This is a genomic window from Amycolatopsis thermoflava N1165, assembly GCF_000473265.1.
Classification (GTDB): domain Bacteria; phylum Actinomycetota; class Actinomycetes; order Mycobacteriales; family Pseudonocardiaceae; genus Amycolatopsis_E; species Amycolatopsis_E thermoflava.
The window spans coordinates 6,622,716-6,848,292 of sequence record NZ_KI421511.1 but is presented as its reverse complement, the minus strand read 5'-3'; the positions used below and the strand labels follow the sequence as shown (position 1 = coordinate 6,848,292).

At 70.8% G+C, this 225,577-nt stretch carries 221 protein-coding genes, 2 tRNA genes and 1 pseudogene (2 of these 224 only partly in view); 111 read left to right on the top strand and 113 right to left on the bottom strand.

What is annotated here, in order from left to right; all coding sequences use genetic code 11:
• Both AMYTH_RS0134075 and AMYTH_RS0134070 read left to right on the top strand, forming a co-directional pair.
• On the top strand, positions 1-209 hold the 3' portion of the coding sequence (locus AMYTH_RS0134075; RefSeq protein ID WP_027933979.1) for a propionyl-CoA synthetase. It extends 1,669 nt beyond the left edge of the window; only the last 209 of its 1,878 coding nucleotides appear in the window; its start codon lies off the left edge, out of view; the stop codon is at positions 207-209.
• A 242-nt stretch (positions 210-451) separates the two neighbouring features.
• Positions 452-2,020 carry a beta-N-acetylhexosaminidase gene (locus tag AMYTH_RS0134070; RefSeq protein WP_027933978.1) on the top strand — a complete coding sequence of 523 codons (1,569 nt, stop codon included), beginning with the start codon at positions 452-454 and terminating at the stop codon, positions 2,018-2,020.
• Positions 2,021-2,281: 261 nt separating this feature from the next.
• Here AMYTH_RS0134070 and AMYTH_RS46270 read toward each other — a convergent pair whose 3' ends face one another.
• Complete coding sequence (locus AMYTH_RS46270; protein WP_228685064.1) at positions 2,282-2,959, bottom strand: SDR family NAD(P)-dependent oxidoreductase; 678 nt, start codon at positions 2,957-2,959, stop codon at positions 2,282-2,284.
• A gap of 204 nt (positions 2,960-3,163) precedes the next feature.
• On the opposite strand from AMYTH_RS46270, the gene AMYTH_RS0134055 reads away from it, so the two are divergent.
• Positions 3,164-3,973 carry an SGNH/GDSL hydrolase family protein gene (locus AMYTH_RS0134055; protein ID WP_027933977.1) on the top strand — a complete coding sequence of 270 codons (810 nt, stop codon included), beginning with the start codon at positions 3,164-3,166 and terminating at the stop codon, positions 3,971-3,973.
• A complete protein-coding gene (locus tag AMYTH_RS0134050) occupies positions 3,946-4,512 on the top strand; it encodes a TetR/AcrR family transcriptional regulator (RefSeq protein ID WP_027933976.1) in 567 nt (188 codons plus the stop codon). Before AMYTH_RS0134055 ends, AMYTH_RS0134050 begins: the two co-directional genes overlap by 28 nt.
• On the opposite strand, the gene AMYTH_RS0134045 is transcribed toward AMYTH_RS0134050, so the two are convergent.
• Both AMYTH_RS0134045 and AMYTH_RS0134040 read right to left on the bottom strand, forming a co-directional pair.
• The gene (locus tag AMYTH_RS0134045; protein WP_027933975.1) at positions 4,497-5,933 is read right to left on the bottom strand and encodes an aminotransferase class V-fold PLP-dependent enzyme; all 1,437 of its coding nucleotides are present in this window, start codon (positions 5,931-5,933) and stop codon (positions 4,497-4,499) included. The genes AMYTH_RS0134050 and AMYTH_RS0134045 overlap by 16 nt on opposite strands.
• A 21-nt stretch (positions 5,934-5,954) precedes the next feature.
• Positions 5,955-7,754: a heavy metal translocating P-type ATPase gene (locus AMYTH_RS0134040; RefSeq protein ID WP_027933974.1), complete on the bottom strand. Its 1,800-nt coding sequence runs from the start codon at positions 7,752-7,754 to the stop codon at positions 5,955-5,957.
• A gap of 71 nt (positions 7,755-7,825) precedes the next feature.
• Between AMYTH_RS0134040 and AMYTH_RS0134035 the strand changes: the two genes are divergently transcribed.
• The 4 genes from AMYTH_RS0134035 to AMYTH_RS0134020 all read left to right on the top strand — a co-directional run bounded on the left by AMYTH_RS0134035 (position 7,826) and on the right by AMYTH_RS0134020 (position 10,883).
• Complete coding sequence (locus tag AMYTH_RS0134035) at positions 7,826-8,182, top strand: ArsR/SmtB family transcription factor (protein ID WP_027933973.1); 357 nt, start codon at positions 7,826-7,828, stop codon at positions 8,180-8,182.
• 16 nt (positions 8,183-8,198) lie between these two features.
• Positions 8,199-8,690, top strand: coding sequence for a PH domain-containing protein (locus AMYTH_RS0134030; RefSeq protein ID WP_228685062.1), 492 nt, complete (start codon positions 8,199-8,201; stop codon positions 8,688-8,690).
• Complete coding sequence (locus AMYTH_RS0134025) at positions 8,687-10,132, top strand: PH domain-containing protein (protein WP_027933972.1); 1,446 nt, start codon at positions 8,687-8,689, stop codon at positions 10,130-10,132. Before AMYTH_RS0134030 ends, AMYTH_RS0134025 begins: the two co-directional genes overlap by 4 nt.
• 70 nt (positions 10,133-10,202) lie before the next feature.
• Positions 10,203-10,883, top strand: a complete 681-nt coding sequence (locus AMYTH_RS0134020; protein ID WP_027933971.1) for a DUF2306 domain-containing protein — start codon at positions 10,203-10,205, stop codon at positions 10,881-10,883.
• Here AMYTH_RS0134020 and AMYTH_RS0134015 read toward each other — a convergent pair.
• Positions 10,855-12,036, bottom strand: coding sequence for an epoxide hydrolase family protein (locus AMYTH_RS0134015; protein WP_027933970.1), 1,182 nt, complete (start codon positions 12,034-12,036; stop codon positions 10,855-10,857). The two genes, AMYTH_RS0134020 and AMYTH_RS0134015, sit on opposite strands and share 29 nt — an antisense overlap.
• Positions 12,037-12,225: 189 nt before the next feature.
• Between AMYTH_RS0134015 and AMYTH_RS0134010 the strand changes: the two genes are divergently transcribed.
• The gene (locus AMYTH_RS0134010) at positions 12,226-15,357 is read left to right on the top strand and encodes a BTAD domain-containing putative transcriptional regulator (RefSeq protein ID WP_027933969.1); all 3,132 of its coding nucleotides are present in this window, start codon (positions 12,226-12,228) and stop codon (positions 15,355-15,357) included.
• Here AMYTH_RS0134010 and AMYTH_RS0134005 read toward each other — a convergent pair.
• The 3 genes from AMYTH_RS0134005 to sigJ form a co-directional block, all read right to left on the bottom strand.
• Positions 15,341-16,084 (bottom strand): ABC transporter permease, encoded by a 744-nt coding sequence (locus AMYTH_RS0134005; RefSeq protein ID WP_027933968.1) that lies wholly within the window; start codon positions 16,082-16,084, stop codon positions 15,341-15,343. The two genes, AMYTH_RS0134010 and AMYTH_RS0134005, sit on opposite strands and share 17 nt — an antisense overlap.
• On the bottom strand, positions 16,081-17,019 hold the full coding sequence (locus tag AMYTH_RS0134000) for a daunorubicin resistance protein DrrA family ABC transporter ATP-binding protein (RefSeq protein ID WP_027933967.1): 939 nt from the start codon (positions 17,017-17,019) through the stop codon (positions 16,081-16,083). The genes AMYTH_RS0134005 and AMYTH_RS0134000 overlap by 4 nt, the downstream gene beginning before the upstream one ends.
• 81 nt (positions 17,020-17,100) lie before the next feature.
• Positions 17,101-17,973, bottom strand: a complete 873-nt coding sequence (gene sigJ, locus AMYTH_RS0133995) for an RNA polymerase sigma factor SigJ (RefSeq protein ID WP_027933966.1) — start codon at positions 17,971-17,973, stop codon at positions 17,101-17,103.
• Positions 17,974-18,146: 173 nt separating this feature from the next.
• On the opposite strand from sigJ, the gene AMYTH_RS0133990 reads away from it, so the two are divergent.
• Positions 18,147-19,259 carry an amidohydrolase family protein gene (locus tag AMYTH_RS0133990; RefSeq protein ID WP_027933965.1) on the top strand — a complete coding sequence of 371 codons (1,113 nt, stop codon included), beginning with the start codon at positions 18,147-18,149 and terminating at the stop codon, positions 19,257-19,259.
• Between the two features lie 9 nt (positions 19,260-19,268).
• A complete protein-coding gene (locus AMYTH_RS48240) occupies positions 19,269-20,063 on the top strand; it encodes a cupin domain-containing protein (protein WP_027933964.1) in 795 nt (264 codons plus the stop codon).
• A 230-nt stretch (positions 20,064-20,293) separates the two neighbouring features.
• Here the strand turns inward: AMYTH_RS48240 and AMYTH_RS0133980 are convergent.
• From AMYTH_RS0133980 to AMYTH_RS0133960, 5 genes are all read right to left on the bottom strand, one after another.
• Positions 20,294-20,366, bottom strand: a tRNA-Ala gene (locus AMYTH_RS0133980).
• 66 nt (positions 20,367-20,432) lie between these two features.
• Positions 20,433-21,191 carry a divisome protein SepX/GlpR gene (gene sepX, locus AMYTH_RS0133975; protein WP_027933963.1) on the bottom strand — a complete coding sequence of 253 codons (759 nt, stop codon included), beginning with the start codon at positions 21,189-21,191 and terminating at the stop codon, positions 20,433-20,435.
• Positions 21,192-21,333: 142 nt separating this feature from the next.
• Positions 21,334-21,993, bottom strand: coding sequence for a GNAT family N-acetyltransferase (locus tag AMYTH_RS0133970; protein ID WP_027933962.1), 660 nt, complete (start codon positions 21,991-21,993; stop codon positions 21,334-21,336).
• A gap of 9 nt (positions 21,994-22,002) precedes the next feature.
• Positions 22,003-23,268, bottom strand: a complete 1,266-nt coding sequence (glp, locus tag AMYTH_RS0133965) for a molybdotransferase-like divisome protein Glp (RefSeq protein ID WP_017984982.1) — start codon at positions 23,266-23,268, stop codon at positions 22,003-22,005.
• A complete protein-coding gene (locus tag AMYTH_RS0133960; protein ID WP_027933961.1) occupies positions 23,268-24,170 on the bottom strand; it encodes a UTP--glucose-1-phosphate uridylyltransferase in 903 nt (300 codons plus the stop codon). Before AMYTH_RS0133960 ends, glp begins: the two co-directional genes overlap by 1 nt.
• Before the next feature lie 24 nt (positions 24,171-24,194).
• On the opposite strand from AMYTH_RS0133960, the gene AMYTH_RS0133955 reads away from it, so the two are divergent.
• The 4 genes from AMYTH_RS0133955 (at position 24,195) to mscL (ending at position 26,268) form a co-directional block, all read left to right on the top strand.
• Positions 24,195-24,788, top strand: coding sequence for a 5-formyltetrahydrofolate cyclo-ligase (locus AMYTH_RS0133955; protein ID WP_027933960.1), 594 nt, complete (start codon positions 24,195-24,197; stop codon positions 24,786-24,788).
• Between the two features lie 89 nt (positions 24,789-24,877).
• Positions 24,878-25,195, top strand: coding sequence for an FmdB family zinc ribbon protein (locus AMYTH_RS48235; protein ID WP_084022731.1), 318 nt, complete (start codon positions 24,878-24,880; stop codon positions 25,193-25,195).
• Between the two features lie 136 nt (positions 25,196-25,331).
• Positions 25,332-25,808: a hypothetical protein gene (locus AMYTH_RS0133945; RefSeq protein ID WP_027933959.1), complete on the top strand. Its 477-nt coding sequence runs from the start codon at positions 25,332-25,334 to the stop codon at positions 25,806-25,808.
• A gap of 25 nt (positions 25,809-25,833) precedes the next feature.
• Positions 25,834-26,268, top strand: coding sequence for a large-conductance mechanosensitive channel protein MscL (mscL, locus tag AMYTH_RS0133940; protein WP_027933958.1), 435 nt, complete (start codon positions 25,834-25,836; stop codon positions 26,266-26,268).
• 601 nt (positions 26,269-26,869) lie between these two features.
• Here the strand turns inward: mscL and AMYTH_RS49690 are convergent.
• From AMYTH_RS49690 to AMYTH_RS0133900, 8 genes are all read right to left on the bottom strand, one after another.
• Positions 26,870-27,040 (bottom strand): hypothetical protein, encoded by a 171-nt coding sequence (locus AMYTH_RS49690; protein WP_167344625.1) that lies wholly within the window; start codon positions 27,038-27,040, stop codon positions 26,870-26,872.
• Positions 27,040-27,540, bottom strand: a complete 501-nt coding sequence (locus AMYTH_RS0133930; protein WP_017984989.1) for a MogA/MoaB family molybdenum cofactor biosynthesis protein — start codon at positions 27,538-27,540, stop codon at positions 27,040-27,042. Before AMYTH_RS0133930 ends, AMYTH_RS49690 begins: the two co-directional genes overlap by 1 nt.
• Positions 27,541-28,089: 549 nt before the next feature.
• Positions 28,090-29,550: a S1C family serine protease gene (locus AMYTH_RS0133925; RefSeq protein WP_027933957.1), complete on the bottom strand. Its 1,461-nt coding sequence runs from the start codon at positions 29,548-29,550 to the stop codon at positions 28,090-28,092.
• 75 nt (positions 29,551-29,625) lie between these two features.
• The gene (gene galT / locus AMYTH_RS0133920; RefSeq protein WP_027933956.1) at positions 29,626-30,711 is read right to left on the bottom strand and encodes a galactose-1-phosphate uridylyltransferase; all 1,086 of its coding nucleotides are present in this window, start codon (positions 30,709-30,711) and stop codon (positions 29,626-29,628) included.
• The gene (locus tag AMYTH_RS0133915) at positions 30,708-31,505 is read right to left on the bottom strand and encodes a DeoR/GlpR family DNA-binding transcription regulator (RefSeq protein WP_037322903.1); all 798 of its coding nucleotides are present in this window, start codon (positions 31,503-31,505) and stop codon (positions 30,708-30,710) included. Before AMYTH_RS0133915 ends, galT begins: the two co-directional genes overlap by 4 nt.
• A 64-nt stretch (positions 31,506-31,569) precedes the next feature.
• Positions 31,570-32,988, bottom strand: a complete 1,419-nt coding sequence (locus AMYTH_RS0133910; RefSeq protein WP_051362901.1) for a sensor histidine kinase — start codon at positions 32,986-32,988, stop codon at positions 31,570-31,572.
• 8 nt (positions 32,989-32,996) lie between these two features.
• Positions 32,997-33,689, bottom strand: a complete 693-nt coding sequence (locus AMYTH_RS0133905; protein ID WP_020421613.1) for a response regulator transcription factor — start codon at positions 33,687-33,689, stop codon at positions 32,997-32,999.
• A gap of 41 nt (positions 33,690-33,730) precedes the next feature.
• Entirely contained in the window at positions 33,731-34,384 is a 654-nt protein-coding gene (locus AMYTH_RS0133900) for a response regulator (protein ID WP_017984995.1), read from the bottom strand.
• Between the two features lie 267 nt (positions 34,385-34,651).
• On the opposite strand from AMYTH_RS0133900, the gene AMYTH_RS0133895 reads away from it, so the two are divergent.
• From AMYTH_RS0133895 to AMYTH_RS48230, 3 genes are all read left to right on the top strand, one after another.
• Positions 34,652-34,724: transfer RNA gene (locus AMYTH_RS0133895), tRNA-Arg, on the top strand.
• A gap of 80 nt (positions 34,725-34,804) precedes the next feature.
• The gene (locus AMYTH_RS46260; protein ID WP_051362900.1) at positions 34,805-36,370 is read left to right on the top strand and encodes a tyrosine-type recombinase/integrase; all 1,566 of its coding nucleotides are present in this window, start codon (positions 34,805-34,807) and stop codon (positions 36,368-36,370) included.
• A 144-nt stretch (positions 36,371-36,514) separates the two neighbouring features.
• Positions 36,515-37,627 (top strand): endonuclease domain-containing protein, encoded by a 1,113-nt coding sequence (locus AMYTH_RS48230; protein ID WP_323807259.1) that lies wholly within the window; start codon positions 36,515-36,517, stop codon positions 37,625-37,627.
• A gap of 5 nt (positions 37,628-37,632) precedes the next feature.
• On the opposite strand, the gene AMYTH_RS0133880 is transcribed toward AMYTH_RS48230, so the two are convergent.
• The 3 genes from AMYTH_RS0133880 to AMYTH_RS48225 are packed head-to-tail and all read right to left on the bottom strand — an operon-like array spanning position 37,633 to position 39,938.
• On the bottom strand, positions 37,633-37,986 hold the full coding sequence (locus AMYTH_RS0133880; protein WP_027933953.1) for a hypothetical protein: 354 nt from the start codon (positions 37,984-37,986) through the stop codon (positions 37,633-37,635).
• Positions 37,983-39,566, bottom strand: a complete 1,584-nt coding sequence (locus AMYTH_RS0133875) for a hypothetical protein (protein WP_027933952.1) — start codon at positions 39,564-39,566, stop codon at positions 37,983-37,985. Before AMYTH_RS0133875 ends, AMYTH_RS0133880 begins: the two co-directional genes overlap by 4 nt.
• A 3-nt stretch (positions 39,567-39,569) precedes the next feature.
• Positions 39,570-39,938, bottom strand: a complete 369-nt coding sequence (locus AMYTH_RS48225) for a helix-turn-helix domain-containing protein (RefSeq protein WP_084022729.1) — start codon at positions 39,936-39,938, stop codon at positions 39,570-39,572.
• 296 nt (positions 39,939-40,234) lie between these two features.
• Between AMYTH_RS48225 and AMYTH_RS48220 the strand changes: the two genes are divergently transcribed.
• From AMYTH_RS48220 to AMYTH_RS46245, 5 genes are read left to right on the top strand one after another with little or no spacing between them, the layout of a single operon-like run.
• Complete coding sequence (locus AMYTH_RS48220) at positions 40,235-40,555, top strand: helix-turn-helix domain-containing protein (RefSeq protein ID WP_084022728.1); 321 nt, start codon at positions 40,235-40,237, stop codon at positions 40,553-40,555.
• Positions 40,552-40,917 carry a WhiB family transcriptional regulator gene (locus AMYTH_RS0133865; protein WP_037324227.1) on the top strand — a complete coding sequence of 122 codons (366 nt, stop codon included), beginning with the start codon at positions 40,552-40,554 and terminating at the stop codon, positions 40,915-40,917. Before AMYTH_RS48220 ends, AMYTH_RS0133865 begins: the two co-directional genes overlap by 4 nt.
• Positions 40,914-41,231, top strand: coding sequence for a hypothetical protein (locus tag AMYTH_RS0133860; RefSeq protein ID WP_027933950.1), 318 nt, complete (start codon positions 40,914-40,916; stop codon positions 41,229-41,231). Before AMYTH_RS0133865 ends, AMYTH_RS0133860 begins: the two co-directional genes overlap by 4 nt.
• Positions 41,228-41,917, top strand: coding sequence for a hypothetical protein (locus AMYTH_RS46250; protein WP_037322902.1), 690 nt, complete (start codon positions 41,228-41,230; stop codon positions 41,915-41,917). The genes AMYTH_RS0133860 and AMYTH_RS46250 overlap by 4 nt, the downstream gene beginning before the upstream one ends.
• Positions 41,914-43,983 carry an FtsK/SpoIIIE domain-containing protein gene (locus AMYTH_RS46245; protein WP_084022727.1) on the top strand — a complete coding sequence of 690 codons (2,070 nt, stop codon included), beginning with the start codon at positions 41,914-41,916 and terminating at the stop codon, positions 43,981-43,983. The genes AMYTH_RS46250 and AMYTH_RS46245 overlap by 4 nt, the downstream gene beginning before the upstream one ends.
• A gap of 124 nt (positions 43,984-44,107) precedes the next feature.
• On the opposite strand, the gene AMYTH_RS46240 is transcribed toward AMYTH_RS46245, so the two are convergent.
• Complete coding sequence (locus tag AMYTH_RS46240) at positions 44,108-44,638, bottom strand: GntR family transcriptional regulator (protein WP_228685060.1); 531 nt, start codon at positions 44,636-44,638, stop codon at positions 44,108-44,110.
• Between the two features lie 188 nt (positions 44,639-44,826).
• Between AMYTH_RS46240 and AMYTH_RS46235 the strand changes: the two genes are divergently transcribed.
• The 5 genes from AMYTH_RS46235 (at position 44,827) to AMYTH_RS47290 (ending at position 52,138) form a co-directional block, all read left to right on the top strand.
• A complete protein-coding gene (locus AMYTH_RS46235) occupies positions 44,827-46,263 on the top strand; it encodes a helix-turn-helix transcriptional regulator (RefSeq protein ID WP_084022872.1) in 1,437 nt (478 codons plus the stop codon).
• Between the two features lie 337 nt (positions 46,264-46,600).
• A complete protein-coding gene (locus AMYTH_RS49230) occupies positions 46,601-47,986 on the top strand; it encodes a HEPN domain-containing protein (RefSeq protein ID WP_157360707.1) in 1,386 nt (461 codons plus the stop codon).
• Positions 47,987-48,259: 273 nt separating this feature from the next.
• Positions 48,260-49,210, top strand: a complete 951-nt coding sequence (locus AMYTH_RS49225) for a hypothetical protein (protein WP_157360706.1) — start codon at positions 48,260-48,262, stop codon at positions 49,208-49,210.
• Between the two features lie 1,182 nt (positions 49,211-50,392).
• Complete coding sequence (locus AMYTH_RS46230) at positions 50,393-50,743, top strand: effector-associated constant component EACC1 (protein WP_051362899.1); 351 nt, start codon at positions 50,393-50,395, stop codon at positions 50,741-50,743.
• A 3-nt stretch (positions 50,744-50,746) separates the two neighbouring features.
• On the top strand, positions 50,747-52,138 hold the full coding sequence (locus AMYTH_RS47290; RefSeq protein WP_051362898.1) for a caspase family protein: 1,392 nt from the start codon (positions 50,747-50,749) through the stop codon (positions 52,136-52,138).
• Here the strand turns inward: AMYTH_RS47290 and AMYTH_RS0133820 are convergent.
• The gene (locus AMYTH_RS0133820) at positions 52,135-52,713 is read right to left on the bottom strand and encodes a dihydrofolate reductase family protein (protein WP_027933948.1); all 579 of its coding nucleotides are present in this window, start codon (positions 52,711-52,713) and stop codon (positions 52,135-52,137) included. The genes AMYTH_RS47290 and AMYTH_RS0133820 overlap by 4 nt on opposite strands.
• A 106-nt stretch (positions 52,714-52,819) precedes the next feature.
• Between AMYTH_RS0133820 and AMYTH_RS50010 the strand changes: the two genes are divergently transcribed.
• Positions 52,820-55,258, top strand: a complete 2,439-nt coding sequence (locus AMYTH_RS50010) for a helix-turn-helix transcriptional regulator (protein WP_051362897.1) — start codon at positions 52,820-52,822, stop codon at positions 55,256-55,258.
• On the opposite strand, the gene AMYTH_RS49215 is transcribed toward AMYTH_RS50010, so the two are convergent.
• Positions 55,255-55,404, bottom strand: a complete 150-nt coding sequence (locus tag AMYTH_RS49215; protein ID WP_157360705.1) for a hypothetical protein — start codon at positions 55,402-55,404, stop codon at positions 55,255-55,257. The genes AMYTH_RS50010 and AMYTH_RS49215 overlap by 4 nt on opposite strands.
• Before the next feature lie 27 nt (positions 55,405-55,431).
• Here AMYTH_RS49215 and AMYTH_RS0133805 point away from each other — a divergent pair, with 27 nt between their 5' ends.
• Positions 55,432-55,860: a nitroreductase family protein gene (locus tag AMYTH_RS0133805; RefSeq protein WP_027933947.1), complete on the top strand. Its 429-nt coding sequence runs from the start codon at positions 55,432-55,434 to the stop codon at positions 55,858-55,860.
• Positions 55,861-55,950: 90 nt separating this feature from the next.
• Here AMYTH_RS0133805 and AMYTH_RS0133795 read toward each other — a convergent pair whose 3' ends face one another.
• Positions 55,951-57,036: a calcium:cation antiporter gene (locus tag AMYTH_RS0133795; protein WP_027933946.1), complete on the bottom strand. Its 1,086-nt coding sequence runs from the start codon at positions 57,034-57,036 to the stop codon at positions 55,951-55,953.
• A gap of 332 nt (positions 57,037-57,368) precedes the next feature.
• On the opposite strand from AMYTH_RS0133795, the gene AMYTH_RS0133785 reads away from it, so the two are divergent.
• Positions 57,369-58,247, top strand: a complete 879-nt coding sequence (locus AMYTH_RS0133785) for a hypothetical protein (RefSeq protein WP_157360704.1) — start codon at positions 57,369-57,371, stop codon at positions 58,245-58,247.
• A 42-nt stretch (positions 58,248-58,289) separates the two neighbouring features.
• Complete coding sequence (locus AMYTH_RS0133780) at positions 58,290-59,921, top strand: class I adenylate-forming enzyme family protein (protein ID WP_027933943.1); 1,632 nt, start codon at positions 58,290-58,292, stop codon at positions 59,919-59,921.
• 554 nt (positions 59,922-60,475) lie between these two features.
• Here AMYTH_RS0133780 and AMYTH_RS0133775 read toward each other — a convergent pair.
• Genes AMYTH_RS0133775 through AMYTH_RS0133765 form a run of 3 tightly spaced genes read right to left on the bottom strand, consistent with a single transcriptional unit; the run spans position 60,476 to position 62,866 of the window.
• On the bottom strand, positions 60,476-60,670 hold the full coding sequence (locus tag AMYTH_RS0133775) for a hypothetical protein (RefSeq protein WP_020421622.1): 195 nt from the start codon (positions 60,668-60,670) through the stop codon (positions 60,476-60,478).
• A 9-nt stretch (positions 60,671-60,679) separates the two neighbouring features.
• Positions 60,680-61,807 carry a fatty acid desaturase family protein gene (locus AMYTH_RS0133770; RefSeq protein ID WP_027933942.1) on the bottom strand — a complete coding sequence of 376 codons (1,128 nt, stop codon included), beginning with the start codon at positions 61,805-61,807 and terminating at the stop codon, positions 60,680-60,682.
• 12 nt (positions 61,808-61,819) lie between these two features.
• A complete protein-coding gene (locus AMYTH_RS0133765) occupies positions 61,820-62,866 on the bottom strand; it encodes a ferredoxin reductase (protein ID WP_027933941.1) in 1,047 nt (348 codons plus the stop codon).
• A gap of 91 nt (positions 62,867-62,957) precedes the next feature.
• Between AMYTH_RS0133765 and AMYTH_RS0133760 the strand changes: the two genes are divergently transcribed.
• The 3 genes from AMYTH_RS0133760 to AMYTH_RS0133750 are packed head-to-tail and all read left to right on the top strand — an operon-like array spanning position 62,958 to position 64,528.
• On the top strand, positions 62,958-63,632 hold the full coding sequence (locus AMYTH_RS0133760; RefSeq protein ID WP_051362896.1) for a TetR family transcriptional regulator: 675 nt from the start codon (positions 62,958-62,960) through the stop codon (positions 63,630-63,632).
• Positions 63,633-63,657: 25 nt separating this feature from the next.
• Positions 63,658-64,125: a hypothetical protein gene (locus AMYTH_RS0133755; RefSeq protein WP_027933939.1), complete on the top strand. Its 468-nt coding sequence runs from the start codon at positions 63,658-63,660 to the stop codon at positions 64,123-64,125.
• A gap of 49 nt (positions 64,126-64,174) precedes the next feature.
• Entirely contained in the window at positions 64,175-64,528 is a 354-nt protein-coding gene (locus AMYTH_RS0133750; RefSeq protein WP_027933938.1) for a hypothetical protein, read from the top strand.
• 28 nt (positions 64,529-64,556) lie between these two features.
• On the opposite strand, the gene AMYTH_RS0133745 is transcribed toward AMYTH_RS0133750, so the two are convergent.
• Complete coding sequence (locus AMYTH_RS0133745; protein WP_037322899.1) at positions 64,557-65,405, bottom strand: alpha/beta fold hydrolase; 849 nt, start codon at positions 65,403-65,405, stop codon at positions 64,557-64,559.
• A gap of 158 nt (positions 65,406-65,563) precedes the next feature.
• Between AMYTH_RS0133745 and AMYTH_RS0133740 the strand changes: the two genes are divergently transcribed.
• Positions 65,564-65,947, top strand: a complete 384-nt coding sequence (locus tag AMYTH_RS0133740; protein ID WP_027933936.1) for a DUF6401 family natural product biosynthesis protein — start codon at positions 65,564-65,566, stop codon at positions 65,945-65,947.
• 78 nt (positions 65,948-66,025) lie between these two features.
• Here the strand turns inward: AMYTH_RS0133740 and AMYTH_RS0133735 are convergent, their stop codons facing one another.
• From AMYTH_RS0133735 to AMYTH_RS0133725, 3 genes are all read right to left on the bottom strand, one after another.
• A complete protein-coding gene (locus tag AMYTH_RS0133735) occupies positions 66,026-66,865 on the bottom strand; it encodes a mechanosensitive ion channel family protein (protein ID WP_027933935.1) in 840 nt (279 codons plus the stop codon).
• 216 nt (positions 66,866-67,081) lie between these two features.
• Positions 67,082-68,017 carry a ribonuclease Z gene (locus tag AMYTH_RS0133730; protein ID WP_027933934.1) on the bottom strand — a complete coding sequence of 312 codons (936 nt, stop codon included), beginning with the start codon at positions 68,015-68,017 and terminating at the stop codon, positions 67,082-67,084.
• A gap of 344 nt (positions 68,018-68,361) precedes the next feature.
• Complete coding sequence (locus AMYTH_RS0133725; protein ID WP_051362895.1) at positions 68,362-69,756, bottom strand: PucR family transcriptional regulator; 1,395 nt, start codon at positions 69,754-69,756, stop codon at positions 68,362-68,364.
• A gap of 83 nt (positions 69,757-69,839) precedes the next feature.
• On the opposite strand from AMYTH_RS0133725, the gene AMYTH_RS0133720 reads away from it, so the two are divergent.
• The 3 genes from AMYTH_RS0133720 (at position 69,840) to AMYTH_RS0133710 (ending at position 73,066) form a co-directional block, all read left to right on the top strand.
• Positions 69,840-71,246, top strand: a complete 1,407-nt coding sequence (locus AMYTH_RS0133720) for an aldehyde dehydrogenase family protein (protein ID WP_027933932.1) — start codon at positions 69,840-69,842, stop codon at positions 71,244-71,246.
• 105 nt (positions 71,247-71,351) lie between these two features.
• On the top strand, positions 71,352-71,774 hold the full coding sequence (locus AMYTH_RS0133715) for a YciI family protein (RefSeq protein ID WP_027933931.1): 423 nt from the start codon (positions 71,352-71,354) through the stop codon (positions 71,772-71,774).
• Between the two features lie 23 nt (positions 71,775-71,797).
• Positions 71,798-73,066: an RNA polymerase sigma factor gene (locus AMYTH_RS0133710; protein ID WP_027933930.1), complete on the top strand. Its 1,269-nt coding sequence runs from the start codon at positions 71,798-71,800 to the stop codon at positions 73,064-73,066.
• 1,037 nt (positions 73,067-74,103) lie between these two features.
• Here the strand turns inward: AMYTH_RS0133710 and AMYTH_RS0133705 are convergent.
• Positions 74,104-74,694, bottom strand: coding sequence for a TetR/AcrR family transcriptional regulator (locus AMYTH_RS0133705; RefSeq protein WP_027933929.1), 591 nt, complete (start codon positions 74,692-74,694; stop codon positions 74,104-74,106).
• A 55-nt stretch (positions 74,695-74,749) separates the two neighbouring features.
• Here AMYTH_RS0133705 and mca point away from each other — a divergent pair, with 55 nt between their 5' ends.
• Positions 74,750-75,574 carry a mycothiol conjugate amidase Mca gene (gene mca, locus AMYTH_RS0133700; protein WP_027933928.1) on the top strand — a complete coding sequence of 275 codons (825 nt, stop codon included), beginning with the start codon at positions 74,750-74,752 and terminating at the stop codon, positions 75,572-75,574.
• On the opposite strand, the gene AMYTH_RS0133695 is transcribed toward mca, so the two are convergent.
• The 3 genes from AMYTH_RS0133695 to AMYTH_RS0133685 form a co-directional block, all read right to left on the bottom strand.
• Positions 75,546-76,205, bottom strand: a complete 660-nt coding sequence (locus AMYTH_RS0133695) for a rhomboid family intramembrane serine protease (protein WP_027933927.1) — start codon at positions 76,203-76,205, stop codon at positions 75,546-75,548. The genes mca and AMYTH_RS0133695 overlap by 29 nt on opposite strands.
• A gap of 4 nt (positions 76,206-76,209) precedes the next feature.
• Positions 76,210-77,223: an ABC-2 transporter permease gene (locus tag AMYTH_RS0133690; RefSeq protein WP_027933926.1), complete on the bottom strand. Its 1,014-nt coding sequence runs from the start codon at positions 77,221-77,223 to the stop codon at positions 76,210-76,212.
• Between the two features lie 494 nt (positions 77,224-77,717).
• The gene (locus AMYTH_RS0133685; protein ID WP_027933925.1) at positions 77,718-79,031 is read right to left on the bottom strand and encodes an aminotransferase-like domain-containing protein; all 1,314 of its coding nucleotides are present in this window, start codon (positions 79,029-79,031) and stop codon (positions 77,718-77,720) included.
• A 72-nt stretch (positions 79,032-79,103) separates the two neighbouring features.
• Between AMYTH_RS0133685 and AMYTH_RS0133680 the strand changes: the two genes are divergently transcribed.
• The gene (locus tag AMYTH_RS0133680) at positions 79,104-79,892 is read left to right on the top strand and encodes an alpha/beta fold hydrolase (RefSeq protein ID WP_027933924.1); all 789 of its coding nucleotides are present in this window, start codon (positions 79,104-79,106) and stop codon (positions 79,890-79,892) included.
• Here AMYTH_RS0133680 and AMYTH_RS0133675 read toward each other — a convergent pair.
• Positions 79,880-80,272: a winged helix-turn-helix transcriptional regulator gene (locus AMYTH_RS0133675; protein WP_027933923.1), complete on the bottom strand. Its 393-nt coding sequence runs from the start codon at positions 80,270-80,272 to the stop codon at positions 79,880-79,882. The genes AMYTH_RS0133680 and AMYTH_RS0133675 overlap by 13 nt on opposite strands.
• 119 nt (positions 80,273-80,391) lie before the next feature.
• Between AMYTH_RS0133675 and AMYTH_RS0133670 the strand changes: the two genes are divergently transcribed.
• Positions 80,392-81,321, top strand: coding sequence for an alcohol dehydrogenase catalytic domain-containing protein (locus AMYTH_RS0133670; RefSeq protein ID WP_027933922.1), 930 nt, complete (start codon positions 80,392-80,394; stop codon positions 81,319-81,321).
• On the opposite strand, the gene AMYTH_RS0133665 is transcribed toward AMYTH_RS0133670, so the two are convergent.
• Genes AMYTH_RS0133665 through AMYTH_RS0133655 form a run of 3 tightly spaced genes read right to left on the bottom strand, consistent with a single transcriptional unit; the run spans position 81,318 to position 84,145 of the window.
• Positions 81,318-81,782 carry a MarR family winged helix-turn-helix transcriptional regulator gene (locus AMYTH_RS0133665; protein WP_027933921.1) on the bottom strand — a complete coding sequence of 155 codons (465 nt, stop codon included), beginning with the start codon at positions 81,780-81,782 and terminating at the stop codon, positions 81,318-81,320. The two genes, AMYTH_RS0133670 and AMYTH_RS0133665, sit on opposite strands and share 4 nt — an antisense overlap.
• A 59-nt stretch (positions 81,783-81,841) precedes the next feature.
• Positions 81,842-82,741 (bottom strand): LysR family transcriptional regulator, encoded by a 900-nt coding sequence (locus tag AMYTH_RS0133660; protein ID WP_037324212.1) that lies wholly within the window; start codon positions 82,739-82,741, stop codon positions 81,842-81,844.
• 9 nt (positions 82,742-82,750) lie between these two features.
• Positions 82,751-84,145, bottom strand: coding sequence for an MDR family MFS transporter (locus AMYTH_RS0133655; RefSeq protein WP_228685058.1), 1,395 nt, complete (start codon positions 84,143-84,145; stop codon positions 82,751-82,753).
• 98 nt (positions 84,146-84,243) lie between these two features.
• Here AMYTH_RS0133655 and AMYTH_RS0133650 point away from each other — a divergent pair, with 98 nt between their 5' ends.
• The 11 genes from AMYTH_RS0133650 (at position 84,244) to AMYTH_RS0133600 (ending at position 95,521) form a co-directional block, all read left to right on the top strand.
• Positions 84,244-85,071: a phosphoribosylaminoimidazolesuccinocarboxamide synthase gene (locus AMYTH_RS0133650; RefSeq protein WP_027933918.1), complete on the top strand. Its 828-nt coding sequence runs from the start codon at positions 84,244-84,246 to the stop codon at positions 85,069-85,071.
• A 68-nt stretch (positions 85,072-85,139) separates the two neighbouring features.
• Complete coding sequence (locus AMYTH_RS0133645; protein WP_027933917.1) at positions 85,140-86,195, top strand: SDR family oxidoreductase; 1,056 nt, start codon at positions 85,140-85,142, stop codon at positions 86,193-86,195.
• A gap of 16 nt (positions 86,196-86,211) precedes the next feature.
• Positions 86,212-86,469: a glutaredoxin domain-containing protein gene (locus AMYTH_RS0133640; RefSeq protein WP_017985097.1), complete on the top strand. Its 258-nt coding sequence runs from the start codon at positions 86,212-86,214 to the stop codon at positions 86,467-86,469.
• Between the two features lie 28 nt (positions 86,470-86,497).
• Complete coding sequence (locus AMYTH_RS0133635) at positions 86,498-87,070, top strand: TetR/AcrR family transcriptional regulator (protein ID WP_027933916.1); 573 nt, start codon at positions 86,498-86,500, stop codon at positions 87,068-87,070.
• 101 nt (positions 87,071-87,171) lie between these two features.
• Positions 87,172-87,714, top strand: a complete 543-nt coding sequence (locus AMYTH_RS0133630) for a hypothetical protein (RefSeq protein WP_027933915.1) — start codon at positions 87,172-87,174, stop codon at positions 87,712-87,714.
• Between the two features lie 10 nt (positions 87,715-87,724).
• Positions 87,725-88,630: a LysR family transcriptional regulator gene (locus AMYTH_RS0133625; RefSeq protein WP_027933914.1), complete on the top strand. Its 906-nt coding sequence runs from the start codon at positions 87,725-87,727 to the stop codon at positions 88,628-88,630.
• 100 nt (positions 88,631-88,730) lie between these two features.
• Positions 88,731-89,873, top strand: coding sequence for a CaiB/BaiF CoA transferase family protein (locus AMYTH_RS0133620; protein WP_027933913.1), 1,143 nt, complete (start codon positions 88,731-88,733; stop codon positions 89,871-89,873).
• On the top strand, positions 89,870-90,610 hold the full coding sequence (locus tag AMYTH_RS0133615; RefSeq protein ID WP_027933912.1) for an acetoacetate decarboxylase: 741 nt from the start codon (positions 89,870-89,872) through the stop codon (positions 90,608-90,610). Before AMYTH_RS0133620 ends, AMYTH_RS0133615 begins: the two co-directional genes overlap by 4 nt.
• Positions 90,607-91,455, top strand: a complete 849-nt coding sequence (locus AMYTH_RS0133610) for a 3-hydroxyacyl-CoA dehydrogenase NAD-binding domain-containing protein (protein ID WP_027933911.1) — start codon at positions 90,607-90,609, stop codon at positions 91,453-91,455. Before AMYTH_RS0133615 ends, AMYTH_RS0133610 begins: the two co-directional genes overlap by 4 nt.
• Positions 91,452-92,621, top strand: a complete 1,170-nt coding sequence (locus tag AMYTH_RS0133605; protein WP_027933910.1) for an acyl-CoA dehydrogenase family protein — start codon at positions 91,452-91,454, stop codon at positions 92,619-92,621. The genes AMYTH_RS0133610 and AMYTH_RS0133605 overlap by 4 nt, the downstream gene beginning before the upstream one ends.
• Positions 92,622-92,767: 146 nt before the next feature.
• Positions 92,768-95,521 (top strand): PQQ-dependent sugar dehydrogenase, encoded by a 2,754-nt coding sequence (locus tag AMYTH_RS0133600; RefSeq protein ID WP_157360703.1) that lies wholly within the window; start codon positions 92,768-92,770, stop codon positions 95,519-95,521.
• Between the two features lie 57 nt (positions 95,522-95,578).
• On the opposite strand, the gene AMYTH_RS0133595 is transcribed toward AMYTH_RS0133600, so the two are convergent.
• The 5 genes from AMYTH_RS0133595 to AMYTH_RS0133575 all read right to left on the bottom strand — a co-directional run bounded on the left by AMYTH_RS0133595 (position 95,579) and on the right by AMYTH_RS0133575 (position 99,541).
• Complete coding sequence (locus tag AMYTH_RS0133595) at positions 95,579-96,418, bottom strand: MurR/RpiR family transcriptional regulator (protein ID WP_027933908.1); 840 nt, start codon at positions 96,416-96,418, stop codon at positions 95,579-95,581.
• Complete coding sequence (locus AMYTH_RS0133590) at positions 96,415-97,455, bottom strand: zinc-dependent alcohol dehydrogenase family protein (RefSeq protein ID WP_027933907.1); 1,041 nt, start codon at positions 97,453-97,455, stop codon at positions 96,415-96,417. Before AMYTH_RS0133590 ends, AMYTH_RS0133595 begins: the two co-directional genes overlap by 4 nt.
• A 19-nt stretch (positions 97,456-97,474) precedes the next feature.
• A complete protein-coding gene (locus AMYTH_RS0133585) occupies positions 97,475-98,287 on the bottom strand; it encodes an LLM class flavin-dependent oxidoreductase (protein WP_027933906.1) in 813 nt (270 codons plus the stop codon).
• A gap of 80 nt (positions 98,288-98,367) precedes the next feature.
• Entirely contained in the window at positions 98,368-99,054 is a 687-nt protein-coding gene (locus AMYTH_RS0133580) for a metal-dependent transcriptional regulator (RefSeq protein ID WP_020416828.1), read from the bottom strand.
• Between the two features lie 43 nt (positions 99,055-99,097).
• Complete coding sequence (locus tag AMYTH_RS0133575; RefSeq protein ID WP_027933905.1) at positions 99,098-99,541, bottom strand: GNAT family N-acetyltransferase; 444 nt, start codon at positions 99,539-99,541, stop codon at positions 99,098-99,100.
• Positions 99,542-99,644: 103 nt separating this feature from the next.
• Between AMYTH_RS0133575 and AMYTH_RS0133570 the strand changes: the two genes are divergently transcribed.
• The 8 genes from AMYTH_RS0133570 (at position 99,645) to AMYTH_RS0133535 (ending at position 107,006) form a co-directional block, all read left to right on the top strand.
• Positions 99,645-100,049: a flagellar protein FliT gene (locus tag AMYTH_RS0133570; protein ID WP_037322893.1), complete on the top strand. Its 405-nt coding sequence runs from the start codon at positions 99,645-99,647 to the stop codon at positions 100,047-100,049.
• A gap of 8 nt (positions 100,050-100,057) precedes the next feature.
• On the top strand, positions 100,058-100,681 hold the full coding sequence (locus AMYTH_RS0133565) for a DUF3558 domain-containing protein (protein WP_084022726.1): 624 nt from the start codon (positions 100,058-100,060) through the stop codon (positions 100,679-100,681).
• Between the two features lie 41 nt (positions 100,682-100,722).
• Positions 100,723-101,967, top strand: a complete 1,245-nt coding sequence (locus tag AMYTH_RS0133560; protein ID WP_228685056.1) for a hypothetical protein — start codon at positions 100,723-100,725, stop codon at positions 101,965-101,967.
• A gap of 4 nt (positions 101,968-101,971) precedes the next feature.
• Positions 101,972-102,718 (top strand): ESX secretion-associated protein EspG, encoded by a 747-nt coding sequence (locus tag AMYTH_RS0133555; protein ID WP_027933901.1) that lies wholly within the window; start codon positions 101,972-101,974, stop codon positions 102,716-102,718.
• A 1,091-nt stretch (positions 102,719-103,809) separates the two neighbouring features.
• Positions 103,810-104,517, top strand: coding sequence for an enoyl-CoA hydratase/isomerase family protein (locus AMYTH_RS0133550; RefSeq protein ID WP_027933900.1), 708 nt, complete (start codon positions 103,810-103,812; stop codon positions 104,515-104,517).
• The gene (locus AMYTH_RS0133545; protein WP_027933899.1) at positions 104,514-106,001 is read left to right on the top strand and encodes an AMP-binding protein; all 1,488 of its coding nucleotides are present in this window, start codon (positions 104,514-104,516) and stop codon (positions 105,999-106,001) included. Before AMYTH_RS0133550 ends, AMYTH_RS0133545 begins: the two co-directional genes overlap by 4 nt.
• Positions 105,992-106,633, top strand: coding sequence for a TetR/AcrR family transcriptional regulator (locus tag AMYTH_RS0133540; RefSeq protein WP_037322891.1), 642 nt, complete (start codon positions 105,992-105,994; stop codon positions 106,631-106,633). Before AMYTH_RS0133545 ends, AMYTH_RS0133540 begins: the two co-directional genes overlap by 10 nt.
• Positions 106,634-106,676: 43 nt before the next feature.
• Complete coding sequence (locus tag AMYTH_RS0133535) at positions 106,677-107,006, top strand: hypothetical protein (RefSeq protein ID WP_026153533.1); 330 nt, start codon at positions 106,677-106,679, stop codon at positions 107,004-107,006.
• A gap of 64 nt (positions 107,007-107,070) precedes the next feature.
• Here the strand turns inward: AMYTH_RS0133535 and AMYTH_RS0133530 are convergent, their stop codons facing one another.
• Positions 107,071-108,240 carry an acyl-CoA dehydrogenase family protein gene (locus AMYTH_RS0133530; RefSeq protein WP_027933897.1) on the bottom strand — a complete coding sequence of 390 codons (1,170 nt, stop codon included), beginning with the start codon at positions 108,238-108,240 and terminating at the stop codon, positions 107,071-107,073.
• Positions 108,241-108,273: 33 nt separating this feature from the next.
• Positions 108,274-109,119, bottom strand: a complete 846-nt coding sequence (locus AMYTH_RS0133525; protein WP_027933896.1) for an alpha/beta fold hydrolase — start codon at positions 109,117-109,119, stop codon at positions 108,274-108,276.
• A 67-nt stretch (positions 109,120-109,186) separates the two neighbouring features.
• Between AMYTH_RS0133525 and AMYTH_RS0133520 the strand changes: the two genes are divergently transcribed.
• The gene (locus tag AMYTH_RS0133520; RefSeq protein WP_027933895.1) at positions 109,187-109,891 is read left to right on the top strand and encodes a 4'-phosphopantetheinyl transferase family protein; all 705 of its coding nucleotides are present in this window, start codon (positions 109,187-109,189) and stop codon (positions 109,889-109,891) included.
• On the opposite strand, the gene AMYTH_RS0133515 is transcribed toward AMYTH_RS0133520, so the two are convergent.
• Together AMYTH_RS0133515 and mihF are read right to left on the bottom strand one after the other, a co-directional pair.
• Positions 109,872-110,999: an isochorismate synthase gene (locus AMYTH_RS0133515; protein WP_027933894.1), complete on the bottom strand. Its 1,128-nt coding sequence runs from the start codon at positions 110,997-110,999 to the stop codon at positions 109,872-109,874. The genes AMYTH_RS0133520 and AMYTH_RS0133515 overlap by 20 nt on opposite strands.
• An 81-nt stretch (positions 111,000-111,080) precedes the next feature.
• On the bottom strand, positions 111,081-111,392 hold the full coding sequence (gene mihF / locus AMYTH_RS0133510) for an integration host factor, actinobacterial type (RefSeq protein ID WP_026153534.1): 312 nt from the start codon (positions 111,390-111,392) through the stop codon (positions 111,081-111,083).
• Positions 111,393-111,651: 259 nt separating this feature from the next.
• Between mihF and AMYTH_RS0133505 the strand changes: the two genes are divergently transcribed.
• The 7 genes from AMYTH_RS0133505 to AMYTH_RS0133475 all read left to right on the top strand — a co-directional run bounded on the left by AMYTH_RS0133505 (position 111,652) and on the right by AMYTH_RS0133475 (position 119,661).
• Positions 111,652-113,274, top strand: a complete 1,623-nt coding sequence (locus AMYTH_RS0133505; RefSeq protein WP_027933893.1) for a long-chain fatty acid--CoA ligase — start codon at positions 111,652-111,654, stop codon at positions 113,272-113,274.
• A gap of 64 nt (positions 113,275-113,338) precedes the next feature.
• On the top strand, positions 113,339-115,057 hold the full coding sequence (locus AMYTH_RS0133500; protein ID WP_051362894.1) for a TIGR03767 family metallophosphoesterase: 1,719 nt from the start codon (positions 113,339-113,341) through the stop codon (positions 115,055-115,057).
• A 9-nt stretch (positions 115,058-115,066) separates the two neighbouring features.
• Entirely contained in the window at positions 115,067-115,474 is a 408-nt protein-coding gene (locus AMYTH_RS0133495; protein WP_027933891.1) for a PaaI family thioesterase, read from the top strand.
• 39 nt (positions 115,475-115,513) lie between these two features.
• Positions 115,514-116,695 (top strand): peptidase C39 family protein, encoded by a 1,182-nt coding sequence (locus tag AMYTH_RS0133490; RefSeq protein ID WP_037322889.1) that lies wholly within the window; start codon positions 115,514-115,516, stop codon positions 116,693-116,695.
• Positions 116,696-116,912: 217 nt separating this feature from the next.
• A complete protein-coding gene (locus AMYTH_RS0133485; protein ID WP_027933889.1) occupies positions 116,913-117,566 on the top strand; it encodes a TetR/AcrR family transcriptional regulator in 654 nt (217 codons plus the stop codon).
• 8 nt (positions 117,567-117,574) lie between these two features.
• Positions 117,575-118,477: an ABC transporter ATP-binding protein gene (locus AMYTH_RS0133480; RefSeq protein WP_027933888.1), complete on the top strand. Its 903-nt coding sequence runs from the start codon at positions 117,575-117,577 to the stop codon at positions 118,475-118,477.
• On the top strand, positions 118,474-119,661 hold the full coding sequence (locus AMYTH_RS0133475) for an ABC transporter permease (RefSeq protein WP_027933887.1): 1,188 nt from the start codon (positions 118,474-118,476) through the stop codon (positions 119,659-119,661). Before AMYTH_RS0133480 ends, AMYTH_RS0133475 begins: the two co-directional genes overlap by 4 nt.
• A 15-nt stretch (positions 119,662-119,676) precedes the next feature.
• Here the strand turns inward: AMYTH_RS0133475 and AMYTH_RS48215 are convergent.
• Positions 119,677-120,539: pseudogene (locus AMYTH_RS48215) on the bottom strand (IS5 family transposase).
• 135 nt (positions 120,540-120,674) lie between these two features.
• Positions 120,675-122,009 (bottom strand): cryptochrome/photolyase family protein, encoded by a 1,335-nt coding sequence (locus AMYTH_RS0133465; RefSeq protein ID WP_228685054.1) that lies wholly within the window; start codon positions 122,007-122,009, stop codon positions 120,675-120,677.
• Positions 122,010-122,096: 87 nt separating this feature from the next.
• Between AMYTH_RS0133465 and AMYTH_RS0133460 the strand changes: the two genes are divergently transcribed.
• Positions 122,097-124,841 carry a type 1 periplasmic-binding domain-containing protein gene (locus AMYTH_RS0133460; protein WP_027933884.1) on the top strand — a complete coding sequence of 915 codons (2,745 nt, stop codon included), beginning with the start codon at positions 122,097-122,099 and terminating at the stop codon, positions 124,839-124,841.
• A gap of 147 nt (positions 124,842-124,988) precedes the next feature.
• Here AMYTH_RS0133460 and AMYTH_RS0133455 read toward each other — a convergent pair whose 3' ends face one another.
• From AMYTH_RS0133455 to AMYTH_RS0133445, 3 genes are all read right to left on the bottom strand, one after another.
• Complete coding sequence (locus tag AMYTH_RS0133455) at positions 124,989-126,299, bottom strand: citrate synthase (RefSeq protein WP_020416854.1); 1,311 nt, start codon at positions 126,297-126,299, stop codon at positions 124,989-124,991.
• A 193-nt stretch (positions 126,300-126,492) separates the two neighbouring features.
• The gene (locus AMYTH_RS0133450) at positions 126,493-127,413 is read right to left on the bottom strand and encodes a carbohydrate kinase family protein (RefSeq protein WP_027933882.1); all 921 of its coding nucleotides are present in this window, start codon (positions 127,411-127,413) and stop codon (positions 126,493-126,495) included.
• On the bottom strand, positions 127,410-128,015 hold the full coding sequence (locus tag AMYTH_RS0133445; protein WP_027933881.1) for a TetR/AcrR family transcriptional regulator: 606 nt from the start codon (positions 128,013-128,015) through the stop codon (positions 127,410-127,412). Before AMYTH_RS0133445 ends, AMYTH_RS0133450 begins: the two co-directional genes overlap by 4 nt.
• Positions 128,016-128,085: 70 nt before the next feature.
• Between AMYTH_RS0133445 and AMYTH_RS0133440 the strand changes: the two genes are divergently transcribed.
• Positions 128,086-129,222 carry an acyl-CoA dehydrogenase family protein gene (locus AMYTH_RS0133440; protein ID WP_027933880.1) on the top strand — a complete coding sequence of 379 codons (1,137 nt, stop codon included), beginning with the start codon at positions 128,086-128,088 and terminating at the stop codon, positions 129,220-129,222.
• Between the two features lie 70 nt (positions 129,223-129,292).
• Here the strand turns inward: AMYTH_RS0133440 and AMYTH_RS0133435 are convergent, their stop codons facing one another.
• The 3 genes from AMYTH_RS0133435 to AMYTH_RS0133425 are packed head-to-tail and all read right to left on the bottom strand — an operon-like array spanning position 129,293 to position 131,881.
• Positions 129,293-130,504 carry an amidohydrolase gene (locus AMYTH_RS0133435; protein WP_027933879.1) on the bottom strand — a complete coding sequence of 404 codons (1,212 nt, stop codon included), beginning with the start codon at positions 130,502-130,504 and terminating at the stop codon, positions 129,293-129,295.
• Between the two features lie 11 nt (positions 130,505-130,515).
• A complete protein-coding gene (locus tag AMYTH_RS0133430) occupies positions 130,516-130,980 on the bottom strand; it encodes a GNAT family N-acetyltransferase (protein ID WP_027933878.1) in 465 nt (154 codons plus the stop codon).
• Positions 130,973-131,881 carry an aldose 1-epimerase family protein gene (locus AMYTH_RS0133425; protein ID WP_027933877.1) on the bottom strand — a complete coding sequence of 303 codons (909 nt, stop codon included), beginning with the start codon at positions 131,879-131,881 and terminating at the stop codon, positions 130,973-130,975. Before AMYTH_RS0133425 ends, AMYTH_RS0133430 begins: the two co-directional genes overlap by 8 nt.
• A gap of 67 nt (positions 131,882-131,948) precedes the next feature.
• On the opposite strand from AMYTH_RS0133425, the gene AMYTH_RS0133420 reads away from it, so the two are divergent.
• A complete protein-coding gene (locus AMYTH_RS0133420; protein ID WP_027933876.1) occupies positions 131,949-132,524 on the top strand; it encodes a TetR/AcrR family transcriptional regulator in 576 nt (191 codons plus the stop codon).
• The gene (locus tag AMYTH_RS0133415; RefSeq protein WP_027933875.1) at positions 132,521-133,351 is read left to right on the top strand and encodes an MBL fold metallo-hydrolase; all 831 of its coding nucleotides are present in this window, start codon (positions 132,521-132,523) and stop codon (positions 133,349-133,351) included. Before AMYTH_RS0133420 ends, AMYTH_RS0133415 begins: the two co-directional genes overlap by 4 nt.
• On the opposite strand, the gene AMYTH_RS0133410 is transcribed toward AMYTH_RS0133415, so the two are convergent.
• The 10 genes from AMYTH_RS0133410 to AMYTH_RS0133365 all read right to left on the bottom strand — a co-directional run bounded on the left by AMYTH_RS0133410 (position 133,293) and on the right by AMYTH_RS0133365 (position 142,213).
• Positions 133,293-134,648: an APC family permease gene (locus tag AMYTH_RS0133410; RefSeq protein ID WP_027933874.1), complete on the bottom strand. Its 1,356-nt coding sequence runs from the start codon at positions 134,646-134,648 to the stop codon at positions 133,293-133,295. The two genes, AMYTH_RS0133415 and AMYTH_RS0133410, sit on opposite strands and share 59 nt — an antisense overlap.
• Positions 134,649-134,955: 307 nt before the next feature.
• Positions 134,956-135,675 carry a VOC family protein gene (locus AMYTH_RS0133405; RefSeq protein ID WP_027933873.1) on the bottom strand — a complete coding sequence of 240 codons (720 nt, stop codon included), beginning with the start codon at positions 135,673-135,675 and terminating at the stop codon, positions 134,956-134,958.
• A 38-nt stretch (positions 135,676-135,713) separates the two neighbouring features.
• Positions 135,714-137,000, bottom strand: a complete 1,287-nt coding sequence (locus tag AMYTH_RS0133400; RefSeq protein ID WP_027933872.1) for an MFS transporter — start codon at positions 136,998-137,000, stop codon at positions 135,714-135,716.
• An 89-nt stretch (positions 137,001-137,089) separates the two neighbouring features.
• Complete coding sequence (gene pdxH / locus AMYTH_RS0133395) at positions 137,090-137,761, bottom strand: pyridoxamine 5'-phosphate oxidase (protein WP_027933871.1); 672 nt, start codon at positions 137,759-137,761, stop codon at positions 137,090-137,092.
• Positions 137,762-137,798: 37 nt separating this feature from the next.
• Positions 137,799-138,551, bottom strand: coding sequence for an urease accessory protein UreD (locus AMYTH_RS0133390; RefSeq protein ID WP_027933870.1), 753 nt, complete (start codon positions 138,549-138,551; stop codon positions 137,799-137,801).
• Positions 138,548-139,246: an urease accessory protein UreG gene (gene ureG / locus AMYTH_RS0133385; RefSeq protein ID WP_027933869.1), complete on the bottom strand. Its 699-nt coding sequence runs from the start codon at positions 139,244-139,246 to the stop codon at positions 138,548-138,550. The genes AMYTH_RS0133390 and ureG overlap by 4 nt, the downstream gene beginning before the upstream one ends.
• The gene (locus tag AMYTH_RS0133380; protein ID WP_027933868.1) at positions 139,236-139,901 is read right to left on the bottom strand and encodes an urease accessory protein UreF; all 666 of its coding nucleotides are present in this window, start codon (positions 139,899-139,901) and stop codon (positions 139,236-139,238) included. Before AMYTH_RS0133380 ends, ureG begins: the two co-directional genes overlap by 11 nt.
• Positions 139,901-141,607, bottom strand: coding sequence for an urease subunit alpha (locus tag AMYTH_RS0133375; RefSeq protein ID WP_027933867.1), 1,707 nt, complete (start codon positions 141,605-141,607; stop codon positions 139,901-139,903). The genes AMYTH_RS0133380 and AMYTH_RS0133375 overlap by 1 nt, the downstream gene beginning before the upstream one ends.
• Positions 141,604-141,900 (bottom strand): urease subunit beta, encoded by a 297-nt coding sequence (locus AMYTH_RS0133370; protein ID WP_027933866.1) that lies wholly within the window; start codon positions 141,898-141,900, stop codon positions 141,604-141,606. Before AMYTH_RS0133370 ends, AMYTH_RS0133375 begins: the two co-directional genes overlap by 4 nt.
• Positions 141,901-141,910: 10 nt before the next feature.
• Entirely contained in the window at positions 141,911-142,213 is a 303-nt protein-coding gene (locus AMYTH_RS0133365) for an urease subunit gamma (protein WP_027933865.1), read from the bottom strand.
• Positions 142,214-142,455: 242 nt separating this feature from the next.
• On the opposite strand from AMYTH_RS0133365, the gene AMYTH_RS0133360 reads away from it, so the two are divergent.
• A complete protein-coding gene (locus tag AMYTH_RS0133360; protein WP_027933864.1) occupies positions 142,456-143,598 on the top strand; it encodes a citrate synthase 2 in 1,143 nt (380 codons plus the stop codon).
• Between the two features lie 22 nt (positions 143,599-143,620).
• Here the strand turns inward: AMYTH_RS0133360 and AMYTH_RS46215 are convergent, their stop codons facing one another.
• Positions 143,621-144,820 carry an MFS transporter gene (locus tag AMYTH_RS46215; RefSeq protein ID WP_037322884.1) on the bottom strand — a complete coding sequence of 400 codons (1,200 nt, stop codon included), beginning with the start codon at positions 144,818-144,820 and terminating at the stop codon, positions 143,621-143,623.
• Between the two features lie 54 nt (positions 144,821-144,874).
• Between AMYTH_RS46215 and AMYTH_RS0133350 the strand changes: the two genes are divergently transcribed.
• Genes AMYTH_RS0133350 through serC form a run of 3 tightly spaced genes read left to right on the top strand, consistent with a single transcriptional unit; the run spans position 144,875 to position 148,025 of the window.
• Positions 144,875-145,489 carry a TetR/AcrR family transcriptional regulator gene (locus AMYTH_RS0133350; RefSeq protein WP_027933863.1) on the top strand — a complete coding sequence of 205 codons (615 nt, stop codon included), beginning with the start codon at positions 144,875-144,877 and terminating at the stop codon, positions 145,487-145,489.
• A gap of 4 nt (positions 145,490-145,493) precedes the next feature.
• The gene (locus tag AMYTH_RS0133345; protein WP_027933862.1) at positions 145,494-146,846 is read left to right on the top strand and encodes a serine hydrolase domain-containing protein; all 1,353 of its coding nucleotides are present in this window, start codon (positions 145,494-145,496) and stop codon (positions 146,844-146,846) included.
• 54 nt (positions 146,847-146,900) lie between these two features.
• Entirely contained in the window at positions 146,901-148,025 is a 1,125-nt protein-coding gene (serC, locus tag AMYTH_RS0133340) for a phosphoserine transaminase (RefSeq protein WP_027933861.1), read from the top strand.
• On the opposite strand, the gene AMYTH_RS0133335 is transcribed toward serC, so the two are convergent.
• On the bottom strand, positions 147,933-149,162 hold the full coding sequence (locus tag AMYTH_RS0133335; RefSeq protein WP_228685052.1) for a glycosyltransferase 87 family protein: 1,230 nt from the start codon (positions 149,160-149,162) through the stop codon (positions 147,933-147,935). The genes serC and AMYTH_RS0133335 overlap by 93 nt on opposite strands.
• 84 nt (positions 149,163-149,246) lie before the next feature.
• Between AMYTH_RS0133335 and sepH the strand changes: the two genes are divergently transcribed.
• Positions 149,247-150,029, top strand: coding sequence for a septation protein SepH (gene sepH / locus AMYTH_RS0133330; protein WP_027933859.1), 783 nt, complete (start codon positions 149,247-149,249; stop codon positions 150,027-150,029).
• Between the two features lie 354 nt (positions 150,030-150,383).
• Here sepH and AMYTH_RS0133325 read toward each other — a convergent pair whose 3' ends face one another.
• From AMYTH_RS0133325 to AMYTH_RS0133315, 3 genes are read right to left on the bottom strand one after another with little or no spacing between them, the layout of a single operon-like run.
• Positions 150,384-150,737, bottom strand: coding sequence for an MmcQ/YjbR family DNA-binding protein (locus AMYTH_RS0133325; RefSeq protein WP_027933858.1), 354 nt, complete (start codon positions 150,735-150,737; stop codon positions 150,384-150,386).
• Positions 150,737-151,333, bottom strand: a complete 597-nt coding sequence (locus AMYTH_RS0133320; protein WP_027933857.1) for a DUF2537 domain-containing protein — start codon at positions 151,331-151,333, stop codon at positions 150,737-150,739. The genes AMYTH_RS0133325 and AMYTH_RS0133320 overlap by 1 nt, the downstream gene beginning before the upstream one ends.
• A gap of 35 nt (positions 151,334-151,368) precedes the next feature.
• Positions 151,369-152,178 carry a TrmH family RNA methyltransferase gene (locus tag AMYTH_RS0133315; RefSeq protein ID WP_027933856.1) on the bottom strand — a complete coding sequence of 270 codons (810 nt, stop codon included), beginning with the start codon at positions 152,176-152,178 and terminating at the stop codon, positions 151,369-151,371.
• A 227-nt stretch (positions 152,179-152,405) separates the two neighbouring features.
• On the opposite strand from AMYTH_RS0133315, the gene AMYTH_RS0133310 reads away from it, so the two are divergent.
• The 4 genes from AMYTH_RS0133310 to AMYTH_RS0133295 all read left to right on the top strand — a co-directional run bounded on the left by AMYTH_RS0133310 (position 152,406) and on the right by AMYTH_RS0133295 (position 156,318).
• On the top strand, positions 152,406-153,908 hold the full coding sequence (locus tag AMYTH_RS0133310; protein WP_027933855.1) for a glutamate--cysteine ligase family protein: 1,503 nt from the start codon (positions 152,406-152,408) through the stop codon (positions 153,906-153,908).
• A gap of 76 nt (positions 153,909-153,984) precedes the next feature.
• A complete protein-coding gene (locus tag AMYTH_RS0133305) occupies positions 153,985-154,644 on the top strand; it encodes a biliverdin-producing heme oxygenase (RefSeq protein ID WP_027933854.1) in 660 nt (219 codons plus the stop codon).
• Positions 154,645-154,807: 163 nt separating this feature from the next.
• The gene (locus tag AMYTH_RS0133300) at positions 154,808-155,428 is read left to right on the top strand and encodes a superoxide dismutase (protein ID WP_017985168.1); all 621 of its coding nucleotides are present in this window, start codon (positions 154,808-154,810) and stop codon (positions 155,426-155,428) included.
• Between the two features lie 101 nt (positions 155,429-155,529).
• Complete coding sequence (locus tag AMYTH_RS0133295; protein WP_027933853.1) at positions 155,530-156,318, top strand: arylamine N-acetyltransferase family protein; 789 nt, start codon at positions 155,530-155,532, stop codon at positions 156,316-156,318.
• Positions 156,319-156,406: 88 nt separating this feature from the next.
• Here the strand turns inward: AMYTH_RS0133295 and AMYTH_RS0133290 are convergent, their stop codons facing one another.
• Entirely contained in the window at positions 156,407-156,838 is a 432-nt protein-coding gene (locus AMYTH_RS0133290) for a MarR family winged helix-turn-helix transcriptional regulator (protein ID WP_027933852.1), read from the bottom strand.
• 78 nt (positions 156,839-156,916) lie between these two features.
• Here AMYTH_RS0133290 and AMYTH_RS0133285 point away from each other — a divergent pair, with 78 nt between their 5' ends.
• Together AMYTH_RS0133285 and AMYTH_RS0133280 are read left to right on the top strand one after the other, a co-directional pair.
• Positions 156,917-157,786: an MBL fold metallo-hydrolase gene (locus AMYTH_RS0133285; protein ID WP_027933851.1), complete on the top strand. Its 870-nt coding sequence runs from the start codon at positions 156,917-156,919 to the stop codon at positions 157,784-157,786.
• Between the two features lie 35 nt (positions 157,787-157,821).
• Entirely contained in the window at positions 157,822-158,808 is a 987-nt protein-coding gene (locus AMYTH_RS0133280) for a hypothetical protein (RefSeq protein WP_037322881.1), read from the top strand.
• A 343-nt stretch (positions 158,809-159,151) separates the two neighbouring features.
• Here the strand turns inward: AMYTH_RS0133280 and AMYTH_RS46210 are convergent, their stop codons facing one another.
• The 3 genes from AMYTH_RS46210 to AMYTH_RS0133260 all read right to left on the bottom strand — a co-directional run bounded on the left by AMYTH_RS46210 (position 159,152) and on the right by AMYTH_RS0133260 (position 161,676).
• Positions 159,152-160,426, bottom strand: coding sequence for an MFS transporter (locus tag AMYTH_RS46210; protein ID WP_051363122.1), 1,275 nt, complete (start codon positions 160,424-160,426; stop codon positions 159,152-159,154).
• Between the two features lie 176 nt (positions 160,427-160,602).
• Positions 160,603-161,025: a MarR family winged helix-turn-helix transcriptional regulator gene (locus AMYTH_RS0133265; RefSeq protein WP_037322880.1), complete on the bottom strand. Its 423-nt coding sequence runs from the start codon at positions 161,023-161,025 to the stop codon at positions 160,603-160,605.
• Positions 161,026-161,088: 63 nt separating this feature from the next.
• Entirely contained in the window at positions 161,089-161,676 is a 588-nt protein-coding gene (locus AMYTH_RS0133260) for a dihydrofolate reductase family protein (RefSeq protein ID WP_027933848.1), read from the bottom strand.
• A 67-nt stretch (positions 161,677-161,743) separates the two neighbouring features.
• On the opposite strand from AMYTH_RS0133260, the gene AMYTH_RS0133255 reads away from it, so the two are divergent.
• Positions 161,744-162,319, top strand: coding sequence for a TetR/AcrR family transcriptional regulator (locus AMYTH_RS0133255; protein WP_027933847.1), 576 nt, complete (start codon positions 161,744-161,746; stop codon positions 162,317-162,319).
• Position 162,320: 1 nt separating this feature from the next.
• On the opposite strand, the gene AMYTH_RS0133250 is transcribed toward AMYTH_RS0133255, so the two are convergent.
• Positions 162,321-163,778 (bottom strand): NCS2 family permease, encoded by a 1,458-nt coding sequence (locus AMYTH_RS0133250; RefSeq protein WP_027933846.1) that lies wholly within the window; start codon positions 163,776-163,778, stop codon positions 162,321-162,323.
• A 53-nt stretch (positions 163,779-163,831) separates the two neighbouring features.
• On the opposite strand from AMYTH_RS0133250, the gene AMYTH_RS0133245 reads away from it, so the two are divergent.
• Complete coding sequence (locus AMYTH_RS0133245) at positions 163,832-164,122, top strand: DUF2530 domain-containing protein (protein WP_378335056.1); 291 nt, start codon at positions 163,832-163,834, stop codon at positions 164,120-164,122.
• A gap of 137 nt (positions 164,123-164,259) precedes the next feature.
• On the opposite strand, the gene AMYTH_RS0133240 is transcribed toward AMYTH_RS0133245, so the two are convergent.
• Together AMYTH_RS0133240 and AMYTH_RS0133235 are read right to left on the bottom strand one after the other, a co-directional pair.
• Positions 164,260-167,010, bottom strand: a complete 2,751-nt coding sequence (locus tag AMYTH_RS0133240) for a sacsin N-terminal ATP-binding-like domain-containing protein (protein WP_027933844.1) — start codon at positions 167,008-167,010, stop codon at positions 164,260-164,262.
• Positions 166,994-167,815 (bottom strand): DUF3027 domain-containing protein, encoded by an 822-nt coding sequence (locus tag AMYTH_RS0133235; protein ID WP_027933843.1) that lies wholly within the window; start codon positions 167,813-167,815, stop codon positions 166,994-166,996. The genes AMYTH_RS0133240 and AMYTH_RS0133235 overlap by 17 nt, the downstream gene beginning before the upstream one ends.
• A gap of 49 nt (positions 167,816-167,864) precedes the next feature.
• Between AMYTH_RS0133235 and AMYTH_RS0133230 the strand changes: the two genes are divergently transcribed.
• From AMYTH_RS0133230 to AMYTH_RS0133220, 3 genes are read left to right on the top strand one after another with little or no spacing between them, the layout of a single operon-like run.
• On the top strand, positions 167,865-168,641 hold the full coding sequence (locus tag AMYTH_RS0133230) for a glutaminyl-peptide cyclotransferase (RefSeq protein ID WP_027933842.1): 777 nt from the start codon (positions 167,865-167,867) through the stop codon (positions 168,639-168,641).
• 41 nt (positions 168,642-168,682) lie between these two features.
• Positions 168,683-170,413 (top strand): MFS transporter, encoded by a 1,731-nt coding sequence (locus AMYTH_RS0133225; protein WP_027933841.1) that lies wholly within the window; start codon positions 168,683-168,685, stop codon positions 170,411-170,413.
• Between the two features lie 34 nt (positions 170,414-170,447).
• Positions 170,448-170,936: a DUF2771 family protein gene (locus AMYTH_RS0133220; RefSeq protein WP_228685050.1), complete on the top strand. Its 489-nt coding sequence runs from the start codon at positions 170,448-170,450 to the stop codon at positions 170,934-170,936.
• Positions 170,937-171,189: 253 nt separating this feature from the next.
• On the opposite strand, the gene AMYTH_RS0133215 is transcribed toward AMYTH_RS0133220, so the two are convergent.
• Positions 171,190-171,576, bottom strand: a complete 387-nt coding sequence (locus tag AMYTH_RS0133215; protein ID WP_017985244.1) for a cold-shock protein — start codon at positions 171,574-171,576, stop codon at positions 171,190-171,192.
• A gap of 163 nt (positions 171,577-171,739) precedes the next feature.
• Here AMYTH_RS0133215 and AMYTH_RS0133210 point away from each other — a divergent pair, with 163 nt between their 5' ends.
• Entirely contained in the window at positions 171,740-171,970 is a 231-nt protein-coding gene (locus tag AMYTH_RS0133210; RefSeq protein WP_017985245.1) for a hypothetical protein, read from the top strand.
• Here AMYTH_RS0133210 and AMYTH_RS0133205 read toward each other — a convergent pair.
• A complete protein-coding gene (locus AMYTH_RS0133205) occupies positions 171,927-172,559 on the bottom strand; it encodes an HAD family hydrolase (protein WP_027933839.1) in 633 nt (210 codons plus the stop codon). The two genes, AMYTH_RS0133210 and AMYTH_RS0133205, sit on opposite strands and share 44 nt — an antisense overlap.
• Before the next feature lie 118 nt (positions 172,560-172,677).
• Between AMYTH_RS0133205 and AMYTH_RS0133200 the strand changes: the two genes are divergently transcribed.
• Both AMYTH_RS0133200 and AMYTH_RS0133195 read left to right on the top strand, forming a co-directional pair.
• Positions 172,678-173,283, top strand: coding sequence for a TetR/AcrR family transcriptional regulator (locus tag AMYTH_RS0133200; RefSeq protein WP_027933838.1), 606 nt, complete (start codon positions 172,678-172,680; stop codon positions 173,281-173,283).
• A gap of 6 nt (positions 173,284-173,289) precedes the next feature.
• The gene (locus AMYTH_RS0133195; RefSeq protein ID WP_027933837.1) at positions 173,290-174,252 is read left to right on the top strand and encodes a R2-like ligand-binding oxidase; all 963 of its coding nucleotides are present in this window, start codon (positions 173,290-173,292) and stop codon (positions 174,250-174,252) included.
• Positions 174,253-174,797: 545 nt separating this feature from the next.
• Here AMYTH_RS0133195 and AMYTH_RS0133190 read toward each other — a convergent pair.
• Positions 174,798-176,408, bottom strand: coding sequence for an AMP-binding protein (locus AMYTH_RS0133190; RefSeq protein ID WP_027933836.1), 1,611 nt, complete (start codon positions 176,406-176,408; stop codon positions 174,798-174,800).
• Positions 176,409-176,493: 85 nt separating this feature from the next.
• Between AMYTH_RS0133190 and AMYTH_RS0133185 the strand changes: the two genes are divergently transcribed.
• Positions 176,494-177,255, top strand: a complete 762-nt coding sequence (locus AMYTH_RS0133185) for a PhzF family phenazine biosynthesis protein (RefSeq protein WP_027933835.1) — start codon at positions 176,494-176,496, stop codon at positions 177,253-177,255.
• On the top strand, positions 177,255-177,656 hold the full coding sequence (locus tag AMYTH_RS0133180) for a YccF domain-containing protein (protein WP_027933834.1): 402 nt from the start codon (positions 177,255-177,257) through the stop codon (positions 177,654-177,656). The genes AMYTH_RS0133185 and AMYTH_RS0133180 overlap by 1 nt, the downstream gene beginning before the upstream one ends.
• On the opposite strand, the gene AMYTH_RS0133175 is transcribed toward AMYTH_RS0133180, so the two are convergent.
• Complete coding sequence (locus AMYTH_RS0133175) at positions 177,644-178,063, bottom strand: MarR family winged helix-turn-helix transcriptional regulator (protein WP_027933833.1); 420 nt, start codon at positions 178,061-178,063, stop codon at positions 177,644-177,646. The genes AMYTH_RS0133180 and AMYTH_RS0133175 overlap by 13 nt on opposite strands.
• A 68-nt stretch (positions 178,064-178,131) precedes the next feature.
• Here AMYTH_RS0133175 and AMYTH_RS46205 point away from each other — a divergent pair, with 68 nt between their 5' ends.
• Positions 178,132-179,334 carry an MFS transporter gene (locus AMYTH_RS46205; RefSeq protein ID WP_051362892.1) on the top strand — a complete coding sequence of 401 codons (1,203 nt, stop codon included), beginning with the start codon at positions 178,132-178,134 and terminating at the stop codon, positions 179,332-179,334.
• Here AMYTH_RS46205 and AMYTH_RS0133165 read toward each other — a convergent pair.
• The gene (locus tag AMYTH_RS0133165; protein ID WP_027933832.1) at positions 179,272-180,714 is read right to left on the bottom strand and encodes an FAD-dependent monooxygenase; all 1,443 of its coding nucleotides are present in this window, start codon (positions 180,712-180,714) and stop codon (positions 179,272-179,274) included. The genes AMYTH_RS46205 and AMYTH_RS0133165 overlap by 63 nt on opposite strands.
• Positions 180,715-180,752: 38 nt before the next feature.
• Here AMYTH_RS0133165 and AMYTH_RS0133160 point away from each other — a divergent pair, with 38 nt between their 5' ends.
• Complete coding sequence (locus AMYTH_RS0133160) at positions 180,753-181,394, top strand: TetR/AcrR family transcriptional regulator C-terminal domain-containing protein (protein WP_027933831.1); 642 nt, start codon at positions 180,753-180,755, stop codon at positions 181,392-181,394.
• Here AMYTH_RS0133160 and AMYTH_RS0133155 read toward each other — a convergent pair.
• Genes AMYTH_RS0133155 through AMYTH_RS0133120 form a run of 8 tightly spaced genes read right to left on the bottom strand, consistent with a single transcriptional unit; the run spans position 181,391 to position 186,863 of the window.
• The gene (locus tag AMYTH_RS0133155) at positions 181,391-181,705 is read right to left on the bottom strand and encodes a hypothetical protein (RefSeq protein ID WP_027933830.1); all 315 of its coding nucleotides are present in this window, start codon (positions 181,703-181,705) and stop codon (positions 181,391-181,393) included. The genes AMYTH_RS0133160 and AMYTH_RS0133155 overlap by 4 nt on opposite strands.
• Positions 181,706-181,708: 3 nt before the next feature.
• Positions 181,709-182,515 carry a metallophosphoesterase family protein gene (locus AMYTH_RS0133150; RefSeq protein ID WP_027933829.1) on the bottom strand — a complete coding sequence of 269 codons (807 nt, stop codon included), beginning with the start codon at positions 182,513-182,515 and terminating at the stop codon, positions 181,709-181,711.
• 27 nt (positions 182,516-182,542) lie between these two features.
• The gene (locus tag AMYTH_RS0133145; RefSeq protein ID WP_026153557.1) at positions 182,543-183,343 is read right to left on the bottom strand and encodes an HAD-IIA family hydrolase; all 801 of its coding nucleotides are present in this window, start codon (positions 183,341-183,343) and stop codon (positions 182,543-182,545) included.
• The gene (locus AMYTH_RS0133140; protein ID WP_027933828.1) at positions 183,340-184,416 is read right to left on the bottom strand and encodes a sulfate/molybdate ABC transporter ATP-binding protein; all 1,077 of its coding nucleotides are present in this window, start codon (positions 184,414-184,416) and stop codon (positions 183,340-183,342) included. The genes AMYTH_RS0133145 and AMYTH_RS0133140 overlap by 4 nt, the downstream gene beginning before the upstream one ends.
• Positions 184,413-185,189, bottom strand: a complete 777-nt coding sequence (locus tag AMYTH_RS0133135; protein WP_027933827.1) for an ABC transporter permease — start codon at positions 185,187-185,189, stop codon at positions 184,413-184,415. Before AMYTH_RS0133135 ends, AMYTH_RS0133140 begins: the two co-directional genes overlap by 4 nt.
• A 10-nt stretch (positions 185,190-185,199) precedes the next feature.
• Positions 185,200-185,952, bottom strand: coding sequence for a molybdate ABC transporter substrate-binding protein (gene modA / locus AMYTH_RS0133130; RefSeq protein WP_027933826.1), 753 nt, complete (start codon positions 185,950-185,952; stop codon positions 185,200-185,202).
• Positions 185,949-186,353: a TOBE domain-containing protein gene (locus AMYTH_RS0133125; protein WP_027933825.1), complete on the bottom strand. Its 405-nt coding sequence runs from the start codon at positions 186,351-186,353 to the stop codon at positions 185,949-185,951. The genes modA and AMYTH_RS0133125 overlap by 4 nt, the downstream gene beginning before the upstream one ends.
• Positions 186,354-186,386: 33 nt before the next feature.
• Positions 186,387-186,863 carry a MarR family transcriptional regulator gene (locus tag AMYTH_RS0133120; RefSeq protein ID WP_037322875.1) on the bottom strand — a complete coding sequence of 159 codons (477 nt, stop codon included), beginning with the start codon at positions 186,861-186,863 and terminating at the stop codon, positions 186,387-186,389.
• A 102-nt stretch (positions 186,864-186,965) separates the two neighbouring features.
• Between AMYTH_RS0133120 and moaA the strand changes: the two genes are divergently transcribed.
• The 3 genes from moaA (at position 186,966) to AMYTH_RS0133105 (ending at position 189,381) form a co-directional block, all read left to right on the top strand.
• Positions 186,966-188,027, top strand: a complete 1,062-nt coding sequence (gene moaA / locus AMYTH_RS0133115) for a GTP 3',8-cyclase MoaA (protein ID WP_037322873.1) — start codon at positions 186,966-186,968, stop codon at positions 188,025-188,027.
• Between the two features lie 9 nt (positions 188,028-188,036).
• Complete coding sequence (locus AMYTH_RS0133110; RefSeq protein ID WP_017985261.1) at positions 188,037-188,288, top strand: MoaD/ThiS family protein; 252 nt, start codon at positions 188,037-188,039, stop codon at positions 188,286-188,288.
• A 445-nt stretch (positions 188,289-188,733) separates the two neighbouring features.
• On the top strand, positions 188,734-189,381 hold the full coding sequence (locus AMYTH_RS0133105) for a transglycosylase family protein (RefSeq protein ID WP_027933823.1): 648 nt from the start codon (positions 188,734-188,736) through the stop codon (positions 189,379-189,381).
• Positions 189,382-189,471: 90 nt separating this feature from the next.
• Here AMYTH_RS0133105 and AMYTH_RS0133100 read toward each other — a convergent pair whose 3' ends face one another.
• From AMYTH_RS0133100 to AMYTH_RS0133075, 6 genes are all read right to left on the bottom strand, one after another.
• On the bottom strand, positions 189,472-190,440 hold the full coding sequence (locus tag AMYTH_RS0133100; RefSeq protein WP_027933822.1) for a molybdenum cofactor biosynthesis protein MoaE: 969 nt from the start codon (positions 190,438-190,440) through the stop codon (positions 189,472-189,474).
• Positions 190,437-190,907 (bottom strand): cyclic pyranopterin monophosphate synthase MoaC, encoded by a 471-nt coding sequence (gene moaC, locus AMYTH_RS0133095; RefSeq protein ID WP_026153558.1) that lies wholly within the window; start codon positions 190,905-190,907, stop codon positions 190,437-190,439. Before moaC ends, AMYTH_RS0133100 begins: the two co-directional genes overlap by 4 nt.
• A gap of 936 nt (positions 190,908-191,843) precedes the next feature.
• Positions 191,844-192,260, bottom strand: coding sequence for a VOC family protein (locus AMYTH_RS0133090; protein ID WP_027933821.1), 417 nt, complete (start codon positions 192,258-192,260; stop codon positions 191,844-191,846).
• Positions 192,261-192,274: 14 nt separating this feature from the next.
• Complete coding sequence (locus AMYTH_RS0133085) at positions 192,275-192,697, bottom strand: helix-turn-helix domain-containing protein (RefSeq protein WP_027933820.1); 423 nt, start codon at positions 192,695-192,697, stop codon at positions 192,275-192,277.
• Positions 192,697-194,091 carry an NAD-dependent malic enzyme gene (locus tag AMYTH_RS0133080; protein ID WP_027933819.1) on the bottom strand — a complete coding sequence of 465 codons (1,395 nt, stop codon included), beginning with the start codon at positions 194,089-194,091 and terminating at the stop codon, positions 192,697-192,699. The genes AMYTH_RS0133085 and AMYTH_RS0133080 overlap by 1 nt, the downstream gene beginning before the upstream one ends.
• Positions 194,092-194,110: 19 nt before the next feature.
• A complete protein-coding gene (locus AMYTH_RS0133075; protein WP_017985268.1) occupies positions 194,111-194,299 on the bottom strand; it encodes a hypothetical protein in 189 nt (62 codons plus the stop codon).
• An 87-nt stretch (positions 194,300-194,386) separates the two neighbouring features.
• Here AMYTH_RS0133075 and AMYTH_RS0133070 point away from each other — a divergent pair, with 87 nt between their 5' ends.
• Positions 194,387-196,621, top strand: a complete 2,235-nt coding sequence (locus AMYTH_RS0133070; RefSeq protein ID WP_027933818.1) for a helicase-associated domain-containing protein — start codon at positions 194,387-194,389, stop codon at positions 196,619-196,621.
• Positions 196,622-197,675: 1,054 nt separating this feature from the next.
• Here AMYTH_RS0133070 and AMYTH_RS0133065 read toward each other — a convergent pair.
• The 6 genes from AMYTH_RS0133065 to AMYTH_RS0133035 all read right to left on the bottom strand — a co-directional run bounded on the left by AMYTH_RS0133065 (position 197,676) and on the right by AMYTH_RS0133035 (position 204,103).
• Positions 197,676-198,008 (bottom strand): DUF742 domain-containing protein, encoded by a 333-nt coding sequence (locus AMYTH_RS0133065; RefSeq protein WP_017985270.1) that lies wholly within the window; start codon positions 198,006-198,008, stop codon positions 197,676-197,678.
• An 863-nt stretch (positions 198,009-198,871) separates the two neighbouring features.
• Positions 198,872-199,297 (bottom strand): roadblock/LC7 domain-containing protein, encoded by a 426-nt coding sequence (locus AMYTH_RS0133055; protein WP_027933816.1) that lies wholly within the window; start codon positions 199,295-199,297, stop codon positions 198,872-198,874.
• A 127-nt stretch (positions 199,298-199,424) separates the two neighbouring features.
• Positions 199,425-200,033 carry a GTP-binding protein gene (locus AMYTH_RS0133050; protein ID WP_017985272.1) on the bottom strand — a complete coding sequence of 203 codons (609 nt, stop codon included), beginning with the start codon at positions 200,031-200,033 and terminating at the stop codon, positions 199,425-199,427.
• On the bottom strand, positions 200,014-200,730 hold the full coding sequence (locus AMYTH_RS0133045; protein ID WP_027933815.1) for a DUF742 domain-containing protein: 717 nt from the start codon (positions 200,728-200,730) through the stop codon (positions 200,014-200,016). The genes AMYTH_RS0133050 and AMYTH_RS0133045 overlap by 20 nt, the downstream gene beginning before the upstream one ends.
• Positions 200,731-200,756: 26 nt before the next feature.
• Entirely contained in the window at positions 200,757-201,209 is a 453-nt protein-coding gene (locus AMYTH_RS0133040) for a roadblock/LC7 domain-containing protein (RefSeq protein ID WP_017985274.1), read from the bottom strand.
• Positions 201,206-204,103 (bottom strand): nitrate- and nitrite sensing domain-containing protein, encoded by a 2,898-nt coding sequence (locus tag AMYTH_RS0133035; protein WP_027933814.1) that lies wholly within the window; start codon positions 204,101-204,103, stop codon positions 201,206-201,208. Before AMYTH_RS0133035 ends, AMYTH_RS0133040 begins: the two co-directional genes overlap by 4 nt.
• 529 nt (positions 204,104-204,632) lie before the next feature.
• On the opposite strand from AMYTH_RS0133035, the gene AMYTH_RS0133030 reads away from it, so the two are divergent.
• The 3 genes from AMYTH_RS0133030 to AMYTH_RS46200 all read left to right on the top strand — a co-directional run bounded on the left by AMYTH_RS0133030 (position 204,633) and on the right by AMYTH_RS46200 (position 207,640).
• Positions 204,633-205,562 carry a glutamate ABC transporter substrate-binding protein gene (locus AMYTH_RS0133030; protein WP_027933813.1) on the top strand — a complete coding sequence of 310 codons (930 nt, stop codon included), beginning with the start codon at positions 204,633-204,635 and terminating at the stop codon, positions 205,560-205,562.
• Complete coding sequence (locus tag AMYTH_RS0133025; protein ID WP_027933812.1) at positions 205,559-206,203, top strand: amino acid ABC transporter permease; 645 nt, start codon at positions 205,559-205,561, stop codon at positions 206,201-206,203. The genes AMYTH_RS0133030 and AMYTH_RS0133025 overlap by 4 nt, the downstream gene beginning before the upstream one ends.
• A gap of 534 nt (positions 206,204-206,737) precedes the next feature.
• A complete protein-coding gene (locus AMYTH_RS46200) occupies positions 206,738-207,640 on the top strand; it encodes an ABC transporter permease subunit (protein ID WP_037322870.1) in 903 nt (300 codons plus the stop codon).
• Here AMYTH_RS46200 and AMYTH_RS0133015 read toward each other — a convergent pair.
• Both AMYTH_RS0133015 and AMYTH_RS0133010 read right to left on the bottom strand, forming a co-directional pair.
• Positions 207,543-210,080, bottom strand: a complete 2,538-nt coding sequence (locus AMYTH_RS0133015; RefSeq protein ID WP_027933811.1) for a sensor histidine kinase — start codon at positions 210,078-210,080, stop codon at positions 207,543-207,545. The two genes, AMYTH_RS46200 and AMYTH_RS0133015, sit on opposite strands and share 98 nt — an antisense overlap.
• A 235-nt stretch (positions 210,081-210,315) precedes the next feature.
• Positions 210,316-210,954 (bottom strand): TetR/AcrR family transcriptional regulator, encoded by a 639-nt coding sequence (locus tag AMYTH_RS0133010; protein ID WP_027933810.1) that lies wholly within the window; start codon positions 210,952-210,954, stop codon positions 210,316-210,318.
• A 72-nt stretch (positions 210,955-211,026) separates the two neighbouring features.
• Here AMYTH_RS0133010 and AMYTH_RS0133005 point away from each other — a divergent pair, with 72 nt between their 5' ends.
• The 5 genes from AMYTH_RS0133005 (at position 211,027) to AMYTH_RS0132985 (ending at position 216,541) form a co-directional block, all read left to right on the top strand.
• Positions 211,027-212,493, top strand: coding sequence for an FAD-dependent monooxygenase (locus AMYTH_RS0133005; RefSeq protein ID WP_037322869.1), 1,467 nt, complete (start codon positions 211,027-211,029; stop codon positions 212,491-212,493).
• A gap of 8 nt (positions 212,494-212,501) precedes the next feature.
• Complete coding sequence (locus tag AMYTH_RS0133000; protein WP_017985281.1) at positions 212,502-214,139, top strand: DNA repair helicase XPB; 1,638 nt, start codon at positions 212,502-212,504, stop codon at positions 214,137-214,139.
• Between the two features lie 149 nt (positions 214,140-214,288).
• Complete coding sequence (locus AMYTH_RS0132995; RefSeq protein ID WP_228685046.1) at positions 214,289-214,753, top strand: hypothetical protein; 465 nt, start codon at positions 214,289-214,291, stop codon at positions 214,751-214,753.
• A gap of 137 nt (positions 214,754-214,890) precedes the next feature.
• Entirely contained in the window at positions 214,891-215,667 is a 777-nt protein-coding gene (locus AMYTH_RS0132990; RefSeq protein ID WP_027933807.1) for a DUF4253 domain-containing protein, read from the top strand.
• 34 nt (positions 215,668-215,701) lie between these two features.
• Positions 215,702-216,541: a DUF72 domain-containing protein gene (locus AMYTH_RS0132985; protein WP_027933806.1), complete on the top strand. Its 840-nt coding sequence runs from the start codon at positions 215,702-215,704 to the stop codon at positions 216,539-216,541.
• Between the two features lie 29 nt (positions 216,542-216,570).
• Here the strand turns inward: AMYTH_RS0132985 and AMYTH_RS0132980 are convergent, their stop codons facing one another.
• The gene (locus AMYTH_RS0132980) at positions 216,571-217,143 is read right to left on the bottom strand and encodes a type 1 glutamine amidotransferase domain-containing protein (RefSeq protein ID WP_027933805.1); all 573 of its coding nucleotides are present in this window, start codon (positions 217,141-217,143) and stop codon (positions 216,571-216,573) included.
• Between the two features lie 64 nt (positions 217,144-217,207).
• Between AMYTH_RS0132980 and AMYTH_RS0132975 the strand changes: the two genes are divergently transcribed.
• Positions 217,208-218,029, top strand: coding sequence for an IclR family transcriptional regulator domain-containing protein (locus AMYTH_RS0132975; protein ID WP_027933804.1), 822 nt, complete (start codon positions 217,208-217,210; stop codon positions 218,027-218,029).
• Positions 218,030-218,032: 3 nt separating this feature from the next.
• On the opposite strand, the gene AMYTH_RS0132970 is transcribed toward AMYTH_RS0132975, so the two are convergent.
• Positions 218,033-218,998 (bottom strand): zinc-dependent alcohol dehydrogenase, encoded by a 966-nt coding sequence (locus tag AMYTH_RS0132970; RefSeq protein ID WP_027933803.1) that lies wholly within the window; start codon positions 218,996-218,998, stop codon positions 218,033-218,035.
• A gap of 293 nt (positions 218,999-219,291) precedes the next feature.
• Here AMYTH_RS0132970 and AMYTH_RS0132965 point away from each other — a divergent pair, with 293 nt between their 5' ends.
• The gene (locus tag AMYTH_RS0132965; protein ID WP_037322865.1) at positions 219,292-220,245 is read left to right on the top strand and encodes an o-succinylbenzoate synthase; all 954 of its coding nucleotides are present in this window, start codon (positions 219,292-219,294) and stop codon (positions 220,243-220,245) included.
• A gap of 223 nt (positions 220,246-220,468) precedes the next feature.
• Here AMYTH_RS0132965 and AMYTH_RS0132960 read toward each other — a convergent pair whose 3' ends face one another.
• Entirely contained in the window at positions 220,469-222,823 is a 2,355-nt protein-coding gene (locus tag AMYTH_RS0132960; RefSeq protein WP_027933801.1) for a xanthine dehydrogenase family protein molybdopterin-binding subunit, read from the bottom strand.
• Between the two features lie 106 nt (positions 222,824-222,929).
• Between AMYTH_RS0132960 and AMYTH_RS0132955 the strand changes: the two genes are divergently transcribed.
• Positions 222,930-223,130, top strand: a complete 201-nt coding sequence (locus tag AMYTH_RS0132955) for a PspC domain-containing protein (RefSeq protein WP_027933800.1) — start codon at positions 222,930-222,932, stop codon at positions 223,128-223,130.
• 56 nt (positions 223,131-223,186) lie between these two features.
• On the opposite strand, the gene groL is transcribed toward AMYTH_RS0132955, so the two are convergent.
• Together groL and AMYTH_RS0132945 are read right to left on the bottom strand one after the other, a co-directional pair.
• Entirely contained in the window at positions 223,187-224,818 is a 1,632-nt protein-coding gene (gene groL / locus AMYTH_RS0132950) for a chaperonin GroEL (protein ID WP_017985290.1), read from the bottom strand.
• 215 nt (positions 224,819-225,033) lie between these two features.
• Positions 225,034-225,577, bottom strand: the 3' end of a protein-coding gene (locus AMYTH_RS0132945) for a serine/threonine-protein kinase (protein ID WP_209440807.1). The gene runs 1,124 nt beyond the window's last position; the window shows 544 of its 1,668 coding nt (coding positions 1,125-1,668); its start codon lies beyond the right edge, outside the window; it ends in the stop codon at positions 225,034-225,036.

Genomic DNA, 225,577 nt, shown 5'->3' with positions numbered 1-225,577 from the left:
AGCTGATCGCCGCCGTCCGGCGGGACATCGGCCCGGTGGCCGCGTTCCGCCAAGTGTCTGTTGTGGACGCTCTACCGAAGACGCGATCGGGCAAGATCCTCCGCAAGACCATGCGCGGACTCGCGGAAGGCCGGGACGAGCCGGTGCCGTCGACCATCGAAGATCCTTCGGTGCTCGACAAGCTGCGCGCGGTGCTGCGGGAGAGCTGACCGCGCAAGAGTCCACTTGAGACGGATGACGACGTTGGGCAGGGCGTTGATGTCCATACCGACAAGCTAGACCCGAGCACCGACAGAAAGCACTGTCCGGCCGGGGAATCGCCACCCGAACGAGTCGAATGCGGCGATTCACCCGGCCGGAGCAGTGGGGTGACAACCGGGGCATTGCGCGCACCGGAACACTGGTCTATACCTTTAGGGGACCCGCTCCCGATCCCCGCGGAGAGTGACCCATGCGCAGATCCCTGGCCGGCCTGCTCGGCGCCACCGCGCTCGCGCTGACCGCCCTCACCCAGCCCGCACTCGCCGGCGAACCCGCCACCGCGCCGGACACCCGCGCACTGGCGGACGTGATCCCCGTTCCGGTGTCGGCGATCGCCGACCCCAAGGCCGACTTCCGGCTGACCCCGGCCACCGCGATCGAGGCCGACCGCGGCGCCCGGCAGGTCGCCGACTACCTCGCCGGCCTGCTCCGCCCGTCGACCGGGTACCGCCTCCCGGTCGTCGAGCGCACCTCGGCGCCGTCGATCGCGCTCGAGCTCGGCCCGACCGCGCGGGTCGGCGACCAGGGCTACCAGCTCACGGTGACGAAGAAGGGCGTCACGCTGCGCGCGAACAGCGGCGACGGCCTGTTCGCCGGCGTGCAGACGCTGCGCCAGCTGCTGCCCGCGCAGGTCGAGTCGCGCCAGGTGGCGCGCGGCCCGTGGATCGTGCCTGGCGGGAAGATCGTGGACTACCCGCGCTTTGCCTACCGCGGCGCGATGCTCGACGTGGCACGGCACTTCTTCGCCGTCGACGAGGTGAAGCGCTACATCGACCAGATCGCGCAGTACAAGGTCAACCGGCTGCACCTGCACCTGGCGGACGACCAGGGCTGGCGGATCGAGATCAAGAGCTGGCCACGCCTGGCGACGTACGGCGGCAGCACCGAGGTCGGCGGCGGCCCCGGCGGCTACTACACGCAGGAGCAGTACAAGGACCTGGTGGCCTACGCCGCGTCCCGGCACATCACGGTGATCCCGGAGATCGACATGCCGGGCCACACCAACGCCGCGCTCGCATCGTACGCGGAGCTGAACTGCGACGGCGTCGCGCCGCCGCTGTACACCGGCATCGAGGTCGGGTTCAGCTCGCTGTGTGTGGACAAGGACATCACCTACGAGTTCCTGGACGACGTGATCGGCGAGCTGGCCGCCCTGACCCCGGGCCAGTACCTGCACATCGGCGGCGACGAGGCCCACGCCACGACCCCCGAGGACTACCAGAAGTTCATGGGCCAGGTGCTCCCGATCGTCGCCAAGCACGGCAAGCTGGCGCAGGGCTGGCACGAGATCGCGAAGGCCGATCCGCCGGTGTCCGCGGTGCCGCAGTTCTGGGACACCGACGGCGTCGACGCCGACACGGCGGCGGCCGCCGCGGCGGGCAACAAGATCGTGGTTTCACCTGCCGACAAGGCCTACCTCGACATGCAGTACAACGAGAACAGCCCGCTCGGCCTGCACTGGGCCGGGTACGTCGAGGTCGCCGACGCCTACGACTGGGACCCGTCGACGGCGGTGCAGGGCGTCGGCGAGGCGTCCGTCGCGGGTGTCGAGGCGCCGTTGTGGTCGGAAACCCTGACCGACAGCGACGACATCGAGTTCATGGCCTTCCCGCGGCTGCCCGGGATCGCGGAGATCGGGTGGTCGCCGAAGTCGACCCACGACTGGAACGACTACCGCGAGCGGCTGGCGCAGCAGGCCCCGCGGTGGGAGATCCAGGGGATCGACTTCTACCGCTCCCCGCAGGTCGACTGGCCGTAGCAGGCACGCGGGCCCGGCGCGTCCCCCGCGCCGGGCCCGCGGGTCAGTCCGAGGCTTCCCGGAGGCCAGCCCACGCGCCCGCCACGGGCGGCAGGGGCCCGAGCCCGTCCGGGTTTTTGACGGTGCGGATCGTCTGGACCAGGACACCTGGGCATTGATCCGGGCGAACAGCGGCATGAGCGTAGCGAGCACGCCGGCCACCGCACCGGCCCCGGTGAACCGCTCCGCCCACCGCGGGCGCCTTGCCACCGGCGTCGCCGATCATCTGCACGTCGGCGGCCAGCAGCGGCTCCAGGAACCACGGCCCGACGTACTCCTCCCGCCGGACCCGGGCCGAGCGCACCACGTCGATCGCGGCCACAGTTCATGGAACTCCTCGGCGCGATCCACCACGACCCGGTCTACCACGGCAGCGGTCCGTCCTCGGCGAAGAAGCCGGCCGTCGGTCCGTCCGGGCCGAGCGTGGCCAGCCGCACCACCCTGCGCGACGGTCAGGAACCCGGTGTAGTTGTTGCTGTCCGTGCCGACGTAGCCGGGCGCGACCGCGTTGACCAAGACGCCGTCCTTGCGCAGCTCGTTGGCGTACTGGACGGTCAGCGCGCACAGGGCGGTTTTGGACGGGCTGTACGCCGCGGACGGCAGCAGCGCCGCGAAGGGACCGTCCGGGTCGCTGGTCAGGGCCAGCGAGGCGGCATGGCTGCTGACGTTCACGATGCGTGGCGCCGGTGACTTCCGCAGCAGCGGCAGCACCAACATCGTCACCGCGATCACGCCGAACAGGTCGGTCTCGAACACCGCGCGGACCATGTCCAGGTCGACCGTGCTGGGGATCTGGTCGTGCGCGTCCGCCGGGTCGACCTGCCGGATCCGGTGATGCCGGCGTTGTTGACCAGCATAGGAGCTGATGCTGGGCGAACAGCAGACGGTCGCGCCGGTCACCGAAGCGAACAAGGGGGATCGGGCGTGGCGTGGCCGAACAACTGGCCGCGCTCGGCATGACCGTCCTGGTCAGTGCTGCGGGTGTGTGCTCGGCACCCGAGACGAGACAGCCGCTCCCCTTGTGACATCCGGTCGAGTAGACAGCGTCTACAGATCTTGGTACACAGGTGGCCATCAGGTGAACACCGGATGTCGGAGAGCTGAATGGGCTATCAGAGGTTCGTCGCCCTCGGCGACAGTTGCGCGGAAGGCCTGCACGACCCGTACCCGGGCACCGACGTCTACCGGGGCTGGGCCGACCTGGCCGCGGCCACGCTCGCCCAGCACGAGCCCGCCTTCCGGTACGCCAACCTGGCCGTCCGCGGCCGCCGCCTCGACCAGATCATCGTCGAGCAGATCCCCGCGGCTCTGGACCTCAAGCCCGACCTCGTCGCGCTCTTCGGCGGCGCGAACGACGTCATGACCCGCACCTACCGCGCCGAGGTCGTCGCGAAGCGGGTGGACGCGGCCATCCGCATGCTCACCCGCGCCGCGCCCACCGTCGTCGTCTTCACGCTCAGCGACGTCTCCGGGCGCGTGCCGGGCCTGCTGCGCATCCGCCACCGCCTGGAAGCCCTCAACGAGGCCATCCACGCGTCCGCGGCGAAGCACGGCGCCGAGGTGGTCGACCTGTGGGGCGAGGAAGCCGTGCACGATCTGCGCTACTTCGGCCCGGACCGGCTGCACCTGTCCGAGTACGGCCACCGCAGGCTGGCCGCGCACCTGCTCACGACCCTCGGCGTCGACTACGACCCGGCCTGGCTGGAGCCCCTGCCCGGCGACCCGGTCCGCCCCGGCCTGCGCGCGCACGCCGGCTGGGTGTGGCGCGAGGTCCTGCCGGTGGTGGTCACCCGCACGCGCAACTGGTTCACCGGCCGGTCGCCCGGCGACGGTTTCGCGCCGAAGCGCCCCGATCTGCTCCCCGTCATCGCCGACGAGCTGGCGTCGTGGAAAACGATCCCCGGCAGCGCCTGATCGACAGCGCCGTCGCCGTCCTGACCAGCGAGGGTGTCGAGGCCGTCACCCTGCGGCGGATCGCGCGCGAGGCGGGCGTCTCGCACGGCGCGCCACTGCGGCACTTCGCCGGGCGGGCCGAGCTGCTCGCCGCGGTCGCCGCGACCGGCTTCGCGGAGCTGCACGAGCGTGCGGCCGCCCTGCCGGAGGGCAATCCGCAGCAACGGCTGCTGACCGCGTGCCGCCGCTACCTCGACTTCGCGCTGGCGAACCCGGCCATGTTCGAGCTGATGTTCCGGCCGGACCTGATCGACGTGCGGGAACCCGAGCTGGCCCGGCTGTCCGGCGCGGTGTTCGAGCAGTTCCTGGACCTGGTGACCCGGGCGCAGGCGGTCGGCTGGCGGCGGGGCACGGCTTCGCGTCCGCTCGCCGCGTCGCTGTGGGCGTCGCTGCACGGGCTCGCCGCGCTGTGGCTGCGCGGCGGGTTGCCGTCGGCCGCCGAGTCCTCCGACGTCGAGCAGACGCTGGCCGTCACGCTCAACACCTACCTGCGCTCCTGACACGCGGCGGCGATCCGCCGGTACGCCGCCTCCACGTGCTCGGCACGCGTGGCCGGTGAGCCCACCGCGAGGCGCAGCAGCACGTGCCCGTTCGCCTTGGTGTGGCTCACGAACAGCTCGCCCGACGCGTTGAGCCGTTCCATCACGGCGAGGGTTTCGGCGTCGGGGTCGGGAACGGACGACGGCCACCGGGGCCGGAAGCACACCAGCCCGAACGGGTGCCCCGGGTGCAGCTCGAACCGGTCGTCGGCGTCGATCAGCCGGGCGAACCGCGCGGCCAGCTCGACGCAGGTCCGGATGTGCGCACGCAGCCCTTCCGCGCCGTACCAGCGGATCACCGACCACAGCTTCAGCGCCCGGAACCGCCGCCCGAGCGGGACCTGCCAGTCCCGGTAGTCGATCACCTCGCCGGACTCCGTCGCCGTGTTGCGCAGGTATTCCGGCAGGATCGACAACGCGTCGATCATCGGCCGCCGGTCCCGCACCCACAGCACGCCGCAGTCGAAGTTGGTGAGCAGCCACTTGTGCGGGTTCGTCGCGTACGAGTCCGCGTACGCAGCCACTCCGTCGTTGATCCACCGCAGCTCCGGGCACACCGCGGCCGATCCGGCGTAGGCCGCGTCCACGTGCAGCCACACGCCGGCCTCGCGGCACACCGCCCCGATCTCCGCGACCGGGTCGATCGCCGTGGTGGACGTCGTCCCGATCGTCGCGCACACCAGCACCGGCACCGCGCCCGCGGCGACGTCCTCGGCGATCATGCGCCGCAGCTCGGCGACGTCCATCGCGAGCGTCACCGGATCCACCGGCACCGCCCGGACGTTCTCGCCACCGAGACCGGCGATGCGCCCGGCCCGCTGCAACGACGAGTGCGTCTCGGTGGAGACGTACATCCGGTAGGTGTCCGCCACGCCGTGGTCGCGGATCTTCCCGCCGCTCGCCCGGTGCAGCGCGGCGAGCAACGCCACCAGCGCCGCGCTCGACGCCGAGTCCTGGATGACCCCGCCACCAGCGCCGTCGGTGCGGAACTCCGCGGGCAGCCCGAGCAGCTCGGCGAGCCAGTCGACCACGACGGTCTCCAGCTCGGTGCACGCCGGGCTCGTCGCCCACACCATCCCCTGCACGCCGAGGCCGCTGGACAGCAGGTCGCCGAGGATCGCCGGACCGGACGCGTTGGCCGGGAAGTAGGCGAAGAAGTCCGGGTGCTGCCAGTGCGTGATGCCCGGCATGATCACGCGGTCCAGGTCGCCGAGCAGGTCCTCGAACGACTCACCCCGCTCCGGCGGGTGCGCCGGCAGCCGATCGCGCACCTCGCCCGGCGCGAGCGGCGAGCGCACCGGCCGGTCCTCGATCGTGCTCAGGTAGTCGGCGACCCAGTCGACGACCTGCTTGCCGTAGCGCCGGAACTCCTCCGGCGTCATGTGCCCCGTCATATCCCCGAGTCAACCGCGCCACGCCTTCTCGCGCAGCAACCGCAAGCCGTTGAGCGCCACCAGGACCGTCGAGCCCTCGTGACCGGCGACGCCGAGCGGCAGTGGCAGCTCGCCGAACAGGTCCCAGAGCACCAGCCCGACGATGAACCCGCCCGCGATCGCGAGGTTGGCCAGCACGAGCCGCCGCGCGCGGCGGGCCAGTGCGACGACGGCGGGGATCGCCGTCAGCTCGTCCCGCACGACGACCGCGTCGGCGGTCTCCAGCGCCAGATCCGATCCGGCCCGGCCCATCGCGATGCCGGTGTTGGCCGCGGCCAGCGCGGGCGCGTCGTTGACGCCGTCGCCGACCAGCAGGACCCGCTCGCCGAGTTCCCGGACAGCGGCGACCTTGTCCTGCGGCAGCAGACCGGCCCGCACGTCGGTGATGCCGACCTCGTCCGCCACCCGCGCCGCCGCCCGCGGGTTGTCCCCGGTCAGCAGCACGGGGGAAGCCCAGCTCAGCGCGGTCACCGCGGCGCGCGCGTCCGGGCGCACGCGGTCGGCGAGCCCGAGCACACCGGCCGGTTCGCCGTCCACCCGGACCAGCACCGCGGTCCGCCCGTCCGCCTCGGCCTCGCGCACCACCTCGCCGTCGTCCCGGCCGACGAACACCTGCCGCCCGTCGACCACCGCGCGCACGCCCCGGCCGGGCTCGGCACGGAAGTCCCGCGCCTGCGGCACCCGGTCCGCGGCCGCGACGATCGCCCGCCCCAGCGGGTGCTCACTCGCCTGCTCGGCAGCCGCGGCGAAGCGCAGAACGTCCTTTTCGGACATCCCGAGTGGACGGACCTCGACCACGCGCGGCGCGCCCGCGGTCAGGGTTCCGGTCTTGTCGAACGCGACGCGTTCCGTCGTGCCGAGCCGTTCGAGCACCACGGCCGACTTGACCAGCACCCCGTGCCGCCCGGCGTTGGCGATGGCGGACAGCAGCGGCGGCATGGTCGCGAGCACCACCGCGCACGGCGAGGCGACGATCATGAACGTCATGGCGCGCAGCAGCGTTTCCTGCAGCCCCGCGCCGAAGACCAGCGGCACCAGGAACAACGCCAGCGTCGCCGCCACGACCCCGACCGAGTACCGCTGCTCGATCTTCTCGATGAACAGCTGGGTCTTCGCCTTGGTCGCCGACGCCTCCTCGACCATCGCGACGATCCGCGCCAGCACGGTGTCCGACGAATCGCGCGTGACCCGGACCCGCAGCACTCCGGTTCCGTTCAGGGTGCCCGCGAACACCTCGTCGCCGACGGCCTTCGGCACCGGCATCGACTCGCCGGTGATCGACGACTGGTCCACCTCGCTCGCGCCGTCCAGCACGACGCCGTCCCCGCCGATGCGCTCCCCCGGCCGGACCACGAACTCGTCGCCGACTTCGTAGGTGTCGGCCTCGCCGGTCAGGTCGAGGAGGCTGCGCACCGAATCCGCGGTGCGTTGGGTGGCGACCGCCTCCAGCGCGCCGGAGGTCGCGAAGATGACGATCAGCAGGCCGCCGTCGAGGACCTGCCCGATCGCCGCGGCGCCGACGGCGGCCACGACCATCAGCAGGTCGACGTCCAGTGTCCGCTCGCGCAGCGCCCGCAGGCCCGCCAGCAGCGGCTCCCACCCGCCCGCGGCGTAACAGCCCAGGTAGAGGGTCCAGTACAGCCAGGCGGGGCCGCCGCCGAGATCGGCCGCGAGCCCGGCCAGGAACAACACCAGCGCGGCCAGCGCCCACCGGACCTCGGGCAGCAGCAGCCGGCGCGCGGGACGGACCGCGGCCGCTCTGTCGATCACTTGCACCACGTGCCGGAGCATACCCGAACACATGAAGACGTCTACATGTGTTCTTCGACTAGAATCGTCTCGTGGGTCACGGAGTCGACAGCAAGGACAGGCGGGCGGCGTCGCTGGACGCGCAGAGCGCGGCGACCGTCGCCGCGACCCTGCAGGCTCTGGCCACCCCCAGCCGCCTGCTGATGCTCTCCCGGCTGCGGCAGGGGCCGTGCGCGGTCGGCGAGCTGGCCGAGGCGGTCGGCATGGAGCAGTCCGCGGTCAGCCACCAGCTCCGGCTGCTGCGCAACCTCGGCCTGGTCACCGGGCAGCGCGCGGGCCGCAGCATCGTCTACAGCCTCTACGACAACCACGTCGCCCAGCTCCTCGACGAAGCCGTGTACCACATCGAGCACCTCCGGCTCGGAGTCCCGGACAGCACCACGGCCTGACTGGCAAAGTGGTGGCGTGACGAATCCCGTGGTGGATCTGCGGCCGCCCGCGAACCTGGTCAGCCGGAAGGCCGTGCTGTTCTGGGCCACGCGTGCGGCGATCGGCTGGGTCGTCGTGCTCGCCGGCGAGGGCGTGTGGCTGGGACTGACCGGCTGGTCCCCGCTGGTCGTCGCGCTCGTCGTGACCGCGGTGGTCGCGATAGCGCACCTCGCCGTCATGCCGCAGTGGCGCTTCCGCGTGCACCGCTGGGAGACCACGCCCCAGGTCGTCTACACGCAGTCCGGCTGGATCAACCAGGAGCGCCGCATCGCGCCGGTGTCCCGGATCCAGACCGTCGACACCGAACGCGGCCCGCTGGAGCGGTTGTTCGGGCTGGCGAACCTGACCGTCACCACGGCGTCGGCGCGCGGACCGGTCCAGATCCACGGCCTCGACATCGAGGTGGCGCAGCGCCTCACCCAGGAGCTCGCCACCCAGACGCAGGCCACGCCAGGGGACGCGACGTGAGCGAGGACTGGCAGCGGCTCAGCGCGCGCATGCTCGCGGTCCACCCGGTGCAGGAGGTCGTGCGGCTGCTGCCGGTGCTGATCGGCGTGCTGTTCATCGGCCGCGGCGGCCAGGGGCAGATCTGGAGCCTCGTCGGCCTCGGGCTGGCGATCGCGGCCGGGCTGCTGCGCTGGTTCACCACGACCTACCAGATCACCGCCGAGCACGTGCGCGTGCGGCGCGGCCTGCTCAGCCGCAAGGAACTGTCCGTGCCGCGCGACCGGATCCGCACGGTCGACCTGACTTCCCGTCCGCTGCAACGGATCCTCGGGCTGAGCCGGGTCGTGATCGGCACCGGCCGCGGCGACTGGCAGGGCGCGATGGGCGTCACGCTGGACTCGCTGGCGACCGCGGATGCCGCGCGGTTGCGTGAAGAACTGCTGCACCGCCGCACCGAGCAGACCGAGGGCCTGGTGGACGTCCTGGCCGAGCTGCGGCCGGCATGGGTGCGGTTCGGGCCGTTCACGCTGTCCGGCATCGCCGCGATCGGTGTGGTCGTCGGCTCACTGGCCAACCTGTTCAACGAGGTGCGCATCGACGAGGACGACTTCGGGATGCTGCAGTCGCTCGTCGGCCGGGTCGCGTCGACCCCGGTGTGGGTCATCGTGATCGTGCTGCTGGTGCTGACCGTCGTGCTGGTGTCGGTGCTGTCGGTGATCGCGTACGTGCTGGCGTTCTGGAACTTCCGGCTCGCCCGCGGCGAAGGCACGCTGCGCGTGACGCGCGGCCTGCTCACCACCCGCCAGACCACGATCGAACTGCGCCGCCTGCGCGGAGCCGAGATCAGTGAACCGTTGCTGCTGCGGGCAGCCCGCGGGGCGCGCTGCTCGGCGATCACCACCGGGTTGCGTGGCGAGCACAGCGGTTCCGTGCTGCTGCCGCCCGCCCCGCGCGCGGTGGCGCACCGCGTGGCCGGCGACGTCCTGGAGGATCCGGCGACCGCCACGGCCGAACTGGTCCAGCACGGCCCGCGCGCCCGCCTGCGACGGCACACGCGGGCGTTCCTGTTCGCGGCGGCCGTGACCGGGCTGTTCGCCCTGCTGTGGTGGTTCGCGGACTGGCCCGCCTGGCTGTGGCAGGTCGCGCTGGCGCTGTTCCCGGTCGGCGCGTTGCTGGCCGAGGACCGCTACCGCAACCTGGGGCACGCGCTGATCGGCGGCAACCTGGTGTTCCGGCAGGGCAGCCTGGTGCGGCGGCGGCAGGTGCTCGCGACCGAGGGCGTGATCGGCTGGGTGTTCCACCGGTCGTTCTTCCAGCGGCGGGCCGGGCTGATCTCGCTGACCGCGACCACGGCGGCCGGGCGTCAGCACTACACCGGCATCGACGTCCCGGCCGCGGAAGCCGTCGCGCTCGCCGACGCCGCGGAACCCGGTCTGCTGGAGCCGTTCCTGGTCCGGCGGTAGGGACAACCCGACCGGCGATCTGCCGGTGCACCGCAGTGATCTCGTTGCCGCGCGGGCGAAAACTCGTGGCATGACTGCTTCGGCGCGGATCCGCCCGCCGCTCGTCGGACTCGGGCTCGTCACTGTCGCCTTCCTCGCCTACACGCTGCCGCCCTACCTCGGGCTGGACCCGGCGCGGTCCCGCGTGCCGACCCGGTCCGGCACGTGGTTCCACTACCCGCTGCTGGTGACGCACATCTTCCTGGGCACGGCGGTGCTCGTGACCGCCGTGCTGCAACTGTGGCCGTGGCTGCGGCAGAGGCACCCCAAGGTGCACCGGTGGAGCGGCCGGCTCTACGTGTTCGCGGCCATCCCGGCCGGCCTCGCGGCGCTCGCGGTGGCGCCGCTGGGAGCGGCCGGGCTGAACCAGCGCGCGGCGAACACGATGCTGGCGCTGCTGTGGCTCGGCACGACGGTGGCGGGTTACGTGACGGCCCGGCGGCGGCGGTACGCGCAGCACCGCGAGTGGATGGTGCGCAGCTTCGCGCTGTGCTTCTCCATCGTGGTCAACCGCCTGTGGACGACGGTGTGCGTGGCCGTGTTCGTGCCCGACCCGTCCGACGCGGTGGCCCTCCAGCAGGCGATCGGCGTCGGGACGTGGATGAGCTGGCTGGTGAACCTGCTGATCGCGGAGTGGTGGCTGCAGCACACGCGGCACCGCCGCAAGACCCGCCGCGCGACGCTCAGCTCTCCCGTGCCAGCCGGAACGTGAGGCGCAGATCCGCGACCCACTCCGCCGGGATCTCCCATGGGATGAAGTGCCCGCCGCGCTCGTGGGCGCGCACGTTGACCAGGTTGTACCAACCACCCCGCTCGCTCGCCACGAAGTTCCGCACCCGCTCGCCGGGCGTCGACACTCCCGGCGGGTTTTCGTGGTTCACGAGGGTGAGCCCGGTCGGCGCCTCGACCACCGGTTGCCGGTCGTGCGACGGCGTCCACGGGTAGCGGTTGTTGTTGGCGTATGTGCGGATCGAGGTGCCGATCGTGTTCGTCACCCAGTAGATCGTCGCGTGGGTGAGCAGGTCGTCCTTGCGGTACACGGTCTCCGGCGAGCTCCACTTGAGCCACCGCTGCAGGATCCACGCGAGCATCCCGGCAGGCGAGTCCGTCAGTCCGAACGACAGCGTGCTCGGCTCCAGCACGTGCGCGGTGAGGTGCACGGCGAACCGCCGCTCCAGCTCCAGAACCCGCGCGTGCGCGTCGGCGGGCAGGCCGGGCGGGATCGGCTGCCCACCGGTGATGTCCCACGCGCGCTCGCCGTTGAACATGCTCAGCTTCTGCCCGGATCCGATGTGGATGCCGTACAGCGCATCCGCGTGCTTGTGCCCGAGCTGCCCGGCGATCAGCGCACCGACGTCACACCCGCCGACGGCGTACTTGCCGAAACTGAGCACCCCGGTCATCAGCTCGTGGAAGATGTCGGCCATCTTCCAGTAGTTCAGGTCCGCGCGCGGCAGCGGCGACGAGAACCCGAAACCGGGCAGCGACGGCACGATCACGTCGAACGATTCCCCGTCGGGTTCGGCGAGCGCGTCGACCACCTTCGACCAGTGCCAGAACGTCCACGGCCACCCGTGCAGCAGGATCAGCGGCGTCGGGGCCGGGCCGGTGCCCGGCTTGCGCATGAAGTGCACGGGCACGCCGCCGACCTCGACGCGGTAGTGGTCGTAGGCGTTCATCGCCGCCTCGGCCGCCCGCCAGTCGTAACCGGACCGCCAGTGCTCGACGAGTTCCTGGAGCAGCGCGCGGTTCACGCCGTAGGCGGAGTCCTCGTTGCCGAGGTCGTCCGGCCAGCGGGTCAGCTCCAGCCGCCGCCGGAGGTCGTCGAGCACCTCGTCGGGCACGTGGATGGGCGTCGGTTTCACTGTTCCCCCAGTTCTACGAGTTGCAGGAGGGCGGGCAGGGCGGCGGCGATGGCGGCCCGCTCCGTACGCGGCAGCTGATCGGCCAGCCGCTCCAGATGCTTCGGTTTCCCGCCAAGTCGCGGGTCCCAGCCAACACCAAAATCCGCCAATCGCCGAATCCCGCGTCGATCGACTGGCAGAATCGGCCGGGTGCAGGTCGGAATGCTTGGTCCATTCGAAGTTCGCACGGACGACGGCGGCTTCGCCGACGTGCCGGGCGCCCGGTTGCGCGGGCTGCTGATCGCCCTCGCGCTGCAGCCGGGCCGCGTCGTCCCGAAGGCGGCGCTCATCGACTGGATCTGGGGCGAACAGCCGCCGTCGGACGCGGTGAACGCCTTGCAGCGCCTGGTTTCCCGGCTGCGGAAGGCGCTGCCCGCCGGGTCGGTCGAGGGGCAGACGGACGGCTACCGGCTGCGGATCGAGCCCGACGCCGTGGACGCCGTCAAGTTCGAGCGCCTCGTCGGCAAGGCCCGCGAGGACGGAGATCCGCACCGGCTGCGCGAGGCCCTCGCGTTGTGGCGCGGTTCCGCCATGCAGGACGTCGGCCTGACCGACAGCGGCGCCTTCGACGCCGCCGTCACCCGGCTCGAGGGGCTGCGCCTGACCGCACTGGAAGACCGGTTCGACGCGGAGATCAGCCTCGGCAACGGCGCCGGCCTGGTCACCGAACTGACCGACCTGGTGGCCGCGCACCCGGTGCGGGAACGGCTGGTCGCCGCGCTGATGCGCGCCCTGGTCGCGACGGGCCGCGACACCGACGCGCTGCTCGTCTACGAGCGCACCCGCGAATCCCTGGCCGACGAGCTCGGCGTCGACCCCTCGCCGGAGCTGTCCGCGTTGCACGTCGCGCTGCTGCGCGGCGAGGTGGAGCGGCCGGCGGAGAAGCAGAAGACCAACCTGCGTGCCGAACTGACCAGCTTCGTCGGCAAGGACGCCGAGGTCACCGCGGTCCGCGACCTCATTGGCGAACACCGGCTCACCACGCTGATCGGCCCCGGCGGCGCGGGGAAGACCCGGCTGGCCACGGAAACCGCGCGCACGCTGCTCGGCGACTTCCCCGACGGGACCTGGCTGGTCGAACTCGCCCCGCTCGGCGCGGACGGGGACGTCGCGCAGGCGGCGCTGGCCGCGTTGAAACTGCGCGACGCGCTGCTCGGCGACGCGCCGGACGCGGACCCCGCCGACCGGGTGATCGCCGCCCTCCGCGAGCGGACTGTGCTGCTGGTCCTGGACAACTGCGAACACGTGGTCGGGTCCGCCGCGGAGTTCGCCCACCGGGTGCTCGGCGAGTGCCGCCGGCTGCGGATCCTCGCCACGAGCCGGGAACCGCTCGGCATCACCGGTGAGGCGCTGTGGCCGGTCGCGCCGCTGGCGCTGCCCGCCGACGACGCCGACCCGGGCAAGATCGAAGCCGCCCCGGCCGTCCGGCTGCTGCGCGACCGGGCCGCCGCGGTGCGCAAGGACCTCGGCACCGACGCCCAGACGTTGTCGGCCATGGCGCGCATCTGCCGGGCGGTGGACGGGATCCCGCTGGCCATCGAACTCGCCGCGGCCCGCTTGCGCACCATGTCGCTCGACCAGCTCGCCAACCGGCTCGACGACCGGTTCCGCCTGCTGACCGGCGGCAGCCGCACCGCACTGCCCCGGCAACGGACGCTGCGTGCGCTCATCGACTGGAGCTGGGAGCTGCTCAGCGACGCCGAACGGACCGTGCTGTGCCGGCTCTCGGTGTTCTCCGGCGGCGCGAGCCTGGAAGCGGCCGAACGCGTCTGCGCCACCGACGAGATCGAATCGTGGGAGGTGCTGGAGCTGCTCACCGCGCTGACCGAGAAGTCGCTGGTGGTCACCGAAGGCGACAGCGCCCCGCGGTACCGGATGCTCGGCACCATCAAGGAGTACGCCGACGAGCGGCTCGCGGAAGCGGGCGAATCCGAGGCGGCGCGGCGCGCGCACCTGGCGTACTTCACGGAGCTCGTGGAAACGGCGGAGCCGCACCTCCTGCGTGCCGAACAGCTGGAATGGCTCGGTGTGCTCAAGGCCGAGCACGACAACATCGCCGCGGCGATGCGTGGCGCGATCGCAGCCGGCGAGGCGGCGGGCGCGATGCGGCTCGCCGCGGCCGCGGGCTGGTACTGGTGGCTCGCCGGGCACAAGGCGGAGGGCAACGAGCTGATCCTGGCGGCTGCCACGATGCCGGGTGAGGTGGCGGACGAGATCCGCGGCGTGGTGTACGCGTTCGTGTCGGGATTCATGACCTCCGGGCGCGGCAGCGACCAGTTCGACGCGGTGGAGTGGATCCACAAGGCGTACGAGATCAGCCGGCGCGTGCCGAACCCGCCGCCGTCGCTGCGGTTCGCCGGCGCGATGGAGCGCCTGCTGGAGGGGCCCGACGCGATGCTGACCGCGTTCGAGCCCCAGATCACCGACGAGGACCCGTGGGTGCGCGCGCTGGCCCGCCTGCAACTCGGGAAGATGCGGGTGCAGCTCGGCCACGGCGGCTGGGAGGCCGACACCTACCTGGAGGCGGCGCTCACCGAGTTCCGCGCCCTCGGTGAACGTTGGGGGATCTCGTTCGCCCTGACCGAGCTCGCGGAGCGGATCGCCACGCGCGGGGAGTTCACCCGCGCCTGCGAGCACTACGAGCAGGCGATCGTGGTCGTCAAGGAGGTCGGCGCCGTCGAGGACATCGTGCGGATGCGGTCGCGGCAGGCCCAGCTGTACTGGGTGCTCGGCGACGCAGAGCGCAGCGCCTCCGCCATGGCCGAGGCGCAGCGGTACGCGGACCGGATCTCCTGGCCGGAAGCGCTGGCCGAGCTGGCCCTGGCGAAGGCGGACCTCGCGCGCTGGCGCGGCGACACCGAGCAGGCACGCCGGGAACTCGCCACCGCGACGGAGATGCTGAGCGACAACGCGGGACGGGCTCCCGTCCGCGTGATGACGCACGACCTCCTCGGTTACCTCGCCGACGACCTCGACGAGGCCAGGGAACACCGCGCGGTGGCCGTCGAAGCCGCGGCCGAGGCGGGGCACCCGCTCATGATCGCCCAGACGCTGGTCGGGGCGGCGGACCTGGCGCTGCGCGCCGGACAGCCCGAGCAGGCCGTCCGGTTGCTCGCGGCGAGCGACGCGCTGCGCGGTCTGCCGGACCGCTCGCAGCCGGACGCGCAGCGGATCGAGCAGGAAACGCGGAACCGCCTCGGTGACACGCGGTTCACCGAGGCGGCTCAGGAGGGGCGGGAGGCGAGCTGGCGCGAGCTGATCGCGGTCACGCTCGCTTCTTGAACGTGGCGGACGCCCACAGGTAGCCGACGAGCGCGATCCCGGCGCACCAGGCGAGGGCGGCGATCAGGTCACCGGTGGCGGGCGATCCGTTGAGCAGGCCGCGCAGGGTTTCGATGATCGGCGTGAACGGCTGGTACTCCGCGAACTCGCGCAGGCCCGGCCCCATCTTGTCGGCGGGGACGATCGCGCTGCTGAAGAACGGGAGCATGACCAGCGGCACCGCCGCCATCCCCGCCGTCTCCACGGACTTGGCCGCCAGCCCCAGCGCCACGGTCAGCCAGCCGGTCGCGAGACCGAGCAGCACCACCACACCGAGCACGCCGAGCCAGTCGAGGACGTCCGCGGACGGGCTGAACCCGAGCAGGAACGCCACGCCGACGAGCGCCGCGATGGCGAGCAGGTTGGTCAGCACGCTGGCGATGACGTGCCCGTTCAGCACGGCGCTGCGGGAGACGTCCATGACCTTGAACCGGTTGATGATGCCCTTGGTCATGTCGGAGCTCACCGCGGTCGCGACACCGCCGAGTCCATAACAGACAGCCAGCAGCATCAGGCCCGGCGTGGCGTAGTCGACGTAGTCGACACCGACGCTGAACGCGTCGCCGAGCATGTACACGAACATCACCATGACCACGATCGGCATCAGGACCGCGTTGAAGACGGTGACCGGGTTCCGCGCGATGTGCTTGAAGTTGCGGCGCAGCATCACGAGCGACTGGTTGTTCATTTCGCGACCACCTCCGTGGTGTGGCCCGTGAGGGCGAGGAAGACGTCATCGAGGTCGGGCGTGTGGACGGTGAAGGTTTCGGCGCTGAGCGAGTACTCGTCGAGCCGGTCGAGCAGGGCACGCAACGACTTCGTGCCGCCGTCGCTGGGCACGCGCAGGGTCAGGGCGTCGTCGTCGCGGGTGGCGCCGGGGAGGACCCGGGCGGCCGAGTCGAGCTCGGTGGCCGTGGCGAACCGGAGCCGCACGTGGGTGCCGGGGACCTGGCGCTTGAGTTCGTCGGGGGTGCCTTGCGCGACGAGGCGGCCCTTGTCCAGCACGGCGACGCGGTCGGCCAGCTGGTCGGCTTCCTCCAGGTACTGGGTGGTGAGGAAGATGGTCACGCCGTCGGCCACCAGGCCGCGGATGATGTCCCACATCGTGCGGCGGCTGCGCGGGTCCAGACCGGTCGTCGGCTCGTCGAGGAAGATGATCCGCGGGTTGCCGACGAGCGTCATCGCCAGGTCGAGCTTCCGGCGCATGCCGCCGGAGTAGGTCGACGCGGGTTTCTGGGCCGCGCCGGTCAGGTCGAACCGGTCGAGCAGCTCGGCGACGACGCGCCTGCCGTCCTTGGCTGGAACCCGGTTCAGGTCCACCATCAGCTGCAGGTTCTCCTGGCCGGTGAGCAGCTCGTCGACGGCGGCGAACTGGCCGGTCACGCCGATCGCCGCGCGCACCGCCTTGGCCTCGGTGGCGACGTCGTGCCCGGCGACGCGGACGGTGCCGCCGTCGGCCTTGATCAGCGTGGTCAGCACGTTGACGGTCGTGGTCTTGCCGGCGCCGTTGGGCCCGAGCAGGGAGAAGATGGTGCCCGCCGGAACGCTGAGATCGATCCCGTCGAGCACGACTTTGTCTTGGTAGGACTTCCGGAGCCCGGAAGCCGTGATCGCCTCTGTCATGACGACCACTTTCGGCCGCTGCCCTGACACGGACCGGTCACCGCGCTGACATGCCCGCTGACACGGCGGGCGGGCACCCTCCTACCGCGGGATCCTGGTGAGCTTGTCCGGGTTGGTCACCGAGTAGATGCCGCGCACCCGGTCGCCCGCCGGGGTGAGGTCGAGGACCAGCACGGCGAACGGCGAGTCGCCGGAGAACAGCAACGCGGACGGGTCACCGTTCACCTGGCGGTACCGGATGTCGAAGGCCCCGGTCGCGTTCGCGGTGACGCCGACCAGCAGGCTCGCGACCGCGTCCCGGCCGTGCACCGGCCGCAGGCTGGTGGCCACTCCCTTGCCGCCACCGTCTGTCCACAGTGTCACATCCGGGGCCAGCACCTGGAGCAGCGCTTCCAGGTCACCGCCCATCGCTGCCTCGACGAACCGTTCCGTGACCTCCCGCTGCACGCGGGCGTCGACACGGTACCGCGGTCGGCGAGCGCGGACGTGCTCGCGTGCGCGGTGGGCCAGCTGCCGCACGGCTTCGGGGCTGCGGCCGAGGATGTCCGCGATCTCGGTGTGCGGGTAGCCGAACACGTCGTGCAGCACGAACACCGCGCGTTCGGCTGGGCTGAGCGATTCCAGCACCACCAGCAACGCCATCGACGACGATTCGGCGCGCAGCACGGGATCGGGCAGGTCGGTGACCACCGGTTCGGGCAGCCACTGGCCGACGTAGGTCTCGCGGCGGCGGCTGAGCGCGGCCCGGCGGGCGAGGGCCTTGTTGACGGCGATGCGGACCAGGTAGGCGCGCGGGGTGCCGACCCGCCCGTGATCGGCGGCCTCCCACCCGAGCCAGGTCTCCTGGAGTACGTCCTCGGTGTCGGCGACGCTGCCGAGCATGTCGTAGACGATCGCGAACAGCAGTTCGCGGTGGTCGACGAACGTGCGCGTGGCGAAATCCTGGTCTGTCATGGTGCCCTCCTCGCCGGTACGTCCACATCGAGTCCCAGTGCCGTACCGGCGCCCCGAACGTGACATCCCCAGCCGTGATTGTGGTCCACGTCTCGTCCTGTCACGCTGCGCCGCCCCGCCGCGCACTTGGTTGCCGCGAGCCGGGACGGACCCGGCCGTGCGAGGAGGCAACGATGCGAACCCTGATTCGCGGCGTGCGGGTGTTCGACGGGGAGCGGACCACCGCCCGCGCCGACGTGCTGATCGACGGCGACCGGATCGCCGAGCCCGGCGGGCCCGCTGACGTACTGGTGGACGGGACCGGGCGGACCCTGCTGCCCGGCTTGATCGACGCGCACACCCACACCTTCGACGGCAACCTCGCGCAGGCGCTGCGGTTCGGCGTGACGACCGAGCTGGACATGTTCTGCCTGCCTGCGAACCTGTCCCGGCAGCGGGCGCTGGCCGCCGAGCGCGACGACGTCGCCGACATCCGAAGCTCCGGTGTGCTCGCGACCGCGCCGGGCGGGCATCCCAGCCAGTTGATGACCGCGCTCGGCGACACGCTCGGCGACGCGGCCGGCCCGTTCGACACGGTCGCGACGGCAGACCAGGCGGCGGCGTTCGTCGCGGCGCGGCAGGCGGAAGGGGCCGACTACCTGAAGGTGGTCGTCGACGACGGCACGGTGCACGGCGCCGACCTGCCGGTGCTGGCGCCGGACGTGGTGGCGGCGCTCGTCGAGTCCGCGCACGACGCGGGACTGGCGGTGATCGCGCACGCGATCACCGCGGCGGAGGTCGAGATCGCGCTCGACGCCGGTGTGGACGGGCTGGCGCACGTCTGGGTCGACGCGGGACCGGGCACGGCGGAGCTCGCGGCACGGGTCGCGACGCAGGGTGTGTTCGTGGTGAGCACCCTGGTGTACTTCGAGGTGATCAGTGGCCAGGGCGGGGCCGATCACGCCGTTCCGGGCAGCGGGACGGGCGCGGTGCGGGTGGCGCGCGCGTTGCGGGCGGCCGGCGTGCCGCTGCTGGCGGGCACGGACGCGACTCCGTTCGCGCCCGTGCACGGGGAAAGCCTGCACCGCGAGCTGGAACTGCTGACCGAGGCGGGACTGACCGCGGAGGAGGCGCTGGCCGCGGCGACCAGCGTGCCCGCCCACCACTTCGGGCTGGACGACCGCGGGCGCATCGCCCCCGGCCTTCGCGCCGACCTGGTGCTGGTCGACGGCGACCCCACGCGCGACATCGCCGCCACGCGTTCGATCGTCGACGTCTGGCGGCGTGGTGTCCGCCAGGCCCGCTGAGGGGTTGCGATGCGTTTCTTCCTGCTTCCCGCCGGCGGCTCCCGGCCGGTGCCGACCCCGCCGTGGGCGACGGTCAAGGCCACGGCCGAGGACACTGAGGGCCGCTTCACGCTGCTGGAGGTCAACGGCGAGGTCGACCTGCCCGGCCGCGTGCAGGAGGTGGCCGACGAGTTCGTGTACGTCATCGACGGCGCGGTCGAGGTGGATGTGGACCGGACCACGCACCACCTGACTGCCGGCATGTGCGTGATGGCGCCGCGGGGTGTGCCTCACGCGATCCGCACGGCCGGCGCGCCGGTGCACGCGTTGCACCTGCTCTCGCACGGTGCTGCGGGGGTCGGGGGCAAGGTGGATCGCGGCTACGTGCTGGCGCGGGGCGAGGCGCGGCCCGGCCGGATCCGGTTGCCGCCCGCGTTCAGCGTCAAGGCGCGGAGTTCCGACACCGGCGGGTTGTTCTCGTTGCTGGAGGTCACGGTGGCGCAGCCGATTCCGCGCCACACGCACCATGTGGCCGACGAGTGCATCTACGTCTTGGATGGCGCGCTGGAAATCGACTTCGGCGGCACGACTTACACGGCGCGAAAGGGCGAGTTCGTCCTGCTACCGCACGGGGCACCGCACGCGATCGGGCCGGGTTCGGCGCCACCGCCGCGGGTGGTGCAGATCTCCACCCCCGGCGGCTGGGAATTGGTGGTGGAGGCGTTGATCGAACACCGCACGGAGGTCAGCAAGGGCGGCCGGTTCAACCCCACCGCGCTGAACCGCTACACAACTCCCCACCACGTAACCTACGACACCCACTAAGTCCACTCAGGACGACCGCCCGTCCAGAACACAACCGGGGCGAGTTGTATCCGCGCCCCGCGGATACAACTCGCCCCCTCGTGACACAAGCCAAGGGGACGCGACTCAACAACCGGACCACGGCGGGGGTCCGGGGGCGTGCCCCCGGGCGGGGCGTGGGGGCCGCGCCCCCACAAAACACGCGAAACGCAAAAGGCTCGCGCTCTCCGCGAGCACGAGCCTCCCATGCGTGGAGCTGAGGGGAATCGAACCCCTGACCTTCTCGATGCGAACGAGACGCGCTACCAACTGCGCTACAGCCCCTTACTGGACTTCCCGAAGGAAGCTCCAGAAGCATAGCAAGTGCCCGGAGGCGGTCGGCGAGGGGGTCTACTCTCCGACCGCGCGCCGGAACGGGAGCTGGTCCGGGTCGTCCAGGTCGTGGAACGCGGGGTCTTCGTCTTCGAGGTCGACGACCACCGCGCGGCCGCGGAGGCGCGACGCGGGCGAGGGGCGGCGCTCGACGCCGGGGACCTCGCGCGGCGGCTCGGCGACGTCGAGCTCCTCGGCGGGGCGCTCGCGGCGGGCGGGGCGCGCCGCGGGGCGGGAGCCGAGGCGGGCCAAGCGGCGCTGGCGGATCTCGGCTTCGATGCGCACCTGCCGACGCAGGTAGGCGAGGTAACCCACCAGGACGAGGTCAATGGCGCCGTGCAGCCACCACAGCGACGAGGTCAGGAATCCGGCTCCGGCGGCGGTGACGACCGCGAGCAGGAACAGGCAGAGGACGACCCGCTGGCGGAACGCGTACTTGGCGCGCGCGGCGATCTCCGCGGCCTCCGGGTCGAACCCGCCGCGGCCAGGCCGGTAGCGGCGGTCGGACACCGGCTCGTACCGGCGCGCCGGCTCCTCTTCGTACTCTTCGACGTCGTCGTAGTCGACGCGGTCGTCGGCCTCAGCGACCTGCTGGGTGGTTTCGGACATCGCGAACTCCTCCTCCGCGTCGTCTGCGCCGCCGCCACTTCGGACCACGCGGGCGGCCAGTTCGGCGTCGGCCGTCTGCGTGACCGCCTGGCGCTTGCGGGCGACCATGGGCACGAGCACGACGAGCCAGGCCGCGGCCAAGGCGACGATGATCAGCGAGCTGGGCAATCCCCTCTCACCTCCCCCGTTCACTGCTACATGTCGTCACGCTAGTCACAGGAGTAACAGATGGGACGGAGCCACGCCGCTCGGAAGCAGAAAAAGGGTCACGCCATCCGGTGAAAAACTCGCGGTTAGGTAACGGACCCGGTCACAGGTATTCGGCGCGTCCGGCGGCGACCAGACGCGCCACGAGACCCGGTCCGCTCTCCTCGACCGTCATCGCGTAGCAGTAGTGGTCCCGCCAGTCGCCCGCCACGTCCAGGTACCGCTTGAACAGGCCTTCCTGCCGGAACCCCGCCTTGGTCAGCACCTTGATGCTCGGCGTGTTCTCCGGCCGCACGGTGGCCTCGATGCGGTGCAGGCCGGCGGAGCTGAACGCGTGGTCCACGACGAGCGCGACGGCCGCCGTGGCGACCCCGCCCTTCACCACAGAGGAGGACACCCAGTAACCGACCCAGGCCGAGCGCAGTGAGGCCCGGATCACGTTACCGACCGTGATCTGCCCGGCGAACTCGCCGTCCAGCGTGATCGTGTACGGCAGGCACTGGCCGCGCCGGGCCAGCGACCGCAGCGCCGTCCACTGCGCGGGCCAGGACCAGTAGCTGTTCCGGTCGCGCCACGGCCCCGGCCCGGTCGGCTCCCACGGCTCGAGGTGCTCCTGGTCGCGCAGCCGGATCCGGCTCCAGTCGCCCGCGTCGCGCAGGCGGATCGGCCGCACCGCGACGTCACCGGCCGCCACCCGGATCGGGCCCAGCCGGGCCGGCCACCCGGGGTGGCGGGACTCCAGGTCATACGCTGCTGGCTGCACCGGACAGTTCTAACCCCGCTGTGCCAGGAAGGTCACCTTGACCTGCTCGCCCGCGGGCACCTCGGTGAGGTCCTCGTCCACGTTGACGAGGCAGTTCGCTTCGGCCAGCGACGCGAGCAGGTGCGCGCCGGACGTGCCGAGCGGCTGCACCAGGTACTCGCCGGTGCTCTCGTCGCGGAGCAGCTGCCCGCGCAGGTAGCCGCGCCGGCCCTTGGTCGAGGACACCGGCGACAGCAGCCGCGCGCTCACCGTGCGGCGGTGCGGGTTGCGGGTGCCGCGGGCGGCGCGGATCAGCGGGCGGATCAAGACCTCGAACACGACCAGTGCGCTCATCGGGTTCGCCGGGATCAGGAAGGTCGGCACCGAGTCCGGGCCGAGCCGCCCGAAGCCCTGCGCGGACCCCGGGTGCATGCCGACGCGGGTCATGTCGATCTCGCCGAGGTCGGACAGGGCCGCCTGGACCTCGTCGCCCGCGGTGCCGCCCGCGCCGCCTGCGACCACGACGACCTCGGACATCAGCAGCCTGCCCTCGACGACCTCGCGCAGCCGTTTCGGGTCGCTCGGCACGATCCCCACGCGGCTGACCTCGGCGCCCGCGTCGCGCGCGGCGGCCGCGAGGGCGTAGGAGTTGACGTCGTAGACCTGGCCGGTCGTCGGGGTGCGGTCGATGTCGACCAGCTCGTCGCCCACCGACACGATCGACACCCGCGGCCGCGGGTAGACCAGCACCTTCGAGCGGCCGACCGCCGCGAGCAGGCCCACCTGCGCCGCGCCGATCGTGTCGCCCTGGCGGACGGCCACGTCGCCGATCTGCACATCCTCACCGGTCCGCCGGACGTAGGCCGCGGACGGCACCGAACGGTGGATGGTCACCTTGGCCGGGTGACCGTCGGTGAAGGCGGTCGGCACGACGGCGTCGGCGAGGGTCGGCAGCGGCGCCCCGGTGGCGACCCGGACGGCCTGGCCGGGCTGCAGCCGTCGGGGCTGCCGCGAGCCGGCCGGGATCTCCCCCACCACCGGGAGCTGGACGGGCTCCTCGCCGTCGGCGCGCACGTCCACGCTGCGCACCGCGTAACCGTCGACGGCGGCCTGGTCGAAGCCGGGCAGCGCGTGTTCGGCCACGACCTCCTCGGCGCAAAGCAGGCCCTGCGCTTCGGAGATCGCGACGCGGACGGGTCGCGGGCGCACCGCGGCCTGCAGGACACGGGCGATCTGCTCGTCGACCGAGCGGAGGTCCTGCTCGGCCTGGTCGGGCTCCGGGGTGGGGTCGGTCATCAGCGATCGGTCCCGAGTCGTTCGGTCAGCCAGTTGCGCAGTTCGGGCCCGTAGTCCGGGTCGTCGAGGGCGAAGTCGACGGCGGCCTTGAGGAAGCCGCCCGGGTTGCCGAGGTCGTGCCGCCCGCCCCGGTGGACCACGATGTGCACGGGGTGGCCCTCCTCGATCAGCAGCGCGACGGCATCGGTGAGCTGCAGTTCACCACCCGCGCCCGGCTCGATGCGACGCAGGGCGTCGAAGATCGCCCGGTCGAGGAGGTAGCGGCCGGCCGCCGCGTAGGTGGACGGCGCTTCCTCCGGCGACGGCTTCTCGACCATGCCGTGCACCTGCTTGACGTCGGAGTCGTCCGTGTCGGTGACGTCGAACACGCCGTAGGGCGAGATCTGCTCCTTCGGGATGTCGAACGCGCACAGCACGCTGCCGCCGTGCTTGGCGCGCACCTCGGCCATCTTCGAGAGCACGCCGGCCGGCAGCACCAGGTCGTCGGGCAGCAGCACCGCGACGGCCGCGTCCTCGTCGGTCAGGTTCGGCTCGGCCTGGGCCACCGCGTGCCCGAGACCCAGGGCCTCCTCCTGGATCGCGACCTCGACGTCGATCAGCTCCGGTCCGCGGCGGACCTTCTCCAGCAGCGCGGACTTGCCCTTGCGCTCGAGGTTGGCCTCCAGCTCGGGCGACGGCCGGAAGTAGTTGACCACGGACTCCTTGCCCGGCGAGGTGACGATCACCAGGCGTTTCGCCCCGGCCTGCGCGGCTTCGCTCGCGACGATCTCGATCCCCGGGGTGTCCACCACCGGGAGCAGCTCCTTGGGAACCGCTTTCGTCGTCGGCAGGAACCGGGTGCCCAGGCCCGCGGCCGGGACGATTGCGGTTCGGAACGAGTGGTTGTCGAAGGCGCCCGTCATAGGCGCCAAGCCTAACCTGCGTACATGGGTGCGCAGCGCAATGACGAGGTGACGAAGGCCGAGTGGCGCGCAAAGCTGTCCGCCGCCCGCGCGGCCGTCACCGTGCAGCGACGGGTCGCCGAGGCCGCCGCGCTGGTCCGCGCGGTGTCCGCGATGTCACTGCCGGACACCGTGTGCTGCTATGTCCCGTTCGGTTCCGAGCCGGGCTCGATCGGCCTGCTCGACGTGCTCCGCGACCGCGGCGCGCGGGTGCTGCTCCCGGCGATTCCCGCCGAGCCAGGGCCGCTGGACTGGGCCGAGTACACCGGCACCGGGAGCCTGCGCGCGGGCCGGCTGCGGCGCATCCTCGAGCCGACCGGTCCGCTACTCGGCCCGGACGCGCTGGCCGGCGCCGGGCTGGTCCTGCTGCCCGCGATGGCCGTCGACCACCGCGGCGTGCGCCTCGGGCGGGGCGCCGGGTTCTACGACCGGTCCCTCGCGCACGCCGCGCCCGGCGCCGACCTGGTGGCCGTCGTCCGAGACGCTGAGCTGGTCGAACGGCTGCCCGCGGAGGACCACGACGTGCTCATGACCGGGGCGCTCACCCCCGGCCGCGGGCACGTCCGGCTGCCACTGTGACCAACCCTTGTTTGCGCTGGGGGAATGGTCTCCAGCACAATTGCGTTAGCACTCTTGCGGATCGAGTGCCAATGCGCGAAGGAGCACCTGTGCCCACGTACCAGTACGCCTGCAAGGAGTGCGGCCACCGTTTCGAGGCCGTGCAGTCGTTCTCCGATGCCAGCCTGACCGAGTGCCCGGAGTGCACCGGCCCGCTGCGCAAGCTCTACGGAGCGGTCGGCGTGATCTTCAAGGGCTCCGGCTTCTACCGGACCGACTCGCGCTCGTCGTCTTCGTCCTCCTCGTCGAAGTCGTCCACCTCCTCCTCGTCCAGCTCGTCGAGCACCTCCAGCGAGAGCAAGAGCAGCTCCACCTCTTCGTCATCCTCGTCGAGCGGTACGACGACAACCGCGGCCGCGGCTTCCTGACGGCCGAGTTATCCACAAGTACCCAGTTATCCACAGCTGCCAGATCCGCGTCTTTTCCGCCGGGTGTCAGCACCCCTAGCGTCGATTCCGTCGACGGCCCACCGCCGTCGCACTCGACGACTGGGGGTGCTTCGCCATGCGCTTCGATCCGCGTGCCCGTTGGAACCGGCTCCGGCCCCGCTTCGGCGGCCGCCGTTGGCACCGGCTGCGCAAGCTGGTCGCCGCCGGCCTGCTGATCACCGCGGCCGTGCTGGCCGCGCGCCCGGACGCGGCCGAGCCGCGGGCCGCGCCGCCGCCACCCTCCGCACCCGTCCCCTTCACGGGTGATCTTGCCCTTGCCGCGGTGCCGGTCCGCCTCGCGGACACCGGTGTGGCCGAGTTGCTGACCCCCGGCATGCGCGTCGACGTGGTCACGTTCGACGAGTCCGTGGACGGCAGGAAAGTGCTGGCCAGCATGGCGAGCGTGCTGTCGGTGCGGCCCCCGCCCGCCGCGGCCGGACGCCTCGCGAGCGCGCGGGACGGGCCGCTCGTCGTCCTCTCGTTGCCCGAGGAGACGGCCAGGGAGGTGGCCGCGATGTCACTCCGGAATCCGGTAGCCGTTACCCTCCGTTAGCCGTTTCCGGACGAGAGGAGTGCACATGCTGAAGGGCTTCAAAGACTTCCTGATGCGCGGCAACGTCATCGAGCTGGCGGTCGCGGTCGTCATCGGGACGGCGTTCACCGCGATCGTCACGGCGTTCACCAACGGGCTGATCAAGCCGCTGATCAACGCGATCGGAGGTTCGGACGCCGCGAAGGGCCTGGGGTTCAACGTCCTGAGCGACAACGACTCCACGTTCCTCGACTTCGGCGGCGTGATCAACGCGGCGATCAACTTCGTGATCGTGGCCGCGGTGGTCTACTTCCTGCTGGTCCTGCCGATGAAGAAGATCCAGGAGCGCCGCAAGCGCGGCCAGGAGGAGGGCCCCTCCGAGCCGACGGACGTCGAGTTGCTGACGGAGATCCGCGACCTGCTGCGCCAGCAGAGCGGCTCCAACGGCCAGGTCAGCAGCCGCGTCGAAAGCCGCGACTGAAGCCCGCTTCCTGCTCCGGGGCTCCGGTCTCGGAGCAGGAAGTCAGCCAAGCCCACTGAGCCACGCTCGGACACCTGCCGAACGCCAGTACGAGCCCACCACACTGCCCCGGCGCCAGGCCCACAGGCCACCACAACCCGATGCGGCACTACCCACCCCGATGCATGCCACACCCACGGGCGCACCTCGGCATCAGCTGAGCCGGCCCCGGCGGGGGCAACAGCACGCGGCGACCTCCGGCAGCCATCGGCAGCCTCAAACGGCGCACCTCCGCACCAGTTGAGTGCCGGCTCCCGGCACGGGACAACGGCCACGCAGCGACCACCCGGCAGCCAACGGCGCCCCACACGCCATCGCCCACCCAAGACACAAACCACACCCCACCAGCCGACACCCGCCTGCCGCACCCGGCATCAGCCGAACGCCGGACCTGAGCGCGGGACAACAGCCCCCGGCAGCCATCGGCGCTTCAAAACGGCGCGCCCCGCAGCCTGGTCCGTCCGGTAGCCGGTCAAGGCGGCACAGCGTCGGCCACCAGATGTGGCGTCGGCTGCCGGGGCCTGCTCGGCCGGCCAACGCCTCGTCGGCCGAACCGTCGCGCCTAACCGCCGTGGTGGGGCGGCCGGTTCTCGCGGTACCAGGCGTCCTCGTCGCGGGCCGGGCGTTCCGGCTCGCGTTCGTCGGACGTCGTTTCCGGGAGAACCTCCCCGAAGATCTCGTCCAGCTTGCGCCGGTCGCGGGGAGGCTTGTGCTCCCGGTCCTCCCCGGGCATCAGGACTCGTCGAGCCCGGAGAGCTGGTCGATCACGTACGGCACGAGCGAGGACAACGTCGCCATGCCATCGCGCACCGCGGCGCGCGAGCCGGCGAGGTTGACCACCAGCGTGCTGCCGGACACGCCGACCAGGCCACGCGAGATGCCCGCGTCGACCGCGCCGGCGGCGAGCCCGGAGGAGCGCAGGGCCTCGCCGATGCCGGGGATGGGCCGGTCGAGCACGCCGATCGTCGCGTCCGGGGTGACGTCGCGCGGCGACACCCCGGTGCCGCCGACGGTGATGACGAGGTCCACACCACCGATGACGGCGGTGTTGAGCGCGTTGCGGATCGCCACGGTGTCGGCGTGCACCAGCACCACGCCGTCCACGATGAAGCCGGCTTCCTCCAGCAGCTCCTGAACCAGGGGGCCCGAGGTGTCCTCATGCTCGCCGTGCGCCGCGCGGTCGTCCACGATCACCACGAGCGCGCGGCCCAGCCGCTGTGCACTGCGTTCCATGAGCACACGGTATCCGGTTGTTACCGACCTTCGACGAGCACGTCGCCACTACTGAGAGGTAGGCCGGGCACGCACGAGCGCGCCGTCTCGCCCGAACGCCCCCGACGGGGCAGCGGCCCTCGCCGACCTGGCCCCACGGCCGGATCACGGGAGGCCCCGCACCAAGCCGCCGTCCGAAGTAGACAATTTCCCGCGGCTGGCCGCCGCGGCCCCTCGCACGGCGGCTCCGGCCCGGCCAAGTTCTGCGCCCCATCCCGCGGCAAGCGCAAAGAGAAACCGCGCGCGACCGGAAACTTCCAGTCGCACGCGGCTTGGATACCGGCTCAACCCCGTAGAGCCGGCCAAGTGGTCTCGGCCGCCCCGTGCGGCCGAGCGCCTGTTCATCCCCTCCGGCCGCCCCGAGCAGCCGAAACCCATCAAGCCCCGGCCGCCGGACAGCCAAGCACCTCGCCAAACCCGCTCGCGCGGAGCGTCCAGCTCCTCAGCCCGGCCACCCGAATCGCCGAGCGCCCCTCATCCCACCAGCCCCAGCAGGCGGCAACGGATCACTCAGTTCGTCGGCACCGGTTGGCCGCCCAGGGTGACCTGCACCGTGCGGCCGTCGCTCAATGTGAAGGTCACCTTGTCGCCCGGGGCGCGGGTTCGCACGGCCGCGATCAGGCCGTCCGCGTCGTTGATGACCAGGTCTTCGACCTTCGTCACGACGTCGCCCTGCTTGAGGCCCGCCTGCTCGGCCGGGCTGCCGGACTGCACGCCGGCGATCTGGGCGCCACCCTGCTGCGCGTCGCTGACGTTCGCGCCGATGAACGTCTGCGTCGCCTTTCCGGTGTCGATGATCTCCTGCGCCGTCCGCCGCGCCTGGTTGATCGGGATCGCGAAACCGATGCCGGCGTTCGTCGCCTCCGTTTGGCCCATTCCGCTCGACTGCGGGCTGTAGATGGCCGAGTTGATGCCGATCACCTGGCCCGACAGGTTCGCCAGCGGACCACCCGAGTTGCCCGGGTTGATCGCCGCGTCGGTCTGGATCGCGCTCATCACCGTCGTCTGGTCGCCCTCGCTGCCACCGGCCCGCACCGGGCGGTGCAGCGCGCTCACGATGCCCGACGTGACCGTCCCGGCCAGCTCGAACGGCGACCCGATCGCCACCACCGACTGGCCGACGTTCAGGTCGTCCGAGTTGCCGAGCGCCACCGGCGTCAGGTTCTTCACGCCGTTGACCTTCACGACCGCGACGTCGGTCGTCGGGTCGCGGCCGACGATCGACGCGTCCGCCTTGGTGCCGTCCTGGAACACCGCCTGGATCGCCCCGCCCTCCGCGGCGACCTCGACGACGTGGTTGTTGGTCAGGATGTAGCCGTCGGTGGACAGCACGAACCCGGAGCCCTCACCCTGCCCGCTCCGGCCGGACACCTGCAGCTCCACCACGCTCGGCGACAGCTTCTGCGCCACCGCCTCCACCGAGCCCTCCGGCGCGGTCGCCGTCTGCTGCGCGGGCACCGGCTGGTCGAGCGCGTTGTACGACGCGCCGCTCCCGCTGTTCTGTGCGGTCAGGTACCCCCCGGCGGCACCCGCTCCGCCACCGACGATCAACGCCAGCACGGCAACCCCGGCCACGAGCTTGCCCGGGCCACGACGCTGCTGCGGCACGGACGGCGCGGGCATCGTCGCGGTCGCGTACGGCGACTGCTGCTGCGCGCCCGGCGGCGTCCACGGATAGCCACCGGCGGACTGCCCCGGCTGCGCGGTCTGCTGCTGCCCGGCCCCCTGCCCGATTGGCTGCTGCCCGGTCTGCGCGTACGCGCCCTGCTCGTGCCCCCCGGCCTGCCCCGGCTGGGCGGCGTGCGACTGCTGCGCGGCTCCCTGCGCCGACCACGGACTCGGCTGCTGCTGCGGCCCCGAGCCGAGCGGCGTTCCGCGCGGTGGCGTCTTCGCGTCCTCCGGCGACTGCTGCGCGCCGGGCTCCCGCTGGGCACCGCCGTCGTGCGGTGCGCTGGGGTCGTTCTCGGTCATGTCCCTACCATGCGTGTCGGTCCTGAGAGCGGGCTGAGCCCAGCCTGAGGGTCACGCATGAGTATGCCGCCGGACTCAGCCCACCGCGCGGAGACGTTCCGCGATCTGCTCCGGGGTGGCGTCGTTGATCCACACCGCCTCGCCCGACTCGGACCCGGCCAGGTACTTCAGCTTGTCCGGCGCGCGCAGGATCGAGAACAGTTCGAGGTGCAGCCAGCCCAGCTCGCGGTCGATCCGGACGGGCGCCTGGTGCCAGCCGGCGATGTAGGGCAGCGGCCGGTTGTACAGCCCGTCGCAACGGCGCAGCACGTCGAGGTAGACCTCGGCGAAGTCGTCCCGCTCGGCGTCGGTCAGCGCCGGGATGTCGGGCACCTGGCGGTGCGGCACGACCTGCACGTGCACCGGCCATCGCGCCGCGGGCGGGACGAACGCCGTCCAGTACTGCCCCTCCGCGATCACGCGCGTGCCCGCCTTGCGCTCGGCGGCCAGCACGTCGCCGAGCACCGGGCGGCCGTGTTCCTCCTGGTAGGCGCGGGCCACGTCGAGCATGCGGCGCGTCTTCGGCGTGACGAACGGGTAGCCGTAGATCTGGCCGTGCGGGTGGTGCAGCGTCACGCCGATCTCCTCGCCCCGGTTCTCGAACGGAAAGACCTGCTCCAGCCCGTCGATCCGGGACAGCGCGGCGGTCCGGTCCGCCCAGGCGTCGACGACCGTGCGCACGCGGGACGGGCTCAGCCCCGCGAAGGATCCGTTGTGGTCGCTGGTGAAGCAGACGACCTCGCAGCGCCCCTTGCCCGGCGCGGTCCGCACGAGACCCAGACCGTCCAGTGTGGACCGCTCGCCGGTGGCGCCCTCCTCGAAGGAGGGGAAGCGGTTCTCGAACACGACGACGTCGTAGTCGGCCTCGGGGATCTCGCTCGGCTTGCCCGGCTTGCTCGGGCACAGCGGGCACAGGTCGGCCGGCGGCTTGTAGGTGCGGGTTTGCCGGTGCGCGGCCATCGCGACCCACTCGCCGGTCAGCGGGTCGAGGCGGATTTCCGAACTGGCGGCCACCGCCGGCAGGTCGCGCGTGTCCTCCGCCGTGCGGGGCGGCGTGTCGTCGCCCTCGTCGAAGTAGATGATCTCCCTGCCGTCGGCAAGGTGGCGAAGGGTCCGCCTCACTCTTCCTCCGTGTCGTCGTTGACGGGTGCGACCTCGAGGTCACCCACATGCTCAGCCAAGACGGCGCGCGCCGCCTCCCCAAGGCCGTCGTCGGTCACCACGACGTGCGCCTCGTCCAGCTCGGCGATGGTGGAGATGCCGACGACGCCCCACTTGGACGAGTCGGCGAGCACGACCAGCCGCCGCCCGGACTCGACCAGCGCGCGGTCGGTCTCGCTCTCGGTCAGGTTCGGCGTGGTGAAGCCCGCCCCTTCGGCCATGCCGTGCACCCCGAGGAACACCTGGTCGAGGTGCAGGCGGCGCAGGCTGTGCACGGCGACGGGACCGACCAGCGCGTCGGACGGCGTGCGGACGCCGCCGGTGAGCACGACCGTGCGGTCCGGCGCGGACGACGCGCGCAGCACGTCGGCGACCTGGATCGAGTTGGTGACGATCGTCAGCCCTGGCACACCGTCCAGCGCGCGGGCCAGCGTCCACGTGGTGGTGCCCGCGGACAGTCCGATCGCGGTGCCCGGCTGGACCAGCTCGGCGGCGCGGCTCGCGATGGCCTCCTTCTGCGCCCGCTGCCGCGCCGACTTGGCCTCGAACCCGGGCTCCTCGGTGCTGGGGCCGAGCACGGCGGTCGCGCCGCCGTACACCTTCTCCACCAGACCGCGGCCGGCGAGCACGTCCAGGTCGCGGCGGATGGTCATGTCGGACACGCCGAGCCTGCTGACCAGGTCACTCACGCGCACCGCGCCGTTCCGCCGTGCCTCTTCGAGGATCATCGCCTGCCGCTGACGCGCCAGCACCATCGCTCCCATCGCCCACCAACTACACAAAATCCTACACGAATCAACACACGTAGGACGTCGTGGTTCAGCCGGGCATCCCGGGCAGACGCAGGCTCAGCAGGGCGCCGCCCTCCGGCGCGCGGCCGGCGTACGCGGCGCCGCCGTGGCGTTCGGCGGCCTGTTTGACGATCGCCAGCCCGAGGCCGGATCCGGGCAGGGTGCGTGCTTCGGACGAGCGGTAGAAGCGGTCGAACACGCGCGGCAGGTCCTCGTCGGCGATGCCCGGTCCCGAGTCGGCCACCTCGATGACCGCGGTGCCGTCGCCGAGCGGGTACATCCGCACGCCGACGCGCGAGTGCGGCGGCGAGAACTTGACCGCGTTGTCCAGCAGGTTCAGCACCGCTCGCTCGAGGGCGCCGGCGTCACCGATGACGTGCCACGGCTGGAGCGCGACGTCGAACTCGATCTCCCCGGCCCGGCGGCGGGCACGGTCGAGCGCGCGTTCCACGACCTCGACCATCTCGACCCGTTCGAACGCGGTGCGCGGCTCGTCCTGGCGCGCCAGCTCGACGAGGTCGCCGATGAGCTGGGTGAGCTCGTCCAGCTGCGCCTTGATGTCGGTCTCGATCTCCGCGCGGTCCTTCTCCGACAGCGTCGGCGCCCCGGAGCGGCTGGCGGACAGCAGCAGCTCCAGGTTGGTGCGCAAGGAGGTCAGCGGCGTGCGCAGCTCGTGGCCGGCGTCGGCGACGAGCTGCCGCTGCCGGTCCTGGGATTCGGCGACGGCGCCGAGCATCGTGTTGAAGCTGTGCGTCAGCCGGGCCAGCTCGTCGTCGCCGCTGATCGGGATCGGGCGCAGGTCGCCGGTCCGGGCGATGTGCTCGGTCGCCGATGTCAGCCGCTCCACCGGCCGCAGCCCGGTGCGGGCCACGGCCGTGCCGGCGAGGGCGGCGACCACGATCCCGCCGCCGCCGATCAGCGCGAGGACCACCGCCAGCTCACGCAGGGTCTGTTTGGTCGCGTCGAGTGGCTGCGACAGCACGAGCGCCACACCCGGCTGGTAGCGGTAGGGCACGGCGAGCACGCGCGAGTCGGTGTTCTGGTCGGTGCGGATCGACGACGGCTTCTGGCCGCTGGCGACCTCACGCTCGTCCAGCCCGATCGGCGGCCGCATCGACGGCTCCGACTCGAACGCGGACGAGCCGTCGGCGACGATCAGGTCGAACCGCACGTCGACCAGCCGCGTGATGTAGGTGGGGATGCGCAAGCCGCCGGTCTGCACGACCTGCGGGTCGTTGATCACGCTGTTCGCCTGCTGGATCAGCTCGTCGTCGACCTGCTGGTACAGGTTGTTGTAGACCGTGATGTAGGCGCCGAGCGAGACCAGCGCCAGCGCCCCCGCCACGCACGCCGCGGCCAGCAGCGTGACGCGCGCCCGCAGCGACACCCTCCGGGGGGCGTGGCCGCCTCCGTTGTCGACGCGGATCACGGGCACCGGTTCGGTCACGACATGGCTCACGGCGGGGTTTCCCGGAGGACGTACCCGACGCCGCGGACGGTGTGGATCAGGCGCGGCTCACCGCCGGCCTCGGTTTTGCGGCGCAGGTAGCCGACGTACACCTCCAGCGCGTTGCCCGAGGTCGGGAAGTCGTAGCCCCACACCTCCTCGAGGATGCGGCCGCGGGTCAGCACGTGCTTCGGGTAGGACATGAACAGCTCGAGCAGCGCGAACTCGGTGCGGGTGAGGCTGATGTCGCGCTCGCCGCGGCGGACCTCTCGGGTGCCCGGGTCGAGGGTCAGGTCGGCGAAGGTGAGCTTCTCGGCGTCCGGCGGTGTCTGGGCCTCGCGGGAGGCGCGGCGCAGGAGCGCGCGGAGGCGGGCGAGGAGCTCCTCCAGCGCGAAGGGCTTCGGCAGGTAGTCGTCGGCGCCCGCGTCCAGGCCGGAGACGCGGTCGGAGACCGTGTCCCGGGCGGTGAGCACGAGGATCGGCAGGTCGTCGCCGGTGCTGCGCAGGCGGCGGGCCACCTCCAGCCCGTCGAGTCTGGGCATCATGACGTCGAGGATCATGGCGTCCGGCCGGTCGGCGATGACGCGCTCCAGCGCCTGGGCGCCGTCGCCGGCGAGCTCCACCTGGTAGCCGTTGAACTCCAGCGACCGGCGGAGCGACTCCCGGACGGCCCGATCGTCGTCGACAACGAGAATGCGCATGTAGACAGTGTTGCGGACGGTGCTGAGACCCGCCTAAGAAGTCACTGGTCCAGCAGCCCGCCGCGGTAGGCGAGCAGGGCGGCCTGCACGCGGTTCGCGGCGCCGATCTTGGACAGGACCGCGGAGACGTAGCCCTTGACGGTGGCCTCGGACAGGTGGAGCTTGCCGCCGATCTCGGCGTTGGACAGGCCCTGCCCGATGAGGCCGACCACTTCGCGCTCGCGGTCGGACAGTGAGGCGAGCAACTTGCGCGCGGGCTGCGCGGCGCGCTGCCCTTCGCGGTGGGCGCGCACCATCCGCGCGGCGACGCCCGGGTCGAGGACGGCGCCGCCGCGGGCGAGGTCACGGACCGCGCGCAGCAGGGCGGCGGGCTCGATGTCCTTGAGCAGGAAGCCGTTCGCGCCGAGCCGGAGAGCCAGGCTGACGTACTCGTCCATGTCGAAGGTGGTCAGCATCGCGGCGGCGGGCGGGCTGGGCAGCTCGAGGATCGCGCGGAGGGCGCGGATGCCGTCGTCGGGGGCGCGCATCTTGATGTCGAGAAGGACGACGTCCGGATGCAGGCGCCGGGCGGTTTCCACTGCCGAGCGGCCGTCGTTCGCCTCACCGACCACCTCGATGTCCGGCGCGCCCGCCATCATGCCGCGCAGGCTGGAGCGCACGAGATCCTCGTCGTCGGCGAACATGAGCTTGATCAACCTAAGCCCTCCGAACGGTCGGTGGAGCGGGGTTTCCGCGTCCCGGTCACGGAAGGTTACCCACTGGTAGCGCTGCCGTCGATACGCTGTTCACCCGGCGTGGTTGCACCTTTCGTCGGTTGATCGGTGGTCGCTTCGTCGGTGATCGGTGGTCGCTCCGTCGGTTGGCAGGTGGTCGCTCCGCCGGTGGTCGATGGTCGCTCGCGGGGGGCGAGGCCGAGGTCACGCTCATCAGCGGTGAACGGACCCGCTAGTCTGGGGCAGCCAGCCCTCGTAGCTCAGGGGATAGAGCACCGCTCTCCTAAAGCGGGTGTCGCAGGTTCGAATCCTGCCGGGGGCACAAAGCTCAGAGGCGGTTTTTGCTGATCAAACCGCTTGCACGTGGTGCGGCTTGTGGTGCGAACCACGTATCCTCGCACCATGACCACTGCTGGGGGCCGTGCTCAGAAGCGCTCGCGAGGCCAGGTGGAGAAGCTGCCGAGCGGCGCGTTGCGCGTGAAGGTCTACGCCGGTGTCGACCCGCTGAGCGGTAAGCGCCACTACCTCCGCGAGACCGTGCCGGCCGGACCGCAGGCTGAGAAGGAAGCCGAGAAGGTCCGCATCCGGCTGGTCAACGAGGTCAACGAGCGCCGTAACCCGCGCACGAGCGCGACGGTGAACCAGCTCATGGACCGGTACCTGGAGCTGCTGCACGTCGACACCACGACGAGGCAGCGGTACGAGAGCGTCATCCGGACGCACATCCGGCCGCTGCTGGGCAAGCAGCCCCTATCGCGCCTCGACGGCGAGACCTTCGATTCCTTCTACAAGATCCTCCGAACGTGCCGAACCCACTGCGGCGGCCGGAGATTCATCGAGCACCGGGTAGCAGGCGAGCACGAGTGCACCGACAAGTGCCGAGTGCACAAGTGCAAGCCGCTCTCCGATGGCACGATCCGGAAGATCCACTGGTGCCTGAGCGGCGCGCTCAAGGACGCGATGCGCTGGAAGTGGATCACGGTCAACCCGCTCGACCAGGCCGACACACCTGCGGGTGCCACGCCGGACCCACAGCCGCCTACGCCGGACGAGGCGGCCGCGATCGTCAACGAGGCGTTCAAGGACCTCCGCTGGGGGATGTTCGTCTGGCTCGCGATGACCACCGGCGCGCGCCGCGGTGAGCTGTGCGCGCTCCGCTGGGACCGCCTCGACCTCGACAACGCGGTGATCTGGATCCGAAGCAGCATCGCGCAGGACGGCGCGAAGACGTGGGAGAAGGACACCAAGACCCACCAGCAACGCCGTATCGCCCTGAACGCGGAGACAGTCGGCCTGCTCCGCGCCTATCGTCAGCACTGCGAGGCAGAGGCCCAGATCGTCGGTACGACCATCCAGAAGACCGGCCGCGTCTTCTCCCCTTCGGTCGATCATTCGACCTGGTTGAAGCCGTCGTCTGTCTCCCAGCGCTACCGGCGCATGTGCGACAAGCTCGGCTGGGACATGCACCTGCACCAGCTACGCCACTACTCGGCTACCGAGCTGATCGCATCCGGTGTCGACGTCCGCACGGTCGCCGGCCGCCTCGGGCACGGTGGTGGAGGCGCTACCACCCTGCGCGTGTACTCAGCATGGGTGGCCGAGGCGGACCAGAAGGCGGCTGGCAAGTTCGCCGCCCGAATGCCGGAAGCACCGATCGCTCTCGATGTCGAGGGCAACGTTCATTCGACGCTCGAACCTGACACCGCGAACCCTTACCAGAAGATCGCTGCCGACCTCCGCGGAGCGATCACAGCCGGGGTCCTCAAGACTGGTGATCGGTTGCCACCCGTGACCGAACTCGCCAGCCGATACCACGTCAGCGTAGGCACAGCGCACAGGGCGATCACGGTGCTGAAGGATGCAGGCTTGGTCATTGCCAGCCGCGGTAAGCGCGCCGTCGTTGCCGGATCGACAAGCCAAGTAGCAGCAGGCAACGTCCTCGAATTCAAGCCCAAGAGAACGAGTTGACCCAACGGCGCATATCGTCGCCCATTGCCTGGGGAGGGTACTGGTGCATTGCGGCCAAAAGACCAGACGCGGCACCTCATGTAGAACCCACCATGGAGCGGCTGGCAAGCTCATTGGCCACCTCAGGAACAGCCTGGCCGTTGCATCGTCCACCTAAGCGTCGCTGATCGGACAACTGTAACTCTATGGAAGCCGAAAGACGTCCGCCACAAGATTGCCTCCGACGAAAAGCTGGATCCAGCTTGTTGGTCTTGGTCAATACCAGCCGGGTTATGCGAACTGCTCGCCGCCGGTACAAGAACGCCGAACCAGTTAGAAATGGAACTGCGAGAGTGGCAAGATGAGAGGTGCGCAATATGCGGCCACGTCGGGGGCCTAGTCCTCGATCACGATCATGACACTGGGTTAGTACGAGGTTGGCTCTGCCACACCTGCAACACCGGCGAGGATGACCGGCCACTATGGATCAAGTACCGGAAGAAGACCCCGGCCCACATCCTGGGTTTGAAGATTCACTACTACGACCCGAGACTGGGCCGGCGGAGTCAAGATCTCGGTGAATTCCGGCGCAAAATCTCAGGCTTTTGCTCATCCGCTTGTGTTCGCTGCGGCGCCACAAAGGGCGACAGGTGTAAGTGCCCGCCGTTCTACCGCTTGAATCCACGCAAAATCTCGACCACAATAGGTGCATTTGTCGCAACAACAGTAGGTCTCGGAGTCAACGATATCGCCTACACGCTGCGAACATACGTCAGACCAGAAACACCCGAGGAAGAGTTCGTCTCAGACTTGATCCTCTTGCCTCGTGCAGACTACGTTGCAAAAAAGTGGTTCAGCAGCTACTCAGAAGCAGTCGCCGCCGTCGCCAAAAAGCCCAATTATGACACCACACATCGGTTCCTCAAGCCAGCCTCGAATGGCCGAGAGATCCGCATACCAATTCAACTCGCAGGACGGATCATCGTCGCACTCGGCCAGGCAGGATCAATAGCGATGCTAAACGGCGACATCCCCGTTCAAACATCGTGTCTCAACTTAACATCAGCCTTCGGTCTCGACCTCGCCGAAGCTGAACAAAACAACTTCATCCAAATCGAAGACGAACGATTGCAAACTGCCGCAAACATTTTAATCTGGATAGCTGACCGCATGACCAATCACGGATGGGATTGCATCTACCCCGAGCACAACAAGTTGTTAATCAAGGCGTTCACATCCGACTGCAAGCTGATTGAGCGATTCATCCAAGATACGTGATTCGACTACCCAGCCGAGGAAGGCCACCGGACCGTGAGCACCGTTGATTCCTCCAGCGCCTCCCACGAATGATCAACCCCAGGACCCCACATCGCGTAGTCGCCTTGCTCGCGGAAGACGGCTTCCCCTTGCGTCGACTCAACTCGGAAGCGGCCGCTGATGAGCATCACCAACGTCGTCCGCTGGTCGTCTGCGGTCCACTCCGGCCGCTTATCACCCTTGGGGTGCGTCGCCCACTTGACCTCGACATCCTTGGTCGACCGCACACCCTTCGACGGGTCGATGAAGTGACCAACGATCCAGCCCCGCGTGTCCGCGCCGTCTTCGACGGCGTTGCCGGTGTGCCAGCCTTCGGTCACATCAACTCCCATTCCACGGGCGGTAGCTTCACGCGGTGTCCACCGAGCTCGGCGAGGCGTCGGAAGCCTTGCAGCACGGCGAACAGCCCTTCGTTGCTCCAAGCTACATCGGCCAGCAACTCGGCCAGGAGATCGGTGTCGAGCGTCGAGTAGCGGCGCAGGTTCGACGTTTCCCAGTTGGCCTCGATCTGGCCGCCGAAGCGGAGCCAAAACTCCTCGTCCTCGATGACGATCAAGCTGGGATACTCGTAGTTGCCGCTCACCAGGTTCAGGCCGAAGCCGGTGCATTCCATGCGCAGACGATCGCCGAGCGGGCGTTCCAGGAGCCACCGCATTGGCTCGGACTGCCGGCTGGGGTGCATGGGATCGGCCACGCGCTGGTCTCCGAGGGTGTTGTCGACGTCGTTCCGGCCGAACAGCTCCTCTTCCATCTCACGCAGCAGAGTGCCGCCGAGCCGCGTGTCTGCGCGGAGGTCGGCAGCTGGCTGGTGGAAGCCCTTGGGGATCACGGCGAGCTGGCGGTTCGCGTTGACCACGTTGCCGGATCGCTGCTGGATCAGGATCAGGTAGTCCGCGTCGCCGTGCAGACCGGCCGGACGCGCGATGGCGCAGAGGGCCAGCACACCGCCCGCGCATAGCCGGCCCTCAAGCCGGGTTACCGCGTCCAGGTTGGGTAGGTAGTGCTCCCGCAGTGGAAGACGGCCAGAACCAGCACCGGTCGCGAGCGCATCCAGCAACTCGCCTTCGAGGAGGTCCATCGTCAGTGCGTAGTGCACGAACGGCGCGACCCCGACCGTCCCGGCAATACCACCCTCCCCGGCACTCGCAGTCCTCAGCCGGTAGAGCGGCATGTTCACGAGCTTGGTCCCGAGTTCCAGGGTCTCGGCGAGCCTCTGGATGGCGGCGTTGAGCGCCTGTTCGTTCAGGCTCGCGGCTGCGCCGGACGGCGCTTGATCGAGCTTCAGGCCGTCGGCACTGGTCAGCAGAGGAGCGCCGAGGTCAAGCCAGTCCTCGCGAGTCAGGATCGTTGTCACGGCGGTCTGGTCGTTACCGAACTTCGCGCTGTACCTGCCGTACCCGTTCTCGGCGGTCCCGTAGTAGTCGTGCAGCGCGCGCGTGACATCCGCCTGGCTCACACCTCCGCGGCGCGCACCCCGGTCGCGCAGACCCCGCACGTCGACGTTGGCCAGCGCGGCGGCGACCTTGCGCCGACTGGTACCCGCCTCCCAGCCTGCGTGACCGTCCAGCCACTCCAGCGCCCGTGCAATGTGTGGATCGCCAGCTAGCCGCAGCTCGGCAGCCTCCCTGGCGTCGTCATCCGCTTCCGCATCTGCCGGGGGCACGGCCGGGCTCTGACCGAGAAGTTCTGCGAAGCGCGCACGGACGGTTGCCGATGCTCGTTCGTACGCCGTGTCGAGGAGCTGTTGCATCTCCGACTTCGGCGTCAGGTCAGGCTTTTGGTGCCATGACGCGACAGTGCGGACCCCGATCCCGAGATGTTCGGCGAACAGCTCATTGCTGAGCCGCAATGCCTTCTGGAGCGCGCACGCCGTACGGCCGGTCCACGGGTCCGTCCGCATGTCTTACCGGTCCTCCGACGAACGCGACGCGTTCAGCAGCCGGATGACCGTGGCTAGCTGCTCGGTGATGCCGTCCAACCGGTGTTCCAAGGCATCGAGCCGACCGGAGAGATCTTGCTCCGTCAATTCTTTTCGCGCGGGTGGACGCTCGCCGTGCAATACAGCTTCCAAATGCCGAGGATGCCAGCCAAGGGCCACCGAAAGGGATTCCAGCGTGCGAGGACTCCGCTTCCGGTTCACGGTGTTCCGCTGAATCTCACGAACGATGGCTGAAGATACGTGTGACCGAGCCGCTAATTCCTGCTGTTGCCACCCGAGTTCTTTCATCCGCTCGTTGATGGCCTTCGCTACTGCGGCCCAATCCTCCGACACGTGCTCCTCCGCGCTCCAGCTGCAGCGCCGACGTTAGCGGATCTCCAAGGGTTTCAGCGGCACATCGCACCAGTCAGGCAAGGCACGCTCGCATCATCGCTGACTTCATTGATATTTCGATGAAATCATCGCCAGCAGCGTTGGGAGTTCGTTCCGACCGAGTCGTCGGACGGGCTCCAACCCGCCTCAAATCCGACGAAAAAACAGGAACCTGCATCACTCCTGCATTGGTTCTGCATTTGTATTGCACTGGTCATGCATGGTTGGCCACCGTGATTTTTCCTTGAATCGAAGTCATGGAAAACACCAACACGGAACGCCCTCAGAATGCAGTTCCAGAAACCACTCATAACCGCGATTCGCGACCGGCCTTTTACACGGTTCGGGAGGCAGCCAGGCTCCTCCGCGTCGGCCCGTCGACGCTCTACCGGATCATCCGGGACGGCGATTTCCCCGCGGTCCGGCTTCGCTCTCGGTACGTCATCCCGGCAGTCGCGCTTGATCGACTGATCGCGGAGGTGGACGCGACGGGTGGCGTCGTCGATCCCAGCCGCATCGCCGCGGAACGCCGGACGGCTCGCGAGGTTGCCCGGCTCACCGGGGGTGAGTCGTGGTGAACCCGGACGACTTCGAGGATTTCGCGGACTACCTCACGGCACTCGCAGTCGAGCTTGACCGCTACGCCGACGTCCCGAACGACGTGCTCGAGGACATCGTGCGCCGCGACGGCTCGTGCATGTGGCTCAACTCGACCGGCGACGCGCCGGACTGGACGGGCGACGACCTGACCGATCGCGAACTGGCCGCGGTGATCTGCGCCGGATGCACGGCGAAGTTGGCCTGTCTGGAGCTGGAGTTGCGCACCGCCGGCCCGTTCACGCTCGGGGTCTGGGGAGCGCTGTCGGAGGACGACCGCCGGGCTCTGTATGCGATCTGGCGCGCACGTCGCACTGCCCGGAACGGAGGTGAGCAGCGATGAACCTCACGCCAACACAAGTCCTCGTGGCTCTGGGCATTCTGGCCGGCTGGTTCCTCCTGTGGCGGATCCGTTCGTGGAAGAGGCGGCGCACACTCGAAGCGTCGCGAGCGAGCAGCCGCTTGCTGTCGCTCTTCGGCCGGGTGTTGTTCACGGCCGCGCTGATCGTGGGCGTGCAGTGGGTCGTCATCGTTGCCGCACCGGGCAACCACGGGCTCTTGTTGGCCGTGCTCGGAGTCCCGGCGCTGTTCGCGGCCCACGGGCTGACGAAGGCATTGACCGTCGTCACCGTGGACGTTCGGGGTGGTCGTCGATGAATCGCGAACTGAACAGGGTGGCCGCCTCCGGGCGGCCACCCGCCGGCCACGACATCGAACGCGTCCGTGTTCAGGTGGACCGGTTGTGCTGGACCGGGATCACCCTCGGGTTGGCGTTCACGATGACCAACGTCCAGCACTTCGCCGCCGCGGGCGCGCCTGCCTGGTCGCTGACATGGCTGGCCGCCTGGCTGCTCGATCCCACGGTCTCCCTTGTGCTGATCGCGATCCTGCGTGCCGAGCAGGTCACGGCCCGGCATGGGGTCCGTATGGGCTCGTGGGTGCGGCGTGCGAAGTGGTTCACGCTCGCCGCCACGTATGTCATGAACACCTGGTCATCGTTCGCGGCAGGTTCGTGGTCCGGAATCGTGCTGCACTCTGTGCCGCCGCTGCTGGTGTTCACCGCGGCCGAGGCCGTGACCGACCTACGCGAGAAGCTGATCGAAGCCGCCACGGTGGCTTCCGAGTACAAGCCTCGCGCTGTTGACGAGAGCCGCCCGCCTCAGCGGCGCGCGGGTCGGAAGCTGTTCGCGGATTACCTGTCCGATGCACGCGAGGCGTGGTCACCCGGGGTCGACGTGACGCCCGCGTGGGTGCGGCAAGCCACGGGGTGCTCGCGTGGGTTGTCGCCTCGTGTGGCTGCCGCGCTCAGGGCCGAGGTTGAACGACAGGAGGCCCTGTCATGAACGATCGCCATGAACGGGGCGCGCTCGAACCGAAGGTGTTCGAGGCGGAGATCGTCACCGATGACGAGCCCGGCTCCGGGCCACGATCGGCGCTCGCCAAGTGGTGGGACGCGCCGGGGACTGCTCACCTTCGAGCGGCGGCCGCGTACCGGTTCCGGAAGCTGCCTCGGGACTTCCTGCGTCTGGCGTGGTTCGTCCTGCGCGGTCATGGACGCTGGATGGCGAAGGCGTGGACGTGGGCAACGTACGGCGACCTACGAGCCGATGCCCGCGCCGCACGGGTTGCCGGCGACTCGGAAGCACGGCGGCAAGCTCAGGAGCTGATCCGCGCGGACTCGAAGGCGCGGTGGGGCCGCCTCGCGATCGTCCTGCACCGTTGCGCCGTGTTGGCGGCCGTCGTCGCGCCGGTTGGCCTGGTGTTGTGGTGCGTCGACTCGTGGATGGCGCGCGAGGACATGTGGCCCTGGCTCGCACAACTGCTGAACCTGATCGGTACCGGCTGGGAGGTGGTGCAAACCGTCGCGTCGGCGCTGCTCCTCGTCGCTCCGGTTGGCTGGGTCGTCGCGGCCGCTTGGGAGGGCCGCGACAAGGAGCCGGGCGCAAGCTGGCTCACCAGGCCCGACCGCGACGACGCGGATTCGTGGCTCGATGAACGGATGGTGTCGAAGGCTCTCGGGCATCTGGGCATCGCTCCGCTGAACGCTTTCTTCAAGAACGGAGGTGAACTGCTCTACAGCATTCCTGCCCGGCGTGACGGCAACGGCACGTTCGTGCAGGTGCGGCTTCCGCTTGGAACGACGGCCGACATGGTGGCAGACCGGCGGGACAAGCTCGCCGCGAACCTCGGGCGGGCGAAGCTGGAAACATGGCCGACCGAAGGTGACGAGGCCGGCGTGCTCGACCTGTGGGTGGCCGACAAGGGTGCACTCGCTGGCGGAGCCGGGGAATGGCCGCTCCAACATGACGGGCAGCTCGACGTGTTCGACGGCGTGCCGTTCGGCCTCACCCAACGCGGCGTGGTCGTCAACGCGCCGCTGCTCGAGGCGAACTGGCTGATCGGCGGGCGGCCGGGACAAGGCAAGTCTGCGGCCCTCCGAACGCTGCTGCTGGGCGCTGCACTCGATCCGACGGCGGAGCTGTGGATCTTCGTCATGGGCGAGTCACCGGACTTCGACCCGTTCGAGCCGCGCGCATCCCGCTATCGCATGGGGATAGACGACGCAGTGGCCGAAGCCGCTGTGGCCGCGCTCGAAGATCTGTCGACGGAGATGGAGCGGCGCGGCAAGGTGCTTGGCGAGCAACCCGGCCGACCGCCCAAGGTGTCACGGAAGCTTGCGGACAAGGCCGGTTTGGGCTTGCACCCGCTGGTGTGCGCGATAGACGAGTGCCACGAACTGTTCCAGCACCCCAAGTTCGGCAAGCGCGCGGCCGAGCTGGCGGTCCGAGTGATCAAGCGCGGACGGAAGTACGGGATCGTGCTCCTGTTGGCGACGCAATCGCCGACGAAGGACTCGATTCCCAGGGAGGTCACGCGGAATGTCTCGTGTGGCGTGGCGTTCTCGGTGGCCGACCAGATCGCCAATGACGGTCTGCTCGGCGCGGGCAAGTACCGGGCGGGCATCCGCGCGACCGATCTCCGGATGAAGACCGACCGCGGAACCTGCGTCGCTGTTGGGGTGACCGATGCGGCCTTCGAGCTGATCCGCACGTTCTACGTGCCCTTGGAGGACGAGGTCGACATGGTGACACCGGTAATCCACCGCGCCTTGGCGGTCGTGCGCGAGCACGGCCGCGAGATCACGGCTCGCCCAGTGATCGAGGCCGTGCCAGTCGATCACCTGGCGGATGTGGCGACGGTGATGCGCGGTGAGCGACGAGTGCCGACGAGGGTTGTGCTCGCTCGCCTCGCCGAGCACAACCCGGCCGAGTACGAAGGCTGGACGTTCTCGGACCTCAAGGCGACGCTCGCCCAGTACGGCTTCGGGCCACGCAAGTCGGGTGGTGTGCAGGTGATCCGTGCTGAGGACGTGACGGACGCGCTGAACCGCCGGGATGATGCCGAGTAGGTGTGGGGACATGAGAGCGGGGTGGGGAGTTCTCCCTACCCCGCTCCCTTACGCTCTTCCCCGACCTGACCAGGGCGGATGCCCCGCAGGGAAGCTGATCGGCGGTCGCTCGTGGGCTGCGCGATCACGGCGTTTCGGGCTGATCGCCGAGGTCCCGCCGATTCCCTCCCTCTGGCACGGCGTCGGCGACGAACGTGCCCTTCGCGGGCACCGTCACGACGAGTCCCCTGGCCCGGAGAAGCTGGGTGGCGTGCCGGGCAGTGCCGAGCGAGACGTCGTACTGCTGTGCAAGCCTGCGTTCTGCGGGTAATGGCGTACCCGGCCTGAGCCTGCCGGTCTCGATGAGCTGAGCGAGGTGGTCGGCCAACTGCTCGTAGAGGTAGCCCGTCGGCTTGGGCCGAAAGGGCAGCTCGCCGGCGACCTCGTTGCGCTCCACGGGCTGGGGCAACGGGACGAGTCGCAAGCAGTCCTCGCAGGGCATCCCGGTCACGCGGTCGAGCAAGTCCAGATCATCCGCGTTGAACTCCGCGCCGCAGAAAGCTCTCAGCACCCCCGGCCTGTCGCTTTGCCCGGAGCGCCCCACCACGTGCACCAGGCGCTCGCGCTCACCAACCGAACCCCTGACCGGCCGCACGAGAAGAATCGGATCTGCCACCTGCCCATCACCTCGTCCCGCCGACTCCCACCGCGTCATCACGCGTCCGACTCAAACCGAGGAGGAAGGCACGAGACAGAGCAGAAAGGTCGGAGTCTCGGTGCGGGAATGTTGCACTCCTGCGCTTCACCTGCGGAAACGCTCGGATCGTTGCTATTCTGGCCGGACTGGCATGGGGAGGGGTCGTGATGAGACGGGCAGAGCTGGCAACGGCGCGCAAGGCAGCCGGGTACACCCAGGAAAGCCTGGCCGCCGCTCTCAACGTCGACCGCTCGACCGTCATCCGCTGGGAGGCCGGCGACTACTCCCCACTCCCGTACCTGCGACCGAAGCTAGCGCGCCTCCTCCGGCAGACACCAGAGCAACTGCGCGCACTGATCGACGGCGACGCCGGGTCGACTCCCGACACACTCAGCCCAGACGTAGAGGCAGCCTGCACCTGGCTCGACGAACGACTCAACTGGGAGCCAGGAACGAGCGCCCGGCGCGTGACGGCCCGCCTGCCCAAGACACGCCGCGAGCTAACCACCCGCCAGGCCCGACGCGCCCGTGTGAGCCGATCCGATGTGGTGGCCGCGCTCCGCGCCTACTACGGCACCGATCCGGACTACAGCCTCTACACAGCACACTTCGGCGGCCAGGCTCTCGAAACCAGCATCCTCACGCGACCAGACTGGCTCGACCTCAACATCCCACTCGACGAGACCACCGACGGACTAACCCTCGCTCCGACCGCCTCTAAGCCGACCGCTGAGCCCGTCCCCGAAGCTGCCCTGGAACGACTCGCCGAGGTAGAAGCCGTTGGTGTCCGCCTCACCAACGAGCAGACCTACCGCCTGCTCGATGTGGACATCCGAGACGGGCTGATCCGCGGCACGGTCGACGTGACTCCCTTCCTTGAGTACGCCCTGACACTGGACCTGCTCGAAAGCGAACTCCTCGACGCACTCGCGGCCGGCAAGCCGATCAAGCCAGGCTCACTGCCGCTCCGAGACAGGTACCTCCCGTCGCTCGCGTCGGTAGTCAACCCTGCGTCACGGCTCTGCGCCGGTGGTGTCCTCGCCCTGTGCGCCATCGCCCGACCAGCAGGCCAGCACGGGCAAGCTGATTGCCTCTTGCTAGTCCAGGAGCGTTCACAGCTCGTCGTCAACGCCGCGCGACAGCTGACCGTGATCCCCAAGGGTTTCCACCAGCCCATGACGGACCTCCACGCTGACGCGTCACTCCGCAGCACGCTGCTCCGCGAACTCGAAGAGGAACTGTTCGGCCGCGCAGACCTCGACAACACCGTCAGCGCCCCGCGGGCCGCCCTCCCGATGCACCTCGGTCGTCTATCAGAACCGATGAAATCCCTCCTGTCGCGCAACGGTTTCCGACTGAGGTGCACCGGTTTCGGATTCAATCTGGTGAGCGGGAACTACGAATTCTCCTGCCTGGCCGGCATCGACGATGATGATTTTTGGTCAAAGTTCGGCGGACACATCGAAGCGAACTGGGAAGCGAGGGGACTTCGCAGTTTCCCAAGTCGATACACTGAATCCTTGATCCGACTGGCGCTAGCCTCAATGTGGAACAACGAAGGCCTGTTCACGTTCTCGCGTGGACTGAGCCGTCTAAACTCGTAGCTGTAGTCCCTCACACTGCGAGCCGAGCAAGACGTTCCCGACCCCATTCGCCTCTATCCTTGAACTGCGGGTCGATGACAGGACCCATCTGAAGAGACGTCGCCGAGACCAGGCCAGTCAACTTGAACAGTTGAATAAATTTACGCCCGCGCGATCATCAGGCTCGTTGGCTATCACGCCGGCGACTCTGTCTGCAGTTCCCCCTCTACGCTCCCATCCACGTGTTGTTGCCCTACCGTACGGCTGTGACCTGCAGTAGTGAAGCTGTTGACGCGGCCGGTGATGGGAGCCTGCACGCCTTATAAGGAACCAACAAAACGTATGAGAAGATTGGGCCATGGAGAATGCGTCGAAGCAATACGAAGGTGAATGGTGGCATCCAGCCCGACCGGATCGCAAGTTGGGTGGCATTCTTGAACTCGGCGACAGTTTCGAACTCCGCTTGTGGGGTTCACTAGACGAGCGAACAGTTCCATCCGTCATGAACGGAGCGTTCGATGCGAACATCCTCAACGGCGTAAGCCTCAGCAAGGCGCTAACCATCATTGGTGGCAGGTTCAGGGGAAGTCAGTATTCATCCACCGGTAGCTCAATTATTCAAGTTCGTGCACCGTTGGTTTTTGCGGGCTCCTACCTACTCGAAAGCGCGGATGAGGCAACATTTACCAAAGTTGACGCGAGCCCAGGCAACCTCCTTCAATGGATCGCGCGAAGCGGACTAAGTCGAGAGTGGCCGAACCGCGGACACGCTAAGCTTGAGTATACGGCGTTGGAGCCTTCGATAGCCTCAACACAAGGGGCAACTCTTGAACTGCATCACGGATTTGTAGCGAACGGAGACGACCATTGGGCGGAGTGGCAGGAAGCAGGCAGCCTGCTGTTCGAACTGTCAGAACCGCACACAGTACCCGACATTGAGTATAAATTCTTGCGTCCCTTCCGCTACTTCTTAGACCTCGCTACCGGCAGCGCACCCCATCCCGGTCCACTGCAAGTAGCGAACCCAGACCACCTAGAAGAGCCGACAACACAGTGGCTGGATGTCCATGCATACGGACGCGACAAAAGAGTGCCTCGAAAGAAACCGCCAATGGTGCACGAGATGCTTTTTTCCTTGCCTGAGATTGAGTTTGCCGAGGTCGTTCCCCGATGGTATGCCCTAGTCGACAAGCTTGGCATAACCTGCGACCTGCTCTTTTCTCTCAGTGCTCCTCAAAATGTTTTCGCTGGCAACAAGTTGTTCAACGTAGCTTCAGCGGCAGAAGGTATTCATCAGCGTCTTTACCCTGAAGCGGACCGCCAAACGCCCGAACATCGACAACGGGTAAAGGAAATCTTGGACACCACGCCCGAAGATCATCGAGACTGGCTCAAGGCTAAGTTAGCGTTCTCGCATGCTCCAACATTTGCCGACCGCTTACAGCAATTAATTGACCACGCAGGATCATGCATAGATCCGTTTATCGGCGACCGCGACAAGTGGGTCCGCCTCGTCAAGGACGTCCGGAATCAAATCGCGCATGCACGACGTGAGCGTCATATCGTCGAGACGGAGGTCGTTAAGCAAGTGAGGCTGACGGCAACTATCGACGTATTGTTGCGCGTTATCTTGCTCCGCGAACTGGGGTTCACCGATGATCAATGCGTCAATATGGTGCAGCGAAATCCTCAGTGGTCATACCTGCAAAGTGTTCTCCCAACCGCTTTGCCTGAGATATTTTGATCGAGTCACTTCTGCCGCCGGTCATGTTTTGAGAAACAACGGAACATGCCAGAGAACAAGTTGCAGAGAAGACGTTTTTCTTCCATAATTTCGTTCATGAGTGCACTTGGAGAGTGGTTACTCGGATTGGCGGAGTCCGTCAACAACGGAGAGCCCGTTCACTTCGTAACACGGCGCCTTCTTGCGCCCGGATTAACACCGTTAGACATGGAAGGATTCGTCAGGGTTCAGGGAGTGGGACCAATCTATCGACCGGGTAGCACCCCTGAGTCGATGTCAGTCCTCCAGTGGTGCGCGGGCGGCGAAGGCGGCGATGATCTGAAAGACGCCGAGTTGGGTGCAAGTATAGGCGCCGTTCTGACCCTCCTGACCGATCGTCGTATCGAAATCTTGGAAGAACTACCGGCATCAATGGAAGGAGAGCCCGAACACGTTACCTTCATTAGCTATACGAGCGTGTTTGATCGACGTCTGGTCGCACCAGTTGAAGTTGTGGATTTTGACGCCACTCTACGCAAGTTCTTGGGAAAACTTATTTCGATACCGGAAGAACGACGGACAGCCGTTGCGGCTGCTCTTGACCTCCATTACGGCTCGGCCTTATTGTTTGAGAAGGACCTGTCCGCCGCATATACGCTTGCCATAGCTGGAATCGAGGCACTTTCGCGAGCCTTTGGCGCTCCCCCGAGCGACTGGTCCGATTGGGACCAGTCGGCGACCTGGGACAAATTCTCCCGGCGCCACAAGCTTCCGCCTGAGCTGTACGACGCCCTCAAGGCCAAGTTGATGAAGAATCAGCATCTGCGCCTCAAGGAGACGTTTGCGCAATATGGTTCCTACCGGCTTCCAGATGACTTCTGGGACGATGAGTGGAACGAGTGGATATACAACGTTCGGATGCCAGACGGCGTGTACGACGGAGGAGACTGGTCGAGCCGAAAGCGCGTGCGGGACTATTTGACTGCCGACCGAGAAGTGCTGCGCGCCGCGTTGCGACGTAGCTATGACGCACGTTCAGGCTTCGTGCACACCGGAAACCGAACCGTGAACACGTCAAGCGAACTGTACAGCAAGATACACGCCTCTACCGACGACCGCCCCCTGTCCTATGCCTGTATTCGGTCGATTCTCTCCAAAATCCTCCGCGAGGAGATCGACAAGCATGCTGATACTGCCGATTTGCCCGATGTCACCCTTACCCATGGTAGCCCGGAAGAAACTTAGAAACCGTAAAACAGTTAGGCGGGGTGTAAGCGGCTCAGCGGTGGTGTCCGCGGCCAGCACGTGGATAGGCCATGCGCCTCTACTGGCAGCGAACCGGGCTGGACGACGGCACCATGCGCGCCGGGGATCTGCGGGGGCGGACTGCGAGGACCGTCCTGGCGCGGCAACTGGTGAGTCGCACGACCGAACGTTGTCCTGCCCGTAGACAGCCGAGAACCCCGCTCGATGTGCGGTGGGACGGAGTTGCGACCTAGCTAGATCCGGTCTGAATGACAAGATTAAATCCTCCGAATCCCCGCCGCGGGACGCTCATCAACAGCACCACCGAACCCACCTGAGGGAGCGGATGATCACTCGCAGCTCGCGATCGGACGGTACGTGATCGTCGTCGAGGCTAGCCAGTCGTCCCGAATCACTGAACCGCTTGTCCTTCCGGCGCGCCAGGACCGTGACAAGCAAGCGTCGTGCGATCTCGTCATCACCTCTATCAGGTGCGATCTCGGCCGTCTCGAATACCGCACGTCCCACTATCCGCCTCACCCGTCGACGTACCAACCACCTTCTCAACCACGGAAGATCTTCACTGGCGAGAACGATCTCGGACGCGAACCTGTAGCGGCCAATCCCGTTGGACGCACGTGAACCAGCCCCGCCCTTCGGGTCTTGCCTGCGCTCCAGGACCTGTCGAAACAGCTCGGTGGCTGCCGCCCTGATTCGCGCCTTCCCGACTGTGGCGCGCTTGGCTCGCTCCTCGCGGCCGACCCTCCATGACGCAGTCGCAAGCGCTACAGCCCCGCTCATGACGGCAGATCCAATGACAGATGCCAGGTCGAATGCCATGACACCCACTCTTCACGACGCAAGCAGGAGGCCGGCACCGCCCGCTGAACTCCTCCGGCCGTGGTGCGTATCATGGTGCGAAACCCAGACACGTACGGCGCTAACGACCCGTGGTGCGGCGATGGAAGAACCAAAACCCCAGGTAGACACGAGCTAACCAGCAGAACAACACCCTCCTAAAGCGGGTGTCGCAGGTTCGAATCCTGCCGGGGGCACTTATCTGATCCCCAGGGCAGTCCTGTTCGCGTGGACGACTCCGTCGACGTGCGTCAAACCGGGAATCCCAGCCCGCCGGGTGTCTCGCTCCACTAGGATTCGTGATCTTGAACCGAAGGGGGCGCCGTGGCGGGGTTTCTGGGGCTGGCGGTGGACGGTGACGATCCGGTGGGCGATCTCGAGGTCCTCCGCGAGTGGTTGCGAGACGAACCCGAGCTGCGCAAGCACGTCAAGCGGGTCACCGCACCGCCACCGCCGGGTCACATGGGCGAGGTGACCGAACTGGTCATCGCCCTGGCCGGGGCGGGCGGATTCGTCACGGTGCTCGCCGAGAGCCTCAAGTCCTGGCTCAACCGGCCGCGCAAGCACGCGGTCACGTTGAAGATCACCAAGCCGGACGGGCAGTCGATCGAGGTCTCGTCCCAGCACGCGAAGGACCTCGACGACCTCCTGCCGAAGCTGCTGAACCAGGACTGACCGATGCGGCTGCCAGATCCGCACCGATCCCGGGCGGTGTTCATCGGCGTCGGCGGCTACCGCCACCTGCCCCAGCTGCGCGGCGTGCACGCGGGCGCGGCGGAGCTGCGAAACGTGCTCACAGACGAACGGTACGGTTCACTCGCACCGCGGCACTCGTTGCTCGTGCCGGAAAACGCCGGGCGCGAGGAGATCGGGCGGACGCTCGCCACCGCCGCCGGGGAAGCGGACGACCTCCTCCTGGTCTACTTCGCCGGGCACGGTATCTACCTGAACGAGCTGTACCTGACCTTCGCCGACACCCGCTCCGAGGAAGTTCGGTTCACCGGCATGGAGTACCGCGTCGTCGCCGATCTCGTCCGCGACAGCGACGCCAGCTCGAAGATCGTGATCCTCGACTGCTGCTACTCCGGCCGGGCGCTCGCGCAGCGGATGTCCGCCGCGACCGACCTGGCCGCCGAGGTGGACATCGAGGGCGCGGCGATCCTGACCTCGGCTCCCCCCAACCGGTCCTCGAACGTGCTGGACGGCGAACGCTACCCCGCCTACACGCTCCGGTTGCTCGACGCGCTCCGGAACGGCATCCCCGGCGCCCCCGAACTGCTCAACATCACGGCCCTGCACCGGCACGTCCGCCGGGCGGCCAAGGCGCAGGGGCTTCCGGAGCCGCAAGCACTCTCACACCTGTCGCTCGACGAGCTCGGGCTGGTCCGCAACCGTGCGGTGCAGCCGCGACAGCCGACCGCGGCGGAACCGAAGCCGGCCGCGGCGGAACCATTCCCGAAGGCTCCGGCGCCGGGCACGCGAACACCCACCCAGCCACCCGCCCCGGCGCCCCCGAAAGCCGGGCCGGCGGCGCTCGAGGAAATCGCCCGATCGGCCAAGAGCGCGCAGCCCGCGGAGCGGGCCCAGGCGTACCAACAACTCCTCGGTGAAATCGCCGCCGGGCGTGTCCACCCTGGCCAGATCCACCCCGGCCCGGCTCGCCCCCAGCCACAGCCGTCCCAGGCGGAGGCCCCGCACAAGGGACTGCGCGCGGCCCTGACGTTCGGCCTCCACCTCGCCTACGGTCCGCTGATGGCGTTCTTCGTCGTCGCCGTCGTGCACGATCTCGTGGCGGGCGACACCACCAGGAGCCCACTCGGCACGACGGGCTACGTCGTGGCCGGGGTGGTACTGATGGCCGTCGCAGCGGTGTTCGTCGGGCTGACCGAGTTCGCCGTACTCCCGCGGAACAAGACCTTCAGCAGCGCGGGAGTCGGCAGCTTCCTCGCCGGCGTGGGGTCGGTTCTGGCCGTGGACCTGAACTTCTGGCCGCTGGCGATCAGCGCGATCGCCGTGGGCGGGTGCATCGGGATCATCCGAGCCCTGCGGAGATCGGTGTCGACCACCTAACGCACCACCTCGTACGCCAGGTGTGTCACCCCGTTGCCCTCCACCACCGTCGGGTTGCTCAACCGCACGGGGGTCTTCGACAGGTTTTCGAACCAGCGGACCCCCTCCCCAAGCAGCACCGGCACCTGGTCCACGTTGATGGCGTCCACCAGGCCCGCGTCCAGGGCCTGCTGCGCGATCTTCGCGCTCGCGATCACCACGTCCTTGTCCCCCGCCAGCTCGGACGCCACCTGCACCGCTTCTTCGACACTGGACACGAACGTGAAGCCCTCCGGGACCTCGGCGGGCGTCGAGTGCGAGACGACCACCACCGGGACCCCCATGGGGTGCTTGCCTCCCCAGCCGTGGGTGATGTCGTACAGGTGGCGGCCCGCGATGAGGGCTCCGACCCGCGCCATGGCCGCCTTCATGTAGTCCGCGCTCGCCGGCGACATGCGGAACGTCGCCCACTCCACGGCGGTCGGGACCTCCACCTCGCCGTTGCCCATCCACCCGAACAGCAGGTCGATGCCGTCGCCGGGGTCGGCGATGAAACCGTCGAGGGACATGGACATGTTGGCGATGACCTTGCTCATTTCGTTCTCCTCCACCTCGTGAACCGGACACCCATGACCCTGCCGCTCCAACGAGCCGGAAATATCGGCCACCTGGCCACCATCCGGAGTGGCACACTGATCCGCGATGTCAGCCACCCCGCCGCCGCAGCTCACCCCCTTCGTCGGGCGCTCCGAGGAGCTGCGCGCGCTCGCCGCGGAGCTCGCCGCCAACCGACTGGTCACCGTGGCCGGGCCGGGCGGGTGCGGCAAGACCCGCCTGGCCCTCCAGGTGGCCGGCGCGCACGACGACGTGCGCTGGGCCGACCTCACCGCCACCAACGACGCCGCGGTCGTACCCGAACTCCTCGCGGCGGCAACCGGCACCCTGCTCACCCCGGACCACGCCTCCCTGGCCCGCCAGATCGGCGACCGCCGGATGCTGCTCTGCCTCGACAACTGCGAGCACGTCCTCGCCGCCGCCGCGGACGCCGCCCTCGAACTGATCACCACCTGCCCCAACGTGACCGTCCTCGCCACCAGCCGCGAACCGCTGGGGGTGCCCGGCGAGCGCGTCTGGCGGGTGCCCTCGCTCAACGCCGCGGACGCCGCCGCGCTCTTCACGGCCCGGTCGGGCGTCCCGGACACCGGCGCGACCACCACCCTGTGCGCCCGGCTGGACGGGATCCCCCTGGCGATCGAGCTGGCCGCGGCCTGGTCCGGCACCCTCACCGTCACCGAGATCCTCGACGGCCTCGACGACCGGTTCGCCCTGCTGGTCCGCGGACCACGCGGCGTGGCGGCGCGGCACCAGACCCTCGCGGCCTCCATGGCGTGGAGCCACGACCTGCTCGACGAACCCGACCGCGTCCTCTTCCGCCGCCTCGGCGTTTTCTCCGGCGGCTTCACGCTCGACGCGGCCGCCGGCGTGTGCGGGCCGCGGATGGAAGTCCTCACCGGCCTCGGCAGGCTCGTCGACAAGTCGCTCGTCATTGCCGACACCGCCGGACCCACCACGCGGTACCGGATGCTGGAGACGATCCGCCAGTACGCCCTCGCCAAGCTGGCCGCCGCCGGCGAGGCGGACGACATCCGCGACCGGCACCTGGACACGTTCGGCGCGATCGTCGAGGAAGCCGCGCCGCTGCTCGACACCGACAAGGACGCGTGGCGCGCGGCAGTGGGCCCCGACCAGGAGAACCTGCGCGCCGCCATCGAACACGGCCTCGCCGCGGACGACCCGGACCGCGCGCGGCGGCTGGCCGCCGGGCTGGCGTGGCTGTGGCACCTCAACGGCCGCGGCCACGAGGGCATCGCGTTGCTGCGCCGGGCCATCGACCGCGGTCCGGACGACACCGAGCTGCAGGCCCGGCTGCTGACCGGGCTCGCCCTCGTCGCAGACACCACCGGCTTGGACAACGACGCGGCCCGAACCGCGCTGGAGATCGTCCCCGACGACGGTCTCGCCACGCTCCTCAGCGCGCTCGGCGAACTGCCCAGGGACTTCGACACCGCGGCGAAGCTCGCCGAACGCGCCCGCGCCGACGAGAACGGGTTCGTGCGCGACGGCGCGACCGCGTTGCTGGGCATCATCGCCCACCTCCGCGACGACCACGCGACCGCCGTGCCGCTGCTGGAGACCGCGGTGTCCGGGCTGGCCGGCCGGCTGGACCGCGGGGTCGCGTCGACCGCGTTGTCGTTCCACGCCTCGAGCGCGCTCTACACGGGGAACGTGGCACGGGCCAGGGAACTCGCCGCCGAGGCCGTGCGCATGGCGCGGCCGCTGGAGGACTACCACCGCATCGGGTCCGCGACGAGCGTCTTCGCGCTGGTCGAAGGCACCGCCGGGAACCTCGGCGCGGCGCGGGCCGCGCTCGATCCGATGGTCCGGCTGGTCTACGGCGCCAAGTCACCGCCGTTCGTGCCGGGCCTGGCCAGGGCGAACGGCTGCCTGCACCTGTGGTCCGGCGAACCGGCCGAGGCGGCCGAGTGGTTCCGGCGTGACGGCACCCCGCCCGCGCTCGTCGGGCTCGCCGAGGCGCTGCGGCTCAGCGGGAACCCGGAAGAGGCGGCGGAAGTGTGCGAGCGCGCCCTCACCGCCGCCCGGCAGGCCGGGATGCCGAAGGTGATCGCTGACGCGCTGGAGCAGTCCGCGTTCCTGTCCGATTCCGAGGACCTGCACCACGAAGCGCTCGCCATCCGCTTGGGGCACGGGTTGTGGCTCAGCTGCGTCAGCAGCCTCGAAGCGCTTGCCGACGAGCCACTGCGGCAGGCGTGTGAACGCGCGAAGCGGGACATGGGCCTGCCGCACGGGCCGGTGGCCGGGGACGCGATGGCGCTGCGCGACGCCATCGACTACGCGCGCCGCGCGCGCGGGAAGCGCGGGCGACCGTCGAGCGGCTGGGCCAGCCTGACCCCCACCGAGGAGAGCGTGGTGCGCCTGGCCGTGCAGGGGCTGAACAACCCGCAGATCGCGGCCCGCTTGTTCATGAGCCGCAGCACGGTCAAGACGCACCTGTCGCACATCTACGCCAAGCTCGGCGTCACGAACCGCACCGAGCTGGCGGCCAGGGCGGCTGCCGGTTAGTGCCACGCCTCCAGGTGCTCCCGGATCGCCGGCGTGACGCTGGATCCGTCGTAGTACTTCTCGTAGAACGCGGGGTCCACGTGGTGCACCACGGCGCCGAAGTTGCACTGCATCGGGTTGAAGTAGACCGGCTGCCGGTCACGCACGGCTGGTCGTACGCGTACGTCGACGACGTGGCCTACCAGCAGGTGGTCGCGCCGATGTCGCAGGACGAGAAGTCGAGCCTGTGGGCGGTGTCGGTGGAGACCGGGCTGGCGATCGCGCAGGCGATGCTGGCCGGGGTGGACGCGGGGCTCGGCGTCGGGCTGCACTCGTTCAACCCGGCCACCGCGAAGGAGGTCCTCAAGGTGCCCGACCACTGGGGGCCGATGTGGGTGCTGTTCGCCGGCTACCCGGCCGAGGACCCGTCCGGCGGCGGGCAGCGGCCGCGCCGCCCGCTCGGCGACAACTTCTTCCGCGCCCAGTACGGCACGCCGTGGACGGAGATGCCGGAGGTGACGGCCCGCCCGGAACGGGAGGGCATGATCCAGGCGCCGATGGACCGCGACCGCCGGTGGCGTGACGTGCGCGCGCTCGCCGAGCGGTTCGGGCTGCCGTGGTGACCGGCGCGGTCGCTCGCTGGCGGGCGACCGCGGGACGGGTGGACGAGGACCTGCTGGCCGACTGCGTCCCGATCCAGGGCGCGGTGTGGCTCAGGGGTTGACGGCCAGGAAGATGAAGCTCGCGAGCAGGGCGAGGTGGACGCCGCCCTGCAGGGGTGTGGCGCGGCCGGGCACGACGGTCAGCACGCCGGTCACCACGGTGAGCGCGAGCAGCACCAGGTGGGTGCTGCCGAGGCCGAGCACGAGCGTGCCGGGCAGCCAGATCGAGGCCAGCGCGATCGCCGGGATGGTGAGGCCGATGCTCGCCATCGCCGAGCCGAGCGCCAGGTTGAGGCTGGTCTGGATGCGGTCGCGCAGGGCGGCCCGCACCGCGGCGAGGGTCTCCGGGAGCAGGACCAGCAGGGCGATCACCACGCCGACCACCGCGTGCGGGAGGCCGGCGTTGTCCACCCCGGCCTCGATCGCCGGGGACACCACCTTCGCGTCGCCGACCACGGCGACCAGCGCGACCAGCAGGAAGGCCAGGCTGAACCAGGCGGCGCCGGAGCTGGGCGGCTCGGCGTGTTCGTCGGCGCCCTGCTTGACGGGCAGGAAGTAGTCGCGGTGCCGGTAGGTCTGCATCGCGACGAACAGGCCGTACAGGACGAGGGACGCCACGCCCGCGAACGCCAGCTGGGCCGGGGAGAACTCCGGGCCGGGGCGGCTGGTGGTGAAGGTCGGCAGGACCAGGCTCAGCGTGGCCAGCGTCGCGACGGTCGCGAGCGCCGCGCCCGCGCCCTCCGCGTTGAACACGGCGACCCGGTGCCGCAGCGCGCCGACCAACAGGGACACGCCGAGGATGCCGTTGCAGGTGATCATCACGGCGGCGAACACGGTGTCGCGTGCCAGGGTGGCGCTCTTCGCCCCACCGTCAGCCATCAGAGTGACAATCAGGGCGACTTCGATCACCGTGACGGCGACGGCCAGCACGAGCGACCCGAACGGTTCCCCGATCCGGTGAGCCACCACCTCCGCGTGGTGGACCGCGGCGAGCACGGCCGCCGCCAGGCACAGCGCGACCACGATGACGAGCGGCAACGGGAGTTCGCGACCCCAGCTCAGCACCAGCGCGGCGATGGCGACCAGTGGGGCGATGACGGTCCAGTCGGTCAGCCGAGATCGGATGCGCGCGCCCACGGGCCCACCCTGCCACAGCGATCAGCAAGGGGCCGGGCTTGCGCGCGACGCCGGTGTGTGGTGCCCTTTCACCCCTGGGTGGGTTGTTCTCGCGCGCTGAAGCGACCTGTGTCACACCGGGGTACCGATCTTGGCCCCCCGGCCGATAGAAAGCGCGACGGCTCGACGCGGAACGACCTGGACGAGTGACGAGAAAGGTACGCCCTGTGACGACAGGTGCCCACAGCCTGGGAACCGGAAGCGGGGCGACGACGGTCGCCGAACTGCTCGCGCGCAGTGATCGCCCGGTTCGCCGGCGTCACGGTCGCGTCCCCGCGCCCTCCCCCGCCGAGATGACGATGCCGACCATGGTCGCCGCCATTTCCGTGCTCGACTCGAAGTCCCCGCGCCGCTTGGAGCGGCCACCGGTGGCGAGCACCGCCGGGATGCGGGTGTTCGGGACCGGCTCGTTCGGTTCGGCCGGCACGGTCGGCGCCACCCTGCGCGGCTCCGACGAAGGCGGCGCGGGCCGGACGACGGCGCCCGGCTCGATGACCGGTGAGCAGACGCCCGCGGCGCTCGCGACCACGCCCGTCGCCCCGGCTCCCCCTGCCGCCCCGCTCCCGCCTGCGGGCGAGGACGTCGCGGAAGTCAAGGCGGCGCAGACGATCGTCTTCGAGGCCTGCGTCGGCGACGCGGAGCCGGGACCGGCCGAGCCGTTGATCGTGCCGGTCGACGAGGACGCCGACGCGCAGCCCGCCAAGGAGCGGCGCAACCGGCCGCTGATCCTGGCCACCGCGAGCGCCGGGCTGACGCTGGCCGGCGCGATGCTGGTCGGCGGGTGGATCGCCGGGCCGGGTGGGACGGCCGAGCCGGTCAGCCTGGCAGGCGGGCACGCCGCGCCGCAGGAGCCGACCGTGGCCGGGCAGGACGAGGCCGACGACGCGGTGCCGCCGACGGGCCAGTTCACCGGCATCCTGCCGATCGCCGCGACGAAGCAGGCCGCGCCGCAGACGTCGACGCCGAAGGCCACCGCGCCGGCGACGAAGAAGACGACGCAGCAGGCGGCTCCGAAGCAGACCCGGCAGCAGGCGCCGCAACCGCGGTACTCGGTGCCCCAGTACTCCGTGCCACGCTACGAAATCCCGGACTGGCGCGACTACGAGCGCCACTACGACTACGACTACGGGCACGACCGCGACCGCGACCGGGACGGTCGGCGCCACCGCTGACCTGTTGACGCCCGCACCGGCCGCGGCGGATCATCGCCGGTGATGAGCGTCTACGACGACAGGCCGTGGCTGGCGCGGTACGCGCCGGGGCAACCGGCGGGGATCACCGTCGAGCACGAGAGCGCGCTGGCGATGTTCCGGGCGTCCGTGGCGCGGGTTCCGGACGGGGACATCCTGCGGTACTTCGGCGGCCGCATCACGCTGCGCGAGCTGGACGAGCTGACCGACGCGTTCGCCGCGGGCATCACCGACGCCGGGTTCCGTCCCGGCGAGCGGGTCGCGATCTACGCGCAGAACGTGCCGCAGTTCGTGATCGCGCAGGTCGGCACATGGAAGGCGGGCGGGATCGCGGTGTCGGTCAACCCGATGAACCGCGGACGCGAACTGGGGCAGCTGCTGGCCGATTCGGGCGCGACGGTGCTGGTGACGTTGCAGTCGCTGTGGCACGAGGTGGCGGCGGAGGTGGTGCCGGGCACCGCGGTGCGGACGGTGCTGACGACGTCCGAACTGGAGTACCGCGCGGAGCCCGGTTCGCCGGTGGAGTGCCCGGGAACCGTTGACCTGGCAGGGATGCTGGCGCGGTTCCAGGGCGTGGCGCCGCCTGCGGTGACGCTCGGACCGGACGACATCGCCTTCCTGACGTACACCTCGGGCACGACGGGCCCGCCGAAGGGCGCCATGACGACGCACCGCAACGTCGTCTTCAACGCCCAGACCTACCGGGACTGGGTGGGGCTGAGCGGGGACGACGTGATCCTCGGGGTGGCGCCGCTGTTCCACATCACGGGTCTGATCGGGCACATCGCGGTGGCCCTGCTGGTCGGCGCGCCGCTCGTGTTGATGCACCGCTTCGACGCCGCGCAGACCGTGGAGACGGTGCGCGCGGAGCGGGCCACGTTCACCGTCGGGTCGATCACGGTGTTCATCGCGTTGATGAACGTGCCCGATGTCGATCGGGATGCGCTGGCTTCGCTGCGGAAGATCTACTCGGGCGGGGCGCCGATCCCGCCGAGCACGGTGAAGGCCTTCCAGGCGATGTTCGGCACGTACATCCACAACTGCTACGGGCTCACGGAAACGACATCACCGTCACACGCCGTCCCGTTCGGCGTGGAAGCACCGGTGGACCCCGCTTCCGGCGCGTTGTCGGTCGGGGTGCCGGTGTACGACACGGTGGTGCGGGTCGTCGACGAGGACGGCCGGGAGCTGCCTGCCGGCGAGGTGGGCGAGCTGGTGACGTCCGGCCCGCAGGTGGTGGCCGGATACTGGGAAAAACCGGCGGAGACGGAGAAGGCGCTTCCCGGGGGACGCCTGCACACCGGTGATGTCGGGTACATGGACGCCCAGGGCTGGTTCTACGTGGTGGACCGGAAGAAGGACCAGATCAACGCGGGCGGGTACAAGGTGTGGCCGCGCGAGGTCGAAGACGTGCTCTACGAACACGAAGCCGTGCGGGAAGCCGCGGTGGTCGGCGTCCCGGACGAGTACCGGGGCGAGACAGTCAAGGCGTTCGTCAGCCTGCGCCCCGGGTTTTCGGTCACGGCGGAGGAACTGATTTCGTTCTGCCGCCAACGCATGGCGGCTTACAAATATCCGCGCCAGGTGGAATTCCTGGAGGAACTACCGAAGACCGTGTCAGGCAAACTACTGCGCCGCGCACTGCGCGGCAGTTGATCTTTGAACCAAAACCCGAGCTGGGTGGTCATCCCGTCGCCTGACACTGGCGCGATCACCTTGAGCCAGGGCCGCAACCTCCGCGCCCGCGTGAGTTGACATGCCAACCTTGCGGCCCTGGCTCAAGGTGATATGCACAAACCGGAAGGCGACGGGATGACCACCCGGCGACCACCCGCCCGAGGTGGGACGAGGCACCCAACCCCTGGTCATCCCGGAGCCTGCCCGTCCGGCGAGGACTCTCTTTTGATCTTTAGAGCCGCGCCTTCGCGCGGAAAGCGCCTCACGGCGCCGGAAGGTCACCTTCCGACCACCCCCGCCCCCGATGCCTGATTGTGTTTCAGTCGCCGAGCAGCCGTGTCAAGGCGGGAAAGCGTGCCTTGACACGCCTGGTCGGCGACCAAAGATCGGCTGTGGATCGGGGGCGGGGGAGGTCTGGTTGGGGTGGTCGGCCTTCTTGCGTTGCCGGCTCCCTGTTGCAGGGCGGGAGGTCTGGTTGGGGTAGTCGCTTGCTTTGCGTTGCCGGGCGGTGGTTTGTTGTGGTGCTGACCCTGCTAGTCCTGCTTGTCGGCGTTTGCGCGCCTTGCTGCTTCCCTCATCTCGAAGAGGTCCGTCAGCCAGTCGCCCGTTTCCCGGGCGATGTCCCGCACCGCGCCGGTGATGATCGTCGCTATGTTGCCGATGTGGGTGGCTGCCGACTCGGTGAGCACCTGGACCGTGTCCTTGCCGCTTTCGATCGGATCGACCATCACACGTCCTTACGCCGCCGCGGAAATCCTGTCGGACGCCAGCGTATCGGGCGTCCGGTCCTCCTGCCGAGGCCGCGGCGGCAGCGCGAACTTCACGATCTTCTTCGCCACCGACCACAACTGCTTGTGCAGCGGCCCGGTGTTGTAGGGCAGCCCGTACTTCTCGCACACCGCCCGCACCTCCGCGGCGATCTGCGGGTACCGCCGCGCCGGGATGTCCGGGAACAGGTGGTGCTCGATCTGATGTGAAAGGTTGCCGCTGAGGATGTGGAACAGCGGGCCGCCCGTGATGTTCGCCGAGCCGAGGATCTGGCGCAGGTACCACTGGCCCCGCGTCTCGTTCTCGGTCTCCTCCTCGGTGAAGCTCTCGACGTCGGACGGGAAGTGGCCGCAGAAGATGATCGCGAACGCCCACAGGTTGCGGGTCAGGTTCGCCGACGCGTTGCCCAGGAACGTCAGCGGCGCGAGCGGGCCGGTGAGCAGCGGGAACAACACGTAGTCCTTGCCGACCTGCTTCACCGCCTTGCGCGCCATCCGCTCGCGCATCTGCTTCAGCTCGGGGTCCGACCACTTCCGCTCGCCACGCACGATCCGGTCGAACTCCAGGTCGTGCAACATCACGCCCCACTGGAAGATGAACGCCAGCACCGTCGCGTACACCGGGTTGCCCAGGTAGTACGGGTGCCACTTCTGCGCCGGGTCGATGCGCAGGATGCCGTACCCGATGTCGCGGTCCTTGTCGAGCACGTTGGTGAACGTGTGGTGGATGTAGTTGTGCGAGTGCCGCCAGTTCTCCGCGGGTGCCATCGTGTCCCACTCGAACTTCTGCGAGCTCAGCTCGGGGATGCGCGTCCAGTCGTACTGGCCGTGCATCACGTTGTGGCCGATCTCCATGTTGTCCAGGATCTTCGCCAGCGACAGGGCGCCGACCCCGGCGAGCCAGGCGGGCGGGAAGAACCCGGCGAACATCAGCGCCCGCCCGGCGACCTCCAGCCCGCGCTGGGTCTTGATCACGTTCCTGATGTAGTCGACGTCGTCCTGGCCGAGGTCGGCGACGATCCGCTGCCGGATCGCGTCCATCTCGCGGCCGAACTCCTCGATCTGCTCCGGCGTCAGCCGGTCCTGCAAGCCGGTCATGGGAAAGCTCCTCTACGCGTCGATCTCCACGTCCCCGGCGGGGACGGAGATGCAGAGCTGGATCTCTTCGTTCTCCTCGCCGGACACCTCGCCCGACTTCGCGTTCCGCACCCGGCCGCGGGCCTTGACCTTCGTGCAGGAGAAGCAGATGCCCATCCGGCACCCGTGCTCCGGGCGGAGCCCGGCCTCCTCGGCCTGTTCCAGCAGCGGGCGGCCCGAGTTGGGGAACTCGACACCGCTGTGCGCGAACCGCACGGTCCCCTCGGCCGCCGACTCGTCGATCACCAGCTCCGGCGGCGTGAACTCTTCGGTGATCAGCTGTTCACTCAATTGTTCGCTGTCGTACACAGCCCGCACCGAGTCCATCAGCGGCGCGGGCCCGCACAGGTACGTCAGCGCGCCGGCGTACCAGGGCGCGGCCTCGACCAGGTGTTCCCGCGAGAAGAACCCGCGCAGCTCGCCGCCCGCCGCGTGCGTGCACGCGAGCACGACCCGCACGTTCGGGGCCTGCCGCGCCAGCTCGCGGGCGTAGAGCACGTCGTCCGGCGTGTTCGCGTAGTGCAGGAACACCACCTCGCCGCGATGCCCCTCGTCGGCGAGGGTGCGCAGCATCGACATCAGCGGGGTGATCCCGCTGCCGCCGCTGATCAGCAGCAGCTTCTCCGGTCGCGGCTCGGGCAGGGTGAACGTGCCGTCCGCCTGGGACAGGCCCAGCACCCAGCCCGGCCGGGCCCGGTTGAGGTGCTGCGACACCAGTCCCTGCGCCTTGATCGTCAGCTCCAGCCGCCCGTCCCGGTGCTGCGAACCGGCCGGCGAGTAGCACCGGGTGCGGCGCACGCCGTCGATGTCCACCGAGACCCGCACGTACTGGCCGGCCTGGAACCCGCGCCACGCCGAGTTCGGCTTCAGCGTCAGCGTGACCGTGCCGGGGGTCTGGTGCTCGACCGCGGTGACCTCGCCGCGGATCTCGCGGCGGACCAGCATCGGGTCGATGAGCTCCAGGTAGCGGTCGATGCCGTGCGGGGTGAGCAGCGCCTCGGCGATCGCGGCGAGCCGCATGATTCCTCCCCGGGATCAATTTCGGAGAACACTTGTACACTCAATGGTGGCGTACCCGGCGGGGGCGCTGTCAACCGAAGGAGGTGCGGGCGTGACGCAGGTCGCACCCGGAACCGGACGTAAGATCGACGACGTGTCGGCCGAGTCCGTGAAGCCCGTGAGCCGGCAGGAACGCAAACAGCGCACCCGCCAGGCCCTGCTGGACGCCGCACTCGCCCAGCTCGCCGACCGCCCGTTCGCGGTGCTCAGCCTGCGCGAGGTGACCAAGCAGGCGGACATCGTGCCCACCGCCTTCTACCGGCACTTCACATCCATGGACGAGCTCGGCCTGGTGCTGCTCGGCGAATCGATGGCGGTCCTGCGCCGCATGCTCGACGCCGCGCGGGACACCGGCACCGACTTCGACCAGGTCGCCCGCACCGTCGTGCGGACCCTGCACGAGTACACCCGCGCGCACGAGGCCCACTTCCGCTTCCTGACCAGGGAACGGCACGGCGGATCCGGCGCGGTGCCGCAGGCCGCGCGCACGGAACTGCGCATGTTCGCCGGCGACCTGGCCGTCGACCTCGCCCGGTTCGACTGCCTGCGCCGCTGGCGCACCGACGACCTGCGAATGCTCGCCGACATGATCGTCACGATGCTGCTGTCCACCGCGGTGGAACTCATCGAAACCGTGCCGCGCAGCGCCGAATCCGACGAGCGCATTCTCGCCACCGCGGAGAACCGGCTGAAACTGATCGCCCGCGGCGCCGAGCATTGGGAGTGACCCTCATTCGAGGGACACCGGCGGTTTGCGCGCGCCGACCGGGCTTGTCACCGTCGGATTCATGCGAAAGATCGCCGTACTGACCGCCGCCGCGTTCCTGCTGGCCACGGCGCCCGCCGCCGCCGAGCCGGCATTTCTCACGTCGTACTACGGAAACGGCTGGGGCCTGCAGATCGAAGGCGCCGTGACCAAGGACGGCGACCAGGCCTATTCGATCGAGCTGAGCGTTTCCGGCACCTGCCCGGCGGCGCCGATGCTGAGCACGCCGAAAATGGGTGTGCGGTACCGGTCGCCGCGCGAGGACTGGCACACGGTGATGTTCCCGTGCGGCACGAATCCGGAGCCGGTCAAGGGATCCGGCTACCTCTTCCCCGGCGACAGCGTGTCGATCCAGGCGATCGGCGAGGCCGGTTTCCCGCCGTCTCCCGGCTACGGGTTCGAGGTCCAGGTGCAGCCGGCCGAACCTGAGACGGCTCCCACCCCGAGCTTGTGATCATCGAACACCTGTTCTAGCGTCGTGCACGGAGGGTAGGGAGTGCACGATGAACCGGCAGGACGAGGAAGACCGCCTGGAGCGGAAACGGATCGCCGAGCTGGCGGACCAGTGGCGCTCGCTCGCGGGCGCGCTGCCGTTCTGGACCCAGGAGCGCGACGGCGACGAAATCGTGCTGCGCAACCAGTTCGGCGACGAGCTGCTGGTGACCCTGCACGGGCGCTGGGCTCAGCACTTCGCCCAGTACTTGGGCTCGCTGCAGAAGACGGCGGGCTGCGCGCTGGCCGAGCTGCTCTGGACCATCGGCGGCCACGGCGACTCGGTGCAGATCCGCCGTCAGGCCCGGGAACTCCTGCGCGCGATGCTGCTCGAAGAACCCCGGCCACCCGGCCGTCAGCGGTGACGGTGCGTGACCGTCCACTCGCGACAGATCAGCTCCCGGGCAGGAAGCGCAACGCCCGCTCGGCGACCTCCTCGACCGGCGCCGCGTCCGGCCACAGTTCCACCTCACCGCGCTGGAGCAGGGCGCGGGCCCGGGCGTACACCCGTCGCGGATCGTGCACCACGCTGCGGCCGGCGATGATCGCCAGCACCGGCATCGCGAGAGCACGCAACTGCTCGTCGGTGAACGGGACCGGCCGCGGCAGCGCGGTCCGGAAGTGCTGGAACCCGGCGCTGAGCAGCCGCCCTTCGACGGTGTCCGCCGGGTCCGCGCCGGTGGCCCAGCGGAGGAACCGCGGACGGGCCCAGCTCGAGACGTAACGCAGGCCGACCGGGAGGGCCCGCAGCACCAGCCCGGGCGGCACCGGCGCGAAGGTGGCGACCGGGTCGGCCAGCGTCAGCGAAGCGACCCGCTCCGGCCGCCGGACGGCGAGGTTCGCGGCCAGCCACCCGCCGGACGAGACGCCGAGCAGGTGCGCCTGCCCGAGGCCGAGCCGGGCCAGTGTTTCGTCGAGCCAGCGCGCCTGGTCCGCACCGTCACGGACGGGCGCGGTCTGTTCGCTGCGGCCCGGTTCGCCGAGCGGGTCGACGGTATGGACGCGGTGGCGCCGGGCCAGCGCCGGAATGCCCGCCCGGAACGCGACGCTGGTGCCGCAGCGCCCGGGCAGCAGGACGAGCGGCTCGCCGCCGGTGCCGAAGCGGTAGACGCGGACCGCGCCGAAGGCGGTCGGGAGGTCGCGCACCGCGGCCGGTTCGGGCATCGCGCGCAGCGCTTCGTCGTAAACGGCCTCGTAGCGTGCCCGCTCACCCGCCGACCGAAACCCGCCGAGCCCGCTCATTCGCACCTCGCCATCGTGAAATTCGGCACCGTCGCGGCAGCCGCCGGTGATCCCGCGCTGACACCCCGTTGCCACTCCGAGGAAAACGGCCATGTCGATCGTCGCCTCCCCCGGCCACGAGGTCGAATCCGGGAGTTACCGTGGAAGGCATGTTCGGTATGGCCGCGGTCTGGGCGGAACGCACGTCCCGTCGGACGCTGAATCATCTGCACAGCCAGCTGGGCGCCGCGGGACTGGTCGCCGCCGTGGCCACCGCGCCCGGCCTGACGGCGGTGGTCGACCAGCACGCGGCCGCGGTGCGCGACATCCTCGCCGCGGGCGTGGAGGGTTCCGCGGCCGTCGCGGGGGTCGTGCTGCTCGCCGGCTACGCGCGCGGCCTGCTCGACCACGCCCGGGAGGCCGGCTGGCGGCTGACCGTGCCACAGGGCCCGGAATCGGGGCCGATGGACTGGCTGACCTTCCGCCTGCTGGCGGTCTGCACACTGGCGAACTCGATGGACGACCCCCACTACCGCCAGGGCTTCGAACTCGAACTGCACTAGGCGCAAGAGAACGGCCGGTCCGTCGCCGGACCGGCCGCCTCTCCCTGTGCTCCCCGTCTTGAGGGGTGCTCCCCGTCGTTACCGGAAGCTCTCCGGCGGCCGCATGGTCGCGCCGCGGTCCGACCCCAGGGAACCGGTCGGCTGGCGCATCTCCTGCGTGGCCTCCTCCGCGCTCGGCGTGGTCGCGCGGGTCGCGTCCTCACGGCCCCGCTGGTAGGCCTCGGCGTGCGCCTTGGCCGCCGGGATCTGCTCCTCGGCGCGGCCCAGCCAGCGCTCCCAGCGCTGCTGCATCGGCTTCACCAGGCCACCGCCCATGCCGACGATGACGACACCGCCGATCGTCGCGAGCACGGTGACCAGCACCGGCGTGGTGACGGTGGTGGCGACGCCGATCTGGTTCAGGGCCGCGATGATACCCAGCGCCCAGATGAACACCGCCGCGATCGTGCCCAGCGTCTTGCCGTAGGACAGGCCACTGAGGGCACCGCCGACCAGGTCCTTCACCGCGCGGGCGATCGCGCCTGCGACGACCACGATGATGATCGCCACCGCGGCCTTCGGCAGCCACGCGACGATCCCCGCGAGCAGCCCGCTCACCGGGTTCGGCCCCCACACGCCGAAGGCGAACTGCAGGGCGATCAGCAGAACCGCGTAGTACACCAGCTTGGCGATGATGTCCGAGGCGTCGTACTTGCTCTTGGCGAGCATCTGTTTGATCCCGCCGCGCTCGACCACCCGGTCGAACCCGACCTTCTCGAGCACCTTGTCGACGATCTTGCTCAGCGCCTTGGCGATGAACCAGCCGATCGCGAGGATCACCAGGAACGCGACGAACTTCGGCACGAAGGTCGCCACCGCGCTCCAGGCGTTGGACACACCCTGGCCGAAGTCGACGGCCGCCAGGTTGGACGTTGCCACTGGCCTCTCTCCCTTCCGTTGCAGGAGCAACCTGCGCCCCGTTTCTGAAGCGCTTTCGTTGAAGTGGCTACCCAGCCCTGGCAGGGCCACACTTCAATGACCTGCAGCTATCCCCCACCCGTGTGACACAGCCCCGATCGGGACGGGGGTCCCGAAGTGGCTCCCACCGGCGGTTTCGCGGCTGTTTCGCGGCCGCGCCGACCGGGTGGAAAAAGGTCAGCCTGCCGCCGCCCGCTCGGGGCGCCGGGCCGGCACCGCGACGCGACTGATGTCGGAGGCCACCACGATCTCGCCACCGAACGACGCGGCCGCCTCGGCGCGGAACGCCTCCGGGTCCGGGTACCGCTGCGAGAAGTGCGACAGCACCAGCTTCCGCACCCCGCACTCGGCCGCCACCCGCCCGGACTGCGCGGCCGTCAGGTGCCCGTACTCGGTGGCCAACGCGGCGTCCGCGGACAGGAACGTCGACTCGATCACCAGCAGGTCCGCGTCCTCGGCCAGCTCGAAGACGCCGTCGCAGAGCCGGGTGTCCATCACGAACGCGAACCGCTGGCCCCGGCGCGGCTCGCTCGCCGCCGACAGCTCGACCCGCCGCCCGCCGACCTCGACGAACCCGTCCCGCTGCAGCTGCCCGACCGCCGGGCCGCGCACGCCGAGGGCCGTCAGCCGGTCCGGCAGCATCCGCCGGGTGTCCGGCTCGACCAGCTGGTAGCCGAACGACTCGACGGGGTGCGACAGCCGCCGCGCGACCAGACGGCCGAACGCGCCGCGCGCGATATCACCCGGCTCGGCCACCGGCGACTCCACCAGCTCCGCCGTCTCGTGGAAAACGCTCGCGTGCCGCAGCCGCGCGAAGTACTCCGCGCCGGAGGCCGGGTAGTGCGCGACCACCGGGTGCCGCACCCCGTCCAGCGACAACCGCTGCACCACGCCCGGCACCCCGAGGCAGTGGTCGCCGTGGAAGTGGCTCAGGCAGATCCGGGTGATCGAACTGGCCGCCACCCCGGCGAACAGCATCTGCCGCTGCGTGCCCTCGCCGGGGTCGAACAGCAGGCCCTCGCCGTCCCAGCGCAGCAGGTAGCCGTTGTGGTTGCGGGTGCGCGTCGGCACCTGGCTCCCGGTCCCCAGCACCACCAGTTCACGCACGGACACCCCCCGACCCTAGGCCGCGTTTCGGAGGTGGCTTGCGTGGCGGTGCGGGTAGCGGCCCTCCCGCCAGCCCGCCACCACCCTCAATGGATGCTCTCCGCGCGACCAGCCCGATTCCAGGCGGCCCCTGGATGTGGAATCGCCACTTGATGAATCCCCACCCGCCGGCCCGACCACCACCCCGGGTGGACGCGCTCCGCGCGGCAGGGCCGACCACCGCGCTGTCCTCGCCAGGAACCTCCCACCCGTCACCCACCACCACCCTCAATGGACGCGCTCCGCGCGGCTCCGCCCGATCAAACCCGCGGCGGCGCCGGTTGACGGCCCACCGCAAGCGGCTCCGCCGCTCAGGAAACAGAACCTAGGCCGCGCAGCCGCAACGCCGTCCACAGCTCCGCCCGCACGTCCGGGTCGTCGAGATCGCGCCCGGTCAGCTCGGCGACCTTCGCGATGCGGTTGCGCAGGGTGTGCCGGTGGACGCCGAGCCGCGCAGCCGCCGGGTCCCACTGCCCGTGCCGCCGCAGCCACTCCGCGAGCGAGGCCACCAGATCGCCGCGCCCGGTCTCGTCGTGGCGCACCAACGGTTCCAGCACCGCGGCGGCAAACGCTTGCGCCTCCTCCGCGGGCAGCAGCGAGACCAGGTCACCGCGGAACCGCACCAGCTCGGTCTGCGAGGCAACGCGCATCGCCCGCCGGTGCGCCTGCGCCAGCTCGGCGTAGCCGGCCGCCGGCGCCACCCCGCCGGCCAGCTCCGGGGACCAGCCGGACGGTCCGATCGCCACGACGATCCCGTCCAGCTCGGCGGCGAACGCCGGGCTGCCGTCGAGCGCGTCGAGCACCCGGTCGGGCCGGCCGGTCAGCGCGAACACCTCGACCGGTTCCGACGGCAGGCCGACGATCCCCGCGACCAGCTCGTGCTGCCCGGCCAGCAACAAACGCATACATGCCGTATGTACCTTGCGGCGCTCCGACTCCAGCCCACGCGCCCGCGTCAACGTGAGGGTGAGCAGTGACGCGGCGGCGCTCAGCACGTGCCCGCTGGTCCGGTCGAACGGCTCCGGCCGCCCGGCGACGAGGAACCCCTGGTCGCGCAGCACCTGGACGACCACGTGTTGCCCGTCCACCTCGAAACTGGCGCTCGCCGGCCCGCCGCGCAGCCGCGCCAGCTCGCCCGCCACGGACGGCAGCCGTTCCGCGGCCGCCGCCGGGGCGGCCCGCACCAGCTCGCCGCCGCGACCGACCAGCAACACGAATCCGTCGAGCAGCCGTGCCAACCGCCGCACCGCCGCATCCGGCCCCCGCAACGCGGCCCGCGTCAACTCCTGCTGCGCCGCGTTGGTGGCCGTGACCTCGGCGTACGAGTCCGCCGCAAGCGCCGCCGACACCGCCTTGCTGATCGCGATGAACGGCGTCCGCCGGGGCACTTCGAGCAGCGGCAGCCCGGCGTCGGCGGCGGCGCGCACCAGCGCGGCGGGGGCCTCGGCGTGGCTGAGCCCGATGCCGAAACCGAGCCCGGCCAGCCCGCGCGCCGTCAGCGTGGTCACGTACCCGGGCTCGCCGGACAGCCGCAGTCCCGTGGTGAGCAGCAACTCACCGCCTTCGAGGAACGGCGTCGGGTCGTCCAGCTCGCTGACGTGCACCCACCCCACCGGGCGGTCCAAACCGGACTCCCCGGCCAGCACGCGCAGACCGAGCGTCGGGTCGGCGAGCAGTCGCCGCAGGGTCACCGGCACGAGCACCACTCTGCCACTTCGTCCAGTTTTCGGACCACCGACTGGCCAGTCCGGCCATTTCCGTCCGCGCTGGGCGGGCCGATGCTGGAGCGATGACCTTCCCGTACTGGGTCGCCGGGCGCCCGGCGACGAGCGACGACCTCGTCGAAATCCGCAACCCCCGCGACGGCGCGCTCGCCGGAACCACCAGCAACGCGACCGCGGCGGACGTCGAAGCCGCCGTCGCGGCCGCGCACGACGTCCGGCACGAGGTCGCGCAGCTGCCCGCGTACGTGCGCGCGGACGCACTGGACCACGTCTCCCGGCGCCTGGCCGAGCGCGCCGACGAAATCGCGGACCTGATCCACGCCGAGTCGGGCAAGCCGTTGAAGTGGGCGCGGGCCGAGGTCGGGCGCGGGGTGTCGACCTTCCGCTGGGCCGCCGAGGAGGCCCGCCGGTTCTCCGGCGAGCTGCAGCGGCTCGACACCGACGCCGCCTCCGCCGGGCGGCTGGCCCTGGTCCGGCGCGCGCCGCGCGGGCCGGTCCTGGGGATCACGCCGTTCAACTTCCCGCTCAACCTCGTCGCCCACAAGGTGGCCCCGGCGATCGCCGCGGGCTGCCCGATCGTGCTCAAGCCCGCGCCCGCGACCCCGCTGACCGCACTGGTGCTCGGCGAACTGCTCGCCGAGACCGACCTGCCCGCAGGCTCCTGGTCGGTCCTGCCGATGCCGAACGAGGCGGCGAGCGAACTGGTCGCGGACCCGCGGCTGCCGGTCGTGTCGTTCACCGGGTCCGGACCGGTCGGCTGGGCGATCCAAGACCGGGTGCCGCGCAAGCACGTGACCCTGGAGCTGGGCGGCAACGCGGCGGCGATCGTCTGCCCGGACTGGACGGACCTGGAGTTCGCGGCGCAGCGCATCGCGACGTTCGGCACCTACCAGGGCGGCCAGTCGTGCATCTCGGTGCAGCGGGTCTACGCGCACCGGGACGTGTACGCCGAGCTGGCCGACCGGGTCGTCGCCCACGTGCGCAAGCTGGACGTGGACGGCGAGGTCGGCCCGCTGATCAACGAGGCGGCCGCGGTGCGGGTGCAGTCGTGGGTCGACGACGCGGTCGCGGCGGGCGCCGAGCTGCTCGCCGGCGGGACGCGGCAGGGCGCGACCGTCGCGCCGACCGTGCTCACCGGTGCGCCGGAGGACTGCGCGGTCAACGCCGAGGAGATCTTCGGCCCGGTGCTGTCGCTCGCGCCGGTCGACTCGGTCGAGGAGGCCTTCGAGCGGGTCAACGCGTCGCGGTTCGGTCTGCAGGCCGGGGTCTTCACGCACGACCTGCGGGTCGCGTTCGAGGCTTCGGCGCGGCTGGAGGTCGGCGGCGTGGTGGTCGGCGACGTGCCGAGCTACCGGGCCGACCAGATGCCCTACGGCGGGGTGAAGGAGTCCGGCACCGGCCGGGAGGGGGTCCGCGCGACGATGGAAGACCTCACCGAGCAGCGGGTTCTCGTGCTGACCGGGGTGCGCTGAAGATTCCCGAAAGAAAATTGTCCGCCTGTGTCGATTCGCCCGGGGCTCGATCGATGTCATCGTGACGGTCCCATTGGGGACCACCTCGACAGCAGGGAGACGACGATGAAGTTCATGGTCCTGGTCAAGGGCGACGAGAACACCGAGGCCGGCGCGATGCCCACCGAGCAGGAGCTGGCCGAGATGGGCAAGTTCAACGAGGAGCTGGTCAAGGCCGGTGTGATGCTCGCCGGCGAGGGCCTGCACCCCACCTCGAAGGGTGCGCGCGTGCGGTACTCCAGCGAGGGCACGACCGTGATCGACGGCCCGTTCGCCGAGTCGAAGGAGCTGATCGCGGGGTTCTGGATCCTCGACGTGAAGTCGAAGGAGGAGGCCGTCGAGTGGCTGAAGCGGGCGCCGTTCCGGGACACCGAGATCGAGATCCGGCAGGTGTTCGAGGCCGAGGACTTCGGTGACGCGTACACGCCGGAGCTGCGCGAGGCCGAGGAGCGGATGCGCAAGCAGGTGGCCGAGCAGCACGGTCAGTAAGACCTTGCCCTCGCCGCGGTGAGGTGGTGTGCTCGGTGACCGTGACGGTCACCGAGGCACACCGCACCATCGACGCCGTGTGGCGCATCGAGTCCGCGAAGCTGATCGCCGCGCTGACGCGCATGGTGCGCGACGTCGGGCTGGCCGAAGAGCTGGCGCAGGACGCGCTGGTGGCGGCGCTGGAGCAGTGGCCGTCGTCCGGTGTGCCGTCGAACCCGGGCGCGTGGCTGATGACGATCGCCAAGCGCCGCGCGATCGACCACTTCCGGCACCTGAAGATGGCGGAGCGCAAGCACGAGGAGATCGGGCTCGATCTGGAGACGTCGCAGCAGGCGATCGAGGTCGAGCCGGACGAGGTGCCGGACGACCTGTTGCGGTTGATCTTCACGGCGTGCCACCCGGTGCTGAAGACGGAGGCGCGGGTGGCGCTGACGTTGCGCTTGCTGGGTGGGCTGACGACGGACGAGATCGCGCGTGCGTTCCTGGTGCCGGAGTCGACGGTGGCGCAGCGGATCGTGCGGGCGAAGCGGACGCTGGCGCAGAAGAAGGTGCCGTTCGAGGTGCCTGCCGGGCCGGAGCTGGCGGAGCGGCTGGGGTCCGTGCTGGAGGTCGTGTACCTGATCTTCAACGAGGGATACTCCGCCACGGCCGGCGACGACTGGATGCGCCCGCAGTTGTGCGCCGACGCGATGCGGCTGGGGCGGATCCTGGCCGGGCTGGCGCCGCGGGAGCCCGAGGTGTTCGGGCTGGTGGCGTTGATGGAGTTGCAGGCGTCGCGGTCCAGGGCGCGGGTGACGCCGGACGGTGAGCCGATCCTGTTGCTGGACCAGAACCGGGCGAAGTGGGACCGGTTGCTGATCGGGCACGGTCTGGCGGCGCTGGAGCGGGCGGAGAGCCTGTCGCCGGTGCGCGGACCGTACGTGCTGCAGGCGGCGATCGCGGCGTGCCACGCGCGGGCGGGTGCGCCGGAGGACACCGATTGGGAGCGGATCGCCGCGCTGTACGGGGAGCTGGCGGAGGTGACGCCGTCGCCGGTGGTGGAGCTGAACCGCGCGGTGGCGGTGTCGATGGCTTCGGGTCCCGAGGCGGCGCTGCCGTTGGTGGACGAGCTGACAGCCTCGCCGGCGCTCGCGAGGTACCACCTGTTGCCCACGGTGCGGGGCGACCTGCTCGCGAAGGTGGGGCGCCTGGCGGAGGCACGGGCGGAGTTCGAACGGGCGGCTTCGCTGACGCGGAACGCCCGGGAGCGGGATGTGCTGCTGGCCCGGGCGAAAGCGGCTGCTGGGGAGTGAGTGGGGTCTTTGCGCTTCGCGGGCTTCGGGCCGTCGGTGGTTTCGTCTGGAGTGGGGCTCTTGCGCTTCGCGGGCTTCGGACGTCCGTGGTTCGTCTGGAGTAGCGCTCTTGCGCTTCGCGGGCTTAGGGCGTCCGTGGTTCGGCTGGAGTGAACCTATTCGTCGCGGTGCGACTGGCCCTCTCGCGCTGCGATGAATGGACCGTTCACCGACCGCCGCTGGTGCCGTCCAGGTGTGCGTGGTTGAACGGACCATTCATCGGCTCGCCGCTGGTCCAATGGTGCAGCGGTGAAGCGATGAATGGGCCGTTCATCGAGGCACCACCGGCCCACCCGCACGCGAAGGCATGAACGGCCCGTTCATCTCCGCACGACTGGCCCACCCGCGAACCGATGAACGAACCATTCATCGAAGCACGACATGTCCACCCACGGGCGAAGGCATGGACGGGCCATTCATCCACCCACGACAGACCCGATCGCCGCGGTGTGAACGGACAATTCATCGAGGCACCGCGGCCCCATCGCCGCCGCGTGAACGGGCCGTTCATCGGCGCACCACATGCCCACCCGCTCCCAAAGCCATGAAGGGACCATTCATCAAGGCACGACATACCCACTCGCGTAGGCATGAACGCACCGTTCATGCACCCACCACAGACCCCGTCGCCACAGCATGGGAACGGGCCGTTCATCGAGGCACGACATGCCCAGCCACTCGCGAAGGCACGAACGGACCACTCATCAACCCACCACGGCCCCCATCGCCGCCGCATAAACGTGGCATTCATCAAGGCACGACATACCCGCTCGCGAAGGCACGAACGGGCCGCTCATCCACCCACCACACGGCCCATCGCCGCCGCGTGAACGGGCCGTTCATCAAGCCACCACATGCCCACCCACTCCCGAAGGCACGAACGGACCATTCATCCACCCACCACAAACCCCATCACCGCCGCATGAATGGACCGTTCATCAAAATCCGCTCGATCCGCTCCACCCCCGAGAGCCAGCACAGCCGAACCGGGCCGCAAGCTAGAGCGCGCCCAGCCCGGCCTCCAGCAGATCGAACATCCGCGCCCCTGCCCGCCCCACCGCCTCCGCGACCACCGCCGCTTGCTCGCCGGCCGCGGTGCGCCGCAGCACCTCGTCGAACAGCAGGCGGTGCACGCCGGCGATCTGGGCCGCCGCGGCGCGCGCGGTGTCGGCGTCGAACTCCTCCACCAGCGCGGTGGCCAGCGCCTTCTCCCGCTCCTCGTGCAACTCACGCAACCGCGCGAGCAGCGTCGGGCTCTCGACGACCATCCGCGCGAACTCCGGCCCCGAGAAACCGAGCAGGGCGTCCCGGCGCTCGAGCCCCCCGAACCACGCCTCCCGGAAGGCCGGCACCAACGGCCGGTCCCGCACCGCCGCCAGGCTCGCCACGAACGACTCGTGCACGTCGAAGACCAGGTCCTCCTTGCGCGGGAAGTGGTTGGTGACCGTCATCTTCGCCACGTCCGCCGCCTCCGCGACCTGCGCGATCGTCACCTCCTCGAACCCCCGCGAGATGAACAACCGCGTCGCCGCGTCGGAGATCGCCTGCCGTGTCCGCTGCTTCCTCAACCCGCGCTCCACGAAACCCACCTTACGCTAGGCTTGACCTAAGATTGGGTCGAACCTAGCGACATGGAGGCCCGAGATGCGGCTCATGACCGTCCACGCCCACCCCGACGACGAATCCAGCAAGGGCGCCGCGACGATGGCGCGCTACGCCAAAGCGGGCGCGGACGTCCTGGTCGTCACCTGCACGGGCGGCGAGCGCGGCGACGTCCTCAACCCCCGCCTCGACATCCCCGAGGTTCGCGCAAACCTGCCCGAGATCCGCCGCCGGGAGATGGCCCGCGCGAGCGAGATCCTCGGTGTGCGGCAACGGTTCCTCGGCTTCCGCGACTCCGGCCTCACCGACGACCCACCCGCCGACAGCTTCGCCCGGCAGCCTCTCGGCGCCGCGGTGGACCGGCTCGTCGAGGTGATCCGCGAGTTCCGCCCGGACGTGCTCGTCACCTACGACGAGACCGGCGGCTACCCGCACCCCGACCACATCCGCACCCACCAGGTCGCGGTCGCCGCGTTCGACGCCGTCGCCGGCACGCCGTGGCAGATCGCCAAGCTCTACTACCTCGCCACCTTCACCAAGGAGTGGTTCCAGGCCATGCACGACGCGCTCACCGCACGCGGCCTCGACTCCGGCATGGCCGAGGTCCTCGCCGAACTGCCGGACACCCGAACCCCGGTCACCACGCGGATCCACTGCGCCGACCACTTCGACGTCCGCGACCGCGCCCTGCTCGCCCACGAAACCCAGGTCGACCCCGACCACCCGTTCCTGCGCCACCCGCGCGACGTCGAACGCGAGGTGTGGCCGACCGAGGACTACGTCCTGGCCCGCTCGCTGGTCCCGGCCGACCTGCCGGAGGACGACCTGTTCGCCGGCATCACGGCTGCTGCGGCGGATCCAGCATGACCGTCGGATCCGCCGGCGCCGGCTCGACCTGCTTGCGCCGCCGCTCCCGGAACACCCAGCCGCCGACGACGCCCGACCCGAACCCGAACAGGTGCCCCTGCCAGCTGATGCCCTCCTCGGCCGGCAGCAGCGCCGTGAACTGGTAGGCGAAGCACAGCGCCATCACGAGCCCGATCACGATGTCGATCGGGCGCCGGTCGAACAAGCCGCGCACGATGATGTAGCCGAAGTAGCCCAGCACCACGCCGCTCGCGCCGGCGGTCACCCCGTTCGGCGGCGACACCAGCCACACACCGAGCCCGCTGCCGACCACGATCAGCGCCGTCACGCCGAGGAACTTCCGCACCCCGCGGTAGGCGGCGAGGAACCCGAAGATGAACAGCGGCCCGGAGTTGCTTTCGATGTGCGCCCAGCTGAAGTGCAGGAACGGCGCGGTCAGCGCTTCGGGCAGCGAACTCAGCTCGCGGGCGCGGATGCCGAAGTCGAAGCTCAGCGCGTAGCCGGTGGCCCAGTTGACGATCTGCACGATCCAGATGGCGGCGAGGAAGCCGACCATCACCCACAGCGCCTTGCGCGCCTCGGCGATCATGGCCTGGGCTTCGGCGCCACTGGGCAACGCGCGTTCCTTCATCCGGTCAGGGTAATGGAGTCGTCGGCGTTTCCCGGCGAATCCGGAGCGCGGACGCGAGCAGGGTGACCACGAGACCGGCGACGCCCCACACCATCAGCACGGTGATCGGGCCGCCGGTCGCGTTCCCGGCGAAGTAGACCTCGTCGCGGATCGCCTCGGTGCCTGCGCCGTTGGGCAGCCAGTCGCCGATCGCGCGCCAGAACGGCGGCAGCAGTTCGGTCTGGTAGGCGCCGCCCGCGCTCGGGTTGCCGAGCACCACGAAGATCAGCACGGTGATGCCGACGCCGATCACGCCGAACAGCACCTGGAAGGCCATGGTGACGGTCGCCGCCGCGAAGGTGATGGCCGCGCCGATCCACCACAGGGCCAGGAAGTGCCCGGTCAGCGCGCCGAGGACCTGGTCGACGACCAGCGCGCCGCCGAGTCCGGACACGATCGCGTAGGGCACCATCGCGGCGAGCCGGATCACCGTCCGGCGCAGTGTCGCGGGACGGGCGCCCTTCGCGATGCCGAGCGCCGCGGCGGCGAGGTAGCCGCCGACGAGCCATCCGACGACCGCGTAGAAGGCGGTCAGCCCGCGGGCGTCGCCGGCCTGCGGTGGGACGAGGTCCTGCACGACCGGGGCGCGGTTCTGGGCGGCGCCGACTTCGGTGAAGACCTGCTCGACGGCGGTGGCGAGGGCGGGGCCCGCGGCGGTCGCGACCAGGAGGGTGCCGCTGTCGGCGAGGTAGGCCGCCGCCACGTCGCGGTCGAGGACCCGCCGGCGCGCGTCGTCCGCGTCCGGGCTCGGTGACGCCTCGATGGGTGTGCCGTCGAGGGCGTTGATCCGGTCGACCGTCTGTTGTGGACCGACGATGGCGACGTCGACCCGGTGCGGCGACGGGCTGTGGAAGGCGCCGACGTAGGACAGGATGAAGCCGAGCTGCAGGAGCAGCACCCCGAGCACCAGGAGGACGGTCCGCGGGGCGATCGCGTCCCGCAGATCGTGCGCAAGGCTCCGCGGTTCTTCGCTGGTCATGGCCCGAACCTAGGCGCGGCAGGGGCCGGGCGCGCGGCGAGGATTCACTCGACCCCGCTGTCATCCGGGCCAGCGGCGGGATGGCGGCGGATCGCTCGGCCCAAGCCCGCGCGCTGGCCGCCGCTGCCGCCGAGCCAGGGCGAGCTGCCGGACAGCGCGCGTGGCGAAAGCCGCGGGCGGCACCGGACGGTGACACCTGGCGGCACTGCCACGGCACATCACTCGATCCGCCGCCCTCAGAGCAGCGCGGCCCGACGCGTGACGGCCTGACCGCGCCGCGCGGCGGAACCCTGCGGCCGCCACCGCCGCGACGAATCGCTCGATCCACTGTCCTGCGGACAGCGCGGCCCGCCGCGCGGCGAAAGCTGCGGGCGGCACCGCCACGGCAGGGCACTCGATCCCGCCGCCCTTCGAACAGCCGCCCGCCGCGCGACGACATGACCGCGCCCGCGGCGAAAGCTGCCGCCAGCGCCAACCGGCACCGCCGCGGTGAATCACTCGATTCCGCTGTCCTCGGGGCTCGAGCGGGCCAGCGCGGCCAGCGTGTCCAGCGCCCCGGCCAGTACGTCGATCCCCGGGGAGGCCAGTGCCAGCCGCACGGCGGTGGGGGCTCTGCCGGGGCTCACGGCGAACGCCGCGGCCGGGGTGACGGCTATCCCGCGCCGTGCGGCGGCCGCCACGAACGTCTCCGCCCGCCACGGCTCCGGCAGCTGCCACCAGCAGTGGTAGGCCCGCGGGTCCGACCGCACCTCGAAACCCGCCAGGCGCTCGGCAACCAGCTCCTGCCGCGCCACCGCGTCGGCGCGCTTGGCGGCCTCGATCTTCGCCAGCGTGCCGTCCGCCATCAGGCGCGTCGCGGCCGCCATCGGGAACCGCGCCGCCGCCCAGCCGCCCGAACGCACCGCGGCGGCCACCCGGTCGCGCAGGGCGGGCGGCACCACCACGAACCCCAGCGTCAGCCCGGGCGCGAGCCGCTTCGAGAGGCTGTCCAGCACGACCGTCCGCTCGGGCGCGATCTCCGCCAGCGGCGCCAGGTCCGGGCGCAGGAAACCGTTGATGCCGTCGTCGATCACCGGCAGGTCCCGCTCCCGCAACACCTCCGCCAGCTCCGCCCGCCGCGCCGCCGGCATGGCCAGCCCCAGCGGATTGTGCAGCGCCGGCTGCAGGTAGACCGCGCGCAACCGCGGCGGCAGGTCCGGCACCACACCGTGCTCGTCCAGCTCCAGCGGCACCAGCGTGACCCCGAGCCGCGTCGCGATGCCCTTCACCACCGGGTACGTCAGCGCCTCGACCCCCAGCCGCTCCCCGGCCGGGACCAGCGCGGCCACCGCGGCGGCGATCGCCTGGCGGCCGTTGCCGGTGAACAACACGTCCGGCGCGGACGGCGCCCACCCGCCCCGCGCCAGCACGCGCGCGGCCGCCGCCCTGGCTTCGGCCGTGCCCGCCACCACGGACGGCCCCAGCCCCTGCACCAGCAGGTCCGCCCGCAGCAACGGCCCGAGGCTCGCGGCGATCCACTCGGCTTGCTCCGGCAGCACTGGAAAGTTCAGCTCCAAGTCGACCGTCGCGGCCGCCGGTTCGGCCAGCGCGGACCCCGGCTCCGGCGCCGCCCGGATGAACGTGCCCCGCCCGGTCTCGCCCACCGCGATGCCACGCCGGACCAGCTCGCCGTACACCCTGGCCGCGGTGGAGACCGCGATGCCGCGCTGCCGCGCGAACCGGCGCTGCGGGGGCAACCGGTCGCCCGGCCGGAGCCGCCCGGCGGCGACATCTGCGGCGACGTCGTCCGCGATCGTCCGGTAGTCCACCCGCACCTCCACATTGCACCGAGAGCAATATTTGTATTGCACCGAGCATAGCAGCGGATCTACCGTCGAAACATGACGATCGAGATCGGCTACGACGACAAGGGCTCCGGCCCGGCCCTCGTCCTGGTCCACGGCCACCCGTTCGACCGCTCGATGTGGCGGCCCCAGCTGGACCACTTCAGCGCGCACGGCTGGCGAGTGATCGCACCCGACCTGCGCGGTTACGGCGAGACCACCGTGGTGCCCGGCAAGACGCCCCTGGCGACCTTCGCCCGCGACCTGGCCGGCCTGCTCGACCGTCTGGACGTCGGCGAATTCGTCCTGGGCGGGCTGTCCATGGGCGGGCAGATCGTGATGGAGTGCCACCGGCTCTTCCCGGAGCGGATCCGCGCGCTGGTCCTCGCCGACACCTCACCGCGCGCGGAGACCGCGGACGGCAAGCGGAATCGCACTGAGATGGCCGAACGATTGCTCCGAGAAGGGCTCCGGCCGTATGCCGACGAGGTGCTCACGAAGATGGTCGCGCCCGCCAACATCGCCGCGATGCCGGACGTCGCGGAACACGTGCACCGCATGATGCGCTCGACCGCGCCGGAGGGCGCCGCGGCGGCCTTGCGGGGCCGGGCCGAACGCCCGGACTACGTGCCGACGCTGGCCGGGGTCCGCGTGCCGGCTCTGGTGGTCGTCGGCGACCAGGACGAGTACACCCCGGTGGCCGAGGCGGAGTTCCTGCACTCCCTCATCCCCGGCGCGGCGCTGGCGGTCATCGAAGGCGCCGCGCACATGCCGAACCTGGAACGGCCCGCGGAGTTCAATTCCGCACTGACGAACTTCCTTGCGAAGGTTCCTCAAGCGTCGTAGGCGGCGCGCGCCTGCTCGATCTCCTCGATGTGGCTCTCCGCCCAGTCCTTGAGCTGCCGCACGACGGCGTGCAGGCTGTGGCCGAGTTCGGTGAGCTCGTAGTCGACGCGGACCGGTACCGCCGTCGTGACGGTCCGGGCGACGAGACCGTCACGCTCCAGCGAACGCAGCGTCTGGGTCAGCATCTTCTGACTCGCGCCGGCGATGATGCGGCTCAGGTCGCTGTAGCGCTTCGGCCCGTCGCCGAGCGCGGCCAGCACGAGCGTGACCCACTTGTCGCTGATCCGGTCGAGCACCTTGCGCGCGGGACAGGCCGCCAGGAACGCGTCGTAGGCCTGGCGGTCGCGCTGCCTGCGTTGCGCGGCGGTCAGGGTGGCCATCGCACCTCCGGGTGTCCTACGCACTTGAAAGTGCGTGCCTCGCTGCGGGATGGGCGTCGCGGCGCCTCCGGTTCTCAACGACTGCAGACGCCATCGATTCATTCCGGAGGAGACGAAGAATGCGTGCGGTAGTCGTGCAGGAGTTCGGCGGCCCCGAGGCCCTGGAGGTCGTGGACGTGCCGGTCCCGGTGCCCGGTCCGGGACAGGTGCGGATCCGGGTGTCGGCCGCCGCGGTCAACCCGGTGGACCTCGCCACGACGGCCGGGGCGTTCGCCGAGATGGGCGTGGTCGCCGGGACCGGCCCGACGGCGATCGGCTGGGACGTCGCCGGAGTCGTCGAAGAGGCCGGCGCCGGGGTGGCGTTCGCGCCCGGAGACGCGGTGATCGGGCTGCGGACCAGGCTGGCCGACCCGCTCGGCACGTGGGCGGAGCAGATCGTCCTCGACGCGGCGGCCGTCGCACCGGCTCCGGACGGAGTCGATCCGGTCGCGGCGTCGACCCTGCCGCTGAATTCGCTCACCGCGCTACAGGCCCTGGACGCCCTGGCGCTGAAGACCGGGCAGACGCTCCTGGTCACCGGTGCGGCCGGGGCGGTCGGCGGGTTCGCGGTCGAACTGGCCGCGCTGCGCGGGCTCCGGGTGGTGGCGGCGGCGGGCGCGAGCGACGAGGAGGTCGTGCGCGGGTTCGGGGCCGAGTTCTTCGTGCCGCGCACGGAGGACCTCGCCGAAGGAGTGCGCAAGCGGGTGCCGGGCGGGGTCGACGGCGCGATCGACGCGGCCGTGCTCGGATACCCGGCTCTGGACGCGGTCGCCGACGGTGGCGCGTTCGCGGCGGTGATCGGCAACGGTCCGGACAACTACCGGGGCGTCCGAATCCACGCGGTGCGCATCAAGGCCGACGGCGTGGCCCTGACCGGGCTGTCCCGGCTGGCCGCGTCCGGCCACCTCACGCTGCGCGTGGCAGGCACGCATCCCCTGGCCGAAGCGGCGAAAGCGGCGGCGCGGCTGCGCGACGGCGGACTGCGCGGCCGTCTGGTCCTGCTGCCCTAATCACCGCGACCGAGGTGGTGCTGGAACAGTTTCCGGCTGATCCGGCCCAGCTCGGCGAATTCCTCGTCGGTCAGCGGATCCACCACGCATTCGTGCACGGCCCTGCGGTATCCGGGCGCGACGCGGTGGAGGAATTCGGCGCCCTCCGCGGTCAGCACCGCGTACAGGCCGCGGCGGTCGGTCGGGTGTTGTTCGCGCCGGACCCAGCCGAGGCCGGCCAGCCGCGTGATCCGGTAGTTCAGCCTGCTGCCCGGCGAGAAGAGCACCGCGGCCAGCTCACCCATCCGCATCCGGCGGTCCGGCGCGGCGTCCAGCCTGGTGAGGATTTCGTATTCAGCATGGGAAATTCCCGCGTTTTCGTGCAGGTGGCGCTCGAGCGCGCGTTGCACGAGGGTCTGTGCGCCGAGGTAGTGCACCCAGGCCCGGAGCTGGTCATCGGACAGCCACCGGCTCTCCTGCATGGACCCTCCCAGTCGATCGGCAGGGCTGGAATATAGCCGATGCCGGGCCGGGAAACGGGTCAATTCAGGCAGCGCCGCACGTGACCCGGCACCAGAATCGCCTTGCGGCGGAGGATTTCGATGAACGCGGACACGACAGGATCGCCACCCGGGCGCGTGTAAGCCGCCAATCGGCGTCGCACCGGCGGGTCCGGCCGCAGCAGGTGCGCGGCGAACCGCGGCGGCAGGACGTTCGCAGGCACCAGCGCCGGGCCGAGACCGGCGGCGGCCAGCGACGGCGCGGCGGCCGTCTGCTCGGTCCGCACGGCGGCGCGGGGCTGGAACCCGGCCGCCCCGCACACCTGGTCCAGCAGGTCGGCGAGGCCGTTGCCGGGCGCGTAGTGGACCCACTCCCGCTCGGCGAGGTCGGCGAGCCGGACCGTGGTCGCCGTGGCCACCGGATCGTCCGGCGGCACCACCACGACGAACTCCTCCTCGCCGAGCGGGTGCACCGGACCGTCCCAATCGGACGGTGCCGGTCCGACGGCGAGATCGGCCTGCCCCTGGGCCATCGCGGCGGCCAGCTCGTCGGCGTGCCGGTGCTCGAACAGCCGCACGTGCACGTCCGGATGGGCGCGCCGCCACGCCTTGAGCACCGGCGGCAGCACACCGAGGCTCACCGAGTACAGGGTCGCCACCATGATCTCGCCGCACTGCAGCCCGGCCGCCTGCCGCGCGGCGGACACCGCCTTCTGCGCGGCCGCCAGCGTCGCCCGCGCGTGCGGCAGCATGGCCCGGCCCATCGGCGTCAGCCGCACCGACCGCGGCAGCCGCTCCAGCAGCGGCCCGCCGGTCGTCCGCTCCAGCGCCCGCACCTGGTGCGACAGCGCGGGTTGCGTCACGTGCAGCAGCTCGGCCGCGCGCGTGAACGAGCCCGCGTCGACGATCGTCACCAGGTACTCCAGCTGCCGCAGGGTCATGAGCACAGCTTATGCCGGAACCGGAACCGCTCGGGTCCGCTCATGCCGCTGCACCAGCCACAGCCACCAGGCGGCGGCCACCGCGATCGCCGAAGCGCCGGTCAGCCACCAGAACGCGACCTGGAAGGCGTGCTCGGCGCCGGTGGGCAGCAGCCGGGACAACACGATCGCGCACATCGCGCCGCCGACCGCGCCGCCCACCCGCATCAGGATGTTCAGCACCGTGGTCGCGTCCGGCAGCTGTTCACGCCGCACCGACGCGAACGCCGCCGTCCCGGCCGGGGACGCCGACAACGCCAGCGCCATCCCGCGCAGGAACAGCAGCGCCTGCAGCAGCACCGGGTCCGCGTCCGCGCCGAGGAACGCGAACGGCGCGGTGGTGAGCACAGTGCACACGCTGCCGACGAGCGAGACGATCCCGCCGCCGTGCCGGTCGGTCAGCCACCCGGCCAGCGGCAGCACCACCATCGTGCCGAGGCCGAGCGAGAGCAGGGACAGCCCGGTGGTCACCACGTCCGCGCCCCGCAGGATCTGGAAGTACAGCGGGAACAACAGCATCGCGCCGAACATCGCGGCGCCGATGAACAGGCTCGACACCGTGCCCGCCGCGAACACCCGGTTGCCGAACAGCCGCAGGTCCAGCAGCGGCCGCTCCCGCCGCCACGACCGCAGCGCGAACACCACCAGCCCGGCCGCGCCGAGCGCCAGCGACACCAGCACCGACGGGCCGATCCCGCCGCCGCCCTCGCCGACCGAGGTGAGCGCGTACACGAACAGCGGCAACCCGAGCCCCACCAGCGCGAACCCGGTCCAGTCCAGCCGCCCGGCGCCACCGGGCTCGCCGCGCGGCACGTACTTCCACCCGAGCGCGATCCCGATCACCCCGATCGGCAGGTTGATCAGGAACAGCCACTCCCAGGACAGCGAGTCGAGCAGCACTCCGCCCACGGTCGGGCCGATCGCCGGCGCGCTGCTCACCGCGATGCCGAGGATGCTCATCACCCGCCCCAGCCGCTCCGGGCCGACCGCCTGGCCGAGGATCGTCTGCCCGGCCGGGGTCAGCAGCCCGGCGGCCAGACCCTGCACGACGCGCAGCACGACCAGCCACCCGATGTCGCCGGCCAGCGCGCACAACCCGGACGCGACGGTGAACGCGGCGAAGGCGCCCAGCCACAGCCGCCCGACGCCGATCCGGCGGCCGAGCCACCCGCACAGCGGCAGCGACACCGCGAGGGCGATGAGGTAGGCGGTCGACACCCACTGCACCTCGTCGAGCGAGGCGCCCAGGTCCGTGCCGATCCGGTCGAGTCCGACGTTGACCAGTGACGAGTCCAGCATGCCGACGAAGGCGCCGAACACGATCACCAGCGAGACCCGCCACACGGGCCAGGGAATCCGTTGCATGATCCCGAAGCTAGAACCTCAAGTAATGTCGAGGTCAATGCCCGCTGAGCAGCACCGTAGGATGGGCGCGGCGAAATCCGGCGACACGGGACGGGACGATGAAGCACATCTATGCGGGCAAGGTCCGGGAGCTCTACTCCGATGGCGACGAAATTCTGCTCGTCGCCTCCGACCGGATCTCGCTCTACGACGTGGTGATGCCCACCCCGATCCCGGACAAGGGCAAGCTGCTCACCCAGCTGTCGCTGTGGTGGTTCGAGCACCTGGCGGAGATCGTGCCGAACCACGTCGTGTCCACCGACGTGCCCGAGGAGTTCGCCGGCCGCGCGATCCGCGTCAAGCCGCTGAAGATGGTGCAGGTCGAGTGCATCGCCCGCGGCTACCTCACCGGGCTGGGCCTGAAGGAGTACCAGAAGCAGGGCACGGTCTCCGGCGTCGCGCTGCCGCCGGGCCTGGTCGAGGGCAGCAAGCTGCCGGAGCCGATCTTCACGCCGACCACCAAGGCCACCGAGGGCCACGACGAGTTCATCACGTTCGACGACGTGGTCGCCCAGGAAGGCCGCGAGACCGCGGAGCGCCTGCGTGAGCTGACGCTGGCGATCTACCGCGCGGGCGCCGAGCGGGCCGCGGAGAACGGGATCATCGTCGCGGACACCAAGGTCGAGTTCGGCTGGGACGCCGACGGCGTGCTGACCCTCGGCGACGAGGTCCTGACCTCCGACTCGTCGCGGTTCTGGCCCGCCGACCGCTGGCAGCCGGGCCGCCCGCAGTTCTCGTTCGACAAGCAGTACGTGCGTGACTGGGTCAGCGGCACCGGCTGGGACAAGACCCCGCCCGCGCCGGAGATCCCGGCCGACGTGGTGGCCACCACCCGCGCCCGCTACATCGAGGTCTACGAGCGGATCACCGGGAACACCTGGGCATAAACAACACTCATGGGTCCCGGTACCAACGGGACTTGGACTTATCGCTCCCGGCGGCCGAATCTGGGTGCATGAGCACGGAACGCAAAGTCGCCCTGGTCGCCGGGGCGAATGGGGTCATCGGCCGCAACCTTGTCGACCACCTGGTCTCGCTCGGGGACTGGGACGTGATCGGGCTGTCCCGGAGCGGCGGGCCGTCGAGCGGACCCGTCCGCCACATCGCCGTCGACCTGCTGGACCCCGCCGACGCGCGGGACAAGCTGGGCGGGCTGACCGACGTCACACACGTCTTCTACGCCGCCTACCAGGACAAGCCGACGTGGGCCGAACTGGTCGCGCCGAACGTCGGGATGCTGGTCAACCTCGTCGACGCGGTGGAGCCTGCCGCACGCGGTCTGCGTCACATCAGCCTGATGCAGGGCTACAAGGTCTACGGCGCGCACCTGGGCCCGTTCAAGACGCCGGCCCGCGAGGACGACCCGGCGCACCTGCCGCCCGAGTTCAACGTGGACCAGCAGAACTTCCTGGAGCAGCGACAACTCGGCAAGGCGTGGACGTGGTCGGCGCTGCGGCCGTCGGTGGTGTGCGGGTTCGCGCTGGGCAACCCGATGAACCTGGCCACCGTGATCGCGGTCTACGCGTCGATCTCGAAGGAACTCGGGGTGCCGCTGCGCTTCCCCGGCAAGCCGGGCGCGTACACGTCGCTGCTGGAGATGACCGACGCCGGGCTGCTGGCGAAGGCGACGGTGTGGGCGGCGACGGACGAGCGCTGCGGCAACCAGGCGTTCAACATCAACAACGGCGACCTGTTCCGGTGGAGCGACCTGTGGCCGGAGCTGGCGCGCTGGTTCGACATGGAGGTCGCGCCGCCGTTGCCGATGTCGCTGGAGACCGCGATGGCGGACAAGGAGCCGCTGTGGGAGTCGATGCGCGAGCGGTACGGGCTGGAGCCGTCGTTCGCCGAGGTGTCGTCGTGGCGCTTCGGCGACTTCGTCTTCGGCTGGGACTACGACGTGATCGCGGACGGCTCGAAGGCACGCCGGTTCGGTTTCCACGAGTTCGTGGACACCAGGGAGATGTTCCGGTCGATCTTCGACGAGTTGCGCAAGCGTAAAGTGATCCCTTGATGGTTAACCTGAAAGCATGAGCACTCCCGTCGAGTTCTACTGGCGCCCCGGCTGCGGCTTCTGCATGGCGCTGCGGGCCGGCCTGGAACGGGCCGGCCTGCCGTTCACCGAGGTGAACATCTGGGAGGAGCCGGGCGCGGCGGAACGGGTGCGGGAGGTCGCGAACGGCAACGAGACGGTGCCGACGGTCTTCGTCGGCCCGGCGGCCATGGTCAACCCGAGCGTGGACGAGGTGCTGACCGCCGTGCGCGAGCACGCTCCCGAGCTGCTCTGACGTACCTACCGATAGGTACAGTGGCGGGGTGGACACCTCGGAGCGGCTGATCCGCAGCACGCAGGAACTGCTGCGGGACCGCGGTTACGTCGGCACCAGCCCGAAGGCCATCCAGCAGCACGCGCAGGCCGGCCAGGGCAGCATGTACCACCACTTCAGCGGGAAGCCGGACCTCGCGCTGGCCGCGATCCGCCGCAGCGCGGAGGAGATGCGCGCCGAGGCCGAGGCCGCGCTCGCCCACGGCGGCACCGCGCTCGAGCGCATCGACGCGTACCTCCTGCGCGAACGGGAGGTCCTGCGCGGCTGTCCCATCGGGCGGCTCGCGCAGGACCCGGACGTCGTGGCCAGCGAGGACCTCCGGCAGCCGGTGCAGGAGACCCTCGGCTGGCTGCAGGAACGGCTCGCCGGGGTCCTCGCCGACGGTGTGGCGCGCGGTGAACTGCCCGCGGACCTGGACACCGGCGCCACCGCGGCGACCGTCGCCGCGGTGGTGCAGGGCGGGTACGTGCTCGCCCGCGCGGCGGACTCCGTGGATCACTTCGATCGTGCAATTCAGGGCGTGCGCAAGTTGCTTGGAGCGATTTCCCAACACCGTCAGTGATTTGGACGTTGTTTCACAGCCCCGGCTGAGTCACCTTCACCCGGTTGCGGTACAAATGCGCGCAACTGTCGGTATGCCTTCGCGTCCGAAAGGTGGGTCCGGTGAACGACGAAGTGTCGGTGGCCGAACTGCTTGAGCGCGAGGGCTGGACGGAACAGCCCCGCACCCCGAGATCCCGGTTCCAGGTGATGGCGGTCATGCTCGCCGTCGTGCTGGGCTGCGGGCTCGCCGCGATCCTGGTCAAGGTCGGCGCGGACACCTCGCCCAACGACGACGCCGCGTTGTTCAGCCTCCCGGCCGGGCCGACCGGCGGCCTCGCCGGCGGCGGCGTCCCCGGGAACCAGAACACCACCGAGCGCACCAACAGCTCGTCCCGCATCGTGGTCACCAATGCCTCCCCCGGGGCCGGGAACGGCAGCGACATCGTCCCGTGGGCCACGAAGTCGCGCACCAGCACACCCACCGAGACGGTCACCGTCACCGACTCCAACCTGCCGCCGACGTCGAGCACCGACCCCGGCGCCCCGGCCGATCCGACCGGCCCCGGCCAGACGAGCACCCCGACCAGCGGCACCAGCACCGGCGCGACCACGACCACCCGGACGGGACCGAGCTGCGTCCTGCTCATCTTCTGCCGCCCGTAAGCTCGGCCGGGTGGAGATCTTTCACCTGCGCTACTTCGTCGTGGTGGCCGAGGAGCTGAACTTCTCCCAGGCCGCGCGCAAACTCCACATGGCCGCGTCCCCGCTGAGCCAGCGCATCAAGGACCTCGAACACGAGCTGGGGCACCGGTTGTTCCGGCGCAGCACGCACAGCGTCGAGCTGACCGACGCCGGCGCCGCGCTCCTCCCCCTGGCCCGGGAGGCCCTCGAACACTTCAACGCGATCCCCTGGCGGCTGCGTGAGGCTCTCGGCCCACGGCACCGGATGGCGCTCATCGGGGTGCCGGCCGGGCTGCACCCGGACCTGCGGGCCCGCGTGCAGGAACTGGAGGAACGCTGCCGCGACCGGTTCGACCTCAAGCGCTGGCCGGGCCGCACCAGCGACCTGGTCGAGGCGGTGCACGACGGGCGGCTGAGCCTCGCGCTGGTCCGGCTGCCGGTGAGCGACCCCGCGCTGGAGGTCGTGCGGGTGCTGTCCGAACCGCTGGGCGCGGTCGTGCCCGCGGACCGGTTCGACGGCCGCGAAGCGCTGAGCCTCACCGACCTCGTGGACCTGCCGTACGTCCCGGTGCCGCCGGAAGCGCAGCCGGTGTATTTCGAACAACTGGACCAGGAACTGCGCGCGGCAGGTGTCAAGAAACGTCTCAAGCCGCCGCATACGGACTATTCCGGGGTCGCCGAAATCGTCGCGAGCGGCCTCGGGTTCACCGTCTCGATGCTGGACCCGCGCAGTCCCATGCGCAACTACAGCGTCGAGAACGTGGCCGTGCTCCCGATCACCGACTTCCACCCCGAGCTGCAGACCGGTCTCATCTGGCGACGCGACCGGGCCTGTCCGGGGGCGGAGTTGGCCGGGCTCGTCGCGGACGCCAGAGAAGTTTTCCGGCAAATGGTATGACCGCTGCGGTCATACCATTGTTCGCCCATTGATCATTCCCTGTCCCCGTTTTCGGACCTACCGTCGAATTGTCAGGTGAGGACGAGAACGAGGAGCAGTGATGAGTGGTCCACTCGACGGGATCCGGGTCATCGACCTCTCCACGGTGGTGATGGGCCCGTACGCCGCGCAGATCCTGGGCGACCTGGGCGCGGACGTGATCCGGATCGAGGCGCCGGGCGACTCGGCCCGCAACGGGCACTACCGCAACACGCCGGGCATGACCGCGCTGGCGATGGCGGTGAACCGGAACAAGCGCAGCGTGGCCCTGAACCTCAAGGACGACGAGCAGCGCGCGCGGGCGCTCGAACTGATCGACACCGCCGACGCGCTGATCACCAACATGCGCCCGGGCGCGCTCGGCAGGCTCGGCCTGACCTACGACGAGCTGTCCCGGCGCAACCCGAAGCTGGTCTACGCGCACGCGCAGGGTTTCCGCGGCGACTCCGACCGCGCGGGCCACGCCGCCTACGACGAGACCGTGCAGGCCGCGTCCGGGCTCGTCGACATCGCGAACCGCGCGCTGGGCAAGCCGGTGTACCTGCCGACGATCCTCGGCGACAAGGTCTCCGCGCTGACCATCGCCTACTCGGTGCTCGCCGCGCTGCTGCACCAGCGGAAAACCGGGCGGGGCCAGCACGTCGAGATCCCGATGACGGACACGCTGATCGCGTTCAACCTGGTCGAGCACCTCGCCGGGCACACCTTCGAGCCGCCGTCGGCGCCCACCGGGTTCCCGCTGTCCATGGGGCAGGGCCACCGCGCGGTGCGCACGAAGGACGGACTGGCGTGCGTGATCCCGTACAACCCGCAGAACTTCCGGGACTTCTTCGCCGCGGCGGGTCGGCCCGAGCTGGCCGAGGACCCGCGCGTGAACGGCGACTACGTGGACTCGGCGGACAAGGACGCGCTGGCCGACCTGATCGAGGAGTGCGCCCCGGCGCTGACGACCGCGGAGTGGGCGGAAGTCTGTGCCAAGCACAGCATTCCGATGGCGCCGGTGCTGGAACTCGACCGCGCCGACGAGGACCCCTACGTCCGCGACGGCGGTCTGATCCGGCTGGTCGAGCACCCGACCGAAGGCCCGGTCCGCACGGCGGGCATCCCGGTCCGGTTCTCGGCGACCCCGGCCGAAATCCGCCGTCTGCCCTCGGTGCCCGGCGCCGACACCGAAGAGGTGCTGCGTGAGGTGAGCGGACGATGAAGGCCACCGACGTCGCGCGGCGCCACACGACCCCGCTGACCAACCCGGCCTACGCGCCGGTCGTGCCACGGTTCACCGACCGCGAGTACCTCAACATCGTCTACCGCACCGACTTCGACGCGCTGCGGGCCGTCGTCCCGGAGCCGCTGGAGATCGACGAGCCGCTGGTGCGCTTCGAGGTCATGCGCATGGGCGACGTGAGCGGCTACGGCCCCTACACCGAGGCCGGGCAGGCGATCCCGGTGCGGCTCGGCGACGAGCGCGGCGAGTACCTGCACGCGATGCACCTGGACAACTTCCCGGCCACCGCGTCCGGCCGCGAAGTCAGCGCCTACCCGAAAACCGTTGGCGCGCCGCGGTTGTACGTCGACCACGGCGCCCTCCTCGGGACGCTCGACTACGGCACGCTCCGGGTCGCGACGGCGACCATGGGCTACAAGCACCACCCGCTCGACCGCGCCGAGGCACGCGAGCAGATCGCCGTCCCGACGTTCATGCTCAAGATCGTCCCCGGTTACGACGGCCGTCCACGCGTCGCGGAACTCGTCCGCACCCGAATCACCGACGTGACGGTCAAGGAGGCGTGGACCGGCCCCGCGCGGCTGCAGCTGTTCGAGCACGTCCTCGCCCCGCTGGCCGATCTGCCCGTGCGGGAGGTCGTTTCGGCGAGCCACGTGCTCACCGATCTCACCCTGGCGCCGGTCATCCCGGTGCACGACTACCTGGAGGCGTCATGAAGATCGCGGTGATCGGCGCAGGCACGATCGGGCTGTCCTGGGCCGCCCTGTTCGCCGCGCACGGCCACGAGGTCCGGGTCAGCGATCCGCGGCCGGACCTCGCGGAAGCGTTGGGCGGGCTCGACGTCCAGATCGCGGGCTCGGTCGGCGAGGCCGTGCGCGACGTGGACGTGGTGCAGGAGAACGGACCCGAGCGGCTGGACTTCAAACGCGAGCTGTTCGCCCGGCTGGTCGCCGAGGCGCCCGCACACGCGCTGCTGCTCAGCTCGTCCTCGGCGATCCCGTCCAGCGAGTTCACCGCGGACATCGACGGCTCGCGTGTCCTCATCGGACACCCGTTCAACCCGCCGCACATCATGCCGCTGGTCGAGGTCGTCCCCAACCCGCGCACCAACGAAGAAGCCGTGCGAGAAGCCGTGGAGTTCTACCGCTCGCTCGGCCGCGTGCCGGTCGTGGAACGCAAGGAGGTGCCCGGCTTCGTCGGCAACCGGCTGCAGAACGCCCTGCAGCGCGAGGCGATCCACCTGGTGCAGGAGGGCGTCGTCGATCCGGCCGGGCTGGACGAGGTCGTGGTCAACTCGCTCGGCCTGCGCTGGGCGGCCGTCGGGCCGTTCCTCGGCGCACACCTCGGCGGCGGTCCCGGCGGGTACCGGCACCTCGCGACGCACATCGGCGCGTCGATGCAGCGGATCACGCCCGGGCAGCCGGACCCGGCAGCCACCGAGCGCGTCATCGCAGCCGTGGAGAAGGCCTACGGCGACAAGGCATACACCGAACTCGCGGCGGAGCGCGACCGCAAGCAGCTCGCGATCCTCGCCGCCCGAGGGCAAGGAGACACCGAATGAGCGCCGACTTCTACGGCTACGAGGACCTGCTGTCCGAAGAGGAGCGCAAGACGCTGCTCAGGGCCCGCGACTTCATGCGGACCGAGGTCAAGCCGCTGGTCAACGAGTACTGGGCGTGCGGCCAGTTCCCGCGCGAGCTGATCGGCAAGTTCCGCGAACTGGGCCTGGCCGGCGTGGCCTACGAGGGCTACGGCGACCCGCTCCCCCGCGGCAGCCACCTGCTGACCGGGATGCTCGCCGCGGAGTACTCGCGCGTCGACCCGTCCGTGGCGACCTTCTTCGGTGTCCACAACGGACTGGCGATGTACAGCGTGTACGCGGGCGGGGACCAGGAGCAGCGCGACCGCTGGCTGCCCGCCATGGCCGCCATGGACAAGATCGGCGCGTTCGCGATGACCGAGCCGCTCGGCGGGTCTGACGTGGCGGGCGGCATGCGCACCACCGCGAAGCGCGAGGGCAATACCTGGGTGCTCAACGGCGCCAAGCGGTGGATCGGCAACGCCACCTTCGCCGACCTGGTCGTCGTGTGGGCGCGGGACGTCGACGACAACCGCGTCAAGGGGTTCGTCGTGGAGACCCCGGCCGAGGGCTTCGTCCCGGTCAAGATCGAGAACAAGGTGGCGTTCCGGATCGTCGAGAACGCCGAGATCACGCTGAGCGACGTGCGGGTGCCGGAGGCGAACCGGCTGCGGAACATCCGCTCGTTCCGGGACGTCGCCGAGATCCTGCGCGCCACCCGTGGCGGCGTCGCCTGGCAGGCGCTGGGCGTCATGATCGGCGCGTACGAGGCGGCGCTCGCCTACGCCAAGGAGCGCAAGCAGTTCGGCAAGCCGATCGCCGGCTTCCAGCTCGTCCAGGACCTGCTGGTCAAAAGCCTCGGCAACATCACCGCGTCGTGGGGCATGCTGGTCCAGCTGGCCCGCCTGCAGGACGCCGGGATCTTCCGCGACGAGCAGTCGTCGCTGGCGAAGGCGTTCGTCACCGCGCGCATGCGCGAGGTGGTGGCCTGGTGCCGTGAACTGCTCGGCGGCAACGGGATCGTCCTGGACTACGACGTGGCCCGGTTCTTCGCGGACGCGGAGGCCATCTACTCCTTCGAGGGCACCCGCGAGATGAACACCCTGATCGTCGGCAAGGCCGTGACCGGCGAGAGCGCGTTCGTGTAACCGATCTTGCATCACAGATCAATAACTCTCAGCAACGAAATCCCCCTTTCAGGCGAAGAGAAGTCGTACGCCTGGAAGGGGGATACATGCACTCTCGGTGGTTAGCCAAACGCTTACTCGCGTTCATCGGGACGGGGCTGATCACGTTGGGCCTGGTCACAGCGATCTCGGCCCCGCAGGCCGCCGCCGCGCCACCGCCCGGCTTCGTGCTGCTCGACCAGCCGACCGGTCAGAACGCCTACGACCTCACCGACTTCGCCTACCTGCCCGACGGCAGCTACCTGAGCACCGGCAAGAGCGGCAAGCTCAACTGGACCTCAGCCGACGGCGCGACCACGCGGACGCTGCGCAGCCTGAGCGTGCGCAACCAGGGTGACCTGGGTCTCGTCAGTGTGGCCGTGGCGCCCGACTACGCCACCTCGAAGGCGATCTACCTGATCCGCTCGGTGCCCGGCAGCACGTCGTTCACGCTGCGGCTGGCGAAGTGGACGGTCACCGGCTCGCCCGACCCGACCGGCATCACCGGCGAGCAGACGCTGATCGACATGCCCGGCGGCTCCGATGTGCACGGTATGACCGGTCTCATCGCGGCCGACGACGGCACGCTGTGGGTCTCCATCGGCGACAACTCCGACTACACGCGCGTTGACGAGAACGCGCTGAAGACCCTGGACGTCAACGCCCTCAACGGCAAGGTCCTGCACATCAACGCCAACGGCAGCGGTGTGCCGACCAACCCGTACTACGACGCGGCCAACCCCACGGCGACCCGCAGCAAGGTGTTCGCGAGCGGCTTCCGCAGCCCCTTCCGGTTCACGCTCGACCCCAGCAGCGGCCAGCCCGTCGTCGGTGACGTCGGCTGGAACGAGTGGGAGGAGCTCGACCTGGTGCAGCCGGGCCGCAACTACGCCTGGCCGTGCTGGGAGGGCAACCACCGCACCCCCGGCTACGCCGACCTGCCCGGCTGCGCGTCGGTGACCAACAGCGCGCCGCTGTGGGAGTACCACCACGGCGACGCCTCCAACCAGGGCAACAGCATCACCGCCGGCCTCGTCTACACCGGATCCAGCTACCCGGCCGAGTACCAGGGCGCGTTCTTCTTCGGCGACTACGTCGGCAAGAAGCTGTGGACCGCGCGCTGGAACACCGCGGGCACCCTCACCCAGGCGCCGCAGGACCCGCCGCTGGCCACCGACATCGGCGGTCCGGTCAAATTCGCCGCGGCCCCCAACGGCGACGTCGTCTACGCCGACATCTACACGGGCAAGCTGCGCCGCCTGAGCTACGTCACGGGCAACACGACCCCGGTGGCGAAGGCGACGACCACCAGCGACCCGGCGACCCGCACCGTCACCTTCGACGCGTCCGAGTCGACCGACTACGACGGCGACACGCTCACCTACACGTGGGACTTCGGCGACGGCACCACCGGCACCGGCGTGACCACCACGCACACCTACAGCTCCGACGGCCCGTTCACCGCGACGCTGACCGTGCGCGACCCGCTCAACAAGGCCGGGACCACGTCGTTCACCGTCGCGCCGGCCAACCACACGCCGGTGATCACGCTGACCGAGCCGTCCGCGCGGGACTTCGCGATCGGCGAGCCGGTGTCGCTGGCCGCGACCGCGACCGACGCCGAGGACGGCGACCTGCAGGTCAACTGGACCTCCATCGTGCTACACTGCCCGGAGGAGGAGACCTGCCACTCGCACCCCGGTGTGGGCGCCAGTGGCTCGACCTTCAGCGTCCCGTTCACCGACCACCCGGACTCCCGGATGGTCCTGACGGCGACGACCACCGACAGCGCGGGCGTGTCCACCAGCACCAGCTACACGGCCTGGCCACGCCAGCACCGGCTGACCCTGAAGTCGAACGTGCCCGCGTCGCTGCAGATCCCGTCCGAGGGCAATGTGAACACCGCGCTGGTGACCGAGGGCGTCACGCTCGACGTGGTGGCCGCGGAAACCGCCTCCGACGGCGCGTCCAAGTTCTCCGCGTGGGAGGACGGGTCGACCAACCGGACGCGGACGCTGACGGTCACCTCGGACCTGACGCTGACCGCGACCTACGCGACGGCGATCGACCAGCGCTACAACAGCGACGCCGCCGTGCGCACGCTGCTCGGCGCCCCGACCGCGCCCGAGGTGCAGGACGGCAACGTCAACTACCGGGTGTACCAGAACGGCCGGATGTACTGGTCGGCGCAGACCGGCGTGCACGAGGTGCACGGCGCGATCCTCGGCAAGTACCTGGAGCTGGGTGGCCACACCCGCTTCGGCGCGCCCACGACCGATGAGCTGACCACGCCGGACGGGGTGGGCAAGTACAACCACTACATCGGCACGACCGGCTCGCTGACGGCGTCGATCTACTTCTCGCCGAACACCGGCACGCACGCCATCTGGGGTGTGATCCGCGAGAAGTGGGCGGAGAAGGGCTGGGAGGCCGGTCCGCTCGGCTACCCGACGACCGACGAGCTGGTGACGCCGGACGGCATCGGCCGGTACAACCACTTCAGCAAGGACGGCTCGATCTACTGGACGCCTGCCAACGGCGCCCACTCGATCTGGGGCCTGATCCGGCAGGTGTGGCAGCAGACCGGCTGGGAGGCGGGCCCGATGGGCTACCCGGCCACCGACGAGCTGATCACGCCGGACGGCATCGGCCGGTACAACCACTTCGATAAGGCGGCGTCGATCTACTTCTCGCCGTCGACGGGCGCGCACGAGATCTACGGCGCGATCCGGGCGCGGTGGGCGGCCCTGGGCTGGGAGACGTCGTATCTCGGCTACCCGACCACGGGTGAGTTCGCCGCGGACGGCGGCAGGCGGAACAACTTCCAGCGGGGCTACATCCAGTGGTACCCGAACGGGACCGTGATCGACCGCCGGTACTGAGTTCCGGTGCGGAGGCCGCCATCCCCGCCGTGTGCGGGGAGGGCGGTTTTTCGTTGCTCAGTAGTAGAAGTGCAGGGTGTCGAGCAGGCGGTGGTCCGGTTTCGGGTCACCGAGCTCGATCGCGACCTCGGTGACCAGCGCCTGGGTGAGCGCCGTCAGCGCGGTCAGCGAGCGGCTGTGCGAGACGCCGCTGGTTTCCGCGAACAGTGCCACCTCGGCTGACTCCACCAACGGCGACGCGGCGTTGTCCGTCAACGCGACCACCGGCAGCCCGGTTTCCCTGGCGTACCCGGCGACCCGGACCGTGTCGGCGGCGTAGCGGCGCACCGAGAACACCAGCAGGACCTCGTCCTCGCACAGTTCCCTGAGTTCGTCCGGCAGCGAGCCGCCGCCGAGCCGGTGCACGGCGGGCAGGACCTCGCCCAGCCGCTGCGCCGCCAGGTCCGCCACCGGCCGGCACTCGCGCAGACCCATCACGTGCACCCGCGGCGCCCGCGCGAGCAGTTCCACGGCCCGCAGCCACGAGGGCCGCTCCAGGTGGCTGAAAGTGCGCGAGAGGTTCGTCTGTTCCTGTTCCAGCACCGCGGAGAGCAGGCCACCCGGCTCCGCCTCGGCGGCGTGCTCGGTGCGCCGCGCAACCTGGGCCTGCTCGGCCACCCAGGTGCGGCACAGCTCCATGATGTCCGGATAACCCGGCAGCCCCAGGGAGTTCGCGAACCGCGTCACCGACGACTCGCGGATCTCCAGCAACCGCGCGGCCTCCGAGATGCCGCGGTAGGCCGTGCCCTCCGGGTCGGCGAGCAGCAGGTGGGCGAGGCGCAACTGCCCCGAGGCCAGTTTCGGCAACCGGCTCCGGAGCAGCTCCGCCAGCTCCTGGTAGCTCCCTGGGGCCTTCACACGCGCAACTCCACGACCGTGACGCCGGCTCCGCCGACCGGGTCGTCCATCGCCATCAACGCTGCCGGTGCTTCGTCCAGCGTGATGCGACGGCCGATCAGCGCGTCGAGGTCCATTGTGGATCGTTCGACCATCGCCAGCATCTCCGGGTACTCGTGGGCCTGGATGCCGTGGCTGCCGAGGATCTCCAGTTCGTCGGCGATCACGCGGTGCATCGGGATCGGCGGGATCCCCTGCCCCGGCGGCATCAACCCCACCTGGACGTGCCTGCCACGGGGCCGCAGGCTCGCCACCGACGCCGCGCAGGTCTGCGGCAGGCCGACGCAGTCCAGGGAGACGTGCGCGCCGCCGCCGGTGATGTCACGGATGGCGGCGGCGGTGTCCTGGCCGCCGTCGACAGTGGCTTCCGCGCCGAGTTTCGCCGCCAGCGCAAGGGCTTCGGGTGAGAGGTCGACGGCAACGACCCGCGCGCCCGCGGCGACGGCGAGCATGACCGCCGAGATGCCCGCGCCGCCGCAGCCGTGCACGGCGACCCACTGGCCGGCGGTCGTCCGCCCCTGCCGCAGCACGGCGCGGAAGGCGGTGCCGAAACGGCAGCCGAGCGCCGCGGCCGTGCTGGACCCGAGGTTGTCGGGCAGGCGGATGAGGTTGACGTCGGCGTGGTCGAGCGCGACCAGCTCGGCGAACGATCCCCAGTGCGTGAACCCGGGCTGGGTCTGGTTCACGCAGATCTGCTGGTTGCCGGTGACGCACTGGTCGCACGCGCCGCAGGCGCACACGAACGGGACGGTGACGCGGTCACCGGGTGACCAGCGGCGCACCCGGTCACCGGTCGCGACGATCCGGCCGGCGAGCTCGTGGCCGGGCACGTGCGGGAGGGTGATGTCGCTGTCGTGGCCGCGCCAGCCGTGCCAGTCGCTGCGGCACACGCCGGTCGCCTCGACCGCGACGACCACACCGTCCGGGGCGGGCGCCGGGTCGGGCACGTCGCGTACCTGCGGTGGGGCTCCGAACTCGGTGAAGACGACTGCGCGCACCCCGACACCCTACGTGGCGTCAGCGGCCCTTGAGCAGCTCCACGATCGGGGCGAAGCGGTCGGCGTAGCCGGAGTTGATGGTGACGTAGGAGATGCCCAGCTCGTCGCGGCGACGCAGGAGGGTGTCGGCGGCCTGCTGCGCGCTGCCGGGCAGGACGCTGACGGAGTCGTGGGCGACCAGGTCCGCGATCGTGGTGCCGATGTAGCGCTCCAGCCACGGCGCGGGTTCGTCGCCGACGGCGAGCAGGTTCATGGCCAGTTCGACGTCCCGGCCGTGCGCGGCGTCCTGGACGGCGCGGACCAGTTCCCGTGCTTCGGTTTCGGTGGTGCGGGGCTGCCAGGCCATGGTGGCGATGTCGGCTTCCCGCCCGGCGAGGGCCAGCATCTTCGGGCCGCCCGCGGCGAGGAGGAGTTTGGGGCGGACCTCCTGCTCGTTGAGGTGCCGCACGGTTTCGGCGATGTGCGCCACCCGCTCCTTCGGTGTGCCGAACTCGCGGCCGAGCCGCCGGAGGGTGCTCTCCGCGCCAGGGCGGCCGGTGCCGAGGCCGAGTTCGAAGCGGCCGCCGGTGAGCCGGTGCAGGCTCTCCGCCTGCCAGGCCAGCAGCCGCCGGTCGCGGAACCCGTCGACGGCGACGAAGGTGCCGACGTGCAGCTCCGTGGTGACGGCCGCGGCGGCGGACAAGGTGGTGAAGGGGTCCAGACCGCCGAGCGGGTCGGGCGAGAGGAGGGTGTCGAAGCCCTGGACCTCGGTGCGGCGGGCGAGGGCGGTCCAGTCGGTGAGGTGGGTGATCTGCCCGGCGACGAGGCCGAAGCGGAAGGGTTTGTCAGTCATGCGGTCGATGGTGACCCCGTCGGGCTCGTCACCGCGTCCGCTCGTCGGCGGATTTGCCGCCTACGTCGGGAGGCGCACCGTCAGAAGACGGCGACGCTCAGCGCCTGCGCGATTTCCTTGCCGAGCGCGTGGGTCGCCGCTTCGGCGCCCGAGCCCACCTTCACCACGAGCGAGCCGCCGAACGGTTGCCGCTCCACCACTTCGATCCGCTCGCCGAGGGCGATGGCGTGGTCGGCGAGGTAGCGCAGCATGTCCGGGTCGGTGTCCCACACGCGCACGATCTGCCCGACCGCGCCCGGCTCCATCTCGTCGAGCAGGCGGGTCGGGACCTCCTCGACGCTGCCGTCGGCGGCCGGGATGGGGTCGCCGTGCGGGTCGCGGACCGGGTTGCCGAGCTTGGCCGCGATTCGTTCGATGAGCCGGTCGGAGACGGCGTGTTCGAGCGCGTCGGCCTCGCCGTGGACCTCGTCCCAGGTGTAGCCGAGTTCCTGCACCAGGTAGGTCTCGATGAGCCGGTGGCGCCGCAGGACGCCCCGCGCGAGGCGGCGGCCTTCGGGGGTCAGCTCGATGCCGCGGTAGGGGACGTGCTCGACGAGGCCCTGCTGGGCGAGCTTGGTGACCATGCCGGACGCCGACGAGGGACTCACCTCGAGGCGGCCGGCCAGGGTCGTGTTGGTGACGGCCTCACCGCGCTCGACCAGGCCGTAGATGACCCGGATGTAGTCCTCGATCGACGAGGAGGACGAGCGGTGCGGACTGTCAGGCATGCTAATAACTCTACGTGCGGCCCCCGGCGGGAGTCAGCCTTGCCTAACTCCCCGGGGACCAGCGGTAGCGGACCCAGCCCGGCACCGGCTGGGCGCCGAGCTGGGCGTAAAAGGCCGCAGCACGCTCGTTGCCCTCCTGCATGTCCCACTCGACGCGCCCATCGGTGCGCGCCCGCAGCGCGGCGAGCAGTTCGTTGCCCAGCCCGTGGCGGCGGTACTCGGGGCGGACGTACAGGTCGTCCAGCCAGATCCCCGGGCGCCCCTCCCAGGTGGAGAAGTTCCAGGAGCAGAAGGCCATCCCCGCGACGGTGTCGGAATCGGGCGGTTCCGCGATGAGGACCCACGCCTTGGGCTCCGGACCGAACAGGTGCTTGGTCATCTCGGCGCGGTCGAGGGTGAGCGTGTCGTTGCCCTCGTAGCGGGCGTGCTCCTCGATGAGCGCGCAGATCTCGTCGGCGTCCCTGACCTCGGCTTCTCGTACCGGCATGTGACTCATGCTATGCGGCGATTTCGACCAACCGGACGCCGTGGGTGATCCGGTCGCGCTAACCTCACCTTGAACTGCGTTCCGCACAGGGGGTAGGGAACAGATGACCGAGGGCAACGGGCAGGCCCCGATGGGGCCGACGGTGGGCGCGGGCCTGAGCGCCGTGGGAGGCGCCGGGTACCGCTTCGACCCCGACCAGATCGCCGAGCTGATCCCGAAGTGGGAGGAGCTCCGGGACGGGATCGACGACGACCAGGAGCAGTTGCGGGCCGCCCTGCGACTCGCGACTCCGCCCTCTGCTGATCCGCCAGCTGCGAACAACGCGCAGCAAATCCGTGCATCCATTCAGGCGGCCATCGAACACAATGCGAGCTTGCGTAGTTACGCTCAGGCGTGGGTCGATACCCTGAGAAAGGCGAACGGCACTTACCAGGCTCAGGACGAGGAGACCCGACGAGGCCTGCAGGGTGCTCCTGACACCGGCGACGACCGCGGGCTCTACCAGTAGGGGAACAAGTGACCAAGATCAGGACACTGGCGGGTATCACCCTGCTGAGCATTGCGCTACTCGGCGTGGCTGCTTGCTCAGACGGCGGAGCGACTGGGACAACTCCAAGTAGCGGTAGCGCGTCGTCGACCTCTCCAGCGGCGCAGGGGGAGCGAGCACCCCAGGTCGCAGACCCACTTGACCCCGCCGGTCTCGTGGATCACCCGTGCGAGAGCCTCAGCGCTGAGCAGCTCAGCGACCTCGGTATCGAAGGCGAAGGGAAAGAAACCAGGGTCACCGCCGGCGGCCTGAAGGGTTGCGACTGGAAGTTCGGCGCCAATCTCGAATGGAAGATTCAGGTCTCGTACGTGGTGCCGGACTCCCGGAACGGGCTGCAGAACGAATACGACCAGCACGCGGCGGGACTGTTCGAAGGCGGCTACTTCGTGCCGACCTCGACGGGTGGCTACCCGGGCGTCTTCAGCAACGTCGCGGACACACGTTCACAGGGTCGGTGCGACCTCGGTGTGGGGATCAATGACGAGATGCTGCTGACGGTTGCCGTCACAGGACAGGCCGAGAAGGACAACTGCAGGGCTGCATCGAATGTGGCGGAACGGATCATTTCGACGATCAAGGCCGGGGGGCATTGATGACCGGTGCAGTACTGGGTAGCACCACATCGCTCAGCGGAATGACAGCGCAGCAGATATACGTCAACTTCCGCGATGCACCGGGGCCCGAGAACCTTCAGGAATCCCAGGACAACCTGGGCGAAGTGATGAAGAAGTACGAGATACGCAGCAGGTTGATCACGTCGCTCACGGGAGCGATGACTGATGGCTGGACCGGTCAGGCCTCTGACAGTGCGTCGCTGAGCGTCAGCAGGCTGGCCTACTCCCACAATGAGGCCGCCAGCGCCATGAGCACGGCACACAGCCTCATCGGAAACCAGTGTCAGGCCTTCTTCGACACCAAGAACAAGGTCGTCCCGGTGCCGGAGGTTCCGCAGACCCCTCCGGCGCTCAAAGAGATCATCGGCGACTCGAACGGTGACCTCAGCCAGATGGTCAAGGTGGCGGCGGCGAACGCGGCCGCCAAGCAGAACGTCGAGGCCATGCAGTCCTGGTCGACCACCTCGGGCGACAACGGCGCGAAGATGCCGACCACCTACGGCATCCTCGACGCCGGCGTGCTCGGGGTCACCCAGGGCGCCCAACCGGGCGGCGGCGTCGACATCCAGAACAAGCCGACCAGTGACGGTCCGCGCTTCGGGGGCGCTGGGGGTGCCTCCCGAGGCGGCGGTGGCGTCACCGGCGGCACCTCGTCCCTGTCGGGGCCCTACCAGGCCCCGACAGGGCAGATCCCGGCCGACGGGCGCACCGTCGCCTCCGACGCGGCCTACGCACCGCCCGCGGCGGCGTCCTACAGCCCTCCCCAGCAGGGCACCGGGAACTACGGCAATCCCACCGCGTATGGCGTCCCCGGCTACGGGAGCACCGCGGGGTATCGCGGCGCCAACCCCGCAGGTGGGCCAGGCGCCGGGGCGGGCCGGGGCGGTGTCGGCTCCGGGCGGGGCTTCAGCGCGGGTGGCGCGGGCCGTGGCGGCGGCTTCAGCGCAGGCCGCGCCGGCGGCTTCGGGCCCGGCAGCGGCGGCAACCCCCTCAGCGACGGCAAGCGCTTCGGCGCCGGGAACCCCGCCGCGGCGGGTGAGTCGTTCGGCCGCGGCGGCGGTGCGGCCGGCCGGGGTGGCGCCGCCGGCAGTCCGGGCGCCATGGGCGCCGGCGCGGGCAACCGCGGCAAGGGGGAGGACGACGGCGAGCACCAGCGGAAGTACATCGTGGACGAAGACGAGCACTTCCAGCTCACCGCGGAGGGCGAGAAGGCCGTCGACCCCGTCACGGGCATGACCGTCTCCCCGCCGGTGCTCGGCCAGTAACGCCATGTGGTTCGCCGAACCGGAACGGTTCCAGGTCGACCTCCTCGCGGCCATGGTCGCCAAGGTCACCGGCGCCGAACTGCACCTCGCGCTCGCACCGCAGGCCGTGTGGCGCCCCGACGACGCCGACGTCGCCTTCAGGCGCGCCGCCGACGCCGCCCTCGCCCGCTTCCACGTGCCCACCCGCGACGAGCCGACCTTCGCCGACCTCGCGCGCCTGCTCACCACCCCCGCCGAGGCGCGGTTCGGGTGGCTGTCGGACACCACGCGGGGCGTCAACATCTCCACCCTCGTCGCCGCCGACCAGCGGTTCGGGGTGGTCGCGGTGCGGGATGGGCAGGAGGTCTCGGTCCGGACCTTCCAGCGCGACCGGCTCAGCAAGGTCCTCGCCGACGTCCTCCCCCAGGACGTGCGCAAATCCCCGGAGCCGTCGCTGACCGTGCTGCGCAGCGAGGTCCGCGGCGCACGCCAGGCCGAGCTGAACGGCACCCGGCCCAGCCGCGCCGTGATGCGCGCCGACTACCTGGCCTCGCTCGAGCCGTACTTCATCGCCGAGCTGCACGCCGAGGTCCGCGACCACACCGGACAGCCCCGGCACCCGCGCTTCCCGCTCCGGGTCTACGACAACGCCGAAGGCCGGTGGACCGTCCAGGCGAAACCGCACTACGACGACCAGCTGCTCCACTTCGCACCCGCCACCGCCACCGACGTGGCCGACCGCCTGGACGAGCTGCGCCGCGAACTGAACTGAGCGGCGGGGCCACTCGCGACCGCGCGAGAGGCCCAGCCGCGCAGGAGCGGGGGCGGGGCAGGCGGCAGGGGGCCAGGCCAGGGCAGACCAGGGCCAGCGCGGAGCGTGAGGCGGCGGGAGCGGCCGCGATCGCACGAGTGGCACCCTCGTGACGCCACGAGAGGCACAGTCGTGCAGGGGCCAGGTGGTGGTGAGGGCCGGCCGCTGAATGCCGCTCGAGGGTTCAGGCGCAAGTGCAGCCAAAAGAGGGCGAAGCCCAGTGGAAGCCGGGCCCGACCGAAGACGGAGGCCCAGGCAGGAGCAGGCCAAGCGCAAGCACGCTCGCGGCAGAGCTGAACCGTGAAGAGGCCCGGTCGGCAGCGAAACAAGCGGGACCACCGTCGGCGGAAGCAGGACCGGGCGGCCGAAGCAGGACCAGGCGGAACGAGGACCGGGCGGCCGAGCGGACCGCGCGGGCGGCTGACCCGACCGGGCGGGGGCCGAGCGGAACGAGGACCGGGCGGCCGAGCGGACCAGGCGGAAGCAGGACCGGGCGAAGGAGCAGGACCACCTGCGGCCGAAGCAGGACCAGGCGGCGGAAGACCCGCCGAACGGCACCACCGAGCACCACCGCCGGGCAGCGCGCACGCCCGCGGACAACGAAGCGAAGCAGCCCCGCCAGCCAAAGCAGCGGAAGACCCGGACAGCAAAGCCATCCCCACCACCAGTAGCCGAGGGACGGAGAGCAAGGCCCTCCCGCCTCACCCACAGCCGACGGACGGAAAGCAAGGCCCTCCCACCTCACCCACAGCCGACGGACGGAAAGCAAGGCCCTCCCACCACACCCACAGCCGACGGACGGAAAGCAAGGCCCTCCCACCACACCCACAGCCGACGGACGGACAGCAAAGCCCTCCCACCACACCCACAGCCGACGGACGGACAGCAAAGCCCTCCCGCCACACCCACAGCCGACGGACGGACAGCAAAGCCCTCCCGCCTCACCCACAGCCGACGGACGCATCCCACATCACCAGTCGCCGAGGCCCGAAGAGCAAAGCCACCCACCTCACCCATAGCCGATCGATCGATCGATCGCCTAAGCTCCTCCCATGACCTCGGTGGACCTCGAGATCGACGAAGGCGTCGCGCACATCTGGCTCAACCGGCCGGATCGCCTGAACGCCGTCGCGCCGGAACTTGTCGACGATCTGCTCTCCGCGCTGGACCGGACGGCCAACACCAAAGCCGTCGTGCTCGCCGGGCGGGGGCGGGCCTTCTGCGCGGGCCACGACCTGAAGGAGAACCCGCAGGGCGACTCCCGCGCGCGCATCGAACGGCTCCAGGAAGTGACCCGCCGTCTGCGCACCATCCCGCAACCGGTCATCGCCGCCGTGCACGGGTATGCCATCGGCGCCGGGGCGGAGTTCGCGCTCGGCTGTGACCTCGTGCTCGCCGCCGAGGACGCCGTCTTCGCGTTCCCCGAGGCGAGCCTCGGCCTCAGCGTCACCGGCGCCGCGTCCCGCCTCCTCCCCCTCATCGTCGGGCCCCTCAAGGCGAAAGAACTCCTCCTCCTCGGCGAACGCGTCGACGCCCGCACCGCCCACGAGCTCGGCCTCGTCAACGCCGTCGTGCCCGACGTGCACGAGACGGCCCGCGACTGGGCCCGCCGCATCCCCGCCCACCCGGCCACCACCCTCGCCAAGCGCGCCCTCGACGCGGGCATCGACAGCGCCCTCGAACAGGCCCTCGAACTCGAGGTCAGCCACGCCCTGATCACCGAGCACCTGCCCGGCAACGCACTCGGCAGCCGCGCATGATCCCCGACGACCTGGTCGCCCTCACGAAACGCGCCGCGCGGAAGTGGCCGGGCAAAACCGCGTGGCTCTTCGACGAGACGGGCGCCCGCTTCACCTTCGCCGACATCGACCGCGAAACCGACCGCCTCGCGGGCAGCCTAGCCGCGCTCGGCATCAACCCCGGTGACCGCGTCGCCGTCATGCTGCGCAACGAGCCCGCCTTCCCCCTGCTCTGGCTCGCCCTCGCCAAACGCGGCGCCGTCCTCGTCCCCGTCAACACGAACTACCGCGAACTCGACGGCGCCCACGTCATCCGCCACTCCGGCACCCGCCTCGCCATCGCCGCGCCGGAGTTCGCCGGCCTGCTCACCCGCATAGGCATCACCACCCGCACCCCGGACGACCTGCCCGACGGCGCACCGCCCGAGCACCACCCGGCCGCCGAGGCGCCCACCAACATCCAGTACACCTCCGGCACCACCGGCGCCCCCAAGGGCTGCGTCCTGCCGCACCGCTACTGGACCACCCTCGCCCGCAGCCTCGTCGACGACTTTCCCAACCTGACCGAGGAAGACACGATCCTCACCGCCCAGCCGTTCCACTACATCGATCCACAGTGGAACGTCGCGGCCGGCCTCGCCGCGGGCGCGACGCTCGTCGTGCTCGACCGCTTCCACCCCAGCACCTTCTGGGCGAAGGTCCGCGAGCACGGCGTCACCTGGTTCTACTGCCTCGGCCTCATGCCGACGCTGCTGCTCCGCCAGCCCGCACACCCCGACGACAAACGCCACCGCGTCCGCTCGGTCATGGCCTCGGCCATCCCCCGCGACCGGCACGCCGAACTCGAAGCCAGGTGGGGCGTGCCCTGGTACGAGGCGTTCGGCATGACCGAAACGGGCGGCGACATCCGCGACCGTCCAGAGGACCACCGGCCGGGCAGCGGCAGCATCGGCCGCCCCATCCGCGAGCGCGAGGTGGTGATCGCCGACGACGACGGCAAGCCGGTGCCGCGCGGCCGGACCGGGGAACTGCTCATCCGCGGCGTCGGCCTCATGCACGGCTACCACGACGACCCCGCGGCGACCGCCCGCGCCTTCCGCGGCGGCTGGTTCCACACCGGCGACCTGGCCACAATGGACGCCGAGGGCCGGGTCCACTACGTGGGCCGCACGAAGGACATGATCCGCCGCAGCGGCGAGAACATCTCGGCCGACGAGGTCGAGCGCGCCCTCCTGCTGCACCCCGCCGTCGCGCTGGCGGCCGTCATCGCGGTGCCCGACGACCTGCGCGGCGAAGAGGTCAAAGCCTTCATCGTGCCGTCGAAGGACACCAGCCCGGACGAGCTGGCCGAGCACTGCGCGTCCCAGCTGGCCTACTTCAAGGTCCCGCGCTACTGGTCGCTCACCGCGGACCTGCCGCGCACCCCGTCGGAACGCATCGCGAAGGGCAAGCTCGCCGCCCTCGACACCCCGACCTACGACCGGGTGGCGGGCACATGGCTCTGACCACCGAGCAACGCGTCCGCCGCGCCGCGGTCAAGCTGTTCGCCGCCAAGGGGTTCCACGGCACCGGCATCCGCGACCTGGCCCAGGCCGCCAGGATCTCCAGCGCGAGCCTCTACCACTACATGGGCACCAAGGAGGACCTGCTCGTCGACATCATGCGGGAGTGCCTGGACCGGCTCCTGCTGGCCGCGCGCCGGGCGCTGGACACCGTCGACGACCCGGCCGACGCGCTGTCCGCCCTGGTCACCCTGCACGTCATGGCCCACGCCGCCCAGCCGGACGAGACCCGCGTGGTGGACAACGAGGTCAGCGCCCTGTCCCGGCCCGCGCGGCGGCGGATCGTGGCGCTGCGGGACGAGTACGAAGCGATCTGGGCCGACACCATCGGCAAGGGCGTCTCGGCGGGCGTGTTCGACGCCCCGGAACCGGCCGTGACCAGGCTCGCCCTGCTGGAGATGTGCACCGGCGTCGCCCGCTGGTACTCACCACGCGGTCCACTGCCGCTGGACCGCCTCGCCGCCCGATATGCCCAGCTCGCGCTGCGCATGCTGGGAAGCCCGGCGCTCCCCGGCGAGCAGGGTGCCGAACGGGCCCGGGAGGTCGCCGCCGAGGTGTGGCGCATACGGCCCTAGCTGGGGTCTTGCCGACTCGGCCGGGCTGAGGGACCCTCGAAGGGTGACTGAGCGAACGATCCAACTGGAATTGGATGAGCAGGGTCTCGCACTGGGCCTCCCTGCACCGTCCCACCCTCAGGATCATGTACACGATGTGCCCTACCGCCCCGTCCAGTTCCGTGACGACGACCTGCCCACCGCGCTCGAGCGCTGCGCGCACTGGCTCAGGTCGGCACAGGAGTGGCTGGGCGAGCCGGTGGATGTGGTCTCCATCCACCTCGACTACGACGACCGCGAAGGCGCGCCGTACTACGACCTGAAGCTCCTCTGCAACGAGGAGGACCTGGCCGGGGCGCCGCGCGCACTGCGGGACGCCGCCAACGAATCCTGAGTCAGTTGTCAGATCCCTCGGGGCCGCCTCCGGAACTTTCCGGGGGCGGCCCTGAGGGTTGTTCTCAACCCAGCGCGCCGCCGATCTTGACGTGCCCCTTCAACAGGTTCCGGGCGATCGTGCGGCGCTGGATCTCGTCCGTGCCCTCGTAGATGCGCAGCAGGCGCAGCTCGCGGTACCACCGCTCGATCGGCAGCTCCCGCGTGTAGCCCATGCCACCGTGGATCTGCAGCACGCGGTCGACGATCTCGTTGGCCTTGATGCCGCCGTACAGCTTCGCGATCGACTGCGCGTGGCGGGAGTCCATTCCGGAATCGACCTGCCAGGCCGCGTGCAGCACCAGCCAGCGCAGCGCTTCCAGCTCCACCCCGGAGTCCGCGATCATCCACTGGATCGCCTGCCGGGTCGCGATCGGCGCCCCGAACGTCTCACGCGTGTTGGCGTGCTCGATCGCCATCGAAATGAGCCGCTCGCACGACCCGATCGCGCGGGCGGGCAGCAGGTAGCGGCCGCGGCCGATCCACTGCATCGCCAGCGCGAAGCCCTGGCCCTCCTCGCCGAGGATCTGGCTCTCCGGGACGCGCACGTTGTCGAACACCAGCGACGCCGGGCCCCACTCGCCCATGGTGTCGATCGGCTCGGACTTCCAGCCCATGTCCCGGTCCACGAGGAAGCAGGTGACGCCGCCGCCCGCGCCCTTCTCCGGGTCGGTGACCGCGAACACCATCACGAAGTCGGCCTCGTTGCCGCCGGTGATGAACGTCTTCTCGCCGTTGATGATCCAGTCCGCGCCGTCCTTGCGGGCCGAGGTGCGGATGTTCTTCGCGTCGGAGCCGGCGCCCGGCTCGGTGATCGCGAAGCACGACTTGCGCTCGCCGGAGATCGTCGGGAGCAGGTAGCGCTCCTTCTGCTCGTCGTTGGCGTGGAACAGGATGTTGTCCGCCGCGCCGCCGAAGCGGAAGGGCACGAAGGTGCGGCCGAGCTCGGCCTCCAGCAGCGCGGTCATCACGGCCGACAGGCCCATGCCGCCGTACTCCTCCGGGGTCTGCACGCCCCAGAAGCCGGACTCCTTCGCCTTGAGCTGCAGCGCGGTCAGCTCGTCCGAGGTGAGGCCGGGTTCGCCGCGGCGTTCGCGGCGCAGCACCTCCTGTTCGAGCGGCATCAGCTCACGCTGCACGAACGTGCGCACCCAGTCGCGCACTTCCCGCTCTTCGGTGCTCAAGCTGAAGTCCATCGTCGGCCCTCCTACTAAGCGCTTGCTTACCTGTCAGGCTAGCGCACGCGGCCCGTTCCCGGAATGGAGTTCGGTGAGGAACCCGCGCAGCGCGGCCGTGACCCGGTCCGGCCGCTCGACCGGCGGGAGGTGACCGGCGTCCGGCAGGTCGAGCCGCCGTGCTCCGGCGATACCCGTGCTGAGCAGGCCGGACACCTCCTGGATCTCCGGCACGTCGAGGAGGCCGTTGACCACCAGCGTGGGTGCCACCACCTCGCCCAGCTGGCCGGCGGGGCCCGGTTCCAAATGCCGTTCGGTCCGCTGCGGCCCGGTCCAGGTCCGCCGGAAGACGTCGCGGAGCATGTCGAGGACGAGCTCGGACGGTTCCGGCACCAGGAACCGCGCCTGGGCCAGCGCCATCGCCTCGACGTCGGCCGGGTCGGGCTCGCGGGTCCGCGCCGCGTAGGCGCGCAGCCGCTCGGCGGGCACCGCGCTGTGCACGTCGCGGGCGGCACGGGCGCGCATCGACTCCGGCCACTCGTGGCCGGACAGCCCCGAGCAGATCAGCACCAGGCCGCTCACCCGGTCCGGCGCCGCGAGCGCGGCCTCCAGCGCGTACGACCCGCCCATCGAGCAGCCGACCAGGGCCGCCCGGTCGACGCCGAGCGCGTCCATCAGCCCGAGGAGGTCCTCGTAGTGGCAGTGGTCGCCGGCCGCGTCCGCGGACTCACCGAAGCCGCGCTGGTCGTAGCGGATCACCCGATGGGTGCCGGCGAGCCCGTCGAACTGTGCGGCCCACATGCGCCGGTCGGCCGCTCCGGCGTGCACGAAGACCACCGGCGGGCCTGCGCCCGCCTCGTCGTAGACCAGGTCTGCCCCGTTGACGCGAACCACGTTCATGGTGGTCAACGTAGGGCGGAGATCCGCTGTTCGCGCCCGTGTTCGCGCACCGCGTAGGTTTGGGGGCGTGATCGAGTGCGCGGTGTGGTGGGCGGTTCCGCTGCCGAACGAGCCCCGGTACCTCGACCTGCTGGACGACGTGGAGCGCGGCAGGCACGGCGGCTACCGGAAGGAGATCGACCAGCGGCGGTTCCTCACCGGTCGGGTGCTGGCCAAGACGGTCGCCGCCGACCTGCTCGGCCGCGCACCCGACGACGTGTCCTTCGACGCGACCTGCGACGACTGCGGCAAGCCCCACGGCAGGCCGCGGGTGCCGGACGCCGGGTTCGACCTGTCCATCTCGCACTCCGGCGAGCGGATCGGGGTCGCCGTGACCAGCGGCGTTCCGGTGGGCCTCGACGTCGAGACGGCCACCCGCCGCGCCGAGGACTCGCTGATCGCCTACGCGCTGAACGAGACGGAGGTGGCCGCGCTGGACGGCCTCACCGACGTCGAGCGGGTGGCCGCGTTCTTCCGGTACTGGACCGGCAAGGAGGCGCTGATGAAGGCCACCGGGCGCGGGCTGAAGATCCCGCTGCGGAGCATCACGCTGGCCGGCCCTGGCGAACCGCCCCGCCTGGTCGCGTCCGCGGATCCGGCGCTGGACCCGGCGCGCGCCAGGCTGGCCGACCTGGACCCGGGCGAGGGCTACCGCGCGGCGATCGCCGTACTGAGCGACGACGAGTTGAAGGTCACCGAGCGCTGGTGGAGCCCTACAGCTCCAAGCCCATAGCCCGCAGCAGCGTCTGGAACTTCGCGGACGTCTCGTCCAGCTCGGCCTTCGGGTCGGACGCCGGCACGATCCCCCCGCCGGCGTACAACCGCAACCGCGACGCGGACACCTCGGCGCAGCGGATCGACACCGCCCATTCGCCGTCGCCGTTGGCGTCCATCCAGCCGACCGTTCCGGCGTAGTACCCGCGGTCGAACGGCTCCAGTTCGCCGACCAGCTGCCGGGCGTCCTCGGTAGGCGAGCCGCAGATGGCGGGCGTCGGGTGCAGCGCACCGGCCAGGTGCAGCGCCGTCACGTCCGGGTCGGTCAGCTCGCCCGTCACCATGGTGCTCAGGTGCCACATCGTGGGCGTCGACACGAGCGACGGGGTCCGCGGCACGTGCAGGTCACGGCAGAACGGCCGCAGCGTCTCGACGATCGCCTCGGTCAGGACCGCGTGCTCGACGTGGTCCTTGCGCGAGGCCGCCAGCCGTTCGGCGTTCTCCCGGTCGGTGACCGGGTCGGCCGAGCGCGGCGCGGACCCGGCGTGCGGGTGCGACACGACGCGGCGCCCGCTGCGGGACAGCAGCAGCTCCGGCGTCGCGCCGATGAGGGACCGCCCGCCGGGCAGGGCCGCGGCGAACGTGTAGCCGTGCGGGTTGTCCTTGACCAGGTTGTGCAGCACGGCCTTGACCGGCACCTCGCCGGAGAACTCCAGGTCGAGGGCGCGGGCGAGCACGACCTTGCGCATACCGCGGTCGGACAGGGCCCGGACGGCGCGGGCGACCGCCTCGGCGTGGTCGACCGGTTCGGGCACGGCCCGGACGACGTCCGGACCGTCCACGGTCATCCGCGGCAGATCGGCGGCCGCGGGGTGCGCCGGGGCGGCCACCTGGACCGCCTCGGGCACGACGAGGTGCCCGGGCGTCGCGGTGGTGTCGAACGGCAGGACACCGACCGCGAGCGACCCCGGGGTCCCGGCCAGAGCGGCCGGGACCGCGTCACCGAGTGCCGGCACGTCGGTGCCGGTGAAGGTCAGCCGGGAGCCGGACCCGAAGATCGTGTGCCGTGAGGTGGCGAAGTAGAAGTCGCCTGGCGTGTACTCCTCGAGCGTCTCCCTGGCATCCACACACCCATTGTGCTCCCGCTCAGGCGGCGGCGAGCGCAAGTGTCACGGGCGCAACACTTCGCCGCCGACCTGCGGAAACGGTTACTTGAGGGCGTCGATCAATGCCGCGCGCTGGCGCTCGCCGAGTCCGCCGGCCCGCCGGTCCGGGTCGATCCCGGCCTTCTCCAGGAGCGCGGCCACCTTGACGGCGCCGAGCCCGGGAACCGCCTTCAGCAGCTGGGTGACCTTGGTCTTGCCGATCGTCTTGTCGTCCTTGGCCTTCGACAGCACCGTGTCGATGGACTGCTGACCGGACTTGATCGACGCGAGCAGCTCGGAGCGAGCCTTCCGGGCCTCGGCCGCCTTGGCCAGGGCCTCCGCACGCTGCTCCGGGGTCAACGTGGGCAGAGCCAACGTAGTAGTCCTTCCGTGTGTCGGATATCCGCTCTCGCGGCGACGGCTGGCACCCAGCGAGGTGCTTGCTCGTGCAAGCGCTGGCCAGGCCGTCTGGTCCACGCGCCCAGTAAACGCCACCTGGGCTGATGCCGCGACACCGACACGCGAGGAAACCCCCGGTCGGGGCGGGTGCGATCAGTCCTGGCAACCAACGGTGTCTTCCACTTAGAGTGACCGCAACACGTTCAACGCCGAACTTCACCGCGCGGGAGTGCCCATGCTGAGCACGATGCAGGACGGACAGCTTTCCCTTGCCAACCTGCTACAACACGGAAGCCGGGTGCATGCCGCCAGTCAGGTGACGACCTGGACCGACCAGGGGCCCCGCCGCGAGTCGTACGCGGACCTGGGTCGTAACGCTGCGCGACTGGCGAATGCACTCCGTGGTCTGGGTGTCACCGGCGACCAGCGGGTCGGCACCTTCATGTGGAACAACGCCGAGCACCTGGCGGCCTACTTCGCGATCCCCGCGATGGGCGCCGTGCTGCACACCCTCAACATCCGGCTGTTCCCCGAGCAGCTCACCTTCGTCGCGAACCACGCCGAGGACCACGTCGTGATCGTGGACGGCTCGCTCGTCCCGCTGCTGGCCAAGCAGCTGCCGGAGATGAAGACCGTCCGGCACGTGATCGTGGCCAACGGCGACCCGGCGACGCTGCAGGCGCCGGACGGCGTCGAGGTGCACTCCTACGACGCCCTGCTGGCCGCCCAGCCGGACACCTTCGACTGGCCGGAGATCGACGAGCGCTCCGCGGCCGCGATGTGCTACACGTCGGGCACGACCGGTGACCCCAAGGGCGTCGTCTACTCGCACCGCTCGATCTGGCTGCACTCGATGCAGGTCTGCATGACCGACAGCATGCAGCTCTCGCCGGCCGACAACGCGCTGGTCATCGTGCCGATGTTCCACGCGATGTCGTGGGGCCTGCCGTACGCGGCGTTCATGGTCGGCGCGTCGCTGGTCATGCCGGACCGGTTCCTGCAGCCGGGTCCGCTCGCGCAGATCCTCGCCTCGGAGAAGCCGACGTTCGCCGGCGCGGTCCCGACGATCTGGCAGGGCTTGCTGCAGCAGCTGGAGGCTCAGCCGCAGGACATCTCGCACCTGCGCGAGGTGGTCGTCGGCGGGTCGGCGTGCCCGCCCGCGCTGATGCACACCTTCGAGGAGCGCTACGGCGTGCCGATCCTGCACGCGTGGGGCATGACCGAGACGTCCCCGCTGGGCAGCGTGGCCCGGCCGCCCGCGGGCGCGACCGGCGAGGAGGCCTGGAAGTACCGGTACACGCAGGGCCGCTTCCCCGCGTCGGTGCGCGCGCGGCTCATCGACGACGACGGCAACGAGCAGCCGTGGGACAACGAGAGCGTGGGCGAGCTGGAGGTCGCCGGGCCGTGGATCGCCGGCGCCTACCACGGCGGCGCGGACCCGGAGAAGTTCCACGACGGCTGGCTGCGCACCGGTGACGTGGGCAAGATCAGCCCGGACGGCTACCTGACCCTCACCGACCGCGCGAAGGACGTCATCAAGTCCGGCGGCGAGTGGATCTCCTCGGTCGACCTGGAGAACACGGTGATGAGCCACCCGGCGGTCGCCGAGGCCGCGGTGGTCGGCGTGCCGGACGAGAAGTGGGACGAGCGGCCGCTGGTCGCGGTCGTGGTCCGGGAGGGCCAGAGCGTGACCGCCGAGGAGCTGCGTGAGTTCCTGGCCGACAAGGTCGCGAAGTGGCAGCTGCCGGAGCACTGGACGTTCATCGACGAGGTGCCCAAGACCAGCGTCGGCAAGTTCGACAAGAAGCGCCTGCGGGCCTTCCACTCGCAGGGCAAGCTGGACGTGACGCACTTCTGACGTTCACCCGGAGGCCACCCGCGTCTGCTTCGATGCGGGTGGCCTTCGCACATCTGGGGGATGCATGGGGATCAGCAGGCGGCACGTGCTGGCAGCGACCGGTGCGGCCGGGCTCGGGCTCGTCGCCGGCGCACCGTCGGCGCAGGCGATCGACCGGGCGCTACGGGAAAGCAGCCGGCGCGCGGTCGGCACGTCCGGCACCACGCTGGAGAGTGTCGCCACGCCGCTGGACGGCGCCGCGGCGTACACGCGCCTGACCGGCGGGCCGGGCTGGCCGCTGGTGGTGCGGGAGGACCTGGCGGCGGGCAAGGCGGGCCGGGACGACCGACGCACGGCGCTCACCGCGTTCGTCCAGTTCACCGACCTGCACATCACCGACTCCGAATCGCCGGCGCGGTTCGAGTACCTGCACCCGCTGATCGGCTCCGCCCACCGTCCACAGGAGACACTCGGCTCGGCGGCCACGGCCGCGCTCGTCGACCGGGTGAACAGCCTGCGGCGCGGGCCGTTCACCGGACGGCCGCTGGACTTCGTGATGACCACCGGCGACAACACCGACAACCACGAGCACCTCGAACTCGGCTGGTTCCTCGGCGTGCTCAACGGCGGCGAGGTCACCCCGAACTCCGGCGACCCGAACGTCTACGAGGGCGTGCAGGCCTCCGGCGACCCGCTGTACTGGAACCCGGACCGCCGCGTGGACGGCGACTGGTCGGCGTTCCCGGTGCTGCCCGGCATCCTGACCGCGGGCACGCGCACGTTCACCTCGGCGGGACTCGACGTGCCGTGGTACTGCACGTTCGGCAACCACGACGACAGCATCGTCGGCAGCCTGCCGGACCTGCCCGGGATGGCGCACTGGTACACCGGCCGCTACAAGGTGATCGGCAAGGACTCCGGGACCGCGGCGAAGCTGGCGCGGGCCATCCGGACACCGGGCGCGAGCGTGCCGGTCACCGAGCTGTTCGGCGGCAGCGGCACGATCCGCGAGATCACCCCGGACGAGCGGCGACGGCCGTTCACCACAGCCGAGTTCGTGCGGGCGCACCTCGAGCCCGCCAACACCGGGCCCGGCCCGGCAGGCCACGGCTTCACCGGCGCCAACGCCGACGGCGTGGACGTCTACTACACGTTCCGCATCGCCCCGGGCATCACCGGCATCAGCCTCGACACCACGACGCTCGCCGGGTTCGCGGACGGCTCGATCGGGCTCGGGCAGTACCTGTGGGTCGAGCAGACGCTCAAGCGCGGCAGCTCGGTCCACTACGACTTCTGGGGCAACCGGATCACCCGCTCGGTCACCGACGAGCTGTTCATCCTGTTCAGCCACCACACCTCGGACACGATGGGCAACGTCCTGCCCGACGCCCGCCACCCGCTGGAACCGCGCCTGACCGGGGACGCGTTCGTCGCGCTCCTGCACCGGTTTCCGAACGTGCTGGCGTGGGTCAACGGGCACACACACGAAAACCGAATCACGCCGCGGCCGGGCGCGACCCCCGCCCAGGGGTTCTGGGAGATCAACACCGCGTCCCACATCGACTTCCCGCAGCACGCGCGGGTGATCGAGGTCGCGGACAACGCCGACGGCACGTTGTCGCTGTTCACCACCCTGATCGAGGCGCAAGCCCCGTACTCGGCCGACTACGCCGACACCTCGCCGTCCGCGCTGGCGTCGCTGTACCGGGAGCTGTCGTTCAACGACCTGCACGCCGACCCGGCCCGCACCGGCGCGGCGGCCGACCACAACACGGAGTTGTTGCTGGTCCACCCCTTGCGGTAGGAACGGATCATGACTCAGCTCGACGAGGCCGGGACGGCGCTGTTCCACCAGTCGATGCCGTTCTCGGAGCGGCTCGGCATCGAGGTGCTGGAGCACTCGAAGGACGTGGTGCGGGCGCGGCTCGCCTGGGACGCCACCCTCTGCACGATCGGCGGGGTGCTGCACGGCGGCGCGCTGATGGCGCTGGCCGACTCGACCGGCGCGGTGTGCGCGTTCCTCAACCTGCCCGAAGGCGCACAGGGCACCTCGACCATCGAGTCGAAGACGAACTTCCTGCGCGGGGTGCGCGAGGGGCACGTGACCGCGACCGCCCGCCCGCTGCACGCCGGCCGCAAGGTGGTCGTGGTGGAAACCGAGCTGCACGACGACGCGGGCAAGCTCGTCGCGAAGGTGACGCAGTCGCAATCAGTCCTTTGACTGGTTTACACCACCCGTAGCGGCGGGGAGAATTCCCGGATGACCCGCGCCCTGCTCGCCGTGCTGGCCGCCGCCGTGATGGCGACGGTGACCGTGCAACCCGCGTCCGCCTCCCCCGGCCGGGCCGACGAGGCCGTCGACTACCACGAGTGGACGCCGGCGGGCCCTTTCGCGCCCGCCGGGACCGAGTCGTACGAGGGCCGGGACTACGAGCGGGCACAGTGGACCTCGCCGTTCCACGCGCCCGGGTTCGACGCGACCGAGCTGATCGCGTCGTGGAACGCGCAGACGCCGCCGGGCACCTGGATCCAGGTCGAGGCGCAGGCGCGCACGGCGGCGGGCGCGGAAACCGCGTGGTACGTGATGGGCCGGTGGGCCGCGGGCGACGGTGACATCAAGCGGACGAGCGTGGACGGCCAGGACGACGCGCACGCGCAGGTCTCGGTCGACACGCTCGTGATGAAGCCCGGCGTGCTGCTGCGCTCGTACCGGCTGCGGGTCTCGCTCTACCGCGCGCCGGGCACGCGCGCGACGGCCACGGTGAGCGCGGTCGGCGCGATGACGTCGAACGTGCCGGACCGGTTCGAGGTGCCGGTTTCCCGGCCGGGCAAGGCGTCCGGCATCGAGCTGCCCGTTCCCGCGTACGCGCAGAACATCCACAAGGGACACTTCCCGGAGTACGGCGGCGGCGGGGAGAGCTGGTGCAGCCCGACGTCCACCGAGATGGTGGTCGAGTACTGGGGCAGGCGGCCGCGCGAAGAGGACATGACCTGGATCCCGGCCGGCTACCCGGACCGGACGGTCGACTACGCGGCCCGGCACACCTACGACCACTCCTACGAGGGCACCGGCAACTGGCCGTTCAACACCGCGTACGCGGCGACCTTCGGCCTGCGCGGGCACGTCACGCGCCTGCACTCGCTGACCGAGCTGGAGGACTACATCGCCCGGGGCATCCCGGTGATCACGTCGCAGTCCTTCCGCGCCGACGAACTGGACGGCGCGGGTTACGGCACAGCGGGGCACATCATGGTCGTCGTCGGGTTCACGGCGGACGGCGACGTCATCGCCAACGACCCGGCCGCGAACAGCAACGCGAACGTGCGCACGATCTACCCGCGGGCTCAGTTCGAGAACATCTGGCAGCGCACCAAGCGGCACACCGAGGACGGCTCCGTGGCGAGCGGCCCCGGCGGCGTCGTCTACCTGATCACCCCGTGACGACGCGGACGAGGACATCGAGGTCAGAGCGCTTACTGGTAACTGGTGAACCCGTTCGGGTCACGGCGATGACCTCGTCCGCGATCGTCTAATATCGCCCGCCTACAAAAGGCACCGCGCCTCACACCGGATTTCCCGATACCCTCGGTACCGGTGGGGGCAACGAACCACGAGGCATGGTGGTCAACAATGGCGGCAACGGGCTGCAGTGCGACAGATGGACGATGAGAGTCGCGCTGTGATCGGCGAGGCCCGGCCCTCCAGCGCGCTCGCGAACGCCCGCGGACGTCCCACGGCGGCACGCGTGTCCGACGACGTCCTGCTCGACGCCGCGCGCCGGTGCGTCCTCGCCTCCGGGCTGCGGCGCACCACGCTGGCCGAGATCGCGCGCACGGCGAAGGTCAGCCGGATGACGCTCTACCGGCGGTTCCCGGACGTGCGCAGCGTGCTGTCCGCGCTGATGACCCGCGAGTTCGGCGCGCTGCTGCACCAGGCGACGGTGAGCGGGGCCGACGCCCCGACCGCCCGCGCGCGCCTGGTGCGCAGTTCGGTGACCGCGGTGCGGCTGCTCAACGCCGATCCGCTCATGCGCACGGTCCTCGACGTCGACACCGCGCTGGTGGTGCCCTACGTCCTGGAGCGGATGGGCGGCACCCAGCGGCTCGGCGAGAAGTTCATCGTCGCGCTGCTGGAGGCGGGGCACCGGGACGGCTCGATCCGGCGCGCGGCCACGGCCGTGCAGGCGCGGTCGGTCCTGCTCGTGGTGCAGTCGTTCGTGCTGTCGCTGCGGCCGGCCACCGCGGACGTCGCGGCCGAGGCGCTGCTCGGCGAGCTGGCGCACCACCTCAACGCGGCCCTGCGGCCGCTGTGACCCCAGGGATGCCCGCACCGGCACTGAAAATTGACCGGTTGTCCAAACGCTACGGATCGGTGGTGGCCCTCGACGAGATCTCCTTCGAGGTCGCGCCGGGTGAGCTGTTCGGGTTCGTCGGCAGCAACGGCGCGGGCAAGACCACGACGATGCGCATCGTGCTGGGCGTGCTCGCGGCGGACAGCGGCGCGGTGCGGTTCGGCGGGGAGCCGGTCACGCACGCGACCCGCACCCGCATCGGGTACATGCCGGAGGAACGCGGCTTGTACCCGAAGATGCGGGTGCTCGACCAGCTCGTGTACCTCGCCGAGCTGCACGGGCTCGACAACACGCGGGCACACCAGGCGGCGGAGGTCTGGATCGAGCGGCTCGGGCTGCGTGAGCGGCGCCGGGACGAGGTGCAGAAGCTCAGCCTCGGCAACCAGCAGCGGGTGCAGCTGGCGGCCGCGCTCGTGCACGACCCGGCGGTGCTGGTGCTGGACGAGCCGTTCTCCGGGCTGGACCCGATCGCGGTCGACGTGATGAGCGAGGTGCTGCGCGAGAAGGCGGCGGCCGGGGTGCCGGTGGTGTTCTCCAGCCACCAGCTGGATCTGGTCGAGCGGCTGTGCGACCGCGTCGGCATCATCCAAAAGGGACGGATGGTGGCGTGCGGGACGGTGGCGGAGCTGACTTCCGCGGCGCTGCTGGTCGTGTCCGCGCCGGACGCGCCGTGCGGCTGGGCCGGGGAGCTGCCCGGGGTGCGGGTGGTGGCCGACGAGCCGGGCCGGACCGTGCTGAAGCTGGGCCCCGGGGTGGACGACCAGCGCGTGCTGTCGGCCGCGCTCGCGACCGGCGCGGTGCGAGAATTCCGGTGGCGGCGGCCGAGCCTGGCCGAGCTGTTCCGGAACGTGGTCACGGGGAGCGGGGAATGACGGTCTCACCCGTCAAGGGTGTCGTCCTGGTCGCGCGGCGGGAGCTGAACACCCGCCTGCGGACGCGGTCGTTCGTGGTCGGGACCGTGGTGATCCTGCTGGTGCTCGGCGGGTACCTGCTGCTGCAGGCGACGCTGATCAAGGACGCGGACACGTCGAAGGTCGGGCTGACCGGGCAGGCCACGGCCGTCGCGGAGCAGCTGCGGGAGGCGGCCGACGCGGCAGGCGCACACGTCGAGACGGTGCCGGTGGCGAACCCGGAGCAGGGCGAACAGCAGGTGCGCGACGGCGACCTGGACGCGCTGGTCTCCGGCAGCGCGGCCGATCTGCGCGTGGTGGTGAAGGCGGAGCTGGACCAGCAGCTGCGGGCGGTGCTGAACGGGATCGCGCAGCAGCAGGTGCTGAACGCGAAGCTGCTGGAGGCCGACCTCGACCCGGCGCAGGTGATGCGCGAGGTGGGGCAGGCGCAGGTCCGGCTGACCGAGCTGGAGCCCCGCGACGCCGACAGCGGCCAGCGGCTGGCGATCGGGCTGGTGATCGTGTTCCTGATGTTCTTCGGCATCCAGGCTTACGGCGGCATGGTGGCGCAGGGCGTGGTCGAGGAGAAGGCCAGCCGGGTCGTGGAGATCCTGCTGTCGACGTTGCGGCCGTGGCAGCTGATGCTGGGCAAGGTGATCGGGCTCGGGCTGGTCGGCCTGGTGCAGCTGCTGATCCTGGCGGTGGCCGGGCTCGCGATGGCGGTCGGCAGCGGTGCCGTGACGCTGGGCGGGGTCGCGATCGGCACGGTCGCCTGGGGACTGTTGTGGTACCTGCTGGGCTTCTTCCTGTACGCGACGGTCTACGCCGCGGCCGGCTCGCTGGTGTCGCGGCAGGAGGACACCGCGTCCGTGGTGACGCCGGTGAGCCTGACGCTCATGGTCGGGTTCGTGGCCGGGTTCAACATCCTGATCCAGGACCCGGATTCGGCCGCGGCCCAGGTGCTGTCGCTGATCCCGGTGTTCTCGCCGATCCTGATGCCGGGCCGGATCGCCGCCGGGGTGGCCGCGTCGTGGGAGGTGGCCGTGGCGCTGGTGCTGACTGTCGTGTTCGGGGCGCTGCTGACCTGGGTGAGCGGCCGGGTGTACCGGAACGCGGTGCTGCACACCGGCAGCCGCATGCGGTTGCGAACCGCGCTGCGGTCCTAGGAAGTGTCCTGTAAGTCATCGGAGCCAGAGGATGATGGCGGCGATGGTGAGTTCGGCTTGGTAGTAGGCGGCGCGTTTGGCGTAGCGGGTGGCTAGGTCGCGGAACTGTTCGAGCCGGTTGAAGCAGCGTTCGACCACGTTGCGCCGCTTGTAGGTCTCGGCGTCGAAGGCGGGTGGGCGTCCGCCGCGGGAACCTCTGGCGACGCGGCGGGCGATTTGATCGTCGCGCTCGGGACTGACGAACCGGATCCGCCGATCTCGCATCGCTTGCCGGGTTGAGGGGTGCGAGTAGGCCTTATCCGCGACCGCACGATCGGGTCGGCATCGCGGTCTGCCTGGTCCGATCCGGGCGACCGCGATGCCGTCGAGCAGCGGCACTAGTTGTGGGTGGTCGCCGGCGTGGCCGCCGGTGAGCAGCATCCGCATCGGCAGCCCGCGGCCGTCGACGGCGAGGTGGATTTTGGTGCTCGGTCCTCCGCGGGACCGGCCGAGTCCTTCCCCGTCGACCGCGAGCGCCTCGACGCCGGGCGCGCAGCACCCTTTTTCCGGGCGCCAGCAGAATGCTGGTGCGCCCGGACCACGCTCGAATCAACCGAGATGACCCACTCGACGTCGCCGACCGAGTCGTCTTTGACGATCACCTCGTCCAGGATCTTCTACCAGGTGCCATCCGCGGTCCACAACCGCAACCGCTCGTGCGCGGTCTTCCACGGCCCATACCGTTCGGGCAGGCCACGCCACGGAGCGCCGGTGCGTAGATTCCACAGAATCGCGTTGAGCACCTGCCGGTGATCCCGCCACCGCCGACCCCGACCCGACACCGGCAACAACGGCTCGATCCGCGCCCACGCCCGATCCGTCACCTCACCCCGACCCACCACAACCCAAGATCAAACCAGAACCGCAGCTAGATCAATTACAGGACAGGACCTAGGCGCCAGGCTCGAGGTCGAGGGAACCGTCGAGGTCGCGCAGGCAGGCCTCGAAGCTCAAAACCTCCGCCGCGGGGACAGCTAGGTGATGGCGTTGAAGCGGTCCAGCGCGACCTTGCGTTCCTGCGCGTGGTCGACCATCGGGGCCGGGTAGTCCTTCGGCGGGCGCGGCAGCTTCCACGGCTGGTGCACGGCCTTGCCGGGGATCTCGCGCAGTTCCGGGACGTACTTCCGCACGTAGGCCCCGTCCGGGTCGAACTTCTCGCCCTGGGTGGTGGGGTTGAAGACGCGGAAGAAGGGCGCCGGGTCGGTGCCGGTGCCCGCCACCCACTGCCAGTTCAGCTGGTTGGACGCCAGGTCGCCGTCCACGAGGTGGTTCATGAAGTGCCGGGCGCCGAGCCACCACGGCTGGTGCAGGTCCTTGACCAGGAAGCTCGCGACGATCATCCGGACGCGGTTGTGCATCCAGCCCTCCGCGAGCAGCTGACGCATCCCGGCGTCGACGATCGGGTACCCGGTGCGGCCGGCGCGCCAGCGGTCGAAGGACTCCCGGTCGGTGTCGTACTCCAGTTCGTCGAAGCGCTCGTCGTAGTTCTTGCGCGCGGTTTCGGGGCGGTGGTGGAGCACGTCGGCGTAGAACTCGCGCCAGGCCAGTTCGCTGCGCAGGGATTCGACGTCCTTGCCGTGCCGGGTGTCGAGGTCGGCCAGCAGGGTGCGGGGGTGGAGACAGCCCCAGCGCAGGTACGGCGAGAGGCGGGTGGTGGCCGGCCGGTCCGGGCGGTCGCGGTTGGTCGCATAGCCGTCCAGGCCGCCGTCGAGGAACTCCTCCCACACCTCGTGCGCGGCGGCTTCTCCCGGGCGCGGCAGGGCCATCGGGCCGAGGTCGGGTGTTTCGGGGAGGCGGAAGGGTTTCTCCGGCTCGATCCAGTCCACTGTGGAGTGAGGAGCCGGCGCGCGCCAGCCGTGCCGGCACCAGGCGCGGTAGAACGCGCTGAAGACCCGGTAGGGCTCGCCGTCGGGTTTCGTGACGCGTCCCGGGGTCACCGCATAGGGCGAGCCGCATTCGACCCAGTCGATTTCGCCGAGCGCCTCGGCGACCGCCCGGTCCCGGCGGCTGCCGTAGGGGCCGGTGTCGGTGCTGACGTGGACACTGCCCGCGCCGACCGCCCGCGCCACCCGGGGCACCTCGCGGACCGGGTCGCCGTGGACCAGCGTGAGCCGCCCGTCGAGGCTGTCGGCGAGCGCTTCGAGGCACCCGTACAGGAACGCCTGCCGTGGCTTGCCCGCCGGCTTCAACAACGCGTCGTCGAGCACGTACGGCGCGAGCACCCGGGAGGCGCGCTCGGCCGCGCTCACCAGGGCGGGCAGGTCGGCGAGCCGCAAATCGCGCCGAAACCATAACAAGGCGGTACTCACGTTCGCCGACTCTAGGCGATCTGGGGTAATCCGGCTCAGCGACTACTCGATCGGGAACGCCGGTGACCCTGGGTACGTCTAGATCATGTGCGGCAGACACCGGAGGACCCCGTGTTCGAGGGCGCCCATGCCCTGGTCGACCTCGTCCGGACGCTGTACCGGCGCCCCGGCCTGAGCAGGCGGGATCCGGAGCTGCGCGTCCGCGGCGACGTGCCGCTCCCCCTGGTCTGCCTGCTGCGCAAGCCCGGCTCGGCGAAGTTCCTGCCGCGGCTGGGTGCCCAGCTGGACGTCGAACTCCGGCAGGTCCCGCACGCCTACCTCGACGCGAACGCGGTGCGCAACCCCGCGGTCCTGCCGCTGTTGGAGGAGCTGCACGACCGCCTCGGCACGGACGCGTTCGGCCGCGGCCACCTCAAGCACTTCGACCACTACCGGCTCACGACCTGGCTGACCGAGCGCTCCCTGCCGCGCGCGGAGGGCAAGGGCGACCGGCCGATCGTGCGGTTGCTGCGCGACTGGACCGGGCAGCGCGGGCCGGGTGGCGCGGACGCGACGGTCGACCACGTGCCGGTCGGTGGGTGGAGCAAGGCCGCGCTGAGCGTGCTGTGGTGGATCCTGCGGTACTTCGGGTTCCGGTGGGGTCGTCACCGCGTGCCCGGGCTGGGCCGGGAGAGCCGCTGGTTCATGCGCCAGCCGTTCATGGTCCCGCGTCACTCGGCGGACTTCCTCGGGTTCGCCGAGCGCCTGACCCGGGACCGGCTCGGATCGGAGAATCCCGAGCAGCTCAAGAAGCTGCTCGTGCACGCGTTCCTGCAGGACCTTCGCGAGGCGTACCGCCGCCGGAAGCTGCGGTTCCTGCCGCGGCGACGGGGCTGGCGGCGCACGGCGTACGTGACCGTGCTGCTCGACAACGTCACCGAGGCCAACGGCGGCTGGGAGCTGCTCCGGCTGATCAACGAGGTGCGCAACGAAACGGGTGACCTGGACCCGCTGCTGATCATCACCGCGAGCGACGAGCGCCCGCCGCCGGCCGCGGAGTCGGTCGCCGGGGCCGAGCCGGCCGCCCGCGCCACCCGGGCCTGGTCGACGTGGAAGCACCGGCTGCCGGGCAGGCGGCAGATGCTGGCCGGCGACGCGCGGTACCTGTTCATCGACCTGCCCAAGCCGTCGCCGGCGATCACGCCGGAGGACGCCGGCGTGTGGGAAGACCGGCAGGCCGGGCCGGTCGCGCCGCCGTGGATCGCGCGTCGCGGAGTGCTCGAACTGGCTGTGGCCGCGCTGTTGGTGGTGAGCCTCGCGCCGACCGCGGTGAAGGTGGACGAGTACTGGGGCGCGCACTGCTCGTTCTTCCGGGCCGGGTTGTCCTCGGGCGTGGCCACGAAGGTCGTGGACGGGCAGTGCGTCGGCTACAGCGACAACGCGCGCCAGGTCTTCGGGGAGAACGAACGCCTGCGGCAGGCGCAGTTGCTGGTGTTCGCGGAGAACGCGAAGGCCGAGGAGCTGCACCGCGCCAACCCTGGACGCGCGTACGTGAGCGTGGTGTACCTGGCGGGGCTGACGAACAACGAGCACTCGCCCGCGACCGCGCACGCCGTCGCCGAGGAGCTGGAAGGCGTGGTGATCCGGCAGCGCGAGCAGAACGACCCGTCGTCGAGCGTGAAGCCGCTGCTGCGGGTGGTCGTGGCCAACGGCGGGACCGGGATGTCGGCCGCGGACGTGGTGACCCGGGACATGCTGGTTCCGTTGATCGAGGGCGATCCGGGGATCCTCGGGGTGCTCGGGTTCGACCGGAGCGTCGCGCAGACCGAGCAGGCGATCGCGGAGCTTGGTGCGCACGGGATTCCCGCGCTGGGCACGACGTTGACGGCGGCGGGGCTGGCGGACCGGTCGCCGCTGTACTTCCAGCTGGTGCCGGACAACACCCAGCAGGCCGAGTTGCTCGCCGGGTACGCGCGGTACGTGGGGGCGCCGAAGGTGACGATCTACCACCCGCCGCTCGATCCGGGGAACAGTTACGTGAGCACGCTGGTCGAGGTGGTGCGGCAGCGGCTGGCCGGGATCGAGGTGGCGAGCCAGGGCTGGACCACGAGCGTCGGATCGTTGCCGTCGCTGTGCCGGGATCCGGCCGATCGGAGCCGCGAAATCGTGTTCTACGCGGGGCGGGAGACCGAGTTCGGTGATTTCCTGCGCACGGTGCGAAGCAATTGTGCCGAGCCGCGGAAACTGCCGCGAATCGTCGCCGACGACGCGGTGTCGCGGTTCGTGGCGCACGCGCCGGACCGGAATCGCAGCGAGCTGAACGGGATTCCCGTCTCCTACGTCGGGATGGGCAGCCCGGTGGTCCTCGGCGGGCAGGCGTGCGTGGACGGACGGCCCGGGGCGCTGCCCGGTGGCGGGCCCGCGCTGGACGCGTTCTGCGCCGGTTACGCCGATCTGTTGCGGGACTTGCGGAAGCTGCCCCCGGAGGAGGCGCCGACGACGCCGTGGGCCGGGGAGCGGGTGGGCGGCCTCTACGACGCGGCTGGATTCTTCCTGGACGCGGCCCGGCGGTTGCCGCTCCTCGGGGGTGGTGCGGGTGCGTCCGGTCCGGTTGCCCCGAACCGGGCGGCGGTGGCGCAGCAGTTCCGCGAGATGACCTTCCAGGGCGCGACGGGCGAGATCAGCTTCGAGAGGTCCCGGATCGCGAACGACCGGAGCCTGGCGATCCTGACGATCGCGAACATCTCCCGGCTCGACGGCCCGGACGGGGTGCCCACCTGCGCGTACCTGGTGGGCAAGCTGTACAGCGAAAGCGAGCCCCGCGAGGCGAACGGGTGCCCGGTGACGGGGTGAGGTGTTCGGTTCGGGGGTTGCTCGGGAGACATACCCACGAAATGGCCAACGGTGCCCGCATCAACGGACCAACCGCGCAAACGCCCCACCGACCAAAACAGAACGGCGCGCCCCGCCAGGGACGCGCCGTCAGGGAACGCAGCAGACTCAGCGCTCGGAGATCGCGGTGTACTCGCGCTCCTTCTCGCCGATGTAGATCTGCCTCGGGCGGCCGATCTTCGTCTGCGGGTCGTTGATCATCTCGCGCCAGTGCGCGATCCAGCCGGGCAGCCGGCCGAGCGCGAACAGCACCGTGAAGAACTGCGTCGGGAACCCGAGCGCGCGGTAGATCAACCCGGTGTAGAAGTCGACGTTCGGGTAGAGCTTGCGCTCGATGAAGTAGTCGTCCGAGAGCGCGGTCTCTTCCAGGCGCTTCGCGATGTCCAGGAGCTCGTCGTTCGGCGCGAGCTTGCCCAGGATCTGGTCCGCGGTGCGCTTGATGATCTTGGCGCGCGGGTCGTAGTTCTTGTACACCCGGTGGCCGAAGCCCATCAGGCGCACGCCCTTTTCCTTGTTCTTCACGCGGTTGACGAAGTTCGCCACGTCACCGCCCTCGGCCTTGATGCCGTTCAGCATCTCCAGCACGGCGCTGTTGGCGCCACCGTGCAGCGGCCCGAACAGCGCCATGATCCCGGCCGAAATGCTCGCGAACAGGTTGGCCTCGGACGAGCCGACCAGCCGCACCGTCGACGTGGAGCAGTTCTGCTCGTGGTCGGCGTGCAGGATGAACAGCAGGTCCAGCGCCTTGGCGACCTCGGGGTCGACCTCGTACGGCTCGGCGGGCAGGCCGAACGTCATCCGCAGGAAGTTCTCCACCAGGCCCAGCGAGTTGTCCGGGTACAGGAACGGCTGGCCGATGGACTTCTTGTAGGCGTACGCCGCCAGCGTCGGCACCTTGGCCAGCAGCCGGACGGTGGACAGCTCCACGTTCGGTTCGTCGAACGGGTTGAGCGAGTCCTGGTAGAAGGTGGACAGCGCGGACACCGCGGAGGACAGCACCGGCATCGGGTGCGCGTCACGCGGGAAGCCGTCGAAGAAGCGCTTGAGGTCCTCGTGCAGCAGGGTGTGCCGGTTGATCTTCTGCGTGAAGTCGTCCAGCTGCGCCTGGGTCGGCAGGTTGCCGTAGATCAGCAGGTAGGAGACCTCGAGGAAGCTGGAGCGCTCGGCCAGCTGCTCGATGGGGTAGCCGCGGTAGCGGAGGATCCCGGCGTCACCGTCGATGTAGGTGATGGCCGAGGAACACGACCCGGTGTTGACGAACCCCGGGTCGTACGTGATGTACCCGGTCGACGCCAGCAGCTTCCCCAGCTCGATGCCGGGAGCACCCTCGACGGCATTGACAACCTTCAGCTCGTGCTCGCCAGTCGGTAGGCGCAGCGATACGGTGCCGCCACCGGTCGCCGCAGTCGCGTCGGACATGCAGGTCGTCCCTCTCACGGTCACACGGGCCGGCAGCTCCTGCAGGTCACACAGGCAGCTTCGTGAACGCGCGTGACCGGAAATCGTCCGCGCACACCGCCCCGCTGGGGTATTAATTCTCCCATTACGCTAGTCGAACAACGGGCCTTCGCGCAGCCATTGTGTTACCTAGAGCAAACCGTTGGGATCAGGTTCACACCATCTCGGCCGCGGTGGGCGGCTCGGCGCCACTCCGGGAGACGGTGATGGACGCAGCCTTGGCCGCGAAAGTCAAGGCCTCGTGCCAGCCGGACTCGCCCAGATCCGTGAGCGTGCCCACATTCCGATCGTGCAGCCACGACAGCAGCGCGCCCTGCACCGTGTCGCCGGCGCCGATCGTGTCCACCAGCTGCGCGGGCGCGGACGGTACCGAAACGGTCACGGATCCGGTGTGGACGGCCAGACCGTCGCCGCCGCGGGTCAGGACGACGGCGTCGACCCCGGCGTCCAGCCACGACTTGATCGCCGCGTCCAGCCCGGCGGCGCCGGCCAGCCACTCGCCGTCGTCGTCGGACAGCTTCAGCAGGCGCACGTCCGGCAGCCACGAGGTGAACCGGCGGCGGTAGGCGTCGGCGTCGGCGATGAGGTCGGCCCGGATGTTCGGGTCCAGCGCGGTCAGCACACCGCGGGCGGCTTCGCGGCGCAGCACCGTCTCGTAGCTGGTGGCGCCGGGCTCCAGGACCATGCCGAGCGTGCCGAGGCACAGCACGGTGACGTCGCCGGGCAGCGGGCCCGGGTCGGCGACGAGCCGATCGGCCGTGCCCTCGGTGTAGAAGGTGTAGCTCGCCGACCCGTTCGGCGCGAGCGCCACGACGGCGAGGGTCGTGTTTTCCGGACCCTCCTGCACCATCGATGTGTCGACGTTCGAGGCTGTCAGCCGGTCCCGCAGGGCCTGCCCGAAGCGGTCGGTCGAGATCCGGGACAGGAACGCGGTCGGCGTGCCGAGCCGCCCGGCCGCGAGGGCCACGTTGTAGGGGCCGCCGCCGAGGCGCGGCACCAGGGACGTCAGGCCGTCGTTCGTCTTCTCGGCACCCGGCACCAGGTCGACCAGCGCCTCGCCACCCACCACGATCACGGGCGAGATGCTAGCCCGCCGAGCAACAACTCAGACAGAGCCGTGAACGCCTCCGCGTCCGACACCCCGGTCCGCGAGCCGACCACCCCGGTCTGGATGGCCTCGACGAGCACCGCGGCCATCTCCGCGATGAGCGTCGCGTGGACCTCGCGGAACACCCCGTCCGCGACGCCCTTGGCGATGAACGACCGGATCTTCGCCGCCGCGGCCCTGCTGTTCAGCTCGTAGGCCGCGCGGGCCGGGGCGAAGTCGTTGATGTCCCGCATGAACGCCGGGGACGCCCGGTTCAGGTACTCGGCGATGCCGCTCAGGTAGACGCCGATGATCTCGCGCGCGTCCTCGATGCCGGCGGTCCGCTCGTCGAGCAGGTCGGCGGCGCCCTTGAAGTAGTGCGCCACGACGCGGACGGCGAGCTGCTCCTTGCTCGGCGCCAGCGCGTACAGCGTCGACTTCGAGCAGTGCGTCTTCGCGGCCAGGTCGTCGAGCGTGAAGTGGACGAAGCCCTCGACCAGGAACAACTCCTCCAGCTCGGCGAGCAGCGCCCGCTGCCGGGCGGTCAGCGCCTTGCCACCCGGGGGTCGTAGCGCCTCGCGACTGGTCATCGGACCACCGTATGTGCTGTACTGGAGATGATTACAGAGTACTGCTGTGAGTACACCCCCGGAGGCGATGATGCCGGTCGACCGCCTGCTCCCCGGCCGCGAGTACGAGGACCTGCTCGCGCTGGCGACGGAACTGGCCCGCGACGAGCTCAAGCCGCTCGCCGCCGAGTACGAGGAGGCCGAGCGCTTCCCGCGCGAGCAGTTCCGGCTGCTCGGCAAGTCGGGCCTGCTCGGGCTGCCGTACTCCGAGCGCTGGGGCGGCGGCGAGGTGCCGTACGAGGTGTACCTGCAGGTGCTGGAGGAGATCGCGGCCGCGTGGATGTCGGTCGGCGTCGGGCTCTCGGTGCACACCATGTCCTGCTACGCGCTGGCCCACTACGGCACGGACGAGCAGCGCGACCGGTGGCTGCCGGACATGCTCGAGGGGCAGCTGCTGGGCGCGTACGCGCTGTCGGAGTCGCACGCCGGGTCCGACGCGGCGGCGCTGTCGACGCGGGCGCGGCTGGACGGTGACCAGTACGTCGTCAACGGCACGAAGGCGTGGATCACGCACGGCGGCGAGGCTGACTTCTACACGACGATGGTGCGCACCGGCGAGTCCGAGATCTCGTGCCTGCTGGTGGACGGCCGCACGCCGGGCCTGTCCGCGGCGCCGCCGGAGCGGAAGATGGGGCTCACCGGGTCCACCACCGCGCAGATGATCTTCGCCGACGCGCGGGTGGACGCCGACCGGCTGATCGGCCCGGCAGGCGCCGGGATGCGCATCGCACTGTCCTCATTGGACTCCGGGCGACTCGGGATCGCGGCCTGCGCGGTGGGTCTGGCGCAGGCCGCCCTCGACGAGGCCGTCGCGTACGCGAAGGGGCGCACGCAGTTCGGCAAGCCGATCATCGACTTCCAGGGCTTGGAGTTCCTGCTCGCCGACATGGCCGCCGCGGTCGACTCGGCCCGCGCGACGTACCTGGACGCCGCGCGGCGGCGCGACCGCGGGATGCCGTTCGGCCGTCAGGCGTCGGTCGCGAAGCTGATCGCGACCGACGCGGCGATGAAGGTGACCACCGACGCCGTCCAGGTCCTCGGCGGCGCCGGGTACACGCGCGACTTCCCGGTGGAGCGCTACATGCGCGAGGCGAAGGTGCCGCAGATCTTCGAGGGCACCAACCAGATCCAGCGCATGGTGATCGCGCGCCACCTGAAGCGCGCCTGAGCCGTCGCAGCACCCCGGAACGCAGAACTCGCGCGGTCGGGCGCGAGTTCTGCGCTCGCGGGCGCGGGACCTACTCGGCGTAGCGGCGGGGCGTCACGACGCCCTCGCCGCTGGTGTCGTCGAAGCGGTAGACCTCCTGGCCGCGCACGAAGACCCGCATGGCGCGGTTCATCACGTCCAGCGGGTCGCCCGACCACAGCACGATGTCGGCGTCCAGGCCCGGCTTCAGCGAACCGATCCGGTCGTCCAGCGACAGCATCGCCGCCGGGTTGACCGTCAGCGCCCGCAGCGCGGTCTCCGGGTCCAGCCCGTCCTTCACGGCGAGCGCGGCCTGGTAGACGAGGAAGTTGATCGGCACCACCGGGTGGTCCGTGGTGATCGCGATCTTCACCCCGGCCCGCGCCAGGATGCCGGCCGACCGCAGCGTCCGGTTCCGCAGCTCGACCTTCGACCGCGTGGTGAACAGCGGCCCGAGGATCACCGGGACGTCCTTCTCCGCCAGCACATCCGCGATCAGGTGCCCCTCGGTGCCGTGGTTGACGACCAGCTTGTAGCCGAACTCCTCGGCGAGCCGGATCGCGGTCACGATGTCGTCGGCGCGGTGGGTGTGCTGGTCCCAGTACAGCTCGCCGTCGAGGACCTTCGCCAGGGTCTCCAGCGTCAGGTCGACGTCGAACGGCTTGCCCTCGGCCCGGGCGTGGTCGCGCTGGGCGGCGTAGTTGCGGGCCTTCGTGAACGCCTCGCGGATGATCGCCGCGACACCGAGCCTGGTCGACGGCGTCTGCTGCTTGTCGCCGTACACGCGCTTCGGGTTCTCGCCCAGCGCGCTCTTCACGCTGACCGCCTCGTCGAAGACCATGTCGAGCGCGGTGCGGCCCCACGTCTTCACCGCGACGGTCTGCCCGCCGATCGGGTTGCCGGAGCCGGGTTTGATCACCACGCTGGTGACCCCGCCGGAGAGGGCGTCGTCGAAGCCGATCTCGAACGGGTCGATGCCGTCGATCGCGCGGAAGCGGGCGCCGTTCGGGTCGGTCATCTCGTTCGTGTCGTTGCCGGCCCAGCCCTCGCCCTCCTCGTGCACGCCGAGGTGGGTGTGGGCGTCGACGAACCCGGGCAGCACCCAGGTGCCCGAGGCGTCCACCAGCTCCGCGTCCTCCGGAACGTCGACCTCCGCGGCCGTGCCGACCGCGGTGATCCTGCCGTTTTCGACCAGAACCGTGCCGCCGTCGATCGGGTCACCCTCGACCGGCACCACGTATCCGCCAACAATCGCCTTCACCATGGTGAGCCACGCTAACGGAACCGCTTCGCCAGGTGCACGAGGTGGTAGTGCGCCTCGGGGGTTCGTCCGGTTTCGACGTATCCCAGCCGCGCGTACAGGCGCAGCGGGCCTCCGCTGAGCTCGCCGGTGAACAGCCGCAGCACCCGCACCTCCGGCGGCAGCCGGTCCTCCGCGGCCTTCATCAGCGCCGAGCCGAGTCCCGCGCCCTGACGATCAGGCGCGACCACCAGCCGTCCGACCTCGCCCACCTCACCCCGGAAACGGATCCGGACACTCGCGACCAACCGCCCCGACTCGCGGACGCCCCACGTGACCACGTCGGGATCGGACAACACGGCGCGCAGCTCGTCGAGGGTCTCGCGCAGCGGCGGCAGGTCGAAGTCGCGGTGGGCCCGCGCCTCGGTGAGGAACGCGGCGCGCTGCAGGGTGAGCAGCTCGCCCGCGTCCGCCGCGCCGAGCCGGACGGGGTCAGCCATGGACGCGGATGCCCCAGCTGCCGGTCCACGAGCCGCCCGGCTCCAGCTCGATCAGATCGGTGCCCGAGTTCAGCGCGTCGGCCGGGCACGTCATCGGCTCGATCGCAACGGCGCGGCCGCGGCCGACCAGGTCGGTGGGCGTGAACACCTGCACCCAGCCGAAGTCCGGCCCGGCCCACACGTCGACGCTGCGTTCGCCGTGGGACAGGACGTGGTGGAACCGGCCGTCCTCGGCAGCGACGAGACCGCCGAACGCCGTGTCCAGGTCGACCTCGGCGAGCACCCGGCCCGCGCGGAAGTCGTACTCGGTGCCCGCGGTGTCCTGCTCGTCGCCGTAGGGCAGCTGCTGGTCACCCACATAGGGCCGCACCCGGGTCGCCGGCAGGGTCAGCGTCAGCTCGTCGGTCGGCACGTCGCCGATGCGGAAGTACGGGTGCGCGCCCACGCCGACCCCGATGGCGGATCCGCCCTCGTTGCGGATCTCGTGGGTGACGGTCAGCTCCCGCGGCGCCAGGTCGTAGGTGATCCGCGCCTGCAGCGGCACCGGCCAGCCCGGCTGCTTCCCGACCTCGATCTCGAACGTGATCGACGATTCGGCGTGCTCGACGAGCGTCCACTCGCGGTGCCGGGTCAGGCCGTGGATGGCGTTGCCGCGGGCCTCCTCGGTGACCTCCAGCTGCTGCTCCTCGCCCTGGTAGGTCCACCGCGCGGCCTTGGTCCGGTTGGGCCACGGCAGCAGGATCTGCCCGGCGCCCTTCGGGGGGTGCTCGTCCTCGGCGAAGGTCTCCAGGTAGGGCACGCCGCTGATCTCGAACGCCCGCAGGCCCGCACCGATCTCGGTGACGACGGCGCGCGCGTTGCCGCGGGTGATCTCGAACTGCTGTCCCGTGGGGTTGGCCATGCCGACGAACATAGCGCCCGAAGAACTAACTAGACCGGTCGTCATAGTTTGCGTTACGGTGATCGACATGGTCCGGAGAACCGACACCCGCAACCGCATGGTCGCCTCGGCCGCGGAGCTGTTCCACACGCAGGGCTACCACGCCACCGGGCTGAACCAGCTGGTCAGCGCCGGAGGTGCGCCGAAGGGTTCGCTCTACTTCCACTTCCCCGGCGGCAAGGAGCAGCTGGCCGCCGAGGCGGTCGCGTTCTCCAGCGAGAACATGGCGGCCCTGCTGCGCTCGACGCTCGACTCCGCGCCGGACGCCGCAACGGCCATCACGCGGGTGATCGACGCGCTGGGCCGCAACCTGGTCGACACCGGCTACCGGTCCGGCTGTCCGATCGCGACAGTCGCACTCGACGCAGGCGACAGCGAACCGATCCGGCAGGCGTGCACGGACGGGTACACGTCCTGGCACGCCGTCATCACCGAGTACCTCACCGGACAGGGCATCGCGGCCGAGAAGGCGGCGACGCTGGCGACCATCGCGCTGAGCGCCATCGAGGGCGCCCTGCTCCTGGCCAAGACCCAGCACGACCTCGCGCCGCTGCACGCCGTCGGCGAGCACCTGCGCGCCACCTTCGAACGGGAGCTGTCATGAAGGTCCACCACCTCAACTGCGGCACCATGCGCCCGCTCGGCGGGCGTCTGATCGACGGCCGCGGCGGGTTCCTGCACCGCGCCGAGCTGGTCTGCCACTGCCTGCTCGTCGACACCGGCGCCGAACTGGTCCTGATCGAGACCGGCATGGGGTCGCCTGCCGTCGACCGCGCCGACGAGTGGCTGGGTGCGAAGTTCGTGCGCATGGTCGGCGTGCGGACGTCGGTGGCGGAAACCGCCGCCGAGCAGGTCCGGCGGCTCGGCTACGACGTCGAGGACGTCCGGCACATCGTGCTGACGCACCTCGACCTCGACCACGCCGGCGGGCTGGTCGACTTCCCGCACGCCACCGTGCACGTCTACGCCGAGGAGCTGCGGGCGCTGCAATCACCGCGTGACGCGAAGGAACGCCTGCGGTACAAGCAGGTCCACTTCGCGCACGGTCCACAGTGGAGCAGCTATCCGGACACCGGCGAGGAGTGGTTCGGCTTCGGTGCGGTGCGCGAGCTGAAGGGGCTGCCGCCGGAGATCCTGCTGGTCCCGCTCGGCGGGCACACGCGCGGGCACGCCGGGGTCGCGGTGGACACCGGCGACGGCTGGCTGCTGCACGCCGGTGACGCGTTCTTCCACCACGGTCAGATCGATCCGTTCCGCCCGCACGCCACCCGGGGCCTCGCGTGGTTCGAGGCCCGGGTGGAGACCGTGCCGGGCGCGCGGCGGGAGAACCACCGGCGGTTGCGCGAGCTGGTGCGCGACCACGGCGACGAGGTCACGGTGCTGTCGGCGCACGATCCCTGGTTCCTGAAGCACGCATCGCGAACCAGTTGACCAGCCACAACAGGATGCCGACGCCGAGCAGGATCGCCGCGATCGTGTAGTCCCGCGCCGGGCGGCCGGACAGCGGGCTCACCAGGTACAGGCAGAACACCGCGGCCAGCGCCGGGATGATCGTCGGCGCGCGGAAGTGCGGGTGGTCCACCTTCTCCCGGCGCAGCACCAGCACCGCGACGTTGACGATGGCGAACACCACCAGCAGCAACAGCGCCGTCGTCCCGCCGAGCACGCTGATGTCCACCGTGGACACCAGCACGATCGCGATGAGGCTGGTGAACACGATCGACACCCACGGCGTGCGGCGCAGCGGGTGCACCCTGCCGAGCAGCTTCGGGATGATCCGCTCGTTCGACATGCCGTAGAGCAGGCGGCTGGCCATCAGCATGTTGATCAGGGCCGAGTTGATGACCGCGAACAGGCCGATCGCGGAGAACACCTCGCGCGGGAAGCCGGGCGCGCCGACGTCGAGCACCTTCAGCAGGGCGTTGCTCTTCGCGGCGGCCAGCTCGTCGGCCGGCACCAGCAGGGAGGAGGTCAGCGACACCAGCACGTAGATGGTGGCCGCGACGACCATGCCCCACAGCATCGCCTTCGGGAAGATGCGCACCGGGTCGCGGCACTCCTCGGCCATGTTGACCGAGTCCTCGAACCCGACCATCGCGAAGAACGCCAGCGAGGTCGCCGAGGTGATGGCGACGAGCGCGGTCTGGTCGGCGGTGTCGATCTCGACCAGGCGGCCGGCGTCACCGGAGCCGTTGAGCACCGCCCACACCCCGACGCCGATGATGATCAGCAGACCGGACAGCTCGATGCAGGTGAGCACCACGTTGGTCTTCACCGACTCGCTCACGCCGCGGAAGTTGATGGCAGCCAGGCCGACGATGAACAGCGGCGCGATCAGCCAGCCCGGGAGGTCGACGAACTCCTTCAGGTAGGTGTCGGCGAACGCGATCGCGGCCGAGGACGCGGACGTGATGCCCGAGCACATCACCGCGAACGCGACCATGAACGTCAGGAACGGGATCCGGAAGGCGCGGTTGGTGTAGAGCGCCGCGCCTGCCGCTTTCGGGTACTTCCCGACGAGTTCCAGGTAGCTGAACGCGGTCATGAACGCGACCACGAACGCCAGGAGGAAGGGCAGCCACAGCGCGCCGCCGACGCGGCCGGCCACCTGCCCGGTCAGTGCGTAGACGCCGGTGCCGATGATGTCTCCGACCACGAAGAACAGCAGGAGCTTCGGGCCGATGACCCGTTTGAGGGCCGGTTCCTGAGTAGCGCTCACCTCAGCCATGCCCGAGAAGTGTGCCGCAATCCGATTTGCCGGGCCACGCTTTCGGGGGAATGCCCGCCGTTTGGATCAACGCCGGGGGGTAACACCGGTGCGTCGACGGCTTTCGAAGGGAGACCGGGATGGCACGCCTGCCGGAGATGTGTTGAACCACGGGCCGGAGGATGGCACCCCGAACGCCTCCGGCCCCGTGCCGGCTGCTCGACGACGAGCAGCCCCTGCCGAATGGCCGAGCGCGTCCGCGCCGCGCCTGCCGCGGGGCCGGCGGTGTCCCGAGATCCGCCGGCCCCGGGGTGACCACACCGGACGGTCAGGCCCGCGCGATGACCCCGAACTCCACTCCGGACGGATCGGTGATCGTCGCCATGCGGCCGTACACGAAGTCCTCCGGTTCGGTGGACTTCCCGCCGGCCGCGAGCGCCCGCGCGATCGTCTCGTCCGTGTCGGCCACCTCGAACGTCGTCGCCCACCTGGAGTCCGCGGGGCCCGGCACGCCCATGATCCCGCCGACTTCGTGCCCGTCGGGGCGGCGGAGGAACGTGAAGTCCAGCTCGGGCAGGTCGGCGTTGCGGTCCAGCGTGAAGCCGAACACCTGCGGGTAGAAGGCGCGCGCGTGCTCGGGCCGGGCCGTGGTCAGGTCGTTGCGGACGAGCGAGCCGGGCTCGTTGACCACCTGGCAGCCGGGCAGCTCACGCCCCTGCCACAGCCCGAACCGGGCGCCGACCGGGTCCACCGCCAGCGCGATGCGGGCGCGGCCGCCGAATTCGGTGGGACCCTCGACGACCTGCCCGCCCGCGGCGCGCACCCGCTTGGCGGTGGCGTCGCAGTCGGCGGTCGCGAGGTACGTCGTCCAGGCCGGGGCGCCTTCGGCGAACCCGGCGGCCACGCGGTCGCCCAGCAGGAACAGGTCGTCGCGCGTGGTCCACCCGAACACGGCGCCGTAGAACGCGGTGGCGCGCGGCAGGTCGGGGGCGGTGAGGGCCATCCAGGTCGGGGTGCCCTCGGGCTGGTTGGTGTCGACGGAGCTCATACCGCGAACGGTAGGAGCCGAGCAGGTCAGTTCCCGTCCTACTTGGTGACCGCCGCGGCCCGGTAGCGCCAGAACGCGGGCAGCAGCGCGACGGCGATCGCGATGAACACGATGACCAGCACGCCGCCACCTGTTGCGGCGGCGGCCGTGCCGACCGCGGCCGCGGCCCAGCCGTGCGTGAGGTCGGCGATCCGAGGCCCGCCGGCGACGACGACCGTGAACGCGCCCTGCATCCGGCCACGCATCTCGTCGGTCGCGGCCATCACCAGGATCGCCTGCCGGTAGATCGCGCTGACCATGTCCGCGGCGCCGGCCAGGCACAGGAACACCACGGCGAGCCACAGCGAGCTCGACAGCCCGAAGCCGACCACGGCCAGGCCCCACGCGCAGATCGCGATCGTGACGGCGACGCCCTGCCGGCGGACGCGGCCGAGCCAGCCGGAGAACAGCCCGATGACCACGGAGCCGATCGGGATCGCCGCGTACAGCCAGCCCAGGGCTAGGCCACCGCCGGGCGGGTCGCCGAACGTCCGCTCGGCCATCTCCGGGAACAACGCGCGCGGCATGCCGGCGACCATCGCGATGATGTCGACGACGAACGACGCGAGCAGGACCTTCTGGGTGCCCATGTAGCGGAAGCCGTCGAGGACGTCCTTCAGGCCGGCGGCCCGGACGGTGCCGGACAGCGGTGGCAGCGGGGGCAGCCGCCAGACCGCGTACAGCGCGATGACCAGGGCGATCGTGTCGATGAGGTAGAGCGTGGGCAGGCCGATCACCGGCATCAGGGCGCCGGCGGCCATCGGCCCGAACACCATGCCGAACGTGTTGACGGTGCCGGACAGCGCGGCCGCCGCGGGCAGCAGCTCCGGTTCGATCAGCCGGGCCACGATCGCGCTGCGGGTCGGCATGTTGATCGCGAAGAACGCCTGGTTGAAGGCCAGGAGCACGAAAACGAGCCACACCGAGCCGACGTCGAAGAACGCCTGCGCCCAGAGCAGGGCGGACACGACGGCGATGCCCGCGTTGCCGAAGATGAGCAGCTTCCGGCGGTCGACGGTGTCGGCGATCGCGCCGCCCCACAGCCCGAAGACGAGCAGCGGCACCAGCGCGACGATGCCGGTCAGGCCGACGTACCCGGACGAGCCGGTGAGGTCGAAGACCTGCTTCGGCACGGCGACGGTGGTGAGCTGACTGCCGATCGCGGTGATCGCGGTGCCGGTGAACAGGCGCCGGAACGCGGGCGTGCGCAGCGGCCGCACGTCCACGACGACCGATTTCAGCAGTTTGCGCTTCTTACCCCGTTGCGACCCCGCCTCGACACTCACAACCGACCAGTTTAGCCGCGCTAACTAACTGGCGCCGGTGATTTAGCTCGCCGGCCGCAGGACGGGAACGTGGGACTCGCGCGCGGGGGTCAGGGGGCGACGCGCTCGATGTGCCATCCGTCCGGGGTGCGCACGTAGCGGAGCCGGTCGTGCAGCCGGTTCTGCTGTCCCTGCCAGAACTCGACGATCTCGGGCCGGATGCGCCAGCCACCCCAGTGCGGCGGCAGCGGCACCTCCTCGACGTCGCCGAAGCGGCGCTCGATCGAGGACAGCGCGACGTCCAGGTCCCGGCGGCTCGTGACGACCTTCGACTGCGGCGACGCCCACGCCCCGAGCTGCGAGCCGCGCGGGCGCTGCTTCCAGTACTCGGCGGTCTCCTTGACGTTGACCTTCTCCACCTCGCCGCGCACGGTCACCTGCCGCTGCAGCGCGTACCAGGGGAAGGTCGCCGAGGCGTACCGGGTCACGGTCAGGTCGTGGCTCTTCTTCGAGGTGTAGTTCGTGTAGAACACGACACCGCGCTCGTCGAGGCCCTTGCAGAGCACGGTGCGGGAGGAAGGTCGTCCTTCGGCGTCGGCGGTCGCCAGCACCATGGCGTTGGCTTCGGCGACCCCGGCGGCGATGGCCTCGTTCAGCCAGTCCTGCAGCTGCTCGGTCCAGCTGCCGGCCAGATCGGCCTCGTCCAGCGCCTCGCCGTCGTAGGCCACCCGCATGCCGGGAAGGCGTACCGCAACGTCGTCGATGTTTTCGACCTCTGGCATGTGCCAACCTCCGACCCGCTTACTCACCCGTAACAGCTCACGTTAGGGCCTGGGGGGCCACTCCGAAAGCCAGCGAACGGTGACACCTGCCACGGCCCAGCAGCTCCTCGGCGGTGACCGCGTCCGGGGCGAGCGCGGTGATCAGGCAGCCCGCGACCGGCAACGGCGTCACCGCCCACCAGTCGCCGCTCGACGGCTCCACCACCTCGTCGCCGACCAGCAGTTCGGTCGCCAGCACCCGGTGCCCGGCCAGGACGGCGACGCTGGCGTCGAGGGCCGGGTCGCCGACGGTGAGGGTCTGGTCCAGCACCGGCCTGGCGCCCGAGGTGACGCGCTGCGACGTGGTGAGCCGTCCGGGTGCTTCACCCGCGCGGCCGAGAACCAGCACCTCGCGCGTGCGGAAACGTGCGGTCTCGTCGAGCGTCGCGACCAGCTCCGCGGTGTGCCGCGCCCGCGCGGTGATCACGGTCGGCTCCGGCAGGTACGCGAGCGACCCACCGGCGCCCACCTCGACGCGCACGGACGACCGGCTGGCCGCCGCGGCAGGCCCGGGCAGCGCGAGCGTCGCGGCGACACCGGACAGCCGCAGGTCCGCGCCCGGCCCGACGAAGACCTCCAGCACCAGCTCGTCCCCGCCGAGCGGGGAGGTCGCCGAGTTGACCAGGTGGACCTGGGCCGCCGGACCGGACGTCCGCCGTGGCACCAGGGTCAGCGGCGCCATCGACTTCAGCTCCCGCAGCACCGTCCGCTCGCCGGCGACCTCGGCGACGAGCCGGGCGTGCGCCTTCACCCGGCCAGCTGCTTGCGCACCCAGGCCGCCACGTCGGGGGCGTCCGGCGTGCGCACCAGCGACTGGGTGATCACCGGCAGCTCCCCGCGCATGCGGTGGGCGTCGGAGGTCATCACGTCCATGTCGGCGTTCACCAGATGGGCGATGTCGATCTTGTTGATCACCAGCAGGTCCGCCGTCGTGACGCCCGGCCCGCCCTTGCGCGGCACCTTGTCCCCGCCCGCGACGTCGACCACGAAGATCTGGCTGTCCGCCAGCCCACGGCTGAACACCGCCGTCAGGTTGTCCCCGCCGCTTTCGATGATCACCAGCTCCAGGCCGGGGAACCGCTCCTCCAGCCGTTCCACCGCGTCCAGGTTGGCGGTGATGTCGTCGCGGATCGCGGTGTGCGGGCAGGCGCCGGTCTGCACGGCCTCGATGCGCGCGGGGTCGAGCACGCCGGCCTTGCGCAGGAAGTCGGCGTCCTCGGTGGTGTAGATGTCGTTGGTCACGACGGCGAGGTCGATCTCGTTCCCGAGCGCGCGGCACAGCGCGGCGGTCAGCGCGGTCTTGCCGCTGCCGACCGGCCCGCCGATGCCGATGCGGAAGGCCCGGCCGCGGGACGGCGGCGCCTCGTAGCGGTCGGGTTCGGTGGCCGTCGGGTCGAAGTTGACCGGGTGCACGTGGCCGTGCCCGTGTCCGTGTTCAGCTGGCAAAGAGACGCACCTCTTCCTGGTGGTGGCGCAGGTGTGCTTCGGCGAGCAGGTCCAGCGCCGGTGATCCCGGGGACGGCAGCCGCGCCGGATCGGTTCCGGCGCAGTCGGCCGCCTTGTCCGCCACGGCGTCCAGGTCGGGCGCGAGCGCCGCGACCACCGCGTTGACCGCGAACGGGTCGAACCCCAGCAGCCGCACCGCCGCGCTCGCCGGCCCGCTCACCGCGAGGTAGGCGACGGCCAGCGCCGCGCCCCGCGGTGTGCCGCCGGAGACGGCGGTGAGCGCGCCGGTGATGATCGGGTGGTGCGGCCGCGGGGTGGCCGTCAGCAGCTCGTCGATCACCGGCGACGGCCAGGCGATCCGGCCGGCGCGCGCGGTGCCGCGGCCCTGGGCGCGCGAGGCCGCGCGCTGCGCCGGGGACGGCGTGCGCGCATCGAGTTCCTCGTCCAGCCGCGTCCACTGCCTGCACACCACGGACGCGGCGGCGAAGGCGGCGGCGAGGTACCCGGCCGTCCACAAGCGACCGTGCAGGAAACGCGGCAGGTCGCGCACCTCGCGGATCAGCCCGCGGGCCACGGCTTCCTCCAGGCCGCCGGAGTGCACGTGGCCGCCGCCCGGGAACCGGGAGTCGGCCAGCAGGATCGCGGAGATGCCCATCAGAACAGGAAGTACCGCTGGGCCATGGGCAGTTCGGCGACCGGCTGCGGCTCGATCAGCTCGCCGTCCACGTGCACCGCGAAGCTGTCCGCGTCGACCTGGATGTCCGGCAGCGCGTCGTTGAGCACCATGTCGGCCTTCGTCACGCGGCGCACATTGCGCACCGGCACCAGCGGCCGGGTGACCGGAAGGCCGGTGTCGAGCGCTTCCGGCGCGACGAAGTACAGACTGCTCGCCGCGGCCACGGACGGCGCGGCGCCGAACATCGGCCGCGCGAGCACCGGCTGCGGGGTCGGGATGGACGCGTTCGCGTCGCCCATCGCGGCCCACGCGACGAACCCGCCCTTCAGCACCACGTGCGGTTTGACGCCGAAGAACTTGGGCTCCCACAGCACCAGGTCGGCGAGCTTGCCGACCTCGACCGAGCCGATCTCGCCGTCCATCCCGTGCGCGATGGCCGGGTTGATCGTGTACTTGGCGACATAACGACGGGCCCGCAGGTTGTCCGCCCCGCCGTCGCCGGGCAGCGCGCCGCGGCGGCGTTTCATCACGTGCGCGGTCTGCCAGGTGCGGATGATCACCTCGCCGATCCGGCCCATCGCCTGCGAATCCGAGCTCATCATCGAGATGGCGCCGAGGTCGTGCAGCACGTCCTCGGCCGCGATCGTGCTCGGGCGGATCCGGCTCTCGGCGAAGGCCAGATCCTCCGGCACCGACGGGTTGAGGTGGTGGCACACCATGAGCATGTCGAGGTGCTCGTCGAGGGTGTTGACGGTGTGCGGGCGGGTCGGGTTGGTCGACGACGGCAGGAAGTTCGGCAGCCCGGCGACCTTGATGATGTCCGGCGCGTGCCCGCCGCCCGCGCCCTCGGTGTGGTAGGCGTTGATCGACCGGCCGGCCACCGCGTCCACAGTGGACTCCAGGAACCCGGCCTCGTTGAGCGTGTCGGTGTGGATCGCCACCTGCACGCCGGATTCGTCGGCCACCGACAGGCACGCGTCGATCGCGGCCGGCGTGGTGCCCCAGTCCTCGTGCAGTTTGAACCCGCCGGCGCCGGCCGCGAGCTGCTCGCGCAGCGCTTCAGGCCGGACCGTGTTTCCCTTGCCCAGCAACAGGACGTTGACCGGCTGGCGGTCCATCGCCTGCAGCATCCGGGCCAGGTTCCACGGTCCCGGCGTGACCGTGGTGGCCTTCGTGCCCTCCGACGGGCCGGTGCCGCCGCCGACGAGTGTGGTCAGGCCGGAGGCCAGTGCGGTGTCGACGAGCTGCGGGCAGATGAAGTGGACGTGGCAGTCGACGCCGCCCGCGGTGAGGATCTTCCCGTTGCCGGACAGGACCTCCGTGGCCGGCCCGATCACCAGGGCCGGGTCGACGCCGTCCATGGTGTCCGGGTTGCCCGCCTTGCCGATGCCGACGATCCGGCCGTCGCGCACGCCGACGTCGGCCTTGACCACGCCCCAGTGGTCGAGCACGACGGCGCCGGTGATGACCAGGTCCGGCGCGCCCTCGGCGCGGGTCGCCATGCCCTGGCCCATCGACTCGCGGATCACCTTGCCGCCGCCGAAGATCACCTCGTCGCCGGAGCCGGCGCCCATGCTGCGGTCCTCGGTGACCTCGATGAGCAGATCGGTGTCGGCCAGCCGGATCCGGTCGCCGGTCGTGGGCCCGAACAGCTCGGCGTAGCGCTCGCGGTCGATGCTGGTCACTCGCTGTCCTTTCGCAGGCCCGGCACCACCCGGCGGCCGGCCAGCGGCACCAGGTCGACCTCGCGCTCGACGCCCGGCTCGAAGCGGACGGAGGTGCCGGCGGGGATGTCCAGGCGGTGACCGCGGGCGGCCGCCCGGTCGAATTCGAGCGCCGGGTTCGTCACCGCGAAGTGGTAGTGCGAGCCGACCTGCACCGGCCGGTCACCGGTGTTGCTCACCCGCAACCGCACGCGTGGGCGACCGGGGTTCAGCTGCACGGGTGACTCCGCCGGGATGATCTCTCCTGGACGCACTCGGTGCTCCTCAGACGATCGGGTCGTGCACGGTGACGAGCTTCGTGCCGTCCGGGAAGGTGGCCTCGACCTGGACCGAGTCGACCATCTCGGGCACGCCGTCGAGCACCTGTTCCGTGGACAGCACCGACCGGCCGCTGGACATCAGCTCGGCGACGGTGCGGCCGTCGCGGGCGCCCTCCAGGACGTGGTCGGTGATGAGGGCGACGGCCTCCGGGTAGTTCAGCCGGACGCCGCGCTCCAGCCGCCGCCGTGCCACGTCGGCGGCGACGTGGACCAGCAACTTGTCGCGCTCCTGAGGGCTCAAGTGCATGCGCTCAGGTCTATCACCGCGCGGACGGCGACACGCAGGCGCGAAACACAGGATTTACGTGCGAACGCCTCATCCGGCTGAATCGTTCTCGTAATCGTGACCGAAACCACCGCTTTCTTCGATTGCCCCTAGGCCGTTCGAGGGGCATGGTGTGGTCACCGTGCGACGAGGCGCCCCCGAGCGCGTCACGCGCGCGTAACAACTCCATGTCGGGGAAAAATGCGCAGCGAAAGGTTTCACCAGTGACTACCTCAGCGCCCGTTGCGAACAACACTGAACCGGACGACGGGTTCAAGCCCGGTCTGGAAGGCGTGGTCGCCTTCCGCACTCAGATCGCCGAGCCGGACCGCAACGGCGGCGCGCTGCGCTACCGGGGCGTGGACATCGAAGACCTGGCAGGCAAGGTCAGCTTCGGCGACGTCTGGGGCCTGCTGGTCGACGGCAGGTTCGGCAACGGCCTGCCGCCCGCCGAGCCGTTCCCGATCCCCGTGCACACCGGCGATGTCCGGGTCGACGCGCAGGCCGCGCTCGCGATGGTCGCGCCGATCTGGGGTTTCCGGCCGCTGCTGGACATCAGCGACGAGGAGGCGCGGGAAAACCTCGCGCGCGCCTCGGTGATGGCGTTGTCGTACGTGGCGCAGTCCGCGCGCGGGGTCGGGGTGCCCGCCGTGCCGCAGTCCGCGGTCGACGCGGGGCAGACGATCACCGAGCGGTTCATGATCCGCTGGCGCGGCGAGCCGGACCCGGCGCACGTCAAGGCCGTCGACGCGTACTGGGTGTCGGCGGCGGAGCACGGCCTGAACGCCTCGACGTTCACCGCGCGCGTGATCGCGTCGACGGGCGCGGACGTCGCGGCCGCGTTGTCCGGCGCGATCGGCGCGATGTCCGGGCCGCTGCACGGCGGCGCGCCCGCGCGGGTGCTGCCGATGATCGAAGCGGTGGAGAAGGAAGGCGACGCGCGCAAGGTGGTCAAGGGGATCCTCGACCGCAAGGAGCGCCTGATGGGCTTCGGGCACCGGGTGTACCGGGCCGAGGACCCGCGGGCCCGCGTGCTGCGGCGGACGTGCCGCGAGCTGGGCGCCGCGCGGTACGAGGTGGCCGAGGCGCTGGAGCAGGCCGCGCTGGCCGAACTGCGCGAGCGGCGCCCGGACCGCGCGATCGAGACGAACGTGGAGTTCTGGGCGGCGGTGATCCTGGACTTCGCGCAGGTCCCGACGCACATGATGCCGGCCATGTTCACCTCGGCGCGCACCGCGGGCTGGGCGGCGCACATCCTGGAGCAGAAGCAGACCGGCCGCCTGGTTCGCCCGTCGGCGAGCTACGTCGGCCCCGGCCCGCGCTCGCCGGAGGAGGTCGAGGGCTGGTCGGCGGTCAAGCCGCTGTAGTCCGTCGCGGAAGGCCCCGGGATCACTGCGGTTCCGGGGCCTTTTCGCGTGCTGTCACCGCGTGCAGCACCGGGCGCACCAGGGCCGCGCCGGCCAGGAGGATCACCGCCGCGCCGAGGCAGGCCGCCCGCCAGCCGGAGCCGGTGCCGTAGAGCAGGCCGGCGGTGAAGGCGCCGATGGTGGCGCCGAGCAGCGTCGCGCTCTCGTAGATGCCCATCGCCCGGCCGAGGCTCACCCCCGCGGCCTCGGCCACGATCTCCTGCTCGACGGGGATCGCCGCGGCGAACGCGGCCGCCGACAGCACCCACATCCCGGTCAGCACCAGCGGGTTCGGCGCGAACGACAGCCCCGCCGCGAAGACCGCGCTGCACCCCATCGCCAGCGACAGCACCGTCGTGCGGCCCAGCCGTCCGGTCACCTTGTGCAGGTACTCCGGCAGTGTCGTGTAGACGATGAAGCCGGGCAGGAACACCCCGGCGATCTCGCCCAGCTGCAGGTGGTGCCCGCGCTGCAGGTGCATCAGCAGCAACAGCGCCACGCCCGCCTCGGCGAGCGCGGTGATCACCACGAGCAGCAGCATCGGCCGCAACCGCCGGCCCAGCTGGCCGAACCCCTGCCCGGCCGTCGTCCCCTGCCCGGCCGTCGTCCCCTGCCCGGCCGTCGTCCGAGGTGCGGCCGGCCCGGTCGGCGCGAGCATCACCACCGCCGCGACGGCGCAGGCGGCCGCGCCGAGCCAGAACACGCCGCGGTAGTCGATGCGTGGCACCAGGGTCATGGCGGCCACGAAGGCGATCCACGTGCCGCCGCCCTCGGCCGAGAACAGTTTGCTGAACGCGGCTTTGTCGCCGTCGAGCCCTTCGCCGACGCGGGCACGCAGCGCCACCCAGAAGATCGCCCCGCCGGCCCCGCCGAGTACGGCCGCCGCGAAAGCCGGCCCCAGCCCCGGGGTGACCGCGTACCCGGCGAACGACAGTCCATAGAGGACGGCGCCGATGGCGGCCAGCCGCCCGCGGTCGAAGCGGTCGGCCAGCGCCCCCGCGAGCGGCCGCACCGCGAACGACACCAGGGTCTCCAGCGCCGTCAAGGCCCCCACCCCGGCCGCGCTCGCGCCCAGCGCGCTGCCCGCCCACAGCGGCAGGAAGAAGTCCAGGACCTCGACCGGCCCGCGCGTCAACGCCGCGGCCAACTCGTTCTGACTCGCGCGGCGTTTCCCCTGCGCCATCGCAACCCCCCAGGTTTCGAGATACGATCGTATCCTAAAGCGGCCGAACCTAGGATGGCAACCGTGCCCAAGATCGTGGACCGCGAGCAGCGCCGCCGGGAGATCGCGGAAGCCGTGCTCCGGCTGATCGCCAGGGAGGGCATCGAAGCGGTCAGCGTCCGCACCGTCGCCACCGAGGCCGGGCTCTCCGCGGGCGCCGTGCAGAAGTACTTCGCCACCCGCGACGAGCTGTTCCGCTTCGCGTTCGACCTCACCGGCGAGTACATCGAGCAGCGCTGGATGCGGGTCCCGCAGGGCCACCTGCTCACCATGCTGCGCGCGCTGGTCGCCGAGGCCCTGCCGCTGGACGACCAGCGCCGCGCCGAGGTCATCGTCGTCCTCGCGTTCGCCGCGCGCGCCGCCGTCCTCCCGGAGTGGGCCGACCACCTGCGCGAGGGCTACGAGTTCATGCGCGCGCAGACCGCCGACTTCCTCGGCCAGGCCCAGCGCCACGGGCACGTCCGCGACGACCTGGACGCAGGCAAGCTCGCCGACGTCGTCGTCGCCCTCACCGACGGCTTCGCCCAGCACCTGCTGCAGGCCGCGCCCGGATCGGAGCTGCACCGCCGCCTGCTCGGCTCCCTCGAGTTCGCCCTCACGGAGCTCCTCGCGCCCCGCGCGGCAGAATGACGGCATGCTGCCCAGCACCGAGTTCGCCCTGCTCCGCCGCCTGTCCCTGGAACAGGTGAACGGCCGCGCGCCGTCGATGGTCGCCGCTGTCGTCCGTGACGGCGAGGTCGCCTGGTGGGGCGCGCGGGGCTCAGTCGAGGGCGCCGCGCCCGACGACGACACCCAGTACCGCCTCGGCTCGATCACCAAGTCGATCGTGGCCGCGCTCGTGATGCGCCTGCGCGACGAGGGCCGCCTCGACCTCAACGACCCGCTGGACAAGCACGTCCCCGGCACGAGCTTCGGCGCCTCCACCGTCGGGCAGCTGCTCTCGCACACCGGCGGCCTGACCTCGGAGTCCCCCGGCTCGTGGTGGGAGCGCAGCGAAGGCGGCGACTGGGCCACCCTCGAAGCCAGCCTCGCCAAGGACGCGCTGAAGAACCGCCCGGGCAGCCGGTTCCACTACTCCAACGTCGGCTACGGCGTGCTCGGCGAACTGGTCGCCCGCCACCGCGGCACCGACTGGCTGACCGCGCTCAACCGCGAGGTCCTCGAACCGCTGGGCATGTCGCGCACGACGCCGCACCCCACCGGCAAGCACGCGCGTGGCTGGGCGGTGCACCCGTTCGCCGACCTGCTGCTGCCCGAGCCCAGCCCGGACGCCGGCGCGATGGCCCCGGCCGGGCAGCTGTGGTCGACCGTCCGCGACCTGGCCCGCTGGACGGCGTTCGTCGGCGGCGACAGCGCGGACGTGCTCAGCCCGGACACCGTGGCCGAGATGCGCGCGGTCGCCACGGTCGACGACGCCGACGCCTGGACCTCCGGCTACGGCCTGGGCCTGCAGGTCCTGCGCCACCAGGGCAGGCGGCTGGCCGGGCACACCGGGTCGATGCCCGGGTTCCTCGCCTGCACGCTGGTCGACGAGGTCACCGGCACCGGCGCGCTGACCTTCGCCAACACCACCTCCGGCCCGGCGATCCTCGGCCTGGCGGTCGACCTGATCTCGATCGCCGACGAGCAGGAGCCGAACCTGCCCGAGGAGTGGCACCCATCCGAGGTGGACCGGTCGCTGCTCACCCTCACCGGCCTGTGGCACTGGGGCCCGACGCCGTACCACCTGCGGCTGACCCCGGGCGGCATGCTGAGCCTCGCCCCGGTCAACGGCATGGGCCGGGCGTCCCGGTTCCGCCCGGTCGCGCAGGACGAGTGGCTCGGGCTGGACGGCTACTACGCCGGCGAGACGCTGCGCGTCGGCCGCGACACCGACGGCACGCCGCGGCACCTGGACCTGGCGACGTTCGTCTTCACGCGCACCCCGTACGACCCGGCGGCGCCCGTCCCCGGCGGCGTCGACCCGGAGGGCTGGCGTACCGCATAGTGGGACCCGCCACCGCCGTCACGCGGCGGAAACACGACCTGCGAGACTGGGGCCATGACCGATGAGCTGACCATTCCGGCTGAACTGAAGCCCTCCGACGGGCGCTTCGGCTGCGGACCGTCCAAGGTCCGGGCGGAGCAGCTGGCGAACCTCGCTTCCGAGGGCGCCGCCTACATGGGCACCTCCCACCGGCAGAAGCCGGTGAAGTCCCTCGTCGGACGGGTGCGCTCCGGTCTGTCCCAGCTCTTCTCCCTGCCCGACGGCTACGAGGTGGTGCTCGGCAACGGCGGCACCACGGCGTTCTGGGACGCCGCCGCGTTCGGGCTGGTGAACGAGCGGGCGCAGCACTTCACCTACGGCGAGTTCTCGTCGAAGTTCGCCAAGGTGACCTCGGACGCGCCGTTCCTGGGCGACTCCATCGTGGTCAAGGCCGAGCCGGGCAGCGCCCCGGAGATCGCCTACGAGCAGGGCGCGGACCTGGTCGGCTGGGCGCACAACGAGACCTCGACCGGTGTCGCGGTGCCGGTGTGCCGCCCCGCGGGCAGCGAGGGCGCGCTCGTCGCGATCGACGCCACCTCGGGCGCAGGCGGCCTGCCGGTCAAGGCCGAGGACTTCGACGTCTACTACTTCGCGCCGCAGAAGTGCTTCGCCTCCGACGGCGGCCTGTGGCTGGCGCTGATGTCGCCCGCGGCGATCGAGCGGGTCGAGAAGATCGGCTCCAGCGGCCGGTGGATCCCCGAGTTCCTGTCGCTGACCACGGCGCTGGACAACTCGCGCAAGGACCAGACGTACAACACCCCGGCGGTGGCGACGCTGTTCCTGCTGGCCGACCAGATCGAGTGGATGCTGTCCAACGGCGGTCTCGACTGGGCGGTCTCGCGCACGCAGGACTCCTCGACGCGGCTGTACGAGTGGGCCGAGGAGACCAGCTACACCGTGCCGTTCGTGAAGGACCCGTCGCTGCGCTCGCAGGTCGTCGGCACCATCGACTTCGTGGACGAGGTCGACGCGACGCAGGTCGCCAAGGTGCTGCGCGCCAACGGCATCGTCGACGTCGAGCCGTACCGCAAGCTGGGCCGCAACCAGCTACGCGTCGGCATGTTCCCCGCGATCGAGCCGGGCGACGTCACGGCGCTGACGAGCTGCATCGAGTGGGTCGTCGAGCGGCTCGGCGACTAGTCCCAGCACGAGGAGCAGCAGGACGCCGGTGAGGACGTAGCTCTCGGCGAGCGGCCAGACGCTCCGGTGGTCCCACAGCGGGCTGACCACGAACACCACTGTCGCGAGGGCGGCGGTTCCGAGCACGAGCGGCCGGAACCGCCGCCCTCGCCACGTCAGGACCCCGATCACCGGCGCCGCCCACACCCAGTGGTGGGTCCAGGACACCGGTGAGACCAGCAGCGCGCCCACCGCGCACGCCAACAGCGCGACCACGGCGTCGGCACGCCGCATCACCAGCGCGGTGACGACGAGGGTGACGGCCACCGCGACCAGCCACGCCCAGGTCGGCGCGCCGAGCCGGGCGAGCAGGCCGTGCAGCGACTGGTTCCCGATGTAACCCGGGTCGCCGACCCGCTCGCCCTGGAAGACCAGCTTCGTCCAGTACGTGACCGAGGCCTGCGGCGCGATCGCCCACGCCAGGACCACGCAGCAGGCGAACGTCGCGACCGCTCGTCCGGCGGCGCGGAAGTCCTTGCGCAGCAAGAAGAACAGCACGAACGCGGCCGGGGTCAGCTTGACCGCGGCGGCGAGCCCGACCAGGAATCCGCGGCGGCGGACCGGGGCGAGCGCGTCGACCGTGACGAGCAGCACGAGCAGCAGGTTGATCTGCCCGAACCCGAGCGTGGCGCGCACCGGCTCGCTGAACAACGCCACCGCCTGGACGATCAGCGCGGCGCCGCCGAACACGTGCAGCCGCCGGTCGTACCGCGAAAAGCACAACGCGAGCACCGCACCGAGCGCGACGACGGACACGACGGTGATCCCGACGAGCGCGACATCGGGCGGAATCACCAGCAACGGCGCGAAAACGAACGCGGCGAACGGCGGATAGGTGAACGGCAGGAGTGTTCCGTTCCGCGTAGGCGGCAATGGGCCGTACGGGTCACCGCGGTCGAAGAACGCCTGCGCGCCGAGCCGGTAGACGTCCAGATCCAGGCCGTCCAACCGTTTCCACGCCAGCAGGATCCCGACCAGCACGACTTCGATCGCCACTCCCGTGGCCAGCACCCTCCGCCCCACCGCGCAATACTCGCGGATCCTGATCACCGGGGTCCCGTCCGGGTGGCCGAACGGGTGGAATTGCTGCAAGATCAACCAAAAAGTGTCGGCGCGCCTGCCCCGTCAAGCGGACGCGCCGACCTACCGTGAACATCCGAAGGTGAAGTCAGGAGGAAGCGGATGCGGACGCTGAGAGTGGTCGGGCTGCACGAGGACGGTAAGTCCATCGTGTGCGAAGACCCGGCGCGGCGCGAGCGTTTCCTCCTGCCCGCCGATGAGAAGCTGCGCGCGGCCGTCCGGGGCGACGTGCCGAGGCTCGGGCAGATCGAAATCGAGACGGAGAGCCAGATGCGACCACGCGAGATCCAGGCCCGGATCCGGGCCGGCGAGTCGGTGCAGCAGGTCGCGGACGCCGCCGGGGTTTCGGTGGAACGGGTGGAGCGGTTCGCGTACCCGGTGCTGCTGGAGCGGTCCCGCACCGCCGAACTGGCGCAGTCGGCGCACCCGGTCCGCGAGGACGGCCCGGACCTGCGGACGCTCGGCGAGATCGTGGCCTACGCGTTCGGCGTGCGGGGCCAGGACTACTCGCAGGCGTCGTGGGACGCCTGGCGCGGCGACGACGGCCGGTGGATCGTGGCGCTCCGGTGGACCGCGGGGCGCTCCGACAACGCCGCGCACTGGCAGTTCTCGGCCGGCGCGCACGGCGGCACGGTCACGGCGCTGGACGAGCACGCCGAGGACCTGCTGGACCCGCACCGCACGCCGCGGACGCTGCGGGCGGTGGGCGCCGAGGCCGAGCCCCTGCCGGAGCCCGAGCCCGAGCCGGTGGACGAGCAGCCCACGCTCGACATCGACGCGCAACCGGACCCGTCGGCCGCCAAGCCGAAGCCGAAGAAGAAGGCCCACCCAGCGGTCCCGGCCTGGGAAGACGTCCTACTGGGAGTCCGCAGCCAACGCGGCTGAGCGGCGCGCAGCGCCACGCCCTTGATCTCTGCACCCCAAGGTTGCTGGGTGGTCATCCCGTCGCCTGACACGCAACGATCACCTTGAGCCAGGGCCGCAACCTGGGCCACCAACCGGCGGCCGACCATGCCAACCTTGCGGCCCTGGCTCAAGGTGATATGCACAAACCGGAAGGCGACGGGATGACCACCCACCCGAGGTGAGCCGACAACGGTCCCCTGGTCATCCCGGAGCCTGCCCGTCCGGCGAGGACATCCCTTGATCTTTGAACCCGCCACCCAACAACTCTCCGCGGTCATCGCCCCGACGCGGCGCGGCCGCGAACCGCTCCGGCCGCGCGAACGCCCGCTTCCGTCAGTCCTCCAGCCGCGCGACCAGTGACTTCGGCGCCACCACCCGGTACGCCTCCCGCACGACAGCCCGCATCTCGTCCCAGTCCACCCGCACGTCGAGGTACACCCCGAGCCACCCGCGGTGCCCGACATAAGGCGGCCGGAAGAACCGGTCCGGCTCGGCCGCGACCATCTCCTCCTGCGCTCCGGGCTGCGCGGCGCACCAGCACGCCACCCGGTCGTCGTGGTGGTGGTCGGCGTACATCACGAACGCCTTGCGGCCGCGGATGAACCACGTCGGCTCGCCGTGGCTGAGCCGCTCCTCCACCTCCGGCAGCGCCAGGCAGGTCTCACGAAGCAGCGAGAGCGGGTCCATCAGAACACGACGGCCAGCACGCCGAACCAGGACAGCACGACGCCGGCCGCCGCGCCCAGCGCGACCCACCGGATGATCGGCAGCTTCCGCGCCAGCCACAGCGACGGCGCGATCCCGGCGGTGACCACGACCGCCGCCAACAGGACCAGCCAGCCCGCGGTCTCCGCGGCCAGCGCGATCGCGAGCGCCATCATCGCGACGATCACCACCGCCGCCACGAACCCGGCCACCACCAGCCCGGTCGCCCACGGCGTCGGCTCGTCCCCGACCCCGGCGAACAGCCGCGGCGGCTCCTCGGCGCGCGGTGGCGGCGGCACGACCACCTGCTCACCGGTCACCGGGTCCACGTAGTGCACCGGCGTGCCCATCACCCCGGCGACGCGCGAAGCCAGCTGCTGCCCGCGCCGGGACACCACGGTCGCGGCCTCGCTCGGGTCGTTCGCCGACCGCCGCAGCGCCGCAGCGACCTGTGCCCACTCGTGCAGCGCGTCGGCCAGTTCGACACCCAGCGCGAGGCTGTGGGGGTCGATCTCGCGCGTGTACACGTCGCCGTGCCCCTTGAGCACGGCGCGGTCGCCGCGGACCCGCAATTCCACGCATGCACCTTTCCGGCCGTCACGCCAGGACGTCGTCAATTTACCGCTGCGGCGAGCTCGTAGAAGGCCACCGCCGCGGCAGTGGCCACGTTGAGCGAGTCGACGCCTTCGCTCATCGGGATCCGCACCGCGACGTCGGCGCTGTCCAGCGCTTCCGCGGTCAGGCCCGGCCCCTCCGAGCCGAGCAGCAGGGCCGTCCGGCCACCATCGGCGGCCACCTCGCGCAGCGTCCGCGAGTCCGCGCGCGGGGTCAGCGCCGCCACCCGGAACCCCGCCGCCCGCACCCGCTCCAGCCCGGACGGCCACGGCGTCAGCGGGGCGAACGGCACCCGCAGCACGTTGCCCATCGACACCCGCACGCTCCGCCGGTACAGCGGGTCCGCGCAGCCGGCGCCGAGAAGCACGCCGTCGACCCCGAGCGCGGCCGCGTTGCGGAACAGGGCGCCGATGTTCTCGTGGTCGCCGACGCCCTCCAGCACGGCGACCACCCGCGACCGCGCGAGGATCTCGTCGGCGTCCGGCTGGGGCGCGCGGTCGGCCACCGCGAGCACGCCCCGGTTGAGGTGGAACCCGACGACCTTCGCCATCACCTCGGCCGACGTGACGTACGCCGGCACCGGCACGTCCGCCAGGTCGGGCGCGAGTTCGGCGATCCGCCGCTCGACGCCCAGCAGGGCCCGCGGCGGGTACGCTGACGCGAGCAGGCGCCGGACCACCACGGTGCCCTCGGCGATCACCAGGCCGCGCCCGCCGGGCCGGTCCGGTCGCCGGTCGGCCGTGGAGAGGTCCCGGAAGTCGTCGAGCCTGGGATCACCCTCGTCTTCGGTTCGCACGATCTGCGCCACGGCATGAAGTCTGCGGCTTCGGGGTAGATCCTCCGTCGTCGGGGTGGGTGCTCCGAACGTCATGCGTACCACTGGGCCGAACGGACCAGCGGGGGCCGCGGTGGGGCGCGTCGTGGCGGAGCCACCGTTTTGGCCGATGACCTCGTGACGATCGTTGTGCGACCGTTGTCGGCCGGGGTGCCGCGGCGATCACCACAGCAGCGGCCGAGGACAAGAGCAGGGATGGCATGGGCAAGGACGTGTCGGCGGAAGCCTTCAGCCCCCGGGACCGGGCGCGGTACCGGCACAAGCTCCAGCGGTGCCTGGACACCCTGGCCAGGATGCTCGCCGACGACAGCTTTTCGTTCCCGCGAAGACACATCGGGCTCGAGGTCGAACTGAACCTGGTGGACGACCGGCTGCGGCCGTCCATGTCGAACAGCGCCGTGCTGGAGGCGCTGGACGACGAGTCCTTCACCACCGAACTGTCCCAGCACAACATCGAGCTGAACGTGCCGCCGCGCCCGCTCGCCGGGAAGTCCGCGATCGAGTTGGAGCACGATCTGGTCGGCTACCTGGGCGAGGCCGACCGGAACGCGACCGCCGCGGGCGCTCGGCTGGCCGTCATCGGCATCCTGCCGACACTGGCGGAGGACCACTTCGACCAGAAGTGGATCACCAACAACACCCGGTACACGCTGCTCAACGACCAGATTTTCGCCGCCCGCGGGGAGAACATGACGCTGTCCATGGACGGCGCCCCGCTCGGCGGGCACAACCCGGAGCGGTTGCGCGCCTACTCGGAGTCCATCCTGCCCGAGGCCGCGTGCACGTCGGTGCAGTTGCACGTGCAGGTGGCGCCGGAGGAGTTCGCCACCCACTGGAACGCCGCGCAGTGCCTGGCCGGCGTGCAGGTGGCCGTCGGCGCGAACTCGCCGTTCCTGCTCGGCAAGGCGCTGTGGCACGAGACCCGCATCCCGCTGTTCCTGCAGGCCACCGACACGCGCCCGGAGGAGCTGCGCAACCAGGGGGTGCGGCCGCGGGTGTGGTTCGGCGAGCGGTGGATCACCTCGATCTTCGACCTGTTCGAGGAGAACGTCCGCTACTTCCCCGGCCTGCTGCCGGAGACCGACAGCGAGGACCCGCTGGAGACCCTCGAGTCCGGGCAGGCGCCGAAGCTCACGGAACTGATGCTGCACAACGGAACCGTGTGGCGCTGGAACCGCCCGGTCTACGACGTGGTGGACGGCAAGCCGCACCTGCGCGTGGAGAACCGCGTGCTGCCCGCCGGCCCGACGGTGCTCGACATGATGGCCAACGCGGCGTTCTTCTACGGCACGCAGCGGGCGCTCGCCGAGGCCGAGCGTCCGGTGTGGACACAGATGTCGTTCCAGGCGGCGGAGGAGAACCTGTACGCCGGTGCGCGCAACGGGTTCGACGCGCAGCTCTACTGGCCCGGCCAGGGCTGGGTGCCGCCGGACGAACTGGTGCTGCGCGTGCTGTTGCCGCTCGCGGTGGAGGGCCTGCGCAGCGCGGACGTGTCCGAAGCGGCCATCGACCGCTACCTCGGCGTCATCGAGCAGCGCTGCCTGACCCGCCGCAACGGCGCGTGGTGGCAGCGGGCGGTCGTCACCGGAGCGGAGGACCGCGGCGCCGACCGCGAGACCGCGCTGAGCACGATGCTCGGCCGCTACCTGGAGCTGAGCCGGAGCGGCGAGGCCGTGCACACCTGGCCCGTGGACACTCCGTGATCAACCGGGCTCTGTTCGGGTCAATCCGGCCTTGTTAGGGTAGCCTAAGTGACCGATGTCGCTTACAGTGCCACTCATGGCGGCTCCCCTCGCGGTTGACTCGGACCTGACCCAGACCCCGTTCTCGACCACCCTGAGGGAGTCGACACGGCGGGCGCACGACCGGGCACACCACTCCCGGTACATGCGGGACCTGTTCAACGGCGACCTGGACCTGACCGACTACGCCCGGCTGGCGGCCCAGTACTGGTTCATCTACCAGGCCATCGAGGAGGCCGCGGACGCGATGCGCCGCGACCCGGTCGGCGGCCGGTTCGTGTTCGACGAGCTGCGCCGGGTGCCCGCGCTGGCGGCCGACCTGGAGTTCCTCTACGGCGAGCAGTGGCGGGACCGCGTCACGCCGGTGCCCGCGACCGAGGACTACGTGCGCCGCATCCGGGCGGTCGCCTTCGACTGGGCCGGCGGCTACGTGGCCCACCACTACACGCGCTACCTCGGCGACCTCGCCGGCGGCCAGGCGGTGCGCAAGCTGCTGGCCAAGGCCCACGGCGTCGAGGGGCCGGGCGCGCTGTTCTACCACTTCGACGACATCGACAACGTCCCCGCGTTCCGGAAGCGGTACAAGGCGCTGCTCGACGACACCCCGTGGACCGGGGCCGAGCGCGACCGGATCGTCACCGAGACGCTGGTGGCCTTCGAGTTCAACATCGCGGTGCTCGACGACCTGGTGCAGTGATCATCCGCACACCCCGTTGACCTCCATCTAGCTGGAGATTGCAGGCTTGCCGCATGACCGGTTCCCGCAGTGCGGACAGCGGCTCCCCAGTTAGCTTCCTGCGCGCGCGAGGACTAGGTTTTGATACCGCAAGGGACTCTGCGTCAGACAAGAAGGAGGGCTGATGGCCCGCTACGAGCTTCCTGACCTCGACTACGACTACGGCGCGCTCGCCCCGCACATCTCGGGTCAGATCAACGAGCTGCACCACAGCAAGCACCACGCGACCTACGTCAAGGGGGCCAACGACACCCTGGACAAGCTCGCGGAGGCTCGGGACAAGGGCGACTTCGGCTCGATCGTCGGCCTGGAGACCACGCTGGCGTTCAACCTGGCCGGGCACGCCAACCACGTGGTGTGGTGGAAGATCCTGTCCCCCGAAGGCGGCGACAAGCCGACCGGTGAGCTGGCCTCGGCGATCGACGAGGCGTTCGGCTCGTTCGACAAGTTCCAGGCGCAGTTCAACGCGGTCGCCACGACGATCCAGGGCAACGGCTGGGCCGCCCTGTCGTGGGACCCGATCGGCAAGACGCTGATCACGCAGCAGCTGCGCGACCACCACAACAACCTGATCCTGCCGACCGTGCCGATCCTGCTGGTCGACGTGTGGGAGCACGCCTTCTACCTCGACTACAAGAACGTCAAGGCGGACTACGTCAAGGCGCTGTGGAACGTCTACAACTGGGGCGAGATCAGCAAGCGCTTCGACAACGCCGTTTCCGGCGGCAACGGCCTGCTCCTCTGAGCGAGCCTGATCGAGGGGTCCTTCCGCGCACCCGCGCGGACAGGGCCCTTCTTTTTTTTGCGCTTGACCTCGACCACAGTGGAGGGTGCAGGCTGGCTGCCATGGATGTCGACGCGTACCTGGCCCGCATCGGAGCCGGCCGTCCCACCGCCCCCACCCCGGCGGCGCTGCGGGAGCTGCACGAAGCCCACCTGCTGACGGTTCCGTTCGAGAACCTCAGCGTGCACCTGCCCGAGCGGATCGTGCTGGACGAGGACGCGTTGTTCGACAAGGTCGTCCGGCGCCGCCGCGGCGGGTTCTGCTACGAGCTCAACGGCCTGTTCGGGGCCCTCCTGCGCGAGCTGGGCTTCAGCGTGACCCTGCTGGGCGCCCGCGTGTTCGGCGGCGGCCGGTGGGGCCCGCCGTTCGACCACCTGGCGCTGCGGGTCGACCTGGAGGAGCCGTGGCTGGCCGACGTGGGCTTCGGCCGCTTCGCCCGCCACCCGCTGCGGCTGACGGCGTGCGAGCCGCAGACCGACCCCGAGGGCGAGTTCCTGGTGGTGGACGCGCCGGACGGGGACATCGAGGTGCGGCTGAACGGCGAGCCGGCCTACCGGCTGGAGAAGCGCCCGCGGCAGTTGTCCGACTTCGGCCCGACCTGCTGGTGGCAGGCCACTTCGCCGGAGTCGCACTTCACGCAGAACGTGCTGAGCACGATCTCGACGCCGTCCGGGCGAGTCACCCTGGCGGGCGACAAGCTGATCGAGACGGTCGACGGCAAGCGGGCCGAGCGCGAGCTGAGCGACGCCGAGAAGGTCGAGGCCTACCGCGTGCATTTCGGGATCGACATGAACGAAGCCCCGGTGCTGGGATCCTTCCCGGCACCGGGGCTCCGCCCGTTCCCGAACTGACTGCCGCTCCCACCACGAAGCGGACAAGCATTAGGTTAGCCTAACTTCACCAAGCCTCGCAAGGGGCCGGTTCCGGGAGATCGTCCGTTCACCCGTCGGTGTGATCGCGGCGGACGATCGCCCGCTCCAGCAGCCCGTGGAGCGCGCGCTGCTCGCCGGCGTCGAGAGCGGCGAGCGGCGAGTCGCGCACGAGGAGGTCGAGGAGCTTGCCGCGCAGCTCCTCGCCCTTCGCGGTGAGGACGAGCTGGCGGGCGCGGCGGTCCGTGGGGTGCGGCCGGCGTTCGACCAGCTCCAGCTTCTCGAGCTTGTCCACGACAAAGGTGGCATTGGACGGCTCGCAGCTCATCCGCTCGGCCAGTTCGCGCATGGTCATCGGCCCCGTCATCTCCCGCAACGCGGTCGCCTGTGGCGCGGTGAGCCCGAGAGCGGCGGCGCGCTCCCGGACGTGGTCGGCGATCTGCTGGGCCAGCCCGTTCACCAGCCCGCACAGCTCCCGTTCGGCGATGACCTGCGGTTCCATGCTCCCATCGTAGTGATCCGTCAAGTCAGTACATTTTCAGCTTGAATGTTTCAAGCTTGATGCTTTACGGTCGGACGCATGATCACCTCTTCCGACGAGCGCCTGCGACGGCAGGCCGGCATCCACTCACTGCGGCTGGGCGACACGAGGGTGACGTTCGTGCCGGACGGCGTGGTGCACCTGCCGCCGCGCGGCTGGCTGCCGGACACCACCGACGACTTCTGGCACGCGCACCCGGAGTACCTGGACGACTCCGGTCACCTGGTGGCGAGCCTCGGCGGGCTGCTCGTCGAGCACGGCGACCGCGCGCTGCTCATCGACGCCGGCTTCGGGCCGGAGTCCCTGCCACCCGATCCGGGCACGCCGCGCGGCGCGATCCGCGGCGGTGCGCTGCCGGCGAACCTGGCCGCGCTCGGCCGGTCCCCCGCCGGCATCGAGGCGGTGGCGTTCACGCACCTGCACCCCGACCACACCGGCTGGGCCTGGCACCTCGCTCCCGACCAGCCCCTCTTCGCGCACGCCGACTACCTGGTCGCCGAACCGGAATGGGCCGCGCGCGACGCGACGGCACGCGACATCGCCGCGCTGGCGCCGCGGGTCCGCACGGTGCGCGACTGGCAGGAGATTTTCCCCGGCGTGCGGATCCGGATCAGCGCGGGCCACACCGCAGGTCACGCCGAGTACGTGATCAGCGGCGGCGGGAAGCGGCTCATCGCGTTCGGCGACGCGCTGCACTCACCGGTCCAGGTGGACCACCCGGAGTTCTCGGCGGCGGTCGACCACGATCCGGCCCGCGCCGCCGCGCACCGCGCCCGCCTCGTCGCCGAACTGTCCGAACCGGACACGATCGGGTTCGGCATCCACTTCGCCGACGTGGTGTTCGGGCGGGTCCGGCGGGGCGGCGGCGCACCGGCGTGGCAGCCCCTTCCGCCAACCGGGGATCACTGATCGAACTCGCTCGGTCACCGGATAGCGTTTGCCGTGTGAAGACGTCGACAGTGATCGCGATCGTGCTCGGCGTGCTGCTGTCCTTCGCCTCCGTCGCCGGCGCGGCCGGCTACCTGTGGTCGCAGGGCAGCGACGCGCCGCCGCCCGCCCCCGGCCTGCCCGCCGTGTGGCCGGGCAAGGACGGCGAACTGCCGCGCCGCGTGCCGATGCCCTCCGGCGAGATGCTGGCCGCGCTGCCCGCGGGCAGTTCCGGTCACGTGCTGTGCCAGGCGTTGTCCGAGCAGCGCTGGGAGGCGGTGCTCGGCGGCGCCACGCTGCGCGAGGTGCGGGGCAGCGTCTGCCACCTCGTCACCGGGAGCCTCGACGTCAGCCTGCGCCTCGACAACGTGCCCGCCACCCTCCGGTCGCCGCAGTCGGTGACGGTGTCCGGGCGGGCTGCGGAGGTCGAGTCGAGCGGCACCGTCAACGCGCGGCTCAACGTCCACCTGGTCGACGACGCGCCCAGTGGCGAGGTCCACCCGTACCTGCGCCTCGACATCACCCGCTACGCCGTCACGCGCCCGGGCCTCACGCTGGACGACCTCGCCACGTCGATCGCGCGGGACGTCATCGACGCGACGATGGCGCCCGGCCCGGACCTGCCCGCACAGGGCCGCGACGCGGTGATCGCCATGCGGGTGACCGAGCCGATCCCGGGTTACGGCATTCAGGACGCGCCGTGGCCGGTGGTGTCGTGGCAGCTGTGCACGCAGCTCGCAAGGGCGATGGGCACGAGCCCGTCGGCGGCGAAGCCGAGGTTCGACGGCCGCTGCACGGTGCGCACCGTGCAAGCCGCCCTGACGGACGACGTGACACCGCGCGCGTACCCGGACACGCTGGCCGGCCGCCCCGCCCTGATCACCGACGAGGTGGTGGCGGTGAAGCTCGATCAGGACTCGAGCCAGGAACTGGCGTTCACCGGCACAGGCCGCGACCTGAAGTCCCTAGCGGAGACGGTGCTACCCGCCCTCCTCGGACGCTGAGGTCCGCCGGTCAGGCGGCCTGCGACCGGTCCGAGCGGCGCCGCGCGTTGAGCACCCGCTGGCCGGCCGCCCCGCCCTGATCACCGACGAGGTAGTGGCAGTGAAGCTCGATCAGGACTCGAGCCAGGAACTGGCGTTCACCGGCACAGGCCGCGACCTGAAGTCACTCGCGGAAACGGTGCTACCCGCCCTCCTCGGACGCTGAGCCCCAGCGTCCGAGCACCCGTGTGCCCCACGGGGTGTGGACGGTCAGGTCACTCGGGTGATCCAGGCACTCGGCCCGAAGGTCCTCCCCATACACGTCACAAGTCACGACACCGAGCGGCACCCGGGCACCAGCGCGTCAGGCGGCCTGCGACCGGTCCGAGCGGCGCCGCGCGTTGAGCACCCGCAGGCCGGCCAGGCGCACCGGCCGCGTCATGCCGCCGCGGCGGGCCAGCACCACCGCGCACGCCACGGCGGCCACCGCGGAGATCACGCCTCCGATGAGGAACGGGGACCGGCCGCCGAAGGTGTCGGCCATCCAGCCGACCATCGGGCCGCCGATGGGGTTGCCGCCGATCAGCACGAGCACGTAGAGCCCCATGACGCGGCCGCGCATCTCCGGGCTCACCGACGTCTGCACCAGCGAGTTCGCCGTGTTCAGGAACGTGATCGTGGCGAACCCCAGCGGGATCAGCGCGATGCCGAACGCCAGGTAGGTCGGCATGAACCCGGCGACGAACTCGACCGCGCCCAGGCTGAACGCCGCGATCAACAGCAGCCGCACCCGCGGACGGCCCCGCGCCCCGCGCCGGGCCGCCATCAGCGAACCCGTGAACGTCCCGACCGCGAGCAGCGTCGACAACAGCCCGTACCCGTCGGCCTGCGTACCGAACACGTTGCCCGCCACGATGGCCAGCGACGTGAAGAACGTGATACCGAAAGTGCTGACGAAGAACACCAGCACCATCAGCGAAACCAGGTCCGACCGCCCGCGCACGTAGGCCAGCCCCTCGCGCAGCTGCCCCTTGGCCCGCGCGACGGCCGGGCCGCGGAACAGCTTGTCCGGGTCCATCAGCAGCAACCCGGTGATCACGGCCAGCGTGCTGACCGCGTTCGCCAGGAACATCCACCCGGTGCCGACCCACGTGATCGCGAACCCGGCGATGGCGGGTCCGACGATCCGCGCCATGTTGAACACCGACGAGTTCAACGCGACCGCGTTCGTGATCTGCTTGCGCCCCACCATCTCCGCGACGAACGACTGCCGCGCCGGCACGTCCAGCGAGCTGAAGACACCCAGCACGAAGCACAGCACGTAGACCTGCCACAGGGTCACCACCCCGGACACGTCGAGCAGCCCGAGCACCAGCGCCTGCACCCCGATGCCGCTCTGGATGGCGATGCACAGCTTGCGCTTGTCCACCCGGTCGGCGAGCACACCGGCCCACAGGGACAGCATCAGCGTCGGCAGGAACTGCAGCGCCACCGCGATCCCCAGCGCCACCGGGTTGTTCCCGGACAGCTCGAACACCAGCCAGTCCTGCGCGATGCGCTGCATCCAGGTGCCGATGTTGGAGATGATCTGGCCGGAGAAGAACAACCGGTAGTTGGGCACCCGCAGCGAGGCGAACATGCTCGCCTTCGGCTGCGCCTTCTCCTCGGGCTCCGCGGCCGGGGTGGCGGCGGGCTTGGGACGCATCCGGCCGGAGGGCGCGGTGCAGGCGGCGCGGTCGGCGGGTGGCGCCTGGCCCCGGGTACCTGTGTTCGTCAGTTCGGACTGTCCGTCAGTACCCGTGTTGAGCCCCACCGTTATTCGTTCCCCGCCATCCTGTCGATGATCTCGGCGGCACGGGCGAGCACTTCCCGCTCGTCGCCGCTCAGTTCTGCCAGCTTCCGGTCCAGCCAGGCCTCGCGCACCGAAATCGTCTCCCCGACGAACGCCAGGCCCCGCTCGGTGAGGGCGACGATCGACTGCCGCCCGTCCGTCGGGTGCGGGCTCCGCTCGACGAACCCGAAGTCCTCCAGCGCCGCGATGACCCGGGTCATCGACGGCGGCTGGACACCCTCCTTCGCCGCGAGCTTGCCCGGCGTGAGCGGTCCGCACTTGTGCAGCGTGGACAACGCCGCCAGCTGCGTGAGCGAAACGTTCTCGTCGGTGCGCTGCGCCCGGAGCTTGCGGTTCAGCCGCACCACCGCGAGCCGCAACCGGCTCGCCAGGGCGCGCTCCCGCATATCGGACACATAGTTAGCATACCTTACGATCAATCGACCTCGCGGGTGAAATCGATCGCACCTTTACTTTCGGCTGAACCAGCTCACGACCACGCCGTTGTCGAACACCCTGCGGTCGGTCACCTCGAACCGCGTCGGGTCGAACTTCCCGTCCACCAGCGGGATCCCGTCCCCGGCGACCACGGGGTAGCTCTTGATCACCAGCCGGTCGACCTCCGGCCAGACCGCCCCGGCCAGCTTGCCCCCGCCGGAGAGCCAGATGTCCTTGCCCTCCTCCTGCTTGAGTGAGCGGACCAGGCCGAGCGGGTCGCCCCCGACCACCGTCACGGCGGGGTCGGGGCTTTCGCGCAGGGTGCTCGACACGACGTACTGCCGCAGGTGGGCGTACGGGCTGGTGACACCGATGTCCAGCGCCGGCCGGTAGGTGCCGAGCCCCATGACCAGCGTGTCGATGTTCTCGTTGGGGGCGTCGGCGATCCCGGCCGCCTCCCGGATCATGGTCGGCACGGTTTCCGGGAAGGACTTCAGCATCCACCCCCGGTAGGCCTCGAACTGGGCACCCTCGCCCTCGGGGTAGAAGTCGAACTCGCCGGCCGGGCCCGCGATCCGGCCGTCGATGCTGACCCCGACGTAGTAGACCAACTCTCGCATATCGCTCCGCTCGTAGTACTCTGTCTGTAGTGGTTCGACCGTAGTACTACAACTGGAGTGGTGTCAAATGGTGCGGAGGAACGAGGAGCGACGGGCGGCTCTGCTGGACGCCGCGATCGAGGTGCTGGCCGCCGAGGGCGCGCGCGGGCTGACGTTCCGGGCCGTCGACAAGGAGGCCGCCGTGCCGGCCGGCACGGCATCCAACTACTTCGCCAACCGCGACGACCTGCTGTACCAGATCGCCCAGCGGTTCTACGAGCGCATGGAGCCGGACGCGGCGACGATCGAGCGGCAGCGGACCGCGCCGCGGGACCGGGCGACCTACACCCAGCTCATGCGTGAACTCGTGGCGCGGATCACCGCGTTCCCCAGCGGCTACCTCGCGCTGCTCGAACTACGCCTGGAGGCCACCCGCCGCCCGGAGCTGCGCAAGCTGCTGACCGAGCGCGTGCGCGCCGACGTCGACGCGAACGTGACCTACCACGAGCAGTCCGGGCTGCCCGGCGACGCGACCGCGGTGCGGCTGCTGATCCTCACCCTCAGCTGGATGATCGTCGAGCAGCTCACCCTGCCCGAGGTGTACGGCGAAGCCGAGCGGGACGAGCTGATCGCGGCCGCGGTCGAGCGGCTCGTGGCGGAGTGACTCAGCCGATCGCGTCCTGGATCGGCCCCACCGCGAAGTAGGCCACGAACGCCACGGCGATGACCCACAGCAGCGGGTGCACCTTGCGCGCCCCGCCCGTCACGGCCTGGATCACGACGTAGGAGATGAACCCGACGCCGATGCCGTTGGTGATCGAGTAGGTGAACGGCATGACGACGATCGTCAGGAACGCGGGCAGCGCGATCTTGAAGTCGGTGAAGTCGATCTCCCGCACCTGGCTGATCATCAGCGCGCCGACGACCACCAGCGCGGGCGCCGCGGCCTCGACCGGGATCACCTCGTACAGCGGCGTGAAGAACATGGCGCCGAGGAACAGCAGCCCGGTGACCACGTTGGCCAGCCCGGTGCGCGCGCCCTCGGCGATGCCGGACGCCGACTCCACGAACACGGTGTTGGAGCTGGACGAGCCGGCACCGCCGGCCACCGCGCCGAGGCTGTCCACGAACAGGGCCTTGCCGGTGTTGGGCAGCTCGCCGTCACGGTCCAGCAGCCCGGCCTCCTTGCCGAGGCCGGTCATCGTGCCGATGGTGTCGAAGAAGTCGGTGAGGATCAGGGTGAACACGATCAGCGCGGCGGTGATGGCCGGGACCTGCACCCACGCGTCGAAGTTCACCTGGCCCAGCAGCGACAGGTCCGGCCAGCCGGCGATCCGGTCCGGCAGCGCCGGGTACCCGAGGTTCCAGCCCTTCGGGTTGGTGCCGCCGGCCGGGCCCGCGTTGACGAGCGCCTCCAGGATGATCGCGATCACCGTCGTCACCAGGACGCCGATGAGGATCGCGCCGCGGACCCGCCGCGCCACCAGGACACCGGTGATCAGCAGCCCGATCACGAACACCAACGTCGGCCAGCTCGCGATCGACCCGCCGATGCCGAGCCCGACCGGCACGGTGGTGTTCGCCGCGTCCGGGATGCGCCGCACGAAACCGGCGTCCACCAGGCCGATCAGCGTGATGAACAGGCCGATGCCGACCGCGATCGCGGCCTTCAGCGCGGGCGGCACGGCGCGGAACACCATCGTGCGGATGCCGGTGAGCACCAGCACCAGGATGATCAGGCCGTTGAGCAGGACCAGGCCCATCGCGGCGGGCCAGCTCATCTGCGGCGCGACGCTGACCGCGATCAGCGAGTTGATGCCGAGCCCGGTGGCCATCGCGAACGGGTAGTTCGCCACCACGCCCATCAGGATCGTCATGACGCCCGCGATCAGCGCGGTCACGGCCGCCACCTGCGGGACCGGCAGGATGTTGCCGAACAGGTCCTTGTGCGCGCCCGCGTCCTGGGCCGAGAAGCTGCCGATGATCAGCGGGTTGAGCACCACGATGTAGGCCATCGTGACGAAGGTGACCAGCCCGCCGCGCACCTCGCGGCCGACGGTCGACCCACGCTCGGTGATCTTGAAGAACCGGTCGAGTCCGGTCCTGCCGCCCTGCACAGCCATGCAACCTGCCTTACCTGGTGCCACTGGGATGACCCGCGGGTAGCCTTCCTGACGTGGCCGATCCGATCAACGCCGGGGATGTTAAACGTCCGTTGCTTCCGGTGCCCGAGTTACCCGAGCGGCTGGTGGTGCTCTACCCGGTCGTCGCGGTCGGCACACTCGTGTGGTTCGCGGGTTTCCTCGTGCTCGGCGGGATTCGCCTGTTCGGAACGGGCGGGCCGGCGAGCGTGTGGATGTGGACCTGCCTGTCCGGCGGCGTGCTCGGGCTGATGGGTATGGGCATCATGAGCTGGCAGCGCTGGGCGCGCCGCCACGGCAGCCGCAGCGCGCAGACCGGTCTCTGACGGGCGACGTAGAGCGCGGCGGGGTTGCCCGGCGGCCGGCCCGGCAGGGGGTCGATCGAGTCGATGTGGACGAACCCGTGCCGCTCCCGGAACCGCCGCGTGGCCACGTACGGAGCGGCCGTCGCGTTCAAGGCGTTCTACAGCAGGTAGGTCGTCGTCGCGGGGTCGTTCAGCACGGCCTCCACCAGGTGGCGCTCGGACCAGCGACCGGCAGCCCAGGCGAACGCGCGGGCCAGCCCTTCGGGCGAGTCCTCCGCGTGATGTTCCCCGTGAAACGTCCCACTTTCGACCCACCACGGCGTGGCGCGCTTGACTCCGTCGACCTCGACGGTCAACTCGTCGTGCACCACGAGCCCGCCCTCGGGCAGTGGGATGTCCAGCAGCTCCGCGGCCAGGACCAGCGCGGTCATCTCCGCCCACGGCACGAACTCACCGTCGCTGCTGACCCGGGCGTCGGCGTGTTCGGACAGCAGCGGGATGTCCAGCAGCTCGGCGAGCGCGGCCACGTCCGCGCCCGGCGCGGCGGCGACCAGGCGTTCCGGTGCCCACACCGCGCCCAGCCACGGCAGGTCCAGCACCGCGGTCCGCTCGGCGTCGACCACGGACCCGTCGACCGTGCGCACCCGCTCGGGCGCGTCCAGCTCGGCCCACTCCAGGTCCGCGGCGGCCAGCAGGGCGTGCGCGCGCAGGATCAGGCCCGGCGGGACCTCGCGGTCCGGGTCGCCGAGCCGGTCGAGCAGGTCGGCGGCGTCGTCGAGGTTGCGCACGGCCGGCTCCGCCCGGACCCCGGCGGCGGCCAGCACGTCCGGGCGCACCCCGACGTCGGGCACCGGGTCGTACAGGCCGGTCAGGCTCGCCGCGTCCAGCAGCCGCCACTCGGCCGGCGCGCGGCCGGCCAGCAGCGCGTTGCGCTCCAGCCAGGCCGCGGACGGGCTGTCCGGCATCGTCAGCGCCTGCCAGGTCTCGCGCTGCCCGGCGATCAGCCGCAGCGCCTGCGGCCAGGCGTCGTCGGCGACGAGGTCGAGGTCGCGGATCTCCGGCTGCTCGTCGGAGTTGTCCACCACCAGGAACTCGTCGAGCACCCCGAGTTCGGTGAGCACCCGGGACGGCCACTGCTCGGCGAACTCCGCGTCCAGCACGGAGAACGGACCGTCCTCTTCGAACACCTCGGGGTCGAAGACCTCGCGCAGCGGCGAGTTCGGCAGCACCAGCTCGTCCGCGCGCCGCCAGCCGTCCGCCGACGGCAACGCGAGCGCGCCCAGCCCCTCCGCGGAGGTGTCGGAAACCAGGCGCAGCACGGCTTCCGCGAGCGGGCGGGTGTCCAAACCGGACTCGGCGTCGGCCACGCTGCGCTCGATCGCCTCACGCAGCGCGGGCGCGTCGAGCAGGTCCGCCGCCTCCGCCTGCTTCGCGCCGAGGCGCTCCAGCAACGGGTGCGCCGCCTCCGGGTGGACCAGCCGCAGCCCGCCCACGTCGGCGTCGGCCAGCAGGTCGAGCAGCTCCGACGCGCCGAGCAGCAACGCGCCGCGCGGGCCGGGCAGCGTCCGCCCGTCCGCCAGCGGCACCGGCAGAGCGCCCAGCTCGTCCGCGGTCACCTCGTGGTTGTCCAGCAGCGGCAGGAAGGCGTCGTACAGCGAACGCCACCACTCCGGGTCCCGGTCCACGCCGATCAGCAGGTCGACCAGGTCGGCGACGTCGAGCCGGTCGGCGTCGACGGTCGCGAGGAGCTGCGCCGGCTCGTAGCCGCTGATCCCGGCGAGCCCGGGCACGACACCGGCGAGCAGTTCCAGCAGCCGCGGCGACTCGACCGACAGCACGCGCGCGCTCGACGGCACGAGGTCGTCGCCCTCGGCCGCGGGCAGCCATGCTTGCGTCGCGAGCTGCCTGCCGACCAGCTCACGCAGCTTACCGTCCACTTCGGACAGTGGGAAACCCGCTTCGGGCACCAGCTCCAGCCGGTCCTCCGGCGCGAGCCCGCGCACCAGCGCCGGGTACTCGCGGGCGGCCGCGGCGAGCGCGTCGTCGGCGCCGGGCAGGACCCGGCGGCGGGACGGCTCCAGCGGCACCGTCGCGATCAGCCGGGCAGGCAACGACAGCCGCTCGTCGGTGGGCGTCGGGGCGTGCAGGACGTCCTCGGTCAGGCGCCCGTCGACCGGCTTCGCCCACACCACGTTCTCGCCGACCCTGGTCAGCCAGCGGACCGTCCCGGACGGGGTGGACAGCTCCACCACACCGTCCACTTCGGATCTCGTCCACTCCGCGCCGGGCGCCTCGATCCGCGCCAGCCAGGGCAGCGACAGCAGCAGGTCCTCGGCTTCGTCGTGCAGGCGGGCCAGCAGCTCGTCCGCGTCCACGCCGTCGCGCAGGGGCAACCGGACCTCGGTGTCGAAGCCGGCGGGCAGGTCCTCGTCTGCCGGCCACGGCAGGCGCAGCACCGGCACCGCGCCGTCGCGCCCGGCGGCCTCCCGGGTGCGGGTCTCGGAGAACGCGACGCCGCCGGTCCGCGAGATCACCCGCGGTTCGCTGCTGACCGCGAGCACCGCCGCGAAGCCGACGCCGAACTGCCCCACGGTGTCGCCCTGCTTGGCCGACGCCCGCAGCGAAGCCAGCGACGCCACGCCGGCGGCGTCGAGCGGCGCGCCGGTGTTGGCGACACGGAGCTCGCGGCCGGCCACGGACACCCGCAGCGTGCCGGGGGCGCCGGCCAGCGCGGCGGCGTCGGCCGCGTTCTGCGCCAGCTCGACGAACAGCCGGTCGCGGTAGCCGCCGACCCGCAGGTCGGTCTCGGCGTTGGTGTCTTCGGTGAACCGGGTCGGCGAGTCCCGCCAGGCCCGCAGCACCGAGGCCCGCAGCGCCTCGGTGCCGAACGGATCACTCAGCTGACTCACTCGCCGTCTCGACGTCCGGGGTCGCGCCCGTCTCGGTCTTCGGCTCCTCGACCGGCTCCATGTCCAGCAGCGAGTCGTCGTAGACCAGCTCGGCGACCGGCACCGACGAGGTCACCTCGACCTCGACCTCGGAGTGCGCGCCGCAGCCGTACTCGGCGTGCACGACGTTGCCGTCCGCCGGGGCGATCTCGTTGCCACACACGCCGAAGGCGGCGCGCAGCGATCCGGCCAGCGGGAGGTAGAAGCCACACGTGCCGCAGTGGGCGGGCGCGCTGCGGGCCATGTCCGACCGCGGCCCGAACTCGCCGCGGTGCCACCGGGTGGCGGCCTCCTCGCGGCCGAAGCGGGACAGGACGTGCACCCGGCCGAGCCCGGCCTCGTGCGCGACCTCCTCGACCGCCGGGTCGTCGGACTGCAGGTACGCCGGGACCAGCCGCGGGTCGTCCTTGTCCGGGGGGAGGATGTCGCCGACGCCCAGGTCGCCCGCCCGCACCCGACGTTCCCACGGCACCCACTGCGGGGCGATCAGGGCGTCCGGGCCCGGCACGAGCACGACCTCGCTGACCGTCACCGGGGCGTCCGCGCCCGCGCTCGCGACCGTCACCGACCAGCGCCAGCCGCGGTAGCCCGGCACGTTGGCCTCGAAGAGGTGGCTCGCCGACACCGCGTCCTCACGCGACACGCCGACGTGCGCCCCGACCTGCTCGGCCCCCGCCTCTTCGACCGCGGCCTCGCGCGCGAGGTCGACTGCCTCGGCGAGAGCGCGCTCCACGGAGCCGTCGTCCAGGGTGAGCAGCAGCGTCATACCCCAATTGTGCCCCGCGCGCCTCCGGCGGCCGTGTCAGGGTGGAGGCGTGCGCACCCTGATCACCTTGACCCTCGCCACGGTCGTCGCGCTCGCGGGCTGCGCGGCGGCGGCGCCGCCCGCGCCTGCCACGGTTCCGCAGCTCACGGTGCAGGTGCTGGAGACGCTGCCGCACGATCCGGCGGCGTTCACGCAGGGCCTCGAGTTCTCCGGCGCCACCCTGTACGAGGGCACCGGGCTGGTCGGGCAGTCGTCCGTGCGGGCCGGCGCGCCCGGGCAGCCGCCCGCCACGCGCGTGGACCTGCCCGCGCCGCTGTTCGGCGAGGGCATCACCGTCACCGGGCCGACCCTGTGGCAGCTGACCTGGCAGAACGGTGTCGCGATCGAACGGGACGCGCGGACGCTCGCCGAGCTGCGGCGCGTGTCCTACGACGGCGAGGGCTGGGGGCTGTGCCACGACGGCGGCCGTCTGGTGATGAGCGACGGCTCCGACCGGCTCACCTTCCGCGACCCGGCCACGTTCGCGGTGACCGGCGAGGTCACCGTCCACCACGGCGAGCAGACCTTTTCGCAGCTCAACGAGCTCGAGTGCGCCGGCGGCGCGGTGTACGCGAACGTGTGGCAGACCGACCGGATCCTGCGGATCGACCCGGCGACCGGCGAGGTCACCGGGCAGATCACCGCGGCCGGGCTGCTCACCCCGGCCCAGGCGTCGGCCGCGGACGTGCTCAACGGCATCGCCGCGGTCCCCGGCACGGACGAGTTCCTGGTCACCGGGAAGCTCTGGCCGGTGATGTTCCGGGTGAAATTCGTGCCCGCTTCCTGATCACCGAGCGCGTCGGCGCAGGAATACGGCAAGATTGACGTGTGGGGCGCAAACGGAAGTGGACACCGGCACCGGGTGCCGGGCAGCCGTGGCGCGCCCAGGGGCGCTTCTACCCCGAGTCGGCCGCGGTGCCGAACGCGGACGAGGCGCCGACGAGCGCGTTCCCGGCAGGCGGGCGCACATCACCGCCGCCACCGCCGCGTGGCGCGCGGCCGTACCCGCCGCGGCAGAGCCCGCCGCCGCAGCAGCGGCCGTGGCACAGCGAGCCGCCGCCCCGCCGCACGGAGCCGCTCTACGAGCACTACAACACCGACGGGTACGCCGACCACAACGCGCGTCCCGAGCCGGAGCCGGCCGCCGAGCACCGCACGGAGGCGACCGCAGGGCCGCTGCCCCGGATGCCGAAGAAGCTGACCGTCACCCGCGTCGCCGCGTTGCGCAGCCGTGAGCTGGGCGGCCGCGCGGTCGGCATGTTCCAGCGCGCGACGAAGGCCGACGGCGCGGACAAGTCCGGCCTCACCTCGCTGACGTACGCGGTGATGCTGAACTACGCCAGCGACGCGGCGATGGCCATCGCGTTGGCCAACACCCTGTTCTTCGCGGCCACCAGTGGCGAGGGCCGCGGCAAGGTCGCGCTGTACCTGCTGATCACCATCGCGCCGTTCGCGCTCGTCGCGCCGGTCATCGGCCCGCTGCTGGACCGGATCCAGCGCGGCCGCAGGCTGGCGATGTGCCTCACCTCGGTCGGCCAGGTGCTGATGGCCGTGCTGATGGCGCTGCACTTCAACGACTGGGGCCTCTACCCGGCCGCGCTCGGGAAGATGGTGCTGTCCAAGTCGTTCACGGTCCTGAAGTCGGCGGTCACCCCGCGGGTGGTGCCGCCGGACATCACGCTGTCGAAGACCAACGCGCGGCTGACGGTGTTCGGGCTCGCGGCGGGCGGTGTGTTCGGCGCCATCGCCTCCGGCGTGAACTCGCTGTTCGGGTCGGCGGGCGCGTTGTGGTTCACCGCGTTGATCTGCGCGGCGGGCGCCGTGCAGGCGATGCGGATCCCGGCGTGGGTCGAGGTGACCGAGGGCGAGGTCCCGGCCACCCTGAAGGCGCACCCGGCGAAGAAGAAGAAACGACAGCCGCTCGGCAGCGACGTGGTCCTCGCCCTGTGGGGCAACGGGACCATCCGCATCCTCACCGGGTTCCTGATGATGTTCGCGGCGTTCGCCGTGAAGGCGCAGGCGGAGCAGACCGGGCAGAGCCCGTTCATGCAGCTGCTGCTGCTCGGCCTGATCGGCGGCGCGGCCGGGGTCGGCGGGTTCGTCGGCAACGCGCTCGGCTCGCGGCTGAGCTTCGGGCACCCCAGCCAGGTCGTGCTCGGCTGCGTGGGCGCGGCGCTGGCCTCGACGATCCTCGCGACGGTCATGGCCGGGATCGTCACGGCCGCGATCGTCGGTCTCGTCGGCGCCACGGCCAGCGCGCTGGCGAAGATCAGCCTCGACGCGGTGATCCAGCGCGACCTGCCGGAGGAGTCGCGGGCGTCGGCGTTCGGCCGGTCGGAGACGGTGCTGCAGCTGGCGTGGGTGTTCGGCGGCGCGATCGGGCTGCTGCTGCCGCCGACGTACTGGATCGGGTTCCTGGTGGTGTCGATCCTGCTGGCGGTGGGGCTGGTGCAGACGTTCCTGCTGGAGCGCGGCTCGTCGCTCCTGCCAGGGCTGGGCAGCAGGCGGGACCGCAGGCCGGCGCGGACCGGCAGCGGGGCCGCTCCCCGCGTGCAGTGAGCCGACCCGTAGGGTTTCCGGCATGCGGCGAACTTTGCTGTTGCTGTCGGCCGGTGTGCTGGCGCTGACCGGGTGCTCCGCCACGGTCGGCCCGCCCGAGGTCACGTTCTTCGGTGACGGTCACACGGTCAACGCCGAGCCGATCGTCAACTGCGACGCGCTGTTGAAGTCGTGCTCGGAAAACCCGGACGCCGCCGTGACACTCAAGGTGCGGCCCGGCAAGCCGGTGCAGATCTCCGTGCCGTCCGAGATCGGCGACACGCCCTGGCTGGTGAACGTCCAGTACGCCAACGCCAAGGGCGAACTGCAGCCGGTGAAGCAGCAGTTCTTCTCGCCCGGGGACAAGCTGGCCTACACCGCTACCGGAGCCGCGCCGGACGACCAGCTGGTCGTTGTGGAGGTGCAGCAGCTCGGAGCTGCCTATGCGGCTGATCAGGCCGGGAATCCGTTACTGGATGAGAACGGGAATCCGCAGTTGGTGGCGCGGGCTTTCTGGTCTTTGCAGGTTGAGCCGGGTTCGTAGCCGCTACGCGGGTTTCTCGATCGCCGGCTTCGCTTCGCTACGCCCCGATTGAAAGAGTCCCTCCCGAACCCGATCTTTCAGGTGTTCGGTTGCCGAGACACCGCGTCAAGGCGGGAAAGCGTGCCTTGACCCGGTGGCTCGGCAACCGATTTGGCTGGGGATCGGGTTGCGGGAGAGGGGTGGCTCGTGAGGTCAGCAGCTTGCGTTGCCGGGTGCGGTTGCGTGGCGGCTGGCGGCTCCGGTGTGACCTGACTTACGGGTCGAGGTCCCGGGCCACCGCGCGCATCACTTCGGCGATCCGCTTGGTGTTCTTGCGGTCCGGGTAGCGGCCGCGGCGCAGGTCCGGCTGCACCTTCATCTCGAGCAGCTTGATCATGTCCTCGATCAGGCCGTGCAGCTCCTCCGCCGGGCGGCGGCGCGCTTCGGCGACCGAGGGCAGGCTGTCGATCAGCCGAACGGACAGGGCCTGCGGACCACGACGGCCGTCGGCGACGCCGAACTCCAGCCGCTGGCCTGCCTTGAGTGCCTCGACCCCTTGGGGGAGCGCGGTCTTGCGGATGTAGACGTCCTGGCCGCCGTCCTGGGTGACGAAACCGAACCCCTTCTCCGCGTCGTACCACTTGACCTTGCCGGTCGGCACTGCCCTCACCGTTCCTTCGCTCTGAGTAAGTCATCTCGCGTACCGGCGGCACGTGACCGCCCTGCACGACGAACGCGCCCTGGGCGTACCCAGGACGCGTAACCACCAGCCTATCCCGGTATGCGCCCTCCGGTGAAGAAGATATGGGTTCTAACCTTGTGCCATGGATACTCCGGCCAAGACTTCCCCGCGCAAGCCGTTCCTCATGCGGCTCGGGATCGGTGTGTTCGCCGTCGGCGTGCTGGCCGTGCTGGCCGTGTTCGTCCTGTTCGCGTTCGGCCTTCGGGACCTCCCGGTGTGGCTGAGCGCCGTCGCCGGGGTGGCCACTCCCCTCGGCATCGCCCTGTCGCTCATCTCACTGGTTCGCGAGCACCGGAAAGCGGCTGCCGGCTGAGCCAGGCCGGGAACTCCGCCAGGCTCTCGAAGACCACCTCGGCCCCCGCCTCCAGTAACTCCGCGCGGCTGCAGGGGCCCGTCGTCACACCCACCGGCACCGCGCCGGCCGCCAGCGCGCCACGCACGTCCCCCAGGTGATCGCCGGCGTAGATCGTCGCGCCGTGCTCGCGCAGGGCCACCGCCTTGCCGTCCGACCACAGCTCGCCCACGAGCACGTCGACGGCCAGGCCGAGCGCCTTCACGTGCAGCGCCGCGTTCGGGCCGTACTTGCCGGTGACGACGACCGTGCGGCCACCGGCCTCGTGCACCGCGGCGAGCGCCTCGTGCGCGCCGGGCAGGGCGACGGTCTCCGGGATCACGATCTCGGGGTACAGCTGGCGGAACCGGTCGACGAGCGCCCCGATGCGCTCCTCGGGCGCGCCGAAGTCACGCAGCACCATGTCCAGCGGCGGGCCCAGGTTCGCGGCGAAGTGCTCGCCGTCCAGCGGCAGGCCCGCCTCCACGCCGAGCGCGTTCATCACCGCGACCATGCCCGGCCGTGGATCGATGAGCGTCATGTCCAGGTCGAATCCGACGGCTGTTCCCACGACAGCCACGGTAGCCGGACCCACCGACAGATCCGGGGGGCGTCTCACCTCCGCTTTACATTGACGCCTTTCGGGTCAACCTTCTTGACACCGAGACATCCTGTGTCAAGCTGTTTCTGTGACTGACATCACCGACTCGTTCGTGGAGCGGACCAGGACTTCGCTCCGGGAGACCCTGCTCGACGCGGCGGCCGACATCCTGGCGGCGCGGGGCTACGCGGCCCTGCGGATGGCGGACGTGGCGTCGGCGGCCGGGGTCAGCCGTCAGACGGTCTACAACGAGTTCGGCAACAAGAACGCGCTCGTGCAGGCGGTCGTCCTGCGCACCACGGGCGAGTTCCTGGACGGCATTCACCAGCGGTTCGCGTCGGCGCCCGATCTGCTGACCGGCATCCGGGGCGCGGTCACCTACACGATCGAGCACGCCAGGGAGAACCGCCTGGTCGCCTCCGCGCTGGGCACGCCCCAGGGCGAGGACCTGCTGCCGCTGCTCACCACCCGGGGTGAGCCGGTGCTGTCCGCGGCGATGGACACCGCCGCGACGCACTACCGCCAGTTCCTGCCCACCCTCAGCACCGACGCCGCGAACCTGCTCGCCGAGACCGCGGTACGGCTCTCGTTGAGCCATCTGGTGCTGCCGACCCATTCCGCGGCCGAGGCGGCCGACCTGGTCTGCGCCGCGCTCGCACCGGCCATCACCCACTATTCGTCCACAATGGAGTGAGCGATCATGACTGGAACCCTGCCCGCGCACCGCACCGGATTCGCCTCGCTGCGCCGGGGCGGACTGAACTGGGATTCGTTCCCGTTGCGCCTGTTCGTCAAGGGCAACCGCAAGTTCTGGAACCCGGCCGACATCGACTTCAGCAAGGACGCCGAGGACTGGCAGACCCTCACCGACGAGGAGCGCCGGTCGTCAACGTACCTGTGCGCGCAGTTCATCGCCGGCGAGGAGGCGGTGACGGAGGACATCCAGCCGTTCATGAAGGCGATGGCCGCCGAGGGCCGGTTCGGCGACGAGATGTACCTGACCCAGTTCTGCTTCGAGGAGGCCAAACACACGGAGGTCTTCCGCCGGTGGATGGACGCGGTGGGGCTGACGGAGGACCTGACCTCGTACGTGAGTGAGAACCCGCACTACCGCAAGCTGTTCTACGAGGAGCTGCCGGAGTCGCTCGCCGTACTGGAGCACGACCCGAGCCCGCTGAACCAGGTCCGCGCGAGCGTCACCTACAACCACGTGATCGAAGGCAGCCTGGCGCTGACGGGCTACTACGCGTGGCAAAAGGTCTGCACCACGCGCGGCATCCTGCCCGGCATGCAGCAACTGGTGAAACACATCGGCGACGACGAACGTCGCCACATGGCATGGGGCACCTTCACCTGCCGACGGCACATCGCCGCCGACGACTCCCTGTGGGACGCCGTCCAGCAGCGCATGGGCGAACTGCTGCCGCACGCGCTCGGGATGATCCAATGGGTGCAGGACCAGTTCGAAGAGCCGCGCCCGTTCGACAACGACCCGCAGGAGTTCATCGAGTACGCGGCCGACCGGGCACAACGCCGCCTGGGCGCCATCGAATCGGCACGAGGCGTCCCGGTGGGCCAGATCGACCTGGACTACTCCCCCGAGCAACTGGAAGAGACGTTCGGCGAAGAAGACGCCAAGGCACTCGCGAACGCAGTGAGCTAAAAAGCGCGCAGCGCAAGTCTTTCGAACAACCCAAGGTAGCTGGGTGGTCATCCCGTCGCCTGACACCGGAACGATCACCTTGAGCCAGGGCCGCAACCCAGGCCGCCAACCGGCAGCCGACCATGCCAACCTTGCGGCCCTGGCTCAAGGTGATATGCACAAACCGGAAGGCGACGGGATGACCACCCGGCGACCACCCACCCGAGGTGGGACGAGGCACCCAACCCCTGGTCATCCCGGAGCCTGCCCGTCCGGCGAGGACTCTTTTGATCTTTTTCCGCCCTTCGGGCGGTGCGCCTCACGGCGCTCGAATGGTCACCTTCCGACCACCCCCGCCCCCGATGCCTGATTGTGTTTCAGTCGCCGAGCAGGGTTGTCAAGGCGGGAAAGCGTGCCTTGACAACCCTGATCGGCGACTAAAGATCGGCTGTGGATCGGGGGCGGGGGAGGTCTGGTTGGGTTGGTCGGCTTGCTTTCGTTGCCGGGTGGCGGTTTTGGGGTGGGTTTGTCGGGCCGCCTTCGTTGCCGGGTGGCGGTTTCCTTTCCTATTCCAGGTCGAGGATCTTCAGTGCCTTTTCCCGCATCTCGACCTTTCGTACCTTTCCGGTCACGGTCATCGGGAATTCGTCCACGATGTGCACGTACTTCGGGATCTTGTAGTGCGCCAGCTTTCCCGTGCAGAACTCCCGCAGCGACTCCGCCGTCAGTGGCTGGGCTCCCTCGCGCATCCGGATCCACGCCATCAGCTCTTCGCCGTAGCGCTGGTCCGGGACGCCGATCACCTGCGCGTCCAGCACATCCGGGTGCGTGTAGAGGAACTCCTCGATCTCCCGGGGGTAGATGTTCTCGCCGCCGCGGATGACCATGTCCTTGATCCGCCCGGTGATCTGGATGTAGCCCTCGTCGTCCATCACGCCGAGGTCGCCGGTGTGCATCCACCTCGCCTTGTCGATCACCTCGGCCGTCTTGTCCGGCTGGTCCCAGTATCCGAGCATCACCGAGTAGCCCCGGGTGCACAGCTCACCCGGCTCGCCGCGCGGCACCGTCAGCCCGGTCTCCGGGTCGACGATCTTGACCTCCAGGTGCGGCCCGACCCGTCCGACCGTCGACACCCGCCGCTCGATCGAGTCGTCCGACCGGGTCTGCGTCGACACCGGCGAGGTTTCCGTCATGCCGTAACAAATGGACACCTCGGCCATGCCCATCCGCTCGATGACCTGCTTCATCACCTCGACCGGGCAGGGCGAGCCCGCCATGATGCCGGTTCGCAGGCTGCTCAGGTCGTAGTCCTCGAAGCCGGGCTCGGCCAGCTCCGCGATGAACATCGTGGGCACCCCGTACAGGGACGTGCACCGCTCCGCCTCCACCGCCTGCAGGGTGGCCTTCGGCTCGAACGACGGCGCCGGGATCACCATGCACGCGCCGTGCGTGGTGGCCGCGAGGTTGCCCATCACCATTCCGAAGCAGTGGTAGAACGGCACCGGGATGCACACCCGGTCCGCTTCCGTGTAGTGGCACAGCTCGCCGACGAAGAAGCCGTTGTTGAGGATGTTGTGGTGCGACAGGGTCGCGCCCTTCGGGAAGCCCGTCGTGCCCGAGGTGTACTGGATGTTGATCGGGTCGTCGGCGGACAGGCCGACCTCCGGCAACGCCTTGCCCCGCCCGGACTCCATCAACTCCGACCACTCGTCCGAGCCCAGCAGCACCACCTGCTCCAGCGCGGCGCACCGCGGCCGGACCTCTTCGATCATCGCCGCGTAGTCGGACGTCTTGAACGACCGCGCCGCCACCAGCATCTTCACCCCGGCCTGGTTCAGCACGAACTCCAGCTCGTGCGACCGGTAGGCGGGGTTGATGTTGACCAGCACCACGCCGATCTTCGCCGTCGCGTACTGCAGGAACGTCCACTCGGCACAGTTCGGCGACCAGATCCCCACCCGGTCGCCCTTGCCGATGCCGCGCCCGGTCAGCCCGGCGGCCAGCGCGTCGACCTCGGCGGCCAGCTCGCGGTAGGTCCACCGGCGGCCCGACGCGAACTCCACCAGCGCGTCCCGGTCACCGAACGCGGCCACGGTCCGGTCGAAGTTGTCACCGATCGTGTCACCCAGCAAGGGCACCTCGGAGATACCCGACGCATAACTCGGCACGGCTGGCATGACGCCTCCTCGGACGCTGTCGACACTGACTGTGACCGAGTTTAGAAATCCCGGCTCGTCCCGGACACCCCCTAGAGTGGGTGGCATGCGGCTCTCCATCGTCGACTCGTTCACCGGCGCCCCGTTCGCGGGCAACCCGGCCGGGGTGGTGCTGCTCGACGAGCCTGCCGACCCGGCGTGGATGCAGTCGGTGGCCGCTGAGCTGCGGCACTCGGAGACGGCGTTCGTCGAGGTCACCGCCGACGGCCCCAAGCCGCTGCGCTGGTTCACACCGACGGTCGAGGTGGACCTGTGCGGGCACGCCACCCTCGCCGCCGGACACGTCCTCGGCGGCGAGCAGGTGTTCACCACCCGCAGCGGCGAGCTGCGCACCCGCGCCGCCGACGGGTGGGTCAGCATGGACTTCCCGAACGACCCGCCGCGCGCCGCGGACGACGACGTCCTCGACGCGCTACCGGGCGTGACGATCGCGGGCGTCGCCCGCGGCAAGTGGGACATCCTGGTCGAGGCCACCGACGCCGCCCAGGTCCGCGAGCTGAAGCCGGACCTCGACGTCATCGCCGGGTGGGACGCGCGCTGCGTGATCGTCACCGCGCCCGGCGACCGGGACGACGTGGACTTCGTCAGCCGCGTCTTCGGGCCCGCCGTCGGCGTGCCGGAGGACCCGGTGACCGGTTCGGCGCACTGCCTGCTGGCGCCGTTCTGGGCGGAGAAACTGGGGCGGGTCAAGCTCGTCGGCGAGCAGGCGTCGGAACGCGGCGGGATCGTCCGGGTCCTGGTGAACGGTGATCGGGTGACGCTGTCCGGACAGGCCGTCACCGTAGTCAGTGGGGAGCTGCACGCCTGATGCGCATCATCCTGAACCTGATCTGGCTGGTGTTGGCCGGCTTCTGGATGGCTCTCGCGTACGTGGTGGCGGGGATCATCTGCTGCGTCCTGATCATCACGATCCCGTTCGGCATCGCGTCGTTCCGCATCGCGAACTACGCGCTGTGGCCGTTCGGCCGCACGATCGTCGACCGCCGCGACGCCGGCGTCGGGTCGCTGATCGGCAACGTCATCTGGATCATCTTCGCGGGCATCTGGCTCGCGATCGGCCACGTCCTCACCGGGATCGCCCTGTGCGTCACGATCATCGGTATCCCGCTCGGGCTGGCGAACTTCAAACTGATCCCGGTTTCGCTGATGCCCCTTGGCAAGGCGATCGTGCCGGTCGACCGCGGCACCGAGGCGTACTACCGCCCCTGAGGCCCGACGAGCTCGCGCAGCAACTCGACCAGCTTCTCCTGCTGCTCCCGCCCGAGTGAGACCAGCGGCGAGGCGCGGTCGAGGCGGTCGAGCACCCCGGCCCGCGCGTCGCGCCCGGCGGCCGTCAGCACGATCTCCTTGGCCCGCCGGTCGGTCGGGTGCGGCCTGCGCTGAACCAGGCCCTGCTCCTCGAGCCGGTCGATGACGAACGTCGCGTTCGAGGCCTCGCACGCCATCCGGCTCGCCAGCTCACGTGCCGTGATCGGCTCCGACAACTCGCGCAGGGCGACGACCTGCGTCGGGGTCAGGCCGACCTCCTCGCCGACCCGCCGCACGTGCACGTCCAGCCGTCGCGCGAACTCGTGCACGAGTTTGCACACGTCGCGGTCGATTCCGGCGTCCACCATGATCCCGAGTCTAGCGGCGGTGTTCCGAACTGTGATAGTTCTGACTAGCATTATTACAGTTCGAACCAATGGGGGTTGTCGTGCCGTTGCCCGTCTTCTCGCTGATGCTCGTCGTCTTCGGGCTCACGACCGGCGAGTTCGTGATCGCCGGACTCGTGCCGGACGTCGCAGCCGGCCTGTCCGTGTCCGTCCCGTCGGCCGGCCTGCTCGTCAGCGCCTACGCCGCGGGCATGATCGTGGGCGGCCCGGTCCTCACCGTGCTCACCGCGCGGGTCGGCCGGAAACCGCTGATCACCGGGCTCGTCGTGGTGTCCGTGCTGGGGAACCTGGGATCCGCCCTCGCGCCGGGGTACGCCGTCCTGCTGCTGGCGAGGTTCGTCGCGGGCCTGGTCGTCGCCACGTTCTTCGCGGTCGCGATCGCGACCACGGCGGCGATGGCCCCGCCGGGCCGGCAGCCGAGCATGATCGCGAAGGTCGCGCTGGGCATGAACCTCGGGATCGTCCTCGGCACACCGCTGGGCACGTTCGTGGGGCACCACTTCGGCTGGCGGTCCACCTTCGTCGCGGTCGCGGCGATCACGCTCCTCGCACTGCTGCTGGTGCTGCGTTCCGTCCCGGCGTTCCCGGCGGCAGGCGCGTCGGCTGCCGGGGAACTGCGGGTCCTCGCCGACCGCGAGGTGCAGCTCGGCATCCTCCTGACCGCGGTGGGAAACCTCGGCGCCGTCACGGTTTTCACCTACATCGCGACGCTGCTGACCGAATTCGGCGGTTTCGCCGCGGACGCCGTACCGGTACTGCTGCTGGTGTACGGCGCGGGAGCGGTGCTCGGGAACCTGCTCGGCGGGCGGCTGGCTGACCGCGCGCTGATGCCGTCGCTCGCCTGGATGCTGGCCGCGCTCGCTGTCACGTTGCTGCTGTTCTGGATCGCCGGCGACAACCGCGTGGCAGCGGCGATCCTGACGTTCGTGCTCGGCGCGCTGGCCTTCGCGATTATCCCGGGCATGCAGACGCGCGTCCTCACCGCCGCGGGAGCCGCGCCCACCCTGGCCATCGCGGTCAACGCGTCCGGCTTCCAGCTCGCCGCGGCCTTCGGCGGGTGGCTGGGCGGGCAGCTGCTGACCGGCGCCGGCGCGGGAGCCCTCTACCCGGCCGCGGCGGCGGTCACGCTGGCGGGTCTGGGCATCGCGCTGGCGATGCTGCGCCGCGGCTCAGCCGGCGACCGGCCCCAGCCACTTGGCGCACGCGGCCCGAAGTCCGTCGACCCCCAGTGAGGCCACCCACGCCACGTGACCGTCGGGGCGCACGAGGACGGCCGGCGGGAAGTCGGACGGGCCCTTGGCCACGACGACGGCGAGCCGGTCGCCCCAATCCCGCGCGGCGGCCGCCAGTTCCGGGTCGCCTGCGAGGTCCAGCAGCACCGCCCGGCCCGCGTGCAGCAGCGTGAACAGCCGGGTCGCGCCGTGTTCGGTGACGAGGTCGAGGTCCGGGATTCGCTTTCCCAGCAAGGGATCCGCGTCGCCGAGCGGGTAGCGGACGTCGAGCGCGGTGATCATGCCCGCGAGCGCGGAGTTCACCTCCTCGACCGCGATCTGGCGGGCGAACACCTCCCTCAGGGCGTCGACATGTGCACCCGGCCGGCTCAACGCGGTCTGCGCACGGGTGTTGTCCAGGACCCGTTCGCCGACCGGGTGCCGCTCCGCGTGGTAGGTGTCGAGCAGGGCCTCAGGCGCGTGTCCGCGGACGACCGCGGCGAGCTTCCAGCCGAGGTTGACCGCGTCCTGCACCCCCGTGTTCAGGCCCTGCCCGCCCGCCGGAAAGTGGATGTGCGCCGCGTCGCCGGCGAGCAGCACGCGGCCGCGCCGGTACTGCTCGGCCTGCCGTGCGGCGTCGCCGTAGCGGGAGATCCAGCGGGGGCTGTGCATGCCGAAGTCGGTGCCCGCGATCTCGATCAGCGACTCGCGCAGCTGCTCGAACGTGACCGGTTCGTCCCGGCCTGCCACGTGGTCGTAGCGGGTGGTCATGACCCGGAACCAGCCCGGCTGGAAGCCCAGCACCGAGAAGTCACCGCGCTCGGTGCGGCGCATGAACACCGGCTCGCCGGGCGGGTCGGCCAGCTCGACGTCGCCGAGCAGCGCGGTCAGCGTCGCGGGCGTGCCGGGGAAGCCGATGCCGGCGAGCTTGCGGACGGCGCTGCGCCCGCCGTCGCAGCCGACCAGGTAGGCCGCCTCGATGGTGGAACCGTCCGCCAGCGCCACCTCGACGCCGGTCGCGTCCTGCCGGAACCCGGTCACCTCGGACGACCACCGCACCCGCACGCCCAGCTCGGCGGCCCACTGCTCCAGCAGCCGCTCGACGTCGGCCTGCAACAGGTTCAGCAGGAACGGATACCGGGTCGGCAGGCGGCTGAAGTCCAGCCACAGCCCCGAAAAGTGGCCCACCTGCATCGGACGGCCCGCCGCGAGGAACCGGTCGACGACGCCCCGCTGGTCCAGCACCTCGAGGGTGCGCGCGTGCAACCCGCCCGCGCGCGATTCACCGCTGCGGCCGGGCAGGCGGTCCAGCACGGTCACCTCGACCCCCGCCAGCCGCAGTTCACAGGCGAGCATCAAACCGGTCGGCCCGCCGCCGGCGATCACCACGTTCTCTAACATGATTAGAGAGTTCCCTAACTCTGTTAGAGTGTCAAGCCATGGCGATCAATCCCGAGGTCATCGCGCGGACGGCGCTGCGACTGCTCACCGACGTCGGCCTCGACGGGCTCACGATGCGGGTGGTCGCGACGGAACTCGGCGTGCGCGCGCCGACCCTGTACTGGCACGTGAAGAACAAGCAGGAACTACTGGACGCGATGGCCACCGCGATGTACATCGAAGCCACCGGCGGGCTCGAAGCGCCGAGCGCCGGGATGTCCTGGGAGGACTGGCTGGCCGACGGCGCCCGCCGCCTGCGGCGCACGATGCTGCGCTACCGCGACGGCGCGCGCGTCCTGGCCGGCACGAACACCACGCACCCCGGGCTGTTCCGCACGGTCGAACTCACGCTGCGCACAATGCGGGACGCGGGTTTCTCGGTGGCGGACGCGGCGGAGGGCTACCCCGCGCTGCTGCACTACACGATCGGCTTCACGATCGAGGAACAAGCACGCACGGGCACCGCCTACGGTGAAGACAACCCGTACGAACCGGGCCGCCTGGAGCGATCCATCGACCGCGAACAATTCCCGCTCACCGCGAGCGTCGTCGGCCGCCTCTTCGCCCAGGACACCGACGCCGCCTTCGAAGCCGGACTGCGCGTCATCCTGACCGGCCTGCGCACCACGTACCTGCGCTAGTCGCCCATGAACCACAGGTAGCCGCCGGGCGTGGCCGCGCACGCTTCGAGCATCCCGGCGAGATCGGTCAGCGCGGCTCGGGCCGAGTCGTCCGCGCAGTCCCGCAGCAGCGCGGCAACCTGCGGCAGCGCCGCCTCCGCTTCCTGCTCGTTGAACATCGTGTCGCCGTACGGGTCGACCAGCGCGAGCCTGCCCGTCCGGACGCCGTCCAGCACCCGGGCCAGCGCCTCACCGTGCTCGTAGGACCCGCGCACCAGCGACGAGCCGTCGCGTACGGGACGGCCGGCGTGGAGTTCCAGCTCCACCCCCACCGCTCAGTCCTCGGGCTTCCACGGCAGCGGCACCACCAGGCAGGGCCCGCCGACGAACAGCCCGCCGTCGATGCCCAGCACCTTGCCACCGGCGTACAGGTAGGGCGCCTCGATCTGGCTGGGGTGGATGCCGAGCTGGTCGGCGATCACGCTGTGCCCGTGCACGACCCGCTCGCCGCCGAGCTGCTCCAGCAGGTAGTCGGCGATGTCCGGGCCGTGCGGGCCGCGGAAGGCGTAGCGCGTCGTCATGCGGCGCCACACGTCCCACCACTCCACCAGATCGTCGCCGACCAGGATCTCGCGCACAGTGGTGTTGATGTCCTCCGCGTCGTCGCCCCAGTCGAGGTATTCGACGGTGTCCGAGTGCATCAGCAGGTGGCCCGCCGCGTGCGCGATCAGCGGACGGCTGGTCAGCCACTCGACGTGCTCGTCGGTCAGCGCGTCCTGATCGGACAGCTGCCCGCCGTTGATCTCCCAGCTGCGGGCGAAGCTGCGCGGCCCGAAGTCGGACGGCACCTCGGTGTCGCCGAAGCGGTGCATGCCCAGCAGCAGGATCTCGTGGTTGCCCAGCAACGTCCGCGTCGACCCGCCTGCCTCGGCGGCCTGCCGGTGCAGCCGCATCACCAGGTCGATCACGCCGATCCCGTCCGGGCCCCGGTCGACGAAGTCGCCGAGGAACCACAGGTGCGCGTCCCCGCCGGACCAGTCGCCGGACTCGTCGACCAGCCCGGCGCGGCGCAGCGCTGCCACCAGCGGTTCCCGGTGCCCGTGCACGTCGCCGACGACGTAGGTGCGCTGGTGGTCACTCATCCCTCGACGATAGGCGGTTGCCGCAGGTCAGGTGAGCACCGCCCCGTCCCCGAACGGGTCCTGCGTGCGGCCGACCAGGTCCGCGATCGAGTCGAGCACCAGCGTCGGCCGGTACGGGTACCGCTCGGCCGACTCCTTGGTGGAGATGCCGGTGAGCACCAGGATCGTCTGCAACCCGGCCTCGATGCCCGAGTGCACGTCGGTGTCCATCCGGTCGCCGATCATGATCGTGCCCTCGGAGTGCGCGCCGAGGCTGCGCAGCGCCGACCGCATCATCAGCGGGTTCGGCTTGCCCACGAAGTACGGCTGCCGCCCGGTGGCGCGCTCGATGAGGGCCGCTATCGAACCGGTGGCAGGCAGGCTGCCCTCCAGGCTCGGCCCGGTGGCGTCCGGGTTGGTGGCGATGAACTTCGCGCCGGCCTCGATGAGCCGGATGGCGCGGGTGATCGCGGTGAAGCTGTACGTGCGCGTCTCGCCCAGCACCACGTAGTCCGGGTCGCGGTCGGTGAGCACGTACCCGGCCTCGTGCAGCGCCGTGGTCAGCCCGGCCTCGCCGATGACGAACGCCGACCCGCCCGGCCGCTGGCTGTGCAGGAACTTCGCGGTCGCCAGCGCGGAGGTCCAGATGCGTTCCTCCGGCACGTCCAGCCCGGTGCGCAGCAGCCGGGCCCGCAGGTCCCGCGGGGTGTAGATGGAGTTGTTGGTCAGCACCAGGAACGGGGTGTCGTTGGCCCGCAGTTCGGCGAGGAACTCGTCGGCGCCGGGCACCAGGTGCTCCTCGTGCACCAGCACGCCGTCCATGTCGGTCAGATACGTCCAACGGCTCATGCCTGAAGACTAGCCGGGTGAACCGTGACCGCGGTGGCCTTGATCGCGAGCCGCACCGGCGCACCCGGCTCCAGGCGCAGGTCGGCGACCGCGGCCGGGGTGAGGTCGGCGGACAGGCCGGCCGCCCAGCCCTCACCGGCGGCCCGGACCCGGATCACCGGTCCGTGTGGTTCGAGGGCGCCGACGACGGCCCCGATCGTGTTGCGCGGGCTGCCCGGATGCCCGTCCTCCGCCGGGTACACCGACACCGCGCTCGGCTCGAACACCGCGACGGCCGGTTCGCCGGTGACCGCGTCCGGCGACAGGATCCCGGCGACCAGGCCGCCGTCCGCGGTCCGCAGTCCCTCGGCGACCGCGGTGCCCGGCACCAGGTTGAGCCCGGCGATCCGCGCCGTGAACGCCGTTCGGGGCGCGGCCAGCACTTCCCGGGTGGGGCCGCGTTCGACGACCCGGCCCGCGGCCAGCACCACGACGTGGTCGGCCAGCGCCAGCGCGTCCAGCGGATCGTGGGTGACCAGCACCGTCGCGCGGTGCGGATCGGCGGCCAGCACCCGGCGCAGCAGGCCGCGGATGGCCGGGGCGGCGTCCACGTCGAGCGCCGCGAGCGGCTCGTCGAGCAGCAGCAGGTCCGGGTTCCCGGCGAGCGCCCTGGCGACCGCGACGCGCTGCGCCTGACCACCGGAGAGCTGCGTGGGCTTGCGCTCGGCGAACTCGGCGGCGTCCACCTCGGCCAGCCAGCGCCGGGCGATCTCCCGCGACTCGGCGCGCCCCGCCCCCTTGGACCGCGGCGAGAACGCCACGTTGTCCACAACGGACAGGTGCGGGAAGAGCAGCGCGTCCTGCGACAGCAGGCCGACGGCCCGGTCGTGTGCGGGCAGGTCGTGCAACTCCCGCCCGCCGAGGGTGATCACCGCCCGGTCCGGCCGGAACAGCCCGGCGAGGCACCCCAGGATGCTCGACTTGCCGGAGCCGTTCGGGCCCAGGATCGCCAGCACGCTCCCGGCGGGCACGTCGAACTCCGCGGACAACGCGAAGGTGCCGCGGGTCAGCTCGATCTCGGCGTGCAGGCTCACCGGGCGGTCCCCTCCAGCGCGCGCGGCCGGGCGACCGCGATGACCACGACCGCGACGACGATCAGCAGCAGCGCCAGCGCGACCGCACTGTCCACATCGGCCTCGGCCTGCACGTAGACCTCCAGCGGCAGCGTCCTCGTCACGCCTTCGTAACTACCCGCGAACGTGATGGTCGCGCCGAACTCGCCGAGCGCGCGGGCGAAGCTGAGCACCGCCCCCGAGCCGAGCGCGGGCAGCAGCAACGGCAGCGTGACCCGCCGGAACACCGTCCACGGGCGCGCGCCCAGGGTCGAGGCGATCTGCTCGTAGCGGTCGCCGCCGCTGCGCAGCGCGCCCTCCAGGCTCACCACGAGGAACGGCATCGCGACGAAGGTCTGGGCGATGATCACCGCCGCGGTGGTGAACGGGACCTGCACCCCGGCCGTGACGCCCAGCAGGTAGCCGAGGAACCCCTTGCGGCCGAGCAGGTACAGCAGCGCGAGCCCGCCGACGACCGGCGGCAGGACCAGCGGCAGCAGCACGACCGCGCGCAGCACCCGGATCCCGCGGACGGTCGACCGGGCGAGCACGACCGCCAGCGGCACGCCGAGCGCGATGCACGCGAGCGTGGACACGGCCGCGGTCTCCAGCGACAACCGCAGCGCGGTGAGGGCGGCGTCGCTGACGATCAGCTCCGGGACGCGCCGGAGATCGGTCCGCACGAGCAGGCCGACCACCGGCAGCACGACGAGCGCGAGGGCGAGCGTCGCGGGCACCCACAGAACCCACGGCACCCGCCGGGTCCTACGGAGCGCCAAAACCGGCCTTCTGCAGCTCGGCCCTGCCCTGCTCGCCCAGCACGAACTCGACCCACTGCTTCGCGAGACCGGCCTGCGGAGCGTCCTTGACGACGGCGATCGGGTAGGAGTTGACCGCCTGCGCCGACTCCGGGAAGTCGACCTGGCCGACCTTGCCCGCGGCACTCGCGGCGTCGGTGACGTAGACCAGGCCGGCGTCCGCGTCCCCGGTCTGCACCTTGTTCAGGACCTGCTTGACGTCCTGCTCCTCACTGGCCGGCCGCAGCGTGACCCCGGTGCCCCGCTCGACCTTCTCCGCCGCGGAGCCGCACGGCACCTGCGGGGCGCAGACGATGACGGTCAGCCCGCCCCGCGCGAGGTCGGCGAATCCCGTGATGCCCTTCGGATTGCCCGGCGCGACGGCGATGGTCAGCCGGTTCGTCGCGAACACCGACGGCGCGCCGTCGACCACCCCGGCCTGCACGGCCTTGTCCATGTTGGTCTGGTCGGCCGAGGCGAACACGTCCGCCCGCGCGCCGTTCGACAGCTGCTGCACCAGCGCGGACGAGCCGGCGAAGTTGAACTTGACCTCGGTGCCCGGGTGCGCCGACTCGAAGGACGTCTTCAGCGCGGTGAACGACTCGGTGAGCGAGGCGGCGGCGAACACCGTCAGCGTCTCGCTCCCGCTCCCGCCCGACGACGACCCGCAGCCGGTGATCATCAGCGTGGCCGCGGCCACGAGGGCGCCCAGCTTCCTCAACTCTGTCCTCCCGGAGTCTCGACGACCACGGTGGTCGCCTTCACCACCGCAACGGCCAGCGATCCGGGCTTCAGGTCCAGCTCCCGCACCGCCTCGGCGCTCATCAGCGACACCACGCGGAACGGCCCGCACTGCAGCTCGACCTGCGCCATCACCTTGTCCACGACCACGTCGGTGACCAGGCCGACGAACCGGTTGCGGGCGGAGCGCCCGACGCCGGACGGGTCGTTGGGGCGGGCGGCCTGCTCACGCGCGAAGGCGGCGAGCTCCGCGCCGTCGACGACCTTGCGGCCGGCGCCGTCGGTGGTGGCGGTCAGCTGCCCGCCCCGCACCCAGCGCCGGACGGTGTCGTCGCTGACGCCGAGAAGTTCGGCGGCTTCGGACAACCGGAATTGCGGCATGGAGGCGAGATTACTTCCGCAATTGCGGAAAAGCTACGGGTTGTCCCCGAGAACGTCCGCACGCAACAGGTCGAGCAGTTCGTTCTGGTACCGCTCGATCGCGTCGCGTTCGGCCGGGCTGAACTTCTCCAGCACCTTCTCGGTGATCACGAGCGCCGACTCGAACAGCGGCGCGATCTTCTCCTCGTCCAGCGGCAGCACCTCGACGAGGACCTTGCGGCGGTCCCGGACGTCCCGCACGCGGCGCACGAAACCCGCGCGCTCCAAACGGTCGATCACACCGGTCACGGCGCCGGTGGACAGGCCGGTGAGCTTGGCGATCTCCCCCGCGGTCAGCGGCCCCTCGGCGCGCGCGGCCAGGTCGAGGGCCTTGTGGTCGGTGGCGGACAGCCCCAGCTTCTCGGCGATCTGGGCGTGCCGGAGGACGGCGAGGGTGCTCGATTCCCGGCCGATCTCGGCGAAGCGGGCGAGCACGTCGCCGGGCACCGGGTACCTTTTTTCCTCCGGCATCCGGCGCGTCCCTTCCCAAGTGGTCTTCGCAGTTGAAACACTCTGCTACCGAGACATTCTAGTGAGGATCCACGGTCCGGTCGGCGGGTTAGGCTGGTGTCAATGAGTGCGGTAGATCTCGGGCTCCCCCGCGTGCCGGGCACACGCGGAACCACGCAGCCCCGCCCTGACAACCCCGCCCTCGTCGACACGTTCGGCCGCGTCGCGACGGATCTGCGCGTGTCGCTGACCGACCGCTGCAACCTCCGCTGCACGTACTGCATGCCGGCCGAGGGCCTGCCGTGGCTACCCGGTGACGACGTGCTCACCGACAGCGAGCTGCTGCGCCTGCTGCGGATAGCGGTCGAGCGTCTCGGCATCACCGACATCCGGCTCACCGGCGGCGAACCGCTGCTGCGGCCCGGGCTCGAGCACCTGGTCGCGGAGATCACCGCGCTGCGCCCGCGGCCCCGGCTTTCCATGACCACCAACGGGATCGGGCTCGCCAAGCGCGCCCGCGCGTTCGCCGAGGCGGGCCTGGACCGGATCAACATCTCGCTCGACACCGTCGATCCCGAGACGTTCGTGCGGATCACCCGGCGCGACCGGCTGAGCCACGTGCTGGACGGCCTCGCCGCCGCCCGCGACGCGGGGCTGGACCCGGTGAAGGTGAACGCGGTGCTGCTGCGCGGGATCAACGAGCACGAGGCGGCGCCGCTGCTGCGGTTCTGCCTCGACCACGGCTACCACCTGCGGTTCATCGAGCAGATGCCGCTGGACGCCCAGCACGGCTGGAACCGCGCCGACATGGTCACCGCGGAGGAGATCTTTTCCTTGCTCAGCAAGGAGTTCACGCTCTCCCCGAGCCCGGAGGCGCGCGGCGGGGCGCCGGCGGAGCGCTGGCTCGTCGACGGCGGCCCCGGCGACGTCGGGATCATCGCGTCGGTCACGCGCCCGTTCTGCGCGGCTTGCGAACGCACCCGCTTGACGGCCGACGGTGCCGTGCGGTCGTGCCTGTTCAGCAACGACGAGACGGATCTGCGGGCACTGCTGCGCGGCGGGGCGGACGACGAGGCGATCGCCCAGGCCTGGCGCACGACCATGTGGGGCAAGCTCGCCGGCCACGAGATCAACGACGCCGGCTTCGCCCAGCCGATCCGGCCGATGAGCGCGATCGGGGGATAGATCTTGACCGTGAGCGTCCTGGTGCGCTATTTCGCGTCCGCGCGCGCGGCCGCGGGCGTGGAAGAAGAGGTACTCCAGCTTCCTGCCGGCGCCTCGGTCGCCGAGGCCGTCGTCGCTCTCCGTGATCTTCATCCGGAGACCCTCCCGCGGATCCTTCAGGCGGCCAGCTTCCTCGTCGACGGGGTGGCCGTCCGCGACCGTTCGCGACCCCTCCCGGAGGGGGCCGAACTGGACGTCCTGCCGCCCTTCGCGGGCGGTTGAACGGGGTTCACGATTGGCCCAACCGTGCCAGAACGACGTGATCCAGACCTCACGATCGGTGAAATATCTCGACTTGGAAACGGCCAGGTAACGGCGCGCTGACCAGGCGAAACGATGAGATCGGCAGAGGTTGCGCGATGTTACTGTGATGTAGGACACACCTCGAATAATTTCCGATCACGCTCGCCGTTACGTACCGTCGCTTTTCGGCTGGCCCCGACCGGCCACGGCAACACCGGGATTCCGAGCGCCAAACCCTGTCCGGCGGAATCCCGGACCAAACCCCGAGCGAAAGAAGGTTTTCCGGACAGGGACGGAGAGGGTCGGACCCGAGCGGTTTTCGCGAAGGCCCGACTGGCTCGCCCGGACCCCGCCGGGTGGAGCAGGACCCGTGAGGGTTCGCCTCGCAGCTTCGGCCCGTCGGTGCGAAAGCCGAGTTGATGGAATGTCCTACCGAGGCAAGCACCGCAAGATGTCCCCCGCCGCTCGCAACATCGCTCGCGTCGCTGTCGCGGGCCTCGCGGTCGGCACCCCGCTGGCGATCGCCGCGACCCCCGCGCAGGCCGCCAGCGTCAACTGGGACGCCATCGCGCAGTGCGAGAGCGGTGGCAACTGGAGCACCAACACCGGCAACGGCTACTACGGTGGTCTGCAGTTCTCCGCCAGCACCTGGAAGGCCTACGGCGGCACCGGCAGCGCGGCGAACGCTTCCCGCGAGGAGCAGATCGCCGTCGCCGAGCGCGTCCTGCAGGGCCAGGGCATCGGCGCCTGGCCGGTCTGCGGCAAGAAGGCCGGTTCTTCGGCGAGCTACAAGGGCAAGAACACCCAGGGCTCGACCCAGAAGAAGGCCACCACGCCGAAGAAGTCCACCGCTCCGAAGAGCACGCCGAAGAAGAGCACCCCGGCTCCGGCCGTGAGCGTTCCGGCCTCCAACCCGAACGGTGACTACACCGTGGTGGCCGGCGACACGCTGTCCGGGATCGCCAAGAAGTTCAACGTCGAGGGCGGCTACCAGAAGCTCCAGGAGCTGAACTCGCAGTACATCTCGAACCCGAACCTGATCCTGGTCGGGCAGAAGATCGCCACGAAGTGACACTGGGGGTGTCCGGCAGCCCCACCGCAATCCCCCGGGTGGTGGGGCGCCGGCGCCCTGGCGGTTCGGGTTACGCCCGTGCCGCCGGCGTCAGGGCGAGTTGACCCACTCGTCCGTGCCATCGGTGAAGTGCTGGTGCTTCCACACCGGCAACTGGGCCTTCACCTCGTCGACCAGTTCGGCGCAGGTGGCGAAGGCTTCGGCCCGGTGGTCGGCGGACACGGCGCAAGCGAGCGCCACGTCCCCGATCTCCAGTGCCCCGATCCGGTGGCTGACGGCGATCGTCCGCACTCCGCTGCGGCGGCCGGCGACCTGAGCGACCACGCGGGCCAGCACGTCGCCCGCGCTCGGGTGCCCCTCGTAGAACAGGGACTTCACGCCCTTGCCGCCGTCGTGGTCGCGGACGACGCCACCGAAGGTCACCACCGCTCCGGCGGACTGGTCGTCCACGAGGGCCGCGTGCTCCTCGACGGACAACGGCTGATCAGTCACCTCGGCCCGCGCGATGTGCGCGGTCGCCTGGGTGACCGTCGGCGTTTCCGGGGCCTTCGTAGCGGGTGTTTCGGTGGCCGGGCGCGGGTGGTCGCCGCCCGCGAGCTGGTCGACGGCGTGCGTGAGCACCCCGTCGAGCACGCCGAGCCCGTCCTTCACCCCGCCGCGTGAGCCGGGCAGGTTCACGACGAGGGTCCGGCCGGCGACACCGGCCACGCCGCGGGACAGCACCGCGGTCGGCACCTTCGGCAGCCCGGCGGACCGGATCGCCTCCGCGAGGCCCGGCAGCTGGTGGTCCAGCAGCGGCGCGGTGACGTCCGGGGTGCGGTCGGTGGGCGAGATCCCGGTGCCGCCGGTCGTGATGACCACGTGCACGTCGTCGTCGAGCGCCTCGCGCAGTGCCTGGGCGACCGGGTCGCCGTCGGGCACCACCCGTGGTTCCGGCACGTCGAACCCGCGCTCGGCCAGCCAGGCGGCGATCACCGGGCCGGTGTGGTCGGCGTAGACACCCGCCGAGGCCCGGTTCGACGCGACGATCACCCGCGCGGTGCGCTTGTCGTTGCTCATGGCCGCTCCCACACGCCGGACTTGCCGCCGAGCTTGCGCTCCAAACGGACCCCGTCCAAGGTGGCTGCGGGGTCGACGGCCTTGATCATGTCGTGCACGGTGAGCCCCGCGACGGCGACGGCGGTCAGCGCCTCCATCTCGACCCCGGTGCGATCGGTGGTCTTGACGGTCGCCGTGATGCGCACTTCGGCGGGCCCGAGGTCGAACTCGACCTTGACGCCGGACAGGGCGATCTGGTGGCAGAGCGGGATCAGGTCCGGCACCTTCTTGGCGCCCATGATCCCGGCGATGCGCGCGGTCGCGAGGGCGTCGCCCTTGGGCAGCCCGTCCCGCGACAGCAGATCGACCACCTCGGCCGTGGTGTGCACGACCCCCGTGGCGACGGCCGTCCGAGCGGTGGCCTGCTTGCCGGAGACGTCGACCATCCGGGCAGCGCCCTTCTCGTCGACGTGGCTCAGTTCACTCACGAAGACAAGGCTAATCGCCGAGCACCGCCCACCCGGTGAAGGGGCACACGAGCCACCGCGGCCCGCCCCCACTCCGCAGGACCGACCGGGCGTCCCACCTTCAGTAGCGCCCCCCGATCCGCGTCGGCGCCCGACCGGGCCAGGGGCCGACCCCAGGCCGCCCGCCGTCACCGGGCCAGGCGGGACAGACCCGCCGCAGGCCACGCCCCCCGATCCCGCGGTGCGCCACCCGCACGGACAGGTCTTCTACCGGCTCGCCAGCCGCGCCGCACCACCCGATGCGCCCGCACCGCCACCCAGCGCCGCACCACTCGACGTGGCCGAAATCCACCCGCCGCGCCACTGGCCCGCGCCGCACCACCCGATCCGCCCGCACCGCCACCCAGGGCCGCGCCCCACTCGACGTGGCCGCAAATGCACCCGCGCCACCTCGCCCGCGCCGCACCACCCGATCCGCCCGCACCGCCACCCCACTCGGCGAAGCCGAGCTGGCGCATCTCGGCCACACCATCTCGACTCGCCGCCACCCGGCCACACCATCTCGGCCCGCCGCCACCCGGCCACACCATCTCGGCCCGCCGCCACCCGGCCACACCATCTCGGCCCGCCGCCACCCGGCCTGGCCGGGTGGCGGCGGGGCCGTGCCGGGCGGCGGCGGAGCAAGACCACGCCAGGCAGCGGCAGGGCCAGGCCAGGCAGCCGGCCCACCGGCCTGCCACACAACCCGGCCTGCCCGCCGACAGAGCCGTCAGGCCGGCTGCATCCCGCCCGCCCCAGCAGCCCCGCCAGGCCGGCTGCATCCCGATCCGTCCCAGCAGCCCCGCCAGGCCGGCTGCGTCCCGACCCGCCCGGGCGGCCCCGCCAGGCCGGGATGCATCCCGCCCCGCCCGGCGGCCCCGCCAGGCCGGGCTGCATCCCGGCCCGCCCCGGCGGCCGTCAGGTCGGCTGCGTGGGCTGGTTGATGCGGATCGCGTTGCCGAAGGGGTCCCGCAGGCCGCAGTCGATGCCGTACGGGCGTTCCATCGGCTCCTGCGTGAACTCCACGCCCTTCGCCAGCAGTTCCTCGTACGTTTTGCGGCAGTCGTCCGTCGTCAGGCCGATCCAGCCGCCCGTCGCGCCCTTCGCGAGCAGCTCGCGCACCTGCTCGGCGGTCCCCTCGTCCATCGCGGGCGGGCCGGGCTTCTCCAGGAGAATCTCGCGCCCGGGCTCGCCGGGCACGCACACCGTCAGCCACCGCATGAAGCCGAGGTCCTGGTCGACCTTCACCTCGAGCCCGAGCTTCCCCACGTAGAAGTCGAGCGCCTCGTCCTGGTCGGTCACGAAGATCTGGGAGAGAGTGATCGCGTTGAACATGTCCGCAACGCTAATCAGCGGGCCCCGCCCCTGGCTTCTCCGAAACTGCTCGGCCGCGTCCACGCCATCGCGAAACACGTGGGCGCCGCCACCGCCCCGGCGCCGGCTGCCCGGTACTCCGACGGCGACTGCCCCACGATGTCGCGGAACGTCCGGCTGAACGTGCCGAGGCTCGTGAACCCCACGGCGAGGCAGATGTCGGTGATGCTGCGATCGCTCTCCCGCAGCATGAACATCGACCGCTCGACCCGCCGCCGCTGCAGGTACCGGTGCGGCGTCTCCCCGAAGGTGGCCCGGAAGGTGCGGATGAAGTGCGCCTCCGAGACGTGCACCATCCGGGCCAGGGCCGCGACGTCGAGGGGCTGCGCGTAAGCGCGGTCCATCGCGTCGCGGGCCCGCAGCATCCGCCGGTTCGACTCCTCGACGGCGCGGCTCATCAGCTCGTGGCGCCGGACTTCCGGGCCGCCGCCTTGACCGCCTCCGCGACGGCCGGGGCCACCGCCGAGTCGAACACGCTCGGCACGATGTAGGAGGCGTTGAGCCGGTCGTCCACCACGTCGGCGATCGCGTTCGCGGCCGCGAGCAGCATCTCGTCGGTGATCTCGTGCGCCTGCGCGTCCAGCAGACCGCGGAACACGCCGGGGAACGCGAGCACGTTGTTGATCTGGTTCGGGTAGTCGCTGCGCCCGGTGGCCACGACCGCCGCGTGCTTCTGCGCCTCGAGCGGGTCGATCTCCGGGTCCGGGTTGGCCAGCGCGAACACCACCGCGTTCGGCGCCATCGTCGCGACCTGCTCGGCCCCGAACAGGTTCGGCGCGGACACACCGATGAACACGTCGGCGCCGACGAGCGCGTCGTGCAACGTGCCGGACACGTTGTCCTTGTTCGTGTTCTCCGCGAGCCACCGCAGGTTCTCGTCCAAATCGGACCGGCCGAGGTGGACGATGCCGTTGATGTCGGCGGCGATGATGTCGCCCGGCTTCTTGTGCATGAGCAGCCGCATGATCGCCGAGCCGGCCGCACCCGCGCCGCTCACCACGATCTTGCAGTCCTCGATCTCCTTGCCGACCACGCGCAGCGCGTTGCGCAGGGCGGCGACCACGACGATCGCGGTGCCGTGCTGGTCGTCGTGGAACACCGGGATGTCGAGCTGCTCACGCAGCCGCTTCTCGATCTCGAAGCAGCGCGGCGCGGCGATGTCCTCGAGGTTGATGCCCGCGTACACCGGCGCGAGCGCCTTGACGATCTTGATGATCTCCTCGGTGTCCTGGGTGTCCAGGCACACCGGCCACGCGTCGACGTCGGCGAACTTCTTGAACAGCGCCGCCTTGCCCTCCATCACCGGCAGGGCCGCGGCCGGGCCGATGTTGCCGAGCCCGAGGACGGCCGAACCGTCGGTGACGACCGCGACCGTGTTGCGCTTGATCGTCAGGCGGCGCGCGTCGGCCGGGTTGGCCGCGATCGCCTGGCACACCCGCGCCACCCCCGGCGTGTACGCGCGGGAGAGGTCGTCACGGTTGCGGAGCTGGACCTTCGGCGACACCGACAGCTTGCCGCCGAGGTGCATGAGGAAGGTGCGGTCGGAGACCTTGCGCACGCGCACGCCGGGCAGCGCGTCGAGGGCCTCGGTGACGACCTCGACGTGGTCGGCGTTGGAGACGTTCGCCGTGATGTCCACGACGATCGCGTCGGAGTGGGACTCGACCACGTCGAACGCGGTCAGCACGCCGCCGACCCGGCCCACCGCCGAGGTGAGGTCGCCCGCGGCGCTCGCCGACGGCGGCGCCTCGACACGAACGGTGATCGAATACCCGGGGCCGGGAACCGGCACGGCAGTAACCCCCTGCTGTCTACTTGTTGATCTCGGTCTCGGGGTGCACGTACGGCACGGTCTCGAGGGGGAACGTCACGTTCCCGAACGGCGACAGCGCGCCCTGGCGGTCCGCCGAGAGCTCGGTGACCGGGTGCTCGCCGTCCGGCAGATGCGGCCAGGTGGGGTCGATACGACCGCTCTTCTTGTCCTTGTCGCCCTTCGCCACTTCATCCTCCAGTGCTCGGCACCTACGGTCCCCAGTTTGCCTCACAGCCGCCCGAACACGATGGTCAGGGCGGGTATCCTCGATGTGATGCCCGCGACCTCCCTTGCGGACTGGCTGCGGTCCGCGTCCGACGACGAGCTGGGCGCGCTCCTGCAGGCCAGGCGCGACCTGGCGACCCCGCCACCGTCCGACAGCACAGTGCTGGCCACCCGCGCCGGCACGGCCGGATCGGTCGCCAGGGCGATGGAGGACCTGGACACGTTCACCCTCTCCGTGCTCGATGCGCTGCTGGTCGCCGACGCGGACACCGAAGCCGTCCCGCTGGCCGCGATCACCGAGCTGGTCGGCGCGGACGTCCGGCCGGCCGTCGACCGGCTGCGGTCGCGGGTGCTGGCCTGGGGCGACGACGACGCGGTCCGCGTCGTCCCCGCCGCGCGCGAGCTGGCCGGGCCGTTCCCGGCCGGGCTCGGCGCGTCCGCACCCGGGCTGGACGTCGAGGCCGCGCTCGCCGAGGTCGGTGACGACGAACGCGGGCTGCTCGGCGCCCTCGCCGCCGGCCCGCCCATCGGGCGTACCCGGGACGCGGCGGCCGAACCGTCGCTGGCCGCGGAGGCGAAGCCGGTGCAGAAGCTGCTCGCCCGCGGACTGCTGCTGCGCCGCGACGACGAGACGGTCGAATTGCCCCGCGAGGTGGCGATCGCCCTGCGCGGCGGCCGGATCTGCTCGCCGAAGGCGCTGCGCGAGCCGGAGCTGCCGACGAGCCCGCACCAGCAGTCCACAGTGGACGAGGCGGCCGCCGGGGAGGCGATGGAGTTCCTGCGGCAGACCGAATCGCTGCTGACGCAGTGGTCGGAGCAGCCGCCGCCGGTGCTGAAGTCCGGCGGTCTCGGGGTGCGGGAGCTGCGGAAGCTGGCGCGCGAACTGGACACCGACGACGCCCGCGCCACGCTGCTCGCCGAGCTGGCGGCGGCGGCCGGGCTGGTCGCGGACAGCCAGAGCACCAGCCCGGAGTGGGTGCCGACGACACTGGCGGACTCGTGGCTGGCGTCCGAGCCGGCGCAGCGGTGGGTCATCCTCGCCGAGGCGTGGCTGGACCTGCCGCGGCTGCCTGCGCTGGCCGGTCAGCGCGACGCCAAGGACAAGCCGATCGTGCCGCTGTCCGACGAGCTGCGGCGGCCGCTGGCGCCGTCGGTGCGGCGGCGGGTGCTGGGCACGCTGGCCGAGCTGCCGCGTGGCGCGGGTGTGCACGGCGCGGACGACCTGGTCGAGCTGCTCGCGTGGCGGGCGCCGCGGCGTGGCGGGCGGCTGCGGGACGAGACGGTGCGGTGGACGTTCGCCGAGGCGTCCGCGCTGGGCGTGATCGCGCTCGGGGCGCTGACGACGGCGGGCGGCGCGCTGCTGGCCGGTGATCGCGCGGGCGCGCTGAACGCGGTGTACGACGCGATGCCGAAGCCGATCGGGTACGTGCTGGTGCAGGCCGATCTGACGGTGGTCGCGCCGGGGCCGCTGGAGATGGACCTGGCGACGGAGATCGCCGCGGTGGCCGATGTGGAGTCCGCCGGGCACGCGACGGTCTACCGGATCACGGAGGCGTCGGTGCGGCGGGCGCTGGACACCGGTCGAACCGCCGACGAGCTGCACGAGCTGTTCCGGAAGCGGTCGGCCACCGAGGTGCCGCAGTCGCTGACGTACTTGATCGACGACGTGGCGCGGCGGCACGGCAGGCTGCGCGGCGGGGCGGCCGGGTCGTTCCTGCGGTGTGACGACGAGGTGCTGCTCGCGGAGGTGATGGGCAACTCCGTGTCGGGCGAGTACGAGCTGCGCCGGATCGCGCCGACGGTGCTGGTCAGCCCGTACCCGCTGGCCGAGGTGCTGGACGGGCTGCGGGCCGCTGGTTTCGCGCCGGCGGCCGAGGGACCGGACGGGCGGGTGGTGGACCTGCGCCCGTCCGGCAGGAGGATCCCGGCGCGCCCCCGCACGGCGCGGCGGGTGGTGCCCGAGCCGACCGGGCTGACCGGCGAGCAGGCCGCGTCGGTGGTCGCGCACATCCGGGCGGGCGACCGAGCCGCGGCGAGCCGCAAGGGCGCGGCGGTGCGCCTCCCGGGCGGCGGCGGAGGCTCCGACACCTCGGCGACGATGGCCCTGCTGGCGCGGGCGCACCGCGAGCAGCGGGAGGTCTGGATCGGCTTCGTGGACGCCCACGGAACGGCCAGCCAGCGGATCGTGACGCCGACCCACGTGGGCGGCGGGGTGCTGATCGGCCGCGATGATGAGCGGTACCCCCTGCACCGCATCACTTCGGCCGCGCTGGTGGACGACTGATCCTGTTGGGGTTTGGGGTTCGGCTGGGCCGGGGACCGGTTTTGGCTGGGTTGCGTGGGTTGGCCTGGGTTGCACGGGTTGGCTGGCTTGAGCGAGTTGGCTGGGTCGAGTGGTTGGCTGGCTTGAGTGAGTTGGCTGGTTTGAGTCGGCGTTTTGGCTGGGGTGCGTGGGTTGGCTGGCTTGAGTGAGTTGGCTGGGTCGAGTGGTTGGCTGGTTTGAGTCGGCGTTTTGGCTGGCTTGAGTGGCTTGGCCGGCGGCCGTTGGGCGGTTTGCGGTCGTACGGGCACGAGGTGTCCAGTCGCCGCTTGACGAGGTGCCCAGTCGTTGCTCTGTCAGCTGCACGCCCGCAGCTCCACGAGGTGCCCAGCCGCAGCTCGACGAACTGCCCGATCGTCGCTCCGCGAGGCGCCCAAATCCTGGCTCCACGAACTGTCCAGTCACAGCTCCACGAGGTGCCCTGTGGTGGCTTCACTAAGCGCCCAGCCGCAGCTCCACGAACTGCCCAATCGTCGCTCCACGAACTGCCCAGCCGCACCTCGGCTAACTGCCCAGTCGTAGCGCCACGACGTGCGCAGCCGCGGCTCTGCGAGGTGCACAATCGTGGCTCCACGAACTGGTCAGCCGTGGCTCCACGAAGTGCCCGTTCCACGAAGTGCCCAGCCGCAGCTCCGCAAAGTGCCCAGTCGTCGGTTCGCGAGGGGGCCACTCGCAGCAGCGGCACGAACTGACCAACGGTCGCCGCACCGACTGCCCAGCCGCGGGTTATGAAATGCCCACTCGCGGCATCACGATCTGCCCAACGGCGGGCCTCCCGTTCTGCCCAGCGGCGAGACTCCCGATCTGCCCCTGCAGCGCGCACGAAGGGCATCTCGTACCGGTACGAGATGCCCAATCATGATCATGCGACAGGCCCAGCCGTGCCGCCACGAGTAGCCACCTCACCCGGTGGGGCCGACGGCGCCCGGGTACGAATGCCCAACCATGGTTGCGCGACAGGCCCAGTCGTGCCCGCACGAGTAGTCGGCTCGCGGGGTGGAGCGGACCACGCTCGGGCTTAGAGGCGTCGCAGGCCCTGGAGCACCCGGTCCATGAACTCGCGCGAGGAGCGGTCCCCAAAGGACAGTCCGGACTGGTGGATCAGCACCATCCCGGCCGCGTCCAGGTCGCTGACCAGCACCTTCACCACGTTGAGCGGCAGGTCGAGGTACGCGGCGATCTCCGCGATCGAGCGGGCCTCCGAGCACAGCGCGCAGATCCGCCGGTGCTGAACCCCCGTCACGGCCTGCGGCACGCGCCCCCGGTCGGTGGTCGAGACCAGCGCCTCGAGGGCCAGCTCGTAGTCCGGCCTGGTGCGGCCTCCGGTGCGGGCGTACGGGCGCATCATCATCCGCGTCCGGACCGACGGCTCGGAGCCCCTCGTCTGCGCGGGCGGCACCCCTACCGCGCGGGCGCTCGCAGCAGTCCGAACGCCGACAGCGGCGCCCGCGCCGGTCGTCCAGCCCGGCTCCAGTCCAGTTCGTGCGGCGGCGTCCAGATCGGCGCCGGAGGGCCAGCCGCCACCGGTCTCGGGACCAGGCTGCCAACCGCCGCCCGCCTCCCGACCAGCCTGCCAACCGGCACCGGCCTCGGAACCGGGGGGCCAGCCGCCAGCCGCGGGACCAGCCTGCCAGCCGCCGCCAGCCTCCGGACCGGCCTGCCAGCCAGCACCAGCACCAGCACCAGCCTGCCAGCCGCCGCCGGCCTCCAGACCTGCGTCCCGCGCGCCACCGGCATCAAGGCCCGCATCGGAACCGGCGTGCCGGCCACCAGCGTCGAGCCCCCCGCGCCGGCCAGCGTCAAGACCCGCGTGCCGACCACCAGCCTCAGGACCCCCGTGCCGGCCAGCCTCAGGACCCCCGTGCCGGCCAGCCTCAACACCCGTGTGCCGACCGGCCTCAAAACCCGCGCCCCGACCAGCCTCGACACCCCCATGCCTACCGGCGCCCGCCCCGCTTCGCGTAGCGGCTCCAGCCAAGCCAGAACCGGCCCCGTAATCAGCATCGGCGGCGGTCGGCCAGCCGGCGGACGTCCGGGAAGCGGCTCGCCCGACGCCGGGCGTCTGCCGCACCGGCGTGCGCACCGGCAGCACCACCGGCTTCTTCGTCAGCACGAACCGCGCCGGTGAGTCGATTCCCTCGCGGTCGGTGCCCTGGTGCAGCCGGTCCCACGCATCCACCGCGGGGCGGCCCGCCCCCTTCGAAAGTCCCCGCATCAGCGCACGCCACCCTGGAGCTGGTTGCGCAGCTCCGGCGTCATCTGCATCCCGACGCGGTCGACCAGCAACGTCATCTCGTACGCCACGGTCCCGATGTCGGAATTGGGCGCGGCCAGCACGGCCAGGCTCGACCCGTCGCTGATCCCCATCAGGAACAGGTACCCGCGCTCCATCTCGACCACGGTCTGGTTCACGTAACCAGCTTCGAAGCACCGCGCGGCACCGGAGGTCAGACTCACCAGCCCGGAGGCGACCGCGGCCAGCTGGTCGGCCCGGTCCTTCGGCAAGCCCTGCGACCCGGCCAGCAACAGACCGTCGGCGGAGACGACCACGGCGTGCGCCGCGCCCGGGACCCGTCGCACGAAGTCGGTGATCAGCCAGCCGAAGCCGAAGCCGCTCGACTGCTGTGCCGATGCCGTCATGTGCCTCCTCACCGGTCGAGCCTGTTCTGCGATTATTCCGACAGGGTATTGCCGAACCAGGCCCTGGTGGCCTGCCGCCCGGGGTGATCTCACATCGATTCACCCTTCCGGCGGCACGGTTACCCGATCACCCCGGTTGTAACGCGCGGTCCCGGTTGATCGCGTGCTCCACGACCGTGATCAGCACCTGCTTGGCCGACTCCTTTTCCCGCGCGTCGCAGGCGATGATCGGCACCGACTCGGAGATCGTCAGCGCGTGGCGGACGTCCTCGATCTGGTGGTGCAGCAGCCGGTCGAAGCAGTTGATCGCCACGATGTAGGGCAGCTTCCGGTTCTCGAAGAAGTCGATCGAGGGGAACGCGTCCGCCAGCCGCCGGGTGTCGACCAGCACGACCGCGCCGATCGCGCCGACCGCGAGGTCGTCCCACATGAACCAGAACCGGTGCTGCCCCGGGGTGCCGAAGACGTACAGCACGAGGTCGTCGCCGAGCGAGAGGCGACCGAAGTCCATCGCGACCGTCGTCGTCGCCTTGTTGGGCGTGGCGGTCGTGTCGTCCACCGACACGCTGGCCTCGGTCATCACCGCCTCGGTGGTCAGCGGATCGATCTCCGAGACCGCGCCGACCAGGGTCGTCTTGCCCGCACCGAAGCCGCCGGCGACCACGATCTTGGCCGACTGCGTCGGTCCCGTCGCGGCCGACGTGTTCGCGTCGGAGTCAAATTCTCCGAAGCCCACTGAGCACCCTCTCCATGAACTCGATACTGGGACGATCGCCGACGACCGACGTCGTGGAATGGACCAGGACCAGGCCGAGATCGACAGCGTCGCCGATCAGCACCCGCGCGACCCCCAGCGGCATGCGCAGGTACGCCGCCACCTCGGCCACGGAGCGCGTGTCCAGGCACAGTCCGCAGATGGACCGGTGCTCGGGCACCCGCACCCGGTCGAGCATCCGTCCCCGCTCGCTGGTCGAGACGAGTGCTTCGATCGCCAGATCGTAGCTGGGACGTGTCCGCCCGCGCGTGCGGAAGTACGGCCGGACCAGACCGGAGGTCTCCTCCGCCGCCACCGGCGCGGGCACCGGCGGGAAGCTCGGGTGGCTCTCCGCGGCCGGGTTGGGCCGCAGCTCGCCCGCCGGGGCCAGCGGCCCGCCCGAGTCACCGAACAGGTCCGCCGCCGGCCCGGACAGCAACCGGTCGCCGCTGAACTCCGGGTATTCGGTCGCCCCGTAGCCCGGTGGCTCGGGGTCGCTCAGGGTACTGGACCGCTTTTCGCCCGCGGCGGCCCGGCGCAGGCGCCAGGCGCGGTCGACCTTGGCCCGGAACGTGCTCCAGTCCTCGGTCCGCGCCGCCTGCGCCTCGTCCGGCCAGGCGGTTTCGGCGTCGTCGTCCAGCCGTCCCGAGCCCACGCCCGTCGGCTGCCCACCGTCCACTGCAGTCCCTCTCGTGCCCGGCGCGCTCAACCGCGCGCGGCTCCCTGGAGCTGTGCCCGCATCTCTGGCGTCATCTGCTGACCGACCCGATCCACCAGAAGCGTCATTTCGTACACCACGAGGCCGATGTCGCTGTCGGGGGACCCCAGAACCGCGAGGCAGGACCCGTCCGAAACCGACATGAGGAACAGGAAGCCGTTGGCCATCTCGACCACCGTCTGCGCCACGGGCCCGCCCTCGAACACCTTCGACGCGCCCCGTGCCAGGCTGGTCAGCCCCGACGCCACCGCGGCCAGCTGGTCCGCGCGGTCCTTCGGCAGCCCCCGGGACGCGGCGAGCAGCAGCCCGTCCGCCGACACCACGACGGCGTGCGCCGCACCGGGCACCCGGTGCACGAAGTCCGTGATCAGCCACGCGAAGCCGTTCCGCGGCGCCTGCGGCGTGGAGCCTCCCGGCTGCAGCGATCCCGCCCGTGTCACTCCTCACTCCTCACTGCCTCGTCCGGCGGGGTGGTTCCCCCGCCACTCACCGGATCTCCCTGGTCATAGGGGCCCGGCGTGTTCTCCTGCAGCGCGTGCCGGCCACTCACGTAGCCGCGCTGGAAGCTCGCCATGCGTTCCCGCGCCGCCTCGGCGGAGCGGGCGAGCGCGCCCTGCCCCGGCCTGCCGACGGTCGTGTCGGTGAAGGCGTCGGTCTCGCCCGCCGGGATCGAACCGGGGACGAGGTGCGCGTTCGGCACCCTCTTCGGCAGCCCGGCCGGAGTGATCTCCTCCTCCCGCGACTCGAGCAGGGATTGCGCCGCGCGCCAGCCCTCATCGGACACACTGTGCCAAAGATCGGCGCTTTTGTCGTCGGCCTCGGGGGCTTCCTCGGCCGCCGCGGGGAGTTCCTCCTCGAGGTCGCCGCTCACCGAGGCGGGATCCTCCCCCTCCGCACTGAACCACCTCGACACAACCGACTGGTAGATCGGCAGCCGCTTGGTCGGCACGTCGTCGTCGAAGATGCTCTCGTTCGACGGCGGTTCCTCGGCAGGCTGCTCGGTGACCGGCACGTACTGCGGCTCGCGCTTGGGCAGCGCCAGCGAACCGAAGTGGTTCGGCTGCTCCTCGGGCTGCGGCGGGGTGGAGCCGTTCGGCCGCGGCTCCTCGGCGCGCGGCTTGCCCCGGCTCAGGTAGGCCGCGTCGGTCGAGCCGGCGACCAGGTCGTCGAGGCTGATCGGCTGGTCGAGGGGCCGCAGCACCCCGGTCTCGGCCTCCTGGGCCTGGGCCTGCTCGCGGCGCGACAGGTTCGACGGCGTGCGCTGGGCCGGGACCGGCGGCAGGTTCGGCGAGGACGTCTCCGCCGGCCGCGGCATCGGCTCCCGCGCGACGGGGCCGAGCAGGTCCGGCGGCACGACGATGCGGGCGATCACGCCGCCGTCGATGTCCTCGTTCTCCCGCAGGCGCACCTCGATGCCCTGCCGCTGGGCCAGTCGCGCGACCACGTACAGGCCCATCCGCCGGGTCACCGACACGTCCAGGTCCGGCGGGTCGGCGAGGCGCCGATTGGCCTCGGCGATCTGCTCGGGCGACATGCCGACACCGCGGTCGGTGATCTGGATGGCGAGCGCCTTCTTGCGCGTGACCACGGCCCGCACGCTGACCTTCGTCTCCGGCTCGGAGAAGTAGGTGGCGTTGTCCAGCAGCTCGGCGAGCAGGTGCACGAGGTCGTGCACGGACGGGCCGCGCACCGCGACCTCGGGGATCGCGCCCACGTCGACCCGCGCGTACTGCTCGATCTCGGACACCGCCGCGCCGATCACGTCCGCGGCGGAGACCGGTTTGGGCATCGACTTGCTCAGGCCCGCGCCGGAGAGCACCAGCAGGCTCTCGCCGTTGCGGCGCAGCCGGGTCGCCAGGTGGTCCAGCTCGAACAGGCTCGCGAGGTGGTCGGGGTCCTGCTCGTCGGCCTCCAGCAGGTCGATCACCGCGAGCTGGCGCTCCACCAGGCGCTGCGACCGGCGCGAGAGGTTGACGAAGATGCCGTTGACGTTGTCCCGGAGCAGGGCCTGCTCGGCGGCGAGGCGGACGGCCTGGCCGTGCACCACGTCGAAGGACCTGGCGACCTGCCCGATCTCCTCGGTGGTGTGGACCGGCACCGGCTCGATCGCCTTCGCCGCGGCCGCGGCGGGGTCGGCCTCGCGCATGATCCGCTCCACCGCGTCGGGCAGGTGCACCTCGGCGACCTGCAGCGCGGTCGAGCGCAGTGTGCGCAGCGGCCGGATCAGCGAACGCGCCACGACGTACATCAGCGTGAGCACCAGCAGGAGCCCGGCGAGGATGATCGCGACCGTGATCAGCAGGTTCTGCTGCTGCGCGCTGATCAGCCCGTCGGTGTAGGTCTTGGCGTCGTCGAGCAGCCGGTTCTGGACCTGGCTGATCAGGTCGAGCGTCTGCGACGAGGACTGCGCGACCGCGCCCGGGTCGATGGCCAGCGCGAGCGGCGGGTTCGCCTGTGCGCGCAGCAACGCCAGCTGCTGCAGGGTGAACCGCTGCGAGACCTGCGGGCCGGACAGGGTGGTCGAGTAATCCAGCTGGGCCTGCGGGGTGGCCACGGCGTTGAACCGGTCGATCGCGGCGACCAGGTTCGACTGCGCGGTGGTGAGGTTCTTCAGCTCGGCCGGGTCGAACCTGCCGCGGATCGCGGCGCTGCGCAGGTAGGAGTTCTGCTGCGCGGAGAACTCCTTGGCGTCGGCGAGGAAGCCGAGCGCCTCGTGCCGGTCCTGCAGGCCCTGGTCGGTGATGTCGGCGTCGAACTCGTCGGCGATCAGCTGCAGCGCATCGATGACCCCGGTGTAGCCGGCCTGCGCGGCGAGGCTCGGGAAGTCCGTGGCGCCAGCCGAGGAGCGCAGCTGGCTCAGGCCGTCGAGCCGGGCGAGGCCCTGCTGGTAGCGCGCGGACGTGGCGTCGTCGCTGATCGCGGCGACCTCGCTGACCGCGCCGCGCACGGTGTCGGCCGCGTTCTCCGCGGTGCTGATGGCGTCGTCGAGCTCGGCCCGGTCGGCCGGGCGCCCGGAGGCGATCCAGGCCGACATCGCGTCCCGCTCACGCTGCAGCGCGTCGACCTCGGCAGCGACCTTCTGGCTGAGTTCGATGCGTTGTTCGGCGTGCTGGTAGACGGTCATCGTGTCGAAGCTGTCGTACACGCGCAGGCCGGCCAGGGACAGCGCGGCGGCGGTCGGCACGGCCACCACCGCGGCGATCTTGGCGTTGACGCGCCAGTTCGCGAGACCGCGGACCCGACGGCTGCCGTCACCACCGGTCGATGCTCCGATCGCGTTGTCCTGCGCACCGACGTCGTTACTCTGTGCGACAGGCGACTCCGCCGGGGACACTGCCTTGCGACCGCGCTCCCCGCTCGTGGGCTGGGGCACCGAGGACTTCCTTCCCGGTTCGAGCTGTCCAGTTTCCGCGTTTCCGCACTCGGGTTCCACGCCATGAGAACCAGGACGTGAATGGTTAACACGGGGCCACCCGATTGGGGGTAGAGGCTATCGGCTGCCGGGATGAAAGGGAAGCCGGGCAGATGGCTCTCACCACGAACTTTAGCGGTCACCCCGGTGACGAATTCTCACCAACTGTCTCAGGAACAGAACGACTGCACGTCACGCTGCGTGCAGTCGCACGGCCCTTGTCCAGTGTTATCTATCTCACTATCCGGAAGGTGGGACCGGCCTGTGACAAGTTGTCGGGAAATGTCCCACAGCGACCCCCGGAACCTCACAGGGTCTTGACGCGACCGTTGGAGCTGCACGATCCTGCGCCTTACCTCGTGATCTACTGCCACCCGTTCGGGTACCCCTTGCGTCACCGAGAGTAGATAGGGGCGACAGGCTCCACTTCCAGGAGGGATCCGGCCACACCATGACGGCTTCGACACGGCGACGGCGCCTCGCGGTCCTGCTCACGGCGGTCGCGCTCGGCGCGGTGACCGCGTGCACCTCGAGCGGGGGCGCGGTACCGGACAGCGGCGGGAGCGCGAACCAGGAGCAGAGCCTCCTCGACCGGGCGCCGGTGGCGTCCGACGCGGACCTCGCGACCAGCCCGACGGCGCAGGCGATCAAGCAGCGCGGGCAGATCCTCATCGGCAGCCAGCTGGACACGCCGCTGCTGTCCCAGCAGAACCCGACGACCGGCCAGACCGAGGGGTTCGACGCGATCCTCGGCCGGTTGCTGGCGAAGTACATCCTGGGCCAGCCGAACGTCAAGATCGTCAATTCCACGTCGCAGATCCGCGAGGCGTTGCTGCAGAACAACACCGTCGACGTGGTTCTGCACACCTATTCGATCACGCCGGCCCGCGCGGAGAAGGTGTCCTTCGCCGGGCCGTATTTCGTGTCCGGGCCCGCGATCATGGCGCGCAAGGGCGATACGAGCGTCACCAAGCCCCAGGACCTCAAGGGCAAGCGGGTGCTGGCGGTGACGAACTCGACCGGTTCGGCCATGGTCCAGCAGTACGAGCCGGCGCAGGTGATCACGCTGAGCACGAACTCGGAGTGCGTGACGGCGCTGGAGCAGGGGCGCGGCGACGCGTACGTGAACGACCTGACGCAGCTGGCCGGGAACGCGCAGACGAACGACAAGGTGCAGATCGTCAGCGGGACCTTCGGGCAGGACCCGTACGGCATCGGCATCCACCACGGCGACGAGACGTTCAAGCGGTTCGTCAACACCTGGCTGGAGAAGATCCAGGCCGCGGGGCTGTGGCAGGAGGCGTACAAGCAGACGCTGGGGACGGTCATCCCGGGTGACGCGCCTGTTCCGCCCAAGACGGGTTCCGTCCCGGGCTCGTGACCGGGTGGGGCGATCACCTCGGGGAATTCGCCGAGGGCGCGCTGAACACGGTGCTGCTCACCGTGTTCAGCGCCGTGGGCGCGGTGGTGCTCGCGGTGGTCATCACCGCATTCCGGATTTGCCCGGTCCGCCCGCTGCGGGCTTTCGGCACGGGGTACGTCGAGTTGTTCCAGAACATTCCGCTCGCGGTGTGGCTGGTGCTGTTCGTATTCGGCCTGCCCACGGTGGGAATCCGATTCGAACTGTTCACGACGGCCATCCTCGCGACCGCGTTGTACATGGCTTCGTATTACGCGGAAACACTGCGGGCCGGCGTGAACGGAGTGGAGAGGGGCCAAGCCGAGGCGGCGCGTGCGCTGGGGCTCGGCTTCGGACAGTCACTGTCGGCGGTGGTGCTGCCGCAGGCGCTGCGCACGATCATCCAGCCGCTCGGGAACGTCACCATCCAGCTGCTGATGAACACCGCCCTCGCCGCGGCGGTCGGAGTGGTCGAACTGACGGAGGCGACGAACCGGGTCAACCTGGCGCTGGCGGAGCCGCTGCCGCTGTACATCGGCGCGGGGGTCTGCTACGCCGTGCTGGCGCTGGTGATCTCCACGGGGGCCGGGGTGCTGGACCGGAAGCTGGCGATCCCTCGGTGAGCGGGGTGACGATGGGCGCGGTGGCACGGGGACCCGAGGTGGGCGCGCCGGGCGGGGTCATTTCCAGGAAACCGCGCCAAATTTGGTGGAACTTCAGCGCGCACGACTGGCCCACCGACCACCGCGAAGCTGTCTCCCGGTCGCAGCACCAATGGCCAGACCGCCGCGCCATGACTGGCCCAACCGACGCGCGACCGACCCAGCCGCGCCCAGCCGGCCCGCCCAGTCGCCGCCGCCGCGCCAGCCAGCCGCCCACTCGCACCCGCCGCCACACCGGCCAGCCCGCCCAGTCGCACCCGCCGCCGCGCCAGCCAGCCAGCCAGCCGCACCCGCCGCCGCGCCAGCCAGCCAGCCCAGCTGGCGCAGCCACCACAGCACCCACTCAACCTCACCCACCGCTGTACCACCCGCCCAACCGCGCTGCCCGAGGGGCCAATCGCGGCGGCACGACCTACCCACTCACCCCCTGGCGCATGAACCGTCCAACCAACGCCCCACGAGAGGGCCAACTGTGCTGAACCAGGCAGGCCAGCGATGACCTCGGTGCTCTTCGACGATCCCGGTCCGCGCGCCCGGCGGCGCATCCGCATCGCCACCGTGGTCGCGGTCCTGGCCGGTCTCGTGCTCGTCGCGCTGGCGGTGCGGCAGTTCGCGATCAACGGGGAGCTCTCGGCGGGGCGCTGGGCGCCCTACGGCTCCTGGCCCATGTGGCGTTACCTCCTCGGCGGCCTCGGCGGCACGGCCCTCGCCGCGGTGCTGGCCATCGCCATCGCGATGGCGGCCGGGCTCGTGCTCGCCTTCGGGCGCATCTCCCGGCACGCCGCGGTCCGCGCGCCGGCCCGGGCGTACGTCGAGGTCGTCCGGGTCGTCCCGCTGCTCCTGCTGATCTACTTCGCGATGTTCGCGCTGCCCCGGTACGGCCTGGACCTGGCGCTGCTCTGGAAACTCGTCCTGCCGATCGCGGTGTCCCGCGCGGCCCAGTTCGCCGAGATCTTCCGCAGCGGCTTCCGCTCCCTCGAAGCCGGCCAGGGCGAGGCTGCGGCCGCGCTCGGGATGCGGCCGTCCCAGTCGATGCGGTACGTGATCTTCCCGCAGGCCATCCGCCGCGTGGTGCCCGCGCTCATCAGCCAAGCCGCCGGCGTCGTCAAGGACACCTCGCTCGGGATCGTCGTCAGCTACGCCGAACTCCTGCAGAGCGGCAAGGTCCTCGCCGGCTACAACCGGCTCCTGATCCAGACCTACCTGATCATCGCGCTGCTCTACTTCGCGATCAACTACGCCCTGTCCCGCCTGGCCCGCGCGATCGACGCCCGGCAGCGGCTCGCCGGGATCGAACCCGTCAGTTCTCCGGGCCCCGCGCGTCGCGGGCTCGGGCGAACCCGTTCTGCAGCCGCGACATCCGGTGCCGAACCTCGTCGGGATCGAGTGAGAGCGTAGGCGGGTCGAACGAGTCGGGCCGCCGCCGCACCTGCTGTGGGAAGTCCGGCGCCTTCCCGTCGACCTCGTCGCCATCCGCCGACGGCCACTGCGGCTCGGCCGCCTGCCCGTTCGCCGCGGCGTCACGGCGAACCGGCCAGTGCTCGCCCGTCGTGAACCACCGCGACAGCACCGCCTGGTACGCCGGCATCCGCTCGGTCGGCTCTTCTTCCTCCGGCGGGAAAGCATCGTTGTCCGCCGTCGGCCAGTCCACCCCGTCCTCGGTTCGTCCGCGGCGCGGCTCGTCCCGCACCACCGGGATCAACTCCGTGTCGCCCGGCTCCGGCTCCGGTGCGGGCTCGGGTTCGGGCGCTGGTTCCGGCTCGGGCAGCGGGATCGGCTTGAGCGACGGCAGCGAAACCGGCACCGGCGGCGGCTCGGGAGCAGCCGGCGGCGCGGGCAGCGGCTCCGGCACCGGCGCCACGTTCTCGATCACCAGCCCGGCCGGGACGACGACAGTCGCGACCAGCCCGCCACCGTCCGCCGACCGCAACCGCACCTGGATGTCGTGGCGCTTCGCGAGCGTGGCGACGACGAACAGGCCCATCCGCCGCGACACCTCGACGTCCACCGCGGGCGGGTTCGCCAGCCGCTTGTTGGCGCGGTCGATCTCCGGCTGCGGCATGCCCGCGCCCTGGTCGGTGATGTGCACGTGCCAGGCGCCGTCCTCGGCCAGCGAGCTGACCACGGTCACCGTCTTGTCCGACGGCGAGTAGAGGGTCGCGTTCTCCAGCAGCTCGGACACGACGTGCACCAGGTCGTTGCAGGCCTCGCCGCGGATCGCGATCTCCGGCATCGCGGTCAGCTCGATCCGCTGGTAGTGCTCCACCTCGGACAACGCCGCGCCGATGATCTCCTCGGCGGCCACCGGTTCGGCCTTCTCGTCACCGAAGTCGTGCCCGGACAGGACGAGCAGGTTCTCGCTGTTGCGGCGCATCCGCGTGGCGAGGTGGTCGAGTTCGAACAGGCCGCCGAGCGTCTCCGGGTCCTGCTCGTCGGCCTCCATCCGGTCCAGCACGGCCAGCTGGCGTTCGACCAGATCCTGGCTGCGCTTGGACAGGTTCACGAACATCGCGTTGATGTTCTCCCGCAGCAGCGCCTGCTCACCGGCCAGCCGCACCGCCTGCCCGTGCACGGCGTCGAACGCGCGGGCGACCTGGCCGACCTCCTCACGCGTGAACACCGGCACCGGCGCCACGCCGCGGTGGGCGGTCATGAAGTCCGGATGCGGGTCGGCGAGGATCTCGTCCACCGCCGCGGGCAACCGGTGCTCGGCGACGTCGAACGCGTTGTTGCGCAGGATCCGCAGCGGCCGCAGCAGCGATCGCCCGATGACCACGGCGAGCACCGCGCACAGCAGCAGCACCCCGAAGACCACCGCCGCGTTGACGATCGCCGAGCGACGCGCGTCGGTGGCGAGCGCGTCGCACCGCTGCTGCGTCTGCACCTGCAGCGTCTGCTGGAACTGGTAGGCGAGGTCGATGGTCCCGGTGATCGCCTGGTCCCACTGGCGGGAGTCGAGGCCGGACAGGCTCTGCCCGTTCTCCGTCCTGGTGATGGCCAACTCGAAGAGCGTGTTCGCCGACTGCACCGCCGGTCCGGCGACGGTCTGTTCGTAGGAGCGCTGCTCGGCGGCGGTGGCGAACTTGCGGTAATCGTTCTGCGCGGCGGCGAGCTGGGCGTCCGCGCCGAGGAGCTTCCGCAGCCGGTCGTCGGAGACCTCGCCCTCCGCGAACGCCTGCCCGAGCACCGCGCGCTTGACCGACATCTGGTCCTTCACACGGGCGAGCGCGTTCGCGGCCAGCCGCAGCCGCGCGACCTCGGCGTCCGCGATCTCGGCGACGGCCTGGTCCGACAGGTCGAGGACACCCGAGATGAGGTCGCTGTAGGAGGTCAGGATCGAATCCGCCGACGAGTTCGAGAACTCGCCCGAATAACGCAGTCCCGGCAGCGCGTCGAGCCGGGACTGGGCCTCTTTCAGACCCGCGGCGCTGGCCGGCGAGAGCCGCGACTGCTGTGCGGCGAGCTCGCGCGCGAACGCACCGGCCGCCTGGTCCACGCGGGCGCGCTGGTCCCGCACGTCGCTGAGCCCGTTCCGTCGCTGCCCGGCGACGTAGCGCACGGTGACGTCCCGCTCGCGCTGCAGTTCGTTCACCACCGCGTTGACACCCGCGTCCACACGGGCGTGCGCGGCGAGCTCGGCCAACTGTTCCGCGTGCGCCAGGTCGGAGCGCACGTGGAGAGTGATGAGCGCCAGCACGGTCAGCATCGGGATGAGCAGGACGGCGATCAGCTTCGTGCGCAGCCGCCAGTTCCGCAGCCGCCACCGGCTGCCTGCACGGTTGTCCGGCCGCCGGTCCAGCGCCTCACCGCTCTCGGGACGCTTGTGCCGCCGGGCCACCTGACTTCCTTCTCTAGCCGTTCTGCCGGACTCGGATCGGCACCGGCTGGGTCACCAACCCCGGAGAGGGTAGCGACCCCGGACACACACGCCCCGCCCGCGCTACTCGTGAAGAGGTCCGCCGGGCGATCGTATTGGCCCGGGAGCGCGGCTTCCACCCACCAGCCGAAATCTTTCGCTGGGCAAGACGTCCGACACTCCCCGTGTCGTTCCCCGCTGTGGCCTTCGCCACGATCTACCGCGCTCCGAGCCTGCCGAACCCGCCGTCGAGCAGCCTGAACGCCTCGTCCGCATCCGCCCTGGCCTGTGGAAACACCTCGTCGGCCGACCGGCCGGACGCAATCGCCCGGTGGTTCTCGCGCGCCAGGGCCCACAGCACCGAGACGATCGCCGCCGCGGCCACCCGCGCCTCGCCGGGCCCCACCCCGGCAGTGTCCGCCAGCGCCCCTGCCAAGGCCTCCTCCGCCGTCTGGTTGAACTCGAGCATCCGCGCGAGCAGCGCCTGCGTGGCGAAGATCATCCGGTACAGCGCGAGGATCTCCGGGGCGTCGTTGAGCCCGGTGATCGGGTCCCGCCGCTCGAGCCCGTCGAAGAAGTGGCTCCGGAGCGCCTCCAGCGGCGTCCGGTCGCCCGGACGTTCCCGGACCACCCGGGCACTTTCCGTCTCGTGGTCGGCGAAGCGGTGGACGACCAGCGACTCCTTCGTCGGGAAGTAGGCGAACAGGGTGCGCCGCGAAACCTCCGCCACGTCGGCGATCTGCGCGATGGACACCTGGTCGAACCCGTGCTCGAGGAACAGGCGGATCGCGGCGTTGGAGATCGCCTCGCGGGTGCGCTGCTTCTTCCGCTCGCGAAGTCCGGCCGGCTCGGTCATCGCCCCAGACTACCAACTCCTTTCACTCGGTAGTAATTTGCACTTAGTCTACTTTTGCACTCAGGAGGAGTCGTGGGCATCGACGTCGTCATCGCCGGAGCCGGACCGACCGGCCTTACCCTCGCTCACGAACTCGCGCTGGCGGGAGTCCGGACCGTGGTCGTCGAACCGCTGACCGAGCGCGTCGAACAGACCAAGGGCGGCACGATCCAGCCCCGGACCGCCGAACTGCTCGAACAGCGCAGCCTGCTCGACGCCATGCAGGACCGGGCCCACGAACGCGAACCGGTGGGCGGTCACTTCGCCACCCTGCCCGTGCCGCTCGACTACTCGTCCTGGCCGACGCGGCACCCCTTCCCCCTTTCCATCCGCCAGGACCTCGTGGAAGAGTTCCTGGAACAAGCCGCCCTCGCCCGCGGCGCGGAACTGCGGCGAGGACAGCCGGTCACCGGCGTTACGCAGGACGCCGATAGCGTCACGGTCACGATCGGCGATGACGCGCTTCCCGCCCGCTACCTCGTCGCCTGCGACGGCGCGCACAGCCCTGTCCGCAAGCTGCTCGGCCTACCCTTCCCCGGCCGGCCCGGCACCTTCCAGGCCGTGTTGGCCGAGATCCGGCTCGCCTCGGCGTCCGCGCTCGTGCCCCGGCGCGCCGGTCACATCAGCGCCCTGACCCGGCACGCCGGCGGCTACTGGTCGATGCTCGTGCCGGTCGGCGGCGACCGCTACCGCTTCACCTTCGGCCGCGAAGACCAGTCCAGCGCCCAGGGCCCGGTGACGGACGACGAGATCACCGACGCCCTCACCGCGGTCTACGGCCGGGACACCGAGCTGGCAAGCGTCCTCACCGCGTCCCGGTGGAGCGACGCGACCCGGCAGCTGGAGCGGTACCGGCACGGCCGGATCCTGTTCGCGGGGGATGCGGCGCACATCCATCCGCCACTCGGCGGCCAGGGCCTGAACCTCGGCGTGCAGGACGCCGTCAACCTCGGCTGGAAGCTGGCGGCCACCGTGCACGGCTGGGCCCCGGACGACCTGCTGGACACCTACCAGGAGGAACGGCATCCCGCGGTGGCCCGCGTGCTCCACCACACCTCGGCCCAGCGCGTGCTCGCCGTGCCGAACCCGTCCGATGACGTCGCCGCGCTGCGCGACGTCTTCACCGACCTCCTGCGACTGCCCGACACGAACCACTACCTGGCCGGGATGATGTCCGGTTTGGACGCAGCGGGGCGGGTGCCCGACGCCGACCTGCGCACCGGCGACGGAAGGACCCGCCTGTCGGCGCTCCTGCGCTCGGGCCGCGGCCTGCTGCTCGACCTCACCGGCGGCCACCCACTGCCGCCGGGCTGGTCCGATCGCGTCGACCGGGTCCGGGCCGAACCGGACCACCAGCTCACCGAGCCCGCCCTGCTGATCCGGCCGGACGGCCGCTGCTGCTGGACCCCGGACGGCGGGCCCCTGGACGCCGCGCTGACCCGCTGGTTCGGCGCTCCCGCCGATGACCAGCACGGCTCGACCTCCGGCAACGCCGTATAAAGGAAGACGTGACCGATGGCCCGTTGATCGTCCAATCCGACAAGACCGTGCTGCTCGAAGTCGACCACCCGATGGCCGACGACGCCCGGATCGCGATCGCCCCGTTCGCCGAACTGGAACGGGCCCCCGAGCACGTGCACACCTACCGCGTGACACCGCTTGCGTTGTGGAACGCGCGCGCCGCCGGTCACGACGCCGAGCAGGTGGTGGACGCCCTCACCACCTACTCGCGCTTCCCGGTCCCACAGCCGTTGCTGATCGACATCGTCGACACGATGGCGCGGTTCGGGCGGCTGCAGATCACCAACAACCCCGCTCACGGCCTGGTCATGACCACGACCGACCGCGCGGTGCTGGAAGAGGTGCTGCGCAACAAGAAGATCAGCCCGATGCTGGGCACCCGGATCGACGACGACACCGTCCTGGTGCACCCGTCCGAGCGGGGCCGGCTCAAGCAGGCGCTGCTCAAGGTGGGCTGGCCCGCCGAGGACCTGGCGGGCTACGTCGACGGCGAGGCGCACCCGATGCAGCTGGCCGAGACCGGCTGGGGCCTGCGCGACTACCAGCGGCAGGCCGCGGAGGCGTTCTGGGCAGGCGGTTCCGGCGTCGTCGTGCTGCCCTGCGGCGCGGGCAAGACGCTCGTCGGCGCCGCGGCGATGGCGCGCGCGCAGGCCACCACCCTCATCCTGGTCACCAACACCGTCGCGGGACGCCAGTGGAAGCGCGAGCTGGTGGCCCGCACGTCGCTGACCGAGGACGAGATCGGCGAGTACTCCGGCGAGAAGAAGGAGATCCGCCCGGTCACCATCGCCACCTACCAGGTGATCACGCGCAAGTCCAAAGGCGAGTACAAGCACCTGGAGCTGTTCGACTCCCGGGACTGGGGCCTGATCGTCTACGACGAGGTGCACCTGCTGCCTGCGCCCGTCTTCCGGATGACCGCGGACCTGCAGTCGCGCCGCCGGCTCGGGCTGACCGCGACGCTGGTGCGCGAGGACGGCCGCGAGGGCGACGTGTTCTCGCTCATCGGCCCCAAGCGGTACGACGCGCCGTGGCGCGACATCGAGGCGCAGGGCTGGATCGCCCCGGCGGAGTGCATCGAGGTGCGGGTGACCCTCACCGACAACGAGCGCCTGCTGTACGCCACCGCCGAATCCGAGGACAAGTACAAGCTCGCGGCCACCGCCCGCACGAAGATCCCGGTCGTGAAGTCCATTCTGGACAAGCACGCGGGCGATCAGACGCTGGTGATCGGCGCGTACCTGGACCAGCTCGAGGAACTCGGCGCCGAACTGAACGCGCCGGTGATCCAGGGGTCCACGCGGAACAAGGAGCGCGAGGCGCTGTTCGACGCGTTCCGGCGCGGTGAGATCGACAAGCTCGTGGTGTCGAAGGTCGCCAACTTCTCGATCGACCTGCCGGAGGCGACGGTCGCCATCCAGGTCTCGGGCACGTTCGGTTCCCGGCAGGAGGAGGCCCAGCGGCTCGGCCGGCTGTTGCGCCCGAAGGCCGACGGCAGGCAGGCGCACTTCTACTCGGTGGTCTCGCGGGACACGCTGGACACCGAGTACGCCGCGCACCGGCAGCGCTTCCTCGCCGAACAGGGCTACGCGTACTCGATCCACGACGCGGACGCCTACCTGTAGCGCGCCTCGGAGAGCACGCCGCGGCGCGAGCGCGGTTCGCCACGCGCCTGCCCCGCCTCCGGGCAGAGGCGGCCGCAACCCGGCGACCGCACGGTGGACCGCCGCGCCCGCGAGGCATAGTCCACGCGAAAACGTGGAATCCCCTGGACGTGGTTTGGGCAGGGGTGTGCTTCGTCGTCGTGGTGTTCGCGGTAGCGGCCACGGCGATGTGGCGCCGTGCCCGTCGCTCCGACGCGTCAGTGTCGCGCCGTCTGTCGCGGGCGTCGTCGTGGGCCGGCTTCGTGCTCGCGGCGGTGCCCAGCACGGTGTGGCTGGTCCTGTGGCTCTCCGGCGGTGAGCCGAAGGCGCTGATCGGTCTCGCGGGACTGGTGCTGTCGGCGGCTCCGGTGGTCGCCGGGTACCGGTGGCCGCGCCTGGTCGTGCCGTCATTGGTCCTGTGTCTCCTGGCTTCGATGGGGATGGCTGTCGCCTGGCAGCACCTGTTCGTGTTGCTGCCGCTCGCGCTCGCGCTGACTGGGGCCTGGCTGCTCGCCCTCGCCCTGCACGTGCGGTCCGGTACTCACGCAGGTGCAGGCGAAACCCCAGTTCAACGGCGGGGTGCGACCCGCTCGTGACCGAAGCTACCACGAATCTCGAACACCCGTTCGACCGATCGGGTGAACCGGCGAAAACTAAATCTCGGGCCCGGAAACTGTCGTACCCTCGAACTACTGTTCGACCTCATCGACGCAGTCCATCCCGAGGAGGTCTCGTGACCACCGCCGCCACACCCGAGGAAAGCCTCGTCGCCGAGGCACTCACCGACACCGAACTGCCGCCCGGCCGCTGGATCGGGCGGATGTGGGTCTCCGACGATCCGCTGGCCGACCCCGGCCGGTACCGGGCCTGCATCGCCGGTTTCGACCGGTCGGGACTGTGGCCCGTGCTGATCCCGCACGACCCGCGTTTCGCCGCGACCGGCGAGGACTGGCTGACCGATCGCGGCCGTCTCGCACCCGCCGTCCACCGCGTCGGCAACGTCGACGTCGCCGCCACGCTGGCCCGATGGTGGGACCCGTTCTGCTGCCCGGACGGCACCGGGTGCCTGCGGCCGTACAGCGCCGGTTTCCCCGGGCTGGCGAAGAAATCCCAGCTGCGGGTGGACCCGCTCGCCGAAGCAGGCAACACCGGCTCGATCCTCGTCCGGCGCGCGCCCCACCGCCTCGGCCTGGTGCCGGTCGAACGGCCCGCCGACGTCCCCGCCGCACTCGGCTGGACGGGCATGATCAAGTCCACGGACGAGGTCGCCGCCGTGTCCGCGGTCCTGCGCAGCTGGGAGGACCGGTTCGGGGCGACGCTCATCGTGCTCGGGTTCGACGAGCTGGAGCTCTCGGTCGCGGCGCCGCCGCGCAACCAGAACCGCTCGCTCGTCCTCGCCGCCGAGCACCGCGCGTTCAGCCTGCGCAGCTTCTCCGGGCAGCCGGGCACCCTCCGCGAGTACGCCGCGGGCCTGGTGCACCGGCGGCACTGGAGGTTCTCCTGGGACTGACGGAGTTGAGGAGGTCACCATCGCCGAAATCCGGGTGGGCACCTCGGGCTGGCGGTACCCGCCGTGGCGGGGCACGTTCTACCCGAAGGGCCTGGCGCAGCGCCGCGAGCTGGAGTACATCTCGCGGCAGGTGAACTCCGTGGAGATCAACGGCTCGTTCTACTCGCTCCAACGCCCGGAGCGGTACCGGGCCTGGGCGGAGCAGACGCCGGACGACTTCGTGTTCGCCGTGAAGGGCGGTCGCTTCATCACCCACATGAAGCGCCTGGCCGACACGGAGACGCCGCTGGCGAACTTCTTCGCGTCGGGGGTGCTGGCGCTGGGCCACAAGCTCGGGCCGATCCTCTGGCAGCTGCCTGCGAACTTCGCGTTCGAACCCGGACGGTTCGCGGAGTTCTTCGCGAGCCTGCCCCGGGACACCCGGGCGGCCGCGGAACTGGCCCGCAAGCACGACGACAAACTGAAGGGAGAGGCCCACACCGAAGCCGGGACGAACCGGCCCCTGCGCTACGCGCTCGAACCGCGGCACCCGAGTTTCTCCTCGGACGAGTGCCGGAAACTCTTGCAGGACAACAACATCGCACTGGTGGCGGCCGACTCCGCCGGCACCTGGCCGAGTTTCGGGGAGGTGACCGCGGACTTCGTCTACGTCCGCCTGCACGGCGACGAGGAGCTCTACGCGAGTGGCTACACCGACGAGGCCCTGCAACGGTGGGCAGGAAAGATCCGCCGCTGGCGGCGGACCGGCGGCGGGAAGACGCGGGACGTGTACGTCTACTTCGACAACGACATCAAGGTGAAGGCGCCCGGCGACGCCATCGCGCTCGCGACCCGGCTGGGGGTCACGAGCCGCCCGATCGACCTGCCGTCCTGACAAGCCGACCGGGCGTCCTGAACAACGGGTCAGGCGCTCTTCGCCTGGGCGCGGTGCTTGCCCTCCGCGAACTCCTCGACCAGCTTGCTGCAGAAGGCGGGCAGGTCGTCCGGCTTCCGGCTGGTGACGAAACCGGAGTCGGTCACGACTTCCTCGTCCACCCACTCGGCACCGGCATTGCGCAGGTCGGTCTGCAGGGACGGCCAGGACGTCATCCGGCGGCCGCGCACCACGTCGGCCTCGATGAGGGTCCACGGGGCGTGGCAGATCGCCGCGACGGGCTTCTGCTGCGAGAAGAACCCGCGGACGAAGCGGACGGCGTCGGGGACGGTGCGGAGGAAGTCCGGGTTCGCCACACCGCCCGGCAGGACCAGCGCGTCGAAATCGTCCGGCGAGACGTCCGTGACGACCTTGTCGACCGGGAACGTGTCGGCCTTGTCGAGGTGGTTGAACGCCTGGATGCTGCCCGGCGAAGTGGACACCAGTTCCGGCTGACCGCCCGCGTCCTGGACCGCCTTCCAGGGCTCGGTCAGTTCAACCTGCTCGGTGCCCTCCGGTGCGACGACGAAGGCCACTCGCTTACCGGAGAGTGTGTTCGCCACGATTGCACTCCTTCCGTTCCGGGGATTCAGCGATGAACTACCCGCGTCCGGGCGGGCGTGAAACATGCGGACGTACGATGAGAACAAGCCGATCGGGTGGCAGTCGGAGGGTTCGATGACGAGCACGACGGCCGGCGAAGGCCCTGGCCACGGCCCGCATTTCGTGCAGGCCGTCGGTCGCGCGTTCGCGATCCTGCGGTGTTTCGGGGCGGACCACCCCGCGCTGACGGCGAGCGCGGCGGCCAAGCGGACGGGACTGGACCGTGCGACCGCGCGTCGGTTGCTGCTCACCCTCGCCGACCTCGGGTACGTGCGTTACGACGGGCAGGCGTTCCGGCTCACGGCGCAGACTCTTGACCTGGGGTACTCCTACCTGTCCGGGCTCGCCCTGCCCGAGATCGCGCAGCCGCACCTGCACGATCTGGCGCATCGGCTGAACGAGACGGCTTCGCTGGCCCTGCTCGACAGGGGCGACGTGGTGAACCTGGCCGTCGTGCCCGGGCAGCGGCACGCTCCGCCGACCCTCGCCGTCGGCGCGCGGCGGCCCGCCCACGTCACCTCCAGCGGGCAGGTGCTGCTCGCCGCGCTGCCCGAAGACGAGCTCACGCGGCGGCTCGACGCGCTGCCGGACATCGCCGGGCTGCCGAAGGAGATCGAGCAGGTCCGGGAACGCGGGTGGGCCATGGCCGAACACGACGTCGACGACGACCTGCATGCGATCGCCGCTCCGGTGCGGCACCGGCGCGGCCGGGTGCTCGCCGCGGTGACCGCCTCGGTGCACCCGGATCGGCTCGGGCATGGCCTGGTCGAGCGGGACTACGTGCCCGAGCTGCTGCGCACGGCGTGGTCGATCGAGGCGGATCTGGCGAACCTGCCCGAGGGGTAAGCGTCAGTCGAAGCTGATCCAGGACTTGCCGGCGACCGACTGCACCGACGCGAACGCCTGCGCGGCCTCTTCCAGCGGGAACCGCGCCTGCAGCACCTTGCCCGGCCGGACCTTGTCGCGGTTGAGCAGGCCGACGGTCGTCTCGAAGTCGACCGGGTGGTCGTAGATGAGCGAGCCCTTGAGGGTGTGCTGGCGGTAGACCAGGTCGGCGGTGGTCAGCTCCAGCGGGCGCGAGTTGATGCCGACGAGCAGGGCGGTGCCGCCGCGGCGCAGGCGTGCCAGGCCGGCGCGCAGGGCTTGCGGGACCCCGGAGGTTTCGAAGAGGAGGTCGAACTCGCCGTCGACGCCGGTCTCGGCGCCGAACGACTGGGCCAGTTCGGCGCGTCCCTCGTGTGGTTCCTGGACCGCGACCGTCGCGCCGAGCGCCCGCAGCGCCAGGCACAGCAGCAGACCCTGTGAGCCGGCACCGACCACGAGGACCCGCTGACCAGGCTCGACGCCGGACCGGCGAATCGCCGACCGCGCGACGGTCAGCGCCTCCGCGCAGACGAGGTCCTCCAGCGCGACCGTCTCCGCCGCGGGCCAGGCGAACTCGGCCGGGACCGCCACGTACTCGGCCAGCAGACCGGGGTGGTTCATGCCGACGATCACCCGCTCGGTGCACGCGGAGGTGAAACCGGCGACGCACGCCGCGCACCGGCCGCAGCAGTAGTTCGGCTCGATCGCGACCTGCTGGCCGACCACGCGGTCCGCCACGTCCGCCCCGACGGCCACGATCTCGCCGACGCCCTCGTGCCCCATCAGCCACGGCCGCTCGGGCACCTCGCGAGCGCCGCGGTAGACGCCGAGGTCCGACCCGCACAGGCCGAGGCCCCGCATGCGCACGAGAACCTCACGTGGCCCGATCTCGGGTTCCGGCAGGTCGACGAGCCGCATTACCTCGGGCTCGGCCAGCACTACGGCCTTCATTCACTACCTCCACATGTCCGCACCTCGCATGCTAACCGCTAATTAACCAGTTAGTCCATTAGCTGAGGTTGGGTTCGGCGCATTGGGCGGTGGAGCTGGTTCGCGGGAGGGGCGATCGGGGGGCGCGCAGGCAGGCCCGCGCGGCGATCGATCTGGCTGGACGGCGGGGCAGGCACGGTACGCCGATCGGGGAGGACCTCGATCGTGGACTGGGCAGTCTCGAATTGGCTCACATGGCGGGCTGCCACTGGCCCACAGCGCCTGCGCGGGTTCGTGCTCCGCAGCGTGCGAGGATGCTTGCTGTGGATGAGCACCTGGTCTACGCGATCCCCCTGCGGAACCGGTTCCGCGGAATCACCGTGCGCGAAGGGGTGCTCCTGCGCGGCCCCGCGGGCTGGGGGGAGTTCTGCCCGTTCGCCGACTACGACGACCGCGAAAGTGCGCCCTGGCTCGCGGCCGCGGTGGAGGCCTCCCAGCTGGGGTGGCCGGCTCCGGTGCGGGATCGGGTCGAGGTGAACACCACCGTGCCCGTCGTCGGGGCCGACGCCGCCTACGAGATGGTCGCCGCGTCGGGGTGCCGGACCGCCAAGGTCAAGGTCGCCGATCCGCGTGCGTCCATTGTGGAGGACTGCGAGCGGGTGGCGGCCGTCCGGGACGCGCTCGGGCCTGGCGGGGCGATTCGCGTCGACGCGAACACCGCCTGGGACGTCGACACCGCGGTGAAGGCGATTCGCGAGCTGGATCGTGCCGCGGGTGGGCTCGAGTACGTCGAACAGCCGTGCCCGTCGATCGATGAGCTGGCCGCCGTGCGGCGGAAGGTGGATGTGCGCATCGCGGCGGACGAGTCGATCCGACGGGCCGAGGATCCGCTTCGGGTGGCGGTCGCGAACGCGGCCGACGTGGCCGTGATCAAGGTCGCTCCCCTCGGCGGTGTCCGCCGGGCGCTGGAGGTCGCCGAGGCCGCCGGACTGCCGTGCGTGGTGTCGTCGGCGGTGGAGACCAGCGTCGGGCTGGCGGCGGGCCTCGCGCTCGCCGGGGCGCTGCCCGAGCTGGAGTTCGCCTGCGGCCTGGGCACGATGTCCCTCCTCACCGACGACACGACCAGTCACTCACTGTCCCCTGTGGACGGTTACCTGCCGGTCCTGCGGCAGGCGCCGGAACCGGACCGCGCAGCCGAAACCGCCGCGGACGAGGCCACCGCGAAGGCTTGGCTCGATCGCCTCCGTCGCGTCGAGGGCCAACGGTAGACGCAACGTCCGACGCGGGTTGAATCACCGCGCCGTGCTCTGCGTGCGAAGAGGCGGCCAACTAGCGCACCGACAGCTAACTGTCCCCTATGGACGGTTACCTCCCCGTCCTGCGGCAGGCGCCGGAACCGGGCCGATAGACACGACGGAACTGCGGCTCCGCAGTGCCGCGGTGTGGGGCGAGCCAAGCCAGCGCCCCACACTGCGATCGACAACCGGCGGGCTAAGCCACTGCCTCGTCTGCGTCCGCGGACGCGGCCAACGAGCGCACGGGCAGCGTCTCGAACGCCGCAGGTGGCTCCCGCCAGGTCACCGGCTCTCCGGACCGCACGGCGCGCCACACGCGCTGCGGTGTCAGCGGCATGTCGATGTGCCGCACGCCCAGATGAGCCAGCGCGTCGATCACCGCGTTCTGCACCGCCGGCGTTGAACCCACCGTCGCCGACTCGCCGATTCCCTTGGCGCCCAACGGGTTCCGGTCGGTCAACGTCTCGGTGTTGCTGACCTCCAGCGTCGGCACGTCGGCGGCCGTGGGGAGGTGGTAGTCGGCGAAGGTCGCGGTCACCTGGTTGCCGTCCTCGTCGTAGGAGACCTGCTCCCACAACGCCTGCGCGATCCCCTGCACCGCGCCGCCGTGCTGCTGCCCGCGCACGATCATCGGGTTCAGCACGCGCCCGCAGTCGTCCACGGCGATGTGCCGCAACGGCTTCACGAAGCCCGTCTCGACGTCCACCTCGACCACCGACACGTGCGCCCCGAACGGGAACGTTGCCCCGCCCGGCTTGAAGTCCGTCGTCTCCAGCAGCGGGCGGCCCTCCGCCGCGGCGGCCTCGGCCAGCTCCGCCCAGCCGATCGTCGCCTGCGGGACCCCCGCCACGCCGAGCCGCCCGTCGGTCAGCACGATGTCGTCCACGCCCGCCTCCAGCCGCGACGCGGCCAGCTCGCGGGCGCGCTCCAGCACCAGGTCCGCCGCCTGCCGCACCGCGCTGCCGCCCACCTGCAGCGAACGCGAACCGCCCGTGCCGGCGCCGCGCGGCACCGCGGCCGTGTCCGACTGCACGAACTCGACCGACTCCAGCGGTATCTCCAGCGCGTCGGCCACCAGCATCGCGAACGACGTCGCGTGGCCCTGCCCGTGCCCGGACGTGCCGACCTTGATCGCCGCCGTTCCGTCCGCCCGGACCTCCACCGACGCGAACTCGCCGCTGCCGCCACCGGTGATCTCGACGTACGCGCTCACCCCGATCCCCAGCAGCCGCGACTCGCCGGCCGCGATGCGCCGCCGCTGCTCGGCCCGCAGCTCGTCGTAACCCGCGACCTCCAAGGCCTTCCGCAGCGGCAGGTCGTAGTCGCCGCTGTCGTAGCTCGCGCCGCTGAACGTCGTGTACGGGAACTCCTCCGGGCGCAGGAAGTTGCGCCGCCGGACCTCCGCCGGATCCATGCCCAGCTCCGCCGCGGCCAGGTCCATCAGCCGCTCCAGCATCGCCGTCGCCTCCGGACGGCCCGCACCGCGGAACGCCCCGACCGGCGCGGTGTTCGTCAGCGCCGCTATCGCCGCGTAGCTGATCTTCGGGATCCGGTACACGCCCTGCGCCATCGTCCTGGTCGGACCGAGCGCCAGCCCGCCGCCGAACCCCGCGTACGCACCCGCGTCGCCGACCACCCGGCAGCGGAGGCCGACGATCGTCCCGTCGCGCCGCAGCCCCAGCTCGCCGTACTGCACCTGCGCCCGGCCCTGCGGCGAGGCCTGCAGGTTCTCCGACCGCGTCTCCGTCCACTTCGCCGGCCGCCCGAACCGCCGCGCCGCCTCGATCACCACCGCATGCTCGGCCGTGACCCCGACCTTGCCGCCGAACGCGCCACCCACGTGCGGCGCCACCACGCGGATCCGGTCACCGTCGAGGCCGAACAGCTTCGCCGCCGCGGCCCGGAAGCCGTGCGGCATCTGGGTCGACACGTAGACCGTCAGGTCGAACTCGCCGTCGCCGGGCAGGGCGACGATCGCGTTGCCCTCCATCGGCGCCACCGCCAGACGCTGGTTCTCGATCCGCGCACGCACCACGACATCGGCGTCGTCGAGCACCTCGTCGCCCACGGCGTCCCGCTCACCGGCCGCGATGTTCGAGCCGATTTCCGGGAACTGCAGCGGCGCGCCGTCGTCCAGCGCCTGCTCGGGGTCGACCACTGCGGGGAGCGGTTCGTAGTCCACATCGACCAGTTCGAGCGCGTCCACCGCAGCCGCCGCGCTTTCCGCGACCACGGCGGCCACCGGCTCCCCGGCGAAGCGCACCCGGTCGGTGGCCAGCGCGTACCGCTTCGCCCGCGGGTTGAGGTCCATGAACACCGGTAGCTCGGCCAGGTCGAGGTCCGCGGCGGTGAGCACCGCGATCACCCCCGGCGCCGCGGCAGCCTCCGCGGTGTCGATGCCGTTGACCAGCGCGTGCGCGAACGGCGACCGGACAAAGGCGACATGGCAGACGCCCTCGAACTTCAGGTTGTCGACGAAGGTTCCACGACCACGCACCAGATCCGGGTCCTCGACCCGCCGGACCTCGGTGCCGAGCAAAGATCCCGCCATGTGACCGACCTTAACCGCCCCGGAGCACCCTGGCCCAGAGGTTTCCGGGTGCGCTCGGGGTTCGTCCCCGATGCGCTCACCACCCACCGCGGCCGACGATGGGGACATGACGAACACAGCGACCACCACGAAGCTCCGCCGCAGCTCCACCGACAAGATGATCGCCGGCGTCGCCGGTGGCTGGGCCCGGCTGCTCGGCGTCGACGCGGCCATCATCCGCATCGTCCTCGTCGCCGCGACTCTGCTCGGGTTCGGCGCGCCGATCCTGCTCTACGCGATCTGCTGGATGCTCATGCCGCAGGAGTAGCGCAGCACAAAGCCCGGATGCGCGGTGCGCACCCGGGCTTTCGCCGGACTGGTGGATCAGAAGTCCATGCCGCCCATGCCACCGGTCGGGTCGCCACCCGGAGCGGCAGCAGCCTTCTCCGGCTTGTCGGCGACGACGGCCTCGGTGGTCAGGAACAGGCCCGCGATCGAAGCCGCGTTCTGCAGCGCCGAACGGGTCACCTTGGCGGGGTCGATGACGCCGGCCGCGACCAGGTCCTCGTAGTCGCCGGTCGCCGCGTTCAGGCCGTGGCCCTCCGGCAGACCCTTGACCTTCTCCGCCACGACGCCGCCCTCGAGACCGCTGTTGACCGCGATCTGCTTGAGCGGAGCCTCGACGGCGACCTTGACGATGTTCGCACCGGTCGCCTCGTCACCCGAGAGGCGCAGGCCCTCGAAGGCAGCCTTGGACGCCTGCAGCAGGGCCACGCCACCACCGGCGACGATGCCCTCCTCGACGGCGGCCTTCGCGTTGCGAACGGCGTCCTCGATGCGGTGCTTGCGCTCCTTGAGCTCGACCTCGGTGGCGGCACCGGCCTTGATGACGGCCACGCCGCCGGCCAGCTTGGCCAGCCGCTCCTGCAGCTTCTCGCGGTCGTAGTCGGAGTCCGACTTCTCGATCTCGGCGCGGATCTGGTTCACACGGCCCTGGATCTGGTCCGCGTCGCCGGCACCCTCGACGATGGTCGTCTCGTCCTTGGTGATGACGGCCTTGCGGGCCTTGCCCAGCAGGTTCAGGTCCGCGTTCTCCAGCTTGAGGCCCACGTCCTCGGAGATGACCTGGCCACCGGTCAGGATCGCGATGTCCTGCAGGATGGCCTTGCGGCGGTCACCGAAGCCCGGAGCCTTGACGGCGACGGACTTGAAGGTGCCGCGGATCTTGTTGACGACCAGGGTGGCCAGGGCCTCGCCCTCGACGTCCTCGGCGATGATCAGCAGCGGCTTGCCCGACTGCATGACCTTCTCCAGGACCGGCAGCAGGTCCTTGACGTTCGAGACCTTCGAGCCGAACAGGAGGATGTACGGGTCCTCCAGGACGGCTTCCTGGCGCTCGGCGTCGGTGACGAAGTAGCCCGAGATGTAGCCCTTGTCGAAGCGCATACCCTCGGTGAGCTCGAGCTCGAGGCCGAAGGTGTTCGACTCCTCGACGGTGACGACGCCTTCCTTGCCGACCTTGTCCAGCGCCTCGGCGATCAGCTCGCCGATGGTGCGGTCCGCGGCCGAGATCGAGGCGGTGGCAGCGATCTGCTCCTTGGTCTCGACCTCCTTGGCGGCCTTGTGCAGCTGCTCGACGACGGCCTCGACCGCCTGCTCGATGCCACGCTTGAGGGCGATCGGGTCGGCACCGGCGGCCACGTTGCGCAGACCTTCGCGCACGAGCGCCTGGGCCAGCACGGTGGCGGTGGTGGTGCCGTCACCGGCTACGTCGTCGGTCTTCTTGGCGACTTCCTTGACGAGCTCGGCCCCGATCTTCTCCCACGGGTCCTCGAGCTCGATCTCCTTGGCGATGGAGACACCGTCGTTGGTGATCGTCGGCGCGCCCCACTTCTTTTCGAGCACGACGTTGCGGCCACGGGGGCCAAGCGTCACCTTGACGGCGTCGGCCAGGGTGTTGAGTCCGCGCTCAAGCCCGCGGCGGGCGTCCTCGTCGAACGCGATCAGTTTGGCCATTGGGGTGTTGTCCTCCGGTAGTGGTCGCTGCCATGACCTGCTTCAGGACTGGCAGCAGGACACTTAGCTCGGCCAGGCTCGGTGCCCGCGACGGACGACCTGCTCGGTGTTCCGAGCCGGCCTCACCGTCCCGACCATTGGTGCGTTGGCACTCGACACCGCCGAGTGCCAACGCCTGTTTAGCACTCTCCGGGGGCGAGTGCAAGAACCGCACGTCAGGGGCTCGGTTTGATGGAGATCGTCGCGGGCGGCGGGCCGCCGCCGGTGGACTGGCCGGTCGCGCCGCCGGTGGGACCGACGGGGATGTTGGGCGCGGTGGTCGGCGCGGGCCCGGAGCCGCCGCCGCGATTCACCAGAACGAGGGTCACGACGACCGCCGCGACGACGACGAGCCCGGCCAGGCCCGCCCACAGCCACTTGAGGCCGCCACCCTTCTTCGGCGGCTGCTGCCCGTAACCGTAGGGCTGTCGCTGGGGCCAGCCCGGATTCCACGGCTGGCCCTGCGGGGCGTTCGGGTGGAACTGCGGCGCCGGCATGCCGGGGTGGCCGTACGGGTTCCCGGGCGGCTGGTGGCCGGGCGGGCCGTAGGGGCCCGGCTGGCCGGGGCGCCCCTGCTGATCGCCGTGGCCCTGCGGGCCGCCGGGACCGGGCTGGTGTCCTTGGCCGGGGTGGCCACCGCTGTGGACGGCGCCTGGCTGACCCGGCTGACCGCCGGCCTGGCCGATGCCCGAGGCACCAGCGCCCGGCTGCCCCGGACCG

Coding starts and splice junctions, on each gene's coding strand:
- AMYTH_RS0134055 (WP_027933977.1), top strand. CDS start 3,164: ATGGGCTATCAGAGGTTCGTCGCCCTCGGCGACAGTTGCGCGGAAGGC.
- AMYTH_RS0133410 (WP_027933874.1), bottom strand. CDS start 134,648: ATGGCTGAGGTGAGCGCTACTCAGGAACCGGCCCTCAAACGGGTCATC.
- AMYTH_RS48220 (WP_084022728.1), top strand. CDS start 40,235: ATGGAAAACACCAACACGGAACGCCCTCAGAATGCAGTTCCAGAAACC.
- AMYTH_RS0133740 (WP_027933936.1), top strand. CDS start 65,564: ATGGCCGCGGTCTGGGCGGAACGCACGTCCCGTCGGACGCTGAATCAT.
- AMYTH_RS0133085 (WP_027933820.1), bottom strand. CDS start 192,697: ATGAGCCGCGCCGTCGAGGAGTCGAACCGGCGGATGCTGCGGGCCCGC.
- AMYTH_RS0134070 (WP_027933978.1), top strand. CDS start 452: ATGCGCAGATCCCTGGCCGGCCTGCTCGGCGCCACCGCGCTCGCGCTG.
- AMYTH_RS0133675 (WP_027933923.1), bottom strand. CDS start 80,272: ATGGCCACCCTGACCGCCGCGCAACGCAGGCAGCGCGACCGCCAGGCC.
- AMYTH_RS0133405 (WP_027933873.1), bottom strand. CDS start 135,675: ATGAGCTCCGTCGACACCAACCAGCCCGAGGGCACCCCGACCTGGATG.
- sigJ (WP_027933966.1), bottom strand. CDS start 17,973: ATGACAGACCAGGATTTCGCCACGCGCACGTTCGTCGACCACCGCGAA.
- AMYTH_RS0132975 (WP_027933804.1), top strand. CDS start 217,208: ATGCGGACGTACGATGAGAACAAGCCGATCGGGTGGCAGTCGGAGGGT.
- AMYTH_RS0134020 (WP_027933971.1), top strand. CDS start 10,203: ATGACTGCTTCGGCGCGGATCCGCCCGCCGCTCGTCGGACTCGGGCTC.
- AMYTH_RS0133715 (WP_027933931.1), top strand. CDS start 71,352: ATGAAGTTCATGGTCCTGGTCAAGGGCGACGAGAACACCGAGGCCGGC.
- pdxH (WP_027933871.1), bottom strand. CDS start 137,761: ATGCCAGAGGTCGAAAACATCGACGACGTTGCGGTACGCCTTCCCGGC.
- AMYTH_RS0133540 (WP_037322891.1), top strand. CDS start 105,992: ATGGCTCTGACCACCGAGCAACGCGTCCGCCGCGCCGCGGTCAAGCTG.
- AMYTH_RS0133605 (WP_027933910.1), top strand. CDS start 91,452: ATGAGCGCCGACTTCTACGGCTACGAGGACCTGCTGTCCGAAGAGGAG.
- AMYTH_RS0133640 (WP_017985097.1), top strand. CDS start 86,212: ATGAGCACTCCCGTCGAGTTCTACTGGCGCCCCGGCTGCGGCTTCTGC.
- AMYTH_RS0133495 (WP_027933891.1), top strand. CDS start 115,067: ATGACTCAGCTCGACGAGGCCGGGACGGCGCTGTTCCACCAGTCGATG.
- AMYTH_RS0133445 (WP_027933881.1), bottom strand. CDS start 128,015: ATGACCAGTCGCGAGGCGCTACGACCCCCGGGTGGCAAGGCGCTGACC.
- AMYTH_RS0133440 (WP_027933880.1), top strand. CDS start 128,086: ATGCCGGTCGACCGCCTGCTCCCCGGCCGCGAGTACGAGGACCTGCTC.
- serC (WP_027933861.1), top strand. CDS start 146,901: ATGACCGATGAGCTGACCATTCCGGCTGAACTGAAGCCCTCCGACGGG.
- AMYTH_RS0133930 (WP_017984989.1), bottom strand. CDS start 27,540: ATGGAACGCAGTGCACAGCGGCTGGGCCGCGCGCTCGTGGTGATCGTG.
- AMYTH_RS0133435 (WP_027933879.1), bottom strand. CDS start 130,504: ATGGTGAAGGCGATTGTTGGCGGATACGTGGTGCCGGTCGAGGGTGAC.
- AMYTH_RS0133915 (WP_037322903.1), bottom strand. CDS start 31,505: ATGGTGCTGGCGCGTCAGCGGCAGGCGATGATCCTCGAAGAGGCACGG.
- AMYTH_RS0134000 (WP_027933967.1), bottom strand. CDS start 17,019: ATGACAGAGGCGATCACGGCTTCCGGGCTCCGGAAGTCCTACCAAGAC.
- AMYTH_RS0133745 (WP_037322899.1), bottom strand. CDS start 65,405: ATGAGCGGGCTCGGCGGGTTTCGGTCGGCGGGTGAGCGGGCACGCTAC.
- AMYTH_RS0133125 (WP_027933825.1), bottom strand. CDS start 186,353: ATGCCGCAATTCCGGTTGTCCGAAGCCGCCGAACTTCTCGGCGTCAGC.
- AMYTH_RS0133180 (WP_027933834.1), top strand. CDS start 177,255: ATGCGCATCATCCTGAACCTGATCTGGCTGGTGTTGGCCGGCTTCTGG.
- moaA (WP_037322873.1), top strand. CDS start 186,966: ATGAGTGCGGTAGATCTCGGGCTCCCCCGCGTGCCGGGCACACGCGGA.
- AMYTH_RS0133030 (WP_027933813.1), top strand. CDS start 204,633: ATGACGGCTTCGACACGGCGACGGCGCCTCGCGGTCCTGCTCACGGCG.
- AMYTH_RS0133770 (WP_027933942.1), bottom strand. CDS start 61,807: ATGACCGGCTTGCAGGACCGGCTGACGCCGGAGCAGATCGAGGAGTTC.
- AMYTH_RS0133365 (WP_027933865.1), bottom strand. CDS start 142,213: ATGCACTTGAGCCCTCAGGAGCGCGACAAGTTGCTGGTCCACGTCGCC.
- AMYTH_RS0133500 (WP_051362894.1), top strand. CDS start 113,339: ATGGGGATCAGCAGGCGGCACGTGCTGGCAGCGACCGGTGCGGCCGGG.
- AMYTH_RS0133065 (WP_017985270.1), bottom strand. CDS start 198,008: ATGATGATGCGCCCGTACGCCCGCACCGGAGGCCGCACCAGGCCGGAC.
- AMYTH_RS0133960 (WP_027933961.1), bottom strand. CDS start 24,170: ATGACGGGCGCCTTCGACAACCACTCGTTCCGAACCGCAATCGTCCCG.
- AMYTH_RS0133720 (WP_027933932.1), top strand. CDS start 69,840: ATGACCTTCCCGTACTGGGTCGCCGGGCGCCCGGCGACGAGCGACGAC.
- AMYTH_RS46210 (WP_051363122.1), bottom strand. CDS start 160,426: ATGTTCGCCTCGCTGCGGGTGCCCAACTACCGGTTGTTCTTCTCCGGC.
- AMYTH_RS0133350 (WP_027933863.1), top strand. CDS start 144,875: ATGGCAACCGTGCCCAAGATCGTGGACCGCGAGCAGCGCCGCCGGGAG.
- AMYTH_RS0133925 (WP_027933957.1), bottom strand. CDS start 29,550: ATGACCGAGAACGACCCCAGCGCACCGCACGACGGCGGTGCCCAGCGG.
- AMYTH_RS0132960 (WP_027933801.1), bottom strand. CDS start 222,823: ATGGCGGGATCTTTGCTCGGCACCGAGGTCCGGCGGGTCGAGGACCCG.
- AMYTH_RS0133425 (WP_027933877.1), bottom strand. CDS start 131,881: ATGGCCAACCCCACGGGACAGCAGTTCGAGATCACCCGCGGCAACGCG.
- AMYTH_RS0133300 (WP_017985168.1), top strand. CDS start 154,808: ATGGCCCGCTACGAGCTTCCTGACCTCGACTACGACTACGGCGCGCTC.
- AMYTH_RS0133285 (WP_027933851.1), top strand. CDS start 156,917: ATGATCACCTCTTCCGACGAGCGCCTGCGACGGCAGGCCGGCATCCAC.
- AMYTH_RS0133145 (WP_026153557.1), bottom strand. CDS start 183,343: ATGAGCCGTTGGACGTATCTGACCGACATGGACGGCGTGCTGGTGCAC.
- AMYTH_RS0133695 (WP_027933927.1), bottom strand. CDS start 76,205: ATGAAGGAACGCGCGTTGCCCAGTGGCGCCGAAGCCCAGGCCATGATC.
- AMYTH_RS0134005 (WP_027933968.1), bottom strand. CDS start 16,084: ATGAACAACCAGTCGCTCGTGATGCTGCGCCGCAACTTCAAGCACATC.
- AMYTH_RS0133235 (WP_027933843.1), bottom strand. CDS start 167,815: ATGACGCTGCTGCTCACCCTGGACGACGGCTCCGTGGAGCGCGCTCTC.
- AMYTH_RS0133260 (WP_027933848.1), bottom strand. CDS start 161,676: ATGCGAGAGTTGGTCTACTACGTCGGGGTCAGCATCGACGGCCGGATC.
- AMYTH_RS0132965 (WP_037322865.1), top strand. CDS start 219,292: ATGCTTGCTGTGGATGAGCACCTGGTCTACGCGATCCCCCTGCGGAAC.
- AMYTH_RS0133615 (WP_027933912.1), top strand. CDS start 89,870: ATGAAGGCCACCGACGTCGCGCGGCGCCACACGACCCCGCTGACCAAC.
- AMYTH_RS0133560 (WP_228685056.1), top strand. CDS start 100,723: ATGACAGCGCAGCAGATATACGTCAACTTCCGCGATGCACCGGGGCCC.
- AMYTH_RS0133680 (WP_027933924.1), top strand. CDS start 79,104: ATGACGATCGAGATCGGCTACGACGACAAGGGCTCCGGCCCGGCCCTC.
- AMYTH_RS0133990 (WP_027933965.1), top strand. CDS start 18,147: ATGCGAACCCTGATTCGCGGCGTGCGGGTGTTCGACGGGGAGCGGACC.
- AMYTH_RS0133250 (WP_027933846.1), bottom strand. CDS start 163,778: ATGGCTGTGCAGGGCGGCAGGACCGGACTCGACCGGTTCTTCAAGATC.
- AMYTH_RS0133860 (WP_027933950.1), top strand. CDS start 40,914: ATGAACCTCACGCCAACACAAGTCCTCGTGGCTCTGGGCATTCTGGCC.
- AMYTH_RS0133160 (WP_027933831.1), top strand. CDS start 180,753: ATGGCGATCAATCCCGAGGTCATCGCGCGGACGGCGCTGCGACTGCTC.
- AMYTH_RS0133660 (WP_037324212.1), bottom strand. CDS start 82,741: ATGACCCTGCGGCAGCTGGAGTACCTGGTGACGATCGTCGACGCGGGC.
- AMYTH_RS0133305 (WP_027933854.1), top strand. CDS start 153,985: ATGGCGGCTCCCCTCGCGGTTGACTCGGACCTGACCCAGACCCCGTTC.
- AMYTH_RS0133545 (WP_027933899.1), top strand. CDS start 104,514: ATGATCCCCGACGACCTGGTCGCCCTCACGAAACGCGCCGCGCGGAAG.
- AMYTH_RS0133475 (WP_027933887.1), top strand. CDS start 118,474: ATGACGGTCTCACCCGTCAAGGGTGTCGTCCTGGTCGCGCGGCGGGAG.
- AMYTH_RS0133100 (WP_027933822.1), bottom strand. CDS start 190,440: ATGAGCAACGACAAGCGCACCGCGCGGGTGATCGTCGCGTCGAACCGG.
- AMYTH_RS0133785 (WP_157360704.1), top strand. CDS start 57,369: ATGACGATGCCGACCATGGTCGCCGCCATTTCCGTGCTCGACTCGAAG.
- AMYTH_RS0133525 (WP_027933896.1), bottom strand. CDS start 109,119: ATGAACGTGGTTCGCGTCAACGGGGCAGACCTGGTCTACGACGAGGCG.
- AMYTH_RS0133955 (WP_027933960.1), top strand. CDS start 24,195: ATGGGTGCGCAGCGCAATGACGAGGTGACGAAGGCCGAGTGGCGCGCA.
- AMYTH_RS0133580 (WP_020416828.1), bottom strand. CDS start 99,054: ATGCCTGACAGTCCGCACCGCTCGTCCTCCTCGTCGATCGAGGACTAC.
- AMYTH_RS0133070 (WP_027933818.1), top strand. CDS start 194,387: ATGCCCGCGACCTCCCTTGCGGACTGGCTGCGGTCCGCGTCCGACGAC.
- AMYTH_RS0133765 (WP_027933941.1), bottom strand. CDS start 62,866: ATGCGGCTCGCCGCGATCGCCGAGGCGCTGCTCACCCCGCACGGCATC.
- AMYTH_RS46245 (WP_084022727.1), top strand. CDS start 41,914: ATGAACGATCGCCATGAACGGGGCGCGCTCGAACCGAAGGTGTTCGAG.
- AMYTH_RS0133530 (WP_027933897.1), bottom strand. CDS start 108,240: ATGGACTTCAGCTTGAGCACCGAAGAGCGGGAAGTGCGCGACTGGGTG.
- AMYTH_RS0133255 (WP_027933847.1), top strand. CDS start 161,744: ATGGTGCGGAGGAACGAGGAGCGACGGGCGGCTCTGCTGGACGCCGCG.
- AMYTH_RS0133820 (WP_027933948.1), bottom strand. CDS start 52,713: ATGAGCAAGGTCATCGCCAACATGTCCATGTCCCTCGACGGTTTCATC.
- mscL (WP_027933958.1), top strand. CDS start 25,834: ATGCTGAAGGGCTTCAAAGACTTCCTGATGCGCGGCAACGTCATCGAG.
- AMYTH_RS0133415 (WP_027933875.1), top strand. CDS start 132,521: ATGAAGGTCCACCACCTCAACTGCGGCACCATGCGCCCGCTCGGCGGG.
- groL (WP_017985290.1), bottom strand. CDS start 224,818: ATGGCCAAACTGATCGCGTTCGACGAGGACGCCCGCCGCGGGCTTGAG.
- AMYTH_RS0133165 (WP_027933832.1), bottom strand. CDS start 180,714: ATGTTAGAGAACGTGGTGATCGCCGGCGGCGGGCCGACCGGTTTGATG.
- AMYTH_RS0133185 (WP_027933835.1), top strand. CDS start 176,494: ATGCGGCTCTCCATCGTCGACTCGTTCACCGGCGCCCCGTTCGCGGGC.
- AMYTH_RS0133550 (WP_027933900.1), top strand. CDS start 103,810: ATGACCTCGGTGGACCTCGAGATCGACGAAGGCGTCGCGCACATCTGG.
- AMYTH_RS0133905 (WP_020421613.1), bottom strand. CDS start 33,689: ATGCGCATTCTCGTTGTCGACGACGATCGGGCCGTCCGGGAGTCGCTC.
- AMYTH_RS0133010 (WP_027933810.1), bottom strand. CDS start 210,954: ATGACCGAGCCGGCCGGACTTCGCGAGCGGAAGAAGCAGCGCACCCGC.
- AMYTH_RS0133945 (WP_027933959.1), top strand. CDS start 25,332: ATGCGCTTCGATCCGCGTGCCCGTTGGAACCGGCTCCGGCCCCGCTTC.
- mca (WP_027933928.1), top strand. CDS start 74,750: ATGCGGCTCATGACCGTCCACGCCCACCCCGACGACGAATCCAGCAAG.
- AMYTH_RS0133670 (WP_027933922.1), top strand. CDS start 80,392: ATGCGTGCGGTAGTCGTGCAGGAGTTCGGCGGCCCCGAGGCCCTGGAG.
- AMYTH_RS46200 (WP_037322870.1), top strand. CDS start 206,738: ATGACCTCGGTGCTCTTCGACGATCCCGGTCCGCGCGCCCGGCGGCGC.
- AMYTH_RS0133055 (WP_027933816.1), bottom strand. CDS start 199,297: ATGACGGCATCGGCACAGCAGTCGAGCGGCTTCGGCTTCGGCTGGCTG.
- AMYTH_RS0133585 (WP_027933906.1), bottom strand. CDS start 98,287: ATGACTGACAAACCCTTCCGCTTCGGCCTCGTCGCCGGGCAGATCACC.
- AMYTH_RS0133380 (WP_027933868.1), bottom strand. CDS start 139,901: ATGGGCATCTCCGCGATCCTGCTGGCCGACTCCCGGTTCCCGGGCGGC.
- AMYTH_RS0133775 (WP_020421622.1), bottom strand. CDS start 60,670: ATGGTCGATCCGATCGAAAGCGGCAAGGACACGGTCCAGGTGCTCACC.
- AMYTH_RS0133265 (WP_037322880.1), bottom strand. CDS start 161,025: ATGCGGGAGCGCGCCCTGGCGAGCCGGTTGCGGCTCGCGGTGGTGCGG.
- AMYTH_RS0133430 (WP_027933878.1), bottom strand. CDS start 130,980: ATGGCTGACCCCGTCCGGCTCGGCGCGGCGGACGCGGGCGAGCTGCTC.
- AMYTH_RS47290 (WP_051362898.1), top strand. CDS start 50,747: ATGCGGCTGCCAGATCCGCACCGATCCCGGGCGGTGTTCATCGGCGTC.
- AMYTH_RS0134045 (WP_027933975.1), bottom strand. CDS start 5,933: ATGACGCCGGAGGAGTTCCGGCGCTACGGCAAGCAGGTCGTCGACTGG.
- AMYTH_RS0133575 (WP_027933905.1), bottom strand. CDS start 99,541: ATGCCGGTACGAGAAGCCGAGGTCAGGGACGCCGACGAGATCTGCGCG.
- AMYTH_RS0133505 (WP_027933893.1), top strand. CDS start 111,652: ATGCTGAGCACGATGCAGGACGGACAGCTTTCCCTTGCCAACCTGCTA.
- glp (WP_017984982.1), bottom strand. CDS start 23,268: ATGACCGACCCCACCCCGGAGCCCGACCAGGCCGAGCAGGACCTCCGC.
- sepH (WP_027933859.1), top strand. CDS start 149,247: ATGCGGACGCTGAGAGTGGTCGGGCTGCACGAGGACGGTAAGTCCATC.
- AMYTH_RS0133120 (WP_037322875.1), bottom strand. CDS start 186,863: ATGCCGGAGGAAAAAAGGTACCCGGTGCCCGGCGACGTGCTCGCCCGC.
- AMYTH_RS0133210 (WP_017985245.1), top strand. CDS start 171,740: ATGGATACTCCGGCCAAGACTTCCCCGCGCAAGCCGTTCCTCATGCGG.
- AMYTH_RS0133480 (WP_027933888.1), top strand. CDS start 117,575: ATGCCCGCACCGGCACTGAAAATTGACCGGTTGTCCAAACGCTACGGA.
- AMYTH_RS0133665 (WP_027933921.1), bottom strand. CDS start 81,782: ATGCAGGAGAGCCGGTGGCTGTCCGATGACCAGCTCCGGGCCTGGGTG.
- AMYTH_RS0133490 (WP_037322889.1), top strand. CDS start 115,514: ATGACCCGCGCCCTGCTCGCCGTGCTGGCCGCCGCCGTGATGGCGACG.
- AMYTH_RS0133195 (WP_027933837.1), top strand. CDS start 173,290: ATGACTGGAACCCTGCCCGCGCACCGCACCGGATTCGCCTCGCTGCGC.
- AMYTH_RS0133105 (WP_027933823.1), top strand. CDS start 188,734: ATGTCCTACCGAGGCAAGCACCGCAAGATGTCCCCCGCCGCTCGCAAC.
- AMYTH_RS46235 (WP_084022872.1), top strand. CDS start 44,827: ATGAGACGGGCAGAGCTGGCAACGGCGCGCAAGGCAGCCGGGTACACC.
- AMYTH_RS0133190 (WP_027933836.1), bottom strand. CDS start 176,408: ATGCCAGCCGTGCCGAGTTATGCGTCGGGTATCTCCGAGGTGCCCTTG.
- AMYTH_RS0133150 (WP_027933829.1), bottom strand. CDS start 182,515: ATGAGTGACCACCAGCGCACCTACGTCGTCGGCGACGTGCACGGGCAC.
- AMYTH_RS50010 (WP_051362897.1), top strand. CDS start 52,820: ATGTCAGCCACCCCGCCGCCGCAGCTCACCCCCTTCGTCGGGCGCTCC.
- AMYTH_RS0133325 (WP_027933858.1), bottom strand. CDS start 150,737: ATGGACCCGCTCTCGCTGCTTCGTGAGACCTGCCTGGCGCTGCCGGAG.
- AMYTH_RS0133620 (WP_027933913.1), top strand. CDS start 88,731: ATGAGTGGTCCACTCGACGGGATCCGGGTCATCGACCTCTCCACGGTG.
- AMYTH_RS46250 (WP_037322902.1), top strand. CDS start 41,228: ATGAATCGCGAACTGAACAGGGTGGCCGCCTCCGGGCGGCCACCCGCC.
- AMYTH_RS0132955 (WP_027933800.1), top strand. CDS start 222,930: ATGACGAACACAGCGACCACCACGAAGCTCCGCCGCAGCTCCACCGAC.
- AMYTH_RS0133420 (WP_027933876.1), top strand. CDS start 131,949: ATGGTCCGGAGAACCGACACCCGCAACCGCATGGTCGCCTCGGCCGCG.
- AMYTH_RS0133655 (WP_228685058.1), bottom strand. CDS start 84,145: ATGCAACGGATTCCCTGGCCCGTGTGGCGGGTCTCGCTGGTGATCGTG.
- AMYTH_RS0132970 (WP_027933803.1), bottom strand. CDS start 218,998: ATGAAGGCCGTAGTGCTGGCCGAGCCCGAGGTAATGCGGCTCGTCGAC.
- AMYTH_RS0133690 (WP_027933926.1), bottom strand. CDS start 77,223: ATGACCAGCGAAGAACCGCGGAGCCTTGCGCACGATCTGCGGGACGCG.
- AMYTH_RS49690 (WP_167344625.1), bottom strand. CDS start 27,040: ATGCCCGGGGAGGACCGGGAGCACAAGCCTCCCCGCGACCGGCGCAAG.
- AMYTH_RS0133780 (WP_027933943.1), top strand. CDS start 58,290: ATGAGCGTCTACGACGACAGGCCGTGGCTGGCGCGGTACGCGCCGGGG.
- AMYTH_RS46215 (WP_037322884.1), bottom strand. CDS start 144,820: ATGGCGCAGGGGAAACGCCGCGCGAGTCAGAACGAGTTGGCCGCGGCG.
- AMYTH_RS0133090 (WP_027933821.1), bottom strand. CDS start 192,260: ATGTTCAACGCGATCACTCTCTCCCAGATCTTCGTGACCGACCAGGAC.
- AMYTH_RS0133310 (WP_027933855.1), top strand. CDS start 152,406: ATGGGCAAGGACGTGTCGGCGGAAGCCTTCAGCCCCCGGGACCGGGCG.
- AMYTH_RS0133650 (WP_027933918.1), top strand. CDS start 84,244: ATGAAGCACATCTATGCGGGCAAGGTCCGGGAGCTCTACTCCGATGGC.
- AMYTH_RS49225 (WP_157360706.1), top strand. CDS start 48,260: ATGTCAGTCCTCCAGTGGTGCGCGGGCGGCGAAGGCGGCGATGATCTG.
- AMYTH_RS0133485 (WP_027933889.1), top strand. CDS start 116,913: ATGGACGATGAGAGTCGCGCTGTGATCGGCGAGGCCCGGCCCTCCAGC.
- AMYTH_RS0133555 (WP_027933901.1), top strand. CDS start 101,972: ATGTGGTTCGCCGAACCGGAACGGTTCCAGGTCGACCTCCTCGCGGCC.
- AMYTH_RS0133345 (WP_027933862.1), top strand. CDS start 145,494: ATGCTGCCCAGCACCGAGTTCGCCCTGCTCCGCCGCCTGTCCCTGGAA.
- AMYTH_RS0133610 (WP_027933911.1), top strand. CDS start 90,607: ATGAAGATCGCGGTGATCGGCGCAGGCACGATCGGGCTGTCCTGGGCC.
- AMYTH_RS0133295 (WP_027933853.1), top strand. CDS start 155,530: ATGGATGTCGACGCGTACCTGGCCCGCATCGGAGCCGGCCGTCCCACC.
- AMYTH_RS0133875 (WP_027933952.1), bottom strand. CDS start 39,566: ATGCGGACGGACCCGTGGACCGGCCGTACGGCGTGCGCGCTCCAGAAG.
- AMYTH_RS48240 (WP_027933964.1), top strand. CDS start 19,269: ATGCGTTTCTTCCTGCTTCCCGCCGGCGGCTCCCGGCCGGTGCCGACC.
- AMYTH_RS0133290 (WP_027933852.1), bottom strand. CDS start 156,838: ATGGAACCGCAGGTCATCGCCGAACGGGAGCTGTGCGGGCTGGTGAAC.
- AMYTH_RS46205 (WP_051362892.1), top strand. CDS start 178,132: ATGGGGGTTGTCGTGCCGTTGCCCGTCTTCTCGCTGATGCTCGTCGTC.
- AMYTH_RS46260 (WP_051362900.1), top strand. CDS start 34,805: ATGACCACTGCTGGGGGCCGTGCTCAGAAGCGCTCGCGAGGCCAGGTG.
- AMYTH_RS0133175 (WP_027933833.1), bottom strand. CDS start 178,063: ATGGTGGACGCCGGAATCGACCGCGACGTGTGCAAACTCGTGCACGAG.
- AMYTH_RS49230 (WP_157360707.1), top strand. CDS start 46,601: ATGGAGAATGCGTCGAAGCAATACGAAGGTGAATGGTGGCATCCAGCC.
- AMYTH_RS0133750 (WP_027933938.1), top strand. CDS start 64,175: ATGAACCGGCAGGACGAGGAAGACCGCCTGGAGCGGAAACGGATCGCC.
- AMYTH_RS0133645 (WP_027933917.1), top strand. CDS start 85,140: ATGAGCACGGAACGCAAAGTCGCCCTGGTCGCCGGGGCGAATGGGGTC.
- AMYTH_RS0133455 (WP_020416854.1), bottom strand. CDS start 126,299: ATGTCCGACGCGACTGCGGCGACCGGTGGCGGCACCGTATCGCTGCGC.
- AMYTH_RS0133570 (WP_037322893.1), top strand. CDS start 99,645: ATGACCGAGGGCAACGGGCAGGCCCCGATGGGGCCGACGGTGGGCGCG.